Annotated in this window: 134 protein-coding genes, 1 other RNA gene and 1 pseudogene; 69 read left to right on the top strand and 67 right to left on the bottom strand. The window is 40.1% G+C overall.

Annotated elements, in window-relative coordinates:
* Positions 1 to 49: 49 nt before the first annotated feature.
* From SYJ56_RS13580 to SYJ56_RS13565, 4 genes are all read left to right on the top strand, one after another.
* Positions 50 to 475, top strand: a complete 426-nt coding sequence (locus tag SYJ56_RS13580) for a hypothetical protein (RefSeq protein WP_323834935.1) — start codon at positions 50 to 52, stop codon at positions 473 to 475.
* 402 nt (positions 476 to 877) lie between these two features.
* The gene (locus tag SYJ56_RS13575) at positions 878 to 3316 is read left to right on the top strand and encodes an ABC transporter permease (protein ID WP_323834933.1); all 2439 of its coding nucleotides are present in this window, start codon (positions 878 to 880) and stop codon (positions 3314 to 3316) included.
* Between the two features lie 382 nt (positions 3317 to 3698).
* The gene (locus SYJ56_RS13570; protein WP_323834931.1) at positions 3699 to 6053 is read left to right on the top strand and encodes an ABC transporter permease; all 2355 of its coding nucleotides are present in this window, start codon (positions 3699 to 3701) and stop codon (positions 6051 to 6053) included.
* 261 nt (positions 6054 to 6314) lie between these two features.
* Complete coding sequence (locus SYJ56_RS13565) at positions 6315 to 6815, top strand: pepsin/retropepsin-like aspartic protease family protein (protein ID WP_323834929.1); 501 nt, start codon at positions 6315 to 6317, stop codon at positions 6813 to 6815.
* A 387-nt stretch (positions 6816 to 7202) separates the two neighbouring features.
* Here SYJ56_RS13565 and SYJ56_RS13560 read toward each other — a convergent pair whose 3' ends face one another.
* Both SYJ56_RS13560 and SYJ56_RS13555 read right to left on the bottom strand, forming a co-directional pair.
* Entirely contained in the window at positions 7203 to 7463 is a 261-nt protein-coding gene (locus SYJ56_RS13560) for a hypothetical protein (RefSeq protein ID WP_323834927.1), read from the bottom strand.
* A 25-nt stretch (positions 7464 to 7488) separates the two neighbouring features.
* Entirely contained in the window at positions 7489 to 7770 is a 282-nt protein-coding gene (locus SYJ56_RS13555; protein ID WP_323834925.1) for a hypothetical protein, read from the bottom strand.
* 298 nt (positions 7771 to 8068) lie between these two features.
* On the opposite strand from SYJ56_RS13555, the gene SYJ56_RS13550 reads away from it, so the two are divergent.
* From SYJ56_RS13550 to mobC, 7 genes and pseudogenes are all read left to right on the top strand, one after another.
* Positions 8069 to 8287, top strand: coding sequence for a helix-turn-helix domain-containing protein (locus tag SYJ56_RS13550; protein WP_323834924.1), 219 nt, complete (start codon positions 8069 to 8071; stop codon positions 8285 to 8287).
* On the top strand, positions 8284 to 8607 hold the full coding sequence (locus SYJ56_RS13545; RefSeq protein ID WP_323834923.1) for a HipA N-terminal domain-containing protein: 324 nt from the start codon (positions 8284 to 8286) through the stop codon (positions 8605 to 8607). Before SYJ56_RS13550 ends, SYJ56_RS13545 begins: the two co-directional genes overlap by 4 nt.
* Before the next feature lie 2 nt (positions 8608 to 8609).
* Positions 8610 to 9596, top strand: coding sequence for a type II toxin-antitoxin system HipA family toxin (locus SYJ56_RS13540; protein WP_323834922.1), 987 nt, complete (start codon positions 8610 to 8612; stop codon positions 9594 to 9596).
* A gap of 395 nt (positions 9597 to 9991) precedes the next feature.
* Entirely contained in the window at positions 9992 to 10378 is a 387-nt protein-coding gene (locus tag SYJ56_RS13535; protein ID WP_323834921.1) for a plasmid mobilization protein, read from the top strand.
* The gene (locus SYJ56_RS13530) at positions 10363 to 10839 is read left to right on the top strand and encodes a relaxase/mobilization nuclease domain-containing protein (RefSeq protein WP_323834920.1); all 477 of its coding nucleotides are present in this window, start codon (positions 10363 to 10365) and stop codon (positions 10837 to 10839) included. Before SYJ56_RS13535 ends, SYJ56_RS13530 begins: the two co-directional genes overlap by 16 nt.
* Before the next feature lie 36 nt (positions 10840 to 10875).
* Positions 10876 to 11808, top strand: coding sequence for a hypothetical protein (locus tag SYJ56_RS13525; RefSeq protein ID WP_323834919.1), 933 nt, complete (start codon positions 10876 to 10878; stop codon positions 11806 to 11808).
* Positions 11711 to 13648: pseudogene (gene mobC / locus SYJ56_RS13520) on the top strand (conjugal transfer protein MobC). Before SYJ56_RS13525 ends, mobC begins: the two are co-directional and overlap by 98 nt.
* Before the next feature lie 182 nt (positions 13649 to 13830).
* Here mobC and SYJ56_RS13515 read toward each other — a convergent pair.
* From SYJ56_RS13515 to ssrA, 5 genes are all read right to left on the bottom strand, one after another.
* On the bottom strand, positions 13831 to 14682 hold the full coding sequence (locus SYJ56_RS13515; RefSeq protein ID WP_323834918.1) for a hypothetical protein: 852 nt from the start codon (positions 14680 to 14682) through the stop codon (positions 13831 to 13833).
* Complete coding sequence (locus SYJ56_RS13510; RefSeq protein ID WP_323834917.1) at positions 14657 to 15643, bottom strand: type IV toxin-antitoxin system AbiEi family antitoxin; 987 nt, start codon at positions 15641 to 15643, stop codon at positions 14657 to 14659. Before SYJ56_RS13510 ends, SYJ56_RS13515 begins: the two co-directional genes overlap by 26 nt.
* Before the next feature lie 291 nt (positions 15644 to 15934).
* Positions 15935 to 16906, bottom strand: a complete 972-nt coding sequence (gene rhuM / locus SYJ56_RS13505) for a RhuM family protein (RefSeq protein WP_323834916.1) — start codon at positions 16904 to 16906, stop codon at positions 15935 to 15937.
* A 68-nt stretch (positions 16907 to 16974) separates the two neighbouring features.
* Positions 16975 to 18189, bottom strand: coding sequence for a site-specific integrase (locus SYJ56_RS13500; protein ID WP_323834914.1), 1215 nt, complete (start codon positions 18187 to 18189; stop codon positions 16975 to 16977).
* Between the two features lie 356 nt (positions 18190 to 18545).
* Positions 18546 to 19046: a transfer-messenger RNA gene (gene ssrA / locus SYJ56_RS13495) on the bottom strand.
* 183 nt (positions 19047 to 19229) lie between these two features.
* On the opposite strand from ssrA, the gene SYJ56_RS13490 reads away from it, so the two are divergent.
* Together SYJ56_RS13490 and SYJ56_RS13485 are read left to right on the top strand one after the other, a co-directional pair.
* Positions 19230 to 20375: a DNA polymerase III subunit gamma/tau gene (locus SYJ56_RS13490; protein ID WP_323834912.1), complete on the top strand. Its 1146-nt coding sequence runs from the start codon at positions 19230 to 19232 to the stop codon at positions 20373 to 20375.
* 74 nt (positions 20376 to 20449) lie between these two features.
* Complete coding sequence (locus SYJ56_RS13485; protein ID WP_323834910.1) at positions 20450 to 20950, top strand: hypothetical protein; 501 nt, start codon at positions 20450 to 20452, stop codon at positions 20948 to 20950.
* On the opposite strand, the gene SYJ56_RS13480 is transcribed toward SYJ56_RS13485, so the two are convergent.
* From SYJ56_RS13480 to SYJ56_RS13465, 4 genes are all read right to left on the bottom strand, one after another.
* Positions 20947 to 21939: a DUF3078 domain-containing protein gene (locus tag SYJ56_RS13480; RefSeq protein WP_323834908.1), complete on the bottom strand. Its 993-nt coding sequence runs from the start codon at positions 21937 to 21939 to the stop codon at positions 20947 to 20949. The genes SYJ56_RS13485 and SYJ56_RS13480 overlap by 4 nt on opposite strands.
* A 24-nt stretch (positions 21940 to 21963) precedes the next feature.
* Positions 21964 to 23547, bottom strand: coding sequence for a lytic transglycosylase domain-containing protein (locus tag SYJ56_RS13475; protein ID WP_323834906.1), 1584 nt, complete (start codon positions 23545 to 23547; stop codon positions 21964 to 21966).
* 66 nt (positions 23548 to 23613) lie between these two features.
* Complete coding sequence (locus tag SYJ56_RS13470) at positions 23614 to 24258, bottom strand: O-methyltransferase (protein ID WP_323834904.1); 645 nt, start codon at positions 24256 to 24258, stop codon at positions 23614 to 23616.
* Between the two features lie 2 nt (positions 24259 to 24260).
* Complete coding sequence (locus SYJ56_RS13465) at positions 24261 to 25490, bottom strand: M16 family metallopeptidase (RefSeq protein ID WP_323834902.1); 1230 nt, start codon at positions 25488 to 25490, stop codon at positions 24261 to 24263.
* A 274-nt stretch (positions 25491 to 25764) separates the two neighbouring features.
* Here SYJ56_RS13465 and SYJ56_RS13460 point away from each other — a divergent pair, with 274 nt between their 5' ends.
* On the top strand, positions 25765 to 27057 hold the full coding sequence (locus SYJ56_RS13460) for an aminopeptidase P family protein (protein ID WP_323834900.1): 1293 nt from the start codon (positions 25765 to 25767) through the stop codon (positions 27055 to 27057).
* A gap of 87 nt (positions 27058 to 27144) precedes the next feature.
* Here the strand turns inward: SYJ56_RS13460 and SYJ56_RS13455 are convergent, their stop codons facing one another.
* Positions 27145 to 27522, bottom strand: a complete 378-nt coding sequence (locus tag SYJ56_RS13455) for a hypothetical protein (RefSeq protein WP_323834898.1) — start codon at positions 27520 to 27522, stop codon at positions 27145 to 27147.
* On the bottom strand, positions 27519 to 28925 hold the full coding sequence (gene rlmD, locus SYJ56_RS13450) for a 23S rRNA (uracil(1939)-C(5))-methyltransferase RlmD (RefSeq protein ID WP_323834896.1): 1407 nt from the start codon (positions 28923 to 28925) through the stop codon (positions 27519 to 27521). The genes SYJ56_RS13455 and rlmD overlap by 4 nt, the downstream gene beginning before the upstream one ends.
* 251 nt (positions 28926 to 29176) lie before the next feature.
* Between rlmD and SYJ56_RS13445 the strand changes: the two genes are divergently transcribed.
* The 4 genes from SYJ56_RS13445 (at position 29177) to SYJ56_RS13430 (ending at position 35654) form a co-directional block, all read left to right on the top strand.
* Positions 29177 to 29998, top strand: coding sequence for an SDR family oxidoreductase (locus tag SYJ56_RS13445; RefSeq protein ID WP_323834895.1), 822 nt, complete (start codon positions 29177 to 29179; stop codon positions 29996 to 29998).
* On the top strand, positions 29999 to 33880 hold the full coding sequence (locus SYJ56_RS13440) for an AAA domain-containing protein (RefSeq protein ID WP_323834893.1): 3882 nt from the start codon (positions 29999 to 30001) through the stop codon (positions 33878 to 33880).
* A gap of 143 nt (positions 33881 to 34023) precedes the next feature.
* Positions 34024 to 34359, top strand: a complete 336-nt coding sequence (locus SYJ56_RS13435; protein ID WP_323834892.1) for a helix-turn-helix domain-containing protein — start codon at positions 34024 to 34026, stop codon at positions 34357 to 34359.
* Positions 34353 to 35654: a type II toxin-antitoxin system HipA family toxin gene (locus tag SYJ56_RS13430; protein WP_323834890.1), complete on the top strand. Its 1302-nt coding sequence runs from the start codon at positions 34353 to 34355 to the stop codon at positions 35652 to 35654. The genes SYJ56_RS13435 and SYJ56_RS13430 overlap by 7 nt, the downstream gene beginning before the upstream one ends.
* Positions 35655 to 35860: 206 nt before the next feature.
* On the opposite strand, the gene SYJ56_RS13425 is transcribed toward SYJ56_RS13430, so the two are convergent.
* Both SYJ56_RS13425 and SYJ56_RS13420 read right to left on the bottom strand, forming a co-directional pair.
* Complete coding sequence (locus SYJ56_RS13425; protein WP_323834888.1) at positions 35861 to 36745, bottom strand: DUF72 domain-containing protein; 885 nt, start codon at positions 36743 to 36745, stop codon at positions 35861 to 35863.
* A 26-nt stretch (positions 36746 to 36771) separates the two neighbouring features.
* The gene (locus SYJ56_RS13420) at positions 36772 to 37542 is read right to left on the bottom strand and encodes a YdcF family protein (protein WP_323834886.1); all 771 of its coding nucleotides are present in this window, start codon (positions 37540 to 37542) and stop codon (positions 36772 to 36774) included.
* Between the two features lie 179 nt (positions 37543 to 37721).
* Between SYJ56_RS13420 and SYJ56_RS13415 the strand changes: the two genes are divergently transcribed.
* The 3 genes from SYJ56_RS13415 (at position 37722) to araD1 (ending at position 42746) form a co-directional block, all read left to right on the top strand.
* Complete coding sequence (locus tag SYJ56_RS13415) at positions 37722 to 40664, top strand: FAD-binding and (Fe-S)-binding domain-containing protein (protein WP_323834884.1); 2943 nt, start codon at positions 37722 to 37724, stop codon at positions 40662 to 40664.
* Between the two features lie 95 nt (positions 40665 to 40759).
* Positions 40760 to 41590, top strand: coding sequence for a hypothetical protein (locus tag SYJ56_RS13410; protein ID WP_323834882.1), 831 nt, complete (start codon positions 40760 to 40762; stop codon positions 41588 to 41590).
* Positions 41591 to 41729: 139 nt separating this feature from the next.
* A complete protein-coding gene (gene araD1 / locus SYJ56_RS13405; RefSeq protein ID WP_323834880.1) occupies positions 41730 to 42746 on the top strand; it encodes an AraD1 family protein in 1017 nt (338 codons plus the stop codon).
* Between the two features lie 87 nt (positions 42747 to 42833).
* Here the strand turns inward: araD1 and hutG are convergent, their stop codons facing one another.
* A complete protein-coding gene (gene hutG, locus SYJ56_RS13400; RefSeq protein ID WP_323834877.1) occupies positions 42834 to 43808 on the bottom strand; it encodes a formimidoylglutamase in 975 nt (324 codons plus the stop codon).
* A gap of 110 nt (positions 43809 to 43918) precedes the next feature.
* Between hutG and SYJ56_RS13395 the strand changes: the two genes are divergently transcribed.
* Entirely contained in the window at positions 43919 to 44533 is a 615-nt protein-coding gene (locus tag SYJ56_RS13395; protein ID WP_323834875.1) for a Uma2 family endonuclease, read from the top strand.
* Between the two features lie 62 nt (positions 44534 to 44595).
* On the opposite strand, the gene SYJ56_RS13390 is transcribed toward SYJ56_RS13395, so the two are convergent.
* The 3 genes from SYJ56_RS13390 to hutH form a co-directional block, all read right to left on the bottom strand.
* Complete coding sequence (locus SYJ56_RS13390; protein ID WP_323834873.1) at positions 44596 to 46599, bottom strand: urocanate hydratase; 2004 nt, start codon at positions 46597 to 46599, stop codon at positions 44596 to 44598.
* 110 nt (positions 46600 to 46709) lie between these two features.
* The gene (gene hutI / locus SYJ56_RS13385; protein WP_323834871.1) at positions 46710 to 48002 is read right to left on the bottom strand and encodes an imidazolonepropionase; all 1293 of its coding nucleotides are present in this window, start codon (positions 48000 to 48002) and stop codon (positions 46710 to 46712) included.
* Between the two features lie 77 nt (positions 48003 to 48079).
* The gene (gene hutH, locus SYJ56_RS13380) at positions 48080 to 49648 is read right to left on the bottom strand and encodes a histidine ammonia-lyase (RefSeq protein ID WP_416377801.1); all 1569 of its coding nucleotides are present in this window, start codon (positions 49646 to 49648) and stop codon (positions 48080 to 48082) included.
* A gap of 95 nt (positions 49649 to 49743) precedes the next feature.
* Here hutH and SYJ56_RS13375 point away from each other — a divergent pair, with 95 nt between their 5' ends.
* From SYJ56_RS13375 to SYJ56_RS13360, 4 genes are all read left to right on the top strand, one after another.
* A complete protein-coding gene (locus SYJ56_RS13375; RefSeq protein WP_323834868.1) occupies positions 49744 to 50610 on the top strand; it encodes a LysR family transcriptional regulator in 867 nt (288 codons plus the stop codon).
* Between the two features lie 74 nt (positions 50611 to 50684).
* Entirely contained in the window at positions 50685 to 51200 is a 516-nt protein-coding gene (locus SYJ56_RS13370) for a VanZ family protein (protein ID WP_323834866.1), read from the top strand.
* Between the two features lie 270 nt (positions 51201 to 51470).
* On the top strand, positions 51471 to 52277 hold the full coding sequence (locus tag SYJ56_RS13365; protein ID WP_323834864.1) for a helix-turn-helix domain-containing protein: 807 nt from the start codon (positions 51471 to 51473) through the stop codon (positions 52275 to 52277).
* Between the two features lie 171 nt (positions 52278 to 52448).
* Entirely contained in the window at positions 52449 to 53270 is an 822-nt protein-coding gene (locus SYJ56_RS13360) for a helix-turn-helix domain-containing protein (protein WP_323834862.1), read from the top strand.
* Here SYJ56_RS13360 and menD read toward each other — a convergent pair.
* Genes menD through SYJ56_RS13345 form a run of 3 tightly spaced genes read right to left on the bottom strand, consistent with a single transcriptional unit; the run spans position 53251 to position 56569 of the window.
* A complete protein-coding gene (gene menD, locus SYJ56_RS13355; RefSeq protein ID WP_323834860.1) occupies positions 53251 to 54933 on the bottom strand; it encodes a 2-succinyl-5-enolpyruvyl-6-hydroxy-3-cyclohexene-1-carboxylic-acid synthase in 1683 nt (560 codons plus the stop codon). The two genes, SYJ56_RS13360 and menD, sit on opposite strands and share 20 nt — an antisense overlap.
* Positions 54930 to 56147: a chorismate-binding protein gene (locus SYJ56_RS13350; RefSeq protein WP_323834858.1), complete on the bottom strand. Its 1218-nt coding sequence runs from the start codon at positions 56145 to 56147 to the stop codon at positions 54930 to 54932. The genes menD and SYJ56_RS13350 overlap by 4 nt, the downstream gene beginning before the upstream one ends.
* Positions 56144 to 56569 carry a hotdog fold thioesterase gene (locus tag SYJ56_RS13345; protein ID WP_323834856.1) on the bottom strand — a complete coding sequence of 142 codons (426 nt, stop codon included), beginning with the start codon at positions 56567 to 56569 and terminating at the stop codon, positions 56144 to 56146. Before SYJ56_RS13345 ends, SYJ56_RS13350 begins: the two co-directional genes overlap by 4 nt.
* 53 nt (positions 56570 to 56622) lie before the next feature.
* On the opposite strand from SYJ56_RS13345, the gene SYJ56_RS13340 reads away from it, so the two are divergent.
* A complete protein-coding gene (locus SYJ56_RS13340) occupies positions 56623 to 57246 on the top strand; it encodes a histidine phosphatase family protein (RefSeq protein ID WP_323834854.1) in 624 nt (207 codons plus the stop codon).
* On the opposite strand, the gene SYJ56_RS13335 is transcribed toward SYJ56_RS13340, so the two are convergent.
* The 3 genes from SYJ56_RS13335 to SYJ56_RS13325 form a co-directional block, all read right to left on the bottom strand.
* Positions 57230 to 57646 (bottom strand): hypothetical protein, encoded by a 417-nt coding sequence (locus tag SYJ56_RS13335; RefSeq protein ID WP_323834852.1) that lies wholly within the window; start codon positions 57644 to 57646, stop codon positions 57230 to 57232. The genes SYJ56_RS13340 and SYJ56_RS13335 overlap by 17 nt on opposite strands.
* Before the next feature lie 104 nt (positions 57647 to 57750).
* Entirely contained in the window at positions 57751 to 58530 is a 780-nt protein-coding gene (locus tag SYJ56_RS13330) for a zinc ribbon domain-containing protein (protein WP_323834850.1), read from the bottom strand.
* 3 nt (positions 58531 to 58533) lie between these two features.
* Positions 58534 to 59634 carry a Nif3-like dinuclear metal center hexameric protein gene (locus SYJ56_RS13325; RefSeq protein WP_323834848.1) on the bottom strand — a complete coding sequence of 367 codons (1101 nt, stop codon included), beginning with the start codon at positions 59632 to 59634 and terminating at the stop codon, positions 58534 to 58536.
* Positions 59635 to 59673: 39 nt separating this feature from the next.
* Here SYJ56_RS13325 and lpxK point away from each other — a divergent pair, with 39 nt between their 5' ends.
* From lpxK to SYJ56_RS13250, 15 genes are all read left to right on the top strand, one after another.
* Entirely contained in the window at positions 59674 to 60729 is a 1056-nt protein-coding gene (gene lpxK / locus SYJ56_RS13320) for a tetraacyldisaccharide 4'-kinase (protein ID WP_323834846.1), read from the top strand.
* Positions 60730 to 62691 (top strand): putative porin, encoded by a 1962-nt coding sequence (locus tag SYJ56_RS13315; protein WP_323834843.1) that lies wholly within the window; start codon positions 60730 to 60732, stop codon positions 62689 to 62691.
* Positions 62692 to 62693: 2 nt separating this feature from the next.
* Positions 62694 to 63305, top strand: coding sequence for a MiaE family protein (locus SYJ56_RS13310; RefSeq protein ID WP_323834842.1), 612 nt, complete (start codon positions 62694 to 62696; stop codon positions 63303 to 63305).
* Between the two features lie 106 nt (positions 63306 to 63411).
* The gene (locus SYJ56_RS13305) at positions 63412 to 64656 is read left to right on the top strand and encodes an ABC transporter permease (RefSeq protein WP_323834840.1); all 1245 of its coding nucleotides are present in this window, start codon (positions 63412 to 63414) and stop codon (positions 64654 to 64656) included.
* 465 nt (positions 64657 to 65121) lie between these two features.
* The gene (locus SYJ56_RS13300) at positions 65122 to 65370 is read left to right on the top strand and encodes a DUF7218 family protein (protein ID WP_323834838.1); all 249 of its coding nucleotides are present in this window, start codon (positions 65122 to 65124) and stop codon (positions 65368 to 65370) included.
* Positions 65371 to 65391: 21 nt separating this feature from the next.
* On the top strand, positions 65392 to 66240 hold the full coding sequence (locus SYJ56_RS13295) for an SDR family oxidoreductase (protein WP_323834836.1): 849 nt from the start codon (positions 65392 to 65394) through the stop codon (positions 66238 to 66240).
* 114 nt (positions 66241 to 66354) lie between these two features.
* Entirely contained in the window at positions 66355 to 67125 is a 771-nt protein-coding gene (gene ku / locus SYJ56_RS13290; RefSeq protein WP_323834834.1) for a non-homologous end joining protein Ku, read from the top strand.
* Positions 67125 to 69548, top strand: a complete 2424-nt coding sequence (gene ligD, locus SYJ56_RS13285; protein WP_323834832.1) for a DNA ligase D — start codon at positions 67125 to 67127, stop codon at positions 69546 to 69548. The genes ku and ligD overlap by 1 nt, the downstream gene beginning before the upstream one ends.
* 337 nt (positions 69549 to 69885) lie before the next feature.
* On the top strand, positions 69886 to 71085 hold the full coding sequence (locus SYJ56_RS13280) for an AI-2E family transporter (RefSeq protein ID WP_323834830.1): 1200 nt from the start codon (positions 69886 to 69888) through the stop codon (positions 71083 to 71085).
* A 189-nt stretch (positions 71086 to 71274) separates the two neighbouring features.
* A complete protein-coding gene (locus SYJ56_RS13275) occupies positions 71275 to 71679 on the top strand; it encodes a hypothetical protein (RefSeq protein WP_323834828.1) in 405 nt (134 codons plus the stop codon).
* Between the two features lie 74 nt (positions 71680 to 71753).
* Positions 71754 to 72254, top strand: a complete 501-nt coding sequence (locus tag SYJ56_RS13270) for a DUF6789 family protein (protein WP_323834826.1) — start codon at positions 71754 to 71756, stop codon at positions 72252 to 72254.
* A gap of 110 nt (positions 72255 to 72364) precedes the next feature.
* Positions 72365 to 73564, top strand: coding sequence for a peptidoglycan DD-metalloendopeptidase family protein (locus SYJ56_RS13265; RefSeq protein ID WP_323834824.1), 1200 nt, complete (start codon positions 72365 to 72367; stop codon positions 73562 to 73564).
* A 187-nt stretch (positions 73565 to 73751) separates the two neighbouring features.
* Entirely contained in the window at positions 73752 to 74045 is a 294-nt protein-coding gene (locus SYJ56_RS13260) for a hypothetical protein (protein ID WP_323834822.1), read from the top strand.
* A complete protein-coding gene (locus SYJ56_RS13255; protein WP_323834821.1) occupies positions 74045 to 75877 on the top strand; it encodes a flavohemoglobin expression-modulating QEGLA motif protein in 1833 nt (610 codons plus the stop codon). The genes SYJ56_RS13260 and SYJ56_RS13255 overlap by 1 nt, the downstream gene beginning before the upstream one ends.
* 17 nt (positions 75878 to 75894) lie before the next feature.
* On the top strand, positions 75895 to 76938 hold the full coding sequence (locus SYJ56_RS13250; RefSeq protein ID WP_323834819.1) for an ATP-grasp domain-containing protein: 1044 nt from the start codon (positions 75895 to 75897) through the stop codon (positions 76936 to 76938).
* Positions 76939 to 77644: 706 nt separating this feature from the next.
* Here the strand turns inward: SYJ56_RS13250 and SYJ56_RS13245 are convergent.
* Positions 77645 to 78589, bottom strand: a complete 945-nt coding sequence (locus tag SYJ56_RS13245; protein WP_323834817.1) for a succinylglutamate desuccinylase/aspartoacylase family protein — start codon at positions 78587 to 78589, stop codon at positions 77645 to 77647.
* 424 nt (positions 78590 to 79013) lie between these two features.
* Here SYJ56_RS13245 and SYJ56_RS13240 point away from each other — a divergent pair, with 424 nt between their 5' ends.
* Positions 79014 to 80705, top strand: coding sequence for a GMC family oxidoreductase (locus SYJ56_RS13240; RefSeq protein WP_323834814.1), 1692 nt, complete (start codon positions 79014 to 79016; stop codon positions 80703 to 80705).
* 107 nt (positions 80706 to 80812) lie between these two features.
* Here SYJ56_RS13240 and SYJ56_RS13235 read toward each other — a convergent pair whose 3' ends face one another.
* From SYJ56_RS13235 to mtaB, 3 genes are all read right to left on the bottom strand, one after another.
* Positions 80813 to 82876 carry an alpha amylase C-terminal domain-containing protein gene (locus tag SYJ56_RS13235; RefSeq protein ID WP_323834811.1) on the bottom strand — a complete coding sequence of 688 codons (2064 nt, stop codon included), beginning with the start codon at positions 82874 to 82876 and terminating at the stop codon, positions 80813 to 80815.
* 107 nt (positions 82877 to 82983) lie between these two features.
* On the bottom strand, positions 82984 to 83337 hold the full coding sequence (locus SYJ56_RS13230) for a DUF805 domain-containing protein (protein WP_323834809.1): 354 nt from the start codon (positions 83335 to 83337) through the stop codon (positions 82984 to 82986).
* A gap of 63 nt (positions 83338 to 83400) precedes the next feature.
* The gene (gene mtaB / locus SYJ56_RS13225) at positions 83401 to 84720 is read right to left on the bottom strand and encodes a tRNA (N(6)-L-threonylcarbamoyladenosine(37)-C(2))-methylthiotransferase MtaB (protein WP_323834808.1); all 1320 of its coding nucleotides are present in this window, start codon (positions 84718 to 84720) and stop codon (positions 83401 to 83403) included.
* Positions 84721 to 84952: 232 nt separating this feature from the next.
* Between mtaB and SYJ56_RS13220 the strand changes: the two genes are divergently transcribed.
* The 7 genes from SYJ56_RS13220 (at position 84953) to SYJ56_RS13190 (ending at position 100965) form a co-directional block, all read left to right on the top strand.
* Positions 84953 to 87115 (top strand): glutamine synthetase III family protein, encoded by a 2163-nt coding sequence (locus SYJ56_RS13220; protein WP_323834806.1) that lies wholly within the window; start codon positions 84953 to 84955, stop codon positions 87113 to 87115.
* A gap of 554 nt (positions 87116 to 87669) precedes the next feature.
* Positions 87670 to 90987 (top strand): SusC/RagA family TonB-linked outer membrane protein, encoded by a 3318-nt coding sequence (locus SYJ56_RS13215; RefSeq protein ID WP_323834804.1) that lies wholly within the window; start codon positions 87670 to 87672, stop codon positions 90985 to 90987.
* A 28-nt stretch (positions 90988 to 91015) separates the two neighbouring features.
* Positions 91016 to 92599, top strand: coding sequence for a SusD/RagB family nutrient-binding outer membrane lipoprotein (locus SYJ56_RS13210; RefSeq protein WP_323834802.1), 1584 nt, complete (start codon positions 91016 to 91018; stop codon positions 92597 to 92599).
* Between the two features lie 461 nt (positions 92600 to 93060).
* Complete coding sequence (locus SYJ56_RS13205; protein ID WP_323834800.1) at positions 93061 to 96126, top strand: SusC/RagA family TonB-linked outer membrane protein; 3066 nt, start codon at positions 93061 to 93063, stop codon at positions 96124 to 96126.
* Between the two features lies 1 nt (position 96127).
* On the top strand, positions 96128 to 97732 hold the full coding sequence (locus SYJ56_RS13200; RefSeq protein WP_323834797.1) for a SusD/RagB family nutrient-binding outer membrane lipoprotein: 1605 nt from the start codon (positions 96128 to 96130) through the stop codon (positions 97730 to 97732).
* A gap of 503 nt (positions 97733 to 98235) precedes the next feature.
* A complete protein-coding gene (locus tag SYJ56_RS13195; RefSeq protein WP_323834795.1) occupies positions 98236 to 99090 on the top strand; it encodes an ROK family protein in 855 nt (284 codons plus the stop codon).
* 3 nt (positions 99091 to 99093) lie between these two features.
* On the top strand, positions 99094 to 100965 hold the full coding sequence (locus SYJ56_RS13190; RefSeq protein WP_323834793.1) for an FAD-dependent oxidoreductase: 1872 nt from the start codon (positions 99094 to 99096) through the stop codon (positions 100963 to 100965).
* A gap of 2 nt (positions 100966 to 100967) precedes the next feature.
* Here SYJ56_RS13190 and SYJ56_RS13185 read toward each other — a convergent pair whose 3' ends face one another.
* From SYJ56_RS13185 to SYJ56_RS13170, 4 genes are read right to left on the bottom strand one after another with little or no spacing between them, the layout of a single operon-like run.
* Positions 100968 to 102410, bottom strand: a complete 1443-nt coding sequence (locus SYJ56_RS13185; RefSeq protein ID WP_323834791.1) for a sulfatase family protein — start codon at positions 102408 to 102410, stop codon at positions 100968 to 100970.
* 18 nt (positions 102411 to 102428) lie between these two features.
* Positions 102429 to 103760 carry a vanadium-dependent haloperoxidase gene (locus SYJ56_RS13180; protein ID WP_323834789.1) on the bottom strand — a complete coding sequence of 444 codons (1332 nt, stop codon included), beginning with the start codon at positions 103758 to 103760 and terminating at the stop codon, positions 102429 to 102431.
* On the bottom strand, positions 103757 to 107044 hold the full coding sequence (locus SYJ56_RS13175; protein WP_323834786.1) for a VCBS repeat-containing protein: 3288 nt from the start codon (positions 107042 to 107044) through the stop codon (positions 103757 to 103759). Before SYJ56_RS13175 ends, SYJ56_RS13180 begins: the two co-directional genes overlap by 4 nt.
* Positions 107045 to 107074: 30 nt before the next feature.
* Positions 107075 to 108313, bottom strand: coding sequence for an ROK family transcriptional regulator (locus SYJ56_RS13170; RefSeq protein ID WP_323834785.1), 1239 nt, complete (start codon positions 108311 to 108313; stop codon positions 107075 to 107077).
* 219 nt (positions 108314 to 108532) lie between these two features.
* Here SYJ56_RS13170 and SYJ56_RS13165 point away from each other — a divergent pair, with 219 nt between their 5' ends.
* Complete coding sequence (locus SYJ56_RS13165) at positions 108533 to 109054, top strand: cupin domain-containing protein (protein ID WP_323834783.1); 522 nt, start codon at positions 108533 to 108535, stop codon at positions 109052 to 109054.
* Between the two features lie 184 nt (positions 109055 to 109238).
* Here SYJ56_RS13165 and SYJ56_RS13160 read toward each other — a convergent pair whose 3' ends face one another.
* From SYJ56_RS13160 to SYJ56_RS13135, 6 genes are all read right to left on the bottom strand, one after another.
* Complete coding sequence (locus SYJ56_RS13160; RefSeq protein WP_323834781.1) at positions 109239 to 109400, bottom strand: Lacal_2735 family protein; 162 nt, start codon at positions 109398 to 109400, stop codon at positions 109239 to 109241.
* Between the two features lie 36 nt (positions 109401 to 109436).
* On the bottom strand, positions 109437 to 111011 hold the full coding sequence (locus SYJ56_RS13155) for a toxin-antitoxin system YwqK family antitoxin (protein ID WP_323834779.1): 1575 nt from the start codon (positions 111009 to 111011) through the stop codon (positions 109437 to 109439).
* Between the two features lie 232 nt (positions 111012 to 111243).
* Complete coding sequence (locus SYJ56_RS13150) at positions 111244 to 111798, bottom strand: hypothetical protein (RefSeq protein ID WP_323834778.1); 555 nt, start codon at positions 111796 to 111798, stop codon at positions 111244 to 111246.
* The gene (locus SYJ56_RS13145) at positions 111799 to 112797 is read right to left on the bottom strand and encodes a 3-oxoacyl-ACP synthase III family protein (protein ID WP_323834777.1); all 999 of its coding nucleotides are present in this window, start codon (positions 112795 to 112797) and stop codon (positions 111799 to 111801) included. It abuts the gene before it with no gap.
* 84 nt (positions 112798 to 112881) lie between these two features.
* Positions 112882 to 113580, bottom strand: coding sequence for an SOS response-associated peptidase (locus SYJ56_RS13140; protein WP_323834776.1), 699 nt, complete (start codon positions 113578 to 113580; stop codon positions 112882 to 112884).
* Positions 113581 to 113609: 29 nt separating this feature from the next.
* Positions 113610 to 114569, bottom strand: coding sequence for a YheT family hydrolase (locus tag SYJ56_RS13135; RefSeq protein ID WP_323834774.1), 960 nt, complete (start codon positions 114567 to 114569; stop codon positions 113610 to 113612).
* A gap of 121 nt (positions 114570 to 114690) precedes the next feature.
* Here SYJ56_RS13135 and SYJ56_RS13130 point away from each other — a divergent pair, with 121 nt between their 5' ends.
* The 6 genes from SYJ56_RS13130 to SYJ56_RS13105 all read left to right on the top strand — a co-directional run bounded on the left by SYJ56_RS13130 (position 114691) and on the right by SYJ56_RS13105 (position 119938).
* Positions 114691 to 116358: a pyruvate dehydrogenase complex dihydrolipoamide acetyltransferase gene (locus SYJ56_RS13130; protein ID WP_323834772.1), complete on the top strand. Its 1668-nt coding sequence runs from the start codon at positions 114691 to 114693 to the stop codon at positions 116356 to 116358.
* Between the two features lie 144 nt (positions 116359 to 116502).
* A complete protein-coding gene (hslV, locus tag SYJ56_RS13125) occupies positions 116503 to 117045 on the top strand; it encodes an ATP-dependent protease subunit HslV (RefSeq protein ID WP_323834770.1) in 543 nt (180 codons plus the stop codon).
* 108 nt (positions 117046 to 117153) lie between these two features.
* Entirely contained in the window at positions 117154 to 117819 is a 666-nt protein-coding gene (locus SYJ56_RS13120; protein ID WP_323834768.1) for a TetR/AcrR family transcriptional regulator, read from the top strand.
* A gap of 3 nt (positions 117820 to 117822) precedes the next feature.
* Complete coding sequence (locus SYJ56_RS13115; RefSeq protein ID WP_323834766.1) at positions 117823 to 119142, top strand: ABC1 kinase family protein; 1320 nt, start codon at positions 117823 to 117825, stop codon at positions 119140 to 119142.
* A 101-nt stretch (positions 119143 to 119243) separates the two neighbouring features.
* Positions 119244 to 119549, top strand: a complete 306-nt coding sequence (locus SYJ56_RS13110; RefSeq protein ID WP_323834764.1) for a type II toxin-antitoxin system HigB family toxin — start codon at positions 119244 to 119246, stop codon at positions 119547 to 119549.
* Positions 119550 to 119554: 5 nt separating this feature from the next.
* Entirely contained in the window at positions 119555 to 119938 is a 384-nt protein-coding gene (locus SYJ56_RS13105; protein WP_323834762.1) for a helix-turn-helix domain-containing protein, read from the top strand.
* Between the two features lie 207 nt (positions 119939 to 120145).
* On the opposite strand, the gene SYJ56_RS13100 is transcribed toward SYJ56_RS13105, so the two are convergent.
* Positions 120146 to 121345 (bottom strand): PQQ-dependent sugar dehydrogenase, encoded by a 1200-nt coding sequence (locus SYJ56_RS13100; protein ID WP_323834760.1) that lies wholly within the window; start codon positions 121343 to 121345, stop codon positions 120146 to 120148.
* A gap of 93 nt (positions 121346 to 121438) precedes the next feature.
* Between SYJ56_RS13100 and SYJ56_RS13095 the strand changes: the two genes are divergently transcribed.
* Together SYJ56_RS13095 and SYJ56_RS13090 are read left to right on the top strand one after the other, a co-directional pair.
* Positions 121439 to 123370, top strand: a complete 1932-nt coding sequence (locus SYJ56_RS13095; RefSeq protein WP_323834758.1) for an ABC-F family ATP-binding cassette domain-containing protein — start codon at positions 121439 to 121441, stop codon at positions 123368 to 123370.
* A gap of 40 nt (positions 123371 to 123410) precedes the next feature.
* Complete coding sequence (locus SYJ56_RS13090; protein ID WP_323834756.1) at positions 123411 to 124688, top strand: type IX secretion system plug protein; 1278 nt, start codon at positions 123411 to 123413, stop codon at positions 124686 to 124688.
* A 30-nt stretch (positions 124689 to 124718) separates the two neighbouring features.
* Here the strand turns inward: SYJ56_RS13090 and cas6 are convergent, their stop codons facing one another.
* The 5 genes from cas6 to SYJ56_RS13065 form a co-directional block, all read right to left on the bottom strand.
* On the bottom strand, positions 124719 to 125615 hold the full coding sequence (gene cas6 / locus SYJ56_RS13085; protein ID WP_323834754.1) for a CRISPR-associated endoribonuclease Cas6: 897 nt from the start codon (positions 125613 to 125615) through the stop codon (positions 124719 to 124721).
* 98 nt (positions 125616 to 125713) lie between these two features.
* On the bottom strand, positions 125714 to 126811 hold the full coding sequence (gene ychF, locus SYJ56_RS13080) for a redox-regulated ATPase YchF (protein WP_323834752.1): 1098 nt from the start codon (positions 126809 to 126811) through the stop codon (positions 125714 to 125716).
* A gap of 7 nt (positions 126812 to 126818) precedes the next feature.
* Positions 126819 to 127904: an AI-2E family transporter gene (locus SYJ56_RS13075; protein WP_323834750.1), complete on the bottom strand. Its 1086-nt coding sequence runs from the start codon at positions 127902 to 127904 to the stop codon at positions 126819 to 126821.
* A gap of 89 nt (positions 127905 to 127993) precedes the next feature.
* Positions 127994 to 128317: a DUF3276 family protein gene (locus SYJ56_RS13070; RefSeq protein WP_323834748.1), complete on the bottom strand. Its 324-nt coding sequence runs from the start codon at positions 128315 to 128317 to the stop codon at positions 127994 to 127996.
* A 160-nt stretch (positions 128318 to 128477) separates the two neighbouring features.
* Positions 128478 to 128825 carry a 4Fe-4S binding protein gene (locus SYJ56_RS13065; protein ID WP_323834746.1) on the bottom strand — a complete coding sequence of 116 codons (348 nt, stop codon included), beginning with the start codon at positions 128823 to 128825 and terminating at the stop codon, positions 128478 to 128480.
* A 140-nt stretch (positions 128826 to 128965) separates the two neighbouring features.
* Here SYJ56_RS13065 and SYJ56_RS13060 point away from each other — a divergent pair, with 140 nt between their 5' ends.
* Positions 128966 to 129973, top strand: coding sequence for an acyl-CoA reductase (locus tag SYJ56_RS13060; protein WP_323834744.1), 1008 nt, complete (start codon positions 128966 to 128968; stop codon positions 129971 to 129973).
* Here SYJ56_RS13060 and SYJ56_RS13055 read toward each other — a convergent pair.
* Positions 129970 to 131748, bottom strand: coding sequence for a sensor histidine kinase (locus tag SYJ56_RS13055; protein WP_323834742.1), 1779 nt, complete (start codon positions 131746 to 131748; stop codon positions 129970 to 129972). The two genes, SYJ56_RS13060 and SYJ56_RS13055, sit on opposite strands and share 4 nt — an antisense overlap.
* Before the next feature lie 310 nt (positions 131749 to 132058).
* On the opposite strand from SYJ56_RS13055, the gene SYJ56_RS13050 reads away from it, so the two are divergent.
* Positions 132059 to 134320 carry an aconitate hydratase gene (locus tag SYJ56_RS13050; protein WP_323834740.1) on the top strand — a complete coding sequence of 754 codons (2262 nt, stop codon included), beginning with the start codon at positions 132059 to 132061 and terminating at the stop codon, positions 134318 to 134320.
* Positions 134321 to 134621: 301 nt separating this feature from the next.
* On the top strand, positions 134622 to 136862 hold the full coding sequence (locus tag SYJ56_RS13045; protein WP_323834738.1) for a hybrid sensor histidine kinase/response regulator: 2241 nt from the start codon (positions 134622 to 134624) through the stop codon (positions 136860 to 136862).
* Here the strand turns inward: SYJ56_RS13045 and SYJ56_RS13040 are convergent.
* From SYJ56_RS13040 to SYJ56_RS13005, 8 genes are all read right to left on the bottom strand, one after another.
* On the bottom strand, positions 136850 to 137785 hold the full coding sequence (locus tag SYJ56_RS13040) for a tetratricopeptide repeat protein (protein WP_323834736.1): 936 nt from the start codon (positions 137783 to 137785) through the stop codon (positions 136850 to 136852). The two genes, SYJ56_RS13045 and SYJ56_RS13040, sit on opposite strands and share 13 nt — an antisense overlap.
* A complete protein-coding gene (locus tag SYJ56_RS13035; protein WP_323834734.1) occupies positions 137769 to 138887 on the bottom strand; it encodes an AI-2E family transporter in 1119 nt (372 codons plus the stop codon). The genes SYJ56_RS13040 and SYJ56_RS13035 overlap by 17 nt, the downstream gene beginning before the upstream one ends.
* 63 nt (positions 138888 to 138950) lie before the next feature.
* Positions 138951 to 140987, bottom strand: a complete 2037-nt coding sequence (locus SYJ56_RS13030; RefSeq protein ID WP_323834733.1) for a M3 family metallopeptidase — start codon at positions 140985 to 140987, stop codon at positions 138951 to 138953.
* A gap of 27 nt (positions 140988 to 141014) precedes the next feature.
* On the bottom strand, positions 141015 to 142391 hold the full coding sequence (locus SYJ56_RS13025; protein ID WP_323834731.1) for a tetratricopeptide repeat-containing protein: 1377 nt from the start codon (positions 142389 to 142391) through the stop codon (positions 141015 to 141017).
* 117 nt (positions 142392 to 142508) lie between these two features.
* Positions 142509 to 144938, bottom strand: a complete 2430-nt coding sequence (locus SYJ56_RS13020) for a zinc-dependent metalloprotease (protein ID WP_323834728.1) — start codon at positions 144936 to 144938, stop codon at positions 142509 to 142511.
* A 66-nt stretch (positions 144939 to 145004) separates the two neighbouring features.
* Positions 145005 to 147107, bottom strand: coding sequence for a helix-hairpin-helix domain-containing protein (locus tag SYJ56_RS13015; RefSeq protein WP_323834726.1), 2103 nt, complete (start codon positions 147105 to 147107; stop codon positions 145005 to 145007).
* On the bottom strand, positions 147104 to 147925 hold the full coding sequence (locus SYJ56_RS13010) for a PorV/PorQ family protein (protein ID WP_323834724.1): 822 nt from the start codon (positions 147923 to 147925) through the stop codon (positions 147104 to 147106). The genes SYJ56_RS13015 and SYJ56_RS13010 overlap by 4 nt, the downstream gene beginning before the upstream one ends.
* Positions 147926 to 148010: 85 nt before the next feature.
* Positions 148011 to 149438, bottom strand: a complete 1428-nt coding sequence (locus tag SYJ56_RS13005; RefSeq protein WP_323834722.1) for a BamA/TamA family outer membrane protein — start codon at positions 149436 to 149438, stop codon at positions 148011 to 148013.
* A gap of 99 nt (positions 149439 to 149537) precedes the next feature.
* Here SYJ56_RS13005 and yidD point away from each other — a divergent pair, with 99 nt between their 5' ends.
* A complete protein-coding gene (gene yidD / locus SYJ56_RS13000) occupies positions 149538 to 149762 on the top strand; it encodes a membrane protein insertion efficiency factor YidD (RefSeq protein ID WP_323834720.1) in 225 nt (74 codons plus the stop codon).
* Here the strand turns inward: yidD and SYJ56_RS12995 are convergent.
* From SYJ56_RS12995 to SYJ56_RS12975, 5 genes are read right to left on the bottom strand one after another with little or no spacing between them, the layout of a single operon-like run.
* Positions 149759 to 150862 (bottom strand): prolipoprotein diacylglyceryl transferase, encoded by a 1104-nt coding sequence (locus tag SYJ56_RS12995; RefSeq protein ID WP_323834718.1) that lies wholly within the window; start codon positions 150860 to 150862, stop codon positions 149759 to 149761. The two genes, yidD and SYJ56_RS12995, sit on opposite strands and share 4 nt — an antisense overlap.
* Before the next feature lie 10 nt (positions 150863 to 150872).
* The gene (gene nadE, locus SYJ56_RS12990) at positions 150873 to 152711 is read right to left on the bottom strand and encodes an NAD(+) synthase (RefSeq protein ID WP_323834716.1); all 1839 of its coding nucleotides are present in this window, start codon (positions 152709 to 152711) and stop codon (positions 150873 to 150875) included.
* A 31-nt stretch (positions 152712 to 152742) separates the two neighbouring features.
* Positions 152743 to 153483, bottom strand: a complete 741-nt coding sequence (gene rnc, locus SYJ56_RS12985) for a ribonuclease III (RefSeq protein ID WP_323834714.1) — start codon at positions 153481 to 153483, stop codon at positions 152743 to 152745.
* A gap of 8 nt (positions 153484 to 153491) precedes the next feature.
* On the bottom strand, positions 153492 to 154742 hold the full coding sequence (gene fabF, locus SYJ56_RS12980) for a beta-ketoacyl-ACP synthase II (RefSeq protein WP_323834712.1): 1251 nt from the start codon (positions 154740 to 154742) through the stop codon (positions 153492 to 153494).
* Between the two features lie 19 nt (positions 154743 to 154761).
* Positions 154762 to 154998: an acyl carrier protein gene (locus SYJ56_RS12975; protein ID WP_057940051.1), complete on the bottom strand. Its 237-nt coding sequence runs from the start codon at positions 154996 to 154998 to the stop codon at positions 154762 to 154764.
* Between the two features lie 152 nt (positions 154999 to 155150).
* On the opposite strand from SYJ56_RS12975, the gene SYJ56_RS12970 reads away from it, so the two are divergent.
* Positions 155151 to 155579, top strand: coding sequence for an IPExxxVDY family protein (locus SYJ56_RS12970; RefSeq protein ID WP_323834710.1), 429 nt, complete (start codon positions 155151 to 155153; stop codon positions 155577 to 155579).
* 7 nt (positions 155580 to 155586) lie between these two features.
* Entirely contained in the window at positions 155587 to 157011 is a 1425-nt protein-coding gene (gene pyk / locus SYJ56_RS12965; protein WP_323834708.1) for a pyruvate kinase, read from the top strand.
* A gap of 207 nt (positions 157012 to 157218) precedes the next feature.
* Here pyk and SYJ56_RS12960 read toward each other — a convergent pair whose 3' ends face one another.
* Genes SYJ56_RS12960 through SYJ56_RS12940 form a run of 5 tightly spaced genes read right to left on the bottom strand, consistent with a single transcriptional unit; the run spans position 157219 to position 160957 of the window.
* Positions 157219 to 158799, bottom strand: a complete 1581-nt coding sequence (locus tag SYJ56_RS12960) for an NFACT RNA binding domain-containing protein (RefSeq protein ID WP_323834706.1) — start codon at positions 158797 to 158799, stop codon at positions 157219 to 157221.
* Complete coding sequence (locus tag SYJ56_RS12955) at positions 158799 to 159563, bottom strand: MBL fold metallo-hydrolase (RefSeq protein WP_323834705.1); 765 nt, start codon at positions 159561 to 159563, stop codon at positions 158799 to 158801. Before SYJ56_RS12955 ends, SYJ56_RS12960 begins: the two co-directional genes overlap by 1 nt.
* Complete coding sequence (locus SYJ56_RS12950; protein WP_323834704.1) at positions 159560 to 159838, bottom strand: hypothetical protein; 279 nt, start codon at positions 159836 to 159838, stop codon at positions 159560 to 159562. Before SYJ56_RS12950 ends, SYJ56_RS12955 begins: the two co-directional genes overlap by 4 nt.
* A 1-nt stretch (position 159839) precedes the next feature.
* Entirely contained in the window at positions 159840 to 160217 is a 378-nt protein-coding gene (locus SYJ56_RS12945) for a response regulator (protein WP_323834702.1), read from the bottom strand.
* Positions 160214 to 160957 (bottom strand): response regulator, encoded by a 744-nt coding sequence (locus SYJ56_RS12940; protein WP_323834700.1) that lies wholly within the window; start codon positions 160955 to 160957, stop codon positions 160214 to 160216. The genes SYJ56_RS12945 and SYJ56_RS12940 overlap by 4 nt, the downstream gene beginning before the upstream one ends.
* A gap of 46 nt (positions 160958 to 161003) precedes the next feature.
* On the opposite strand from SYJ56_RS12940, the gene miaA reads away from it, so the two are divergent.
* Positions 161004 to 161912 (top strand): tRNA (adenosine(37)-N6)-dimethylallyltransferase MiaA, encoded by a 909-nt coding sequence (miaA, locus tag SYJ56_RS12935; protein WP_323834698.1) that lies wholly within the window; start codon positions 161004 to 161006, stop codon positions 161910 to 161912.
* Here miaA and SYJ56_RS12930 read toward each other — a convergent pair.
* A complete protein-coding gene (locus SYJ56_RS12930) occupies positions 161900 to 162235 on the bottom strand; it encodes a hypothetical protein (protein WP_323834696.1) in 336 nt (111 codons plus the stop codon). The genes miaA and SYJ56_RS12930 overlap by 13 nt on opposite strands.
* Position 162236: 1 nt before the next feature.
* Positions 162237 to 163211 carry a 6-phosphofructokinase gene (gene pfkA, locus SYJ56_RS12925; protein WP_323834695.1) on the bottom strand — a complete coding sequence of 325 codons (975 nt, stop codon included), beginning with the start codon at positions 163209 to 163211 and terminating at the stop codon, positions 162237 to 162239.
* Positions 163212 to 163435: 224 nt separating this feature from the next.
* Here pfkA and SYJ56_RS12920 point away from each other — a divergent pair, with 224 nt between their 5' ends.
* The 3 genes from SYJ56_RS12920 (at position 163436) to SYJ56_RS12910 (ending at position 168963) form a co-directional block, all read left to right on the top strand.
* A complete protein-coding gene (locus SYJ56_RS12920) occupies positions 163436 to 164326 on the top strand; it encodes an aldo/keto reductase (protein WP_323834694.1) in 891 nt (296 codons plus the stop codon).
* 78 nt (positions 164327 to 164404) lie between these two features.
* Positions 164405 to 166591 (top strand): acylase, encoded by a 2187-nt coding sequence (locus tag SYJ56_RS12915; protein ID WP_323834693.1) that lies wholly within the window; start codon positions 164405 to 164407, stop codon positions 166589 to 166591.
* A 386-nt stretch (positions 166592 to 166977) separates the two neighbouring features.
* Complete coding sequence (locus SYJ56_RS12910) at positions 166978 to 168963, top strand: M1 family metallopeptidase (protein ID WP_323834692.1); 1986 nt, start codon at positions 166978 to 166980, stop codon at positions 168961 to 168963.
* 260 nt (positions 168964 to 169223) lie between these two features.
* Here SYJ56_RS12910 and SYJ56_RS12905 read toward each other — a convergent pair whose 3' ends face one another.
* Positions 169224 to 169592, bottom strand: a complete 369-nt coding sequence (locus SYJ56_RS12905) for a single-stranded DNA-binding protein (RefSeq protein ID WP_323834690.1) — start codon at positions 169590 to 169592, stop codon at positions 169224 to 169226.
* Positions 169593 to 169931: the final 339 nt, after the last annotated feature.

The raw sequence follows: 169931 nt of genomic DNA, 5'->3' as shown, positions 1-169931 counted from the left end.
GATGGACGATACGGATATGGGCTATCAATAAACAAGAAAATCAGATCATATGACGTCACAGGATTTAGTTGTTTCTATTTTGGGTGTTGTGTTGGTACTTTCCGGATTTGCGATTCGGTATTGGACAGGGAAGCGCCGTTTCAATCGAAGAGGGCCTGGAGGATTACAACATTATTCCAGCTATTCTAAAGCACTTATTGTTTCTGTTATTGAACGAATTGCCAATTTATTAAGCATTCCCATTATACTGGGAGGTATATTCCTCTTAGCATTTTGGTGGATGTATGTGAGAGGGATTGTTTTATCAAGAAATAAAGATGCTGTGAAAAATAATACGGAATATAAAATAGAAACCAAAGCCCACTTCCTTGTTCCTGCAGATAAGGGCTTTGGCACAAAGAAGATCTGCCCCATCCCAACGAATCATTCCCTTACGTCCATGAGTTCTTTTGCAGGATTTACCCTTTATCGTTGATACTCGTGAGAAACCTCCTCCGATAGCGGATGCGAAGGATGGTCTACGGTAATCCAATTGTCTGGTATTCAACATCGATTGGGAAGAACCGGGGAATTGTAAATATCGAATATAGAGGTGTCAACAACCTTACATTTTTAGGATATCAATTTTAAGTACTTGGTCAACTTTATAATTATGAATATCGCCCGAGGGCGAACAAAAACGTCCGAGCTATAGAAGCTCAATTTTTTAAATTGGCCATTTGAAGCAGAGATAGGAGGTTTTTATATGGCATAGAAGTAGAAATGTTTTTATGAGACTTCCACTAAGATTAATCCAAGGCATCGGCATGGACTTAAAAACATTTTGGGTTAAGTCGGGAAACTTGATCAACAAGTAAACTAAATAACCGAAATTAACATGCTAAAAAACTATTTTAAAATCGCCTACCAAAACCTTAGGAAAAATCCAGGATATTCCTTGATCAATATCGGTGGATTGGGTATTGGCATCGCCTGTTGTTTGTTGATTTTCCAATACGTTACCTTCGAAACAAGCTTTGATAAATTTCATGAGAATGGGGATGATATCTACCATGTTTCCTGGCATCGGGTACAAAATGATGGAGAACCAAGTATTAATGCATCGACAGGATGGCCGGTAGGCCCTGCACTTGCTGATGAGACTCCTGAAGTGATCCGATATGCACGGCTGCATCCGGAATACGGAAGTGCGCTCATTTCCAATCCTAACCAACCGGAAAAGACATTTAAAGAAAGGAGAATCTATTATGCAGATTCCGCATTTACCCAAATGTTTTCTTATCCCCTTGTATCAGGGAATCCTGAACGAGCACTTGAACCCGGAACTCTTTTGATTACCCAAGCAGCTGCAATAAAGTACTTCGGCAGTGAAGATCCAATTGGAAAAACGCTGGATGTGAGAGGATGGTTTGGAGGGGATTTCCTGTTTAGTGGTGTGGTGAATGGCATATTAAGGGATGTTCCGGCAAACTCACATCTTCAGTTCGACTTTCTTCTGCCTATGGCAGACCTCTTTCAGAACAGTGATTATAATAATCCTTCAACTGGGTGGGGTTGGAATAACTTTATCACCTACGTACAGCTTCGACATGGTTCAGACCCGATAGAAGTGGACAAGAAGTTTTCAGAGATCTATATGCGCCATAGGCAAGAGGATTTCCAGCAGAGTAATGTGAAGGCATATGTGACTTCTTCCCCCCTTATGGATATTTATCTTGATGAAGACTTACCGCTTTCCAATGTGGCAAAAGGCAGTTCCAGTTCTGTGTATTTCTTTACCGTCATCGGTTTGATCACACTGCTGGTAGCACTTGTCAATTATATCAATCTGGCTACAGCAGGGGCGCTCAGCCGGGCAAGAGAAGTGGGAGTTCGTAAAGCGATTGGCGCACAAAAAAGCCAGCTTGTCTTCCAGTTTCTTTGTGAATCCGCGCTTACGGTTCTTTTGTCAACTATACTTGGATTTGCTCTAGCAGGATTAGCTTTAAATCCGGTGAATAGCTGGGCTGGTGTAAATCTGACTTTTGCATTATGGAGTAACTCAGAATTCTGGGGGACTTTTCCAATTATCTTCTTGGTAATTGTACTCCTTTCAGGCTTGTACCCCGCATTTATGCTTGCCACTTTTAGACCTATGGAGGTACTCAAAGGAAACACAGGTACATCTGGCGCAGGGATGGGGATGAGACGAGGCCTTATTGTATTTCAGTTTTCCATCTCCATCGTACTCCTTATAGGAACAATTGTGGTTTTCAAACAGGTCAACTACATGCAGGATATGGAACTAGGGATGGAATTGGAACAGATAGTAACTGTTCCAGGTCCTGGCCTTGTGCCAGAGGGAGTAAACAAAGGAAATGTTGTTGAAACGTTTACACAAGAACTATCCAATCTGCCGGCAGTATTGAAGGTAGGTACTTCCGGTACCCTGCCAGGAGGAGGATTTGCTTTTGGTACAAATGGCTTCAAGAAGGCAACAGCCGATCAGTCAGAGGAGATTCATGCTTCTGGAACATCTATAGACACCAGTTTTGTGAGGCTGTATGGGCTTGAATTTGTGGCAGGAAGTATTAAAAACAGCTCTTACTCTGTGCCCGAAGGAGAGCCCGCCCGTATACTGATCAATGAAACCGCGGCCTACTCACTTGGTTATGATACGCCCAGTGAAGCTCTGGGTGAAGAACTTTCCCATGGACGTGTAGTTGGTGTCCTGAAAGATTTCAGCTGGTCCTCGGCACATAATGCAATGGAGAATATCATCTTCTACCTGTCAGAAAACAGTACTAACATTTCTATCAAAGTGGGTGCAACTGATTTACCTCAGACCATTATTGCCGTAGAGGAACTTTACAAGAGCCACTTTCCCGGAAATCCGTTTGAATACGCTTTCGCAGATGAGCAGTTTGATCAGCAATACAAGAATGATCTACGTTTTATGCGGTTATTCACAGCATTTACCTCTCTTGCCATTTTTATAGCATGCTTAGGGCTCTTGGGGCTGGTTACATTTACTGCAAGGCAGCGCACCAAAGAAATCGGTATCAGGAAGGTGTTGGGAGCCTCAATCAGCAGCTTAGCAAGATTGTTATCCTCTGATTTTGTCAAGCTGGTAGGAATAGCGTTTATAATCGCTTCACCTATCGCATGGTTCCTGATGGGAAAATGGCTGGAAGCCTATGCTTATAGAATTGATATAGAGTGGTGGATGTTTGTGGCAGCCGGAATTGGGGCAGTGTTTATCGCCTTGCTTACTGTCAGTTTCCAGGCGGTCAAGGCAGCGCTGATGAATCCGGTGAAGAGTCTGAAGAGTGAGTGATGTTAGTAACGAGTAGCTAGTATCAAGAACCAATAACTAAGGACCAAGAGCCAAGATACTTATGTGGAAAGTATGATGTGAGAAGTAAAATGTTAGATAAGAATTAAAAAACTAATAAGTGCGTTTTACAGATGGGAAAGAAGCAAAACCGTGAGCCGAAGAGGAATTCCTGTGGATATGGTATTTGGTGGAAATAGCAGTAAATTCTTCAATTATAATAGAAGAAAAAGGTATGTTCAGTTTTCCATCTCTTCGCCCGCCCACGAACGGTTTTGTTCGAAAATCTCCTCAATGAATCCGATAAGCAACCTATAGTAGTCGGAAATGCAGCTTTGCACTGGCACAAAACTCGCAAATACAAAAGAAATCAATTCCTAAAGGCATGCTCCGACACAACCTCCTGCTGATCTACAGAAGTTTTAAAAAGTTTAAAAGCACATTCATTATAAATCTGGTTGGTCTCTCCACCGGACTTGCATGTACACTTCTGATTTTTCTTTGGGTAAGGGATGAGATGAATGTTGATAAATTCCATGAAAAGGATAGTCGGCTCTATCAGGTTAAGGAATCACAGCAGCTTTCGGGAAATATAAGGGTGATGAATTCTACCCCTGGACTTCTGGCTGAGGCACTGACCGAAGAAATGCCCGAAGTGGAATTTGCAGCCACGGTTACTCCCGCTTTCTGGTTTGAAAAATCCATCCTTTCATTTGAAGATAAAGACATCAAGGCCTCCGGCCAGTATGCAGGAAAGGATTTCTTTAACATCTTCTCTTTTGAACTTTTACAGGGAGACAAGGATCAGGTATTGGCAGATAAAAGTTCCATGGTGATTTCCGAAGAACTGGCATTGAGATTATTCAACACCACCGAAAACATTCTTGGAAAGGGTGTGGAATTCCAGCATGAAAAAGAATTTATAGTATCCGGAATTTTTGATAATGTCACTAACTCATCCGATAATTCCGACTTTATACTGTCTTATGAAGTGTTTAAAGATATAAATAAAGGGGTATTGGAGTGGGGAAATTCTGGCCCCAATACCTTTTTGACTCTAAAGGAGGGGACAGATCCAGGTAATTTTGAAAATAAGATCAAAGATTTTATCAAAAGCAAACATACGAGTACCCATCGGACTTTATTACTCACGAAGTTTTCCGATAATTATTTATATGGCAATTATGAAAATGGGGTACAGGGAGGGGGAAGGATAGAGTACGTGAGGATGTTTTCCCTGATTGCTATTTTTATTCTGGTCATTGCCTGTATCAATTTCATGAACCTGTCCACCGCCAAAGCTTCTGGAAAACTAAAGGAAATCGGGATCAAAAAAACGATAGGGGCCAGCCGTACAACACTTGTTTTCCAATATTTGGGAGAATCCATGTTAATGACTTTGTTATCCATGTTACTGGCTCTTCTGCTTGTCCTCCTTTTACTTCCCCAATTCAATTTAATTACCGGTAAGGCACTTTCATTGGAATTGGATTTTAATCTGATGCTCGCTCTCATTTGTATCGCACTCATTACCGGACTGATTGCAGGCAGCTATCCTGCTCTATACCTTTCCAAATTCAATCCTATTGCTGTATTAAAGGGAAATCAGGCGAATTCTTTGGGAGAAGTAATGGCTAGAAAGGGGTTGGTGATTTTACAGTTTACCCTGTCGACGATTTTAATAGTTGCTGTTTTGATCATTTATAAACAGATCTCGTATGTTCAGACGAAAAACATTGGCTATGACAAGGACAATGTGATCTATTTTGAAAGAGAAGGGAAGCTGGTGGACCATCTGGAAACATTTTTAACTGAAGTAGAAAATATACCCGGCATTATGAATGCCTCTAGCATCAGTCAAAGCCTGATAGGAGGGGGCAATACTACTTACCTAGACTGGGAAGGTAAAGACCCTGATGAGAAAGTTTTCTTTGCCATTCGGCCTGTCAATTATGGTGTTATTGAAATGCTGGATATGGAGATAAAAGAAGGAAGAAGCTTTTCAAGAGAATTCGGCAGGGATAGTTTAAAGATTATCATCAATGAAGCTGCCGTTAAAACAATCGGCCTGCCGTCCCCTGTCGGTAGAGTTGTGAATCGTGGAGAAACGGAGCTGGAAATTGTGGGAGTAGTAAAAGATTTTCATTTCGAGTCCTTACAACAGAATGTTGATCCCATGTTTTTTATTTTGATTCCCGAATATACCTCGAAAATTATGGCCAAAATTGAAGCCGGTAAGGAGAAGGAGACTATTGAAAGGCTTCAGGCTTTACATGAAAGTTTTAATCCGGGTTTTGTGTTTGATTATAGATTTTTGGATCAGGATTATCAGGCGCAATATGTTGCAGAACAACGGGTTTCGGTTTTATCCCGTTATTTTGCCGGGCTGGCAATTTTAATTTCCTGCCTCGGCCTGTTCGGTCTTGCAGCCTTTACAGCAGAAAGAAGAATCAAGGAAATCGGCATCCGCAAAGTCTTGGGTGCCAGTGAATGGAAGATCATGGAACTGCTGTCCGGTGATTTTGCCAAAATGGTCTTGGTCGCCATTTTCATCGCATTGCCCTTAAGTTATTATTTGACTTCAAATTGGTTGGACGGATTTGCCTACAAAATAGACCTACGATGGTGGTATTTTGTAGGAGCGGGGGCGTTGACGATGCTGATTGCCTTGCTTACCGTCAGTTTCCAATCCATCAAAGCAGCGCTGATGAATCCGGTGAAGAGTTTGAAGAGCGAGTGATGAAAGTGTAAGGTAATTATCAAGAAGCCGATATTCTTGATTACAGTGAATAGCCGATCATTTTTTGCAGTTGCATTCACTAGTTGAATTGCACGGTGGTGGGCACAATTGATCGCTTTTTAAGTCCGAAGTTATTTAAAGTGCGATTTAAGGGTTTCTGGAGGAGGTTTTAGCTGGCATCGTAATGGAAAGGGATAATATTCCTATGGATCAATTGATTGATTTCTAGTTCATTAAGTAATCAAGTTATTCCGAATTCTTATGTGTTTCAATACTATAAAAACAATACTTCTGGTCATTACTCTGACTGTCTTATCACCGGAACTGTCCAGAGCTCAGGGAGGCTATTATACAGTTAAAATCCACAATCTCTATCCCAAGCCTATCGTGAAAGTTACCATAAACGGCAAAAAAGCTTATTTACTGTTGGACACAGGATCAGACATCGACCTAATGCATTGCATTGCTGTCAAGAAATATAATATTTCAATTAATAAGAGAAACATCGGATCCAAAGAAATGCTTGCTAGCGTGAATGGTATGGAGCGCACTTTTGATTATGTCTATGATATTGACATGATGATCGGAGAAAAACACATATATGGTAATTTTATTTCAATGGATATTGGCAGTATAGTCACCTCTATTCGCAATAAAACAGGCATGACCATTTCAGGTATTATTGGTTCTGAAACCATGAAAAACCGCTTCATCATCGATTATGAGAAGGCGGAAATTTTATTGAAAAGCGAATTGGATTAGCAAATAGTTTACTCCCACACTGGTGATCCATTTATACTTATACTTTACGATCAGTCCTCAATGCCGTAAAAATTCCCAGTTGATAATTAAATAGATAGATTAGATAACAAGAAAGCCCGGGTTCTGTGAATCCGGGGTTTTTACTGTACTGTCAGAAGATAATTCCCGCAATGCCACAGCCCACTTCCTTGTTCCTGCGGAAAAGGGCTTTGGCACAAAGAAGATCTGCCCCATCCCAACCAATCATTCCCTTACGTCCATGAGTTCTTTGGGATAAGGCAGATTTGAAAATCAATAGGATGTTCGATCTTCCTTAATTTCTGTGAGACTCTAGCATACCAGTTTCATACTAATGGTTTACTCTTACAAATTAAAAGGCATGGCAGTTCAAGAGATTCCCTTTCTTTTTTTTCTGGTGTTTCTTTGCTTTTTGACTGTTACATTTCCTTCCAGCTTCTGGGTTTCTTTCCGAATTCCTGATTGAATAGCTCTTTCTTTAGGAACTATTGATTTTGACTCGTTGATTTCACAAATTCCTTGAATCAATTCTTCTGTAAAATCATCGTCCCTGCCGAATGAGGTTAAGGGATTTGCATCTGGGTCTATTCTTTCTTGCCACTTTGGTTTATCTGTTTCTTCACGTTTCATAAGCTGATTGGTTTCGGTGCTAATATCAACCGTGATTTATTAACCCTTTGAGTTTAGAACTGAGAATAGTTAGTCCGGCTTTTTCCAGACTCTCAGAGATAATGGTATTCAGTTCTTCTTCGGATTCTTTGGATATCTGAATTGCGGCTTTTCCCGATTCTGATTTTTGTTCCATTCCTCTGGTAATTACTTCAGTTAACAGCAATACGGTTTTGCGTGGGATTTTCAGATCGATCTTTACCGTGTCGTGCATTCCGGGAACGGCCAGCAGCGTGTCGTAAATGGTTTCAAGTGATGAGATAGCCATAGCTTCAATGGTTTTAGATTTATTGCAGAGCTAAATCTACTTTGAACGACTGGAATAGGCCTATTTAGAAATTGATCAGGATAAGTTTGCGAACAGGAATTTCTTAATCCAGAATTGCGTAGGACTAGTTAAAGTGCATTGATGGTAGTATTTCCGAGAAGATAAAGTGCGCTATACTGCACTTATTGACGAATTTTACTTGATGGGAATAGGTGTGTTCACAAAAAGTGCTTTATATAGCTCTTTTTGTAGGGAAATTGTTAATTTTGATTTACTATACATGTAAAAGAGCCTTAAAATGCACTTCGAAGAATTGATTGAGACAATAAAAAATCGGAGAGATGCTCTCCGGGTTACACAGGAATCCTTAGCTCAGTTATCAGGTGTTGGTTTAAGAACCTTAAAGCAGTTTGAAAGTGGAAAGGGAAATCCTACACTTCAAACCTTGAAGAAGATTTCAGATGTATTAGGTCTGGAAGTATGTTTGAAAGTCAAAAAAATAACCGGTAATAAATGAGAAAGGCAAGGGTACTATTTAAGGATGAAGAAGCCGGTATCCTGGCCCAGTATGATGATGGCTCATTTTCATTTCAATACAATGATGTTTGGCTTGGCGATATGGGCAAGCCGGGAATAAGCCTTTCGCTACCAAAAAGGAAAAAAGAATACAGTTCAAAATTTCTGTTTCCGTTCTTTTATAACATGCTTCCAGAAGGCTCCAACAAACAAGTCGTCTGTAAACTAAACAGAATTGACCAATCGGATTATTTTGGATTGCTCATGATAACGGCAAAAAATGATAGTATTGGCGCTGTAAGAGTCCTTAAAATTGAATGATAATGAGTCAAACGGAAATAGAATATTGTCCTGGAACATTGGCAAAGGGATTTAAAACTTATAGTAGGACTTGTTTGAAAAGAGTCTTTTATGGAAAGGCAGTAAACCATGTATTACCTTATGATTCTCCGGCATCAAATTCTGAAACAGATGAACTTTTTGATCAAAGCAGAAAAGGTATGTCGATCTCAGGTGTGCAGGAAAAGTTTTCAGTATTGCTTGAAAAAAACAAGCTAAGGTTGATCAATGAAGGTGAGCGGGGAACATATATTTTAAAGCCTATCCCAAATGCCGGTAAAAAGCCAGACCAAATGCCTGCCAATGAGCACCTCACAATGCAAATAGCCCGGCAGGTCTATGGAATTGAAACAGCAGAAAACGCATTGATTTTTTTCAAAAACGGGTCTCCTGCCTACATCACCAAACGATTTGATGTCAAGGAAGACGGAGCAAAGCTCGCACAGGAAGATTTTGCATCTTTGGCCGGAAGAATGCCACAAACCCACGGAGAACATTACAAGTACTTAGGGAATTACTCGGAATTGTTTCAATTAATGAAAGCACATATACCTGCCTATAAATTGGAAGCTCCCAAACTTCTGAAAATTCTCGTATTTAATTATTTGTTTTCAAACGGAGATGCCCACTATAAGAATTTTTCCATATTGGAAACGCCGTTGGGAGATTATAGATTGAGCCCTGCTTACGACCTGTTAAATAGCCGTATTCATGTAAATGATAATATTTTTGCCTTAGATGACGGCTTGCCGCCAAGCAATTTAGCGCAAGGGAAAATTTCAGTCCAATTTTCTAAGCTTGCTGAACATGCAGATATTAACGGGGATACCTTTCATCAAATTTTGAATCTGATGTTGTCAAAATCTGATTCCGTAGAAAGATTGGTAGAAGCTTCCTTTCTGGACATTGCCACAAAAAGAAACTGTTGGCAATCATACTGTGCTCGGTTAAAGCAATTGTCAAAAAGCTGAAAAGTTATACAGTACGTAGCATTACCAGAATGACCGGCAATGTTTTGTAAAGGATCTCAAATGGAGTAGTATTTCCGGTTTTTAGGGGTTTGGTAAATAATTTTTCTTTCCTACACCTGCTGCGCCAGAGCATTATTGCCTAGTTAGAAATTGATCAAGATAGGTAAATGATCCCATCACTTTTTATACTTGTATCACCCGATAGGAGAAATTGTAATGCATGAAGTGGATTTTCTCAATGCTTCAAATCATTCTAAAAGTTAACGGGATTTCCTGTGTCCTCCGAAATCGGCAAGATGTACGGTTGTATCACAACCGGATCTTGAAACCCCTTACTCCGAAGTCGTGGGGTTTGGATTTGTAATGCTGTTGAACTGTGAAAATGAACCGCGAAGATGGAAGAAGAAAACAAGAGAAACAAATGGCTTCATGTCAGGCTGACTTCTAAGGAATATGAGCTAATCCAACATGCGTTTGGACAGACAGTTCAGGATAGCCTGAGTGGTTATGCAAGGAAATTACTGCTGAAAAAGCCTGTAATCGGCAGGTATAAGGATACCGGAATGCAGGAACTGTTGGCTCAGTTGACCGCAGTCAGAAGAGACTTGCATGGGATTGCCACCAACTATAATCAGTTGGTAAAAAAGGTAAATTCATCTGCCGGAAATGAAATAGGCGTTCACCTTTCTCAAGGAAAAAAATTGCATCAGGAGATTGAGATTTCACTGGAATCGGTGAATCGTTTTATCAATCAAACGGCAAAGAAATGGTTGCAATCATAAAGACCAGTACTTCGCTGAGAAGACCATTTCATTACAATGAAAATAAGGTCGGTCAGGGTGTTGCAGAGTTACTTTTTGCACAAAACTATCCTATTAACAATGCGCAACAGACTGGTGAATTGCGGCTGAAATATTTACTCAAGCTGGCAAGTTTGAACTCCAGAACCGGGGTAAATGCAGTGCATATTTCTTTGAATTTTGCTCCTGGAGAAGAGTTTGAAAAGGAGAAACTACAACACATTTCGAGGGAATACATGAAGGGGGTTGGCTTTGAAAACCAGCCCTATCTGGTGTATAGACATACCGATGCAGGTCACCCACATCTCCATATTGTGACAACCAATATTGCTCTGGACGGCAAGCGGATTCCATTGCATAATATCGGCAAACTCAAGTCGGAGCCGACCAGGAAAGCTATCGAAAAGGAGTTTGGATTGGTGCCAGCTGAGTCGCAAAAGTAAGGACTTTATATTGCCAAACCTGTTTCGATTTCCAGATTGGAATACGGTAAATCGGAAACCAAACGAGCCATTGGAAATGTGCTTCAGCATGTGCTTAAAAGCTATCGATACACTTCCCTGCCAGAGCTAAATGCAGTTTTAAAAGGGTATCGGATACTGGCCGATAGGGGAACGGAAGAATCACGAATATTCAAAAGCAGGGGATTGGTTTACCGGGTGTTGGACGATCAGGGAAATAAGGTTGGCGTACCGATTAAGGCCAGCATTTTTCACTTTCGAGCAACGCTGAATTCCATTGAATCGCGATTTGAATCCAATGAATTGGAGCGTAAGAACCATATCAAATCCATACGTTCTGCGATTGATCTAACGCTGATGAAGATGTCTGGAAAGAGTCTTGATGATGTAATAAAAAGCCTGGAAAAGAAGGGAATTGCAACGGTGAAAAGAGAGAATCAAGAGGGGAGACTGTATGGGATCACCTTTGTAGATCACCGGACCAAATGTGTGTTTAACGGAAGTGCATTGGGTAAAAATTATAGTGCCAAAGGACTGCTGGATCGAATTGAAAAATATAAAAATAACGATGGGCTCGCTTTGGAATCTGTAGTAAAAACGTCAAGTATGATCAGGGAAAAGCAAGATATGATCCCCGAAAAAACAATAGGTTCTGAAAACAGAGGTGTCTATTCAGACACCACTTTAAGGGGTTTATTAGATACGGTGATCACTCCTGAACAGGAGTATAACTATGTGCCATTTGAATGGCGGAAGGAAAAAGAAAAAGAAGTTGATAAAGTAAACGATAAACTAGTGATGTATGGGAATGCAGACAGGGGAAAACGAGCAGGGATTACGCAAGATTTTGGATATGACGCGGTTGATGGGAATTGGGGTTTTGGGATTGCATTTCTATTACTATTGCTATATCACATTCCAGGACTGGGGTTTGGTTTCGGATCTGACTGATGGGGTGCTGGAGAATATTTCCAGCACTTGATTGTATCAGGATTTTCATACGTCCAAGCTCATTGCACTGGCAATGCTGGGGATTTCCATTCTGGGAATTAAAGGTAGGAAGAGTGAGAAATTGAGTGTTAAGAGAGCTTTTATTTATGGGGGATTAGGAATGGTTTTCTACTTCGGAAGTTATATACTAATGAGGTGGCAAGCTCCGGTGGAATGGGTTTCTACTGTCTATATATCACTGACCGCAGTCGGTTTTTTATGCATTCTTTCAGGGGGAACCAAGCTGTCAAGAATCATCCATAATAAACTAAGCAATGATATTTTCAATACTGAAAACGAAACTTTTCCTCAGGAAGAACAGCTGATTGAGAATGAGTTTTCGGTAAATCTGCCAGCGAAGTATAACTTAAAAGGAGAGGTCAGAGACAGCTGGATCAATATTGTCAATCCCTTTCGTGGGTTGATGGTGCTGGGAACTCCGGGATCTGGTAAAAGCTATTTCGTCATCCGTCATGTGATTACCCAACATATCAAAAAAGGGTTTTCCATGTTTGTGTATGACTTCAAATTCGATGATTTATCGGTTATTGTTTACAATACTTGGCTAAAAAATAAGGTTAGCTATAAAGTTGTCCCGGAATTCTATGTGATCAATTTTGATGACCTCACCCGGAGCCATCGCTGCAACCCGTTGACACCGGAAACTATGCTGGATATAACCGATGCAGCTGAATCGGCAAGGACAATTTTAATGGGGTTGAACAGAGAATGGATCAAAAAGCAAGGAGACTTTTTTGTGGAATCACCTATCAATTTTCTGACAGCGATCATCTGGTTTCTGAGAAAATACAACGGAGGAGAGTTCTGCACTTTACCGCATGTCATTGAATTGATGCAGGCAGATTACGATGAGTTGTTTACCGTATTGCGTACCGAAAAGGATATTGATGTGCTGATCAATCCCTTTGTTAATGCTTACCTGAATGATGTAATGGAACAGTTGGAAGGACAGATCGCCTCTGCCAAAATATCTATGGCGAGGCTGTCTTCAGCACAGTTGTACTATGTGCTTTCCGGCAATGATTTTACCTTGGATATCAATAATCCCGATGAACCAAAGCTGGTATGTATGGGCAACAATCCCCAGAAAATCCAGATCTATGGAGCGGTACTCTCCCTGTATGTAAACCGTCTGGTTAAGCTGGTGAACCAGAAAGGAAAGCTAAAAAGCAGCCTGATATTCGATGAGTTTCCGACCATTTATTTGAATGGTATGGACAGTCTGATCGCCACTGCCCGGAGCAATAAAGTAGCCACAACTTTAGGTATTCAGGATCTCAGCCAGCTGCGGAAAGACTATGGAAGGGAGCTAGCCGATGTGATTATGGGTATCGTTGGTAACATTGTTTCGGGGCAGGTGACTGGGGACTCTGCAAAGCAATTATCGGATAGGATAGGGAAGATAATGCAGGACAGACAAAGCCTTTCGATCAACAGTGCAGACACTTCAATCAGCAAATCAAAACAGTTGGAATCTGATGTTCCACCTTCCACGATAAGCTCGCTTTCATCAGGAGAATTTGTCGGTATGGTAGCCGATAATCCGGACTGCAAGCTGAGTCTAAAAGCATTTCATTCGGAGGTTATTAATGATCATAATGCGCTCAAAAAGGAGCAGGAAAACTATGTGCCTATCCCTGAAATCCGAAAGATAGATAATACCATTGTTCAGCGAAACTACCTGCAGATCAAGCAGGATATCCGGGATGTCATTCTGGCTGAAATGACTAGATTAATGAATGATCCGGCATTGGGGCATTTGGTGATCAGGAAGGGATAGAAGGCTAGAAAGGTACAAATAGAAAATAAATAGGATCGTCGCACAGGGAGTACTTCAACGTCTTCAATTAAACAAATTCAGATTAGCAATACGCCAGTATATACTCAGAAAGCGGCTAGAGATCAAGCATTTATCCAGCTATCTGCTTTTAGAATCTGCGGTAGTAAAAGCAAGTCTAAAACTTAGATGCGTTCTTTGATTCCGCTCAAAAATGATTCTAATAAGGAAAGGGCATGATCAATGGATTGATCTAATTTTGCTGCCCAATCTTTGGCAATCGCTGATTGATATCGGTCTTTGATATTTTGTTCAATTATACTAAGAATTCGCTCCTTCAGTTTGTTTGAAATTTGCAGGAATTTGGCTGCTTCTCTTCCCAATACTCGCGAAGCAACAATTCGTTGGCTGATTTTACCATCGTCACCTAAAAGTTCCAACAGATCTGAGTGGTCATCAATTATTGAGTCATTCATTAGCCAGTAAGCTTGCGAAATGATCATAAGAATGTCATTTAAGTCATTTTCTCTTTCTTCCGGACGGTCTGACCAAGCAACCAATTTTAAAATAATCATACCCGGTAACGTTGGAATATTAACTAGGATGTTTTCTATTTCTACTTGGGTTGGCCTAGACATGACTTCTTTAAAACCAAGGACATGTAGGTCGGTATGCCTTTCGTTAAAATTTTCGGTGTAGTTTTCTTCAATTTCTCTAAATGGGAGAACATCTACGACAACATCATATTGAGGATGTCTGAAGGTCCATGGAGCGGCTACTTTTACGAATCCTCTGCCTTCAAGCTCACTGGTAAATTGCTCGTACTCTGCTATGGAGCTTATCATGATGGCGAAATCAATGTCCTTTGTGCCTCTTGAAGGCTTTATTCCATCTTTTAAAAGTTCCAAAGAAATAGCAGTGGCTCCAAGTAGGTAATATGGAATTCCTCTTGACTTGAATGTCTCATCAAGCAAATCAAACACTTCCTTGAAATGGGGAAGCCCCAGTTCTTTATAGTTCTGTGAGATATTCTTCATAAATAAGTTTGGCAGTTTCAAGGCTTCTTTTGTCTCCATTGATGATCAGGTCGGCATAAACTAGAAGTGGAGGGGCACACCCTTCTTTTTCGTTCCCTTTTTCCCAGAAGGTTTCATAAACTGCAATTTCTCCATTTGGATCGGGCATCAGGCGGGTTGTCTTGATAAATTCTGTTTTTTTGAGGTCAGTGAATAATGTGAATTTTTCCGGTCTGAGGTAATTAGTCAGAAGGTCTCCACCAGATTCTCCACCCCAGCGTGTTTTTGGGGTTGGGAGATAGATCTGTGTCCAGAGTTTGTCTTTTGGAAGCCTATACCTGCCTTGGTATAGGGTTGCCTTAAGGGTATCTCGGTATCCCCTAATCCACTGGTCCACAGCTTCATCTTTATTAGCCCATTGATATCCTAAGTTATTTTTTTTAAGCAAAAGCCCTAAAGTCTTTAGACCTTTTAGCACCAAAGGAATATTTCCTAAGGCTACTCCTGCTTGTTCGGCCAAATCTCTTTGGGTCTTAAATAGATTTTCGTTACTTACCAAAAGTTGGAAAAACACCCTAAGTCCTGTCTTGGTAAATGCTCTGTTGGCTTCTTTTTCTGGTTCTTTTAGCAGAGGGTATTGATTAATCAAGATAAAGGTGCCCTGTTTTTTAATAAATACATTACCATTGGCTTCTAGATAGTTGATGCCCATTTCCTGGAGCAACGTCTTGTACTTCGGGTACAGTCTATAGGCTATCAACAAGAAATTAGGATTTTCTTCTGCCAAAAGTTTAAGATTCCTGAGAATACTTTCCCTTATTTCATATTTTACCTCTGCCTCGAACTTGATTGGGCTCTCGGGCAAGTATAAGGTTATGTTGGCGTCCAACTCTCTGTGGCTTAATTCATCCCAGTGTCCTTGTACTGTCAGAGTCCTGTTTAGGTTGGCTAATGCTGTCTCTATAATTTCTCGCTCTTCCATGTTCACAAATATAGGCTGTTCATTCTTCGTGAACAAGCTAAAATAATGAACAATTTTTATTTCTTATAATTTCGTTGAAATCATCATCATTGGATATGATTTGAATATCAGTTCTAATAATCAAATTGTTTTAACCACTGTTTCTTGAAATTTTTATTAGTTGATTTTGGATCCGAAGCATTAGTCTATGAGATTGGATAATTAAGTAAATACAATTAATTTGTATACAGTACCAAGAAAGATAGGGTAGCTCCATGCTACCCTATTTAAGAAGGGTTTGAACTATAGATATCAATAATTCCTATTCAAAACACTTATCACCAACTTCTTCACTGTGTCCATCTCTTCCGGTTTGCTGGAAGCAATAAACAAGGTCAGACTGGCCAGTGCATCATTGCTGATGATTGAGCGCCCCTCCTCATTATGCAATAGATCGTTTGACTGCAAAAAGAGAAGGAAACAAGCTGCCGCTATCCTTTTGTTTCCATCCACGAAACCGTGATTTTTTACAACCAGGTAAAGAAGTGTAGCTGCTTTTTCTTCAAGGGTAGGATAGAAGTCCTCTTTACCAAAACCTTTGCTGATTTGTGAAACTGCACTTTCAAAACTTCCGTCTTTTTCCTTTCCAAATACACCGGATTCAAAATCTGATCTCATTGCTTGAATTACCTCTTTATATTCAGCTATCTCTGGATAGTTGGCTTGTCTCTTACTAAAACCTTTTTTGTCTAGATTCTCATGATCATAATCATCAAGCAACTCAAGTCCTTTTGCAAAATGATTGAGCCATTCCAAATTTTGATCCTGAGCTTTTTGTTCAATTGCCCGACTTAGGATTCGGATTCCATCTTTAAGCGTCTGCACTTCTTGTTGCTTCTGAGAAAGTCTCGTTTCATTGATCGCGTAGCCTTGGACAAGGAAATCTTTGAGCCGTTGGGTTGCCCACTGACGGAATCTAGTTCCATGTTGCGATTTGACCCGATAGCCAACAGAAATAATGACGTCTAGATTGTATTGTTTTATCTTGCGCTCGATATTTCTTTTTCCTTCGCGTTGAACTGTCAAGGATTCCTTGACAGTTGCCTCTGGTTTCAATTCGCCTTCTTTATAGCAATTATTGATGTGTAAACTGATGTTTTGTTTTGTTTGGTTGAATAGAGTTGCCATCTGAACTTGAGATAGCCATACGGTTTCCTGCTCAAACCTTACCTCAATTTGGGTTTGGCCATTTGCTGCTTGGTATATTTCGATTTTATTTTCCATTGTTACGGTTCAATTTAAGTTTCATTATTGAGTTAGGGCTCATCGTTAAAAAAGAAGTAAGTCTCGATTCATTGTAGCTTCTCCCTTAGAGCCTTCATGTCAAAACTTATCTTCGTATCCAGGATTTTGGCATAATGCTGCGTTTGTTTCAGTGATTTATGACCGAGCATTTTAGACACTGTTTCGATAGGGACTCCATTGGCCAAGGTAATGGTTGTTGCAAATGTGTGCCGTGCAATATGAAAGGTGAGCGGTTTATTGATCTCACAAACATCTGCGATTTCTTTCAAATAGGAATTCATCTTTTGGTTGCTCAATACCGGCAGTACATGAGTCCCGTCCTGGCATTGAGGATGGTTCTTATACTTTTCAATTAACTGTAATGCTTTTGGCAATAAAGGCAATCGGGTAGGAGAGTCCGTTTTTTGACGATGCGTGTAAATCCATTTTTCCCCATCTATTCCGGTAGAAATCTGATTCCTCTTTAGATTTTTGACATCAATATAAGCTAACCCAGTGAAGCAGCTAAAAAGGAAAATATCCCTTACCTGACTAAGACGTTGTATTGAGAATTTTTTCTCCATTAATTTTTCAATCTCTAACCAAGAAAGAAATACCCTGTTATTGACTTTGGTCGCCATCTTGAAACGAATAAATGGATTTCTATCAAGCCATCCATTATTGATACAGATTAGGACTACTTTTTTAAAGTTGTTGAGATATTTCACAGTGGTATTGTGATTGCAATTTCTAACACTCTTAAGCCAGAAGGCGTAGGATGAAATAAACTCGTAATCTAATTGCTTTATGTCCATATCCTTTTTCTTGTACTTCCAGTTAATGAATGAGCGGGTATGATCCAGCGAAGTTTTGTATCGCAATAAAGTTCCTGGGGCGAAATCCTTTCCTACCAATGATTCTAAATTGTCGTTGTGTTCCTGAAAGATTTCCAGAATCATTTTTTTCTTATCCCCGATGCCTAAGATTATATTTTTCAGAGACTCAGAGGTAATTTCTTTATCGGATTCCAAAAGTTGTTTTTTCGCCTGTATTGCTTTATGGTGAATGGTGTCCAAATAGGCATTTAATTCTCTGGCATCTTCTTTTGTACCTTCAGCTCTACCGACAGCACTACTCCATCGTGAAATTGGCCATAATCTCTTTGTGGATATTTCTTTGGATAAACCGTTTACGGTTATTCGCAGGTAGATGTACCTTGACTTTGTACTGTCTTTTTTTGATGGTTTCAGGAAAAAGAGTAATCCGAAGCTTTTTTCTAACATGACGTATTAGTTTAAGTTAAATAAAACTCGAAAATCAGGCTCTAAATAACAAGAAGCTCAGTATTTGAACATGTTCATTATCAACAAACTATATCTCGCTGAGTGCGTCTTTTTTTCGATAGTAGGTGAACTACACGAATGACGCACTAGAATTATGAGAAATTGTGAAGATTTTGGTGGTTTTAGCCACAAAAAAAGCCTGCAAAGAAACTCTTTGCAGGCTTTAATTTTACAATTCTGAAAAGTTAAAAACTGAATGAAAATTATTAAACCCCTTATAATCAGTATTTTAATAAGTTAATTCAAATCATTGAAGTCTATTTTTACATTTTCTTCAACGATTTTTTCAGCTTTTTCCGTGGAGCTGGCGAGATTCGAACTCGCGTCCAGATAAGGAAACAACGTACCTTCTACATGCTTAGTCACCTGTTAGGTTTTCGATCGAAATATGCTGGGTGACACACCTAGTTCCGACTTAGCTATTTGTCTTAGACCTGCTTAATAGCATCACAAGCCGCATTCCGATCAAGTCGACATCCCGGAATCCACCCCGAAAGGACGGGGGGCGGAGGGATGTGGNTTTGTCTTAGACCTGCTTAATAGCATCACAAGCCGCATTCCGATCAAGTCGACATCCCGGAATCCACCCCGAAAGGACGGGGGGCGGAGGGATGTGGCCGGGGAATTACTCTCGTAACTCAACCCTTTAAGCTTTCTTTCCTGTTAAGGTAAGATTAGGCAGCCATAGCGTAAGATTCTTCGCCATTTATAGTGCATATGAATTTTTTAAGGCCGTACATACTCCAGCCTGCATGCGAGCCCGATCTTTACACTTACTGTCAAAACCGGTCAGCCCCATTTGAATTAGGATGACAAAAGTAATACAATTTTGGTTCCATTGGCTAAGAGTTTTCCTATCTCTGAAAAACCCTCAATAATTTGAATTTACATAAGTTTGTAAATCAAAGAATTAGCGGAAATTGTCTGAAAATGCCATTTATGAGGCTTCCTGAGTATAGAGTTTTTTATATCTTGCGATGATGGAAAATTTCGTCGTTTCGGCAAGAAAATACAGACCGGCAGATTTCAAAAGCGTAGTTGGGCAGCAGCATATTACCACCACGCTTCAGAATGCCATAAAAAACAATCACTTAGCTCAGGCTTTTTTGTTTTGTGGTCCACGTGGTGTGGGTAAGACTACCTGTGCCCGAATTCTTGCGAAGACGATCAACTGTGAAAATCTTCAAGCGGACTTTGAGGCTTGCGGTACATGTGAGTCTTGTGTTTCTTTCCAAAACAACAGTTCCTTTAATATCTACGAACTCGATGCTGCTTCAAATAACTCCGTAGATGATATTCGAAATCTAGTAGACCAAGTACGCTATGCTCCGCAAAAAGGACAGTACAAAGTCTATATCATTGATGAGGTCCACATGCTATCCAATCAGGCCTTCAATGCATTTTTGAAGACCTTGGAGGAGCCTCCAAAGTATGCCATCTTTATTTTGGCTACTACTGAGAAGCACAAAATCATTCCTACCATTCTTTCCCGCTGTCAGATTTTTGATTTCAATAGGATTCAGATCAAAGATATAGCGGTACATCTAAAGTATATCGCAGAGAAGGAAACCGTGGATTATGAGGAGGAGGCGCTTCGGTTGATCGCAACGAAAGCTGATGGTGCGCTCCGTGATGCTTTATCTATGTTTGATTTGATAGTTACCTATTCCGCAGGGAAAAAAGTAACCTATCATGAGACTATAGGCAATCTGCATATTCTTGATTACGATTATTATTTCAAAGTTGTAGATGCCTTAGTCTCTGAGGATCTTTCTCAAGTGTTATTGATTTTTGATGAGATTCTTAAAAAGGGATTTGATGGTCACAATTTCATTGTAGGCCTTTGTGAGCATTTCAGAGACTTATTAGTAGCTAAAGATCCTGCAACCGTTGAATTGATAGAAGTATCAGAGTCAGCTAAGGAACGCTATTTACAGCAGACTGAAGATGCTTCTGCTTCATTTTTGCTTTCGGCATTGAACATTGCAAATCAATGCGATATTCATTACAAGACCTCCAAGAATCAGCGTTTACATGTGGAGTTGGGATTGATGAAAATGGCTAAGCTTCCGCAAGCTTTTCGTCTGTCTATGGTGGCTGCTGAGGACGCAAAAAAAAAAGCCTGACAGAGTCAGCCCCTGAGCCTCTTAAAGAACCTATTCCTCTTCCCACATCTTCTAGTACTGCCAAGGCTAGTCTCTTGCAGAAAACTATTTCTATTCCAAAAAATCTTGGTCATACGAAGCAATTAGCCGAGCAAAAGGCTAAACATGAGCTTCAGAATGCCAAAGCCAATGTTAGCGAGGAAGTCATTGAAGTAAAAGTAGATGGGAGAGACCTATCTCAAGCGATATTAGACGAGGTTTTTACTCAGGTAAAAGAACACTTTCAGAAGCTTGGGAAAAGTATGGAATTGGCAATTCTTGGGCAATCCATGAAGATGAAAAATGAAACTGTCATCCTTGAGGTAATGGGACATGTGCAAGAGGAGCTTGCACTAAAAATGAAACCTGAGTTAATTAGGATCATCCGGGAAATAGGCAATGTCAATCATTTTAAGATTGAATTGGAGCTAAAAGAGGAATTGGAATCCGAGCGAAATAAGCTTTATACCAGTACTGATAAATTTAATTTTTTAAAGGAAAAGCATGCTGCATTGGGTGAATTTCAGCGAAGATTTGGCTTAGAGACAGATTTCTAAAAATCCAGGGAAATTCCAAAATTGACAAGATTCTGTAGCTGCACTGCTTGTTTTGATGTGCCATCATCTTGTTTTATAAACACTTCCTCATCGTAAATTAATACAGTTTCTATTCGGGTTGAAATAAACCTATTTACTTTCATTCTGATCACAGAATTGAAATTGACAACCATGTTGCCAAACACCTCATAGTTAGAGAACAGGTTAATATCAGACTTCCAGGTGATGTTTTTCATCAGTTGGATATCTGTCACAGAGGCTGCAATAGAAACCCCAGCTTCAGCTCGGACATTCTCTCCTGGTGCCACACCAAATGCTCCCGCTCTACTGAGGGAGTCGTTGAGAACAATGGTGAATCGACCTGTGAATGGTGAAAGAATCACTGAAATCTTACTTTTGTCTTTGTAGGTTTTTCGATAATTAAGACCCGTTGATGATTGTAAATAGCCGGGAGAGAGTAAGTCTGATATTTTGGTACGAACTTCTATGTCGCTTCCTGATGGTCTGGAATATTTGTAACCAGCAAGGAGCTGGGCTCTTGCGTCTACTTGAGTAGATAAGTAGAAAAATTCCGAGAGTTCTCTACCGTAATTACTTACAAAATGGAAATTATCATTTGTCTTTCGAGTTTGGTAAGCTCTGTCCTCTTGACGATTGAAACCCAAGCTAAATGTAAGCTGAGTGTCCCAAACTTTATTATCCTTCTTGTAATTGGCAAAAAGAGTCAACCCAGAATTGAGGGCAAAAGTACTCGATCCACCAGCCGCCCAATTGGACAAAGTAACTTGCTGGATATTAAGATTGTAGTTTCCACCTGTTTTCCAGAAGATTTCTTTGACAGGCTCATCTATCAAGAGAGAGTCACCCAGCATCAGCAAAGTGTCCCCATTAATCAGTACAGTATCAGGAATATACTGCCTATCCTGAGCCTTAATAGTATGGCTTAGGCATAGTAGAAATAATCCAAAAATCAGGAAATACTTTGACATTCAAAAAGATTAGGGGATTGCAAATCAGGGGCGAAAGATAACCAATTTCTGCCCAATGGATATGATGTTTTGAGTTCCGATATTGTTCCAGTTTTTTAATTGGTTGACAGTCACTCCGTATCTTTTGCTTATATTAAATAGTGTATCTCCACTAGCAACGGTATGTGTTGTTTCAGAGGTTGAAGATGTTGTGTTAGTTTGAGTGGAATTTACAGCCGGCTGATTATTTGATTGAGCTGGACTAGCTGTAGCCACTGCCTGTCTAGTCGGTGCTGGGTTAGTGATTTTCACCACCGGGATGTCCTCACCACGTTTTCTGTGTTCTTGCAGGTTGAGCACCATTCCAGCTTTCAGATCATTGTCTTTTCTAATTCTATTTTTAGACTTCAATGCAGATAACTTGATTCCGTATTTCTGAGAGATGCTCCATAGTGTTTCGCCTGGTCTTACGATATGGGTTGCTACTTCAGCACTTGCTTTCTTTTTCTCAGTATAATAATAATCACCAGCCTCTATCCGCTCTCCTTTGTCCAGATCATTTAGTCTTCTCAGTTTATTTTCTCTTATTCCTACTCTATCAGAAAATGTGCTTTGAGTGGTGGTTTGAGAGGCTTGAACACCATCAAGATTATTAACAGTGATTTGATCTGGCTGTGAGGCTTTAGTTGTATTTCCGGCAATCCTTGGGAAGGAATTAGCTTGCTTATATGCAGGAGTTGAGGTTGCGACTGCTGCATTTGAGCTTTGCTGTGGAGCTTCTGTGATAATTGCTGGCTGGACAGAAGGAAGAGAGCCGTCTTTTACATATACTACAGTGTACACTCTATCTCCAGGAATTTTTCCATTCCTTGTCCACAGGTTATATTCTTCTAGATGCTTTTCGGTCACGCCTAATTTCTTTGCCAATGCGGCTAATGTAGTCGGACCTTGTACCCGCTCTTCCATCATGTATTGACCGCTACTTACCAGCCTAGTAGTTTGGCTGCCAAATGCGATTTTATGTGCTAAAAATTTCTTGAAATACCAGTGGGAGTTTCGGTCCACATCTACGATTCTCTTTCCGTTGTACTGTGTGCCAAAATAAGCTTTGGCTCCGCCTAGTCCCATTTGGTAGGATACTAATGCACACATCCAATTATCAAAGGCATTGTTGTGTTTTTGGAGATAGAGCGCAGCTCCTTTCGTGGAAGAGACGATATTTTTTCGCTCATCGATTTGGCTATCTACCCGAAGAAATACTTCTTCGGCAGTTCCTTGCTTAAATTGCCAAAAGCCAACAGCATTGGAAGTGGAAACCGCATCTCCGATCAATCCACTTTCTTGGATGACCAAGTATTTAAGATCTACAGGAACACCGGAATTTCTCAGTTCTCTCTCGATGATGGGCATGTATAGATTGACCCGGTCTTGCTTTATTTTGAAATAGGAGGGGTTGCGGTACTGTGCATCCACGTCTAATTGGATCTCGCGACGGGCCTGAGGATTAATTCTTACAATAAGGTCTGCAAACTCCAATTCAGCAGGAACTTGAGGTATTTGAGCCAGTACGTTTTGACTGAAAAAAAGTGACAGGATGAAAATTAGAGAGTAGTAACTGTAGGTTTTCATTCGAAAAAGGCTTTCATCGTAGTTTCAGCCTCATTTTAGCAAAAATGATTCCCCTTTTCGTTTCCCTTAGATTTTTCTTGCCATCATCACTCCGTCACGGATAGGTAGAAGTGCGTTTTCTACTCTTGGATCGTTTTGAATCATGTCGTTAAAGTCCAAAATTGCCTGAGTATCCTTGTCTATTTTCTTGCCTTTTTCTACTAAGACTTTCCCGGACCAAAGGACATTGTCTGCAAGTATAATTCCGCCAGAACTCATCTTGTCAATAATTAGATCATAATAGTTGGTGTAGTTGCTTTTATCTGCATCGATAAAGACCATATCGAAAGGACCAGGAAGAGAAGGGATGATTTCAAGTGCATTTCCAAGTTTATAATCGATTTGATCAGCAAGTCCACTTTCTTCAAAAAATCCACGAACCATAGTTTCAAGCTCATCATTAATGTCAAGTGTGATCAACTTTCCGTCTTTTTCCAGTCCTCTTGCCATGCAGATTCCTGAGTAGCCAGTGTATGTGCCGATTTCCAAAATAGTTTTTGGTCTTTGCATCTTAGTGAAAAGCTCCAGCAATTTTCCTTGCAAATGCCCGGAGATCATTCGGGGCATCAAAACTTTTGCCCGAGTTTCACGGGTGATTTTCTTTAGCAAATAATCCTCTTCACTACTGTGATCTTCGCAATAGGTTAGAAGTGCAGGGTCTATAAATTCCATGATTATTGAGGGGTATAAGTTAGGAAAGTAAGCATGTCAGGATTGAAAATATCCTGTGCGATTTCCTGAATTTCGTCTGCTGTTGTATTTCTGATCTGATTAAAGATGTTTTCTAAAGGGTCTACCTTTCCATGGTCGATTAAGCTTTTACCATACACGAGCATCAATGCTGAGTAATTTTCTTCTGCCATTGCCATCTGACCTATTGCTTGCTCCTTTGCCATATGAAGCTGAAGGGTGCCAAGCTTTGTACTAGTCATTTTGTGCATTTCTTTGAGTACCAGAGATTGGGCTTTTTTCAGCGTTTTCCCTTCTGTTCCAAAGTAAATACCAAAGAAACCTATATCCGAAAAAGGCTGATAACTGGACTCTATGCTATAGACATAGCCGTGTTTTTCTCTAAGCATCAAATTCAGCCTACTATTCATGCTAGGTCCACCCAGAATGTTATTAAGTAAAAAAAGTTTGAAGCGATGTGGGTCGTAAAGAGAAAAAGCCGGTCGGCCAATGGCACATAGAGACTGGCTTACGTCACGTTCCTGGGTTTTTACCTTTGGATCATAATTATGGAAACTGCTTCTCACATATAGGCTCCTTTTCGTTTGGATTTGGGATAAAGGACCTTCTATCCCACGTAATACTTTCTGAAAAGAAATATTTCCCACCACAGAAAATATCAGTCTGGATGTGTCCAATCGGGTAGAGATGAAGTCGAAGAAATCCTCTTGTGTAAAGCTCCCGACCGTTTGTTCTGTTCCCAGGATATTTCTTCCCAATGAATGATTTTCAAACACCAACTCATCCAATTCATCCTGTATCGCATCCTCCGGAGAATCCCGGTACATGGACATTTCCTCCAAAATTACCTGGCGTTCTTTTTCGATCTGCTTTTCGGGAAAAGTGCTGTTGAAAGTAATGTCGAAAAGTAGTTCAGCGGCTTTAACATAATGTTCTTTTAAAGTCGAAGCGTAGAAGCATACTTTCTCTTTGGTAGTGTAGGCGTTGAGCTCTCCGCCAAGTGATTCCAGACGGTTCAGGATGTGGAAGGTCTTTCGCTTTTGAGTGCCTTTGAAGGCCATATGTTCCCAAAAATGAGCCAGCCCTTCTTGTTCTTTAGTCTCGTCTCTACTTCCTATGTCTAATATAAATCCACAGTGAACTAGTCTGGTATGGGTAACTTCCTGATGGACAATCCGAATGCCGTTATTAAGTTCTTTGATGTTTAATTCCATGCTATAATTTACCCTTTCGGTAATATACAAAGTAAAGCAGGAAAAAGGTTCCTGAGGAATTTCTAACCAGATTTTCGCATTAGAATTAGTAACTTTCCAGCTCAGAATTAGAAAACCACATTAAAAAACCACATGAAATCGAGCATGTCGAAAACGACACAAAGAGGGGTTATTATTTCCTAAGCGAGATTCTCCCGAATCGAGTTCGGGACAGGCTATCCCGTTTCCTTCGTCACGGGACAGGTTATGACCAAAAAAAATCAATTATAAACACATGAAATATCAACCTCTTTCCAGTTCACTTTATATCAAGAATAGAGAGAAATTTTGCTACAAACTAGCTGAAGGCAGCGTAGCTATTTTCCATTCAAATGACATCATGCCCACCAATGCTGACGGGACTATGCGTTTTCGTCAGAATAACGATTTATTTTACCTCACCGGAATTGACCAAGAAGAGACTATTCTACTAGTTGCTCCTGATTGTCCAAATCCTCACATGCGGGAAGTACTTTTCTTGAGAGAAACTAATGAACACATAGCAATCTGGGAAGGGCATAAATACACCAAGGAAGAAGCTGAAGCTACTTCTGGGATTAAAAATATCCAGTGGCTAGCCAATTTTGATCAAGTATTCAACACAGTGATGGCACTTTGCTGCAATATCTATCTAAATACTAATGAGCATTTGCGTGCCGGAGTGGTAGTAGAAACTCAGGATGCCAGATTTATTAAAAAGTGCAAAGAGCGGTTTCCCTTACACAATTATCATCGTTCTGCTCCTATCATGCATGAGCTCAGAGGAGTGAAGGAGAAAGAGGAAATCGAACAACTTCAAGTTGCCTGTGATATCACCGAGAAAGGTTTTAGAAGAATTTTGTCTTTTGTAAAACCTGGCGTTACTGAATATGAAATCGAAGCAGAATACCTGCACGAGTTTGTAAGAAATCGCAGTAAAGGCTTTGCCTATGAGCCAATTATTGCTTCCGGTGCATCTGCCTGCGTACTCCATTACATCGAAAATCATAAGGAATGTTTAGCTGGCGAAATGCTCCTCATGGATGTGGGGGCTGAGTACGGCAATTACAATGCGGATATGACCCGTACCATTCCGGTAAGTGGTAGGTTTACGGAAAGACAACGAGCCGTGTATGATGCAGTTTTGCGTGTGCAAAAAGAAGCTTCACATATTCTAAGAATTGGTACTAATATTCAGGATTACCACAAAGAAGTAGGACTGATTATGCAGAGTGAGCTAGTTGGCTTGGGTTTAATTGATCAGACCGATATAAAAAATCAAGACCCTAACTGGCCAGCTTACAAAAAGTACTTTATGCATGGTACTTCTCATCATCTGGGATTGGATGTGCATGATGTAGGTACGATGCATGGGCCGATCAAACCGGGAATGGTATTCACTGTGGAGCCAGGGATTTACATTCAGGAAGAGGGGCTGGGGATTAGGTTGGAAAATAATATAGTGATTCAGGAAGGCAAAGGATATTTTGATCTGATGCGAAATATCCCAGTAGAAGCTGAGGAGATCGAGGAATTGATGAATAGGTAATTGGATCCTTGGTATCAGTGCTACTCAAATCAAAAAAAGCTTTACCCAGACAATAGGTAAAGTTTTTTTTGATGCCCGTATTTGGAATTAGTCGTTAGGATAAGGAATGTATACGAAGCTGGTAAATGCCCCATCCATCACAAAAAGACAACAAAATTCGTCAGGATCTTTATAGGCTTTTTCGAACTCAGGTAGCGCTTCTTCAGAGATCAATTTTCGCTGCACAAACTCATCTACATAGGTCATGAAGTAATTCCAGTCGAGGCCTTTTTCCTCTTTGCCAACAAAAATTTTACCTATTGGTTGCATCTCTTTAGAAATTGGGAAAATCGGATAATCAGAGAATTTCCGGGTTCTGATCTGGTAAGAAGCTTCTTTTAGCGCGTCTGAGATCTTTATAAAATCACTGGTAATTGTACCCAGATATTTTCCGCTCAGTTCGGGATCATTGAAATCTGAAATCATGATTTTAAAGTTAAGAGTACTACATTTTCTACATGGTACGTTTGTGGAAACATATCCACGGGCTGCACCTTATCTACTTTATATTTTTCGCTCAAAAGCGCTACATCCCGAGCCTGGGTGGCAGGATTGCAGGACACATACACGATTTTTGGGGCGTTCAGTCTTAGTAACATCTGTACTACTTTTTCATCCATTCCCGCACGTGGAGGGTCGGTAATAATCAAGTCAGGTGCGGCATGATTTGCGATAAATTCTTCATTTAGCATGTCCTTCATATCACCTGCATAGAAGAGCGTATTGTCCAGTCCGTTGATTTCCGAGTTGAGTTTCGCATCTTCAATGGCAGCCGCTACATATTCAATTCCGATAACTTGTTTGGCTTGCTTTGCTACGAAATTTGCGATTGTACCTGTGCCGGTGTAGAGATCATATACCACCTCATTGCCCTGCAAATCAGCAAAATCCCTGGCAACCTTATATAACTCGTAAGCTTGCTCAGAATTGGTTTGATAGAAAGACTTCGGTCCGATTCTGAATTTCAATCCTTCCATTTCTTCTTCTATATATGCTTTGCCTGCGAAAGTGACCAATTCCAAATCATGGAAAGTCTCATTTCCTTTGGTATTGATGACATATAATAGTGAAGTGATATCCGGGAATTTCTCATTCAAATGACCCATGACTTTTTGAATCGCTTCAGGATCATTTTCTCCAAACTGCACAATCACCATACTTTGATCTGTGCTGGTGGTTCTGATAATCAGATTTCGAAGCAGACCAACTTGATTTCTAATGTCGTAGAAACTCAGCTGATTTGCCAAAGCAAACGCCCTAAGCTCATTCCTTACATCATTTGAGATACTTCCCTGAAGGTAACAATGATCCACATCGATGATTTTGTCAAACATCTTCGGAATATGAAAACCTAAGGCGTTTCGATCAAAATCCTCTCCAGATCTGATTTGCTCTAAGGTGAGCCATTTCTTATTAGAGAAAGTGAAATCAAGCTTGTTTCTATAGTAGCGGGTTTTTTCTGAACCAATCGTTGGCATCACTTCTGGCATTTCTACTTTAGCAATACGCTGAAATTGATCTACTACCTGCTGACGCTTATAAGTTTTCTGTAAGTCATAATTAATGTGCTGCCACTTACAGCCACCACATGTGCCAAAATGGGGGCAAAAAGGATCTATTCTCTCCTTGGAATACTCATGGAAATTTACCGGTTCCCCTTCCATGAAGGAGCTTTTTCCTTTGGTAATTCTTACATCTACTACATCTCCAGGCGCAACTCCCGTTACAAAAACCACTTTTTCCTCATGATGTCCCAAACATTTACCCTCTGAGGCAATCCGCTCAATAAGGAGGTTTGTAATCACTTTGTTTTTCATTTTTCGCGACATGGGCGCAAAATTAGGGAAATTTGAATGTAATAGTGAATGCCATGTCTAACTTGGAATTATTAACATTCGTATTACTAATCTATTCGTAAAAAATATTCCTTTCGAAAACTTAAAAATTGAAATTTTGGTTTAAAGTTGGTTCAGTAGAAATTTTTCTAGTTGATATGGGATATTGAATGAATCAATTTTTGATCTTTCGAAACTCGAACTTGAAATTTAAAAATCACAAATTCAGTATCTTTGAATCATCAATGAAACAAGATAGTATTAAAGATAAAGTAGTTATTGTTACAGGGGCCACCTCGGGAATAGGAGAGTCATGTGCCAGAATTTTTGGTAAAGCAGGCGCTAGAATCGTGATAACGGGCAGGAATCAAGAAAAATTGAATGCGACTAAAGCAAAATTAGAAGCAGAAGGGATTATTGTATTGGCGATTTTGGCAGATGCGAGTGTGGTGGCTGATAATCAAAGAATGGCTGACACTGTTCTGACAGAATACGGCAAAATAGATATTCTAATAAACAATGCGGGTATTTCCATGCGTGCGCTGTTTGAAAATCTTGATTTCGAAGTGTTTCATAAAGTGATGGATACAAACTTTTGGGGTACTGTCTATGCAACTAAATTTTGCCTGCCTTCAATAGTGGAAAACAAAGGGACAGTGATTGGTATTTCCTCTATCAACGGATTTCGCGGCACACCCGCAAGAACAGCCTATACAGCTAGCAAATACGCCATGAACGGATTTTTTGAATCATTACGGACAGAGGTGATGAAAAAAGGAGTGCATGTCTTGGTGGCTTGTCCGGGATTTACGGCTTCAAATATTCGCAAGAATGCGCTCACTGCACATGGTTCTTCTCAGGGAGAATCTCCTCGTGATGAATCAAAAATGATGAGCTCAGATGAAGTCGCCGAAGAGATTTTGACGGCAACTTTGAAAAGGAAGCGTGACTTGGTTTTGACCACACAGGGTAAGCTCTTAGTCTTTTTGAATAAATGGATGCCGGGCAGGTTGGATCACATTGTCTATAATCAGATGGCTAAGGAAAAAGACTCACCTTTCCACTAAATGCCTGAATCAATCTTTCAGACTTACCGACATCGGCTTATTGACCTGTCTTCCAAAAACAGGTCTCTTTATCTACCAAAGTCAGAAGGTTTTGGGGTTGTTGATCTGAAAGAGTTAGATTTTTTGAATGGGGAAAATAGCTTTGAAATCATTAGAAGGGCTATTTCCTCAAAGAATACATTTCCTTTAATTCCAGAATCCGATCCTAGGCTTGCTAGTGTAAATTCCCTTTCCAAAACATTTTCCAGACTTTCTTTTCGGGATCAACTGACTAAAGAAGAAACCGGGGAGGGCTCTCTATTCCTAGGATGGCCATTTGTCGAGGGGAAATTAATCAACGGACATGTTCTAAGAGCGCCATTGCTGCTTTTGAGTGTTGGTCTTCAGATTGAAAATGGGCAATGGGTTCTTTCAAAAATCAATGAATGGCAATGGAGTCCGGCCTTTCTATTGGCTTATAGCCAGGGATATGGGAAAGTTTTGGATGCAGATGCATTGAATCAAGCATTGCAGGAACTGTCGACTGATGCAACTGAATTCCGAACTGAATTTTCTAAGATTCTCAATGACAATTTCTCAATTCAGCTAAGCTCATCCCTGTTTGAAGATCAGCTTATTCCCTTTCCTGTTTCTCAATTGAGTTTGGATTCCGGCAAATTTCAAGATGGAAAGCTTGCTTTGAAAAGCTATGCGCTTTTAGGTCTGTTTGCCCAAAAAGCAAATTTTCTGTTTTCTGATTATGAAAAGCTGGAAGATGAGTTTTCTGATATAGATTTAGAAGAGCTATTTATTAAGTACTATGAAACGGACGAAAATCAGTCCATACCTAGAGAGGACCAGCTTTTCCCTGTTTTCCCCTTGGACGCTTCCCAAGAAAATATCTTGATGAAAGTCCGACAAGGGAGAAGTTTGGTAGTGGAAGGCCCTCCAGGAACGGGGAAGTCTCAATTGATCGCAAATCTAGTTTCTGACTATTGCTCAAGAGGCAAAAAAGTGTTGGTGGTTTCTCAAAAGAGAGCAGCTTTAGATGTAGTTTTTGAGCGGTTGTCCAAAGCTGGCTTTGGTGATTTTCTGGGTTTGGTGCACGATTTCCGAGCGGATCAAAAAGTTCTTTTTCAGAAGATAAAAGCTCAAATCGAAGCTATAGAGTCATATCAGGAGCAGAATAGAGGAATTGATTCTATTCAATTGGAAAGAGAAATTTCTCAATACTCCAAGGCGATTTCCAGACTTTCGGAGAAGTTCGAAGGTTTTCGAACTGCGCTTTTTGATACCGAATCGGCGGGAATTCCTGTTAAGGCTATGTATCTGAATGCGGATCTGAAAAAACCATTTTTTGATCACCCTGATTTAACTAAACTAGATTACCAGAAAGCACAGGATTTTGAAAAAGACTATAAAATTCACCATTCCTATTCGTTACAGTTTAAAGGTTCGTTTTGGGAAAAGAGAGTTTCATTCTCCCATTTTGAGCCTGTGGTTTTCCCGAGAATTGTCCAGAGTTTGAATGAAATAGAGACTTCTAGAGTAAAATGGGCAGCTGATAATTCAGATGTTCCTTTCGAAAAGCTAGCCAGTTTGATTTTGGCAACTGCTGATTTTCCCGATTCCATAAAAGGGCTCAATGACAAGCTAAATCAATTAGAGAAGCCTGAATTAGCTATTTTATCGATATTTGATTCCAAGAATCGATTGGTGCTTACTAAGGTTTGCAATTGGATTTCAGCCTCAATCGAAAAGCTTCAGCAGCTTTCATTTGGTATATCAGCCAGTTCCGAAAACCTATCCAGTCTTGAGCTAGAGCTTGATGCATTGAAAGTAAAAACTACGTCATGGCTGGGGAAAATGCAGGTGCAATTGAATAAGGACAAATTCCCGTTGACTTTTGAAATCCTGGACAAGTCGAATTTGAAGCTTGATTCAAAAGCTATATCGGGTATTCGCGCTGAACTTGAGACTCTTAAAGCATTAAATACTGAACTTGTAGAGCTTCCAAAAATGGAAGGAATGGAGATCACTAAGCTTTCCACTGCAGGTTTAGAGAATCAGCTAGAATTATTGTCCCCAGTTCTTGATTGGATTGTATTATGGGAGAATCGACAGGAGTTACATTCCTTAGCTTGTTGGACATCAGATGATTTTAAACCCCAGCTCAACAAAGTGCGCAAGTTTTCGGAGTCATTTCAGCAATCGTCAATCAACTGGAAAGCTTACTTGAATAATGATCAGATCTTTTATGCTTTCAACAATGGAACGGCGGCAATTGGTACTGAATTGAACTTAAATCAGACTTTTTCGGAGCTTGTAGCTTTTGATAGGTTTTTAGAGAAATCCCATCCGATTACTATTTCACTTGCTGAAAAACTGGAAACAGAATACCCCGCATTGAGTTTATCAGATCAGCTGTTAGCATTTTGGAATTCATGGTATTTGGCATGGATAGCTTATTTGGAAGCCAAGAGTCCTCTTTTGGCAGAAGCCGGGAGTCTGGCGATGCAACATGAGCTGGTTGAATTAAAGGGAGCGATTCTTGAAAAAAGGAAGATAGCTAGACATATCGCTTTGCTTAGACTTCGGGAACAAATCACAAGTGGACTGGAATTTAACCGTCTGGGAAATCGACTGACTTATCGGGATTTGCTTCACCAGGTTAGTAAAAAGAGGCAGCGTTGGCCTATTAGGAGATTGCTGGAAGAAATGGGAGAAGAGGTTTTTCGTCTGTTGCCCTGCTGGTTTGCCAGTCCTGAGACAGTTTCTGCAGTGTTTTCATTGGAGCAAAATTTTGACTTAGTGATTTTTGATGAAGCTTCACAGTGCCATGTTGAGCGGGGTTTACCCGCAATGCTACGAGGTAAGCAGGTGGTAATTGCCGGTGATTCCAAGCAGCTTCGGCCTTCGGATTTCTATCAGGTAAAATGGGAATCTGAAGAGGAGGGGCTGGAATATGAAGCGGAGTCCTTGTTGGAGCTGGCAGGGGATTTTTTTGAAAAACATCAGCTAAAAGGTCATTACCGCTCAGCAGATCCGGCTTTGATACATTTTTCTAATGAGCATTTCTATGAAAACCAGTTGGAGGCATTGCCTGATTATGTGACGACTATGGTTGGAAAGCCTGCATTTACTTGGGAAAAGGTTGAGGGGATTTGGTTTAATCAGGTAAATAAAATGGAGGTAGATGCAGTTGTTTTGAAAGTCGAAAGGATTCGTCATTCATCACCTTCAGATAGTATTGGGGTTGTGACAGGGAATTATTTTCAGATGGAATTGATTCGTGAGAAACTCTGGAAAGCAGGCTTCCAAGATTCAGGAATCAAAGTGCGAAATATTGAAAACGTGCAGGGAGACGAGTTTGACCAGGTGATTTTATCCTTGGGTTATGCCCCCAACCCGGATGGAAAGTTAGTTACAAATTTTGGGCTGCTCGGTAAGTCAGGAGCTGAAAATAGACTGAATGTGGCCATTACCCGGGCCCGAAAGAGAATGCATGTGATTTCGAGTATTGAACCGGCTGATTTCCGACCAAGTCAGCTTAAAAACCAGGGTTTAGCCATGCTTCGAGAGTTTTTGACTTTTGCTCAAATACAAAGTGGAAATCCTTCAATTGCCACTCCAACGGCTATAACCAAGGGTTATGAGATTTATTGGAGCTTGAAAAATAAATTGTTGGATTTAGACAAATCCTATTCAAAAGAAACTCCCTCAGCTGTGATGGACTTGATTTTGACTGAATCAAGTGGAGAAAAGAAAGCTGTTCTTACAGATGATCAGCGATTTTTTAATGCGGCTACAGCAAAAGCGGCTTTAGCATATCACCCTATTTTGCTTGAACAGAAAGGCTGGATATATGAATGGAAGTGGAGTAGAAATTATTTTTATTTATAATTGATTTAATGATTGATATATCATTCATTAAATCAATTATAAACCTATAGTGAATGATTTATGATTCACTATAAATAAATTGAAATGTATGATAATTCATTCATTAATATGTATATTTGTAGATAATGAATGATATTTGAGTCATGGATTATAATCAGCTAAGTGATAGTGCAATTCTCAATAAGCTCGGACACTTTGTGAAGCATCATCGCATGGAGCAGAATAAGTCCCAGGAGCAGCTGTCCACTGCAGCAGGGATCAGCCGGTCCACATTGAGTCTTCTGGAGCGCGGTGAAAAAGTCAATCTAATCACCTTAATACAGGTGCTTCGTGTGTTGGATAAGCTACAGTGGCTTGAGGACTTTGAGGTGAAGAAGGTTATCAGTCCGATGGATTATATCAAGCTTCAAAAAAAACACGAAAGACAGCGGATTCGTAATTCGGATATGGCTGCAGAAAATCCTCCGTCAGAATGGTAGCTGCGGCTGAAATCTGGATCTGGGATAAGCTTGTCGGAGCGGTTCTTTGGGATGATTCAGAGCAATTGGGAAGTTTTGAGTTCAATGAGGATTTTCTTCATTCAGGGTTGGATATTTCCCCTGCAAAAATGCCTTTGAGCCAAGGGAGAAGAGTTTACAGATTTCCTGAATTGCGGAAATCCCGGGGGGACGTTTTTGATACCTTCAAAGGGCTTCCGGGCTTGCTGGCAGATATGTTGCCGGATAAATATGGGAATCAGCTGATCAATGCTTGGCTAATCCAAAATGGACGAGTGGCCGATAGTCTCAATCCTGTAGAGCAACTCTGTTTCATAGGAAAGCGGGGAGTCGGGGCTTTGGAAATCAGGCCATCCCTTCGGGATGAAACCACAAGGCCGACTTCGATTGAAATAGACAGCATGGTCAATATCGCGGGTAAAATCCTCAATTCCAGAGAAGATTTTCAGTCAAATCTGAGGGTAGATGAGCAGTCTGCATTGTCGGATATTCTCAAAATCGGTACTTCCGCGGGTGGAGCCCGTGCCAAAGCTGTAATTGCATACAATCCCAAAACAGGAAAAGTAAAAAGCGGGCAGGTGAAAGCTCCTTCTGACTTTTCGTATTGGATCATTAAGTTTGATGGAGTCCACGATTCTCAATTTGGCTCCACACTGGGTTATGGTCGGGTAGAAATGGCCTATTTTCTTATGGCTCAATCTGCAGGAATCGAGATGAGTGAATGCCGATTGTTGGAAGAAAATGGCAGGGCGCACTTTATGACCAAGCGTTTTGATAGACATGACGATGGTCAGAAAATCCACATGCAAAGTTTTTGTGGATTAAGACACTTTGATTTTAATCAAGTGGGGGATTACAGCTACGAACAGGTATTTGAGACGATGCGGATGCTAAGGCTTTCCTATCCAGAAGCAGAGCAGATGTTTATTCGTATGGTGTTTAATGTGTTGGCCAGAAACTGTGACGATCACACAAAGAACTTCGCTTTTTTGATGGATAAAGACGGCAAGTGGAAGCTTTCGCCAGCTTATGATATTTGCTATGCCTATAGACCGGGAAGTATGTGGGTGAGTGCCCAATCCTTAATGGTCAATGGTAAAAGGGAAGAAATACAGAATTCTGATTTTTTGGAAGTTGCCCGTAAAATGAATATTAAAAAGCCTGAAGAAAAAATCAATGCTGTCGTAACTGCGATCAAGCAATGGAAAGAGTTTGCTGAGGAAGCAAAAGTAGATTCGGAATTACGGGACAGTATCGCTTCTACGCTTTTGGTGTGATATGAAGGAGTAGAATTAGAGAGAAATGAGTGTTTTTAGATCGTTTTCCCGATCACAGAAATAGTCTTTTCCTTGATAGGTGCTGATTACGAACGGATTGAAAGGCTATTTCATGACTGAACAAATTCGGAATTGCGTAAAGTACGTTACGTAACATGCGTCATAAATATTCGAATCATCAAATCAGTTTTAATTAAAAGAGGTTTTTAAAATCCTAGGGGATTGTCAGGGGAATTGGGGATTTTCAGTGAAAGGTTAAGTTCCTTGTTTAGCATTTTGATGAAATGTTCTGCAAGTAAAGGTGATTCCTTTTCAACATTCTGATGGATGAAGAAATAAAGCTTTTGCAGTCCTTGGGATCTCCACACTTTGATTCTCTCCACCCAGTCTTCAAGTCGCGTATAATCACTTGAATGATTGGCCCCCACATATCGGACGAAGGCAACGTCATTGGAAAGCCGCATATGGAGCATATCTCTACGCGCAGCTGCATCCACGATGATATTCGTGATGTTGTTTTTCTTTAGGATTTCATAGTAAGCATCAAAAACTTCTCCTTTAAACCAGTCTTCATTGCGAACCTCTATTGCCAGTGGAACTCCTTTGGGAAAGTCTTGTGCGAAGCTTTCTACCCGATCTATGAACTTCGGTTTGAAATTATCAATCATCTGTAAGAAAACCATTCCAAGCTTATCTTCAAACATGCTCACAGAATCAGCAAATTCATCAGTCAGATTCTTGACATCATTAAGCCTGCGGTAGTGGCTGACGGATTGAGGGATTTTTGGGAAAAACTTGAAGTCTTCCGGCGTTTTCTCTTTCCACTGAACGACCTGATTTTTGTCTGGCGAATTGTAAAAGGTAGCATTAAGCTCGATGGAATTAAACTGTCTTGAATAATAGGTCAGTTCATCTTTAGTGCCTCGGGGATAGAAGCCTTTGAGATCTGATTTATTCCATTTGGCACATCCGACGTACACTTCGAAGGGATCGTCACTTTTATATTTCTTAAGCGTCTCCGCTGTGTCAGGGTGATCAGGCGGTAGAGTAAAGTCAATATTCTCAGGATTATCGGTGCTGCCAAATTTCATAGTGGATGTTTTATAATAATCAGAACTCAAATATACCCAACTAGCTTATACACCAAAATCCCGAGCCATTCCTTCGTCAATTTGTGCCAGATAAATATCGAATAAGGATCTGGGAAAAATAAGGTCGGAATGTCGTATTTGGTATCATTGCTGTAATAATCGGTGGGGAAAGCTTCAGTTGCCAAACCTACTTTGTCGAAGCAAGCTTTCGCCCTCTTCATATGAAAAGCCGAAGTGATCAGCATAAATTCTCGATCTGTATCTATACCTTTTTCTTCTAAAAAGGCCTTAGTAAATAGTGCATTCTCATGTGTGTTTTTCGATTGATCTTCGATCATGACGTCCTCAGCCGGTACTCCGGTCATCAGAAGAAATCGCTCGAGAACTTCGGCTTCTGACTGAGGGTTTACAGGATTTAATCCTTGTCCGCCAGTGATGAGAATTTTCTTTATTTTTCCTTCTCGGTAAAGCTGTAAAGCATGTGTGATCCGATCAGCTCCTTTATTAAAAAATGTTCGGTCATAAGCGGTCTTACTCAAATTTGTTACTCCCGTAAGTACAATGCCGATTTCGTGGTTTTTCACTTCATTGAAAGCCTTAAATCCAGGTTCCCAAGCCAGCATCGTTTGGTTTGCAATAAATTGATTGGAGAAAAACCATAACAAAATCAATCCTGCCCAAAGACATCTTCTTCCCCATTTTTTCTTTAGATAAATCAGCCCAAAAACCCAAAGAAGAGAGATGATTGTAAGTGGCATTGCCAAGAAACTCAGAAACTGGGAGAGATAGAAAAACATGAATTTGTTTTGGTATTTGCCACAAAGAAAGGAGAGAAAGTGAAAATGATCAAATTCAATTTACAATTATCAAGTGGGTTATGCCTTGAAAATTGAGCATTGAATTTTGTCTTTTGATCATTTCCAAATTCTTTTGCATTACTTTTCCTTAAATCCATCTCCTCGGCTTATTTTTGACCATGAGTTCAAGCCTACCTAACCTTTTGCCTTTACTTCAAGAACTTTCCACTCAACTGGAAGGAACCTTGCAATTCGATACACTTACCAAAACCCTATACGCTACGGATGCTTCAGTTTATAGGGAGATGCCTTTGGCAGTAGCATTTCCAAAATCCGAATCGGATATCCAGAAACTGATACTTTTTGCGGCTAAAAATGGGACTTCACTAATTCCCCGTACTGCCGGCACCTCGCTTTCTGGTCAGTGTGTAGGCAATGGAATTGTGGTGGATGTTTCTAAGCATTTTACGGAAATCCTTGAATTAAATGTAGCAGAACGATGGGTTCGTGTGCAGCCAGGAGTGGTACGTGATGAACTCAACCGATACCTGAAGCCTCATGGACTTTTCTTCAGTCCTATTACTTCCACTGCCAATCGTGCGATGATTGGTGGAATGGTTGGGAACAACTCCTCCGGCACCACTTCCATCGTCTATGGGGTAACCAGAGATAAGGTGATTTCATTGGATACTATTTTGAGCGATGGAAATCCAGCTAAGTTTGAAGAGCTTTCAAAAGAGGGGTTTCAGCAAAAAATGAATCTTCAATCACTTGAGGGTGATATTTATAGAAAGGTATTTGAAGAATTAAGCGACCCGGAAGCTAGGGAGGAAATTCATGCACAATTTCCAAAGAAATCTATTCATCGGAGAAATACGGGTTATGCAGTAGATGAACTGCTGAAGGCTGAGGTATTTGGAGGAGTAGGGGATTTCAATTTCTGTAGGTTGTTAAGTGGTTCTGAAGGGACTTTGGCCTTTACCACTGAGATTAAAATCAGTCTTGACCCCCTTCCAGAACCTATTGAAATCGTAGTGGCAGCACATTTTGAGACGATCCATGAGAGCATGGTGTCTGCTCAGACTGCAATGAAGCATCCGGCTACAGCGGTGGAGCTGATGGACAAAATTATTCTGGATTGCACCAAAGAAAGCATTGAGTACAGTAAGAATCGTTACTTCGTGGAAGGTGATCCCGAAGCGATTTTGATGGTGGAGTTTCGGGGACAAACGTTGGAAGAAGCCATGGCTAAAGGCGAAGCATTGGTAGCCGACCTAAAAAGAACAGGCTTGGGATATGCGTATCCTATCATTGAACCTACAATGGTTTCCACTGCTTGGGCTCTTCGTTCTGCTGGCTTGGGATTATTGGCTAATATTCCCGGCGATCCCAAGGCTGTTGCGTGTATTGAAGATACGGCAGTGGATATCGAGGATTTGGCAGATTACATCGATGAGGTAGATGAAATGATGAAAGGCTTCAATCAGAAGCCTGTCCATTATGCCCATGCAGGTGCTGGAGAGATACACTTGAGACCTATTCTGGATTTGAAAAAATCAAAGGATGTCGAGGAGTTTTATAAGATTTCCAAAGCTTCAGCTGAATTGGTGAAAAAGTATCAAGGCTCGCTGAGTGGCGAGCATGGTGACGGCAGAGTTCGGGCAGCGTTTATTCCGCTGATGGTGGGAGAGAAGAATTACGAACTTTTCCGCAGGATAAAATTCTCTTGGGACCCCCAAAATATTTTTAATCCGGGCAAAATTGTGAATGCTGCTCCGATGAATGAATTTCTTCGCTACGAGCCGGACATGGAAACTCCAGCTCATGATACTTTAATAGATTTCTCTCATGTGGGTGGGATTCTCCGTTTAGCAGAAAAATGTAACGGATCGGGTGATTGTCGTAAGCTTCCGGGCTCTGGAGGTACGATGTGTCCTAGCTACATGGCTACCCGGAATGAAAAGGATACAACACGGGGCCGTGCCAATACACTCCGGGAGTTTCTCACAATGGACAAGAAGGAAAATGCATTTAACCATCCTGAGATCAAGGAAGCAATGGATTTGTGTCTATCCTGCAAAGGCTGCACTGCGGAGTGTCCATCCAATGTGGACATGGCAAGCATGAAGGCTGAATTCCTTTATCAATACCAAAAAACAAACGGAATCCCACTTCGATCCAGAGCTTTTGCTTATATTAATGAGTTGAATGAGTTGGGTTCAAAAACCGGCGGCTTGGCGAATTTTATGCTCAGCAATAGCTTTACTGGCGGAATGATGAAGTCTGTTTTGGGAGTAGCTGCTAAGCGGAATTTGCCCGCCATCAGTAAAGTAAGCTTGCGAAAATGGTACAAAAAGAACTATGCTAATCTTCCAAGTGCGCCTAAGCAGATTAAATCAGTTTACTTCTTTATTGATGAGTTTACCAACCATAATGATACTGAGATTGGGATCAAGGCAATATCGTTGCTCAAGAAATTAGGCTACGAGGTAAAAGTTGTGGATCATGAAGAAAGTGGTCGCTCAGCGCTTTCTAAGGGATTACTTCCAAAAGCCAAGAAACATGCTGAAGTGAATGTTGAAGTATTTGACAAGCTAATTGATGGAAATACACCTTTGATCGGTCTTGAGCCTTCGGCTATTTTGAGTTTTCGTGATGAATATCCAAGAATAGTCAAGAAGGAATTGGCAGAAGCTGCCAAGAAGCTAAAATTTCATGTGAAGCTGATAGATGAGTTTTTGGCTCAGGAAATCGCTGCCGGAAATATCAAAGCTGACTCTTTTACTTCCAAGGCTCAGAAGATCAAACTCCATGGTCATTGTCATCAGAAGGCGCTTTCTTCCATGACTTGGACGCAGAAGTTATTGTCTTTGCCTGCAAATTATAGTGTGGAAACCATTCCAAGCGGTTGCTGTGGGATGGCTGGAAGTTTTGGTTATGAGGCCGAGCATTATGAAGTTTCTCAGCAAGTGGGAGAGTTGGTTCTTTTTCCAGCTGTACGAAAAGCCGATGCGGAAACAATCATAGCAGCACCGGGAACATCTTGTAGACATCAGATTGCGGATGGTACAGGCAGAAAAGCCAAGCATCCTGTGGAGATAATATGGGAGGCACTTATTTAAAGAAGGTTCGCAATCTTATACAATTATTCTGTGAAAGCTTATTTTGAAATGGATGTAGATGTGATGGCGATTTCCTAAATACTGACATGATGACCATGTTACCAGCAATTATGAAAAGACTGCTCAACAAAATATTTAGCCACGAACTGACAGACAGAAACTGGTATCACATTGTTGGGTGGTGGGAAATCAGACGTTTAGTTTTTAACGCTGTTTTACTTCTATTCGGACTAATTAGTTTGCTAGTATTTTTGTTTGTATATAAGTTTGACTTACACATTATTCATCCTTTTACACCAATTGCATTTGGACTTCTTGTAAACTTTTTTTACACATTCGGTTGGGTGACAGAATTACTCATAAGACTATTCAATCAAAGGAAAGCAACTTCATTCGGGATTAAATCTTTCAAAATCGGACTTATTATTTCAATTGTTATAACATTCTTGCCGACAATCTTTTTTAGTATTCACTGGGCATCAACAGGAGAGAAATTTTCTTCGCCATACAGCAACTACACTAAAATAAAACCTGACATTAATCAAATGGCAGGAGAATATTATTTAGACCACAAAAACTCAAGCACCGGCATTTCAGACAACGACAAACAAAAAAAAATCAAAATTATTCTTAATTCAGACAGCACTTTTTCAATGACCAATATTCCAGTTTATGGATTTGAACAATATCAGAAGTATGAATTGTGGAATGGGAGAGGAACTTGGCGTTTAAGACTTGATAATGATACTTGGAAAGTTACCGTTGACTGTGATACATTATTTACCTCAGACAATAAACCAACTTTTAAAGACGGTTTTTTCACAAATGACTTTTCAATATACAATGACAAACAACCATACAAACTTTATCAAACAATTGGTGACCCTGACGAATGGACTGGAGCATTATACGGACGAAAAGAATAACTGCTGGTACCTACCCAAAAGTAGTAGTTCAGTGGTTAAATCAAGCTTTGTGCATCTATCAAAGGTTGTGCTTGGCTGACAGTGAATCGCTCCGAAATCGCCACCTTAAGGTAGCTGCAAAACGATAAACGAAACAATGATGAAAGAAAAAACTCGATTAACACAGCTTGTTCATTCTGAAAAGGGAAGGAAAATTGCTTTAGTTAGAGAACCTAATCTGATCCTGCTAAAGGATTTCACATCAATTTATCATCTGGCTTTAGAATCACTTGATTCTGGAATTCCTATCCAAGCTTTGATAGAGCAGAAAATTTCTTCTGACCATGTTGATTATGACTCAGTTTACAATGGAACAAGCGAATGGAAATTACTGCCTTCATTTGATAATCCTGACATAGCTTCTCATTGTATCGTTTCCGGCACAGGTCTGACTCATCACAGTAGTGCATTGAACAGGCAAGTAATGCATCAGAGTGAAAAAGGCACCACGCTTACGGATAGCATGATAGTCTATCAATGGGGCATAGAAGGAGGAAAGCCTGACATCGGAAGAGTGGGGATACAGCCCGAGTGGTTTTATAAAGGTACAGGTACCATTTTGAAAGGGCATGGAGAAGAATTGAATGTTCCCAATTTTGGAAATGACGGCGGGGAAGAGCCGGAAATAGCAGGAGTTTATTTGGTCGACAGAAAAGGGCAGCCAGTACGAATTGGTTTTACTACAGGGAATGAATTTTCTGATCATGTGATGGAAAAAAAGAACTACCTCTACCTTGCTCCATCCAAGTTGCGCAATTGTTCCATAGGTCCTGAACTTGTTCTCACCATGGATTTTCTTGATTTGAAAGGAAGCATAAGTGTGTCCCGTGGCGAAGACGTCTTGTGGTCATCAGATATCCAAACCGGAGAGAAAAATATGGCCCATTCTCTATCAAATCTGGAATATCATCATTTTAAATATCCTGATCATCGCCAACAGCTCCAAGGACATGTGCATTTTTTTGGTACCGGCGCATTCAGTTTTGGAGCTGGGATCAATTTGCAAACCGGCGATCAGATGAAGGTGGAATGGGATGGAATGGGGCGTCCGTTAATTAATACAGTATTTCTTGAAACAGGTGAAGAAAAGGTGATTCAAGTGAAAACGAATCTGTAAAAACGGTATGAAATTTTGTCCGGTTATTCACGGACTTAATGTGGATGTATTACCGAAATGGATCACCGATTTATTGCAAACATAGCTTCATTGCCATTTTATACTATTACCCATTACCTTTCTCGCCACGTATTCAGCACATCTTGCAGCTAATCTTGCAGTAGCTTGATCTTGATCGAAAGTAGGATTAAGTTCTACTACGTCTAAGGAAATTAGTTTTTTTGTTGAGGTGAGCAATTCAAATACTTTGAAAGCAAACTCCGGTCTGAATCCCATTGGGGAAGGTGCTGATACCCCAGGAGCAAAAGCGGAAGAGAAACCATCCATATCTACACTCAAGTATATCTTGTCCACAGAATCCAAAAACCACAAGATTTTCTCTTGGATTACCTCCCAGTTATTCAGCCTAAAATCTTCCATAACCATCCATTTTGCGCCAATTTTATCCGCGGTCTCAAAAAGTGATTTTGGGGTGACAGATCGTTGAATCCCCAAACATAAATACTGGAAAGTATCCGGATTTTCCTGTGCTAGTTGGAGAAATGGTGAGCCTGAATGCCCCTTTCCATCAATAGTCGGGCGTAAATCAAAATGAGCATCCATATTGATAATTCCCAATTTCTGGTTTTTAGCCGCCAAATGCTTGTAAATTCCTCTTCCGTGCGCCAAAGCCAAATCGTGACCCCCACCTAAAAGTATTGGAAAATGTTTAGTTTCGAGTAAGTTGAAAACAGCTTCAGCAAGTAATTCGTGGCTTGATTCCAAATCGGAATTCTCAGTAGAAACATCACCGTAATCAAAAATTCTGCTTTTCTCAGGCAAGTGAAAAGCCAAAGTTCCCAGGTTCTTTCTTATGGCGTTCGGACCTTCTGCAGTACCTAATCGTCCTTGGTTTCTTTTTACACCCTCTTCACCTGCATATCCTAAGATTCCGACTTTCGGAGAATCTTGATTTTCGTCAAACTTGAGTTCTTTTACAGAGATAGCGGCTTGATGCCAATATTCTATTGTTTCAGATTTTCTTCCTGTCCAAAGAGAAGGATCGGGATTTTGATGAGGCATATAGAGTTTGTGATTTATTTTATGCTAAATTATAAACAGCTGTCTGATATTTTTAATAACATAAACAATGTATATGGTTTTTAGGTAAAATTCAAAAACTCAATTAAGCGATGGAAGAATATAGAATTCCTCAGAAAGATAAAATTGATCTCGATGCTTTTCAAGAGCCAAATGAGTATTTTGGTGGATATAGCTATGCGGATTACCTCAAATGGGACTTCGAAGAAATCGTCGAATTGATCAAAGGGAAAATCTTTGCAAAAGCGGCTGCTCCAAACCGAAGGCATCAGGAAGTGTCAGCAAATCTTACGTCCAGATTATGGGTTTTCTTAAAAGATCATCCCTGCAAAGTCTATTCGGCACCTTTCGATGTCAGGTTCTCAAAAAATCCAAAAGATGAAAAGGTGAAATCCGTAGTTCAGCCGGACATCTCTGTAATATGTGATCCTTCTAAGTTGGATGATAAGGGATGCTTGGGAGCCCCGGATCTGATTGTTGAAATTCTTTCACCGGGAAATAGCCGGGTGGAACTTCAGAATAAGTATGAGCTTTATCAGGAATTTGGAGTGAGGGAATATTGGGTAATTCATCCTACCGATTGCACGGTGTTGATTTATACATTAGTAGACGGGAAATTTCAGCCCTCACGACTTTTTACTTCTGGGGACAAAATTCAATCCAGTGTTCTTCCTGGATTTACACTTGATTTGGAAGAGGTTTTATGAGCTATATTTTGGTTAAACCGCAGTGGCTACAGAGGTTTACGCAGAGGACACAGTTTTTATTTTTATCGTAAAACAGATTTCAAAACATCATCATTCACCAGATTTGGCAAAGTGACTTTTAATCCCGGACTGCGATCCATTTCCCGCTGAATAGCTTCCAAAGAACCTGAGTTTCTAGCCCAAGCACGTCTCGCAATGCCATTATTTACGTCATAGAATAGCATGGATTTCAGTTTTCTTTCAGCTTCCGCACTTCCGTCAAGTAGCATCCCGAAACCGCCATTCATCACCTCTCCCCAGCCGACTCCCCCTCCATTGTGAATAGAAACCCAAGTGGCTCCACGAAAGCTATCTCCGATGACATTGTGGATTGCCATATCTGCTGTGAATTTGCTGCCGTCATAGATATTGCTTGTTTCACGGAAAGGCGAATCTGTACCACTGACATCATGATGATCGCGGCCTAATACAATTGGAGCGGAAATTTCCCCTGCTGCAATGGCATCATTAAATGCTTGGGCAATCTTAGCCCGGCCTTCCGCATCGGCATAAAGAATACGTGCTTGGGAACCAACTACCAATTGATTCTTTTCTGCTTCTTCGATCCAGGTGATATTGTCTTGCATCTGTTGCTGAATAGAAGCGGGAGAATGCTGCATGATTTCCTTTAAGACTTGAGCAGCTAGCTGATCGGATTTTCTCAAATCCTCAGCTTTTCCGGAAGTGCACACCCAGCGGAAAGGGCCAAATCCATAGTCAAAGCACATTGGCCCCAAAATATCCTGAACATAGGATGGATACCGGAAATCAACTCCGTTTTCAGCCATTACTTCAGCGCTTGCTCTGGATGCTTCCAGTAAAAAGGCATTTCCATAATCGAAAAAGTAAGTTCCTTTTGTTGCATGCTTATTGATCGAGGTGGCATGTCTTCTCAGCGTTTCTTGAACCTTTTCTTTAAATACTTCAGGATTTTCAGCCATCAGCCGATTTGATTCTTCGAAGGTCAGGCCTACTGGATAGTAGCCTCCAGCCCAAGGATTATGAAGTGAGGTCTGATCGGAGCCAAGTTCAATAAATATATTTTCCTCATCAAATCGCTCCCAAACATCCACTATATTGCCGATGAAGGCGAGAGAAACCACTTCCTTATTGTGTTTGGCAAGTTGAGTTCGCAGAACCAGCTCATCTAGATTTTCGATCAATTCATCCACCCAGCCTTGTTCATGTCTTTTTCTTGCTGCGGCAGGATTTACTTCTGCACAGATAGTGATACAGCCTGCGATATTTCCGGCTTTTGGCTGCGCTCCACTCATACCGCCCAAACCTGCTGTCAAGAATATTTTTCCGGCGGGTGTTTCTCCCACTTCCAATTTTTTTCTAAAAGCATTCATCACCGTAATCGTGGTGCCATGCACAATCCCCTGAGGTCCAATGTACATAAATGAACCTGCCGTCATTTGTCCATATTGCGTCACTCCAAGTGCATTGAATTTCTCCCAGTCATCATGCTTGGAATAATTTGGGATCATCATTCCATTGGTCACTACCACGCGGGGAGCTTCTGGAGAAGAGGGGAAAAGCCCCATAGGATGACCTGAATAGAGATGGAGCGTCTGCTCATCCGTCATTTCAGACAGATACTTCATCACCAAAAGGTATTGTGCCCAGTTTTGGAAAACGGCACCATTGCCACCGTAAGTAATTAGTTCCTCAGGATGTTGAGCCACAGCAGGATCCAAATTGTTTTGAATCATCAGCATGATGGCCGCTGCTTGTCGACACTTTGCAGGATATTCTTGAATTGAGCGAGCATACATTTCATACTCAGGCATAAACCGATACATGTAAATTCTCCCAAATTCCTTCAGCTCATTTAAAAATTCTTTAGCCAATTCCGCATGCCAATCCTTCTGGAAATAGCGTAAGGCATTTCGCAATGCAAGTTTTTTTTCTTCTGACGAAAGAATGTCTTTTCTTTTGGGAGCGTGGCCAAGTGACTTACTTCGTTCCTTTTTTGGAGGAAGGATGTTTGGAATACCTTGTTGAATTTGCTCTTGGAAAACCATTGTATTTACGAATTGAATTTGCTCGCGGCGGCACAACGGCGCAACGAAATAAATTGTTTATTAGCCTTGAAGCCTAATGTTGTTTAAGAGGGAATTCTGAACTCCGAATTTTATATTAAATTTTTGATTCTGTGTTTAGAATTGTAAGTCTTATGTCTTGATTCTAAAATCTTAGTACCTCTTTTCCACACTTGTGCTGGTTTGAGTTTTCCTTGTTGGTAGAGGATCTCTCTAAAATCATCTGTTGAGTAAAGATTGAAGTCAGCCAATAATCCTGCTTTCAATTTCCCCCGATCTTCTAAGCCCAAAGCTGCCGCTGCGCGGAAAGTTATTGCGGATAAAACTTCAGCAGTACTTAGCTTTTCGAAAGTGGCCAAAATAGAAGCTTGTGTCAATAAGTCGCCCATAGGAGCGGAGCCGGGGTTCCAATCACTCGCAATTGCCAACGATCCACTCTGATCCAAAATTTTTCTGGCTGGAGTAAATGCACAGCCCAATCCAATAGAAGCGCCAGGAAGTGCAACGGCTACTGTATCAGACTTTGCCAACAGGGCTATTTCTTTCTCAGTGGAGGCTTCCAGATGATCTGCCGATTTGGCACTGAATTTTACCGCCACTTCGGATCCTCCTGTGGTGAATTGATCGGCATGAACGGTGAAATCAAAGCCTAATTCTTTTGCTTTTTGATAATAGCCAGTAATTTCTTGCGGGGAAAAAGCACTTTGCTCTATAAATGAATCGATTCTATTGGTGAGATTCTCTGACTTGAGAATCGGGAATAGCTGCTCGGCGATTTCCTGAAGATAATCTTTTTTGGAACCTTCAAAATCACGAGGTTTCATGTGAGCTGCGAGGCAGGTTGGAACCAGATCAGCTTTGGTCTGAGAGTTGGCATCTTTTATCGCCCGAAGCATTTTAAGTTCTTCGGCGACAGTTAATCCGTACCCGCTTTTTACCTCTATGGTAGTTACTCCTTCGCTCAAGTGTCGATTAGAATTTGAGACTGTTCTCGCGGTAAGTTCTTCTTGACTGAGATTTCTGGTTTGGGTGACTGTATCCCAAATTCCACCACCCGCTTCTGCTATTTCCAAGTAGGATTTTCCTGCATTCCGCATTGCAAAATCTTTTGCCCTACTTCCTCCAAAAGAAATATGCGTATGACAGTCTACCCATCCCGGCAGTGTTACAAAATCTCCTTCCAGCTTAAATACTTCCGGATCTAGCTTTTCAGTTTTTGCCAGTAAATCGGTGTAATAGCCAATTTCCAGAATCTTATCGTCCTCGATTAAAATTCCTGCATTTGTCAGGATTTCGAGTTGCTCATCTTTTAAAGCTCCTTTCAACGGAAGTTTATCAAGCGTGAGTAGCTGGGTAATTGGGCCGATTAGTTTTAGATTTTTCATAGTTAGATTTCCCACTGATTAGCGCTGATAACTTCGCAGATGACCACAGTGGATATGTGCGTTTTCAGCGGGTAATTTTAATAGTCAAACAGCTCACTCCATTCAGTCTGGTATTCTAAACCTTCCTCTATTGCAACTTTATTCGCGATTTTGATCAATTCGCCACTTTGAATCATGGTAATTGCAGCTTCCATATCTTCGGTCATTACCCTGTCATTGATGACTGGGGTGATGCTTTTTCTTACATGTTCGTGAATGGCTGTCATCACCTTTCCAGACTTGAGTGGTGCATGGAAATCCATCGCTTGAGCAGCATAAAATAGCTCAATTCCCAGAATTTTCTCCACATTCCCAATTACCTGCAAAGCTTTTCTAGCACCAATCGAACCCATACTTACATGGTCCTCTTGTCCCAAGGAGGTAGGAATACTGTCGGCAGATGAAGGAAAACAAAGTCCTTTATTCTCAGAAGCTAATGCAGCTGTGGTGTACTGTGGGATCATCAAGCCTGAGTTCAATCCCGTCTCTTTCAAAAGTAATTTAGGAACACCCGGAGTATCTCCTTCGAGGGAAAGATAGATTCTTCGATCTGAGATATTTCCTAATTCAGACGCGGCAAGGCAAGCATAATCCAGCGGCAACGCAATAGGTTGTCCGTGAAAACTGCCTCCGGAAATCGTATGATCCTCGCTGAAAACGACAGGATTATCCGTCACGGAATTGATCTCAATTTCGATGGCCTCTTTCAGGTGAAGCCATGCATTTCTGGAAGCTCCGTGGACTTGTGGCATGCATCGTAGGGAATACGGATCCTGCACACGTGCACAATTCAAATGGGAATTCACTATTTCGGATCCGTTCAATAAATTTAGAATAGTCTGCGCCACATGCTTATTTCCCGGGAATGGCCTTAATTGATGCAGTTCAGGAGAAAAGGGTTTGATCGAACCCATCAGGCCTTCAATCATCATGGCACCGGTAATGTCCGCATGGACGAGCAGATTATGCAAGCGATCCACGACTTTTACTCCATAAGCAGCCATAAACTGAGTGCCGTTGATTAGGGCCAAACCTTCCTTTGGACCAAGAGAAAGCGCTGTCATTTCCAACTTTTCATAGACGGAAGATGTGGCTTGGATAACCCCTTCAAAATACACTTTCCCCAACCCTAATAGCGGTAAAAATAAATGTGAAAGTGGTGCCAAGTCCCCCGATGCTCCCACTGAACCTTGTATAGGAACTACGGGAATTACGTCATTATCCAGCATCCAAAGCATTCGGTCCAAGGTTTCTAGCCTGATTCCTGAAAACCCCTGGGCCAAAGCCTGAAGTTTCAATACGAGCATCAGCTTGGAAATCTCCAAGGGAACAGGTTCTCCCAATCCAACAGCATGACTTTTAAGTAGATTTTCCTGTAAAGTCTGCGTATCAGTTGCTGAGATTTTGCTGGTACAAAGGGGACCAAAACCTGTGTTGATACCATAGACAGCCTTTTCTCCTTTGGCGATGTTCGCAACAGCAAGGGCAGAAGCCCGAACTTTATCGCGGGTTGCCGGAGTTAAAACGCCTTTCGTCTCTTTTCTAGCGAGTTGCAAGGCCATACCTACTGTAAGATGGTCTTGGCCGTATTGGAAAGTCTTCATCATAATTGGGTTTAGATTCAGGGGCATGACAAAGATATCATGTATTGATGATAATTTTTGATATCAATTATGTCATGATATGATACCTTTGAGTTATCGTGGAATTAAGACACTTGAATTATTTTAGGGCAGTTGCAGAGGAGTTGAACTTCAGAAAGGCAGCTGAGCGTTTGTTTATTTCGCAGCCTGGATTAAGTAGGCAGATTAAGCAGTTGGAGGAAATGCTGGAAGTACAACTGTTTGAGCGGGATCAAAAACATGTGGAATTGACAGCTGCAGGAGCTTATCTGAAAAGTGAGGTGGACTTTGTCCTAAATCATTTGGAGCTGACAAGGAACCAGCTGAAACTGATCGCTGAAGGGAAAATCGGGGAGCTGAGGATAGGATTTCTAGGCTCGGCATCCAATCAGGTATTGCCCGATCTATTGGCCAAACTTAATGCGAATCAGCCTTTAATAAGTACCAGTTTGGAAGAGTTGAGCAATTCGGTTCAGGTGGAAATGATTGAAAAGGATAAATTGGATTTGGGTTTTGTCAGATTGGCTTCTGTGCCAAGTGATCTGGAAATGAAGGTTGTGCTTAGGGATACTTTTTCGTTGGTGGTGCCAAAAGAACATCCGATTCAAGAGCAGGAATTTATATCAGTGAATCAGTTTAGGGATGAATCTTTCGTTCTTTTTTCCTCAGACTATAGTAATCTATATTACGAGCAAATTATCGGTATTTGCAGGGATGCAAACTTTTCACCTAGGATTCGGCATAAGTCCGTCCATGCGTTGACGATATTCAAATTGGTAGAAAATGGAATGGGTGTGGCGATAGTCCCGACTTCGCTGAAAGAAGGATATGAGTTGAATGTACGTTTTATGCAGATTCCGCATATCCCGCAATTCACGGAGCTTTCAGTAATTTGGAAAGCGGAGAACAGAAATCCTGCATTGAAGCAAGTTTTGCCTCTACTGTAGAAAAAAGATATTCATGATTTTCTGATCAAAAATTTTAGCAAATTCGACAATGCGGAAAATTCAAAGCAACTGGAATGGGGAAAGCTGAAAACAATGCTGACAAGCTGACTAAAACCTTATTATTCGTTTATCTTCTCGTCTTGGGTTGGATCATTTTGTTAAAGCTGGGTGTAGAATTTTCTTATATGGAAAACAGGAATATCAACCTGATCCCTTTTGCTAATGGTTATTATGACGAGATGGAAACCATTTTGAATGTGGTTATTTTTATTCCGCTGGGCATTTATGCTGGAGTTTTATTTAGAAATAGGACGTTTAAATTTAATCTGCTTTTCTTTTTTCTGATAAGTTTGATGTTAGAAGGACTTCAGTATGCATTTAGATTTGGAACGTTTGATGTCACAGATCTGCTTACCAATACCTCCGGTGGAATCATCGGTTACGTACTGTTTTGGACACTTCAAAAATTTAACTCGAAGTCACTAAAGGCCCAAAAGTACATCAATATCATTGGAGCTATTGGTACATTCCTTATTGTTTCGCTTCTACTTCTACTCAAATTGAATATGCTACCAATCAGATATCAATAGGGTGAAACAGCAAAAAATATGCGCTTCAGTGATCAGTCAATGTGATAATATCACCTAAGTCCTCAGGGGGTGTGGGGATTCCTTCATATAAATAGCCCACCTACAGCTGATAAATCATAGTTCCTGTTTTATAATAATTATAAATCAAAAGCCTTAATTTGAGCTCTAAACTCAAATGTCGGGCAAATGTCGGGTCAAAACCGAGCCTCTTTCGGCATAAGTCACAAACCAATCAGAGAAATTGCCATGGTTAATCAAAACATACACACAATGAAGCAACCGGAACTTGGCAAGAAAATCTCTGAAATGAGAAAGGCAAAAGGATTGACTCAGGAGGAGTTGGTCGAATTATGCAACCTGAATGTGCGGACGATCCAGCGCATCGAAGCAGGGGAGGTGACTCCCAGAAGTTATACCATCAAAGCCCTGTTTGAGGCGTTGGGGATGGACTGGAAAGAGTCGGAAGTAAGTGCGTCTATTGAGAATGCCAAACCAAAACTGACATGGCTTTATTTGGGTTTTGGAACTGGATTGATCTACTTTTTTCTCTCCTATTTTGAAATCAGTATGGAGATAGAGATGATTGAGGGAGGAATAGTGAATTCCGTGAATTTTGGGTTGATCAAAGTAGGAGTATTAATTACTTTCTCACTTTTCATTTTCGGACTGATCAAAATGGCTACTATCTTTCCTAACAAAATTCTTCAAATCGCCCTTTGGGTGATGCTCGTGGCGAATGCCCTTTGGATTGTAATTGATTTAATTTCATTAAGAGTAGATAGCTTTGGTCTATCGGATTATTATTTTGTAAAATTAGGATGCTTTGGCCTAGCATACGGATTTATGGGAGCTGGATATCTTTGTTATAAAAATCTCTGGTCTAATATTCCGCAAGTGCTCGGAGCATTGGGGGTTGTGTCTGGAGTTATGATTTTTTCAGTGGTCGGCGCTTTATTTGGCTTGATTCCATTGACCCTTTTTGAGATAGGACAACTTGGGTTTCTGATCTGGGGAATAAATAAAATCGGGAGAACTTCTTCTCCCGATTCTACTTACAGTTCTCAAGTGACAGCTTGATCGCTTTTTAACGGGGGTTCTCGATTTTGAATTAAACCCTAAGTTTATTTTTGCTATTTTGAGACTTTAAGCCTGAAAGTCGGGCAAAAGTCGGGGCTAAGCCGATGTAACTACGTCTCTGATTTCAATTCAATCCTAGATATTGTCATGGTCAATCAAAGTATATACAAAATGAAACAACCTGAACTTGGTAAGAAAATCTATGAAAGCAGAAAGGCAAAAGGCCTGACACAGGAGGAGTTGGTCGAAAAGTGCAACCTGAATGTGCGGACGATCCAACGGATTGAAGCAGGTGATGTAACTCCCAGGAGCCATACGATTAAAACGCTTTTTGAGGCTTTGGAAATTGATTTTGTAAAGGAGGAGATAAAATATTCCCAAAATTATAATCAAACACAAGAAAAGGAGTTAGGTATAAAATTCTCCCCATTGATTCTTTTTGCCGGAAGTTTATACCTAATCCTAACCCTTATAGAAATACCGTTAGATATTAAGTATATCGCCGATTCTATTTCAGGAGGGATTTATATTCCATTTAAGATCGGAATCTTTGTTTGTTACTTCATTTTTATGTGGCCTTTTCTGAAAATAGGCCAATTTTATGGTAACAACGTTATTAGTTTGTCAGTATTTTTCTTGCTGATTGCTAGATTGATAGCCTATTTATATTCCATGATTGTAATTTTAGATGATAATCTTCAGCATGAAATCTTTTACATGATTCCTAGTATTATCTTTTGGGGAATGGGTTATGTTTTACTGGGCTATAATTTGAGCAAACTTATGATAATCGAGAGTTTTGGTTTAAAGCCAATCGGGATATTGGGAATGGTGTCTGGGTTTTTGATACTTTCTTTTATAGGTCAAATTTTAGCTCCCTTTACCATTTATGTTTTTGAAATAGGGTTATTATATTTCTTGTATAGATATTCTAAAAATACGGTGAAAGCTACCTCTCCTAATCCTAATTTATTTACCGAAGCTCAGTTTTGATTTTCTCCTTTACCTCTTTCAGAATCTCAGCATTTTTAACACTGGAAGTTTCGATTTCCAAAATTTTGGGGTGTAGGGAATCTTCATAAAAGTCCTCTAGCGAAGCTTCCAATTCCTCTTGATTCACCACTTTGGAATAAAAGAATCCAAACTCAGTCGCCAAATGATTAGCAGATAACCTCTGTTTGGTTTCAAAAAACTCTTCTAATTCTGGTTGATTTGCAGGGCCATCGATCAATCGGAAGATTCCCCCCGCATGATTATTCAATAAGATAACCCGAAGGTTAGGGATAGTATAATTGTGCCAAAAAGCATTACGATCATAGAAGAATGCCATGTCTCCAGTAATCAAAGTCACGATGTCTTTAGTGGTAAAAGTACATCCCACTGCGGTGGAATTGGATCCATCGATTCCTGAAGTCCCCCGGTTACAGATCACCTCCTGATTTCTTTTTCCAAGAAAATTCAAATAGCGGACAGCCATGCTATTGGCCACATGGATTTTTGAGGTAGATGGTATCTTACTCAAGCAATAGGCTAGCGCAGGATATTCACCGAAATATTCTCTCTTTAAGATCGGAGGCAGATTGGAGGATACACATTTGTCCAGAGAATGCCAAGACTGATAATATTCTGGGTTTTGTGGACCAAGGTTTTGAGTCAGCCAGTTGAGGAAGTATGCTGGCGAGGAAGCAATATTCCTTGTCAATCGCTGATAGGTATCTTTTGCATTTCCATCTGATTGAATATGCCAATGTGATGCTTGCGTGCTTCGGAGGAATAGCTTGAGTGATTTTGAGATGATGGATTTGCCAAAACTAATAATCAAATCTGGCTTTAGACTGTTTGAGAATTCTTGACTTCCCAGCCAATGGTCATGCAATGTGATCGTCTCATCAGACTGGAGATTGCTAATTGTATCTGCGACGATTACAGCGTTTTTCTTTACAGAAAGCTGGTCTAGAAAGTTTTGAATTTGAGAGTCTGGACGTTGCTGACCAGGAATAATTAAGATTCTTTGGACTATTTCCAACCTGCTTTTGAGCTTGATTAGAGATTCATCGGTAGGCTGGGTTTTACTTTTCAATAAATTAAATACCCGGGGCTTTTCTGGGAAAATAATCGGCTCTCCTTTCTCAGGGTAAAAGGGTTCTCTAAGTGGCACATTAATATGAACAGGCCCTGCTGGAAATTGCTTGGCGAGATTGATCGCTTCATTTACAATTCTTGAGGATTGCCATAGTTGGTCGGGAAATGTTGATGAATCTGGTAACTGAAAACTTTCTTTTACATGTTTTCCATAAACATCAGGTTGGAAAATGGTCTGCCCATCGTATTGATCAATCCATTCTGCTGGTCGATCTGCTGTCAATATCAGCAATGGGATTTGCTGGAAAAAAGCTTCTGCTACGGCTGGGAAATAATTCAAAGCTGCGGATCCGCTCGTGCAGACAAGTGCTACCGGCTGCTCCAGTTGCTGAGCCATGCCCATTGCAATGAAGGCAGCAGAGCGCTCGTCAGAGATAGTTCTGGTGTGAATCTGGGGATGTCTGGCAAAAGCAAGCGTCAAAGGTGCGCAGCGCGAACCAGGAGAAAGGATGGCGTTTTCAATGCCTTTCTTGGCACAAATAGCTACTAAGTCGGTGATCTGAGAGAGAATCAAGCGCTTGGGCTTTGAATGAATTTACCAATGATCTGGCATTTAAGTTCTGTCTCTTCCCATTCCTTTTCCGGATCAGAATCTTCTGTCACACCAGCTCCTGCATAAAGTATGGCTTTGTTTTTTACTAAGGAGGCGGTTCTCAAATTCACATAAATAGAAGTTTCACCTTGAATGTTAACAGGGCCTAAAAAACCCGAAAAGAAGGAACGGTCAAAGCCTTCAAATTCTTGGAGGAAATCATGTGATTCTTTTCTAGGCATGCCGCAGACTGCGGAGGTAGGATGAAGAAGATTTAGCATAATCGAGCCAAGTTGTGGAAAACCTGTGGCTTGCATGTCAATTCTGAAGTCAGACCTCAGGTGTAAGAGATTTCCAGCCAATACAGTTTTTGGGCCATGTTCTTCGTATTCCCTCAATCTTATTTTCTTAAAGCATGAAACGATGTACCTGCTTACTAGTGCTTGCTCTTCAATTTCTTTCTGAGTCCATGCTACAGTTTTCAAAGGATTATCGCCTGAAGCTGCCTGAGTTCCTGCCAGTGACATTGTCTGGAAAATATCACCTTTGGTTTCTATCAATGTTTCCGGAGATGCTCCCATCCAGGTTCCAATATTTGGAATATGAAAAAAGTTAACGAAAGCGTTTGGGTAGGATTTTATTAGACTTAAAATCGTGCATCCTAGATTAAAATTTTCAGGAATGTCAATAGTCTTTGTTCTAGCAGGGACTACTTTTTCCAAATCTTTTTCACGAACTGCTTTGATGCCCTTTTCCACCAATTGGAGAAAATGTGCTTTGTCTTCACTGAGACTGGAGGTCAGAACCATACTTGTCAGCGTTTGATTTTGTAGCAATTCCCTAATCTTTTGGGGTGACAGTTGACCTTGGTTTTTTAACTGGATTTTGGCCCATTCCGGCAATTCATCTTCTTCAAACGGGAGATTTAGATCAAAGGAAAGATGTTTGCTGGCTTTAATGTAATAAGCTTTTTTGTCCACTTGATCAGCAAAAGGATGGACAATGAACCCAGCCTCTAATTCATCCAGGCTAAGATCTACTTTCAAAGGACTGTCAGCTTCATCCATTACAATTTCAAGTGTGTTGGATTTAGGCTTTCTCCAAAGAGCAAAAGAGCCACCTGAGGTAAGCCCTAGTTGAAGTAAAAGATGAATTATGTCTGTTTGGGTAGGATTAGTTGATACTTCAGTATTCATTGCTTTTTATCTAAAATCGCCATGGTAATTCGGCTGATACAGCAGAGTTGACCTTGCTCGTTAGTGATTTTTATTTCCCAGACTTGAGTGCTTTTCCCAATATGGATTGGTTTGGTGATTCCTGTGACCAATCCTGACTTTACACCTTTCAGGTGATTTGCGTTTATTTCAAGGCCTACACAAACTTGTTTTTTCAAGTCAATAGTGAGTGAAGCGGCTACGCTTCCAAGTGTCTCAGCAAGCACTACATTCGCTCCTCCGTGTAACAAACCCATTGGTTGTTTTGTTCTTTGATCTACTGGCATGGTAGCACTGAGGTAGTCCTCGCCGAATTCAGTAAATACAATTCCCAGATGATCAGTCATGGTGTTTCTTCCGTTTTGGTTGATTTGATCCAATGAAGGCTTTTGGGAAAATACCATGAAAATTTAAAGTAAATGAGTTTTCTTTGGGGCGCAGACAAAAATAGATAATCTTGAATCGAAAAAAAATTTACTTAGTTAGGCACGGACAAACTGATTTCAACCTTAAAGGTGTAGTGCAGGGAAGTGGAATCGATGCTCCCATTAATGAAACCGGAAGAAAACAGGCTGCGGCCTTTTTTGAGACATACAAAAATATTCCGTTTGACCAGGCGTATTACACAGGCCTTCAGCGGACAAAACAATCCATTCAATCTTTTTTGGACTTAGGTATCCCAGCTATTTCTACTGCAGACCTAAATGAGATTTCTTGGGGAGACTATGAAGGACTTCCTATGTCGCCTGAAGAAAATCAATACTATCAGCATATGCTGGATCAATGGCAGCAGGGAAATCTAGATTATTGTATAGCAGGTGGAGAAAGCCCAAATATCGTAGCCACGCGTATGCAGCGAGGAATCGATGAGATTATATCAGGGCCTGGTAAGACTATATTGGTTTGCATGCACGGCCGTGCGATGCGGATCTTTTTGAGCTTGATTATGAAGCAAGATTTGTGTCATATGGATATGTTTGAGCATAAAAATCTTTGCTTATATCTACTTGAAGAAAAGGAGGATGGTACTTTCGAGCTACTGAAAAAAAATGATACTGAGCACCTTATGGAGCTGCGATAGTATTTCGCTTGTCACTCTTGTCCTTTTTCTGACTTTCTTCAAAAGCTGTTAGATAAGTGTCCAAAGTCTTTTTGTTGGCAGTCATATCAATAACTCGAAATGCAATTTCCTGAAGCTTCATGTCCTCACCTTTATCTAAGGAAACTAAAAATTGGCCTAGAAAGCAAGCATCGAATTCACATTTTGGTATGTCGATAATCAGCGCCAGTTCCGAATTTCCTGAGTAACTTCTGGTTTTGAAAGTAGAAGAAAATTGGGACTGAATGTCTTTCAGAGAGGTGTTCAGCGATTTTAATTCTTTTGATTTGAATATGACCAAAAAAGTTTTGGGTTCAGTCTCTTTGGCAAAAACTGAAAGAGATAGAAATAGGGTGACAACTAGGATTCCAAGACTTTTCATAGCTCTCAATATAGAAAATTTAATACGTGGAAAGCAAAAAACTCCATAAAAAAAACCCTGAGCGATTCAGGGTTTCATTTTTATTTATAGAATAAAGTCTTTGATTAAGCCTTGGAAGCTTTAGTAGCTCTTTTCTTTTTTGGAGCTACCTCTTCGATAACCTCGTCTTCAACACCGGCAAGGATTCTACCGCAATGCTCACAAACGATTAATTTTTTCTTCTCACGAATATCAGCCTGTCTTTGTGGTGGTACAGTATTAAAGCATCCACCGCAAGCACCTCTTTTTACCAATACCACTGCGAGGCCATTCTTGGCGTTAGCTCTGATTTTAGTATATGATTTTAAAAGTCGGTCATCAACTTTCTTAGTGGCTTTTTCACGATCGTTGTTCAGTTTCGCTTCATCAGATTCGCTTTCAGATACAATCGAAGTTAATTCGCTGTTCTTCTGATCTAAATCTTTTTGGCGATCCTTTTTCACAGCGCTTAGTTCCTCCAAGTCCACCTTCTTGGTATCAATTCTATAACCAGCTTCAGTGATCTTTTTCTTCGCAACTTGAATCTCTAAATCTTGAAGCTCAAGCTCCTTAGTGATTGCATCATATTCGCGGTTATTACGAACATTCATCTGCTGTTCCTGATACTTTTTGATCAGTTTTTCAGAATCTTTGATGCTTTCTTTAAGCGCCTTTATTTCATTTTCAAAAGAATCTATTTCACTTTGAAATTTCTCCAATCGAGTTTCATATCCAGCAATTTCATCTTCTAAGTCCTGAACCTCTTCTGGAAGAGCTCCGCGAACCTTGATGATGGCGTCTAGTTTTGAATCTAAAAGTTGAAGGTTGTGAATAGCTTCGAGTTTCTGTGCTACTGTACTTTCCATGTACTATCGATAGGATGAGGGATTTGTAACTACTTTTGTCAAATAGAGTGCAATATTAGGGAATTTTTGTGACAAAAACTCCCAGAGTAATTCTTTTGTGAAAATTTCACTTTCATAATGTCCGATGTCACAGAGAATTAATTCTCCGTCTGCATCGAAAAACTCATGGTATTTCACATCGGCAGTCACAAAGACATCCGCACCCGCTTTTTTCGCATCGCTGAGAAGGAAAATTCCAGCTCCTCCACAAACGGCTACTTTTTTGATTTTTCGGGAAATCAGGCTCGTGTGTTTAATCACATCCAAGTTCATTTGGGCCTTGAGATAATCTAAAAATTCTTCGCCTCCCATTCCCTGAGAAAGTGTTCCGATCATTCCCGCGCCCACTTCCTGATTTTCATTTTCAAGATTTTGTACATAGTAGGCTACCTCTTCATAGGAATGAGTTTCTCTCATTTTCCTTAAAACTTTTGGAAGTGCATGATTGGAAACCAAAACTTCCACTCTAACCTCTTGCTCCTCTTGTGCTTTTTCGATTTCGCCAATGGTTGGATTCGCTTTTCCCGAAGGCGTGAAAGTCCCAGTACCTTTTACCTGAAATGAGCAATTCGAATATTCGCCAATCTTCCCTGCACCAGCAGCAAAGACAGCTTGAAGAACTTTGTCTTTCTCAGGTTCGGGGACGTAAAATACGAGTTTGCGTAGTAATTGCTTTTTTGGCTGTAAAATCTTGGTGTCCAGAAGTCCCAATCGATCAGAAATCCGCTTATTTACTCCGTGGGCTACATGGTCAAGATTGGTGTGAATGGCATAAATAGCGATATCATTTTTGATTGCTTTTATGACTGTTCGCTCTACATAATTTTTTCCCGTGAGGCTTTTAAGTCCTTTAAAAACAATCGGGTGATGAGCCACAATCATGTTGGCGCCGAGTTCTATAGCTTCATCTACGGTAGATTCTATGCAGTCCAGCGAGCAGACAATTCCCGTCACTTCGGAATTTCTATTTCCTGTGATCAAAGTAGCGTTGTCATATGACTCCTGATAGGATGGAGGCGCGATTTGCTCCAGATAGGAAATCACATCGCTAATCTTGTATCCCATAATTTTTCTGTTTATTTGATCAAAAATAGTAATTCTGGAATGCGCTGGTACGCTTTTTTACTTTATCCTTTTGCTTTGTTGTACGATTTGTTCACCCGACTTCGAAATTTGTTTTTCGATTTGGGCTGGCTGAAAAGTGTCTCTTCGCCGATTCCAAGTATCGTAGTAGGGAATCTGAGTGTGGGTGGTACAGGCAAAACGCCTATGGTGGAATTTTTGATTCGAATGCTTCGTAATGAGAGACGTTTGGCAACACTAAGCAGAGGGTATGGAAGAAAAACGAAAGGGTTTCTAACGGCTACTTCGCAAGTTTTTCCTGAGGAAATTGGTGATGAGCCATTTCAGATTTATCAAAAGTTTGGAAAAGAAATTTCGGTATTCGTAGGTGAAGATCGAGTGAAAGCACTGAAGGGAATAGCCTCAAAATCAGATGTGCCCGAACTGATTATTTTAGACGATGCCTTCCAACATCGCTATGTTAATGGGGATTTGAATATTCTTTTGACTACCCATCAGAAGCCTTTTTTCTCGGATTTTTTGTTGCCAATGGGAAGACTTAGAGAAAGTAGAATTGGAGCCAAAAGAGCTGATGTAATCATTATTACTAAATGCCCAGAAGATCTAAATATTTCTGAGAAGACTAGCTTTGCAAGTCAAGTAACTCCATATAGCCGTCCAAATACTCTGGTACTTTTCTCTTCCATTTCTTATGGTAAACCTGAACCTTTGCTGATTTCACTTTTTTTTTCACCCAAAATCATACTGCTAACAGGCTTGGCAAATGATCAACCGCTGATAGATTACGTAAGTGAAAAATATGACTTGCTAGAAGTACTTAGCTATCCAGATCATCATGATTATTCAGAGGTTGATTTCGATAAAGTCCGGAGTATTTATAAGCAACATGTGACTGAAAATCCCGTTGTGCTAACGACCGAAAAAGATGCTGTGAAAGTTAAATCCAAAGCGCCCAAAGGATTTCTGGAAGAAATTCCGATTTTTGTGCTGCCCATAGAAGTGAGGTTCTCACCAGCTGACGAGTTAGCTTTGGCACAACAAATCCAACAAAAGGTCTTCAAAAAGGACAATATCTAAGTGAATAAACGGTTACTCTGTTTTATATTTTTCCTCAGCATCGCAAGTGTTCACTTCGCTTTTGCGCAGCGTACTGTGCCTCCAACACGCCAAAATACAGGTCAACAGCGAAATGGAGAATTGATTGATCCAGATGAGGAGGAAGAATCTATAGGCAGAAGATCTTTATTGGATGATAGTACCAGGATGGTTTACGGACCCACGACGAGTTTGTACTTTTTCGAAAAAGACATTAAGCGAAACAATCTGATTCTTTATCCACAGGATACTGCACTGAATAATTTTCATAATTATGACCCAGTAGCCAAAAGTAACTGGAAGTATCAGGATCTGGGGAATATTGGTAGTGCGACCAAGCCAATTTTCTATGAAATCCCAGATGTGATCGGAACTAGAGATGGGTTTTCTGTTTATGATTTATATTACCACGCTCCAGAAAACAACAAGTATTTTGATACCAAATCGCCATTCACGGAGATGTCTGCTTTTTTTGGTGGAGGTCAACGGAATATGCTGGATCTAGCATTTGCCAGAAATATAAACCCTAGGTGGAATGTGGGCTTTAATCTACATACCATGCGGGCTCGAAAGACACTGAATCCAAACGCCAGGGATGATAACATGACAGTGCAAAATTCCTATTCTTTACATACCAATTATCGCTCAGAAAACGGGAAGTATTGGTTTTTGGGGAATTTTTCCAGAATGCTTCATAAAGTAAATGAGATCGGGGGAATCATTCCTCCAGAGGTGGATAGTACTTCAGTATATTTCACTTATGAAGATGCGAAAGTTTGGCTGAGCAATACCCAAGCAAGTGACCTGCGTCAGGAATATCGTTTTTATCACGAATACAGCGTACGCGATGAGTTGCAGATCTATCATATTTTTGATCAGAAGAATAAGGACTTCACCTTATCGGCGGCATTGACCAGCAGTGATTCACTTTTTTACCCTAATACTCGACTTAACGATAAGTCGGATAACACTCAGTCGGATACCACTAGGAATTATAGTGATTTCAAAGAGTGGGGAAACGAAGTAGGTTTTAAAGGAAGTTTCAAGGGGTTTTATTATAATGCTCACGCAAAGTTTAGAGCGGGAAGGATGAAAAGCACTTTTTTTCCAGATGGGAGTAATAACTTCAATGAGGTTTATCTCGGGGGAGAGTTGATAGGGAAGATTTCTGAGAAATGGTCTATCAGTGCAGATGGAGAATACCTTATTCCAGGGGCTTTCAAGCTTCATGGTTTGTTTGTGTCTCCTTGGCTGGAAGTGGACTATACAAAGGCTGTTTACAAGCCTACATCCATGCAGCAGATGTATTATGGGAATCACTACCAATGGGATAATGATTTCGATAATATAGGTGTGGATCAGGTTCGAGGTGTTTTGAAGATAGATTTCAATAAAGTCCAACTCAGACCTTCGCTGACAATCAACCGCATAAACAATTATGTGTATTTCAATGAGGAGCGAATGGCTGAGCAGGCTAGTGGAGAAGCATTTATGCTTATTCCGGGGTTGAAGTCGAGTGTGCGGATTGGACAAAAATTCCAGTGGGATACGGAGGTGATATTCACTCAGATCTCAGGAGAGTCAAGTGATAATTTTAGAATCCCAAAATTCTACGGCAACACCAAATTTTACTTTGATAGTCCGATGTTTGATGAGAATGTCTATGTGCAGCTTGGTATTGATATTCGGTATCATTCGGATTATTATGCAGAGGCATATTTCCCTTCCACCCAGCAATTTCACTTGCAGAATGATTTCAATGTCTATGGTTATCCAGTGGCTGATGTTTTTCTGGATTTCCGTATCAATCGTACTCGGGTTTTGCTGAAATACAATCACTTGAATAGTGGCTTGATGAACAACGAAGGATATTTTGTTACTCCTGATTATACGGGTTACAAGTCATTTATTGATCTGGGAATCACTTGGTATTTATTTGATTAATCATGAGTTGGGAGGAAAGTACAAGACAGAAAATGCTGCATTTGAAACTACCTACTGATCCTAGATGGGTTAGGATAGCGGAGATGAGATTGGAAGATGTACTGACCGATCATGCATACTGCGAGCAAAAGGCTGCTTCCTCCTGCATCAGTCTGATTTTGAGATTCAATGACCTAGAGGAGTTGGTCGATACTTTGACTCCAATAGTTGCCGAGGAATGGGGGCATTTTGAGCGAGTATTGGCGCAGATCCGCAAGAGAGGGTTGAAATTCGGCTTTCCTCGAAAAGATGAATACGTGATTCAGCTTACCAATTTTGTAAAAAAAGGAGGTAGTAGATTGCAGCAGCTTACAGAGCAATTGATGATGAATGCACTGATAGAGGCAAGAAGTTGTGAGCGATTTAAATTACTATCTACTCATTTGGAAGACCAAGAGTTACAAAAGTTCTATTATGAACTTATGATATCTGAGGCGGGACATTATGTTACTTTTATCGAATTGGCTCGGAAATATCAAGATGCAGAAAAAGTGAATGAAAGATGGCAGGAATGGTTGGATTTCGAGGCTGAAGTGATGAAGACCATTGAAGTTCGTGGGGACAGAATTCATTGAGTAAATCTTAATTTTTCTAGTCGAATAGTCATTTCCAGAGTAATTATTTATACTTGAGTTATCTTGCCGCATTTGCACTAAAAATCCGTTCTATTACGAACATACTATGAATTTGATCGAAAACGTACGTGAAGCAGTACGCTCCATAAAAGTGAATTTGTTACGAACCATTCTAACAGGAGCAATCATTGCTATAGGTATCTCATCCCTTGTAGGAATGCTAACTGCAATTGACGGAATCAAAACCCAAATTGCAGATAGTTTTTCTGGTCTGGGAGCGAATTCATTCGATATAAGAAATAAGGGTTACAGCGGAGGCCGAGCAATTCAAGATGGTAAAATAGAGAAAACTTATCCTAAACTCACCTATAGAGAGGTGATGGATTTCAAGGAGAAATACAGCAATGTTGGTATTTCTACTGTATTTGTGTCAGTGACGGGCGGGGCTGAGATAAAAAGAGGATCCAAAACAACCAATCCAAATGTCCGTGTCCGTGGAGGCGACGATAATTATCTAAATATCAAAGCGATAAAGCTTGAGTTTGGGCGGAATTTCAGTAGTATGGAAATTCTAAATGGTTATAATGTTTGCATTATCGGCAAGGAGCTCAGAACTACCCTTTTTGACACTAGTGAAGATCCACTAAATCAAAAAATCACTGTTTTAGGTAAGCCATATACAATTGTTGGTATTCTTGAGGAGCAAGGCGGAATGGGGCCAGATCAAGGGGCAGATAGACAGATTTTGCTTCCAATACAAAATGCCAGCCGTCTGGATAAAATGGGCAATTTTAATTATAATATAACCGGTGTGGCTTCTGGCCCGGAACGCATAGATTATGAAATGGGGCAGGCAATAGGCATGATGAGAGAGGTTCGCCAAGATCGAGTAGCCCAGGAAGATTCATTTGACCTGACAAAAAGCCAATCTGTGGCGGAAAGTCTGGAAGAAGTAGCTGGATATCTTAGAATAGGTGGTTTTGGTATCGGTTTTATTACCTTGTTAGGAGCATCCATAGGTTTGATGAATATCATGCTCGTATCAGTTACCGAACGTACAAGAGAGATTGGTATCAGAAAAGCTTTAGGAGCTACACCACTAAGAATTAGACAACAATTCCTTCTAGAAGCTATTATGATCTGTATTTTAGGCGGAGCTATGGGGGTGATTTTGGGGATTTCAATCGGAAATATTATTGCATTAGTCATTGGTGTTGGAGGATTCTTAATTCCTTGGCTTTGGATGATAGTAGCCTTCGGAATCTGTATTTTCGTTGGGTTGGCATCAGGATATTTTCCTGCATTCAAAGCTTCCAAATTAGACCCTATCGAATCTTTGAGATACGAGTAAAACTAATTTTATATACTATAAAAGGGCTTCCAAATAATTAAGTGGAAGCCTTTTTTAGTTATTTCTTGCGTTTTCACTTATTCGTTTTTGCAAGATTATCCCCTGTTTTTTCCTGCTAGACTCAGAACTTGCTGTTATTAATTTTTCAATAGCCAATTATTTTTCCCTCTGGATGCTTCGCCTATGATCACTCCGCTAGCGGAATCGATCATGTTTCCTTTTACGGCAACCTCTTAAAATTTCTCAATCAACTTATTTTCATTGGGAATTATTAAGGCCAGAGATTAACCACTATCCAGTTGGGTTGCCAATCAGCTTGATTCTGATTATACGTCTCATTGATTTCGGCATTTATTATGAGTTAAAATATAGGTGTATACCCGATTTTCAGATCAAGTATAATGTCTAAGCCGTTTTTCAGATTCTGTAAAAAACCAGAATAACTAACTCTAAACCCTTGAAATAATGACAAAAGACCATGGTCCAAACATCAAAAATGATGAAAAATACGAGGCGCTACTCAAAGAAGGAATGAGTAAAACCAAGGCAGCTCGCATCGCAAATACCCCCAATTCGGGCAAAAAAGGTGGCAACGCCAAAGAATATGAAGAAAGATCAAAGCAAGAATTATACGATAAGGCTAAAGAAGTAGGAATCGAAGGTAGAAGCAAAATGATTAAGACTGAATTGATCTCAGCATTGCGAAATTCTTGATCTAATCTAAACCACACAACTATGAAAAAGCCAACTGCATTTAAAGAACAAAAGCAATCTCTCCCAGGACAGCAAAGCAAAATGAAGCCAGAGCCCGAAGTGATCCGAAAAGGGTATAAGGGCAGTAGTAAACTGGAAAATAAAATTGCGCTCATCACGGGTGGAGACAGTGGGATTGGTAGAAGTGTCGCTGTACATTTTGCCCGCGAAGGCGCTGATGTGGCAATTGTGTATCTAAGTGAAGATAAGGATGCTCTGGATACTAAAGAGCTGGTAGAAAAGGAAGGGAGAAAATGTTTGTTGATCGAAGGTGATCTTAAGTCTGAGAGCTTTTGTAAAAAAGCCATGAATCAATGCGTGAAAGAGCTTGGGGGAATAAATATTTTGGTAAACAATGCAGCAGTGCAGTTTTCTAAAAATAAACTCACTTCCATTACTTCAAAACAACTTCATGAAACCTTCGAGACTAATATTTTCTCATTTTTTCATTTGGCAAAATTGGCAATTCCGCATTTCCAGGCAGGAGATACCATTATCAATACAAGTTCTGTGACCACATACCGTGGAAGCGAGCATTTAGTGGATTATGCAAGTACAAAAGGTGCAATAGTAGGTTTTACCCGCTCCTTAGCATTGATGCTTGCCAAGGACAAAATCCGTGTAAATGGAGTTGCACCCGGTCCGATATGGACTCCATTGATTCCAGCCACATTCGATGATGTCACTGAGTTTGGTCAAGACACTGCCTTGGGAAGAGCAGGGCAACCAAGTGAGGTAGCTCCTGCATATGTTTTCTTGGCGAGTGAAGACAGTTCTTATATCACAGGACAATTTATCCATGTAAATGGAGGGGAAATAGTTGGTGGTTAAAGGAATATGCTGGACTGGTCAGACTCTTTATTAAGAAATCTCCAATGAAAAATTTCTCTGGCAATGCATCAGTTGAAGATTTTGAAAAACGATTAAACACAAATCCAATAAATCATGAAATCAATATGGAATGGCGCGTTAGGTTTTGGTCTGGTGAATATCCCGATCAAAATGTATTCAGCTTCTGAAGACCGGAGAATTGACCTGGATATGCTTGATTCGAAAGATCATGCAAGGATTCGCTATCAGAGAATCAATGAGAAGTCTGGAAAGGAAGTAGAATGGAAGAACATAGTTAAAGGTTTTAAACTCGATGACAAGTATATCATACTCGAAGACGAGGATTTTGATCAGGCAAATTCCAAAAAGAGTAAAGTCGTAGAAATCGAAGCTTTTGTGAATGAGGTGGATGTAGCAGACATGCTTTTCAAAAAGCCGTATTTTCTCGAGCCACAGAAGGGAGGAGGGAAAGCATACAATCTCCTTCGTGATGCGCTAAAAAAGACCAAGAAACTTGGCCTGGCAACATTTGTAATGCGACAGAAGGAAAATCTCTGCCTTATTGGAATTTACAAAGACGCATTGGTTCTTCATGTTATCCGATTTTCGGACGAAATCCGAAGTCCTGCAGATCTCAAAATTTCTACTTCCAAAGCCACCAAAAAAGAAGTTGAAATGGCTGAGTCCCTTATCAAGCAATACAGCGAAAAGTTTGACCTTTCCAAGTATAAAGATCAATACAATGAGCAACTGATGAAGGTGATCAAAGCCAAATCAAAAGGTAAAAAAGCGGTGGTTAAGAAATTTGAGCCAGAAAAAACACCTTCCAAAGATTTGATGGCACAGCTCAAAGCCAGTCTGGAAAAACGTAAGAAGGCATCCTGATGGCACTGGAGGATTACAATAAAAAACGTGATTTTAAGAAAACGAATGAACCTCGGGGGGACTTCGCCGGGCAAACTGGTGAACTTCGGTTTGTAGTTCAGCGGCATGATGCTACCCGTTTACACTTTGACCTGAGGCTGGAAATGGACGGGGTGCTGAAAAGCTGGGCTATACCAAAGGGCCCGTCATTGAACTCCAATGATAAAAGACTGGCAGTGCAAACCGAAGATCACCCTTTGAAATATTTGGATTTTCAGGGAACAATACCCAAAGGAAATTATGGAGCTGGGGAAATGACCATTTGGGACTCTGGTACCTATACCCCCATGTCGGACAAGGAAGATGCGGCACTCAAGATGTTGGATGAAGGAGACCTGAAGATTACTTTTTTTGGATCAAAGTTGAGAGGAGATTTCGCTTTGGTGAGAACAAAATTTGAGGGCAAACAGCCCCAGTGGCTTTTGATCAAAAAGAAAGATGAATTTGCAACGGACCTAGATTACGATGCAAACCTTCACCACAGTGAAACCCAAGTAGAAAAGACTTCCACGCCCTCAAAGGCACTTACGCTTAGTCATCAAGTCTCGCCAATGCTTGCCTCTACCAGTAAAGATCTGAAATTCAGTACTTCCAAAAACTGGCTATATGAGATCAAATGGGACGGATATCGCATGGTCTGCAATCATTCCTCAAATGCTACAACCTTGTATTCCCGCAATGGCGTAGATTATTCGAAGACTTTTCCAGCCTTGATAGAAAGTTTGAAAGACCTTCCCAAGAATGCCATTCTTGATGGAGAGGTGGTGACCTTGGACAAGAATGGAATTTCAAAATTTCAATGGCTGCAACATTATAATGAAGAACCGAGGGGAGAGTTGATTTATATGGTTTTTGATTTACTCTACCTCGATGGTCATAGCATTGTGCATCTTACCCTTGAAGAAAGAAAGGAATTGTTAGAAACTTTGGTAGAAGAGTTGCCAGGAATACGGTATAGTGAGCATCTGGTAGGAGGAGGTAAAGGATTTTTTGAAGAAGCAAAAGCCAAGGGATTAGAGGGGATCATCGGGAAAAAAGCAGATTCATTCTATTATCCGGGTGCCCGGTCAGAAGATTGGCTAAAATTCAAGACACATGAATGCATGGAAACTATCATCTGTGGCTATACGAAATCAGAAAATAGACCTTTTGGCTCGTTGATTCTAGGTTTGCGTGAAGAGGATGAACTTGTTTATGTTGGTAATTGCGGAACTGGTTTTTCCATCGCTATGCAAAAGGAGTTAATCTCCCCGTTTGTGAAAATCAAACAGCCAAAATCGCCTTTTACCGAGAAAATCAATTTAAATGGAAGGGAACCTGTATGGTTACATCCTGTGATGATGGCAGAGGTTACTTTCGCAGAATGGACTGAAAACGGCCGGCTTCGTCAGCCGGTTTTTAAGGGATTAAGAAATGATAAATTTCCTCAGGAACTAAAAATCGATAAAGCTCAACCTCCTGGAAATACCAACGAACCTTCAGAAAACTCACTGGAAATAGACGGGATTAATGTTCAGGTAAGTAATCTGGAAAAACCACTTTGGCCGAAGGAAGGGATCACCAAATACGATCTGATTGAGTACTACCTTTCTGTCTCGAAGTACATTTTACCTTTCCTCAAAGACCGCCCGCAAAACCTCCATCGTCATCCGAATGGAATAGACAAAGATAGCTTCTATCAGAAGGACACACCGGAAGGATATCCCGATTGGATAGAGACCACAAGTATTTATTCTGAATCATCTGATAAGAATATTGACTACATGCTTTGTCAGAATGAAGCCACACTCATATACATGGCAAATCTGGGCTGTATTGAGATTAATCCTTGGAATACGAAAATTGGCTCACTGGATACGCCTGATTACATCGTGATAGATTTGGATCCTTCGGATATAAACAATTTTAGTCAAGTCATTGAGGTTGCACAAGCATTTCATCACTTGCTCGATGAGATTAAGATTGAGGGGTACTGTAAGACTTCTGGATCAAGTGGACTTCACATCTATATTCCAATGGGAGGGAAATACAGTTTTGAAGAAGGGAGGAATTTCTGCAAACTGCTGTGCACTATCATTCAGGAGCAACTTCCAAAACTCACTACCATGGAAAGACCTCTGAAGGCCAGAAAGGGTAGAATCTATTTGGACTATCTTCAAAATCGCACCGGACAAACACTTGCTGCTGTGTACTGCGTACGTCCGAAGCCCGGGGCAACCGTTTCTACCCCTTTGCTTTGGAAGGAAGTAACTTCCAAACTGGATAAAAATGACTTCACAATTTTCACGATTAAGGATAGGCTAAAAAAGCATCCTAACCTTTTTAAAGAAGTTCTCGGTAAAGGAATCAGCATCGAAAAAGCACTTCAAAGACTAGATGGGTAGCTACCCGAATTGAGTATAATTTTTCACACGCCACCTACACTGGTGCGTGTTTTTATATCGATTAGTCCCTGTAAATGACCTTTGTAACATTAATTCAGTCATTTGATTTTTTGGCTATATGATTGATCTTTTTAAGGTAGAAAACAAACCTTACCCAACTATGCCTATTAAAACTACACTACCACTTTTAGTGACTGTTTTACCCGATGGAGCCCTTCTCGTAAACGATGACAGCGGAAATACGGTCTGAAAAATTACGTATTAGGGCAATTAAAATTTGCCCTGCCACCTCGAAAATAGTGAGTCTTTAGGCTCAATTCAGTCTTAAATCAACGAAATGAAATCAAAAGAAATACTATTCATCCTTACACTCCTGGTGCTGGGAACATACTTTTTTATCCTAGGAACCATTGAGGCAGCCGGCTTTCTCAAGCCTATGGTTATTGCCTTACTATTGACTTTGATTTGCATACCGCTGTGCAGAAAGCTCGAAAGCTGGAAGCTCTCCCGAGGCTTTTCAGCTTTTTTAAGTGTGATTTTAACCTTCATGGTTTTCATCTCATTTTTTGTGATTTTATCAGCTCAGGTAGAAAATATCTCAGAACGCTGGCCTGAGATAAAGAAAAAAATGCAGCCAAAACTGGAGGAAGTCCAGCAGACCATTACCGAAAAAACAGGAATAAATATCGAGCAGCAAACTGGTCTGTTTAACTCTCCAGGAAATTCAGAAGAAACTCAAAGTCCAGATAAAAACTCCGAAGAAGCAAAGGAAGCATCTGATGAGCCCACCTCGGGTCAGTCATCTACTGAAAAACTTGTTTCAAATGCTTCGGAAGAAATCGGGATGATCGTGATGAATTTCTTTAGCTTTATTTCAAGTGCCACCCTTACGTTAGTTTACCTGTTCTTTTTGCTGCTATACAGGAATAAAGTGAAGCGCTCCATTCTAAAGTTTTTTAGCAAAGAAAACCTCAAAGAGGCAGAACAGGTGATGAATCACTCTATTGAGCTAGGTCTAAATTTTATCGTTGGAAGATTTATTCTAATTGTATTTCTGGCCATTATTTACAGCATTGGATTGTCCATATCCGGAATTGAAAATGCCATTTTGATCAGTGTAATCGCTGCTTTTTTATCTCTTGTGCCGTTTATCGGAAATATTATTGGGTATGGATTATCTCTAATAATGGCGGTGTTTGCAGGTGCAGAACTTTGGACATTGGTCGGAGTTTCGTTGACTTTTGGGCTCGCTCAATTTGTAGAGAGCTACATTCTAGAGCCCTATGTAGTGGGAAGCAAGGTGGAAATCAATCCTCTTGCAACTATCGTTGTAGTGATTCTGGGTGGGGCGATATGGGGTATCGTGGGAATGGTATTAAGTATTCCAATTGTAGGTATTGCTAAAATAATTTTTGATGCAACTCCCGCACTTAAACCACTTGGCTATGCCTTGGGAGAAGAAGATGTCGAAGGTGCAGATGAGGAGAATTTCTTCAGTAAGTGGGGAGGAAAGGTATGGGATAAATTCAGTAAATAGAGCATTTTCTTTAAAAGAGACCGAGAGGATAATTCCACAAAATGGGGAAAGTCATAATTTACTAAAACTTTTTTTTAGGTTAATTAGCCCGAAAATAAGCGTTATAGGTTATAAAGGGCTCTGACAAATACTTGGGTTGGATTTTGTTTTGGTAAGGAGTATCAACCTATTCAATTAAATCAACACAATATGAAAAATCAATTAATTGTACTTGCATTAGCATTATCCTCTATGATGATAGGCTGCGATGAAAAAAAGGAAGACGGAAGTATCACCGATGATGGTACTATGGAGGTAGATGAGTCCACTTCGATCGATGAAAAAATGAAAGCTGGAACTGACACCAGCATGAGATTGACGGATGGCACTAGAATACCTGTAATTATTAATTCTAAAGATTCAATAGCCTTGCCCCAAGAATTGCTTACCGTTATAGAAAATACGGATGATATTCATCCGGACAGTATTCTGGTAAAGAGAAGATTTAAAGAAAACAACATCACCTATTATGAGTTAGAGTTCCGTATGAGTCAGGGGCCAAATCAGATCTTTACATTTGATAGTGAAGGTAAACGTAAATCTGTGGATAAATAGCCATAAGGGATGATGGGAGTGTATACTTGAATCATCCTTTTTTTGTATTGCTCACATAGTTTCAATTCACAGTCATGGACATAAAACATTTCTTGATTACGATTCTTTCCGGATTAGCAGGTACTGTTGTTATGACCATGATTATGTATCTATATTCCTATCTAAGCCATTCCTTTACCAAAGTGATTCATATTTTGGGAAATATGATTGTGGGAGAGCGTAATTATTCCTCACCAAGTAAGAATGCTCTAATCGTAGGTATTATAGCCCATTTTGAAGTGGGGTTGCTTTTTTCATTTGCATATTTTCTTCTTTGGAACTGGGGGATTTTCAAAATTAATCTAGAGGATTCTATCCTGATAGGAGCAATGAGTGGAGTAGTGGCGATTTTGGTTTGGAAGGGGTACATTAGTATCCATTCAAATCCGCCAAAGTTCTCCCAACTCCATTACTTTCTCGCATTATTTTTAGCTCATATAGTCTTCGGCATGGTCAGTGTGAATGTATTCCAACTGATCACTGACAATCCTGAGTTATGGCACGACCTTCAGAAGGAAGCTAAACTGTCACCATGAGAAATTTGAAATCAACATTCGCTCTTAGTGTTGTACTGTGCGTTTTCATTTGCTCATGCAACAACCGGCCTTTACGGATATTTAAATCCAACTCGGCTAGAACCCAGTATGTGAATACACTTGAGAGCTCGGGCATCAGTTCTAACAAAGTTGTGGTGGAATGGTTGAATTCAGCCAATGAAGCGATACTCAATGCTCCCCATCTGGAAATTCCCATCGCTATCCAGGGAAGCTTTAAGTCTAAAAGTACCAATGCTGAAGCATGGAAAATCCAATTAGAGCAGGGAGCTTCTGTCAATATAATGGTTCACTGGCAGGCTAGTGACAGCAGTAAATTATTTGTGGATTTGCTGGCTGGACCAGACTGGAAGGAAATGAAGTCCTTTGCTGCGCAAAATGACTCAGTGAAGGTCGAAGCAGATAAGACTGGAGATTACCTGCTTCGAATTCAGCCGGAATTGTTTGGTGAGGGAAATTTTCAAGTTAGAATAAATGGAACAGCTACTTATGCAGTATTTCCGGTTCAGGGTGAAAATAGTAGATCTATTCAAAGTGTTTGGGGTGATGTGCGGGATGGCGGTCGAAGATCCCACGAAGGAGTAGATATTTTTGCTGCTCGTGGTACACCTGTATTGGCTCCGGTATCAGGTGTAGTAACAGCTGTCCGTGATCGAGGATTGGGAGGTAAGCAAGTCTGGGTGCGGGATAGTAAACGTAACTGGAATCTATATTTTGCTCATTTAGACAGCCAGCTAGTAAAAAAATTGCAGCGGGTGAATCCCGGTGATACGTTGGGGCTGGTGGGAAATACAGGCAATGCCAGAACTACAGCTCCGCATTTGCATTTCGGTATTTATAAAAGCGGTGCGATCAATCCCTTCCCGGCGATAAAAAACGATTTTGAACTTGCTCCAGAGGTTTCAGATGAGCAACTGCCTTCTGTCATGAAGGTGAATGTATCTCAGGCGAATTTAAGAAACGGTCCGACCACAAAGTCAGATGTTGTGTCTAAACTGATGGTAAACATACCTGTTTTCATCAAGGCAACAACGTTAGATTGGGTTCAGATAGAAACCATAGATGGAACGATTGGATTTCTGTATAAAAATCTACTTTCGCCTATAGATTCGAGTGCCTTGGAAAACAAATCAACCTACGCATTTACCAACCATTCGACTTTGTCGACTTCAGATAGCTTGCTGGTGAATTTAGAGCAATTTAGTAGAATCGGGACGACAGCTGAAGGATTTGATGTAATAGTAGACAAGGATGGTAACCTGCTTTTTTATCCCGTATCACAAGAAAAATAGCTGGGGATCTACCCATCTTGGGAACATTTCTGCGCATAAATATAGTGTGGATAGGGCGCGAAAGACCTTTAACATTTTTTGAATAGACAGAAAACAGGGTTATTCCCATTCTCGCGGTAATTTGATTTTTTTATAAACTTTTTTCTGTCAAAGGGCATCCATGTTGCCTTAAACCAAGGTAAAAGCTATGAAAACTAATAAGCCAGAAAACACGCTTAACTCAAACAAAAAATCTACTGAAGAACTCGCCCGGGAAGCCAGAGTGACTAAGGAAGATCTGCAAGCACTAGGTTCAAAAGATGCGAATTTAAGTGATGACGGAGGTGACGATGAGCAACTTATCGAGAGAAAGAGAGAAGTTGATTTCACAGGAGATGATCTTGATATACCTGGAAGCGAATTGGATGATCCTCAGGAAGGAATAGGTTCTGAGGACGAGGAAAACAATTTCTACAGCAACGCGGACGAAGAGGAGAAGTAATGATTGACAAAAAGACAAAGGAAGCACTCACGGAGGCCCTGAAAACGGGAAATGTACTTAATCTTTCACTCGGTGGTAAAAACCGTATAAGGATAGAGAGGAGACTGCCTTTTCTTTTGATCTATAGGAACCAAAAACAAGATCATTTTAAGATCCCCGATCTTGTGAGAACTGAGTCATCTTATCTCATCACAGATTCGGGTACAGATTTCAACTCTGATATAGCTATTTTAGTAAAAGAGTTGACAAAAGAATTGTCTGAAGAATATGGATCAGTGATGGTTCTTGAGGTGTGGATTGGAAATCCGGACAGTAGATCGTTTGTGCTAAAAACCGCGAAAGATAAAGCACCCAATACAGTCAAAGCATTTCATGACGGGCTTGAGGCATATTGTAAACAAAAAGACCTGACTGTCCGAGTGGAGAAGGGTACTATACGACACCCATCCAATTTGGAAGATCTTCTTACCTTGAAACAATGCCAGGAAGCCGGCATATATTTGATGGGGCTGGAGATTCCTCCTTTCTTCCAAAATCAGAATAGAAAGGAGTTTTTTTATTTGGTTTTTAAAGACTTCAAGCTTGCTTTTTCTAATATCCTACGAAGGGCAGTATATGAATTTATACGGGTTCAGACCTCGTTCGACATTCCTAATTATCAGCGATTAGGCAGCACAGAGGTAGATGGAAAAGTGTGGGAAGTAGATGAACAACTCTCTGATATTGAGGCTAAGTACCAGTTTTTATTACTGATTTCGCCGACAAATACTATGCAAGCTAAAGAGGAATTTATAGCAAACCGGCATAGCAAAAATCCCAAGTTTCTCTATCGGAATCTCCCCATTGACCCAGATCGCCTGAAAGAGGAGTTATTTCGGATTGACATCAGGGCCATAGAGGATCCTACGCTCTCATTTTTATATACTGAAAAGAGAGAAGAACTCGAAAAGCAGATCACAATGCTTAAAGAGAGGGGGACGAAGAATTTTATGTATAGCAGTATCCGATTATACAGTTCTCCAGGAGTAGAGCTACATGAGACGGCGAAACTTCTGTTGAAGACGCTTCCATCAGATAGATATGAAGAAGTAGAATGGATAGATCCTTATGATATGGCTAAATATTGTATGGATGAAATAGAACATTATAGAAAAATGTATCCTGATCTCGACTCAAAAGTGGAGGTCAAAAATGATATTGTGGGTATGCTGGTTTCCAAAGGTCAGCTATACATAGGATCTAGTTTTAAAGTTCCTGTCCAGCGAATCAAAGCTTTGGTTCATCATGAAATCGGGACCCATGTTCTCACATTTTACAATGGAAAAACACAACCTTTCGGGCAAATGAGCAGCGGTTTTGCTGATTATGATGAGTTGCAGGAAGGCCTTGCCGTCCTCGCAGAATATCTTGTAGGCGGGCTCACTAATAACAGACTTCGAACGCTAGCTGCAAGAGTGATTGCAGGTAGAGCGGTCACAGAAGGAATGACTTTCGAAGAGACCTATCACACGCTCACGCACGAATATAGTGCTTCGCCAGAGCAGGCTTTTGAGATTACAGCAAGAGCGTATCAGGGCGGAGGCTGCACCAAAGATATAATTTACCTAAGAGGGCTGATCAAACTGATAAATTATCTACAGGATGGTGGCGACTTAGAGCCCCTGTATGTAGGTAAAATTGGCTTCAAGCATATTCCTCTAATCCAGGAATTACGCATTCGTGATATTATAAAGCCATCTCCACTTGCTCCAAGCTTTCTCCAAACAGAATTTGCACAGGAACGACTCAAAAAACTCAAGAAAGGACTGACCTTACCCGAACTAGTCAATTAACCACTAACCACCGCAATATGAAAATTGGATTTGTAGTAAACCAAATAGAAACAGAGACTGGAGCCTATAGCACAACGCTGTTATCTTCAGCCGCTGTTCACCGTGAGCATGAGGTTTTCATCATCAGTGTAGGACAGCTTTGTTACCTTGAAAATGGTAAAATGGGTGCTATAGCAGTCAAAGCTCCTAATAAAAAGTTTCGCAGTTTGGAAAAGTACATGGAAGCTATTCACAGTCCGGAGGCTGAGCGTATCCATATTTCATCAGATGATCTTGAAGTGTTGTTTTTGAGAAACAATCCCTGTGAGGAATTTGGGGAACGAGCTTGGGCACAGACTGCGGGAATGGTTTTCGGTCAAATTGCTAGTGCAAATGGTGTACTTGTAGTGAACGATCCCTATGCGCTGATGTCATCTTTTAACAAGATGTATTTTCAGCATTTCCCGGAATCTGTCAGACCAAGAACGATTATCAGTCGTGACGCAGATGAGATAAAGGAATTTTATAAGAAAGAAAAGAAGAAGATTATCCTTAAGCCACTTCAAGGGTCAGGAGGGAAAGACGTATTCTTGGTTGACAATGATAAAAATCTCAATCAGATAGTTGAAACGATCAATCGATATGGCTTTGTGATTGCGCAGCAATACTTACCCGCAGCCAAAAACGGTGATATCAGGGTGCTCATGATGAATGGAAAGATCCTCGAAATCAACGGAAAAGCTGCAGCTGTCAATCGGGTGAACAACAATGATATTAGGAGCAACCTACATACGGGAGGAGAAGCAATCCACGCGGAAATCACCGACGATGTTCGGAGATTGTGTGAGATTGTGGGTCCAAAATTAGTACAGGATGGAATGTTTTTGGCTGGAATAGATATCGTTGGAGATAAGATCATGGAGCTGAATCTTGATAGTCCTGGTACAATTAATGCGATGCATAGACTTGAAGATGTGGATTTTGGCTCTGCTATAATTGATGCGCTGGAGCGAAAAGTAATGTATCAAAAGCACTATGACGGAGCTCTTCCCAATGCTTTTTTAGCCACATTGAATTTATAGTTAATACTATCGGAAATAAATAAAGGGAAAGCTAATAATGGCCTTTCCCTTTTTATTTACCTGATCTAGACCCTCAATACGTGGGATTTCAGGACATTAAATTCTCATATGATACAATTTGTTTGTCAAAGCTTCACTGAGCCCGCCTGCCAGTTGTCTGTCCGCTTCCTTCTGAGGCGGGCAAGTCTGAATACTTGCGATACATTGATAGTAATTGCATGTAAGAGAGAATAATCATTCGCCCCATATAGATTGAATCTGGCCTGAAAGGTCAGTATAACTCATCGATGGATGGAGCCCATCGCGAAATGGGAGACATTCTTTTATAGCCCTGAAAGGGATAGATATTTCTGTAAATGAACTAAAATTAATCCCGGTTCTGGGACCTCCATCACTATTTTCTCTGATACTTTTGATGAGCAAAAGTATCCAAAACTCTTTGCCCGAGTCTATGCTTCAAATCGACTAAAAAATCGGTAAATCTTAAAGATTCCAGGCCGATTTGATTTTTGGTACTTCTTCGTTGCCTAAAAATTGCTCGATCTCCGAGGCAAGCTCGGAGCTAGCCAATTTTTAAACGGCTGCTCCTGCCTACCAAAAACTTCATATACTCGAGGGCTTCCCCTAACTGACAATCTGCTCCCTCTGTGTGTCGTTATTCGTCTTGCCTGCCTGTCCGGTAGGCAGGCTCGATTTCATAAAATGACTACGCTGGCTTTACTATAAAAAAGCCGTCAGAGCCTTGGGATTGATATAGAGGTAAAAAGACTCTTCCTTTAGAATCCGACAAAATAGACTCTCCATCCAGTGAAGCTAATCGCTGTCCTTTATTTATTTCAGTGAAATTAGAGTAGCCTGGATCCATTTTGAAAACCTGGCCTTTACCAATGTCTTGTCGGAAAGTCACCTTAAAATTATCATTTGTTGGAGAGGCACTTTCTAACAGTTTATAAAAGTGCTCATAAGCTGTAGACGATTCTTCCAACATTCCTGTTTTCACTAAAATCAACCAAATAGCTGCTTCATGATAGTCGACTGACTTTGGGTCGTCATGTTGTCCAGCTTCCATAGTGAAGCCAGTGTGACCTTTTAGCGTCTGATAATGATCGAAGTGACCTGGAATGTATTTCTCAATACCCTTTACTACAGGCAAGGGCATCTGTTTCGCAAAAGCAAAACTCTCTTCACGGCGGTTGACGCTGATATACGGAGCAGTACTGGATGAGGTGGTATGTAAATCCATGAAATGAAATTCCGTGTTGAAGGCTTCGTTTTCTAGCTTTTCGACAATAGCAAGCAATTCATTAAACTCTGAGCCTTCATGAAAATCCAGCTTCTTGTGGGTTTTCAGCTGCTTCTCATTTTCAAGTGTACAAACTCTATTTAGATCCTTATCGATCAGACGAACGCCTTTTTTCAACGCTACTATATTCCCCGCAACACCTACTATTTTTCCCTTCAGCTTAGGCTTTTCTTTATATAGTTTCCTGAATACTCGCTGTAAGGCAAGTACACCACTAGGCTCATTTCCATGGACTCCGCCACTCACCAGCAGATAGGGTCCAGGAGTTTGGTTGCTTGGTTCGGCAGGGTATTCACCTATTACTCTGGTGAGGTTTACTTTATCTAAAACTTCACTTTTCGATTTCATGGTTAAATACAATTGGGATCACTAGACACAGCCAAACTTTATACCATGAGAAATGAATTGGAACAGGACGAGAAAAGGCCTTTTACTAGCGAGTAAAGGCGGATAATAAAAATGAAATGCTCAATTTATAAGGGCAAGAAAAAGGTAATTGGTTTTTTTTGAGAGCAATTTTCCTCAATATGAGAAGCGGAACTTACGAATTAAAAATTTGGAAGAAAGCTAGACTTAATCTTAAAACTCCCCAAGGATTTCTTCTGTACTTCATGGAAATTTCAGCAAAAGTCTACATGAAATCGAGCCTGCCTACCGGACAGGCAGGCATGACGAAGAACGTCACACAGAGGGATGATTATTCCCCGTGCGAGATTCCATCTGACCATTGAAAAACAAAAAATAAACTGATGAAATTTAATACATTCCAATCATGAAATCGAATCAATATGACGCAATAGTTGTAGGCTCTGGAATTAGTGGAGGTTGGGCAGCAAAGGAACTGTGTGAGAAAGGATTGAAAACCTTAGTGTTAGAAAGAGGGAGAGATGTTCAGCATTTGAAGGATTATCCTACCATGACAGCTGCACCTTGGGAGATGACGCATCGCAATCAAATTCCTCGGGCAGATAAACTTGAAAATCCTGTTGTTAATCGATGTTATGCTTACAAGGAGGATACTCAGCATTTTTTTGTTAAGGATTCAGATCATCCTTATGTACAGGAAAAGCCATTTGATTGGGTGCGAGGCTATCAAGTCGGTGGCAAATCATTGATTTGGGCAAGGCAAACCCAGCGATGGAGTAGGTACGACTTCGAAGGCCCAGAAAGGGATGGTTTTGCTGTTGACTGGCCTATTCGGTATACAGATGTTGCTCCATGGTACAGTTATGTGGAGCGTTTTGTAGGGATAAGTGGGAGCTATGAAGGTTTGGAAACTCTGCCAGATGGAGAGTTTTTGAAAGCCTGGGAGATGAACTGTGTCGAGAAGGAAATCCAGCAGAGAATAATGGCTGCTTACGATGATCGAGATGTGATAATAGGTCGATGTGCGCATCTAACAGAACCTAAGGAGCAGCATCTGGCGCAGGGAAGAGGGCAATGTATGGCAAGAAACCAATGCTATAGAGGTTGTCCATTTGGAGGATATTTCAGTTCGAATTCTTCTACATTGCCTACCGCCGCTAAAACAGGGAATCTGACTATAAGACCTGATTCGGTGGTTCATTCCTTGATTTATGATGAGAAAAAGGAAAAGGTCACGGGCGTACGAATTATAGATCGCGTAACAAAAGAGGCGATCGAGTATTTTGCTAAGGTGGTCTTTGTCAATGCTTCTGCCTTGAATTCTAATTTGATTTTACTGAACAGCACCTCAAATCGATTCCCGGATGGACTTGGTAATGATTCAGGAGTATTGGGAAAATATATAGCATTTCATAATTATCGTGGCGTAGTCAATGCAAATTATGAGGGCTTTGACGATAAATACTACTTTGGTAGAAGACCTACCGCAGTGGTGATGCCCAATTTCAGAAATGTAAAAAAGCAGGAAATGGACTTTATGCGAGGGTATATGACATTCTATTCTGCGGGAAGAGCGGGTTTTGGACATTCACCGGATGCTCCTTTTGGAGCAAAATTCAAGGAAGCAAATTCTAGACCTGGACCGTGGTCTGTTTACATGATGATGCAAGGCGAAACAATTCCTAAAGAAGCTAACCATGTAACATTAAGTCCTGAACTGAAAGATGAGTGGGGGATTCCTTTGCTACAAATCGATGTGAGCTATGATGAGAATGATGAGAAAATTCTGAAGGATTTTCACGAACAGGGAGAAGAAATGCTCACCAAGGCGGGTTGTGTGAATATTCGAAGAGGGGATTCCAAGCAAGCTCCGGGACTCGATATTCATGAGATGGGAGGAGTGAGAATGGGCAGAAATCAGAAGACTTCATTACTCAACGGATTCAATCAGATGCATTTGGCCCCCAATGTGTTTGTCACAGATGGCGCTTGCATGACTTCCACAGGTACGCAAAATCCTTCTATCACTTATATGGCAGTGACTGCCAGAGCAGTTGATTATGCTGTGAAAGAAATGAAAAATGGAAACCTGAAATAGTGGTGGGGCTTTCTATGATTTCATATATAAGATCGGCTTTTGAGTGAATTTCTGTAGCTTGACAGCCTGTGGTTTTTCTAATTATTCTAGGCGTTCTGGATAAGAGGTTAAGTTCTTTGCAACACAATCACAGTACGATTGGGTACATACAATTTAAGGCAATGATGCTCATCCGTTGGGTAGTCCACGCTTTGATCGAGACGCTCGAAACCGCCAAATTCTTTTTCATCGGAGTTGAATAGGATCTTATATTCACCGTCTTCTTTGACATGTATAGGAAGTCCAAAAAATGATTCGGTAGGATGGAAGGAGAATACGAAAATCAATCCGCCTCTTTCATAAGCCAAAATCTTTTTATCAGGATCCAGATGGAGTTGTGCCGCAGGAGGAGAGGCTAAGAGTTGGTAGTCATTCGCAAGTTTGATGATGACTTTGTCCCAAGCGTCCAGCTGCCCATACCGAAGTAGGGGATCATCTACCAATGACCATTGTCTCCTGGCGTACTGATAGCTCCAATCATTACCCTCTCTGGGAAAATCCACCCAGTCAGGATGGCCAAATTCATTTCCGATAAAATTCAGATAGCCCTCACCACCTAATGTGAGAGTGATCAATCGAATCAGTTTATGGAGAGCAATTCCACGATCTACAATCAGGTTTTGCTGGAGTAGGGACATGGAAAAATACATCTCCTTGTCCATCAATCGGAAAGCAAGGGTTTGATCACCGACTAAAGCTTGATCATGACTTTCTGCGTAGCCAATTGATCTTTCTACTTGCGGTCGATTGGTTAGCTGGTGCCAAAGCTCAAACATATCCCATTCCTCGTCTTGCTTATGCTTGAGTGTTTTGATCCAAAAGTCAGGAACGCCCATGGCCATTCGAAAGTCAAATCCGATTCCTCCATCTGCTATAGGTCTGGCAAGTCCGGGCATGCCACTCATATCTTCGGCAATAGATATACTCTGGGGTTTGAAGCTATGAATCAGGGTATTCGCAAGCTGTAGATATGCTATCGCATCCTCATCCACGTTTGCATCAAAATATAAATCCACTGAGTCAAAATCCATGAATAAACCGTGATGGGAATACATGATAGAAGTCACGCCATCGAAGCGGAACCCATCAAAATGGAATTCTTCCAACCAGTACCGGATATTTGAAAGTAAAAACTGCTGCACTTCACGCTTGGCATAATCAAAGACTTTTGAATCCCAGGCTTCATGATAGCCCTTATCTCCAGCATGGAAATATTGATTTTGGCTACCGTCAAACTCATTTAGCCCTTCATTTACATTCTTGATCGCATGGGAATGTACGATGTCCATTACCACAGCGATTCCCATTTCATGTGCTTTGTTTACCAGGGATTTCAGTTCCTCAGGGGTACCAAATCTGGATGTTGGTGCAAAGAAATTGGAAACATGATAGCCGAATGATCCATAGTATGGGTGCTCCATGATCGCCATGAGTTGGATGGTATTATATCCGGCAGCTTTGATTCTTGGTAGTGTTAATTCTTCGAATTCCTGGTATGTTCCAACTCCAAGTTTCTCTTGGGCCATTCCAATATGACACTCATAGATTAGCGGTTGACTGAGGCTGTTTTCTGTGGTAAAAGAATCATCGGTCCATTTGAAATCCTCGGCAAACCAAAGTTGGCCAGCTACATCATGTGTTTGCTCGTCCTGAATGACTCTCCTGATGTAGGCGGGTATTCTATCCAGAGCTCCATTTTCAGCAACGACATGTACTTTTACTCTACTGCCATGTATGAAGTAATCCTTGTATTGCTCAAATGGCAGGAAAATCTCCCAGTTACCGTTTGAGCTTTTTTTCATAGGATGGGAGCTTCGATTCCATTCATTGAAATCCCCGAAAAAATAGAGTTGGTAGGCTGCAGGAGCCCATTCCCTATAAATCCAGCCTTTTCTCCAGGTTTCAAAGTGTATTCCGTAGAAATTATGTACAGAGGCATATTCGATGATATTTCCACTGAAATCATTGATTTCTCGAACAATTTCTTGATAACGATCAAATCTTCGCTGGATTTGGGGTTCGTACTGAGCAAGCCAAGGTTCTTCGCGAACTAAGGCAATTTTATGTGAATCTTCCACCAGTAATTTTTTTAGCTGATTTGAATTTAGAAAAATGTAGGTGGAAAATCGCATCACTTTTTAGTTTCCTGTTCTATTTTTTGAGACAGAAAGAAAAGCGGTAATGAAATATTGCTTTCTATACGGCTAAAAATTTTAGTCAATTGATTTAACCAGAGGATTCATACAATATCTGTCTTTCTCGGATCTGGTCCATACTCATTATCGCCATCTTGACCTTTCTTAGCAGCGAGCCAGATGAAACCAATAAAATTGATTGGAGGTGGGATCAGTAAGTACAAAGCATATTTCCAATCAAGTCCAATGTCGTGGAGTCTTTTGATAGCTTGGATCAGCAAAACGCAGATAGACGCAATAAGTGCTACTCCTGCTCCATAGAATATGCCCCATGATTGTGATTGGAAACTGTCCCAAATCAACATTAGGCAAAGGATATTGATGAAATAAAAAATGATAAACATCACCAAATACAATCTTCTGGTGATCCTTCCGACTGGTTTGAATAATGAGTTCATACTTAATCAACGGGTTGAGGATTAAGTTGTTCAAGTCTATTTGGGAATTGTTAAAATTTGGTCTTAGTGTTTTTCGTACACCATTTCCGGTTCCAATACTTCTACATTTCCTTTGTCATTGATCCGATCAAGGGTTACAGCTTTTAATTCATTGATCAGCATCGGGTCATATTTGGCAGCGACACGAATGTAGTTTTCCGTGAAGCCGTGGATTTTACCATCTTCAATATCTTCCTCGAAAAGAACTGTAAAGGTTTTTCCAAGATTCTCGGAGTAGAATTTTCTTCTTTTTTTCTCTGATAGGATTCGAAGCATTTTGGAACGCTCATTTCTCTTTTTCATTGGTACCACCTCATCCATCTCCGCAGCTCTGGTATTGGCTCGCTCCGAATAGGTAAATACATGTAGGTAGGAAATATCTAGCTCATTCAGGAAATTATAAGTTTCGAGAAAAAGCTCATCTGTCTCCCCAGGAAAACCGACGATCACATCTACGCCTATGCAAGCATGAGGCATAAGCGTTTTGATCTTGGTCACACGATCTACATACAACTCACGGAGATATCTTCTGCCCATTTTTCTCAAAACAGTATTGGAACCGGATTGAAGTGGGACGTGGAAATGTGGGACAAATCGCTTGGATTGTGCCGCAAAGCTGATGATCTCGTTAGTGAGCAAGTTTGGTTCAATGGAGGAAATTCTTAATCGATTGATACCTTCTACATCATCTAGTGCATAGACAAGGTCAGCGAATCGCTCATTACGTTTACCGTCTACTATTCCAAAATCACCAATATTAACACCCGTCAATACGATTTCTTTAACATCAGTGGCAGCGATTTCACGAGCGGACTGAAGTACACTTTCTATAGTATTGCTTCGGCTTTTGCCGCGAGCTAGGGGGATAGTGCAGAATGCACAGCCATAATTACAGCCGTCCTGAACTTTCAGAAATGTCCTTGTACGATCATTGATCGAGTATGCATTATTGAAAACAGTCGCTTCCTGAATCTCTGAAGCCAAAACTTTTGTTTCATGAGCTTTTGCAAAATCATCCAAAAGTTCAATCAATCGAAATTTTTCTGCAGCACCGAGAACTGCATCTACACCTTCTATTTCAGAAATTTCCTTCGGTTTTAATTGAGCGTAACAACCTATTATAGTTACATAAGAGTTGGGAGAAATCTTTTTCGCCTCTTTTACAATCTTCTTACACTTCTTGTCAGCATTCTCTGTAACAGAGCAGGTGTTGATAATGAAAATATCGGGATTTTCCTGAAAATCGACTTTCAAATAACCTTTTTCTTCAAATTGGCGACTGATAGTGGAGGTTTCGGAGAAATTTAGCTTACATCCTAGTGTATAAAAGGCTACTTTTTTCACAATTACGCTTCTGACAATGAGATTGCAAAGGTAATTAATCTTCGCTTGTTTTCAATTCTCCAATTTTCCTTCAGAATTCAATAGATTTTTCCCAAAACGGTACCTTTTTACGATGATTTATTGAAAAATGTGTAATTTTTTCGAAAAAAGAGGTCAAAAATGAGTCAAAAGCTTTTTCGAATGCATATTTTTCTATTTTTGTGAGTATAATTTTAAACCACATATTGTAGAAATGGCAACACTCAGACAACAAGCCTTAGGCATGGTGCAGACTAGACAGCGAGTAACTGTAAAAGCACCATCCAACAAAATCTCAGACTTTTTTGGTACCAACACTTTTGGTACCGCTCAAATGAAAGTGTCTCTAGCACCCTCAGCATTCAAAAGGGTAATGGAGGCTATTGATAAAGGAACCAAAATTGATAGTTCCACTGCCGAAGAAGTAGCTTCTGCTGTAAAAACTTGGGCATTGTCCAAAGGCGTTACGCATTATACTCATTGGTTTCAGCCTCTTACAGGCTCTACGGCAGAGAAGCATGATTCGTTTTTCGATGCCCTTGGTGGTTTGGAGAAATTCAAAGGCAGTGCATTAGTTCAGCAAGAGCCAGATGCGTCTTCTTTTCCTAATGGCGGTATTCGTTCTACTTTTGAAGCAAGGGGATACACTGCATGGGATCCTACTTCTCCTATTTTCATCTTCGAAAACACACTTTGTATTCCTACAATATTCGTCGCTTATACCGGCGAAGCGTTGGATTATAAAACTCCATTGCTGAAATCAATAGAAGCGATCAACGATGCTGCTGTAGCTATCTGTCAATTATTTGACAGGAATGTCAGAAAAGTACAGCCTTCTTTAGGAGTAGAGCAAGAATATTTTGTGATCGACAAAGCTCTTTTCGCAGCAAGACCAGATTTGGTAATGGGTGGAAGAACTGTTTTTGGTCATAGCCCAGCTAGAGGTCAGCAATTGGACGATCATTATTTTGGTTCAATTCCAACTAGAGTAAAGGACTTCATGGTTGACTTCGAAAACGAGGCGCTGAAATTAGGAATTCCAGTAATGACAAGACATAACGAAGTGGCCCCAGGTCAATTTGAGGTAGCTCCGTTATTTGAAGAAATAAACAAAGCAACAGATCACAACCAATTGTTGATGGATGTGATGGAGAAAGTCGCTGAAAGACATGATTTGAAAGTTCTTCTTCATGAGAAACCATTCGCAGGTGTAAATGGTAGTGGTAAACATAATAACTGGTCATTAATTACAGATACTGGAGTTAACCTTTTCCAGCCTAGCAATTCAGCAAGAGAAAATCTTCAATTCTTAACTTTCTTGGTTGCAACTATAAAAGCTGTCTATGATCACTCAGATCTATTGAGAGCGAGTATTGCTTCAGCAGGTAATGATCACAGACTTGGTGCTAACGAAGCCCCTCCAGCTATTATCTCTGTATTCTTGGGCGCTACGCTTACTGAAGTGTTGAATGAGCTTGAGAAAAATGGAAATATCAAAATCGAGAAAGGTGATAACATGTATATGAAGTTGGGTATCTCTAAGATTCCTGAAATCATTCTTGACAATACTGATAGAAACAGAACTTCTCCATTCGCATTTACAGGCAATAAATTTGAATTCCGTGCAGTAGGTTCTCAGGCTAACGTGGCTGGACCAATGACTGTTCTGAACGTAATTGTTGCGGATGTATTGGCTGAAATGGCCAAAGACATCGAGAAAGAGATGAGTGCTGGTAAGGAAAAGAAAATTGCGATAGTAAATGTATTGAGAAAATACATCAAGGATAGTAAGAAAGTACGATTTGAAGGCGATGGCTACTCAGACGAATGGGCAGCAGAAGCACAGAAAAGAGGCTTGTCTAACTTGAAGTCGACTCCGTTGGCATTGGACGTGTACGCTGCCAAAGCTACAAAAGAGCTTTTCGAAAGGCACAATGTAATGAATGGTATTGAGGTTCATGCCCGTCATGAAATCATGCTAGAGAACTATATGAAGAAGATCCAGATTGAAGGTCGTGTCATGGGAGATTTGGCATTAAATCATATTATTCCAACGGCTATTCTATACCAAAACAAAATCATTCAAAATGCAAATGGTTTGAAAGGTCTAGGTTTGGATCACACTGCAGCAGTAGAGACGATCAAAGAAGTTTCAAAACATATCGAATCTTTGAAAGCTAACATTACTGCAATGGTAGAAGCCCGTAAGAAGCTGAATAAGGAAGAAGATATCGTAAAAATGGCTAAAGGATATCAGACAGATGTCAAGGAAGCTTATTTCGATAAAATCCGATATGCTGTAGATAAATTGGAACTATTGGTGGATGATGAATCATGGCCACTAGTGAAATACAGAGAAATGCTTTTTCTTAGATAAGTTTTTCTATATCTGATATTGAAAGCCGTCCCGTGAGGGACGGTTTTTTTTTGCTTAATTTTTTAGAGACTGACTTATTTAAATCATTATAAGCTCTCAATAAACATTGTCTTAAGTATTTCATCATTCGACAATTACAAGTTTAAATTCACTAATTTTTTAAGTTAAAAAAAATATCCTTGTTTCACATGTTCTGATAAATTTCTTTCCGTATTACTATACATACCAAAAATCTATTCAATAATTGGCTCAAATAGGGAAAAATGAGTTATTCATATGATTACTTAACAGAAAAAATATGTTAATATCATCTGTTTTACAAAAAAAATACAGTTAGATGTTTTGATAGAAATATGTTTTTTCTAGCTTTATGAGACGCTAAACTTCTTGAGCAGTGATACATAGAAAAATTGCTGGAGTGCTGGCGTCAATAATTTTATCATAAACTCCAATCAAACTAGTATGGAACAACCTCTACCAGCAATTCATCACGAAAATCGGACGATGGAGCATGGCATTAAGTATTTATTATTGTTAACCTCAAATTACCAGCTATGAAAAAAGTTTTATCATTTGCTTTCGCTCTGGTCATGATTTTGAGCCTCTCGGTATCAACTCAAGCTCAGCAGCGAATATTAAAGGGAGTAGTGACCGCGACAGAGGACGGTCTTCCAATGCCTGGCGTCACAGTCTTGGACAAGACAAACCAGACCGGTACCACTACAAATGTAGATGGTGAGTATTCTATTTCGGTAGGACCAAATTCAGTTGTTATTTTTTCTTTTATTGGGTATGCTACTCAAGAAATAACAGTTGGAAATCAAACAGAAGTCAATATCTCCCTTAAGGAGGATGCTAGCGAACTTTCTGAATTTGTAGTAACCGCCTTCGGAATGGACAAAGCACAAAAGTCTCTGGGATATGCTACTAGTACAATTAATGCTGACGACCTGGTAAAAGTAGGTACACCGAACGTAGCTTCTGCTTTGTATGGTAAGGCTGCTGGTGTGAAAATCCAAACTAGTGCAGGTGGAGCAACATCTGCTGTCAATATTCAAATTCGTGGTATTAACTCTATTACAGGTAAAAGCCAGCCTCTAATTGTTTTGGACGGTGTTCCGATTCGAAATGAAGAAGTAACCAATAATGACTATTGGGGAGATCAGCGTTTGAGAGGTAATGGATTGTTGGATATCAACCCTGCTGATATCGATAATATCTCCATCTTAAAAGGTGCTTCTGCTGCCGCTTTGTACGGATCCGAAGCTGTGAATGGCGTTGTATTGATTACTACAAAGAAAGGTAAGGCAGGCAAAAATGGCATGCAAGTAGATTTTAATACCAATTTTTCTGTAGATAATATTGCGTACTTGCCAAGATACCAAAATGTACGGGGGCCTGGCATACATTCGCATATTGCTGATTTGGGACAGGCTGAGGATGGCTTTAATTATACCGAAAATGGCATTCGTACTGTTCCTAATGCTACTGTTAACTTCGGTCCTAAGTTTGATGGTCAGCCTATGTTGGCATGGGATGGTATTTCAAGACCTTATGTTGCTCAGGAGGATAATTATGCTGCATTATTCAATAGTCCAGTAAGTTCTCAAGTTAACGTTGCCATCTCCAACGCTACGGATATTTCAAACTTCCGTCTTTCTTTGACACGTCAGGACAATGAGTCTTTGAGTTTGAATTCTAAAAACAGCAAGAACATTGTTAACCTTAACGCTAGCTATAATGTTAGCAAAAGGCTAAAGACTGATTTGATGATTAACTATATCAATCAGAACACTGAAAACCGTCCTTACTCAATTGATCGTATGATCAATAATTTCGGCGGTATGATGACCCGTTTTGATAATGGAGCTTGGTACTTAGACAAATATCAGACTAGTAGAGGTTATCGTTTTGTGACAGGCAATGGCCAGAGTTTGACTCCTGATGAAAATATTACTGGAAATGGTTTCAGAGGAGATATTGCGGATTATGTGTGGAGAGTTAATAAAAATCAATCCTCAGAAACTAGTGATCGAGTGATTGGAAGTTTGACCAATACGTTTCAGATTTCAACTGATTTGAATTTGAGAGCACGTATTTCAACAGATTTCACCAGCAGATATTCCGAAGACAAAAATGCAACAGAAAGACCTTTAGCCTTTGGTCCATCTGGATCATTTGGTATGTTAACTGAATTATTTAGCATACTATACGGTGATTTGATGCTTAATTATAAGAAAGCAATAACGGATGAGATTACTATAGGTGCGATGGCAGGCTATACAGCAAGAACTGAAAGTTTCAGCAGCATAGGTAGAAGTACTAATGGTGGTTTGAGTACTGAGAACCTCTTTGATGTAGTTGCTTCAACAAACCTTCCTAATAATAGCTCCGACCGTTCATACAGAACTATTGATGCATTTATTGGTACTGCAAACTTTGACTTTAAAAATATTTGGTTTGTAGAAGGTACAATTCGAAGAGATAGAATCTCTACTATGAATCCTGATAATAATGCTTTTGTCTATCCTTCTGTCAATACAGCTCTTGCTATTTCAGACGCATTTACATTACCTGAATTTATTACTTTCTCAAAGTTGAGAGGTTCTTGGGGGATAGTTGGTAATTATCCTGATATCTATCGAGCGAATATTGCCTATACTCAGAATACTTTGGGTGTACAGCAAACAGGTGGAGCCAATGTGCTTTATACTGAATTGCCTTCATCTTTTGGAAATGACTTAATCAAGCCGGAACAAAAGCATGAGTTTGAATTTGGCTTAGATACTAGGTTCTTTAACAACCGTTTTGGTTTGGATATATCTTATTATAATGCGCAGATTCGTGATCAGATCTTACCATTGACCTTGCCTTCAACGTCTGGAGCTCGTTCAGTACTTACAAATATTGGTACATTAAGAAATACTGGAGTTGAAATTCAGTTGACTGGTGACATCATTGCAACGCCAAACTTCCAGTGGAATGCAGTTATTAACTTAGCTAGAAACATAAACAAAGTAGAGCAGCTAGCAAACGGTGCTTCTGAACTATTGCATGCTGATTATGACGGAAATGCGGCACAGCTTAGATCTGTAGTAGGCCGTCCAATGGGTGATTTCTACGCTAGACCTATTGCACTTGACGACAATGGAGACAAAATTGTTCAACCAAACGGCTTATACAAGATCGATGATCAGAACTGGGTGCAAGTAGGCAATGCTATGCCTGATGCTGTGGGTGGCATCATCAATAATTTCAATTACAAAAACTTTAGTTTATCAGCTGTGATGGATTTCCAGATCGGCGGTAGTGTAATGCCTACAGGGATCAATTGGATGATCAGCCGTGGTCTAACAGAGGAAAGTTTGAACTATATGGATGAAGCTAGTGGAGGATTGGCTTACTACCAAAATGCTGACGGACAAGGTGTAGGTGTGCCTCATTCTACAGCTCAGGGTCCTAATGGAGAAGCTGTGTATCATGATGGTATGCTAATGGATGGTGTAGCAGCTGATGGCTCTACTAACACCAATGTGATTTCCCAGGCTTACTATTATTGGAATACGTATAACTGGGGTGGACCTCAGTATAGCCAATCGAGATATGAATTGTATATCCAGGATAATGATTACATCAAAATGAGAGAATTGTCTTTGGCTTATGCAATACCAAATCACATCACTTCTAAAATCGGAGCCTCCAATGTCAATTTATCTGTGTATGGTAGAAACTTGTTTTTCCTGTATAGAAATATAAAGGACCTAGATCCAGAAGTATTAACAGGTGGATCAAGATGGACTCAGACGCTGACTAGTGCGGGTACAAATCCAGCTACCAGAACGTATGGTGTAATGTTAAGAGCTAAATTCTAATTGTTGGTTAAGTTAAAAACATATGAACATGAATTTTAAGAAAATATTTATATACACCCTATTGATCAGCGGCTTAACTAGCTGTACAATAGATGACTTTGCAGATGATTATTCTGATCCATCCAAGCTCGCTAGTACTACAGTAGGAAAGCAGTTTACTGGTATGATTATGTCTAACCGCCAATCTGTATTACCGTCTTATTGGGATTACTTTGTGATCAAAAGAATCACGTCTAACAGATATACTCAGGCAGTAGGATGGGTAAATGTTGAAAACCAGTATGTTCCTGGTTCTGCTGCAGTAAATGACAGATGGGACAATTTCTACAATTTCATGGCTCAATACAGAGAGCTGCAGAAAGTGTATGATGGGTTAACTGATGAGAAAAAGCAAGAGAATCGGGTATTCATGATGGCCGCGGCAACTTATTTCTATGATCATACCCAGCAAATTGTGGATTTACATGGTGATATTCCTTGGTCTGAAGCAGGTATGCTTAGTATAAATGGTGGAGATTATTCTAAATCCTATGCGGGTTATGATAAAGCCAGTGATATCTACAGTGCAATGCTAGATGATTTGGCGAGCTTTGCAGATGAAATGGGTTCTTTAAGCATAAATGCTGCGACTGAGGCGGAATTCAAAACCCAAGATTTGGTTAATAACGGGGACATTGATATGTGGTTAAAGTATATCAATTCGCTAAGATTAAGAATGCTGACTAGGGTAAGTGGAACTCCCGAATTCAGCGCTAGAGCTAAATCTGAAATTGCCTCTATTTTGTCTAACCCTTCACAATTTCCTGTTGTATCAGATAATGAAAGTAATGTCATGTGGGATATTTACTCTGTAGGGACAGTGATTGGTGGAAATGATTTCCGTAGTGGTTTGGAAGATTGGGACGGTAATATTGCGGGCAAGGCAATTTTGGATCATATGGTAGGTAATGAAGATCCTAGATTGACTTATGTATTTCAACCGGGACTTGAAGCAGAAGGCGAATATATGGGGCTTGATCCATTGATGAACCCTACAGAACAAAATGCTTTAGTGCTAACCCAAACGTTGAGTGTTTACAATTTCTCAACTATCAGCAGAAACCAATATTTTCCAGGTATCCTTATTACTGCATCTGAGGTTCATTTGATGGCGGCAGAATACTATTTGAAAGAAGGACAAGATGCTAAGGCAAAATCACATTATGAGGAGGCTATAAACCAGTCAATTCGTTTTTACCTTTATTTGAGAAGCATTTCAAATAATGCTGAGTCTCCTGTACCAGTGCAACCGACTGATGGATCTTTTAGAGATTATTTAGCTATGGATGAAATTGCTTGGGGTGCTGCCACCGGTATGGATGAGAAATTGTCTCTCATCGCAGATCAGAAATGGCTTCACTTCAATGTTGTTCAGTCAAACGAAAACTGGCATGAATTAAGAAGACTAGGTAAGGTAGAATTGGATTTCTGGGTTGATAATTCAAACCAGCAAAATCTTCCTCCTTCACGTTGGATGTATCCAGGATCTGAGCAAACATATAATATGGAAAACTACTCAGTGGTTCAGCCACAGGATAAGTTGACCAATACGGTTTTCTGGGATATGAATTAGAATTAGATTGGGTTATAGTAGTAAACAAAGGCCTCTCATTTATATGAGAGGCTTTTTTCCATTTAATAGTTTAAAGAACTAGGAGGTCTAAGATTGACACGGAATTGGTAAAAGGGAGAGATGTAATGAGAAATTTGAATATTTTTTAAAAAATAATTAGTTACAAACTTGATCTTTTTTAAAAAAATTAAAAAAATGATTGGCTTTTGTGATAAAATATCGTCGAATAGTTTTTGAATAGTTTTTTGAAATTTTTAGCTTTACCTAACGGGATTTTAAAAGTAGATAAAACTGTACAGGTTCTACAAAACTGTACAGGTTCTACTTAGTTAATTAAAGTTGCACAGGTTAATCATAATTATGATTTTAATGTATCCTCACTTTTATTGCCTGGTGTTTAGGTAAGGCATAAAAGCCAACACAAATTTCTTTTAATTATTTCTAACAACTAATTCCACACTATGAGAAAATTGTTACTAATAGCATTTGCTCTGGTTATGATGTTGAGCCTCTCGGCTAATGCTCAAGACCAGATGAGAATGCTCACAGGCGTCGTCACCGCATCGACGGACGGCTTGCCTATGCCAGGAGTGACTATCCTGGACAAAAGTAATCAGACAGGGACCACCACCAACATAGACGGTGAGTATTCGATCTCTGTAAGTCCCAGTTCTGTTTTGGTTTTTTCGTTTATCGGATTTGCTTCGCAAGAATTTCCGGTAGGTAATTTGACTGAACTGAACGTTGTACTGGATGAAGATGCCAGTGAATTGTCTGAAGTGGTAGTGACCGCTTTAGGCATTAGCAAGGAAAAGGAGACCTTAGGTTATTCAGTAACTGAAGTAGGGAGTGAATCCTTAACTACAGCTCGTGAAACCAATGTGGCTAACTCCCTAGCCGGCCGAGTTGCAGGCTTGGTGGTAAAGGGAACTAACAGTGGTCCAGGTGGAACTTCTAAGATCACATTAAGAGGATTGCCAAGTATCAGCGGTACTGGGTCTCCATTATATGTGATCAACGGTATTCCTATGGATAACACCCAAAGAGGCTCTGCTGGACAGTGGGGTGGCGCAGATAGTGGTGACGGTATTGGTAACTTGAGTCCAGATGATATCGAGACAATGACAGTCTTGAAAGGTCAGGCTGCTTCTGCACTTTACGGTTCCAGAGCTTCAAACGGTGTCATTTTGATCACTACCAAAAAAGGAGCTAAAGGTGGCGATTGGTCTTTGAACTATACTATGAACTATATGGCTGAAAATCCAGTGGATTTTACTGATTTTCAGCAGGAATATGGTCAAGGTACTGGAGGTCAGAAACCGACTACAGCTACTGATGCTCAGACCACAGGACGTTTGGCTTGGGGATCAAGAATGGATGGTAGCCAGGTCATTGGTTTTGACGGAAACCAGTATCCATATTCTCCTTCTAATGATCGCTACATCGATTTTTACAGAACCGGAACAAACTTTACAAACACTGTATCGATCTCTAAAGGATTGGGAACCGACGGATCTTTCAGAATGTCTGTGTCTAATCTAGATGCTAAATCTATTGTACCTAATAGTGGTGTGGATCGTTTAACAATCAATTTGAATGTAGAGCAAAACATTACTGATAAATTGAATGTAACCGCAATGATCAATTACATTGATCAACAATCTACAAATGTGCCTAACCTAAGTGATGGACCTAAGAATCCAAACAACTTTTTACTTCTGGCACCAAATATTAGCCAAGGTATTTTCGCACCTGGTTATAATTTAGATAATGGTGCTGAAACAGTGTTTAGTGATGATATCTATGTAACAAACCCTTATTTTATTGTCAATCAAGGGATTAATGATGTAGGGAGAAAACGAACAATCTCTGCTATTTCTACAAAATATAGTTTTACTAAGGATATTTTTGCAATGATAAGGCTGGGGAATGATGCTTCCAACGATGATTTTTTTAGTATAGATCCTTCCGGACTTGCCTATTCTGCAAACTTGCAAGGGGGGTTAAATGCAAGAGGGCAATCCACTATATCTGAAACAAACATAGACGGTATTGTAGGTGGTAAATTTGATTTGACAAGTAAGCTAAATCTAGATGTACTTGCAGGCGCAAATATGAGAAATAACAAGTTTGAATCAGTAGGTGTAGGCGGAAGCCGTTTCGTACTTCCTTACTTGTATTCTCCTTTCAACGTAGAGGCATTCTCTAGATCATATGGTTATAACGAGCGAGAAGTTCAATCTGCATATTACTCTGTTGGAATTGGCTACAACAATATCTTGACGTTGACTACCACTGGTAGATATGATGTCTATAGTACATTGCCAACTGACAACAATAGCATTTTCTCACCTTCAGTAGCAGCAGCATTTGTGTTCGATCAATTAATTGATATGCCTGCTCTGGATTTTGGTAAATTGAGAGCATCTTATGCAGTAACTAGCGGTGAGCCATTTGATGCGTATCAAAGTACTTTCTATTACAATTCTGCAAATTCATACAATGGTGTACCGGCAGGATCGTCTCCAACATCTCTTCCTAATTTGAATCTTAAGCCCTTTACTACTAGTGAAGTCGAATTCGGTGTTGATCTTAGTTTCTTCAACAATAGATTAGGTTTTGATATAGCTTATTATCAGAAGGAAACGCACAATGAGATCATGAATGCCAATTTGAGCATCACCTCTGGCTTCAATAGCTCAGTGGTAGCGACTGGATCAACTAGTAACAAGGGATTAGAGGTGTTGGTGACAGGTACGCCAGTTCAAACCACAAACTTCATGTGGAAGTCATCATTCAACTTGTCAAATGTCAAGAATGAAATACTAAGTACAGATCCGAATAACAATCCTATCAACTTGGGACAAAATAGAGGTACTCTAGGAAATGCAATAACCGCCTATGTGGTAGGTGAATCAGGCCCTCAGATCAGAGCATATGATTATGCATATAATACTGATGGAAGTATCATGGTGGATGAGGCAGGACTTCCTGTTCGTGGAGAATTGATCAATATGGGTACAGTATTGCCAACATTATATGGTGGATGGAATAACGAATTGAACTACAAAGGTATTTCGTTCTCATTCTTGATAGACTACAACTTTGGTAACAAAGTGCTTTCTGCTACTGAGTTTTACTCAATTTTCAGAGGCCTAAACCAAGTTACCCTAGAAGGTAGAGAATCAGGTGTATCTAATGGTGGAGTAACTGCACCTGCAGAAGAGTATTATAGAACTTTGGCGCAAAATGTGACAAGTACCAGTGTTGTGGATGGCGATTTCATTAAGTTGAGACAGTTGACATTGGGCTATACCTTTCCTGCAAAATGGTTTGGAAATACTCCTATCTTGAAAGGTTTAAGTGCATCTCTAGTGGGAAGAAACCTAGGATTCTTGATGCGTAAAGCTAAAAATATAGACCCTGAAGCTAATTTTGGTTCAAATATTAGCTACACTGGAATTGAAGGTGGAAACCTTCCAAGCACTAGATCTTTTGGGTTTAACCTTAATTTCAAATTGAATTAATATGAAAAAATATATAAGCATATTTCTTACGGGTTTTTTATTAGCCGTATCTAGCTGTGACGGTGATTTCGCGGAAATCAATACAGATCCAAACCGTGCAGATGGAAATGTCTTTGATCCTAACTTGATCTTACCGACAGTGTCGTATAACTATGGTAATATGATGACCGGTTATACTGGAGCAATTCTTTTCCAAAGTATGTGGGTACAGGTAATGGCTTCTACTTCTACAGGAGGAGCAAATTACTATTCAAATGCAGATAAGTATGTAGCTTCTGGAAGTACCAATAGTTATATCCAAAGTGTTTGGAATGATGGATACTCTGCAGCTTCAAGAGTATATCAGATGCAGGCTCTTGCTGAAAAGAAGGGATTTTCCAATTTGGTCGCTGTAGGTGAAATATGGAAGGTGTTGACTCTTTCTTTTGTTTCTGATGTGTATGGCGATCTTCCATATTCTGAAGCATTACAGGCTGAGTCTGGAATTACTCAGCCTAAGTATGATTCGCAATCTGAAGCATATATGGCAATGCTATCGGGTCTTGAAGGAGCACTTTCTGCTATTAATGAGTCAGGTGATCAAATCAAAAACGATGTACTTTATTCAGGCGATTTAGTTAAATGGAAAAAATTAGGCTATTCTATCATGTTGCGTATGGCAATGCGATTAGTTGAGGTCGATCCATCTACTGCTCAGTCTTATGTGCAGAAAGCTATTGCTGGCGGAGTTTTTACATCTACAGATGACGAAGCAGTATTGGTGTCAGATCAAAATAATGGATATGCTAATTCTAGCGCAAACGCATTGAATGTAGTTGATGATGTATACGAGGTACGTTGGTCACAGAAAATGATTGATTTCCTTAAATCTAATAATGATCCTCGTTTGCCTATCATTTCTGAAGTTCCAGAGCCGGGACTTGCAGCTAATAGAAATGGCGGAGCAGAAGGAAATAACGATCCTAGTGCTCAGATTGGAATGCCAAATGGTTATGATCTAAGAGGTGGTGCTACAGATATCACCAACGCTCCAAATTATCCTGGACCTACAGGTTCTGGTGATGATGTCGCTCCTATTGGTAAGTATTCTAGACCTACAGCCATCTATAGAGATAGAGATGCACCGGTATTCATTTTGACTTACGCTGAGATCCAGTTTTTACTAGCTGATGCAGCTACGAGAGGCTTCTCTGTCCCAGGTACTGCGTCTTCTTATTATGCATCTGGATTGGAAGGAGCTATGACCACCATTGGTAAATTCGGTGGAGGATCAGTTTCTGCATCAGAGGCTTCAGATTTTGCAGCTGCAAATCCATTGGATACTAGCAGCACATCTGCATCCCTGGAAATGATCAATACTCAGATCTGGGCTACCACAGGTATCTTAGCCAACTTTGTGGAGTCGTGGAATAACTGGAAAAGATCGGGTTATCCTGAATTGAACGCAGTAAATTATACTGGTAATTTCTCATCAGGTCAAATCCCAAGAAGACAACTTTACCCTGCTTCAGAAAGCACTACCAATCCTCAAGGACTGGCTAATGCAATCTCTAATATGGGAGGTGATACTTGGATTAATAACGTATGGTGGGATGTAGATAATTAATTCCTTTCATTCAACTAAATTATAACTAGAGTCTTTAGATAGAGGTTTTGATTAAGTTCAAAGCCTCTATCCTTTTTTAAAACGTATTTGGATTAATGAAACACGTTGTTCTATTTTAGTTTCTATTGTTTTATCTTTTATCAAAATGCCATGACTTAGGCTCTGTTGCTGATGGAAATAGTACTGGTGTTTTAAGCTTGATGCTTGAGATTGATTTATATCTATCTTAGTTCATTATGAATTAAATTTATCAAGTCAATAATCTGAAATTACCAGATCAATAGTAAAGCCATTAAACAATTTTGAAATGATGAAATCGAGCATGACTCAAACGTCACACACTGGGATGATTATATTGTATGCGAGATTCCATATGGCCTTTAAAGGACAAATTATAATCATATGAAAGGTATCAAATGGGATTTTGAGAATTGCTTCCCAAATTTAGAGGAAGAGATAAAGGATAGCTCTAACCTATTGTACTTATTCAAGAGCTGTAGCTTATGAAATTGATTGGTGTAGATATCGGAGGTTCACATATCTCTGCGGCAAAAGTAATCTTAGGAGATCGAGTGGCTTCTTTTGATTGCTTTCAGGAAGCTGATGTAGATACTTTCGGATCCAAGGAAGCTATCATTTCAGCTTGGACCGAGGTTGTAAGAAAAGCCGCGGGAGAATCTATAAACTATCAAGTAGGAATTGCCATGCCGGGACCCTACGATTACGATAATGGAATATCTCTGATTAAGGAACAAGGTAAAATGGCTTCGCTATATCAGCTTTCTGTGAAAAATTTATTAGCAGAAAGTTTGGGTATCCCAGCATCCCAAATAGCTTTTACTAATGATGCTGAGGCATTTTTATCTGGTGAAAGTTATGCTGGAGCAGGTAGAGATTTTCAAAACTCTATTGGGATCACCTTAGGGACAGGACTCGGTTCTGCTATTAAAATCCATGATGTGGTGAAAGATGCCAAGCTTTGGACAGCACCATTTCGAGACGGAATTGCTGAGGATTATTTGGGAACTGCTTGGTTCAAAAAGTATGCTTTTGAAAAATTTGGATTGGAGATTTCAGGAGTGAAGGATCTTCTTTCGCCTGATTTTGATTTGGATGCCACCAAAAATATTTTTGAAACGTTTGGTAGAGCATTGGGAGAGTTTTTATTTCCGTATTTGATCCGTTTACATTCGGAAGGAGTAGTGCTGGGAGGTAAGATAAGTCTGGCGTCAGAAAACTACCTTCCTTCAACACAGAGTTATTTGGAAACAATGGGCTATCCGGTTTCTTTTACTATTTCGGAATTGGGAGAAAGGGCAGCATTAATCGGAGCTTGTTTGCCTTTTTTAGAAAAGTGATGTATGAAGTCAATTGAATTAAAAACGTTCGTTGTTGTTTTCCTATGTGTTTTGTCATCATCCATTTATGCACAGGAAAAGTACGATTTGATTATAGTAGGAGGTGGAGCAAGCGGGACAGCAGCAGGAATTGCAGCCGGTAGATTAGGCACCAATACTTTAATTATTGAGCCTACTACTTGGCTAGGCGGAATGCTCACATCAGCTGGAGTTTCAGCCATAGATGGAAACCACAAGCTTCCATCAGGCATTTGGGGTGAATTCAAATCGAAATTGGAAGAATACTATGGAGGACCTGAAAAACTAGCAACTGGCTGGGTGAGTAACACCCTTTTCGAACCCAAAGTAGGAAACCAAATTCTTCAGGAAGTGACAAAGTCAGTTGATGATTTGACAGTTTCCTTTAATAGTAATTGGAAATCTGCAAGTTATTCTGAACTAGGCTGGACGGTTTCTTATTATAAGAATGGGCAACTTTATGAAGTGATAGCCCCTATGTTAATTGATGCGACCGAACTTGGAGATGTAGCTGCATCTCAGGGCTTGCCCTATAGATTAGGTATGGATGCCAGAGATGAAATTGGGGAAACCTTTGCGCCAGTGAATAGTAATACTATCATCCAGGATCTGACATATGTGGTGACACTTCAGGATTACGGGAAAGGTGCGGATAAAACTATTCGGAAGCCTTCCAATTATGATCCTGAAGAGTTTGCATGTGCCTGTTCCCATGCTGATCCTATATCGAATAATGCTCCAACATTGGATTGTGATAAGATGCTTAACTATGGCAAGCTCCCGAATGGTAAATACATGATCAATTGGCCGAATTGCGGAAATGACTACTATATCAACATGGTTGAGATGAATCCTGAGGATCGTAGGGCAGCTTTAAAAGCAGCAAAAGAAGCAAGCCTAAGGTTTATTTATTACATCCAACATGATCTTGGCTATCAGCATTTGGGAATTGCAGAGGATGAATATCCGACGGGAGATAATTTACCGATGATTCCCTACCATCGCGAGTCCAGAAGGTATTATGGATTGGTTGATTTTACATTGCCCTATGTACGAACTCCTTATGAAGCGCCTAGTCCACTTTATCGCACTGGCGTTGTGGTTGGAGATTATACAATAGATCATCACCACAAAAAGAACCTTGAAGCTCCTGCGATTGATTTTATTAAGATTAGAGTGCCTTCCTATACTGTGCCTTTAGGAGCATTGATACCAAAAGATCATCCAGCTTTGATTCTTGCAGAAAAGAGTATTTCGGTATCGAATATTGTGAATGGTGCCACAAGACTTCAACCTGTGGTATTGGGTATTGGTCATGCTGCCGGGATTTTAGCATCAGTAGCGGTCAGAGAAAAGAAGGAATTGGAAGACGTTTCCATCCGCGAAGTGCAACAGTTGCTGTTGGATCAGAATGCTTATATCATGCCTTTTTTGGATATGAGGCCTGAGGACGAACATTTTCAAGCAATGCAGAAAATCGGAGCTACAGGGGTGTTGAAAGGAGAAGGAGTGCCTTATCTCTGGGCAAATCAAACTTGGTTTTATCCGGATCGAAGGGTAACCGAATATGAATTAGTCGATGGATTGAGACCATTATATCCAAGCTTAACAGATTTTTGGGGAGCTTCTGGAGCGTATTTGACGGGGAGAAGCTTTCAAAATCTAGTAGAAATTATTCAGCCGAATACTGCTTTATTGGTCATAGCCCAAGCGTGGGAACGGAGAGGATTAGCCGGTGAATTTACCAGTGAAATCAAACTCAATAGACAGCAAGTTTCAGTTTTGCTGGATGAGTTATTGGATCCTTTTTCTATTGAAGTGGATTGGCAAGGAAGGGTATTAACTGAAAGCAAGTGAGTTTATTCCACTCTTCCTGCCTTTCTTAATCCAGTTCCTTCAGATTTTGTCAAGGCATCACCCATATCCGCTCTTGCCTCATCAGCAAACTGAATCAATTTTGCCAAGATTTCAGAGTTACTTCCTGATACATCAGTCGTCTCATTGGGGTCACTACTAAGATCATAAAGTGCTGCTTTTTCCAACTTCAGCATGTGGTATTTTACTGGAATCCCATCGTTCCTCATAGTTGTTCCTTCCGGGATACTTCTATAGTCATGAGGCAAAATAAGTTTCCATTTGCCAAAAATTACTGCTTGCAACTCATTTCTGTTGTAGTATGCGAAATAGGGCTTTGGTTCCAAGTCTTTCCCTTCCAGCATAGATAAGATACTTCTACCATCGATTGGTAACTCAGGGAGTTGAGAACCCGTGATCTCAGCTAAAGTTGGAAGAATGTCAATTGTCATAGCAGCTTGTTCCTCTACCTTCTCCGCAGGAAAATGATCAGGCCAAACAAAGATCCCTGGTTCACGGATGCCGCCATCCCAAGAAGTTCCTTTTCCTTCTCTTAACCCTCCAGTTTTGCCAGAGTGCCCTCCGTAAGAAAGCCAGGGTCCATTGTCTGAAGTGAAAATTATAATCGTGTTTTCGGCAAGGCCTAATTCCTCTATTTTCTTTCTTACTTGACCCACAGACCAGTCCACTTCCATCATCACATCACCGTAAAGACCCTGTTTAGATTTGCCTTTGAATTTATCAGAAACATAAAGTGGTACATGGGTCATACTATGTGCCAAGTACAAAAAGAAGGGTTTATCTTTACTTTCCTCTATAAACTTGATAGCCTCTTCTGTGTAATTAGTAGTAAGCATACTTTGATCGTCAAGTGTGTCGATCACGACAGCATTTCTATATAAAGGAAGCGGGGGATAATAATCCTTAGCTTCAGGGTGATGCGGCCACATGTCGTTGGAGTATGGAAGCCCATAATAGGAATCAAATCCTTGCTCGGTAGGGAGAAAAGGAGCGCGATGCCCCAAATGCCATTTTCCTACCATTCCAGTGGCATAGCCATTTGCATTTAGCATCTCTGCGATGGTCGTTTCCTCAGGATTCAAACCATGCTGTGCAGTATGGTCCAAAGCTCCAAAAATCTCTAATCTATTAGCGTATGTTCCTGTTAAAAGTGCTGCCCTAGATGCAGAACAAACTGCATGGGGCACATAGAATTGGGTAAACCGAACACCATCAGCTGCAAGTTGGTCGAGATTTGGAGTTTTCCATTCTGTGGCTCCGTACACTCCTAAATCGCCATAACCCATATCATCAGCAAAAATTAAGACGATATTGGGTTTGGAAGGAGCAGAAGTTATCTCCTTTTCTTCAGTTTTTGTTTCACAAGAAGTACAATATACCAGCGTAATGAGAAATGAAAAAAGGGAAATCGAGTGAATAAAACGCATAGACTGGGAATTTAATGTTTAATTTCTTCCAACTTTAGACCAGACCATTTCTCCGATTTTTTCTCCTTGTTTAATCCCTTCTTCGATTGCATCCCGAAAGTGGATCCCTCCGTAAAGCCGAGAAATAGCAGCCTCTTCGGAAGCTAGTAAAAAGGATTTGAAAGGCCTTTCCGGAAGACCAAAGTAGGTTTCCGAGCTATCAATAAAATCAAAATTGTCCCCAAAATAACCTGTCAAAACAACGGCAGAAGCTCTGCTGATCACGGAGTGGCCTGAGGTGTATTCGGGAAATGGCGGCGTTTGCAAAAGAGGTTTCCAACGTTGGTCTATCTTCTGATTGATAACAGTCTCAGGCCTTATTCTATCAGTTTCGTATTTTGTTTTCCAGCAAGAGATAAAAGCATCGTGAAGTGTCAGGCCCACAAGTGCGTGGACGTAGGCTGTTTCAGCAAATGAAAGTCCTGCTTTTTGCGCAGCAATACCGGTGATTCCGATCCAATGTCCTCCCGGAGAAATTTTCTTCACTCCAATAGCCATGTGTCCTGAAAACTCAACTTTGAATGGATTGCAATCCCAGAAATTAGCGATCAACTTTCTTTCCTCATCTAATTCATTCGTAGTGTTATAGACTTCCATCAATTGCTTATGAAATGAACTGCCTTTGCTCATGTCAAAAGCAGCCATCGGAGCGGGTTCATACTCTTCCAGATTCTGTATAAAAAAGGGTTTGATGGTTTTCCATTCAGGTTCTACAGCGGCGATGTAAGCAGGGGGCGTTGGATACCAAAATCCTTCTCCCGATTGAGGAGTATAGCGGGTCAAAGTTGAAAGTTGAAGGTACCCATCTTTTTTAGCGACTTCCATCACTCTGGCAGCCACAGACAGTGCAAATGTCACATGTGCCTGAAGTTCTTTTTTAGAAATTATTTTTGCCTTTAAAGCAATTTCTGTCCACTCAGATTGTTTTTCTTTCAAAAGATAGCCAGAAGGCATGATAGCTTCGCCGACTTTCAGCATGGCATATATTGCCGCAAATTCAGGAGAGCTGATCGCTGGATCTGAGATTTCCCAATCTTGGTCTTCTAAATACGCATGTTCTAAGAGGTCTTGGTTTTCAAAACCATCTATAAATCCTTTTGCGATCACGTATGCAGCAAGATTGGAATAGGCATAAATCCGTGCAGCAACGGGGGGGCTTGCCACATCAGTCACCATCACTTCTGTAATATGAAAGAGTTCTTGCGAATAGAGTTTGGGCCAGTTGACATCCTTGGGCTTAGCAAATGAAGTACTCATTGCCAAGCCGAGTAGTATTAGTGAAGCAAAAGATGATTTTAGGAGTTTTCTCATCTGATTGTATAGCTTTCTAGAGGTTGCTGATTGATTCCAAAGAGAAGTTGGATTCCTGTATTTGTTTTAATAGGCAAAATAGATTTTATATCTCCTTTGATAGTTAGACCAGATTCGGCTGGACTAAGTGGAGTGAAATTTCCTTCACCATCACCAATCAGTACCAGACCTAGTCCAGCATCCATCAATCCGATCCGTATTCGAGTATAGGATTGGTTACCTCCTAGAATCAAATCCAAATTTCCATCCTGATTTAGATCGATTGGTAAAATACTAAAGATAGGAAATGATTGAGCTAGTCTTGGAAGAGATTTGACTTGGAATCCGCTTCCCGTGTTTTCTAAAACTACTGATTCTAATGTGTTTGCCTCCAAAATCTGAGCATCTGCCAATTCCTGAACGGTAAAAAGATCAGCCATAGTAGCTTTCGAATAGGAGGCATAATCTGTGAATCTACTTCTCATACTTGCCATTTGATCTAGCAATTCATCACGACTAGGATAAGGATACATTTTGTCTCCTACAAAGCATTCTAGGATTGGATCGATTGATCCATTTTGGTCAAAATCAGCTGCGAAGAGCCGAAGTTTTTTATTCTCATTTGCTACGAATTGAGAGTTGAGGCCAAAGTTTCCGGCGATCAAATCCATGTCCCCATCCCCATCCAAGTCTGCTTTGATTAATGTGTTCCACCAGCCCGAAAGCAATGAACTGAAATAACTGGATGTTTTATCTTCTAAGCCAGCACCTGTATTGATCAAGACAGTGATCGGCATATATTCTCCTGCGAGAATCAAATCCATCTTTCCGTCTGAATTCAAATCCATCAACTCGGATGAAGTGATTAATCCGATTTTTCCTGCATTTGGTAGATATTCTTTAGTCTGATCCGTGAAATTCCCCTTGCCATCATTGATTAGCAATTTGCTTTCGGGGATGATAGGGTATCGCCCTGGTATCAATCTAGCTCCTACAAATAAATCTAAGTTTCCATCTCCGTTTACATCGAAAGCTTGGGCTGTACCTGTGCTAAATTTGTATTCAGGAAATGAGGTTTGTAGTGTGAGTTTACCAGTACCATCATTCAAATAAAGCCTATCCTGAAGGGATTCATCTGAACCCAAGTAATCATGATATCCGCCGCTACCCACAAATAAATCCTGAGCACCATCTCCATTGAAATCCTCGAAAATAGCTACTGCATCGGAAAATTCATTAGACGATTTAAATCCAGAGTAGTTCTCCCAACTTCCGTTTTTGAAGGAAACTACTTTACCAGCTTGACCTTTTGATCCTCCAATAAATACCTCTGGATTTCCGTCACCATTGAGGTCACCCTGTGATAAAACTGGGCTGATATAGCTTGGCATAGTGAGCATCAAGGGCTGACGCTTAAAGTCATTAAATTGATTTATTCCAGGATTGTATTCGGGAGCGAAATCATTTTTATTCAACAAAGGAGCTGGCCTTGAGGAGGCCTGAAAACTTCCAGAACTTTCTTTTTGAATAGTGAGGTGCTGATTGGCAGGGATGTTTTCGAGGAATTGTAAGGAGCCGTCTGGCCAGATAACTTGAATTGAAGGGACTGTGGTAATATCTCCTAATCCAAATTGAAGTCTAGGACTAACCGAGGATTGGAAACCTCTGACAGGCTGTACTTCTAAGATTTGATTTTCCCAGCCAGTAAATACTTCAACTTTTGTCCCCAGCGCATGTGTATTTGCAGAATTGTCTTTTAGTGAAATTTGCAACCAATTCTTACTCGGGCTGACATTTTGATAGATTGAAGCTTGCTCATTCAGGTTATTGACCACCAAGTCGAGATCTCCATCATTATCCAAATCAGCGTATGCCGCGCCACTTGAAAACCCCTTTTCACCAAAGCCCCAATCCTTCGATCTGTCTACAAAGTTTAGGTTTCCTGTGTTTTCGAACATATAATTATGAATCGGGGTGGAGGTCATGCTAGTCACCAGATGAAGGGTGTCTGCCTTCTCATTTGCTATCGCTTGCTTGAAATAGTAGTCCCCTTTGTACTTTAAGAAGTCTCGATTGGTATAGTCCCGATAATAGCCATTGGTGATAAACAGATCCTTTTTACCATTATTTGTTGCATCAAAAAATAGGGCAGACCAACTCCAGTCGCTGTTGGAAATGTTTGCAAGTTGGCCCACTTCCGAGAACATTCCTTCACCTTGACTTAGCTGAAGCATATTTCTCATACTTTGATGGTGGAAGCCTTCCTTTATCATCAAGGCATATTGCTCGTAGTTTTCAGGGCCATAGAGTAGTTTCTGACGCTCATTGTCCTTAGGGAGCATATCCAAAGTGAATATGTCTGGCTTGCCGTCGTTATTGATGTCCGAGATATCAGCTCCCATAGAGAAGTGAGAAATATGCTGAAAATATTCCTTCAAACGATCAGTAAATGTGCCGTCGCCATTGTTGATATAGAGGTAATCAGGCTCTATGTAATCATTGGTGATTAAAATGTCTGGCCAGCCATCTTGATTTACATCTGACGAAATAATACCCAAACCAAAGCCCAAAGCCGAGCCTTTAATGCCTGCTTGCTCACTGATATCGATGAATTTCCCATTGTCATTTCTGAAAAGCTTATCACCGGCATAAGGGTGTCGGATATTTTTCACTTCACTAAATTCAAGTTCATTGATAGCCTCAATGTGGTGATTTAGTAAGTACATGTCCAGATCACCATCTCTGTCAAAATCAAAAAATAAGGCTTGTGTGCTATTTGACGGATCGGCTAGTCCATAAGCTTTTGCTTCCTCCTTGAAAGTAAAATCACTTTGATTGATCCAGAGTTCATTCTCCCTTGCTTCAGGATTTCCTTTGCCGGAATAGCATACGTAGATATCCAAAAAACCATCCCCGTTCACGTCGGCCATACTGACCCCAGTGGTCCAGATGTTCTTTCCTGCTACTCCAGCAGATTTTGTTTTATCCTCGAATTTCCAATTTCCAAGATTGCGGTAAACTTTATTGGATGACATATTTGCCGTAAAAAATATATCTTCTAAACCGTCGTTGTCCAGATCTCCTACAGCTACCCCGCCGCCATTATAAAAATACTCGTAGCGAAGGATATTATTTTCCTCGTCTTCCTTTAGCTGATTTTTAAAAGAAACACCTGACTTTTTATTGGATAATTTTTCAAAATTCGAAGTAGTAGATTGAGCTAAAAGGGTGTTTCCTGACTGAAGAAGGATGAGAGATGCTAAAGTCAGTAGTACTACTGTTTTGGATGTAATAAGGAAATGCATGAGTATTTACAACACCGAGATTTAGTCCAATCAATTGATTACATCTTCGAATAGTTTTTCGTTTACAACAGCAACTCCACCTAAAAGACCAACATCTTCGCCTAATTTGTAAAGGACGATCTTGGACTTTTCCCGTGATTTTGCCATACTATAAATATTTAAAGCCTGCTGAATTGGAGTGATTAAATATTGATTTGCTTCAGCCACTGATCCGCCGATGATTATTAACTCAGGATTTAGAACCTGGATGAGCATGGAAATTCCTCGCCCGAGGTCCAAACCAGCTTCTGATAGAATGGTAATTGCTCTCTGATCACCTGACAAGGCAGCATCTACTACTAAATTTGGCATTATGTCACCTTCGTGATTTCTCGCCATTCTCGCTAAAATGCTGTCTTTATCCAGTTTAATGGCTGCCTCAGCCATTTTAACGATAGCTGTGCCAGATGCCACAGCTTCTAAGCAGCCCTTTTTTCCGCAAATACAAGTCACATCTCTGGATTCAAAGATAGGTGAGTGACTGAATTCGCCGGCAAAACCTGATGCACCTTGGTATAATTTCCCATCAATGATAATTCCCAGCCCGATTCCCCAGCCAATAAAGAGCCCAAGAACATTCTTATGACTATGATCAGTTGCGAATTTGAATTCAGCTAAAGTCATTGCGCGTGCATCATTTTCAAGGAATATTTTTTTAGAAAATCTAGTCTCTAGGTTTTCAAGAAGAGTTTTTTCCCCAAATCTTAAATACGTATAATTCACTCCACCAATCGAATCTGTCAAGCCAGGCATAGAAAATCCCATCGCAATTACTTTGTGAGCTGGGATCCCGGTTTTGATGAGGTATGCCTCTATCAGCTGGCAGATATGTTCAAAGGTTTCCTTTTCGTTGTCTAAGCTTATTCTGTGACTCTCCTTTGGGATGACAATTGTGTGATTGCAGGAGTAAAGGGCAAGGTTCATATTGAACTTTGAAAGATCAACAGAAAGCACATAAAAGGCATCTGGCGCCAATCTGTACAAGTCTGGCTTTCTGCCTCCTTGAGATTCTGCACGTCCTTGTTTGATTACCTCTCCACTTGAAATTAAGTCACTGAGTAATGAATTAACAGTAGGTAAGGAGATTCCAACTTCAGCGCAAATCTCGCTTGCTGTATTGGCTCCTTTGGTATATAAGTTCTTAATAATCTTAATTTTGTTGAGGTAGCTTTTAATTTCTACCACTCCATCCATTTTTTCGATTATTTCCTGAGGGTTTATTAGGTTCATAGGTCTAAGTTGTGCTTGAATTACGGCAATTTTTGAATTTCAAAAAAGCACTTTATTAAAAAAATAAGTTAACACGACTTTATTTATTATGATTTCGCGGAATTCTTGAATTGGGTTATATTGTTTTTCACAAAAGATTTCAAATGTGAGATTACTTCTGGGTAATTTGTTTTTCGAATGATTTAAGTATTTTTGAACTTAGAATTTTTAAAAATAAGTATGAATTTGATAGATATTAATTCTGGACTTAGCAAGGAAGATGTTTTTCAGAAAGTTGAAGACTTTTTGACCGTAAAAGGATTTAGAATCTCTAAGGTGGATCAGACTAGACCATGGGGTGGTTTTTTTGTTTTAGATGAAAGCCAAATCCGTGAATTCAGAGATCTTTTTTTCGAGGATGTAGACCTTTCCGAAGAGCAATTGGAGCAAAAGTTAAGTCCTAAGTTTTTGCTGGTAGCACCTGGGGCACGTCTTTCCTGGCAATACCACTTCCGCAGAGCTGAGCTTTGGAAGCTTATTAATGGTGAGTCTGGAATAGTGCGTAGTAAAACAGATGAACTTGGAACTTTAGAACAAATGAAACTTGATGAAACAATATCCCTGAAACAAGGTGAACGCCACAGACTAGTAGGCTTAGATACTTGGGGGATAGTAGCTGAAATATGGATGCATGTGGACCCGGAAAATCCATCAAATGAAGAGGATATTGTGAGGTTGGAAGACGATTATTCCAGAAAATAAAAAAGCTCGGGTTTTATCCCGAGCTTAAAAAGCTTAAAATTTTTCGTCCGTAGCTCAATCACCCTTAAATAAACTATTCAGTCAAAAAAATCCTACAGGACTAGCTGAAAGAGTATTAGAATGTACGTGTAATTACATGAAATTCAAAATTTTGTGTAGTATCTCATCTTACTTGAAGATCTTTTTAAAGTAATTCTATCTTTTTTGCTATCTCTTCTGCTTCAGCAGCAAGTCTATCTGATTCCTTTCTATTGACTTGAGATGCTTTATGCACTTCTGCCAGTTTTTTAGAATAGGCTTCCTGAAGCTTTTCCTTCTCTGATTTCTTGTTAAATAATCCGAACATAGTAGGCTGTTATGGATTTAAATGATAACTGAAAATTTATTGGTTAATTAAATTAACAAGATTCGTAAGTGATTCCTCCTGAATCTCATCATCCTTATAGTTGATCAAATCCTCTAAGCGCCCAGCTGGATTATAATACCTCCAAGGTCCTTGTTTTCTTCCATCTTTCATTTGACCTTCAGATGCTTTTCTTCCATTTTCATGGTAAAAAATCCAAGTTCCATCAGCTTTTCCTGAAATGTAATTCCCCTCTGATTCCTTCTTTCCATTCACATAGTAGGTGATTCTGGTTCCGTCCCCATCTTTCAATGTGCCTTTATCTAGGTTTACGCTCCCGTCATACGATTTATATTCACTTATATTCATTAGACGTCCGTTGTCCCAAAACTCCTCCTGAGTAAGCTGTTTGTTATCATAAAAGAGCCCCCAAATTCCATTTTCAAATCCAATATTGTAGCTGCCTACAGATTTTAGTTGGCCGCCATCATAGTAGTAAACCCATTGGCCATTTTCTAGGCCCAGCGTGTATTCTCCTTCTGCTACAAGAATCCCTATTTTATTGAAATATTTCCAAAGGCCAGTTTTTAAGTCATTTCGATATTCACCGATTGAATAAATCTCACCATCAGGGAAAAAGTTTTTCCATAAGCCAGTTTTCATGCCGGTAGTGTATTGACCAGAAACAGAGACTTGTCCAGAACTGTGGTATTCTACATATTCACCGACAGGAACTCCAAGATCATACGTTTTTCGCTTGGCGATTGCCTTGTTTGGGAAATATTCCTCCCAGGTTCCTACCGCAATTCCGTTCTCATATTTTTCTATTCTCGCCAACCTTTGATTTTCGTAGTAGTATTTCCAAGTGCCAATTCTGTTGCCATTTTCATCATAAAACTCTTCTGACTCTTTAGTTTTGGTGCCTGTAAAATATCGTATCCATTCACCTACTTTTTTTCCATTCTTATAATTCCCTTCTTCTACCACAAGATTTGGATAGGTTAGCCTTTTGAAAGCACCATCCAATTCCCCAGCTTTATATAAACCCTCAGTAATCAATACTCCTTCCGGGTCATATTCCAGAAAAGGCCCTTCTCTAAGTCCATTTACATAAAACTCCCTTACTGCCACCTCGCCAATGTCATAATATTGTACCCACTGACCAGTTTTTTTACTGTTTTCATACTGACCTTCAATAGATACTTGAGTGGCATCAATGTATTCGGGTACACCAGTTCTGCCAAAATATTCTAGGTATTTACCCACTATGACAGAATCCTGAAAAATCATTTCTTTCTTCAATGCTCCATCTGCATCATATAATTTAGAAGGTCCAAAAAGTATCCCGTCTTTATATTCTGCCACTAATTTTCTTTTGCCGTCTGGATAAAAACTAGTCCAACTACCTTCTCGCTGTCCATTGTTAAAAGTTCCTTCGGTCAGTAGCGTATTTGTTTTCGGGTTATAATATTTCCATAATCCTTCACGCAATGAATTGGTAACAATGCCTGTAGCCATCAGTGTAGAATCTGAATTGTATTGCCGAACCATGGAGCTTTCTTGGGCAATCAGTGGTGTGCTTAAAAGAATTAATGCAATGAGGATATATTTCATCTGGTTATTTTTTGTTTTTTTAAGAGGTCATCCCGATAACTATCGGGAGGAATCTCGCATGGCCAATAATCATCCCTCTGTGTGACGCTTGAGTCATGTTCGATTTCATATGGTTTTTATTTCGATTGGATTCAGTATGTTTTCTGAATCTTTCAAAAGGATAATCTGAATAGTGTACGAATGAACCTGATTCCTGTTTAAAAATAAGTTAATTCCAGCTTTATCCCATTTTTTAGGAAAGTAAGAATATCAATTTTTTTAGTTCATCCAAAATCTTGGCCTTTATGTCTACGATTTCTCCAGAGATCTCTATGGGTTTATGCCATTGATAGAAAGTGGATTTATTATACAAATCGTCTGTTGGTGACTTTATTGAAGCATTTTTGAGGAGTATTTCTGGATATTCCCATGGAGTAGGGGATAGATCAAATGCCCAATTTAGTGCTCCCAGTTGTTGAAAAGGTGCTTTGGGATGATTTTTACCTACCAAGACAAAGAAGAAAAGTCCATGACCAAACCAATTTAAAACGCGAATATTAAGACCGTCATTAAGATCAAAGTCTCGGATCAAATCCAAGACTTGATATGGGTATCCCAATAGATCATTTCCCTTAGAAAGTTTTATCCCACGACTTGCTGAGTGGATTTTTATAAGTTTTTCTGAAACTACAGAATTTCCCACGTCTGCTAGAATCTCCCAAAATTTAGCTTTAAGGATATTTAGACTCGGAATTTTTTCTTTGTCAAGCCAAAGCTCAAGATCTAACTTATTGGGATTTTCGGCCATTTACCATTGAAGTAATGCAGATGCCCAAGTGAATCCAGAACCAAATGCAGCAAGGCAAATCAAATCACCTTCCTTAATTTTCCCTTGTTCCCAAGCTTCACTTAGTGCAATTGGAATTGTAGCTGCTGTTGTATTTCCCTTATCCATGATGTTATTAAAGACCTTTTCATCATCAAGTCCAAGCTGCTTTTGTATGTATTGGCTGATTCGAAGATTAGCTTGATGCGGAACGAGTAAATCTATAGCTGATTGATCCAGCTTATTTGCATCAAGTGCTTCTTTGATCACTTCCATAAATCTCACTACTGCATGTTTGAAAACAGCATTTCCGTTCATTTTCAGAAAGAAACTGCCTGATTCGATCAGCTCGGGAGAAATTCTAACCTCACGGCTACTTCCAGGATCTTTGCAATATAATTCCTCTGCATGCTCACCTTGAGAATGAAGATGGGTAGATAAAATTCCTGGCTGATCCGATTCCACCGCACCAAGAACAACAGCTCCGGCTCCATCAGCGAAGATCACAGAACTAGAACGTCCCTCATCACTTTTGTCCAAAGCGGATGATTGAATCTCGGCTCCGACCACAAGTATTTTTTTATACATGCCAGTTTTGATAAACTGATCTGCGATTGATAATGCATAGATGAAACCCGAACAGGCGTTTCGAATATCTAAAGCACCAATTGTTCCCATGCCCAATTCTCGCTGAAGCAAAACACCATTTCCAGGAATAAAATAGTCTGGAGTAATGGTAGCGAAAACAATGAAATCAATTTCTTCGGCTTTGACTCCAGCTCTATCCAGTGTAATTTCTGAGGCTTTTTTGGACATACTTGTCACCGTGTCAATTCCTGGAGTAAACCAGTGTCTAGACTCTATTCCGGTTCTTTCGACAATCCACTCATTATTGGTGTTCATCATCTCAGCGAGCTCATGGTTAGTGACGATTCGCTCTGGAACATAATGACCAACTCCTAAAATCCTGGATTTTTTCATGTCAATTTGGGTTATTATAAAATTGACTACCAATATCGCTAGATCAATTTACTCTAGCAAAAGGGACAATGATCAGCGGTAGATTTAGCCGAAGAGTGTATAATTCCCATGCTGATCCACAGGAGATGTCTTTCGGGTGATCGCGGGGCTATCATTTTGCACGGAATTCACTAAGGGTGATACTGTAAAGCCTACCATTGAATCAGCAGGGTATGGTTTTAGTAAGCTCAAAAGCTCATCTTCTTCAGTGTATTTATCCAGCCATTTTTTTTCTGCATTTCGGTCAAGGATTACAGGCATTCTGTCATGAATTTCAGACACTACTGCATTGGGCGTGGTAGTAATTATTAAAAAAGTATGTTGTGTTTCTCCGTTTACAGACTCGTATTCTTCCCATATTCCAGCAAAAGAAAATAGTTCATCATCACGTAACGTGAACCTATAAGGAACGGAGGTCTTTTTGCCAAGTCTCTTCCATTCGTAGAATCCATCTGCTGGGATAATACAGCGCCTTTGCCGGAAAGCAGTTTTTAATGAGATCTTTTCATTAACAGTCTCAGCTTTTGCATTGATCAGTTTTTGAGCGACAGGTCTGTTTTTTCCAAATTCAGGAGTGATACCCCAATAGAAGAAAGAAAAGCCTTTGGGACTTTGTGATGTGATCACAGGCACAAGTTGTGTCGGAGCGATATTGAATCTGGGTTTTAGATCGCTCATCATTTCTGCCTGAAATCTCTCTTCGAGTTCTTCTTTACTTTTGCTAAGGGAATATCGTCCGCACATAATGGTATATTGCTGTAATTGGCAGGAAGTTAGATAACAGCGTTTATAAATTCAACTGCTCTCTGTTCGGAATAGAATGGTTTTTCAGAATTTGCCGGACTGAATCCCACATGACCTCCATGTTTTGGGAATTCGAAATAGACCTGATCCAAGGATTTAGCAAGAGTTGTTGGGAAGCATTTTTCACTTAAAAAGGGGTCATTAAGTGCGTTTAAGACTAGTGTGGGCACTTTGATCTGATCCAAAAAGTATAAGGAAGAATTGACTTCATAGTATTCGTCAGCATCTGCAAAGCCATGTAGTGGGCCTGTGAAAAAGTCATCGAAATCAGCCAAAGTTTTAATATTTCTAAGCGTTTCTACTGGGATTTGTCCCGGATGTGCTTCAGATTTTTCTATTACTTTCTTTTTTAGGCTTCGTAAAAAGCGTTTGGAATACAAGGTGTTTTCAGCATCAGATATTTTTTTGGAAGAACTCCCTAAGTGTAAAGGGACAGATATTGCTACTCCTCGATGGATTTTTGAAAGACTGTTCCCCTTTTCCCCGAGGTATTTCAAAGTCAGATTCCCGCCCAAGCTAAAGCCTACCAAATTTATTTCATCATAAGCACTACAGGCATGCTGAACCACCACATCTAAATCGTAAGTAGCTCCGGAATGATAGAAAATCACCTGCTTATTCATCTCACTACTGCAACTACGAAAGTTCCAGGTAAGTACATCGTAATCAGCTTTCAAAAAACTATTTACCATACCAAGCATGTAAGCCCTGGTACTATTACCTTCCAGACCATGGCTGATTATGACTAATTTTGACTTTCCTTGACGATACCAATCCAGATCAAGAAAGTCTCCATCGATTGTTAAAATTCTCTCTTTAACGGCATTAGGCGCAACAACTTTTCTAAAAAGGGAGGGGTAAATTGTCTCTAAGTGTCCGCTAAACAGCCACTTGGGTCTGGTGTAGCTAGTGTTATCTAATAGTGGCATATCAGAGCGATATGGTTTGAAGGCTGAAAAGCTTGGGGAAATTACTAGTTTTAAATTTGAATAAAGCCATTATAAAAACTATTTTTGGACACTTTAAAAACGAAATAGCGCGGAATAACCTATGGCCGAAATAATAAGAATGCCTAAAATGAGCGACACCATGGAAGAGGGTGTGATTGCTGCATGGTTGAAAAAAGTTGGAGATTCAGTGAAACCAGGTGATATACTGGCTGAAGTGGAGACCGATAAAGCAACTATGGAGCTTGAATCCTACGACGAAGGTGTGCTTTTATATATTGGAGTGAAAGAAAAAGATTCTGTACCAGTAAATGGTGTGATCGCTGTGATCGGTGAGAAAGGTGAGGACTATCAGCACCTTCTTGACGGTGGTGATTCATCAGATACAGAAAGCAAAGAAGAGGCTCCCAAAGAAGAATCACAAAAAGACTCTTCCAAAGAGGAAGATAAGAAAGCTGAACCAGCCAAATCTGAAGCTCCAGCAGAGAAAATTGATGTCTCAAGCATCAACGCAACTGTGATCACTATGCCTAAGATGTCTGATACCATGCAAGAGGGTACAATTTCATCATGGTTGAAGAAAGTAGGGGATGATGTGAAATCCGGTGAAATCATCGCAGAAGTTGAAACTGATAAAGCGACTATGGAACTTGAGTCTTACGAAGACGGTACCTTGCTTTACATAGGAGTGGAAGCTGGCGATAGTGTTCCTGTGGATGGTGTGATCGCTGTGATTGGTGAAAAAGGTGCAGATTTCGAAACACTTTTGAAAGCTCAAAAATCAGAATCTTCCGAAGCACCTGCTGAATCAAAAGCTGAGCCTGCTGAAGAAGCTAAAAAAGAAGAAGCTCCAAAGACTGAAGCTAAATCTGCTGGAAGTAGCACTCCATCGACCATCGCTGATGGTGAGCGATTGAAAGCATCTCCTCTGGCCAAGAAGATGGCTGAAGATAAAGGAATAGATATCCGGACACTCAATGGTTCTGGTGAAGGCGGAAGAGTAGTGAAGAGAGACGTGGAAAACTTTGTTCCTGCTGCTGCTGCTCAAGGTGGCGCTGCCGTAGGTACTGCGGCTCCGGCTGTGGGAGTGGAAAGCTTCAAAGAAGAAAAGGTTTCTCAGATGAGGAAAGTGATCGCAAAGAGACTTGCAGAAAGCAAGTTTGGAGCGCCACATTTCTATCTCACCATGGAAATTAACATGGACAAAGCCATCGAAGCTAGAAAGAGCATGAATGAAATTGCTCCAGTGAAGATTTCCTTTAATGATATGGTGATCAAAGCGGCTGCGGCAGCTTTGCGTCAGCATCCAAAAGTAAACTCTAGCTGGCTAGGTGATAAGATTAGATATAATGACCATATCCATATCGGTATGGCAGTGGCAGTAGAAGAGGGATTACTGGTTCCTGTGATCAGGTTTGCTGATAGCCTTTCACTTTCTCAGATTTCCACTCAGGCAAAGAGTTTGGGAGGAAAAGCCAAAAACAAAGAGCTTCAACCTAAGGATTGGGAAGGAAATACTTTCACTATCTCTAATTTGGGGATGTTTGGAATTGACGAATTCACTGCGATCATCAATCCACCTGATGCATGTATCCTAGCTGTAGGAGGAATCAAAGAAACAGTAATCGTAAAAGACGGTGAAATGAAAATCGGAAACTTGATGAAGGTGACTTTGTCCTGTGACCACCGCGTAGTAGATGGATCTGTAGGATCCGCATTCTTGATTACACTGAAAAGCTTACTCGAAGATCCAGTCAGAATACTGGTTTAAGATATAATTGAACTGCCAAAAAGTCCTGATTTCAGGACTTTTTGCTTTTTGTACGCTTTTGGCTAGAAGAGCGTTTCTAAGTTATTGGTTGTAATCTTTTCCCAATAGCTGACAATGAATTAACCCATTTTAGAATACAATCATATGACAAAAATTAAATCAACGACCGTAGTTGCGATAAGACATAATGGAGAAGTAGTCATAGGAGCGGATGGCCAGGCAACTTTAGGGAATACTATAGCGAAAAGCAGTGTTAAGAAATTGAGAGTTTTGCAGGGTGGTAAAATTGTTACCGGTTTTGCCGGTTCTACCGCGGATGCTTTTACACTTTTGGAAAAATTCGAAGAGAAGCTGGGCGCATTTGGGAATAACATGAAGCGTTCGGCGGTGGAACTTGCTAAAGAATGGAGAACGGATCGCATGCTTTCCAAGCTGGAAGCTATGATGATCGTTGCCGATAAAGATGATATTTTAATTATTTCAGGAAATGGTGACGTGATAGAACCCGATATGGATATTGCTTCCATAGGATCGGGTAGCATGTATGCTCAGTCAGCAGCCAGAGCCATGAAGCAATTTGCTGCTCATATGACAGCCGAAGAAATGGTGAGAGAAAGTCTAAATATTGCAGCAGATATTTGCATCTATACCAATCATAATTTGGTGATAGAGCAAGTAAAAGACTAACACAGAATAATGTGTTTCTGAACCGAAGCTAACTACTTCGGTTTTTTTTGTCTTTTTCTAAACCTGTTGAGTCACTTGACTGTTAACCATGAGTATAAAAGAGATACTATGGAAACTACCACTGTGAAGAAGACAACGAAGAAAGATAATAGAAAGCTGATTCTGGATGCATTTAAAAATCATGTCCTTGAACATGGTGATTTACCGAAATCAGTCTTCAAATTTGCCAAGGATTTGAAAATGAAGGAGGAGGATTTCTATACTTATTTCACATCTTTCGAATCAATCAAATCCACCATACTAGTAGATATTTTTGATGAAACACTTGCTGAAATTGACAAACAGGGAGTTTTCGAAGGGTATTCGGCAAGAGAAAAATTCTTAAGCTTTTTGTTCACTTGGATCGAGGTACTGAAAAAGAACAGGTCTTATCTCTTAAGTCTTTATGAGAATAAGGCTCAATCATTCGTCAGCTTGCCAAAAGAGGCTGCAGATTTTAAAGAAAAATTTAAAGCCTTTGCAAATGAGATAATCCTTGAAGGCAAGGAGACCCAGGAAATAGCTACCCGGCCGGTAATTTCTGATCGATATGATGAGGCTCTTTGGATACAGGTGGGTTTTGTTTTCAGATACTGGTTAGACGATAGGTCTCCAAGATTTGAGAAAACAGATGCTGCTATAGAGAAATCAGTGAATCTCGGCTTTGACCTGATGGGCAAAAGTGCGCTGGACTCATTTCTTGATTTCGCAAAATTCATGTATCAGTCGAAATAACCAATGACAGACAACTTAAACGAGCAACAGGCAATCCCTGTCTCAAAAGTGCAGCGCGCTGCCAAATTCATTTCCACAGGAGCAAAAGTCGGAGGGAATTATGTAAAGCATTATGCCAAAAAAATGGTAAATCCCGGGATGGATAAGGAAGAATTGCACCAGAATAATGCAACTGATATTTACTCTTCCTTAAGCCAACTTAAAGGGTCAGCACTTAAAGTAGCGCAGATGATGTCCATGGACAAGAATCTTTTGCCTCGCGCCTATCAGGATAAATTTACCATGGCGCAATATTCAGCGCCTCCTTTGTCTTATCCTTTGGTCGTAAAAACCTTCCAGAAATATTTCAGCAAAACCCCAGATCAGATTTTCGATACTTTCACCAGATCTGCTGTAAATGCAGCTTCTATTGGACAGGTTCATCAGGCTACCTTGGGTGATAAAAGATTAGCGGTAAAAATCCAATATCCTGGTATTGCCGATTCGGTGAGTTCAGACTTGAAGCTTGTCCGTCCGTTTGCGTTGCGTCTGTTGAATATGAATGAGCGTGAGTTGGATCATTACATGGCGGAAGTAGAGGAGAAGTTGTTGGAAGAAACAGATTATGTGTTAGAGGTACGGAGATCCAGAGAGATTTCTGGAGAATGTAGCCATATTCCAAACTTAAAATTCCCTACCTATTACGATGAATTGAGTGCAGAACGAATCATCGCAATGGATTGGATTGATGGAGCACATATGAAAGAATGGCTGGAAACAAATCCAAGTCAGCAATCTAGAAATCAGATCGGACAGGCACTTTGGGATTTTTACCATCATCAAGTTCACAATCTCAAGCAGGTCCATGCCGATCCACATCCGGGAAATTTCATCATTCAAGAAAATGATCAATTGGGAATTATCGATTTCGGTTGTGTGAAAGTAATCCCTGAGGACTTCTATGATGGGTATTTTGCTTTGATCAAAAAGGAATTACAAATCAATACCGACGAACTCGACCAGATTTTCTTTGATCTGGAGTTTGTTTCGGATAAAGATTCTCCAGAGGAGCAACTCTATTTCAAATCTGTATTTAAGGAAATGATTTCCTTATTGGGTAAACCTTTTCATGCGGACAAATTTGATTTCTCCGACGATGGATTCTTCGAGAAGATTTTTGAATTGGGTGATCGGATTTCAAATGACAAGCTATTCAAGAAGTCTAATCAGGCACGTGGATCCAGACATGGGCTTTATGTAAATAGAACCTATTTTGGATTGTATAACCTACTGAATCAACTCAAAGCTGAAGTAGTGACTACAAAGCCGGACTGGTTAAAATGATTCTTAAAAATATGCATTCAAAAGCCTCAGAAATTTCTGGGGCTTTTGTTTTTAATACTTTCCAAAAAGTGTAACTTTTGTACAATTAATTCTGTTTCAAATTGAGAATCATATCTGAGCGAACTTTAGTGAGATTTATTTCAAAGCATCCGGATTCTAAAGCTCCGCTTGAGCGATGGGTCAAAGTGGTTAAATCGCTGAAGTTGAATAATCTGAATGAAATCAAATTATTCTTTGGCTCTGCAGATGTACTGGCTAACAACAGAGTGATATTCAATATTGGTGGAAATAAATTCCGATTGATTGCAGGTATTCATGTTGCCAGCGTAGGAAAACAGGACATTGTTTACACGATTTGGATCGGGACTCATGCTGATTATAATAAAATTGATGCGAATAAAGTTTAACTGTTATGGAAACAATTGAAAGACCTTCACTCAAAGTCATTTCGGATGAGTTGGAGTACCTAGCTTCACTTGAAGTGATAAAAGGTTTAATAAGTAGTGGAGTGGAAGCAAATTCAGATGAAGAAAATTATCTGGAAGTTCTTTCCATCTTGATAGAGAAATATGAAGATGAAAAAGGATACAAAATTGAAAACTATCAAGCTGATTCAATTGAAATTCTAAGCTATTACCTTTCGGAAAATGGCTTGCAACAAAAGGATCTTGTGCCTGTATTAGGTCCTGCCAGCAGAGTTTCTGAAATAATGAATCGAAAGAGGAAACTGAGTTTAAAGCAAATCAAAAAGCTGAATCAAGCTTATAATATTCCAGTAGATTTGTTAATAGATTAAACCCGAATTATGCATTAGAAAATCTACTACGGCTTCAAACCACTTCAAAATCAGTCGCTATGCTTCACTTTTCGCTCTCACCGTAGCGGTGCTACGACTCGATCTCCAAAGTGACTGATTTTCTTGCAGTTTGAACCCTCGCTACGAATCCTAATGCATAGTCCGGGTTAAAAAAGGCAAGCAAATCACTACCCTTTTTTTAACATATTAATTTTCTGAATAGGTAACCCGATAGATCACCCCAGCCATATCGTCAGAAACCAATAGGCTTCCATCTTTCATTTCCTGCACATCCACAGGACGTCCCCAAGCTTCTTGGGCCTCTTCATCCAGCCATCCTGAAGCAAACTCTTGTTCATCTGTGGCATTGGTTCCATCCACCTTGAGAGAAGTTATTACATAGCCTGATTTTTTGCTTCTGTTCCAGGATCCGTGCTTGGCTACAATCGCTTGATTTTTGTATTTCGAAGGGAACATACTACCCTCGTAGAATCTCATTCCCAAAGGAGCTACGTGAGCACCTAGTTTTGCAGCTGGAGCTACATAATCACTTGCAGGGCCTCCTTTGTCTCCAAACTCTGGGTCTTTTACTGTTCCCTCATGCCAATATGGATAACCGAAATGTTGGCCAGCTTCTGTGATATGATTCAGTTCACAGTTGGGAACATCGTCACCCATCATGTCCCGTCCATTATCGGTAAACCACATGTCACCAGTTTTAGGATCCCAGTCAAAACCTACTGAGTTTCTTATGCCATGCGCATAGACTTCTGGGGTAGGATTAGGCGAGTCTACATCTAACTTCGTAATGGAAGCAAAGATTTCCTTCTCAGGATCACAAATATTACAAGGAGCTCCTACAGGCACATACAATTTTCCGTCAGGACCAAAAGCGATAAATTTCCAGCCATGATGCGCTTCTGTAGGGAAACTATCGTAAACGACTTCGTAAGTAGGATTGCTTAGGTTGTTTTTAATGTCTTTGAATCGAAGGATTCTGCTCACTTCTGCTACGTAGAGATCTCCGTCTTTATAGGCCACCCCATTGGGCATATTCAGGTCTTCAGCGAGCGTAAACCTAGTGTCTGCTATTCCATCACCATCTTCATCAATTACTGCATAGACTTTATCCTCTTGGCGATTTCCGACGAATACAATTCCATCTTCTGAAATCGCCAACTGTCGGGCATTTGGAATATCTGCAGCCCATACTTCAATTTTAAAGTTTGCAGGGAGATTAATTTTATCAAGTTTTACCTCTGCTGTAGCATCACTGATGTTTTGCTTATTTGCACTGTCAGTAGTATTAAAACTTTGAGCTTCAGCTTTTTGATTTTGCTGGCAGCCGAAAGTGAAGAGGCAAATTCCTAATCCTGCTTCCACATAGATTTTAGATAAATAATTCATAATTGTAAGTTTCATACCTATAGAAAGATAAGAAACATTCAGAATGTTTGGGAATGAAAAGGTTATGAACGGGTTAATGGTTAATTTTGCGCCATGTTATCGATTAGCAATCTCTCTTACTTCATCGGAGGGCGTCCACTTTATGAAAACGCCAATTTACACATCAAGCCTAAAGACAAGATTGGCCTTGTAGGACAAAACGGTACAGGTAAATCAACCTTGTTGAAAATAATCAATGGGGATTATCAGCCTAGTTCTGGAGAGGTCCAAAAGGCTAAGGATTGTACTATTGGATTTTTGAACCAGGATTTGCTTTCCTATCAGTCTGACGATAGCATTTTGAATGTAGCGTTGGCAGCTTTCAAGGAGACATTGGCGCTTCAAGATGAGATCGATGAAGTCTTGAAAAAAATGGAAACCGATTATTCTGAAGAGATTATCAATAGACTGGCTTTTCTTCAAGAAAGATTTGAAGCAAATGAAGGATATACGATTAAAGCCAAAGCTGAGGAAGTATTAGAAGGAATAGGTTTCAAGTCTGCGGATTTGGAAAAGCCACTTCGGACTTTTTCGGGAGGATGGAGAATGCGTGTCATGCTTGCTAAGCTCTTGCTGGAAAAGCCATCACTTCTGATGCTTGATGAGCCAACCAACCACTTGGATCTTCCCTCCATCGAATGGGTAGAGAACTACATGAAAAACTACGATGGGGCTGTGATCGTAGTTTCCCACGATCAGACTTTTTTGGATAATTGTATCAGTAGTACAGTGGAAGTAGCGAGCAACACATTGACGCTGTATTCTGGCAACTACTCGTTTTACAAGGAAGAGAAAGTGGAGCGGATGGAGATCCAGCAGAATGCGTACGATAATCAGCAGCAGATGATCAAGCAAACTGAGAAGTTCATCGAGCGGTTCCGTGCGAAGGCGACTAAGTCCAATCAAGTTCAGTCTAGAATAAAAGCCTTGGATAGATTGGATCGTGTGCATGAGGTGGTGAGTGATGAAGTTTCGGTGAATTTCAAATTCAAATTTTCAAAACAGTCAGGCAGAGATGTGATCACGCTAGATAACATCTCGAAGGCTTACGGTGATAATGTAATTCTGAAAAACACTACTGCTCGAATAGAGCGAGGTGATAAAATAGCGCTGATCGGAGCAAATGGAAAAGGTAAATCCACATTGCTCAGGATCATCGATGGTTCTGAAAAGGATATAAAAGGAAGAACAGAAGGCTATAATGTCATCAAATCGTTCTTTGCGCAGCATCAGCTGGAAGCTTTGACACTGGACAATGAGATCATTCAGGAAATGGCTCAAGCCGGTAGTGCAAAATCTGAAATGGAGCTTCGAGGAGTTTTAGGGTGCTTTTTGTTTACTAACGAGGAAGTTTTCAAAAAAATCAAAGTGCTATCGGGTGGAGAAAAATCCAGAGTTGCTCTAGCGAAAACATTGATATCGGAATCTAATTTCCTGTTGCTCGATGAGCCTACAAACCACTTGGATTTTCAGTCAGTGAATATTCTGATTCAGGCACTTCAGCAATACGAAGGTACATTTGTGACTGTTTCACACGATCGACATTTCATCAGAGGCGTGGCAAACAAGATTTGGTACATAGAGAATCATGAGATCAAAGAGTACCTGGGAACCTACGCGGAATATGAGGCTTGGCGTGAAAAGCAGGTTCAGTCAGCTCCGGTGCAAGCGGTTCAAAAGCCAGAGAAAAAAGAGCAACCAAAACCTAAGGCCGCGGTAAATAATCCAGAGGTACAGCAAGCTAAAAAAAATCTTCGAAAATTGGAGGAAGAATTGGAGCGAGTAGAGAAGGAAGTGGAAAAGCTAGAGGAGAAGAAGATGGGTTTGGAGCGTAAAATGGCCGATCCTGAATTGTATTCTCGGGAGGAAGAGGCTCAGGAAATCCAGGAAAACTATCAAGGTCTTCAAGTCAAATTGCAAGTTTCTAACGAACAGTGGGAGGTTTTGGTAGATAAGATTTCCAATCTGCAGGAAGTCCTTTCCTAATAAATTATAGATTTGGTATTCATTTTGCCTATTTTTCAGGATGAAGACCAAATCTCTTTTTTTATGTTTTTTGCTGAGTAGCTCAGCGATTTTCCAGCTTTTTTCGCAGCAACTGGAGGATAAAGTATACAAAGAGCATATCCAATCTGTGCGCTTATTTCCAGCAGGTGGAACATTTGATGCTTCTATAGATGCTCCTGTAGTTCCTATAAGGTCTGGAAAACCATTGGTGCTGTTGTTTGATGATTTGGCTTTTGACCCAGAATTATATACTGCAAAGCTAATTCATTGTGATGCAGACTGGCAGAAATCCCAGTTGAAGGACAACGATTTTTTACCCACTTTCAATGAGTTTAATATTCAGCAGTATGAGTATTCTGTCAATACCAGGATTCCGTACATTCATTACCGATTTGAATTACCCTCGGTGACCAAATCAGGAAATTACATTTTGAAGGTGTATACCCAGCGTAATGAGGAAGATGTCATTCTCACCAAGCGATTTATGGTTTATGAAGAGATTTTTACTGTAGGAGCAGCGATTGTCCCACCTTCTCAAACCGCTGACCGGCAAAACTCTCAACAAATAAATCTGGTAGTAAATTATTCGGCAGGAGAGGTGACAAATCCTGATGGTCAGATCAAAGTGCTTATTCGTCAAAATCAACGCTGGGATAATGCGAAGTTCTTGGCTAAGCCAACGTTTATGAATGAGAGTTCGAAGATACTCAGATATGAATCCTTTGATGGTGGAAATACTTTTACTGCAGGCAATGAATTTCGTTTTGTTGACTTGAGGTTCATCAGAGCAAATGGCGTGAATATAGCTGATATCCGAGTTGAGCCAGATGTAATTTTTGCAGATGGGACTATTGATAAGATAAGACCAGAAACAGTGTATTCTCAATATTTGGACCTGAATGGACAATATTTGATTGAGACCAAAGACCGGCCAGGTGGAGATCCAGAGGTTGAAAGTGAATATATGCTGATGACTTTCAGATTGGCAATTGAAGAAACCTCCGATCCCGTTTATTTACTTGGTTCTTTGACGAATTGGGGAAAGGCTCCAGAAGCGAAGATGGAATGGGATCCAAAAATGGGAGTGTATACGACATCACTAATATTGAAACAAGGATGGTATGATTATCAATATGCCTATTCAGTAAACGGAGAATTTGAGCCACATTATTTTGAAGGGAGCTATTTTGAAACTGAAAACGAATACGAAGTACTAGTTTACTTTAGGAATTTAGGTTCTCGGTATGACCAGCTAGTAGGCTACATTTACTTACACCCAAATCGCCGAAGGCTATAAAAAAATCCCTTCCATTTGGAAGGGATTTTTTTATGATTCCTCTGTAGAAGATGGTTCCTCTGTACTCTCTTCAGCAGGTGGTGCTACATTCTCCCGAATGCGTTCACTTGGCTTGTAAGGTACAAATCCTTCTCTTTTGAACTTGTAAGTTGTAGTTCGTGGGCCAGTTGGGTGATTGGCCAAATCTAGCATACCAAAACCTTTGTGGGTAAAAGCGCCTAAGCCACATTTAAACACGAAATCCTGAACCTCAGGAGCAGCATATAAAGTGATAGGAAGCGTGTAGCCTCTCACTTCATACTTCACATCCATGTCGTAAACAGCATAGATTCTGGCGAATTTCTTCTGGGCTTCTTTGAGTTTATTTACATAAACCATATCCGGAACCACTTGGAACTTGTAGAAAGTTTCCATTTGCTCGGCAGTGTACCAACCAGATCTCTCCATCCTAGTAAGTGTGGATTCATAAAGCAAATCGGAAAACTCATCGCTATCCGGATTGATGAATCGCTTACCCGCTTCTTCATTGAAGGCAGGAGTGATTAATACTAATGGGGAAATACAAACAAACTTGTTTGAAGTCTCCAATACCGGTTCTACTTCGATTTCAGTATATTCAGGAACCATGATTAGGTTGCCAAGCTCGATTTTTGGGGTGGCAAAAACCTGCTCAAGCAGATAGTCCATGAAGTCTTCACTTTGGGAAGACAATACTAGGGTAACCAAACTAGAATAGTAATGCAAGCCACTTCTACTCACTTTGGTCTGACCTTTCAGGCCAGAAAAGTTGAAATAGTTATAGTTGTAAAACTCTTCTCTTCCGCCTTTCACAATTAATCCTTTAAGGAATTGTGCCAGAATATACTGGTGGTGAAAAGGTAAATAGGAACCCTTGTTTTTTAGGGAAAATATTAGTCTAACTCTCACGGTAAATTAAAAATAAAATGAGACAATAAATAAGATAAAATTTGTAACGTATGGGGTGAATAAGCAATTACAAAATTATCACTTTTTTTGAGAAATTCTTAAACATTAAATCTAAAATGCATAATATCACCATCCTGGACAACATATTCTTTGCCTTCAATGGCTATTTTTCCATTTTCTCGGCACGCTGCTTCAGTTTTGAATTTCTGATACTCAGCTAGTTTTATTACTTCAGCTTTGATAAACCCCCTTTCGAAATCTGTGTGAATTACTCCGGCAGCGGCGGGTGCTTTCCAGCCTTTTTTGATAGTCCAAGCTCTAACTTCCTGTACTCCAGCTGTGAAATAGGTGATCAAGTGTAATAGAGAATACGCACCACTAATCAATTTGTTCAATCCACTTTCTTCCAGACCGTATTCCCCAAGAAACATTTCCTTCTCTTCAGGGTCATCAAATTCTGCTATTTGAGCTTCTATTGCTGCGCAAAGTACAATTACTTCAGCATTCTCATCTTTTACTTCTTCACGAAGCTTGTCAACATATTTGTTTCCAGCTTGAAGGCTTTCTTCGTCCACATTCGCTACATAGATGACAGGCTTGATGGTCAACAAATGCAAATCACGAACAGCTTCCAAATCTTCTCTATCCACATCCACTGATCTGGCATTTTTCCCATCTGTCAGAGCTTGTTTAAATAGCAAAAGCGTTTCAAGTTCCTTTCTTGCTTTGGCATCGCCCGATTTTGCAATCTTTTCTGACTTCTGGATTTTCTTCTCCACTGACTCCAGATCTTTCAATTGAAGTTCTGTATCGATTACTTCCTTGTCAAAAACTGGATCTACACTGCCAGCTACATGGACGATATTCTCATCGTCAAAGCACCTGATCACATGTATAACAGCATCTACCTCACGAATGTTTGCAAGAAATTTATTCCCCAATCCTTCTCCTTTGCTAGCCCCTTTTACCAGACCAGCAATGTCCACAAATTCAATCACTGTAGGAAGAACCCGTTGAGGATTCACAAGCTCTTCTAGGATCTGAAGTCTCTTGTCAGGGACGGTAACTACACCCACATTAGGCTCGATAGTGCAAAAAGGGAAATTAGCTGCTTCAGCTTTCGCACTTGATAGGGCGTTAAACAGAGTGGATTTTCCTACGTTCGGAAGTCCTACAATGCCACATTGTAATGCCATTAATTCGTTATTTTATTTGAAATATTCTGTAAGATTTATACCCTTTATAGAACTCCAAAATAAACACTCTAAAGATCGTATAAACCGGTATGGCAAATATCATCCCGACCACGCCGGCGATTTTTGCCCCGGCAAAGATAACAACAAATATTTCAAGGGGATGCGCTTTTACAGTTTTAGAAAAGATCATTGGTTGCAGAAATATATTATCAGTAATCTGAACTAGCCCAAAGACTGAAAGTATCTTCACGATTAAGTAATTCAATTCTGCGTTTGTTTCAAAAGTACCCGCAGAAATCCCTACGATAATTCCGAACGTGGCACCTAGCAATGGCCCTGCATACGGGATAAGATTTGCCACAGCAGCGAATAGGGCTATTGTCAAAGCGTATTCCACCCCCATTATAGTTAAGCCAAAACTAGCTAACGAGAAAATTGCAAGCATTTGTAGCAAAAGACCTGAAAGGTAATTGGATAGCAGTTTTTCTACTTTGGTAAAAGTCGCAACCGAAAGTTCGAAATAAGGGTTTGGGATCAAATTGAGCAAGTTTCTTCTCAAGAGGCCATTTTCCAGAAGAAGGAAAAAGCTAATAAAAGCGATTGCCATCATTCCTATGAAAAGACTGCTTGTAGTGTTGATTACTCCACTGATAAATGATGTAAAATCGAATTCTTTTATCATTTCGATCATACTGCTTTTCAGGCTGCCAAATAAGAATCCAGGCTGAGTTTCTAATAATTCATGTCGCAAGAGAAAACCTTCGACTCTGTTGATAGGGAGTTGAATTTGCTCATAAATCCCATTTAGATCCAGTTCACTAAGAATAATTATTTGATTATTTATCAGAGGAAAGAAAAGAAAACTAAGCAACACCATCAATAAAACTATTGCAGAGTAGGATAGGAGTATTGCAACCCATCTTGGAATATGCTGGCCTAATAAGTGAAAGTCATTCAGCTGGTTGGTCAGTGGGCGTAAAAGCGCCGCCAGAATTAAAGAAATGATCAGGTAAAGGGTGATATTGGAAAAATACCAGCCGAACAGTAAAAAAACTGCTATAAATAAGATGAGGTAAATGAAAAAGCGCTGCATATTCTGAAATAAGAAAAGGAGACATTACTGCCTCCTCTAATATACTATTTCTCTACTTTGAAACTAGTGTGTAGACAAATCTAGATACGTTATTCCCACTTCAATTCATCGTTATATTCTGATTCCTCCTTTTCGTATTGCTCGAAATCAACATCTGGAAGTAGCTCATTTTTCACGTGATCTACAGATTCGTTTAGCGCTTCCACAAACTTGAAGAAATCTTCCTTGTAAAGGAAAATTTTATGCTTTTCGTAAGTGAAACTCTCTCCGTTTACCTTTCTCTTACTCTCTGTGATTGTCAGATAGTAGTCATTTGAGCGAGTTGATTTTACATCAAAAAAATATGTTCTCTTACCCGCTTTTACTTTCTTAGAGAAAATCTCCTCTCTGTCATAGCCTCTTTGATCGTCCACAATGCTGTATGTTTTATGTGTAAGGTTGGTTAAAATACGAGCTAAAATAAAACATTTAGAACTGAGAATTCAAACCAGACCTTTATTATTTTAATCTCTAAGCTTGTTTATTGATCCAATTTACTGAAAATCTGATAGAATCTTGCTGTATATGTGCTACTTATTCTCCGTGCATCATGGCTTTTTTAGCCAATAGTTCTTCCTCAGATTCTCTGTGATCCGGGTCATCTACGCAGCAGTCAACAGGACAAACAGCCGCACACTGTGGCTCTTCGTGAAAGCCATTGCATTCTGTGCACTTATCAGTTACGATATAGTAGAACTCATCAGATATAGGATATTGCTTTTCATTTGCATCTACTACAGTACCGTCTTCTAAAGTAACTTCATTTAAACTAGTACCGCCTCCCCAAGTCCACTCTACGCCACCTTCGTAAATGGCAGTGTTTGGGCATTCTGGTTCACATGCACCGCAGTTGATGCATTCGTCGGTAATCATTATAGCCATAATTTCAATTATTTAATAGCCCAAAAGTAACAACCTTAAAACTGTGAGGCAATAAAAAAGTTGTCATACTAACTAATTTAATTCGATTCTAAGGTTGCTTCTTTTCAAAAAGGCTAAATTTGCCTCATCAACCCTACAATATGAAGCCAGCAGAACGTATATCCGCATTTGTCAATCTTGGAAAAGCGATCAAAGACCTAAGCCCAGAAGAGAAAGACGAGTTGCTTTGGAGAGCTGAAAATAATAACAATTGGTTCACCAAAGAATCTGTAGAGTTTGCACTTCAAGGTATTTCCTTCATGCTTTCTCCAGAGAAATTGGACGCTTGGCTATCTATTTATAAGTTGAAAGAAGTAGAAAATCCCAAATCACTAGGTTTGATGTTGGCAGGAAATATTCCAGGAGTTGGTTTTCATGACTTGATGTGTGTCATTCTATCAGGGCATCAAGCAGTAATCAAGCTGAGCTCATCGGATGAGATCCTGATGAAATGGATCATAAAAAAACTGGTAGAGATTGATTTTAGGCTTGAAGCTCTGATTCGTATAGAAGAAATGCTGAAAGGCATGGATGCATATATTGCCACAGGAAGTGATAATTCATCTCGGTATTTCAATTACTATTTCGGCAAATATCCAAATGTGATCCGTCAAAATAGAACTTCTGTTGCAGTTCTTACAGGGAATGAGAATTCCAAAGACTACATCAGTCTAGGCAAGGATATTTTTCAATATTATGGCTTGGGATGTAGGAATGTTTCTAAAATATATATCAGGTCCAAAGACCAACTTCAGGATTTGCTGAATGCTTTAGAGGTATATGCGTCTGTAGGATCACATCATAAATACCACAACAATTACGATTATAATAAATCTATTTATCTGGTTAATCTTGAAGAACATCTGGACAATGGCTTTTTGCTTGTGAAAGAAAGTGAAGAATTAATCTCTCCAATTTCCGTTCTCTTTTATGAAGTATATGCTAGTGAGGAGGAATTGTCAGAAAAGCTTGATGGATTGAAAAAGAAAATTCAATGTGTGGTAGGCAATTCAAGTGGAAGAGTGCCTTTTGGAACTGCACAAACTCCCGAGCCTTGGGAATATGCTGATGAGGTAGATACAATGGCTTTTTTACTGGAATTATCTTAAGAAAGTGTGCTATCCCTGTGGGCGGCAGGTAATCTGATGCAGAATTTTGTTCTTTTTCCCTCTTCAGAATAAACTTCCATTTGCCCATTATTCTTCTGGATGTATTCTTTTACCAACACTAGGCCAAGACCTGTCCCAGATTCATTGTTTTGCCCAGTTGTGGTAAAAGATATTCCTTCATAGATTTTTGATAGGTTTTCAGTAGAAATACCCTTCCCATAATCCTCTATGCAAATTTTGACGAAGTCCTCTTCATCGTCAGTTGAAATTCTGATTTTCTCTCCTTGATTAGAAAACTTTATGGCATTGCTAATTAGATTTCTCATAACCAATTCAATCATGTTTTTGTCAGCCAGTATATTAGATTTTGCCCTTGCGTCTATCAAAATCTCAATTTTCTTCTCATTGGCGATTCTTTCCAAAACACCCTTTTGCTGAACTAGTGTTTTGTGTATATCGAAATCTTGAGATTTCACTATTTCCCCACCCTTAAGTTGGGAGCTTGACCATGCTAAAAGATTCTCAAGTAAGTGGGCTACTTGCTCCATGTTTCTGGAGACCTCAGGGAGCATATCCAAAAATTCTTCGTTTGAAACATCACCAGAATTAGTCAGGTGAATCAATTCTTTGATACCGAATATCGGACCTTTAAGATCATGGGAAATGATACTGAAATACTTGTCCTTAAGGTCGTTAAGTTGCTGAAGTTCAATAGCCTGCTTTTTAAGTTTCTCGTTTATAGACTTTTGCTCAGTTATATCTGCAAATAGTAATACTAGACCGTTACTTACAGAATTTCTGTCTTGGAGTGGAATTGTCTCAATTTGAAAAATTTTTTCTGTGTCACCTATAGTGAAATTACGCTCAATACTATTGGCTTCCCCGGAGGCAATTAACTTAAGTATGTCGGTTTTGTTTTCGAAAATTTTTTCAGCTTTGGTGGCAATTTTTACTTTCTCCGGAAAAATGCCAAGGGCAAGAAAAGCAGGATTGAAGTCCACAATTTTTGTTTCAGAATCTAGCACTAAAACTCCCCGAGTAATTGCTTCCATTACTTTGTTTCTAGCAATTGGCTTGAGGTTAAAGAGTTGATATTTAATAATTGCGAATCCTAAAATCAGGTAGGAGAGTAAAAAAGAAAAAGGTGTCAAATCAATATCTTCGAAGGGTCTGAAAATACCTGATTGATAGAAAAGGTTGAAAAGCAATGGGAACAATACAGCTAATAACATTAACTGTGTTTGAGTTTTGAATAGCTGATCTGAGAATCTAAATCTTTTCCAAATGATTAACAACCCCATAGCAAATGCAGCATAGGTATATATCAAATTGACATAGTACCATGGTCCGATTTCAATAGAAGCAGTAGGGAACGGGCCTAACTTGGAGATATTAAATGATTGGTAATACAGGTGATGGTGTTCATTAGTAAGCACCAATAAGTAGGTCAAGATTGGAGTAGCGAGTACAAAAGCAATCAGCACCCTATAGTTTTTTGATTTATAACTGGTGTATTTCAAGCTAAATATCACCCAAAATGCACCTATAAAAGCAATTCCTAAATATTCCAATTTTATAAACAGTTTCATGGCCTCTAGGGTGGACACGCTGAGTTCAAGGCCATAGAAAAAACCCCAAATAGCTGCGCAGAGCATGGTGAGAGCAATCCACCTTGTAGAACCCTCTACTGTAAATGTGATGTAGACTGAAAGACCTCCGACTAATAATCCGGATATTAAAAGTGTAATAGAAAATGGATTAAGAATGAACTCCATTTACGCGATATGGTAGGTTATTTGAGAGGTCGGCAATTTAAATATTATATGACTATAATTATGGCTGATATCTCATTACTACAGAATATAAATCCAATACTTTGATAAAATGAATTGGGTTGATTTTTCTTTGATTTAAGAATAATGATCCTATAATGGAAGAGTTAGATTGGCAGATGAAGGTAAAATGGTTTTAAATAAGGAGAAAGGCTGCTTTACACTAGAGGAATGGTTACATATTATTGGCCTAACTTCCTATATTTGCAATCGTTAAAAATCGAAACTTTTACTAAACAAAAATCCCTATACAATGGCTTTTGATATTGAAATGATCAAAAAAGTGTATGCCAGATATCCAGAACGTATCGACGCAGCCCGTAAGGCTGTGGGGCGTCCACTTACTTTGACAGAAAAGATTCTTTACGCACACTTGAGCGAAGGTGCCGCTTCACAGGCATATGGCCGAGGTGTTTCTTACGTTGATTTTCAACCAGATAGGGTTGCAATGCAAGATGCTACCGCGCAGATGGCTTTGCTTCAATTTATGCAAGCAGGTAAGAGTCAAGTGGCTGTACCATCTACAGTTCATTGTGATCACTTAATTCAAGCTGAAGTTGGGGCAGATCAGGATTTGACTAAAGCAAAAGATAAAAACAAGGAAGTTTACGATTTCTTAGCTTCTGTTTCTAATAAATATGGTCTCGGTTTTTGGAAGCCTGGTGCAGGTATCATTCACCAAGTAGTATTAGAAAATTATTCATTCCCAGGTGGAATGATGATTGGCACTGATTCTCATACGCCAAATGCCGGTGGACTTGGAATGATAGCGATCGGAGTAGGTGGAGCAGATGCATGTGATGTAATGGCTGGTCTTCCTTGGGAGCTTAAGTTCCCTAAATTAATTGGGGTAAAGCTTACTGGAAAACTTTCTGGATGGACTTCTGCCAAAGATGTAATCTTGAAAGTTGCAGGTATTCTAACAGTAAAAGGTGGGACAGGCGCAATTGTCGAATATTTCGGTGATGGTGCTAGATCTCTTTCCGCTACAGGAAAAGGTACCATCTGTAACATGGGTGCTGAAATCGGAGCCACTACTTCTATCTTCGGATACGATGAGAAATCTGCAGCTTACTTAAGCGCTACTGAAAGAGCTGATATAGCTCAATTGGCAAATGGAATTGCTGAGCACCTTACAGGTGATGACGAGGTTTATGCTAATCCTGCTACTTACTTCGACGAAGTAATCGAGATCAATCTTTCAGAATTGGAGCCACACGTAAATGGACCATTCACTCCAGATTTGGCTTGGCCTATCTCTAAATTTGCTGAGGCCGTGAAAGAAAATGGCTGGCCAGCAAAATTGGAAGTTGGTTTGATCGGATCTTGTACTAATTCTTCCTATGAGGATATTTCAAGAGCGGCTTCCCTAGCCCAGCAGGCTGTAGATAAAAAACTAGTCGCTAAATCTGAATATACAATTACTCCAGGATCTGAGCAGGTAAGATATACGGTAGACAGAGACGGGTTTTTGGATACTTTCGGTCAAATGGGCGGTGTAGTACTTGCAAATGCTTGTGGTCCTTGTATCGGTCAGTGGGCTCGTCATGGAGCTGAAAAGCAGGAGAAAAACTCTATTATCACTTCTTTCAACAGAAACTTTGCAAAGCGTGCCGATGGCAATCCTAATACGCACTCTTTTGTAGCTTCTCCTGAGATCGTTACAGCATTGGCAATTGCTGGTGATTTAACATTCAACCCATTGACTGATAGCCTGATCAATGAAGATGGAATTTCAGTAATGCTAGATGAGCCAAGTGGACTTGAGTTGCCTACTAAAGGCTTTGCAGTAGAGGATGCCGGATACCAGCAGCCAGCAGAAGATGGTTCTACAGTAACCATAGCGGTTAGCCCTACTTCAGATCGTCTACAACTCTTGGATTCCTTTAAGGCTTGGGAGGGTACAGATCTGAAAGGCCTTAAACTTCTGATCAAAGCGAAAGGTAAGTGTACTACAGATCATATTTCTATGGCTGGACCATGGTTAAGATTTAGAGGACATTTGGATAATATCTCTAACAATATGCTTATAGGTGCTATAAATGCATATACAGATGCTACTAACTCCGTAAAGAACCAATTGACAGGGGAATACGGTGAGGTGCCAGCTACCCAGCGTGATTATAAAGCTAAAGGCATCGGTTCTATTGTTGTTGGTGATGAAAACTATGGCGAAGGATCATCAAGAGAACATGCAGCAATGGAGCCTCGATTCTTAGGTGTTCGCGCTATTCTCGTGAAATCATTTGCTAGGATCCATGAAACTAACCTGAAGAAACAAGGTATGCTAGGCCTGACTTTTGCTAATCCTGCGGACTATGATTTGGTTCAGGAGGATGATTCAATTGATATCCTTGGCTTGACTACTTTTGCTCCAGGCAAGCAATTGCAAGTTGTATTGAATCACACGGATGGATCCTCAGATACTATCCAAGTGAATCATACTTACAATCAAGGACAAATAGAATGGTTTAAGGCGGGCTCTGCACTTAACTTGATCAAAGCGAAAGCCTAAAAACAAGAATTTTATAGTAAGCCGTAACGTAAATGTTACGGCTTTTTTTTGTATTCAAGTTTTCATTTAAGACAATTCATGGACTATTCATGGATAAATCATGGATTATTCAATGAGATAATTAGTAAGAACCTAATTTGAAGAGTTAATTTTTTGATTTAATTATTCACAAATAATGTATTTATAAATCAGATTGCTTGTTATGAAATGCAAATAGCTGTATGTTTACTTCATAAATGATCTGTTGTGGTATTTTTGATTTTACCAAGAATAATAGCCGATCAAAGCAACCACTATTTCAATGCAGGAAAGGGGAATCAACAGTACATTTAAAAAACTTATTTACGAGTCATCAGAGATGGTGTTTCTTGCAGATGATACCTTTCCGTACGCTATTTTTTATTCGAATAAATCCTTTGAAGAGCAGATTGGCGAAAGTCTAGTAGATAGAAGTCTAGTTGGATTGGGGCTCGATATCAGTAGTTTTATCTTCAAGGAAGAATTAAATTTAAGTCATGGAGGGAATGAATATGATTTTCATATAGAACTTCCGCAGGACAGCTCTACAAACTATTTTTTATTTTATAAAGGGAAAAAAGTCAGGAATCAGGGGTTACCCACGAAAAAGGAGTTGCAACAATTTCTAGTAGAATTTCCAGATGCACAATTAGTATTAAAGCCAGATGGTGAAGTTTTTATTTCCAATACGGAAGCTCTAAACCTCCTTGGGTTTACTAGTGATGAGAAATTAAATCATCTTAGTGAATTAGAAGATTTATTGGACAATCCTCAACAATGGAGAAATTGGATTAGTGCTGCTGTTTCTGGTACTACTACCCAACGTTTTTCAGTCGTACTTACTAATCCATCTGGAAATCAACAGACTATAGAAATTGCTTCAAAGCAACTCATAGTGGAAGGTTTACAGTATGTGATGCTTTCATTCCAAAATATTTCAGAGAAAGTTACGCTGGAAAAGGATTTGGAAGATAGCAGCAATTTCTTAATGAACCTTACAGAGCAGGTTCCTGGTGGTTTATATCAATTGGTGATGGATACTGAGGGTAAAATGAGCTTCTCATTTCTCTCTAAAGGTATAGCACAAGTATTAGGTTTGGAGCCTGAAGAGATTGAGAATTTCACAGATATATCGATGGCAATTTCCCGTGTTCATCCGATGGATTTACCACAGGTAATAATGAGTTCTATAGCTTCAGCAAAAAAGATAGAACCTTGGCAATGTCAATTCCGAGTAAAATCGAATCCAACTTCTGATGAATATCGCTGGGTTCTTGGCGCTGCAAGACCGCAAGCACTCGCAAATGGGGATATGGTTTGGTATGGATACCTGACGGATATTAGCAAACAGAAAGAGTTTGAAGCCACGCTAGATGAATCAAGAAAAGCTGCAGAAAAAGCTAATCAAATCAAGTCTGATTTCCTTTCTATGATCAGTCATGAGCTCCGCACTCCGTTGAATGCAATTTCAGGATCAACTTATTCCTTAATCCATGACCATCCGCAAGTCCACCAAAAACCTGAGTTGGAAACCATCAATTTTGCTGTGGATAACCTAATCATTATGATCAACGATTTGCTTGATTTTCAGAAAATTGAAGCAGGCAAATTAACCATCGAAAAATCTCCTTTTCACCTGAGTTCATTTGTAAATCAAATAATTAAAGGCTTGTCTTTCCATGCTAGAGACAGTAAGAATAGGTTGGAAGTTATTTTTTCTGATGGACTTGACATTACAGTTTCTGGTGATAAAACTCGTCTCTCTCAAATACTGAATAACCTAATCACTAATGCACTTAAATTCACAAATGAAGGTGAGGTCAAAGTGAAAGTTAATTTGCTTGAAAATGGCAATGGAAAGGCCAAGGTATATTTCGAAGTTAGCGATAATGGGATCGGTATTGCACCAGAGCATCAAGAAAAGATTTTCAACGATTTTGATCAAGTAAGTCCAACTTTTAGCACAAAATACGGCGGAACAGGTCTAGGCCTTTCTATCACGAAAAAGCTATTAAACCTAATGGGAGGAGAAATAGCCCTACAATCCAGATTGAATGAAGGAAGTAAGTTCTTTTTTGAGTTGGAATTTGAGATAGCTGAAATGGAAGTAGAGAAACCTGTTCATATCAACGGATATTTATACCAAAATTCATCACTCCATTTGCTAATGGCTGAAGATAATGATGTGAATGCCCTAGTTTTAGGTAAAATTATCAACAAATGGGGCTTCACCTATGAACGAGTTTTAAACGGATTGGAGGCTGTAAATGCAGTCAAGCAAACCAATTTTGATTGTATTTTGATGGATATTCAAATGCCTGAAATGGATGGTTTTGAAGCCACTTTGGCAATCAAAAAAATCACTGAAGCTCCAGTAATAGCACTTACAGCAGCAGCCAAGCTCGAAATTAAAGATAGAATTGAAGAGTGTGATTTTGACGGTTTTGTGGCAAAGCCAATTGACGCATCTGAATTACAGAAGATCATCCAAGAAGTAATTTATGAAAGAAATCAGAGCGCCTGAGCCTTTTCTAAATACTCTTTTACTAAATCCATATTTGGGTAATTCTGATTCAATTCTGCTAAGTATTGTAGTGCAGAAGTCTTATCTCCTTCCATTACATAGTAAATACCCTTATTTCTTAATGCAAATGGATTCTTTGGATCCATTTGAATACTTTGGTTAATTAGGTCAAGTCCTTGTTCTTTTTGATCCATAAAAAGGAGGTAAAGTCCTTTGTTATTGTAGAAATATGCTTCGCTCTTATCCAATGAAAGTGCTTTCTCTATTGCATTCAAAGCTTCACTGTAATTTTGCTCATCAAAATAGATCATGGAGCGTAAATTATGAAGGTTTGGCTCCAGTGGATTAATTGCCATTGCCTCACTTAAAATCTTTTTAGCTCCTTCTGAATCTTTCTGATAATAGAGGATTGTTGCTTGGTTTACTAGCAGATCAGAATTCTCAGGATTGAGTTCAGCTGCTTTGCCAAATGCCTCAAGTGCTTCAGGGAAATTAGCTAGTTTTTCTTGCACCAAGCCAGATAGAAAGTGACTTCTCCAATTTTCATCATCGAGTTGTACCAGTTTTTGCGCATCTTCTCTAGCATTGTAAAACTCTCCATTGTCCATGTAATTCAAACCTCTTTGGAAAATAGCATCGTAATAATCGGGCTTGTATTTGATAGCAAGACTAAGGTCTTGGATGCTCTCACTAAGTTGGTTTAGCTGTAAGTGAGCGAGCGCTTTATTATAATAAGCATCAGCATAAGTAGAGTCCATCACTAAGGCTTCACTATAGAATTCCATGGCGCCTTTAGGATCATTCTCCTCCATCTTTTCATTCCCTTTCAATAGAAATCTACCTTTCTTATTTTCGTCACTATCACATGAAAATCCTGTCCAGATACTGATCAGGACTATAAGCGTTTTAATCGTTTTTTTCATGTTCTATCTCTTCAGCTTCCTCATGTTGCACTTCTATCTTTTCATCTTCTTTTTCTTCCCCAAGCAATATCGCAAAAGGTCGGGTAGATTCACTTAAATCAAATATTTCCCGGAGAATTGCCATCATGGGAATGACCAGAATCATTCCTGCTACACCCCAGATTGTGCCTCCAATGATTAATCCAAGGAAGGTGATGAAAGCATTAAGATTGACATTACCGCCTACGATTTTTGGGGTTAGGAAATTACCCTCAATCATCTGTATAATCTGATAGCTCACGAGCACTCCGGCAGGATAAAATAAACTATCCTTGGTAAGGAAGGAGTATATCATAGGAAGCATTGCTCCGAAAAACGGACCAACGTAAGGAATAATATTCAACATTGCTCCAAGCGTACCGAAAAATACAGCGTGCTTAATTCCCAGTAAGGAAAATGCAGTGATGTTTAATACTGCCAGAATTCCCATCACTTTTACTACTCCCACGATGTAGTTTAGAATCACTTTTCGCAGACTGACAATACGAATTTTGACAAGTTCAGGGTCTTTATCCTTGTAAATATGAATAATTACATTGGTCAGGTGATTTCTATACAAAAGAAAGAAAAACATGAAAACTGGTATCAAAACAAGACCTGTAAGCGAACCTACTGTCTTCATAGCAAAGTCACCTATACTCGAACTATTCTCAGTCAGCAAGTTTTTCAGATAATCCGTATTGGCTTTTTCGGCTATTGCTGTATCAATGGAGAACGTGTCCATAGCCCACTGATCAATATCCTCTGCATATTCCGTGAGCCTTCCCGATACATCATCAAAGTCTTTAGTGAAACTTGCTACGTTCCCCACAATGAAGGTCAACAGGCCTCCTACAACTGCGATCATCATCAAAAGGGAAATCACACAAGAAAGAATCCTTGGAACTTTTTTAGACTCAAGCCATATTGAAAGCGGCGTAAATAAAATCGCGAAAAACCCCCCCATAAATAAAGGGACAAGTAGACTTTTACCTACAATCAGAAAAAACACCAAAACGATAATGAATATCATTACCGAAAGAGCGCGTATATAAGTAGGAATATTAAATCCAGTATTTCCCATTAAGATTTTGGTTTTGTTTAAATACCTAATTCCTTGATACAATTAGTAAGTAAAGAAAGCGAATTATTCTGAAATCAATCCTGCCCTTTTTAATAAGGCATGCTGCTGAGGTTCTCTACCTCGGAATCGCTTGTATAGGATAGAAGGATGCTCGCTTCCACCCGCTGAGAGTATATTTTTGACGAATGAATCTGCAGTAGCTTTATCAAAAATGCCTTTCTCTTGGAACAATTCGAATGCATCTGCATCCAAGACTTCTGCCCATTTGTAGCTGTAATATCCAGAAGAATAGCCCCCTTGGAAAATATGGGAAAACGAAGTGCTCATTAAGGTTCCAGGTACTTTAGGAAGTAAGTCTGTTGGTTTCATTACTTCTTCTTCAAATTCGGAAATGCTTGAAATGTCATTCGGTTCCTTGCTGTGATATGCCATATCCAATAGGCTAAAGCTGATTTGTCTTACTGTCTGATAGCCTTGCTGGAAATTAGAAGCCTTTTTGATTTTTTCGATTAGATGTTCAGGGATCTTTTCACCTGTTTCATAGTGCTTCGCAAAAAGATCCAAGCATTCTTTTTCATAACACCAGTTTTCAAAAATCTGCGATGGTAACTCTACAAAATCCCAGAATACACTGGTGCCGGAAAGTGACTCATAGGTTCCTTTTGCCATCATGCCATGAAGCGCATGACCAAATTCATGGAAAAGTGTGGTGACTTCATTGAGGGTCAAAAGACTTGGTTTAGACTTGGTCGGTTTAGTGAAATTACACACGATGGAAACATGTGGTCTGATATCTTCACCATCTTTGATGCTTTGACCCTTGTAGCTGGTCATCCAAGCTCCATTTCTTTTGCCAGCACGTGGGAAAAAGTCAGCATAGAAGACAGAAAGAAACTTTCCATCCATGTCTTTGACTTCGTAGGCAGTTACATCTTTATGGTAAAGAGGAATGTCCGCCACGGGAGTAAAGGTAATTCCATACAGTTTTTGGGCGGTTTGAAATACGCCGTCGATTACTTTTTCCAGCTGGAAGTACGGTCTTAACAACTCATCATCCAGAGCGTATTTTTCCTTTTTCAGAAGTTCAGAATAGTAGGCAAAATCCCACTTTTTCAAATTTTCCAGTCTATCTAATTCCTTTGCAAATGCCTCCAGCTCTTTTACTTCGGCAATTCCCTTTGGCTTCGCTTTTTCGAGCAATGAATCCAAAAAGGCGATGACTTGCCTAGGACTTTTAGCCATTCGCTCTTCCAATACAAAATCCGCATGGCTTTTATAGCCTAGAAGAACTGCTCGATTGTGACGTAATTTCAAGATATTTTTGATGATTTCCTGGTTATCCAATTCATCTCCTTTTGCACATCTCGAGCCACTGGCCCTGAAAAGTGTCTCACGCAATGCTCTGTTTTTCGCATAAGTCATCGCAGGAATATAGCTCGGATAGTCTAATGTAAAGGCCCATTTTTCAGGTTGACCTTTTTCTTCTGCGATTTGTGCCGCAGCTTCTTTAATTCCATCAGGAAGCCCTTCAAGGTCAGATTCCTGATCTACGAAATGCACAAACTTATTTGTCTCAGCTAGTACGTTTTCGCCAAACATCAAAGAGACTTGAGCCAATTCTTGATCTATTTTTCTTAGCTGATCTGCTTCTTCACCCTTCAGCTTAGCTCCGTTTCGCACGAAAGATTTATAGGTTTTCTCCAGCAAAGTTGTTTGCTCGGGAGATAGTTTTAGTTGGTTCTTTTGCTCAAAAACTCGTGAAACTCTCTGGAAAAGGACTTGATCTAGGAGTATATCGTTGCCGTGCTCTGTTAAGAGTGGGGATATCTCTCGAGCCAGAGATTGGATTTCTTCATTAGTCTCCGCTGCATTGAGGTTGAAAAATATACCTGCAATAATGCCAAGCCGCTTGCCAGCACTATCTAACGCTTCAATTGTGTTTTCAAAGCTTGGAACTGTATCCGCTTTAATCTTTGAGATATCCTCTTTGGCTTCAGCAATGGCTGATTTTACGGCAGGAAGAAAATGAGTTGGAGTGATTTGATCAAAAGGAGCGGTATCAAATGGTGTAGCGAAATCCGCCAATAATGGGTTATTCATAAATCTAGAATCGTATCGTTTGGCTAACTAAACAGGAGCTTTCCAAGAAGGTTCCATGAAGTGACCTACTTTGGATAATTCAATGGCTAATTTACCGATTTGAGATGTAAAGCTTTCCCACATCCAGATAGGATGCGGGATTTTTTTCGCTAACTCTAAGTTTTTGTTATAATGATCAAATTGCCCCAGTCCAAAATAAGCCTCAGCACGATTGACAGATATCCAAAATTTTTGGGTATTGTAGTATTCTTGCAATTCTTTCCCATCTTTTGTATCGTCATTAAGATTTGCTTCATCATTTTTTTCTTTCGCCAATACTATTGGCCAATCTCTTTCACATAGGTACAATACACGATTCCATGTTCTTTTTGCCATTACCAGATCAGCTATTTTTTCGGTATCGCTAGTGGCAAGGTTTGAATTTGCCCGATAGACGTAAGTAATGGCAAGATTGATCCCATTATATCTATTATTTAAAGTGTAATAACTACGTAGAAAGTAGAGAAGGGCTTCATCCAAATGCTTCTCTCCTTCGCCGCATTCGTAAAGCTTTTTCTCAACAGCTCCTGCCATTGACACGGTTTCAGGGTCATTAGTGTGCGCCAAGTTAATGGATTTAAGTAACCCCATGGCTTCATAAAGCGAACCGACTAGATCAGGTTTTGCAGCCTTATAGGTGGTGAACGCTAGCCGATGAGTCAAATACGTGTCTGGTTGTGAGGTATTCATGTTTGCCAGAACCACAGCGGTTTGAAAGAGTATTTTTGCTTTTTCAAATTCTTTTTGCTCTATCAAGTCTTCTGCATCCTGAATGATTTTGGAGAGGGCCTCTCCAGTTTCTGGAGGAGTACTATCAGATTCGGAAATTTCCTCAGCAGCATCATCCAATGCATCTTGGATTCTGGGAGGAATCAATGAATTCAGGTAGGTATAGACGGGACTGTCTGCTTCCTCTTTGTTTATTACTGCATCGATTTGTTTTCCCAATCCCTCCTTGAATCGTTCTGCTTCCTCTATATCAATGGCATCTCCGAGATGGTTGTATTTATTGATTACGATATGATTCAAATCGAAAGGATAGACGAGCTTGTCTTCAGAGACCACTATAGTGGTATAGGGCCTCAATGCATGTCTGATTCCAAGTTCATAAATCGCATTGCTATTGGATGTGGAAAGATCTGCAATCACAAGGTCGGCCTGCAATAGTTCTTTATACATCTGCACATCTATTGAGCCAGAGTGTAAAATTTCGTCAGCTCGTACGCACACTAAACCTTTGGATTCTACTACTGGTTTGATTAAAAACTTGTAGGATTTATTTAGGTCAAGCTTTCTGCCACTTACATAATCTGTTTTGGTACCAAATCCCATCACTACAAAACATCTCTTTTTAGTATTTCCCATAAAAATATTTGCTTTAAAAATCCAATATAATCTTTATCCATTTCGGTTTCAATGTCTTAAAACAATAAAAGCCGACACAAATGCCAGCTTTTATTCTAATTGGATTTTAAATTGACTTTAGAAGTATAAGTCACAGCTCATGGTCTCCATACCTATAGGCGAGCCGTCAGGCGATTTGATCTCTTCTTGGACGGTTAACTCTACTGGTAGATCCAGAAATGCATCGATTTTGTCTATGAGATAATCTGAGTGCATAGAAAACAGTCTTGAGGTACTTCTGTCCTCTAAGGCTTCATCTTTTAAATTATCCAAGTGACCTCTAACTATTGCTCGAACTGTATTTGAGGTTTCTGTGCTTTTTGCCAGAGCAATCATACGATCAATCATTTTGGCCTCAGTCATTAGTTTAATTTCCAAGTTTGCCCCTTCAGATTCGTTGGAAGAAAATACCTGCTTTTCAATAGTGGTTAAAACGTCGTCAAAGCTTGGTAGATCTTTGTTTTGTAGGTTTTGGATATAAATACGATCAGCTCTTGCTTCATTAAATAGGAAAGTGAGTGTTAAGTCCACAATGGTTTCAGCGGGGGCAATTGGATCAAACATAAGTCCAGTACGTGAAACGAAGGTTTCCCTGTTTTTTCCATAGCCAAACGGACGGGGTGGAATCAGGTTTAGCACATGATTGGGTACTTCCAATTGAGCTGGGGAAATAGCAAAAAGTAAAGCTTTCAATGCTTCATCTTGCTCCATTGAACTTACCCATTCATGATTTGGCTGGTTGTCTCCTTTTATTTTATACCTATAATCAACGCCACCTAACAATTTGCTCGTGGCTTCTATCTGATATCTGTGCATTAGATAAAGTGGTACAAATACTTCTTCGAGCAGCGCTTGAGGTTGGCCTGCTGGAATGGCATTTAAGCCAAAAGTTTTCATTCGATTTTCTCGCAATTCAAGCATCCGCATCAATTCTGCTGAGGCTGATGCACCATTATCCCAAAGGTGAGATGTTGGATGAGCACCACTTGGACTTCTAGAGTCCGAATCCGTAATAAATTGATGACCCGCTTCGTAAGTTTCTTCCAAGGTGTTTTTAAGAAAAGTAGCCTCATCCTGACCTTCGGGAGTCACAGCATAGCCATATTTGATTGCCCACTTATCCCAATCACCGATTTTATCATCATAAGCTTCGCTTAGATCAAGATCACCGCTAGCGGTCTCCTTGATGAGCGGATAAGGATAATCCATTACGGATGAGCGATTGTTGGCTGATGTAGCATAGCTATGTGCTAAACCAATGGTATGACCGATCTCATGGGCAGATAGTTGTTTGAGTCGCGCAACTGCCATTTCTAACATTTCAGGGTTGGCTGGAGCACCTTCTTCGAATGGCTGTAAAAGCCCCTGTGCAATTAGGTAATCCTGTCTCACGCGAAGAGAACCTAAAGAAACATGACCTTTCAAGATCTCGCCAGTTCGTGGATCACGTACACTTGCTCCATAGGACCAGCCACGTGTAGAGCGGTGAACCCACTGTATTACATTATATCTGACATCCATTAGATCCATGCCTTCTGGTGCAAGTTCCACACGAAATGCATTAATAAATCCTGCCGCCTCGAAAGCTTGATTCCACCAGTTTCCTCCTTCTATCAAAGCAGAAGCTACGGGTTCTGGCGTGCCTCTATCAAGGTAATACACGATTGGCTCTACCGCCTCTGACATTGCTGCACTTGGATCTTTCTTCTCCAATCGATGACGGGCGATGAATTTCTTCATGATAGGCTCAGAGATTGGTGTAGTGAAATCCATATAGGAAATGCTTCCAAATCCAGCTCGCGGATCAAATTCACGAGGCTCATATTTGTCATCTGGAAGCTCTATGAATGAATGTCGCTGACGCACAGTCACTGCATCTGGTGAAGGGGTGACAGATCTTAGATTTCCACCTGTTGCCTGCCCCGTCAAAGTGATTATGGCTTCCACTTCAGTGTTTTGGGGGAAGTTTTTGGTCATCGGGTAGTACAAGGCAGAGCGGCTCGCGTCTGGTCGGAATGTTCCCTGACTGCTTCTGGTTAATCTCTCGGAAACTCCATGTACATCCTGAAGGTAAAAATTGGTTGCATCTATGATTAATTTATCACCTTCTTTTTGTGTGATTTCAAATCCCCAAAGGATTGATTCTGCAAAAGCATCTTTAATGGATTGAACTTCGGCAGGGTTATCTGAATAAGCTCTGAAGTCGTAGTTTTTGTGAACTAAAAACAACTTGTTTCCGGACTTTCTGAATTCTACAATTCTCGTATTGCCTAGTTGACCGCGATCCAGGCCAATGTCATTAGACCCAATTCCAGCTGTGAGTGAATTGACATAGAGAAATTCCCACTCCAGCTTATCAATTTCGAGGTAAATCTTCCCTTTGTCTTCATCGAGATAAAAAGGAATAAATCCGTCCTTTTTACTCATTTTACTCAAATCTAGGCTTTGAGTAAACCCGGTATTTAGAGAGAGGACTGCGATTAGAATTAATAGTAGTTGTTTTTTCATAGCTGTTGGTAGTTTGATTCCAAATTATCAAAAAAGTAGGCTCTTATGTTTACCATTGATGGAAATTTACCGATGTAGCATGTATCGAATCAGCAAAGTGGTTTCAGTTTGCCTAGGTCCATCGATCTCCTGTAGTCCTGAACTGATGCTTTCTCTGTCTGTATAGGCAGTCCGTGAAAAACGGAAATAAGTAGTGATTTTCGAATTGATTTTGTATTGGGCAAGTAGATAATAGCGCATGCCTTGACCAGCAAATGCAGGGATTGAGAAGGTCCACAGTACATTATTTTCAAAAGCATAAAGCCTAGTATCATAATCTTCGGTATCAAAAAGAGCAACCCTCCCAGTCAATCTAAATTTATTGATACTGTATTGAGCATCTTGGAGAATCATGAATCCTGTGGACTTTTGGTTATTATATATGACCCTACTAAACAGAATTCTGGATCGGAAAAAGAAAGCTTTGCTGACCTGGTATTCTAGGCTAAGTAGTCCATTTATTTTATTCAATGGCCTGATTTGGTAGGGGAGCGCGGGCTCTCCAGAATCAGATAGATTTCGGTCTTTTTGTTCTTCCCGGATCTGAAAGAATGCTGTCAAGTTTCTATTAGGTTGGTAACTGACTCTGGCTAGCCATTCATAGCCTTTGGATGGAGCATACAGCCTGTATCTAAGCCAGGGAAATCTGAAAAAATCATAATACGCATTGATTTTCCATTTGGAAATGGGCTTGACTTGAATGCCAATATAAACACCTTGCTCATTGGCAGGCCTTGTACTTTCTGAAAATGAATTGGCGTAAAAACTATGAAAATTGGTATCGTACTTTCTCCATAAGAAAGAAAAATCCACTTGCTTGCTTAGGCTGGATACAAAACCGAGAATATTGCCTTTCCCGCCTGACTGCGAAATCGCTGATTCCCCAAAGAGAAAGAAGTTTTTCCAATTGTAATTCATATAGAAACTACCCACGCTATTGCTTATCCCCGCGAAATCAAATTGATTGTAAAGTGTAGGTTTTTTCACCCAAGGATGATTAAATCTAGTGAACAGGTAGTTGGTGCCAGCTTGAAGCTTTCCTGAAGCTGAGGAAAACTGGATATTTCCTCCTATGCTCAGCTCACGGAATTGATTTTTTGTACTGAGTTCGCTAGCAGTACGGTGAAGCCCACTTTGGTTAAATGAACTGATCGTCAAGTCCTCCGTACTTAGTGTGTCTAAAGTGCTGGCAGCTCGTCCATCACGAGGAGCGTAGGAAGCAATCAAGCTACTTTGCCACTTACCACTTTGATAGGTAAGTCCAGCTCCACGGAAGAAACCAAATTCTAATGCAGCTGTGTATGGCAAAATTCCAACACTGCTTCTCCTAACAGTAGGAACAGTTTCAGCGCCTTTGCCTAGTGAATATCCTGCACCAAACACTAGCCCTTGGCCAAACTGTGCTTGAAAGTCACCAACAGCGATGGTTTTCCATTTTCCGACATAATACTTATTGAAGTGAAAGGAGAAAAAATTAAATCCATACCTAGCCGTCTTGCCATCCCAAGTGAATTGCTCTCCAGGATCTTTATCAAGTGTAAAACCAAGACTAAAATCCCGTGCGTGCTGTATGCGAAATCTGAGGTAGAATTCGTTAGGATCGCCTAAATAGCGGTTTGAAATCTTTCCTGTTGAACTGGTATCTGCAGGAGTAAATCCTTTACGTGTTTCCCAAGTGCGACGATTACGAAGCAATAAATAAGCTTGTTCTTCAGTTGCAACGCGTCGCCAGAAGGATTGTGTTTGATTAGAAGTGCCGGTTCCTAAAGTTAAAAAGGGAAGAATTTGATCTATAGTTTTCAGATCAAAACCTGGAACAGCTTGGAGCTCATACAAGGAAACCAAAGGTCCAAATCTAGTACGATATGAAATTAACTCGTTTATTTGGCTAGGATCAAGAAGATAGCTAGCACCTAGAACTTCAGCATTTGCACGGTTTACATCCATTGGATTTAGATACAATTGTAGGAGCACTTCGTAGATAGCTTCGTAATCCAAGTCCTCATCTTGAACAGGAAAAAGGCGCTCTATAAATGATTCCAAATCTATTTCTTTCTGTGGAGGCTGCTGTGAAAAAGCCAGAAAGTTCACGAATAATGAAAGCCATGTTATGATAATGAGAGCTTTCATTTTTTTGCAAATGAATAGCCCAAACTCAGATGATTCGTACTTCCCAAAGGCTGATTTTGGCCATAGGCATAGTCCAATCTAGTCCGATTTGATTTCAAACCTACTCCAAAGAAGAGCCTGCTGGGATTACTGTTGATACCTGTTCGTAGAAATATCCATTCTTTGATTCCGTATTCCAGTCCAGCTTTTACTATAGGTTTGATTTGAATATCCTTCTCCAATTCGAGATGAACTTGAAGTTGAGAAATAGGAGTGTAAAAAATCCCCAGACTCACACCAGTTGGAAGTCTTGTTTCGGAGTCTTTTGAGATTTTGGATCGATTCAGGTTGGAAATGCTAGCTCCAATAGAAAATGTAGAACTGAGCTCTGCTATACCACCCAAACTAAAAATAACACTGCTGCCACTCCCGAATCCTTCTATCTGAGTTTGAAACCATTCTAATTTCCCACCGACGCTTACAATCCCCAATTGATTTGCGAAAGCCAAACCCAGCGATTGCTGGTTGAATAACTTTCCGCCATAGCGAGAGACTCCAAATCCAAGAGTTCCAGCTTTTACTTTCCAGGCACCGACAAGATCAACTGTATTTAGCTCCTTTATCCCAAATCGACTATCATAGCCTACCGAAACAGCTGAAGACTCCAATTTGGCGAGCCCACCGGGATTATTGAAATAGCTCCAAGTGTCCATGCCATGTACACGCAGATTACCCATACCTTGACTTCTGGCGCCATGTACCTGCGTGAGTGGGTCTGTTTGTGCTTTTATTGAAAAAGGCAGACAAAGCAGGAAGCAGATAAAAATCAATTGCTTCATAATGAATCGAAAAAAAGTCTTAACTAATTTAGTAAAAACTTGATAATCAATCCAAGTAACTAGCAGTTTTTCGGAAAACTAATAATTAGAAAGGCGCAGAAAAATTGAAGAAGAAATTACCTTCCTTACTGTTATTCATAGAATATTCAAAACGAAATACGGCATCATAAAAGCCAACCAAGTCGATACCTGTGCCATAACCAATAAGGTATTTATTGGCAAGGCGGGAATTTTCGGGGATACTATTTCTATCCTTTACATAGCCGTGATCGAAATTCGCACTTAGATAAAGACGGATAGGGATTGTATTGAATTGTTCCAGTTTAATCATATTGGAAATGTCAATTTTCCAATCAACGAATTTCCATCGGAAACTGTTTTTATGAACGTAAAGTTGCTGCCCTTCAATCACATTTAGCTCATATCCACGGACGAAATTTGGGCTGTAACCAATACCTCTTACTAAAGTATAAGGTTGGTTTGCACTTAAAAACCAATCAGCCGTCAATCCGGTATTAAAGTGAAATTTGTCAGAGATCTTGAAGTATTTATTGGCCGTAAGATTCACTTCCACTTCATCAAGTTCCTCGGTATAAATTATACCATATTTCGTGATCGATAGATCAAGTAACTCTCCGCTAGTAGCATAAGACACATTATCTCTTCGGTCGTGCCGGAAGGTGTAAGTCGCAAATGAATAGCGTAGCCTATTGTTGTTTTGCTGAAAATAGTTTGGATTTGCGGTAAGTACATCATCGCTGATCCAAGTGGCACTATATCCTAAAGTTAGGAAGTGATAATTGTAGTAACTTCTTCTGAAAGTATATCTAAGTGCAGCAGCGAAGCTTTTTTTAATTATATCTTCACTTTCGTTAGTGTAGAAGACCTGCTTGTTGTACTCAGATTTAATTGGGATGGTCTTATTTTCTTTTAAAGTCAGCTGGGCTGCAAGTCCGTGCTTCTGTTTTTTATCGATGTATGGCTTGCTGTATTGCAAGTCTAAGGCTTTGGTAAAGCCAAGTTGCCCTGCAAATTTAAGTTTTTCATTTCTACCCCCCACATTACTATGGCTAAGCCTTAATCCATAGTTCACTCTTGAGAAATCTCTATTCTGATTGGTCCACCACTCAGAGAAATTTCTGTCAGCAAGCTGAAAGATAATTTGAGGGAGAATATACCAGCGTTCTTTTACCGTAATCAGGATTTCTGCTTCATCATCACCAGTCATTAGCGGGGTGATTTCCACCGCTGTGAAAAGCCTAAGGTTGTAGATCTTCTTCTGATCGGCTATAAGTATTTCTAGAAAAGTATTCCAATCGTAATAAAAATCAGTGGTGAAATCCAACTCCCGCAGGATTACACCTTTCTTAGTCTTTTCATTACCAACGATAAATATATTATTCACCTTCACGCTATCTGGAGCCGTGGTACTTTTGGGTGCAAGTGAAGTATCTACCTGCTGCGCGTAGGAAATATTATGCCCTGACTCTAGAAATAGAGCTAAGAATAACATAGAGAAATAAAGGATATTTGGTTTCTTGAGGATCAAGAGGGAATTCTGAAAGTTTATTATTGGTTATTTACGCAATGGCCACAATTATAGGACTTATTAATGGCAAAAACCATACTTCGAAAGATAGCAATATTTCCAGTCTTGGTGTATCAATACACTATTTCTCCTTTATTTCCTTCAAGCTGCAGGTTTACACCTACATGTAGCCAATATATGAAGGAAGCGATTATGAAGCATGGAATTTTTAGAGGAGGTTGGATGGGGTTAAAACGAATTGCCCGTTGCCACCCTTGGGGAGGCCACGGGCATGATCCAGTTCCTTAGTTTTTGATAGGTTTTAAGCCGTTTTTCAACGCTCGGATGACTAATATAACTCCAGCAATTACCAGTGGTATACTGAGCAATTGTCCCATATTGAAGGCCATAGAATCTTCGAAGTCCACCTGACTTTCTTTGAAGAACTCCCAAATAAACCGCATTCCAAATACGGAAATCAAGAATATTCCAAGAAGAATCCCTTCAGGCAGTCGTTCTTTGTATTTATTCCAAAGGGCGAAGAGCACTAGGAAAATCACAAAGTAGGAGAGGGACTCGTAGATTTGTGTTGGATGCTTTGTTTTTCCAAAGGTTCGCACTGTCACTAAATAGTGGTCTCCTTTATCAGAAATTGACATATCCAGTGGACTTTCTTTTGGCTCGGCAAGGTAATCTTGACTGGAGTTGAATTGAGTTAAGGCATATTTAATATCGCGTCTCAATGTGCTTTCTAGATCTTCCAAAGAATAAGTTCCTTTATTGATTTCTATGTCAATATTAAGTGGAACGATACCATTTCCTACTATTTCAGTTTGGCGATCATCTGGTTTGTAAGGATCGATTGACTCAATGGGTACTTTCAGCGTAGAAAGCAATTCCTCTGTATCCCAAGCATACACAATCCCGTAATCGGAACCCGTGTCTTTTCCTCCTATTTCTGAATTCATCAAATTCCCAAAGCGGATCAAGGCGCCCGTCAATGCTGTCACGATCACAATCCGATCCACCACCCAGAGGTAGCTTTGGCCTGGAGTTCTTTTGGCATAAAGCCATAATGCAATTAAAATGGCAATAGCCGCTCCGTGACTTGCAAGTCCACCTTCCCAAACCTTCAAGATCTCGATTGGATTGCTTAAGTATTTGGCTGGCTCATAGAATAGCACATGACCAAGTCTAGCACCAACTATCGTTGCTAATACCATGTAGATGGTCAATTTGTCAACCAATTCTGGATTTTCACCTTCTTTTTTAAAGAAGTAAACCATGAACTGCTGGGAAATCACAAAACCAGCAGCAAAGAGTAAACTATACCATGGTGGTCTTTCCCATCCTGGTATTACAGATGGATTAGGATCCCAGACCATATAGTTCATGATTAATTCAAGCATATTTTCTGTTTTATAGTTGATCTAGTTGTGCAAGTTCTTCGGTAAATCCTCCTGACAAAATGGGAAATCTATACCATGTTTTTGGGTCCACGTTGAATTCATCCAAGTGGAAGGAAGGTGCTAGTCTTTCCCTTTTCCATTGATTGCGTGACCAAAGTTGGAAGAATTTTTTGATATAGCCTTTCAAAGTGGCAGGTTCGAGTTCGAGTTCTTCGGAAAGTATATGATAAATATCCATGGGTGAACGTCTGTCCCGAATGGCAAGTTTCTCAATTTCTACGATTACTGCGTAAGGCATCAAATCTTTTTCGTCTGTTTGGGTCCTTTCCAATGGACGAAGTTCGGCGGTGGGCTGCAGTGAGTTGACTTTGGCCAGACCTGGGCGATCAAGATTTTTCTCAGCCCAGCTTAGCCAGTTTAGAATAAAGAATTTATCTACAGCAGCAATTGGAGAGATACTTCCAGAGGTATCACCGTCCATAGTAGCATAGCCCACATCTCCTTCACTTCGATTGGAAGTAGAAAGCAGCAGGGCATTATTAATATTCGCCAACATCCAGATTATTGGAGAACGTGTTCTGGCTTGGATATTTTGCAGTGTAATATCGTCCTGTTCCCAGGTCAATTTCCTGCCTATGGCTTTTTCTATTTTGGTAGTATAGGATTTTACTTCCTCATCAATCTCCCAGTGATAAAATGTGGCTCCTATACTTTCAGCTAGAGATTCAGCTGAGGAAAATGTAGCCTCGGAGGAGTTTTTGGTTCCTTGGTAAGCTGTGGTTAGGATTTGCTTCATCAGTTCCTTTTCAGGATCATCAGATTTTGAAGTAGAAGATATGCCTGCTTTTTGACAGAATTTCTCTAAACCCAATTCAATTATTCCCCGCTTCACCATCTCAGCAACTAAGATAGCTATTGAAGAGGAGTCAGCCCCACCTGAAAGAGACAGTACAAATCCAGTGCTTCTGCTTTTTCTCATATAATCAAAAAGTGCCAAAGCCGATGCTTGGACAAATTCCTCATTTTTAGAGTTGATCGGAGCTATAGCTTGAGCTTTTGGCTCCAGATAAAAGCTGTTAACCTGAAAGTCTTCAAAAGATAGAAGTCTATTCCTAGAGAGTAGTTCCCCGGATTTTGCTAGCATGATTTCTCCATCGAAAATCATCCTTCCGGCTTCGTTTCCCAGCAAATTTGCATAGCAATAATAGCAGTCGAAAATAGCAGAACTTTCTTCCACTAATTCTTTTCTAAGCTGTGTTTTGCCCATGGCAAAGTGACTGGCACTGGGATTGAAGATCAAATCTACCTTGCGATCACAAAGTCCATAACCGGGTCTGAGCTTTCCTCTCCAGGCGTCCTCACAGATTTCGAAGCCGTAATGAATCTCTTTGTAATTAAAAGTTAGATCTCCAAAAGGTATCATTTGATCCTGAAATTCTATTTCAACGACTTCATTGGTCTTCCACGGGGTGAACCAGCGGAATTCATAATGAACGCCATCGATGGCCATGAATTGCTTGGCTACAAAGCCTTTGACTTCAGCATTTTCAATGACGGCTACAGTATTATAAACTTTGTCCTGAATTCTGACTGGAAGGCCAACAGCAACAGTGATTCCATAGCAGTGGGGCAGTAGAATTGCCAACTGAGCCAGCGCCTTTTTGGGATACCAATAGCTTAAAAATAAGTCTTCAGATCCATAACCTGTGATAGCCAATTCAGGCAAGCACAGGATTTCAACATCTTGTTTTTTAGCTTCTTCAATAGCCAGAATGATTCTGTTCAGATTGCCTGACCAGTCCAGCGGTGTTTGATTGACGGTTGCTCCCGCGATTTTTATTGAAGACATAGATGAATTAGTTGGTCCTAAAATTACTCAGCTATGTGGCAATTTTTAGTGTTTGGCAGGCATTTTTGGATGCTTCTTGTTCAGCTTTCTTTTTGGTACTCCCTTTTCCTTGAGCTATTTCTTCTCCTCCCACCTGTAAAGCGACTACGAATTCTTTGAATCTTTGATTGCCACTTACACTAAGTACCACAAAATCTACTTGTTTAGTTTCTTTTTGAGACCACTCTATGATCTTACTTTTGTAATTAGTAGTAGTGGCGATCATACTTTCTACATCAAAATGAAGTAGAATTCTTTGAGTTATGAATTTCTTGGTGAAATGGTACCCTTTGTCTAGATACACTGCTCCAAGAAAAGCCTCCAGCATGTCTCCGTAGAGCGATTTATTCCCTGTGAAGTTTCGCTCTCCGATTTCCATATCCAACGCTTTTCGCAATCCGATTTTAATTCCGGTATCGTTAAGGGTTTCTCGATTGACTAGCTTTGATCTGGTCTCGGTGAGAAAGCCTTCGTCGCGGTAAGGAAACTTTTGGAAAAGGAATTCGGCAATCACTGCCCCTAAAATGGCATCTCCCAAAAATTCCAATCGTTCGTTTGAAAGTCGAAAACCCTGAGAAGTCTCTTCACCAAGGCCGGAGGGAGTGAGGGCAAGTTTATACAGTGATAAATTAAAAGGCCTGCTACCCGTCATCATCCTGATGGAGGTAGCAAGCCTTTTGTCTTTTTTATTAAAGAAGAGATTGTTAAATCCGAGCCTTTGAAATAATTTCAAAATTCAGACTAATTATATTTTTTGAAAATTACTGAACAATTATGTCCACCAAATCCAAAAGTATTACTCAACGCATAATTTATCTCCCTCTCCTGCGCTTTGTTGAAGGTCAAATTCAATTTTGAATCAAAAGCTTCATCATCTTCGAAGTGATTGATAGTAGGAGGGACAACCCCTTTGTTCATTGCAAAGATACATGCGATGGCTTCAATAGCCCCAGCAGCACCTAACAAATGACCAGTCATAGACTTGGTACTGCTGATGTTTAGCTTGTAAGCGTGCTCTCCAAAGACTTCTTGGATAGCTTTAATTTCACCTACATCACCAAGTGGAGTAGATGTGCCATGAACATTGATGTAATCAATGTCTTCAGGCTTCAACCCCGCATCTTCCAAAGCAATTTTCATAACACTACTTGCTCCTAATCCATCTGGGTGTGGAGCAGTGATATGATACGCGTCAGCGGTCATTCCGCCACCTACAAGTTCTGCATAGATTTTAGCGCCACGTGCTTTTGCGTGCTCGTATTCTTCTAGAATCAATGCTCCGGCTCCTTCTCCTAATACGAATCCATCCCTGTCTTTGTCAAACGGCCTTGAGGCAGTTTCAGGAGATTCATTACGTTGGGATAGGGCTTTCATAGCATTGAATCCACCAACACCCGCTTCAGTAACTGCTGCTTCTGAACCACCGCTGATAAAAATATCAGCCTTCCCCATTCTGATGTAAGTAAATGCATCAATGATGGCATTGGTACCTGAAGCGCAGGCAGAAACTGTCACAAAGTTTGGACCGCGAAAACCATATTTAATTGATAGAAAGCCAGCGCTGATATCAGCTATCATCTTTGGGATAAAGAAAGGATTGAAGCGAGGTGATCCATCTCCAGTGGAGAAGGCTGTCACTTCATCTTGGAAAGTCCTTAAACCTCCAATTCCAGATCCCCAGATTACTCCGGCTCTTGATTTATCGATTTTTTCTAGATCCAACCCCGAATCAATCATGGCTTCTTCTGCAGAAATCATGGCATACTGAGAGAAAGGATCCATTTTCCGAGCTTCTTTTCTGTCAAGAAATTGCTCTACATCTAGGTTTTTGACCTCGCAGGCAAATTGAGTCTTGAAAAGTGACGCATCGAATTTGGTAATCGGCGCAGCACCGCTCACACCATTAGACAGACCGTGCCAGAATTCTTCCGCGGTATTGCCTATTGGTGTGAGGGCACCTATACCTGTTACAACAACTCTTTTTAAATTCATAGAATGAATTTAGGAATTATTATTTTACGTTAGCTTCCAAGTAGGTAACTGCTTGTCCAACAGTACCGATTTGCTCAGCCTGATCATCTGGAATAGAGATATTGAATTCTTTTTCGAATTCCATAATCAATTCTACAGTATCAAGAGAATCAGCACCAAGGTCGTTGGTAAAGCTCGCCTCCAAAGTAACTTCAGACTCTTCTACGCCAAGTTTGTCAACGATGATGGCTTTTACTTTTTGTGCAATTTCAGACATTTTGTGATCAGTTTAGTTATTAACACTTCGCAAAGAAATATATTAAATGCCTAATTGACAAAGAAAAGATCCAAGTAAATTTTTATGCAAATTGTTCTTCCTAGAAGTTGGGTTATATTTTCTAACTTTGTTTTGATTCATTTTTTACCCGCATGAAGAAGGCCAAATTACTGATTGAACATACATATGATTTCGAGCTCTTGGGGCTTGTATCCCCTGTAAGGGACTATAAAATGGCCTGGTTGATCAATAGGGATTTGGATCTGGATCTTATCAAATCGGAAGATCTTTTATTGGAATTTTTGACCCTTCCAAGCCTAAAAATCTCACAATATTTCCTTTCTTTACCTCATGGATTTGTTCAGCTTTTAAGAAATAAAGCCTTAAACTCGACAAATCAAGTGTCTTATTTGATACCGGAATTGAAATCAATGGATTATTTCCTTTTGGTGCAAGACGAGACCTTTCAAATAAGTATTAATACATTTGCCAATCAGCTGGCAAAAAATCGCTACATACAAAATGTGATGAAGCTGGATGTAAGTAAACTTAAATCAAAAGAAAACCTATTAACTTATTAATCCCCTAATGAGCCAATTCAATAAGACAAAGATTCTAGCAACTATAGGCCCTGCTTCAAATAACTACGAAACTATCAAAAGCTTGGCAGCTGCTGGAGCAAATGTATTTCGTCTGAATTTTTCACACGGTACACACGCTATCCACGCTGAAGTAGCGAAAATAATCAGACAGCTAAATAAGGATGAAAACCTTAACCTAGGTATTCTTCAAGATCTTCAGGGACCTAAAATCCGGGTTGGTGAGGTAGAAAACAATGGTGTGGAGATCAAGCCAGGTGAGAAAATAACTATTACAAATGATCCTGTAGTTGGATCCAGTAGTCTAGTAAGTACCGTGTACCAGAATCTCCCGAACGATGTGGTGACAGGAGATCGAATCTTAATCGATGATGGTAATCTGGAAGTTTTGGTGATTGATACTGATGGCAAAAATGTCAATTGTACTGTAATTCACGGTGGTATTCTAAAGTCTAGAAAAGGTATCAACCTTCCTAATACTAAAGTAAGTGCACCTTCCCTTACTGAGAAAGATATAGAAGATTTGGCTTTCGGCTTGGAGCAGGAAGTAGATTGGATAGCGCTATCATTTGTAAGATCAGCTGAAGACATCATTGACCTTAGAGAGAGAATTGAAGCGAAAGGTAAAGTTTGCAAAATCGTTGCCAAGATCGAAAAGCCTGAAGCGCTTGATAATATAGATGCGATCATCGAGGCAACTGACGCAATTATGGTTGCTCGTGGCGACTTGGGAGTAGAAGTTCCAATGGAAATTGTCCCACTTTGGCAGAAAAGAATAGTAGAGAAATGTAAGCTTGCCTGTAAGCCCGTGATCATCGCTACCCAGATGATGGAAAGCATGATTGTAAATCCTCGTCCTACACGTGCGGAAACCAATGACGTGGCTAACGCTGTGCTAGATGGCGCGGATGCCGTGATGCTTTCAGCTGAAACAGCTTCTGGAAAATATCCAGTAAATGCTGTGAAAGCGATGAGCAGCATCATTAGCTACTTGGAAAAGAATGCAGAAATCTATCATAACCTCTACAAAATCCCTGAAGATGACGATACGTTCTTAAGCAATAACTTGATTTTGATGGCTTCTAGACTGTCTAGAAACGTGAGAGCAAAAGCAATCGTAGGTATTACTTCTTCTGGTTTCACTGGTTTTAGACTTGCTTCCCACAGACCTTCCGCAAATATTTTTGTATTCACAAGAAACAGATCTTTGATCACTCAAATGAGTTTGGTGTGGGGAGTACGTGCGTACTTCTATGAAAATCAAGTTTCAACTGACGCTACCTTTATTGACATCGAGAATACACTGAAAAATGATGATCATGTGAATACCGGTGACATAATTATAAACACAGGAAGCATGCCGCTAAAAGCAAAAGGAAAAACTAATATGCTTAAAGTTCATATAGTAGAATAAGCTTCTATTAAAACCACAGAAAGAGACTTCAGCAATGGAGTCTCTTTTTTTGATCGTTGGTTTATGTGTCATTCCCTGAACCAAGGATCAATGATACTTTCTGACTTCTATTGAGATATTTTTTACCCTGTAGACAGTATGCAGGACTATACCAATGAGATATTGGTCTCTGATTATTGACCACTGCGACTGAATACTGACTTTTTTCTACTCACCCTTTCCGAAAATCTCCTCTGGTCCTTTAGGCGTTACCATCAGTACTTTTTCTTTTTCTACCATTACGGAACCGGCTGGAGAGCCTTTCACTTTTCTCACATATTTGGCTTCCGTATGGATCACTGGTGCGAGGGATTCATTTTTGTTCTTGGAATAAAAAGCAGCCAAGGATGCTGCGGTCTCCAAAACGGACACAGGAATGCTTTTAAGGCCAGAAGTCTTAATGAGTACATGTGAACCTGGGACCATGCGTGCGTGAAGCCAGATGTCGTCTTTTTTGGTGTATCCGCGAAGCATATCATCATTTGCCTGCGCTGACTTGCCCACCCAGATCGGGAATCCCTCGAATTCAAAAGTTTTGAAGGGTAATATCACCTCGTCTTTTTGCAAGGCTTTATCTTCACCATGAGATTTCTTGTAGTTTTTTAAAGCTCTGAAATCCTCAATTGCATTCAATTCTTCTATTTTGGATTCTAGTACCTTAGCTTGATTGATTTTTGCCAGTATAGTCTTATCCAATTGCTCCCACTCCAGTTTTCTATTCTTATTTTTTCTGTAAAGAGAAGCTGCGTGATCTTGCGGCTTTTGATTTGGCTTCAGTTTGACTTTGACATTTTCTCCAGAATAAAAATCCATTAATTCAGCTTCCAATTTTCCTCCTTGAAAAACATGCAGATTCGCCATGATCACATCTGCAAGCTGAGAAGGTGGTGGGGAACTTCGCAATTCTTCCAGTTTTTGCGTCGATTTTTGAATATATGACTTGGTTCGCTTGAGTTGCTCTTGGTATTTTTTGAGCAAGGTGTTTTTATCCTTTTCAAAATTTCCCCGAACTAATGCCAGATAAAACAATTCATTGATAGCTTGTATCGGATTTGAGAAACTTTTGACAGGATTTTCTTCCGGCAAAAGACTCAGGTGAATTTCTCCATTCTTTTCAACCAAAGAAAAAATCGGTGCCTTTAGCATGTCCAAAAGTTCCTGGATGAGATTCCATTTGGATTGAAGATCTGCTTCTGGATAGCTTCTTTCTTTCAGCCAGTTTCTTGGGATAGCGCCTAAGGTGGGGAGAAATTGAGAAGCATTTCCGGCCAGTTCTTCGAAGCTTTCCCAACTCAAATCGTAATTTTTATTCAAAGAATTCCAGTCTAAATCCCGGTCTTCAGTGACACCATTTCGGAATAATTTAATAGGTGTTGTGCCTTCCTTTTCATACAATAGCACATTGCTTCTGTTTGCATGTAGTTTGAATAACAGGATTTTTCCTGAACCGAGACTGAAATGGAAAGCCCGCTCAAACTTCAACACTCGACATCCTACGATCTCTTCTCCAATTATCTCTTTGAAAAGGTCGATACTGTTTCTTTTGGCTCGTTGAAAATTTTCCGGGAAAGAAAGATAAATCTGAGGGGGAAGAAAATGTGCACGGATGAATCGCGATTCTCCGGCATCTTCAGTCTCTATGATCAACTCATCCTTATTTTGCGAAAAACAGGCAATGATTTTTTTTCCTCCAAAAGCTTTTTCCAGATCAGGACAGAGGTATTGTAGAAAATGAAAATTGAGATGCATTAGTCCAAAGTTAGCTGAAGCCCGTCATAGGCCAAGGCTGTTCCTTCAGGTAATTCTTCATCTACTTTTTGGTGTAGGCCAAGTTTGTGGGAAATGTGCGTGAAATAAGTTTGCTTCGCGCCGATTTTTTTAGCCATGTCGATGGCTTCATCTAAAGTGAAATGTGATATATGCGACTCTTTTTGAAGCGCATTTAGAACCAAAATTTCGGTGCCTTCGATTAGTTTTAGCGATTCATCAGGAATATGATTGGCATCAGTAATGTATGTGAAATCACCAATTCGAAAACCCAAGACGGGAAGCTTGTAGTGCAAAACCGGTATAGGGGTGATGGTAATTCCTTCAATTGTAAAGGGGGTTTCATCGATTTCAATTGTCTCTACCAGCGGAACTCCGGGATACCTTCTTCCCGCAAAAATATAAGCGAATTCGCGTTTGATTTGCTCCAGCACTTCATGCCTTCCAAAGATTGGCATGTCCTTTTGCTGCATAAAGTTAAATGGTCTTATATCATCTAGACCTGCTGTATGATCCTTGTGCTCATGGGTGTAAATCACAGCATCGAGTTCGGTGATTCCTGCTCTGAGAATCTGACTTCTGAAGTCAGGTCCAGTGTCAATTACGATACTCAATTCGCCGATTTGAATGTGAATAGAGGTTCTGAAACGCTTGTCCCGGAAATCCAATGAATTACATACTGAACAAGTACATCCGATCACAGGAACACCTTGAGAAGTGCCGGTTCCTAAAAAAGTTACTTTCAAAATTTCAATTGGGTTTGCCTCAAGTCGGTGAGGAAGTCATGATTTGCTTTATCTTTAAAATCTGCCGGATCTAGATTCAACTCGATCAGGATATCAATAAGTGCGTTGATTTTTCCTTCCAAGGGAAAATATTTATTGACGATAACGATTTTGGCGTCATTCAAAACACAGTAGCCAGATTTGAAATTACCCTTTTCGTAACGCAGCATGTATTCTGATGAGGCGAATAGATTTTCGAGTTTGTCCAAAAAGTGCTTGGTGTGTTTTATTACCATTTCAAATCAGGAATTTGTTTACAGCTACTAGTAATTTGTCGTAATCAAGCGGTTTTTGGATGAAATCATCAAAACCCAACCTCCTAAATTCATCCATAGTGTAGTTGTTCATGTTTCCAGTAATTGCGATGATTGGAAGTTTAGATTTGGTGGAATCATCTAGATTTCGAATCATTTTGGTGCAGCTCGTTCCATCTAGTACTGGCATATTGAGATCCATGAGGATAAGGTCAAAATCCTCTTTTTCCAGCATTTCCAGTACTTGTTTACCATTTTTGGCAGCTTTCATTTGATAATTTTCAAATGAAAGGATGCTTTTAGTCAAGTTGATGATTACTGAACTGTCTTCTCCGACAAGGATTTTTTTAGGGTTATTCATGGGGTAAAAGTAGTTTCTTCTTCAAGATATTTTTCAAAATTAATACGTTCATTTTTTAGTTTATTTAGTGCTATTCCCAAAGAATCCCAATCCTGAGAGCGTGCCAGTCTATCCGCATCACTGGACAAAGTAAAAATAACATTTGCTCCCAACGAGCCCGAGTTGCCTCTTATGGTATGAAGGTTTTCGATCAGGAATTGTTGGTTTTTTTCTTCAAAAGCAGTGTCTAACTGACTCATCAATTGATCAAATTCTTCTAGAAAATCAATATACAAAGACCTTATGTTCTTTAAAGAATTAAATCTCGATAGTTGATGGATTACACTTTTGTCTAAAATCACAGGTTCTGCTTTAGAGCTTTGATCTTCTTCATCAGAGGGCATTAATAAGCTGGCTATCGTGTCCAAAAGCTCTTTTGGGCGTATTGGTTTAGTGATCAAGTCTTCAAAACCCAATTCCAAAAAACATTTTTTAGATAGATCACCTGAAATAGGAGAAATAGCGATTATTGGGCATTGGTATGATGACTTTCGCCATATGGTTTTTGCGGCAGTTATGCCATCCATAATAGGCATATGAATATCCATGAGAATAAGATCAAACTTTTCATTGGTCGCTCTTTTCACAGCTTCCACTCCGTTTTTGACTGATTCATAGCTGTATAGTTGACCAATCAAGTTTTCAATTAACCGTCGATTCAAATCAATATGATCAACAATCAATACCTTTTTGCTTTTCATTACAATACTTTGGATTTTTGACTTTCAGCTCTAGATATAACTAATTTTGTCAAATCAAGCCTATTTGATCTTGGTGGTGGGACCCACTGCAGTCGGTAAGACAGATTTATGTCTAAATCTAGCCAAAAATTTTAAGACTGAAATTGTGTCCTGCGACAGCAGGCAGTTTTACCGCGAGATGAATCTAGGGACGGCAAAGCCCAATTTCGATGAATTAAAGCAGGTTCCTCACCATTTTATTAACAGTCTGTCTATAGAAGATGAGTATGATGTCCGTAAGTTCGAACGGGACGCCTTGGCTTTACTTGATGAATTGTTTCAAAAACATCAAGTGGTGATTATGACTGGTGGATCTGGACTTTTTGCCGATGCTATTGTGAATGGTTTGGATGAAATGCCAGAGGTCGCACCCGAAATCCGGGCTGGGATTATCAAGGAATACGAGGAAAATGGCTTAGCTTTTTTGCAAAATGAAATTGCCAAAAATGATCCGGAATATTTCGACATAGTGGATCAAAAAAATCCTCAGCGATTGATGCGAGCATTGGAAATTTGGAGAGGAACGGGGAAGAAATTCAGTTCCTTTCGCGTGAAATCTAAGAAGGAGCGACCTTTTAATGTGATCAAGATCGGTTTGGAAAGGGATAGGGAAAAGCTTTATTCCCGAATAGATCTAAGAATGGATCAGATGATAGCAGCAGGATTGTTTGATGAGGCAGATGCCCTTTTCAGTAAAAGAAATCTGAATGCGCTCCAGACTGTAGGATACTCCGAGATCTTTGGGTTTCTGGATGGAAAATATGATAAGGAAGAAGCTATCCGTCTACTCAAGAGAAATTCAAGACGCTATGCCAAGCGGCAGATAACCTGGTTTAAGAAAGATGAATCGATCAGATGGTTTTCTCCGGAAAAGCAGGTTGAAATTCTAGATTACCTACAAGATCAGATCGCCTGAAAACGGGCGATTTTCCCTACCCAATTGTAAGGAGCTTTTTTCAGCAGCGCATTATATTGGATACGGTTGACTTTTAGATCCCGTATGATTTTCAATGCTTTTTGAGTGATGCTTTTATCAATCTGCTTATCCTTTAGCGCAGCTATAAGTAAATCCGGATCTGATGCATCTTCCACCAAAATGCCTAAATCAGGGTTTAAGGAATTCAATTTAAAAAGCAACTCTTTCTGTTGATTGAGTTTGCGCTGCAACGCATTTTTCACAGTAAGATAAAATAGGAGGCATCCGCCTCCCAGCATGATAAATAGTGGTATGAACCCCATCTTATATACTTAAGATTTCCATTAATTTAAGATAATCTGCGATCAGAGGTTTTGTCTTCCCAATACAATCTGCGAATGTAGTGAATACCACTTCCTGATTGACAACCCCAGCCATATGAAACTTATGACCTGCAAGAAGTCCTTCCACTGCAGACATTCCGCATCGGCTAGCTAAAACCCTATCCCGTGCAGTAGGATTTCCTCCTCGCTGAATATGACCAAGTGTGGTCACTTTAAAATCCTTAGTAGGATCTTTGAGTTTAGATTTCACTTTTTCCATGACGGTTTGGGCATTTCCAGCTTCGTCACCTTCTGCTACTACGATAATGCTTGATGATTTACTTTTCCTAAGGTTCTTCAGGGACTTAACTACCTGATCTATGTCTGTTTTGGTTTCAGGTACCATTACGAATTCAGCACCTCCACCGATTCCTGATTCTATAGCAATAAATCCTGCATCTCTACCCATTACTTCAATGAAGAAAATTCTATCATGAGCCGCTGCCGTATCACGGATTTTATCGATTGCTTCCAAAGCCGTATTTACAGCAGTGTCAAAACCAATGGTGTAATCAGTGCCATATAAATCGTTGTCGATTGTTCCCGGACAGCCGATGGTAGGTATACCGTATTCTTCGAAAAATATCTTTGCTCCCGTGAAGGTACCATCTCCTCCTATAGCGACCAGCCCCTCAATTCCATTGGCGATGAGATTTTCATAGGCTTGCTTTCTTCCTTCTGGTGTTTTGAATTCCATCGATCTGGCAGATTTCAACACCGTTCCACCACGCTGTACAATATTGCTTACAGAGTGAGATTGCATGCGCTTGATTTCTCCATCGATCATACCTTCATATCCACGATGTATTCCATATACTTCTAATCCTTTATAAATAGCTGTACGAACGACCGCTCTCACACAAGCGTTCATGCCAGGACTATCTCCTCCAGAAGTAAAAACTGCTATTTTTTTCATATGTCTATAATTGTTTTTCAGCGGTCATATGGAATCTCGCATGGTAAATAATCATCCCACTGTGTGACACCTGAGTCATGCCCGATTTCATGTTCATAGGTTTAAAGTTCAAAAATAGGGATTAAAGAAAGAATGATTTCAGTTTCTTAAATTATTAAACTTTTAATAAATTCTGATTTAGAAAAGAGCTTGAATTTCAGCACTAAAAACCTGACTTTGGGAGAATGAATAAGAGAAAGTTACCTACTTTGGAATTTGAAACAAGCCCAATTGCTCTGGGTTGTATGTCGCTGAAAGGCAGTCTAAAAGAAGATAAAAAGGTCATTGATGCAGCTATTTCAGGAGGTATTGATTTTTTGGATACAGCAGATTTATACCAAAAAGGACTGAATGAAGAAATTGTAGGTTCAGCTATTCGAGATAGGAGAAAAGATATCACTCTGGCCACAAAAGTTGGGAATCAATTGCGAGCAGATGGAAATGGCTGGGACTGGAATCCGCGAAAAGCCTACATTTTGGAAGCTGTAGAGGAAAGTCTAAAAAGGTTGAAGACAGACTATATCGATCTCTACCAATTACACGGTGGGACACTGGAAGATCCATGGGAGGAAACACTCGAAGCATTTGAGCTTTTAAAAAGTCAAGGAAAAATACGGGCTTTTGGTATTTCTTCCATTCGCCCCAATGTGATCCGCAAGGTGTTGAAAATGAGTTCTCCAGCCACAATTATGATGCAGTATAGTCCTTTGGATCGACGACCTGATGAAACTGCTTTTCCTATGATTGCAGCATCTGATACCAGAGTTTTGGTTCGTGGTGCTTTCGCAAAAGGACTTTTGATAAACAAGTCTGAGGAAGCATTTTTGGAATATACTGCATCGGAAGTTAAAGAGATACGTGAATTGATTGCAGATTCCGGACTTTTACCTGAAGCATTTTTGATTCGTTTTGGATTGCTGCAGCCGGCTGTTGGCTCTCTGGTGATTGGCGCAAGTTCTGTGGAACAGGTAGAAAAATTGATTTTTGCTTATCAGCAGCAGGAAATGATTTCGGACGAGTTGATCAGGGAAATCTCAGCTAAGATACCGCTGAACCGATACACGCAGCATAGATAAAATTACCGTTGTCTAGACTCAACAAATAGTTTATTTTGGAGGTGTTTATTTTATTTAGCCTGTTCAAAATACCCAAGTATGAAATTTAGATTGTTGATTTTTATTTTACCGGTTTTAATCTGGTCCTGTCAACCCAAAGAACTTAGCGAATCGGAGCGTTGGGAAGATACGGCTAGTCGGGTGGAAATTCTTAGAGATGATTTTGGGATTCCTCACATTTACGGGAAAAGCGATGCGGATGCAGTTTTTGGATTGCTGTATGCACAGTGCGAGGATGATTTTAGAAGAGTAGAACGGAATTATATCTGGGCTACAGGGCGACTTGCAGAGTTGGAAGGTCAGGAGGCTATTTACAGTGATCTTCGAGCTAATCTATACATGACAGAAGCTGAAGCAAAAACTGCATATGAGTCAGCTCCTGATTGGCTGAAGGAACTTTGTGTGGCTTTTGCCGATGGAGTGAATTACTATCTGGCGACGCATCCAGAAGTGAAGGCTCAAGTGATTACTCATTATGAACCTTGGATGCCGATGTTTTTCAGTGAAGGATCTATCGGTGGCGATATCGAACAGATTCCCACGAGATGGATTCAATCTTTCTATGCCGGGAACGAGCCTGATGTCATGGCTTTTATTGAGGATGAATTTGCTAGTAAATCCCTTTTGGATGAACCAAAAGGTTCTAATGGAATTGCTGTAAACGGCAAAATGACTGCTTCTGGAAATGCAATGCTGCTTATCAATCCCCATACTTCATTTTACTTCAGACCGGAAGTTCATATGGTTAGTGAAGAAGGACTGAATGCTTACGGAGCGGTGACCTGGGGGCAGTTTTTTGTCTATCAGGGATTCAATGAAAAAACCGGATGGATGCATACGTCCACCCAAGTGGATTTCATAGATGAGTTTGTAGAAGAGGTATCTGAGAAAGATGGGAAATATGAATACCAATATGGAGACGAAAGTCGGGCGGTAGAAGAGTTCCAGGTAACGTTGAAATATAAGGCTGGATCAGAATTAATGGAAAAGCCGTTCACTTTTTATAGAACCCATCATGGCCCCATTACTCATAAGATCGAGGATAAATGGGTGGCAACCAAAATCAATTGGGATCCAGTAAATGCACTTATCCAAAGCTTCACCCGGACAAAATTGAGCAATCATGCTGAGTTTAAGAAAATGATGGATATCCGCACAAATTCTTCCAACAATACCGTTTTCGCAGATGCTGAGGGAAACATAGCTTATTTCCATGGCAATTTTATCCCAACGAGAAATGAAGGTTTTGACTTTTCTAAACCTGTGGATGGCTCAGATCCCAATTCCGACTGGCAAGGTCTGCATACTGTGGATGAAAGTATTATAATCTTAAATCCCGGGACAGGTTGGATCCAGAACTGTAATTCTACACCATTTACTGCTGCGGGTGAGTTTAGCCCAAAGCGAGAAGATTATCCGTTTTACATAGCTCCGGATCAGGAGAACTTCCGGGGAATTCATGCAGTGAAAGTCCTAAATGAAGCTTCCGGATTGACCTTGGATAGTTTGATTAGTTTGGCCCATGATCCATACTTGCCTGCCTTTGAAGAACTGATACCTATGCTGCTACAAGCTTATGAGAAGAGAGGTGTAGCAGATCCTCAATTCATAGAGCCTATCAAAGTATTGGAATCATGGGATTATAGGACCTCCAAAGAATCAGTAGCAATGTCGCTGGCGCATTTTTTCGGGATGAATTTCATGCGGAATCATGGCAGTATCAATAACCTGATCAGCTTTAATACTGACGAAAACTGTACTATTCCAAACCCTTCTCCTGCTGAATTGCTTTCGACTTTTAGCCAGACGTTGGAGCAGATGAATGCTGATTTTGGTACTTGGAATACACCTTGGTCAGAGATCAATAGATTCCAGCGATTGACCGGAGAAATTGATATGCCATTCGATGATATGAAAGAATACACTCCGGTGGGAATGGCTTCTGGAACTTGGGGGGCTTTGGCGGCTTTTGGAGCGAAAACCTATCCTGGAACTAAGCGATTGTATGGTTACAGGGGGAACAGCTTTGTTGCTGCTGTGGAATTTGGAGATAAAGTGAAAGCAAAATCAATTCTCGCAGGAGGTCAAAGTTCAGACCCGAATTCTCCTCATTTCGATGACCAGACTCAGGATTATGCAGATGGTAATTTTAAGGATGTCGCTTTTTATAGAGAAGATGTGGAGGCTAGGTCAGAAGAGCGCTATGTGCCGGGGAAGAGGGAGTAGTAGTGGTTAGTATTCAGTGATCAGTGTTCAGTTCTCAGACATAAATGTGGAGGATTGAGCAGGATGAATAATTAATATGTATATCCGCTTTTCTGCCAGTAAGGATGCAAGGATTTGGTGAACTCAAGAATTGAGGCCGCTTCGGTCTCCCCTGCCTACCGGCAGGCAGGCGTCATCGGTCTTGCGACCAGATAAGCGAAGTATTTAAGCTAACTGGCATCATCCGATGGCTATCGGATACGGATAATCTCAATAATTAGTTTGTAAGAAGTAAAAAGTGTAAAATAATTGCCAATTCAAATCCATAGCCCGCTCATGTTCATCATGTGATCGTGTTGTTAGATTTTTATTTAAGTTTTCCAACTATTTAAAACCCACCTAAGCTTATGAGAAAAATTCTTTTTTTACTGCTTCTGAGCACTTCAGTTGCTTTTGCGCAGCAAGACCAAACCAAGCCCCTGCGAACTTCCATAGAGACAGACACTCGCGTAATCCGGCAAGATGTACCGATGACAAATTCCATTCGCAAAGCCTTTGAAGAAGGCTCTAGAAACTTCTCCGGGAAGCCCGGAGAAAATTACTGGCAGCTGGAAACCGATTTTACAATCAAAGCCAGTTTGGATCCAAGTACACAGACGATCACTGGATCGGAGAAAATCCTCGTGCATAACAATAGTAAGGACGATTTGAATGAGATCGTTCTTCGACTTGACCATAATATTTTCAGAGGAGATGTGCCTCGCGGATTTTCAGTTCCTGCGGAAAATACGGAAGGAATGATTGTGACAGCTATCAAAGTGGCTGGGGACTCAGTGGATCTGAATGCTGCTCCAGCAGGAAGAAATGCTCCTCCTGCCTTGCGAGTAAGAGGCTTGCAAAGTACCGTTGCGACTATCACACTAGTCAATCCGATCAAAGCAGGTACTACTGCAGAAGTTGAGATCGACTGGCATACCAAATTGCCGGGAGGCGACAATGGCAGAGGCCATAGAATGACACAGCGTTTTGAAAGTACTTTATTTCAGCCTACGCAATGGTTTCCACGGTTGGTAAAGTATGATGATCTGCGGGGATGGGAAACCAGCCTTTACCTAGGACCGGCTGAGTTCTTCAATAACTTCGGGAGCTACGATGTGTCGCTGACCGTTCCTGCGGGCTGGATAGTAACCGGTACTGGTGTGTTGCAAAATCCAACTGAAGTTTTGACTCCAACAGTTATCCAAAGACTTTCTACCGTTCTTGACTCTGATGCAGAAGTGACACTTGTAGGCGAAGATGAGAAAGGTCCGGGTAAAGCGACTCTAGCAGGAGACAAGCTTACATGGCGTTTCGTGGCGGATAAAGTAAATGATTTTGCCTGGGCTACTTCGGATAGATTTATCTGGAAAGCAAGCCGGGCCACTATTCCTGGCAAAGGTCTAGTGCCGATTTATATGGTTTTTATTCCTGAGCGGGCTCAGTATTTTGAGAAAGCGGTGGAAAATACCAGACATGCGTTAGAGTTTTATTCCGAACTTTGGGCACCCTATCCTTTTCCTCAACTCACCCTCCAAGACGGCCCAAGTGCCGGCATGGAATATCCTATGGTAATCAATTCAAACCAAGGTGCGGCGGATCATGAAGCTGCGCACCAGTGGTGGCCGATGATGCTTGGAACTAATGAAACCCGCTACGGCTGGATGGATGAAGGTTTTAACCAATACATGAATATTCTTTCTGGAGCTGATAGTAGGGGAATTGACTATAATCTGGATGGTTTGGGACAAAGCTACGGACGAATCAGCGGAATGGAGGATGAAGCGCCTATGATGTGGAGTGCCAATGATGCAGGCATGATGTATGGGTTTCAGACGTACTCCAAAACGCCTCTGATGCTTTCCATGCTAGGGGGAATAGTAGGGGATGAGGCTGTGATCAATGCCATGAAAAAATATACCGATGCTTGGGCATTCAAGCACCCATCGCCGTGGGATTATATGTTTTTTATGAACAATGAGCTAGGACAAAATCTGGAGTGGTTCTGGTATTACTGGTTGTTTACCACTGAGTCTGTGGAGGGATCAATCCAAGATGTGAGTTCATCAGATGGCAAAACAACGGTTACAGTGCGTCAGGCTGGACAAATGCCATCGCCAGTCGTATTGAAAGTTGAATTTGAAGCGGAGGGTCCTGCGATTAAGCAAATGTCGAATGCCACTATGATCGATGAAACCACCGCTGAAGTGACTTGGCCGGTGACTGTTTGGTTTGACGGAAGCCGTACGTTTGATGCAGTTTTGGACTTTGGAGATCGAAAAATCACAAAAATTACATTGGACCCTCATGGTCGTTTTCCGGATAAAGACACGGCTGACAATGTTTGGCCTAGATAAATGGAATGAATAATGAGGCTTCAAAAGAGCCTCATTTTTTTGATTAACCGCTGAGACCGCAGAGTTGGTCGCGGAGGGCACGGGTTAGTTTGTCCTGCATTTATTTTAGTGTTAGCGTTATCCTGCTTCTCCAGAAGCTGGATCTGATTTATTAGATCATTGAGTAGTTCAAACGACGGAATACTTTTCCTGTGGTAAGGAGGTAAGAAAAAGGCCGGAACTTTGTGGAGTCCAGCCTTTTTATAATGAAGTCAGTTGTATTAAAAAGGAAGATCGGCTTCGCTTACTTTTGCGGTCTTTTCACTCAAGAAGAGGAAGTCATTTACCACCACCTCAGTGATGTAGCGCTTGACGCCATCCTTATCACTGTAGTCTCGGTTGGAGATTTTGCCTTCTATGGCAACTTCAGATCCCTTGTCGGTGTATTTTTCGAGTACCTCTGCATTCTTGCCCCAGATCACAAGTCTGTGCCAGGTTGTTTCGGTGACCCGCTCACCTTTTTGATTTTTGTAGGATTCGTTGGTTGCGAGATTTACGTTACCTACGACTTTGCCACTTTCCAGGGTTTTCAATTCTACTTTCGCTCCTAGGTGACCGATTAGCTGTACTTTGTTTCTTAGCGCATTCATGATGTTTGTTGTTTTGGTTAGAAAATTTGTTTGTCGTTTTCGCTAGAGGAAAAACTTATGATCCAAAGTTGCAGGATCGGTCTGCGCTAAGTCGGTAGCTAGTCGGTTGTATTCGATAGTATGCGTTTGTTGTCGAATAAAGTGGGTTTATTCTGTTTTGAGAGGGGTGAGGTTAAGGGAAAGTTTAGTAGGTTTAGAGGTAAGAAAGGGAGTTGCGTATAGCAGCTCGTTGAACTAAACCGACTGCGTCGGTAGTTTTTTGACTCAACTCACTGATTTATAATGGTTAAGGTTTATTTTTATTCTATGTTTCATTATTAAAATCTTAGAAATCATGGA

Source organism: Algoriphagus aurantiacus, assembly GCF_035156405.1.
Lineage (GTDB): Bacteria > Bacteroidota > Bacteroidia > Cytophagales > Cyclobacteriaceae > Algoriphagus > Algoriphagus aurantiacus.
Note: the sequence above shows the minus strand (reverse complement) of the source record. Positions and strands in the feature narration are given on the sequence as shown.

What these genes read in the sequence shown, in the direction of transcription:
- SYJ56_RS13580 (WP_323834935.1), top strand. Translation starts at nt 50, where the DNA reads ATGACGTCACAGGATTTAGTTGTTTCTATTTTGGGTGTTGTGTTGGTA.
- SYJ56_RS13575 (WP_323834933.1), top strand. Translation starts at nt 878, where the DNA reads ATGCTAAAAAACTATTTTAAAATCGCCTACCAAAACCTTAGGAAAAAT.
- SYJ56_RS13570 (WP_323834931.1), top strand. Translation starts at nt 3,699, where the DNA reads ATGCTCCGACACAACCTCCTGCTGATCTACAGAAGTTTTAAAAAGTTT.
- SYJ56_RS13565 (WP_323834929.1), top strand. Translation starts at nt 6,315, where the DNA reads ATGTGTTTCAATACTATAAAAACAATACTTCTGGTCATTACTCTGACT.
- SYJ56_RS13560 (WP_323834927.1), bottom strand. Translation starts at nt 7,463, where the DNA reads ATGAAACGTGAAGAAACAGATAAACCAAAGTGGCAAGAAAGAATAGAC.
- SYJ56_RS13555 (WP_323834925.1), bottom strand. Translation starts at nt 7,770, where the DNA reads ATGGCTATCTCATCACTTGAAACCATTTACGACACGCTGCTGGCCGTT.
- SYJ56_RS13550 (WP_323834924.1), top strand. Translation starts at nt 8,069, where the DNA reads ATGCACTTCGAAGAATTGATTGAGACAATAAAAAATCGGAGAGATGCT.
- SYJ56_RS13545 (WP_323834923.1), top strand. Translation starts at nt 8,284, where the DNA reads ATGAGAAAGGCAAGGGTACTATTTAAGGATGAAGAAGCCGGTATCCTG.
- SYJ56_RS13540 (WP_323834922.1), top strand. Translation starts at nt 8,610, where the DNA reads ATGAGTCAAACGGAAATAGAATATTGTCCTGGAACATTGGCAAAGGGA.
- SYJ56_RS13535 (WP_323834921.1), top strand. Translation starts at nt 9,992, where the DNA reads ATGGAAGAAGAAAACAAGAGAAACAAATGGCTTCATGTCAGGCTGACT.
- SYJ56_RS13530 (WP_323834920.1), top strand. Translation starts at nt 10,363, where the DNA reads ATGGTTGCAATCATAAAGACCAGTACTTCGCTGAGAAGACCATTTCAT.
- SYJ56_RS13515 (WP_323834918.1), bottom strand. Translation starts at nt 14,682, where the DNA reads ATGAAGAATATCTCACAGAACTATAAAGAACTGGGGCTTCCCCATTTC.
- SYJ56_RS13510 (WP_323834917.1), bottom strand. Translation starts at nt 15,643, where the DNA reads ATGGAAGAGCGAGAAATTATAGAGACAGCATTAGCCAACCTAAACAGG.
- rhuM (WP_323834916.1), bottom strand. Translation starts at nt 16,906, where the DNA reads ATGGAAAATAAAATCGAAATATACCAAGCAGCAAATGGCCAAACCCAA.
- SYJ56_RS13500 (WP_323834914.1), bottom strand. Translation starts at nt 18,189, where the DNA reads ATGTTAGAAAAAAGCTTCGGATTACTCTTTTTCCTGAAACCATCAAAA.
- SYJ56_RS13490 (WP_323834912.1), top strand. Translation starts at nt 19,230, where the DNA reads ATGGAAAATTTCGTCGTTTCGGCAAGAAAATACAGACCGGCAGATTTC.
- SYJ56_RS13480 (WP_323834908.1), bottom strand. Translation starts at nt 21,939, where the DNA reads ATGTCAAAGTATTTCCTGATTTTTGGATTATTTCTACTATGCCTAAGC.
- SYJ56_RS13475 (WP_323834906.1), bottom strand. Translation starts at nt 23,547, where the DNA reads ATGAAAACCTACAGTTACTACTCTCTAATTTTCATCCTGTCACTTTTT.
- SYJ56_RS13470 (WP_323834904.1), bottom strand. Translation starts at nt 24,258, where the DNA reads ATGGAATTTATAGACCCTGCACTTCTAACCTATTGCGAAGATCACAGT.
- SYJ56_RS13465 (WP_323834902.1), bottom strand. Translation starts at nt 25,490, where the DNA reads ATGGAATTAAACATCAAAGAACTTAATAACGGCATTCGGATTGTCCAT.
- SYJ56_RS13460 (WP_323834900.1), top strand. Translation starts at nt 25,765, where the DNA reads ATGAAATATCAACCTCTTTCCAGTTCACTTTATATCAAGAATAGAGAG.
- SYJ56_RS13455 (WP_323834898.1), bottom strand. Translation starts at nt 27,522, where the DNA reads ATGATTTCAGATTTCAATGATCCCGAACTGAGCGGAAAATATCTGGGT.
- rlmD (WP_323834896.1), bottom strand. Translation starts at nt 28,925, where the DNA reads ATGTCGCGAAAAATGAAAAACAAAGTGATTACAAACCTCCTTATTGAG.
- SYJ56_RS13445 (WP_323834895.1), top strand. Translation starts at nt 29,177, where the DNA reads ATGAAACAAGATAGTATTAAAGATAAAGTAGTTATTGTTACAGGGGCC.
- SYJ56_RS13440 (WP_323834893.1), top strand. Translation starts at nt 29,999, where the DNA reads ATGCCTGAATCAATCTTTCAGACTTACCGACATCGGCTTATTGACCTG.
- SYJ56_RS13435 (WP_323834892.1), top strand. Translation starts at nt 34,024, where the DNA reads ATGGATTATAATCAGCTAAGTGATAGTGCAATTCTCAATAAGCTCGGA.
- SYJ56_RS13430 (WP_323834890.1), top strand. Translation starts at nt 34,353, where the DNA reads ATGGTAGCTGCGGCTGAAATCTGGATCTGGGATAAGCTTGTCGGAGCG.
- SYJ56_RS13425 (WP_323834888.1), bottom strand. Translation starts at nt 36,745, where the DNA reads ATGAAATTTGGCAGCACCGATAATCCTGAGAATATTGACTTTACTCTA.
- SYJ56_RS13420 (WP_323834886.1), bottom strand. Translation starts at nt 37,542, where the DNA reads ATGTTTTTCTATCTCTCCCAGTTTCTGAGTTTCTTGGCAATGCCACTT.
- SYJ56_RS13415 (WP_323834884.1), top strand. Translation starts at nt 37,722, where the DNA reads ATGAGTTCAAGCCTACCTAACCTTTTGCCTTTACTTCAAGAACTTTCC.
- SYJ56_RS13410 (WP_323834882.1), top strand. Translation starts at nt 40,760, where the DNA reads ATGTTACCAGCAATTATGAAAAGACTGCTCAACAAAATATTTAGCCAC.
- araD1 (WP_323834880.1), top strand. Translation starts at nt 41,730, where the DNA reads ATGAAAGAAAAAACTCGATTAACACAGCTTGTTCATTCTGAAAAGGGA.
- hutG (WP_323834877.1), bottom strand. Translation starts at nt 43,808, where the DNA reads ATGCCTCATCAAAATCCCGATCCTTCTCTTTGGACAGGAAGAAAATCT.
- SYJ56_RS13395 (WP_323834875.1), top strand. Translation starts at nt 43,919, where the DNA reads ATGGAAGAATATAGAATTCCTCAGAAAGATAAAATTGATCTCGATGCT.
- SYJ56_RS13390 (WP_323834873.1), bottom strand. Translation starts at nt 46,599, where the DNA reads ATGGTTTTCCAAGAGCAAATTCAACAAGGTATTCCAAACATCCTTCCT.
- hutI (WP_323834871.1), bottom strand. Translation starts at nt 48,002, where the DNA reads ATGAAAAATCTAAAACTAATCGGCCCAATTACCCAGCTACTCACGCTT.
- hutH (WP_416377801.1), bottom strand. Translation starts at nt 49,648, where the DNA reads ATGATGAAGACTTTCCAATACGGCCAAGACCATCTTACAGTAGGTATG.
- SYJ56_RS13370 (WP_323834866.1), top strand. Translation starts at nt 50,685, where the DNA reads ATGGGGAAAGCTGAAAACAATGCTGACAAGCTGACTAAAACCTTATTA.
- SYJ56_RS13365 (WP_323834864.1), top strand. Translation starts at nt 51,471, where the DNA reads ATGAAGCAACCGGAACTTGGCAAGAAAATCTCTGAAATGAGAAAGGCA.
- SYJ56_RS13360 (WP_323834862.1), top strand. Translation starts at nt 52,449, where the DNA reads ATGAAACAACCTGAACTTGGTAAGAAAATCTATGAAAGCAGAAAGGCA.
- SYJ56_RS13350 (WP_323834858.1), bottom strand. Translation starts at nt 56,147, where the DNA reads ATGAATACTGAAGTATCAACTAATCCTACCCAAACAGACATAATTCAT.
- SYJ56_RS13345 (WP_323834856.1), bottom strand. Translation starts at nt 56,569, where the DNA reads ATGGTATTTTCCCAAAAGCCTTCATTGGATCAAATCAACCAAAACGGA.
- SYJ56_RS13335 (WP_323834852.1), bottom strand. Translation starts at nt 57,646, where the DNA reads ATGAAAAGTCTTGGAATCCTAGTTGTCACCCTATTTCTATCTCTTTCA.
- SYJ56_RS13330 (WP_323834850.1), bottom strand. Translation starts at nt 58,530, where the DNA reads ATGGAAAGTACAGTAGCACAGAAACTCGAAGCTATTCACAACCTTCAA.
- SYJ56_RS13325 (WP_323834848.1), bottom strand. Translation starts at nt 59,634, where the DNA reads ATGGGATACAAGATTAGCGATGTGATTTCCTATCTGGAGCAAATCGCG.
- lpxK (WP_323834846.1), top strand. Translation starts at nt 59,674, where the DNA reads ATGCGCTGGTACGCTTTTTTACTTTATCCTTTTGCTTTGTTGTACGAT.
- SYJ56_RS13310 (WP_323834842.1), top strand. Translation starts at nt 62,694, where the DNA reads ATGAGTTGGGAGGAAAGTACAAGACAGAAAATGCTGCATTTGAAACTA.
- SYJ56_RS13305 (WP_323834840.1), top strand. Translation starts at nt 63,412, where the DNA reads ATGAATTTGATCGAAAACGTACGTGAAGCAGTACGCTCCATAAAAGTG.
- SYJ56_RS13300 (WP_323834838.1), top strand. Translation starts at nt 65,122, where the DNA reads ATGACAAAAGACCATGGTCCAAACATCAAAAATGATGAAAAATACGAG.
- SYJ56_RS13295 (WP_323834836.1), top strand. Translation starts at nt 65,392, where the DNA reads ATGAAAAAGCCAACTGCATTTAAAGAACAAAAGCAATCTCTCCCAGGA.
- ku (WP_323834834.1), top strand. Translation starts at nt 66,355, where the DNA reads ATGAAATCAATATGGAATGGCGCGTTAGGTTTTGGTCTGGTGAATATC.
- ligD (WP_323834832.1), top strand. Translation starts at nt 67,125, where the DNA reads ATGGCACTGGAGGATTACAATAAAAAACGTGATTTTAAGAAAACGAAT.
- SYJ56_RS13280 (WP_323834830.1), top strand. Translation starts at nt 69,886, where the DNA reads ATGAAATCAAAAGAAATACTATTCATCCTTACACTCCTGGTGCTGGGA.
- SYJ56_RS13275 (WP_323834828.1), top strand. Translation starts at nt 71,275, where the DNA reads ATGAAAAATCAATTAATTGTACTTGCATTAGCATTATCCTCTATGATG.
- SYJ56_RS13270 (WP_323834826.1), top strand. Translation starts at nt 71,754, where the DNA reads ATGGACATAAAACATTTCTTGATTACGATTCTTTCCGGATTAGCAGGT.
- SYJ56_RS13260 (WP_323834822.1), top strand. Translation starts at nt 73,752, where the DNA reads ATGAAAACTAATAAGCCAGAAAACACGCTTAACTCAAACAAAAAATCT.
- SYJ56_RS13255 (WP_323834821.1), top strand. Translation starts at nt 74,045, where the DNA reads ATGATTGACAAAAAGACAAAGGAAGCACTCACGGAGGCCCTGAAAACG.
- SYJ56_RS13250 (WP_323834819.1), top strand. Translation starts at nt 75,895, where the DNA reads ATGAAAATTGGATTTGTAGTAAACCAAATAGAAACAGAGACTGGAGCC.
- SYJ56_RS13245 (WP_323834817.1), bottom strand. Translation starts at nt 78,589, where the DNA reads ATGAAATCGAAAAGTGAAGTTTTAGATAAAGTAAACCTCACCAGAGTA.
- SYJ56_RS13240 (WP_323834814.1), top strand. Translation starts at nt 79,014, where the DNA reads ATGAAATCGAATCAATATGACGCAATAGTTGTAGGCTCTGGAATTAGT.
- SYJ56_RS13235 (WP_323834811.1), bottom strand. Translation starts at nt 82,876, where the DNA reads ATGCGATTTTCCACCTACATTTTTCTAAATTCAAATCAGCTAAAAAAA.
- SYJ56_RS13230 (WP_323834809.1), bottom strand. Translation starts at nt 83,337, where the DNA reads ATGAACTCATTATTCAAACCAGTCGGAAGGATCACCAGAAGATTGTAT.
- SYJ56_RS13220 (WP_323834806.1), top strand. Translation starts at nt 84,953, where the DNA reads ATGGCAACACTCAGACAACAAGCCTTAGGCATGGTGCAGACTAGACAG.
- SYJ56_RS13215 (WP_323834804.1), top strand. Translation starts at nt 87,670, where the DNA reads ATGAAAAAAGTTTTATCATTTGCTTTCGCTCTGGTCATGATTTTGAGC.
- SYJ56_RS13210 (WP_323834802.1), top strand. Translation starts at nt 91,016, where the DNA reads ATGAATTTTAAGAAAATATTTATATACACCCTATTGATCAGCGGCTTA.
- SYJ56_RS13205 (WP_323834800.1), top strand. Translation starts at nt 93,061, where the DNA reads ATGAGAAAATTGTTACTAATAGCATTTGCTCTGGTTATGATGTTGAGC.
- SYJ56_RS13200 (WP_323834797.1), top strand. Translation starts at nt 96,128, where the DNA reads ATGAAAAAATATATAAGCATATTTCTTACGGGTTTTTTATTAGCCGTA.
- SYJ56_RS13195 (WP_323834795.1), top strand. Translation starts at nt 98,236, where the DNA reads ATGAAATTGATTGGTGTAGATATCGGAGGTTCACATATCTCTGCGGCA.
- SYJ56_RS13190 (WP_323834793.1), top strand. Translation starts at nt 99,094, where the DNA reads ATGAAGTCAATTGAATTAAAAACGTTCGTTGTTGTTTTCCTATGTGTT.
- SYJ56_RS13185 (WP_323834791.1), bottom strand. Translation starts at nt 102,410, where the DNA reads ATGCGTTTTATTCACTCGATTTCCCTTTTTTCATTTCTCATTACGCTG.
- SYJ56_RS13180 (WP_323834789.1), bottom strand. Translation starts at nt 103,760, where the DNA reads ATGAGAAAACTCCTAAAATCATCTTTTGCTTCACTAATACTACTCGGC.
- SYJ56_RS13175 (WP_323834786.1), bottom strand. Translation starts at nt 107,044, where the DNA reads ATGCATTTCCTTATTACATCCAAAACAGTAGTACTACTGACTTTAGCA.
- SYJ56_RS13170 (WP_323834785.1), bottom strand. Translation starts at nt 108,313, where the DNA reads ATGAACCTAATAAACCCTCAGGAAATAATCGAAAAAATGGATGGAGTG.
- SYJ56_RS13165 (WP_323834783.1), top strand. Translation starts at nt 108,533, where the DNA reads ATGAATTTGATAGATATTAATTCTGGACTTAGCAAGGAAGATGTTTTT.
- SYJ56_RS13160 (WP_323834781.1), bottom strand. Translation starts at nt 109,400, where the DNA reads ATGTTCGGATTATTTAACAAGAAATCAGAGAAGGAAAAGCTTCAGGAA.
- SYJ56_RS13155 (WP_323834779.1), bottom strand. Translation starts at nt 111,011, where the DNA reads ATGAAATATATCCTCATTGCATTAATTCTTTTAAGCACACCACTGATT.
- SYJ56_RS13150 (WP_323834778.1), bottom strand. Translation starts at nt 111,798, where the DNA reads ATGGCCGAAAATCCCAATAAGTTAGATCTTGAGCTTTGGCTTGACAAA.
- SYJ56_RS13145 (WP_323834777.1), bottom strand. Translation starts at nt 112,797, where the DNA reads ATGAAAAAATCCAGGATTTTAGGAGTTGGTCATTATGTTCCAGAGCGA.
- SYJ56_RS13140 (WP_323834776.1), bottom strand. Translation starts at nt 113,580, where the DNA reads ATGTGCGGACGATATTCCCTTAGCAAAAGTAAAGAAGAACTCGAAGAG.
- SYJ56_RS13135 (WP_323834774.1), bottom strand. Translation starts at nt 114,569, where the DNA reads ATGCCACTATTAGATAACACTAGCTACACCAGACCCAAGTGGCTGTTT.
- SYJ56_RS13130 (WP_323834772.1), top strand. Translation starts at nt 114,691, where the DNA reads ATGGCCGAAATAATAAGAATGCCTAAAATGAGCGACACCATGGAAGAG.
- hslV (WP_323834770.1), top strand. Translation starts at nt 116,503, where the DNA reads ATGACAAAAATTAAATCAACGACCGTAGTTGCGATAAGACATAATGGA.
- SYJ56_RS13120 (WP_323834768.1), top strand. Translation starts at nt 117,154, where the DNA reads ATGGAAACTACCACTGTGAAGAAGACAACGAAGAAAGATAATAGAAAG.
- SYJ56_RS13115 (WP_323834766.1), top strand. Translation starts at nt 117,823, where the DNA reads ATGACAGACAACTTAAACGAGCAACAGGCAATCCCTGTCTCAAAAGTG.
- SYJ56_RS13105 (WP_323834762.1), top strand. Translation starts at nt 119,555, where the DNA reads ATGGAAACAATTGAAAGACCTTCACTCAAAGTCATTTCGGATGAGTTG.
- SYJ56_RS13100 (WP_323834760.1), bottom strand. Translation starts at nt 121,345, where the DNA reads ATGAATTATTTATCTAAAATCTATGTGGAAGCAGGATTAGGAATTTGC.
- SYJ56_RS13095 (WP_323834758.1), top strand. Translation starts at nt 121,439, where the DNA reads ATGTTATCGATTAGCAATCTCTCTTACTTCATCGGAGGGCGTCCACTT.
- SYJ56_RS13090 (WP_323834756.1), top strand. Translation starts at nt 123,411, where the DNA reads ATGAAGACCAAATCTCTTTTTTTATGTTTTTTGCTGAGTAGCTCAGCG.
- ychF (WP_323834752.1), bottom strand. Translation starts at nt 126,811, where the DNA reads ATGGCATTACAATGTGGCATTGTAGGACTTCCGAACGTAGGAAAATCC.
- SYJ56_RS13075 (WP_323834750.1), bottom strand. Translation starts at nt 127,904, where the DNA reads ATGCAGCGCTTTTTCATTTACCTCATCTTATTTATAGCAGTTTTTTTA.
- SYJ56_RS13065 (WP_323834746.1), bottom strand. Translation starts at nt 128,825, where the DNA reads ATGGCTATAATGATTACCGACGAATGCATCAACTGCGGTGCATGTGAA.
- SYJ56_RS13060 (WP_323834744.1), top strand. Translation starts at nt 128,966, where the DNA reads ATGAAGCCAGCAGAACGTATATCCGCATTTGTCAATCTTGGAAAAGCG.
- SYJ56_RS13055 (WP_323834742.1), bottom strand. Translation starts at nt 131,748, where the DNA reads ATGGAGTTCATTCTTAATCCATTTTCTATTACACTTTTAATATCCGGA.
- SYJ56_RS13050 (WP_323834740.1), top strand. Translation starts at nt 132,059, where the DNA reads ATGGCTTTTGATATTGAAATGATCAAAAAAGTGTATGCCAGATATCCA.
- SYJ56_RS13045 (WP_323834738.1), top strand. Translation starts at nt 134,622, where the DNA reads ATGCAGGAAAGGGGAATCAACAGTACATTTAAAAAACTTATTTACGAG.
- SYJ56_RS13040 (WP_323834736.1), bottom strand. Translation starts at nt 137,785, where the DNA reads ATGAAAAAAACGATTAAAACGCTTATAGTCCTGATCAGTATCTGGACA.
- SYJ56_RS13035 (WP_323834734.1), bottom strand. Translation starts at nt 138,887, where the DNA reads ATGGGAAATACTGGATTTAATATTCCTACTTATATACGCGCTCTTTCG.
- SYJ56_RS13030 (WP_323834733.1), bottom strand. Translation starts at nt 140,987, where the DNA reads ATGAATAACCCATTATTGGCGGATTTCGCTACACCATTTGATACCGCT.
- SYJ56_RS13025 (WP_323834731.1), bottom strand. Translation starts at nt 142,391, where the DNA reads ATGGGAAATACTAAAAAGAGATGTTTTGTAGTGATGGGATTTGGTACC.
- SYJ56_RS13020 (WP_323834728.1), bottom strand. Translation starts at nt 144,938, where the DNA reads ATGAAAAAACAACTACTATTAATTCTAATCGCAGTCCTCTCTCTAAAT.
- SYJ56_RS13015 (WP_323834726.1), bottom strand. Translation starts at nt 147,107, where the DNA reads ATGAAAGCTCTCATTATCATAACATGGCTTTCATTATTCGTGAACTTT.
- SYJ56_RS13010 (WP_323834724.1), bottom strand. Translation starts at nt 147,925, where the DNA reads ATGAAGCAATTGATTTTTATCTGCTTCCTGCTTTGTCTGCCTTTTTCA.
- SYJ56_RS13005 (WP_323834722.1), bottom strand. Translation starts at nt 149,438, where the DNA reads ATGTTATTCTTAGCTCTATTTCTAGAGTCAGGGCATAATATTTCCTAC.
- yidD (WP_323834720.1), top strand. Translation starts at nt 149,538, where the DNA reads ATGGCAAAAACCATACTTCGAAAGATAGCAATATTTCCAGTCTTGGTG.
- SYJ56_RS12995 (WP_323834718.1), bottom strand. Translation starts at nt 150,862, where the DNA reads ATGCTTGAATTAATCATGAACTATATGGTCTGGGATCCTAATCCATCT.
- nadE (WP_323834716.1), bottom strand. Translation starts at nt 152,711, where the DNA reads ATGTCTTCAATAAAAATCGCGGGAGCAACCGTCAATCAAACACCGCTG.
- fabF (WP_323834712.1), bottom strand. Translation starts at nt 154,742, where the DNA reads ATGAATTTAAAAAGAGTTGTTGTAACAGGTATAGGTGCCCTCACACCA.
- SYJ56_RS12975 (WP_057940051.1), bottom strand. Translation starts at nt 154,998, where the DNA reads ATGTCTGAAATTGCACAAAAAGTAAAAGCCATCATCGTTGACAAACTT.
- SYJ56_RS12970 (WP_323834710.1), top strand. Translation starts at nt 155,151, where the DNA reads ATGAAGAAGGCCAAATTACTGATTGAACATACATATGATTTCGAGCTC.
- pyk (WP_323834708.1), top strand. Translation starts at nt 155,587, where the DNA reads ATGAGCCAATTCAATAAGACAAAGATTCTAGCAACTATAGGCCCTGCT.
- SYJ56_RS12960 (WP_323834706.1), bottom strand. Translation starts at nt 158,799, where the DNA reads ATGCATCTCAATTTTCATTTTCTACAATACCTCTGTCCTGATCTGGAA.
- SYJ56_RS12950 (WP_323834704.1), bottom strand. Translation starts at nt 159,838, where the DNA reads ATGGTAATAAAACACACCAAGCACTTTTTGGACAAACTCGAAAATCTA.
- SYJ56_RS12945 (WP_323834702.1), bottom strand. Translation starts at nt 160,217, where the DNA reads ATGAATAACCCTAAAAAAATCCTTGTCGGAGAAGACAGTTCAGTAATC.
- SYJ56_RS12940 (WP_323834700.1), bottom strand. Translation starts at nt 160,957, where the DNA reads ATGAAAAGCAAAAAGGTATTGATTGTTGATCATATTGATTTGAATCGA.
- SYJ56_RS12930 (WP_323834696.1), bottom strand. Translation starts at nt 162,235, where the DNA reads ATGGGGTTCATACCACTATTTATCATGCTGGGAGGCGGATGCCTCCTA.
- pfkA (WP_323834695.1), bottom strand. Translation starts at nt 163,211, where the DNA reads ATGAAAAAAATAGCAGTTTTTACTTCTGGAGGAGATAGTCCTGGCATG.
- SYJ56_RS12920 (WP_323834694.1), top strand. Translation starts at nt 163,436, where the DNA reads ATGAATAAGAGAAAGTTACCTACTTTGGAATTTGAAACAAGCCCAATT.
- SYJ56_RS12915 (WP_323834693.1), top strand. Translation starts at nt 164,405, where the DNA reads ATGAAATTTAGATTGTTGATTTTTATTTTACCGGTTTTAATCTGGTCC.
- SYJ56_RS12910 (WP_323834692.1), top strand. Translation starts at nt 166,978, where the DNA reads ATGAGAAAAATTCTTTTTTTACTGCTTCTGAGCACTTCAGTTGCTTTT.
- SYJ56_RS12905 (WP_323834690.1), bottom strand. Translation starts at nt 169,592, where the DNA reads ATGAATGCGCTAAGAAACAAAGTACAGCTAATCGGTCACCTAGGAGCG.